This window comes from Arthrobacter sp. zg-Y179 (genome assembly GCF_020907345.1).
Lineage (GTDB): Bacteria > Actinomycetota > Actinomycetes > Actinomycetales > Micrococcaceae > Arthrobacter_B > Arthrobacter_B jinronghuae.
In genome coordinates, this window is the sequence record NZ_JAJJOB010000004.1 from 1 (window position 1) to 211,826 (window position 211,826).

At 65.9% G+C, this 211,826-nt stretch carries 200 protein-coding genes, 4 tRNA genes, 1 pseudogene and 1 riboswitch; of the genes and pseudogenes, 69 read left to right on the top strand and 136 right to left on the bottom strand.

The window, feature by feature from the left end; translation table 11 throughout:
- Positions 1-87 precede the first annotated feature (87 nt).
- The 3 genes from LOC56_RS02095 to rpoB form a co-directional block, all read right to left on the bottom strand.
- A complete protein-coding gene (locus tag LOC56_RS02095; RefSeq protein ID WP_229950030.1) occupies positions 88-855 on the bottom strand; it encodes an IclR family transcriptional regulator in 768 nt (255 codons plus the stop codon).
- 103 nt (positions 856-958) lie between these two features.
- Positions 959-4,849 carry a DNA-directed RNA polymerase subunit beta' gene (locus LOC56_RS02100; RefSeq protein ID WP_229950032.1) on the bottom strand — a complete coding sequence of 1,297 codons (3,891 nt, stop codon included), beginning with the start codon at positions 4,847-4,849 and terminating at the stop codon, positions 959-961.
- Between the two features lie 192 nt (positions 4,850-5,041).
- Positions 5,042-8,542 carry a DNA-directed RNA polymerase subunit beta gene (rpoB, locus tag LOC56_RS02105; RefSeq protein WP_229950034.1) on the bottom strand — a complete coding sequence of 1,167 codons (3,501 nt, stop codon included), beginning with the start codon at positions 8,540-8,542 and terminating at the stop codon, positions 5,042-5,044.
- A gap of 506 nt (positions 8,543-9,048) precedes the next feature.
- Between rpoB and LOC56_RS02110 the strand changes: the two genes are divergently transcribed.
- Entirely contained in the window at positions 9,049-10,284 is a 1,236-nt protein-coding gene (locus LOC56_RS02110; RefSeq protein WP_229950036.1) for an acetyl-CoA C-acetyltransferase, read from the top strand.
- A 168-nt stretch (positions 10,285-10,452) separates the two neighbouring features.
- Here LOC56_RS02110 and rplL read toward each other — a convergent pair whose 3' ends face one another.
- From rplL to LOC56_RS02150, 8 genes are all read right to left on the bottom strand, one after another.
- Positions 10,453-10,827, bottom strand: coding sequence for a 50S ribosomal protein L7/L12 (gene rplL, locus LOC56_RS02115; RefSeq protein WP_227918771.1), 375 nt, complete (start codon positions 10,825-10,827; stop codon positions 10,453-10,455).
- 61 nt (positions 10,828-10,888) lie between these two features.
- On the bottom strand, positions 10,889-11,458 hold the full coding sequence (gene rplJ / locus LOC56_RS02120) for a 50S ribosomal protein L10 (RefSeq protein ID WP_227918774.1): 570 nt from the start codon (positions 11,456-11,458) through the stop codon (positions 10,889-10,891).
- 317 nt (positions 11,459-11,775) lie between these two features.
- The gene (locus LOC56_RS02125; RefSeq protein ID WP_229950037.1) at positions 11,776-12,870 is read right to left on the bottom strand and encodes a GNAT family N-acetyltransferase; all 1,095 of its coding nucleotides are present in this window, start codon (positions 12,868-12,870) and stop codon (positions 11,776-11,778) included.
- Between the two features lie 126 nt (positions 12,871-12,996).
- Complete coding sequence (gene rplA / locus LOC56_RS02130; protein ID WP_227918778.1) at positions 12,997-13,704, bottom strand: 50S ribosomal protein L1; 708 nt, start codon at positions 13,702-13,704, stop codon at positions 12,997-12,999.
- A gap of 113 nt (positions 13,705-13,817) precedes the next feature.
- Positions 13,818-14,249, bottom strand: coding sequence for a 50S ribosomal protein L11 (rplK, locus tag LOC56_RS02135; RefSeq protein WP_229950038.1), 432 nt, complete (start codon positions 14,247-14,249; stop codon positions 13,818-13,820).
- Between the two features lie 129 nt (positions 14,250-14,378).
- Positions 14,379-15,152, bottom strand: a complete 774-nt coding sequence (nusG, locus tag LOC56_RS02140) for a transcription termination/antitermination protein NusG (RefSeq protein ID WP_229950039.1) — start codon at positions 15,150-15,152, stop codon at positions 14,379-14,381.
- 96 nt (positions 15,153-15,248) lie between these two features.
- Positions 15,249-15,530 (bottom strand): preprotein translocase subunit SecE, encoded by a 282-nt coding sequence (gene secE / locus LOC56_RS02145; protein ID WP_229950040.1) that lies wholly within the window; start codon positions 15,528-15,530, stop codon positions 15,249-15,251.
- Positions 15,531-15,614: 84 nt separating this feature from the next.
- Positions 15,615-15,687: transfer RNA gene (locus LOC56_RS02150), tRNA-Trp, on the bottom strand.
- 274 nt (positions 15,688-15,961) lie between these two features.
- Here LOC56_RS02150 and LOC56_RS02155 point away from each other — a divergent pair.
- Positions 15,962-17,182 (top strand): pyridoxal phosphate-dependent aminotransferase, encoded by a 1,221-nt coding sequence (locus LOC56_RS02155; protein ID WP_229950042.1) that lies wholly within the window; start codon positions 15,962-15,964, stop codon positions 17,180-17,182.
- A gap of 6 nt (positions 17,183-17,188) precedes the next feature.
- On the opposite strand, the gene LOC56_RS02160 is transcribed toward LOC56_RS02155, so the two are convergent.
- Both LOC56_RS02160 and LOC56_RS02165 read right to left on the bottom strand, forming a co-directional pair.
- Positions 17,189-17,848 carry a LuxR C-terminal-related transcriptional regulator gene (locus tag LOC56_RS02160; protein ID WP_229950044.1) on the bottom strand — a complete coding sequence of 220 codons (660 nt, stop codon included), beginning with the start codon at positions 17,846-17,848 and terminating at the stop codon, positions 17,189-17,191.
- A complete protein-coding gene (locus tag LOC56_RS02165; protein ID WP_229950046.1) occupies positions 17,845-19,248 on the bottom strand; it encodes an ATP-binding protein in 1,404 nt (467 codons plus the stop codon). The genes LOC56_RS02160 and LOC56_RS02165 overlap by 4 nt, the downstream gene beginning before the upstream one ends.
- 134 nt (positions 19,249-19,382) lie before the next feature.
- Between LOC56_RS02165 and LOC56_RS02170 the strand changes: the two genes are divergently transcribed.
- The 5 genes from LOC56_RS02170 (at position 19,383) to LOC56_RS02190 (ending at position 23,547) form a co-directional block, all read left to right on the top strand.
- On the top strand, positions 19,383-20,867 hold the full coding sequence (locus LOC56_RS02170) for a PspC domain-containing protein (RefSeq protein ID WP_229950048.1): 1,485 nt from the start codon (positions 19,383-19,385) through the stop codon (positions 20,865-20,867).
- Positions 20,868-20,869: 2 nt separating this feature from the next.
- A complete protein-coding gene (locus tag LOC56_RS02175; RefSeq protein WP_229950050.1) occupies positions 20,870-21,256 on the top strand; it encodes a hypothetical protein in 387 nt (128 codons plus the stop codon).
- A 76-nt stretch (positions 21,257-21,332) separates the two neighbouring features.
- Positions 21,333-21,575, top strand: a complete 243-nt coding sequence (locus LOC56_RS02180; RefSeq protein WP_229950052.1) for a PspC domain-containing protein — start codon at positions 21,333-21,335, stop codon at positions 21,573-21,575.
- Positions 21,576-21,646: 71 nt separating this feature from the next.
- Complete coding sequence (locus LOC56_RS02185; protein ID WP_229950053.1) at positions 21,647-22,678, top strand: 6-phosphofructokinase; 1,032 nt, start codon at positions 21,647-21,649, stop codon at positions 22,676-22,678.
- Positions 22,679-22,830: 152 nt separating this feature from the next.
- A complete protein-coding gene (locus LOC56_RS02190) occupies positions 22,831-23,547 on the top strand; it encodes a GNAT family N-acetyltransferase (protein WP_229950055.1) in 717 nt (238 codons plus the stop codon).
- Between the two features lie 16 nt (positions 23,548-23,563).
- On the opposite strand, the gene LOC56_RS02195 is transcribed toward LOC56_RS02190, so the two are convergent.
- From LOC56_RS02195 to LOC56_RS02210, 4 genes are all read right to left on the bottom strand, one after another.
- Positions 23,564-23,965 (bottom strand): ankyrin repeat domain-containing protein, encoded by a 402-nt coding sequence (locus LOC56_RS02195; protein WP_229950057.1) that lies wholly within the window; start codon positions 23,963-23,965, stop codon positions 23,564-23,566.
- A 56-nt stretch (positions 23,966-24,021) separates the two neighbouring features.
- Entirely contained in the window at positions 24,022-25,113 is a 1,092-nt protein-coding gene (gene ygfZ, locus LOC56_RS02200) for a CAF17-like 4Fe-4S cluster assembly/insertion protein YgfZ (protein ID WP_229950059.1), read from the bottom strand.
- A gap of 61 nt (positions 25,114-25,174) precedes the next feature.
- Positions 25,175-25,774: an FABP family protein gene (locus LOC56_RS02205; protein WP_229950060.1), complete on the bottom strand. Its 600-nt coding sequence runs from the start codon at positions 25,772-25,774 to the stop codon at positions 25,175-25,177.
- A 306-nt stretch (positions 25,775-26,080) separates the two neighbouring features.
- Positions 26,081-26,773: a hypothetical protein gene (locus tag LOC56_RS02210; RefSeq protein WP_229950062.1), complete on the bottom strand. Its 693-nt coding sequence runs from the start codon at positions 26,771-26,773 to the stop codon at positions 26,081-26,083.
- 193 nt (positions 26,774-26,966) lie between these two features.
- On the opposite strand from LOC56_RS02210, the gene LOC56_RS02215 reads away from it, so the two are divergent.
- From LOC56_RS02215 to LOC56_RS02250, 8 genes are all read left to right on the top strand, one after another.
- Entirely contained in the window at positions 26,967-27,671 is a 705-nt protein-coding gene (locus LOC56_RS02215) for a winged helix-turn-helix transcriptional regulator (RefSeq protein ID WP_229950064.1), read from the top strand.
- A 62-nt stretch (positions 27,672-27,733) separates the two neighbouring features.
- A complete protein-coding gene (mshD, locus tag LOC56_RS02220) occupies positions 27,734-28,723 on the top strand; it encodes a mycothiol synthase (protein WP_229950066.1) in 990 nt (329 codons plus the stop codon).
- A gap of 90 nt (positions 28,724-28,813) precedes the next feature.
- The gene (locus LOC56_RS02225; protein ID WP_229950067.1) at positions 28,814-31,039 is read left to right on the top strand and encodes an RNA degradosome polyphosphate kinase; all 2,226 of its coding nucleotides are present in this window, start codon (positions 28,814-28,816) and stop codon (positions 31,037-31,039) included.
- Positions 31,039-32,007, top strand: a complete 969-nt coding sequence (locus tag LOC56_RS02230) for an NUDIX hydrolase (RefSeq protein ID WP_229950069.1) — start codon at positions 31,039-31,041, stop codon at positions 32,005-32,007. Before LOC56_RS02225 ends, LOC56_RS02230 begins: the two co-directional genes overlap by 1 nt.
- Before the next feature lie 76 nt (positions 32,008-32,083).
- Positions 32,084-32,887, top strand: coding sequence for a thymidylate synthase (locus LOC56_RS02235; RefSeq protein ID WP_331460893.1), 804 nt, complete (start codon positions 32,084-32,086; stop codon positions 32,885-32,887).
- Between the two features lie 10 nt (positions 32,888-32,897).
- Positions 32,898-33,608, top strand: coding sequence for a dihydrofolate reductase (locus tag LOC56_RS02240; protein WP_229950071.1), 711 nt, complete (start codon positions 32,898-32,900; stop codon positions 33,606-33,608).
- A 10-nt stretch (positions 33,609-33,618) separates the two neighbouring features.
- On the top strand, positions 33,619-34,761 hold the full coding sequence (gene asd / locus LOC56_RS02245) for an aspartate-semialdehyde dehydrogenase (RefSeq protein WP_229950073.1): 1,143 nt from the start codon (positions 33,619-33,621) through the stop codon (positions 34,759-34,761).
- A gap of 152 nt (positions 34,762-34,913) precedes the next feature.
- The gene (locus LOC56_RS02250; protein ID WP_229950075.1) at positions 34,914-35,405 is read left to right on the top strand and encodes a hypothetical protein; all 492 of its coding nucleotides are present in this window, start codon (positions 34,914-34,916) and stop codon (positions 35,403-35,405) included.
- A gap of 21 nt (positions 35,406-35,426) precedes the next feature.
- Here LOC56_RS02250 and LOC56_RS02255 read toward each other — a convergent pair whose 3' ends face one another.
- The 8 genes from LOC56_RS02255 to LOC56_RS02290 all read right to left on the bottom strand — a co-directional run bounded on the left by LOC56_RS02255 (position 35,427) and on the right by LOC56_RS02290 (position 39,726).
- Complete coding sequence (locus LOC56_RS02255) at positions 35,427-36,491, bottom strand: UDP-N-acetylmuramate dehydrogenase (protein WP_229950356.1); 1,065 nt, start codon at positions 36,489-36,491, stop codon at positions 35,427-35,429.
- Positions 36,492-36,496: 5 nt separating this feature from the next.
- A complete protein-coding gene (locus LOC56_RS02260; protein ID WP_227918830.1) occupies positions 36,497-36,928 on the bottom strand; it encodes a MaoC family dehydratase in 432 nt (143 codons plus the stop codon).
- Between the two features lie 5 nt (positions 36,929-36,933).
- Positions 36,934-37,383 carry an FAS1-like dehydratase domain-containing protein gene (locus LOC56_RS02265; protein ID WP_229950077.1) on the bottom strand — a complete coding sequence of 150 codons (450 nt, stop codon included), beginning with the start codon at positions 37,381-37,383 and terminating at the stop codon, positions 36,934-36,936.
- Entirely contained in the window at positions 37,380-37,619 is a 240-nt protein-coding gene (locus LOC56_RS02270; protein WP_229950079.1) for a hypothetical protein, read from the bottom strand. Before LOC56_RS02270 ends, LOC56_RS02265 begins: the two co-directional genes overlap by 4 nt.
- 58 nt (positions 37,620-37,677) lie before the next feature.
- Complete coding sequence (locus LOC56_RS02275) at positions 37,678-38,628, bottom strand: DUF2797 domain-containing protein (protein ID WP_229950081.1); 951 nt, start codon at positions 38,626-38,628, stop codon at positions 37,678-37,680.
- A gap of 80 nt (positions 38,629-38,708) precedes the next feature.
- Positions 38,709-39,275: a type 1 glutamine amidotransferase domain-containing protein gene (locus LOC56_RS02280; protein WP_229950082.1), complete on the bottom strand. Its 567-nt coding sequence runs from the start codon at positions 39,273-39,275 to the stop codon at positions 38,709-38,711.
- 230 nt (positions 39,276-39,505) lie between these two features.
- Positions 39,506-39,579, bottom strand: a tRNA-Met gene (locus tag LOC56_RS02285).
- Positions 39,580-39,654: 75 nt separating this feature from the next.
- Positions 39,655-39,726, bottom strand: a tRNA-Thr gene (locus LOC56_RS02290).
- A 176-nt stretch (positions 39,727-39,902) separates the two neighbouring features.
- Here LOC56_RS02290 and LOC56_RS02295 point away from each other — a divergent pair.
- A complete protein-coding gene (locus LOC56_RS02295; protein WP_229950084.1) occupies positions 39,903-41,285 on the top strand; it encodes a protein kinase domain-containing protein in 1,383 nt (460 codons plus the stop codon).
- Between the two features lie 122 nt (positions 41,286-41,407).
- Here LOC56_RS02295 and LOC56_RS02300 read toward each other — a convergent pair whose 3' ends face one another.
- From LOC56_RS02300 to LOC56_RS02310, 3 genes are all read right to left on the bottom strand, one after another.
- Positions 41,408-43,339 (bottom strand): DEAD/DEAH box helicase, encoded by a 1,932-nt coding sequence (locus LOC56_RS02300; RefSeq protein WP_442860045.1) that lies wholly within the window; start codon positions 43,337-43,339, stop codon positions 41,408-41,410.
- A gap of 331 nt (positions 43,340-43,670) precedes the next feature.
- Complete coding sequence (locus LOC56_RS02305) at positions 43,671-44,351, bottom strand: MOSC domain-containing protein (protein ID WP_229950086.1); 681 nt, start codon at positions 44,349-44,351, stop codon at positions 43,671-43,673.
- 9 nt (positions 44,352-44,360) lie between these two features.
- Positions 44,361-45,650, bottom strand: coding sequence for a glycosyltransferase 87 family protein (locus LOC56_RS02310; protein ID WP_229950088.1), 1,290 nt, complete (start codon positions 45,648-45,650; stop codon positions 44,361-44,363).
- A gap of 163 nt (positions 45,651-45,813) precedes the next feature.
- Between LOC56_RS02310 and LOC56_RS02315 the strand changes: the two genes are divergently transcribed.
- Complete coding sequence (locus LOC56_RS02315; protein WP_229950090.1) at positions 45,814-46,992, top strand: amidohydrolase; 1,179 nt, start codon at positions 45,814-45,816, stop codon at positions 46,990-46,992.
- Positions 46,992-47,429, top strand: a complete 438-nt coding sequence (locus LOC56_RS02320; protein ID WP_229950092.1) for a hypothetical protein — start codon at positions 46,992-46,994, stop codon at positions 47,427-47,429. Before LOC56_RS02315 ends, LOC56_RS02320 begins: the two co-directional genes overlap by 1 nt.
- On the opposite strand, the gene LOC56_RS02325 is transcribed toward LOC56_RS02320, so the two are convergent.
- The gene (locus LOC56_RS02325; RefSeq protein ID WP_229950094.1) at positions 47,426-48,571 is read right to left on the bottom strand and encodes a cystathionine gamma-synthase; all 1,146 of its coding nucleotides are present in this window, start codon (positions 48,569-48,571) and stop codon (positions 47,426-47,428) included. The genes LOC56_RS02320 and LOC56_RS02325 overlap by 4 nt on opposite strands.
- Positions 48,572-48,641: 70 nt before the next feature.
- Positions 48,642-50,021 (bottom strand): cystathionine beta-synthase, encoded by a 1,380-nt coding sequence (locus tag LOC56_RS02330; protein WP_229950096.1) that lies wholly within the window; start codon positions 50,019-50,021, stop codon positions 48,642-48,644.
- A gap of 124 nt (positions 50,022-50,145) precedes the next feature.
- Between LOC56_RS02330 and LOC56_RS02335 the strand changes: the two genes are divergently transcribed.
- A complete protein-coding gene (locus tag LOC56_RS02335) occupies positions 50,146-51,126 on the top strand; it encodes a DNA-3-methyladenine glycosylase family protein (protein WP_229950098.1) in 981 nt (326 codons plus the stop codon).
- On the opposite strand, the gene LOC56_RS02340 is transcribed toward LOC56_RS02335, so the two are convergent.
- A complete protein-coding gene (locus LOC56_RS02340; protein ID WP_442860046.1) occupies positions 51,123-52,823 on the bottom strand; it encodes an AMP-binding protein in 1,701 nt (566 codons plus the stop codon). The genes LOC56_RS02335 and LOC56_RS02340 overlap by 4 nt on opposite strands.
- A gap of 80 nt (positions 52,824-52,903) precedes the next feature.
- Between LOC56_RS02340 and LOC56_RS02345 the strand changes: the two genes are divergently transcribed.
- Complete coding sequence (locus LOC56_RS02345; protein WP_229950102.1) at positions 52,904-53,194, top strand: putative quinol monooxygenase; 291 nt, start codon at positions 52,904-52,906, stop codon at positions 53,192-53,194.
- Positions 53,195-53,216: 22 nt separating this feature from the next.
- On the opposite strand, the gene amt is transcribed toward LOC56_RS02345, so the two are convergent.
- The 6 genes from amt to LOC56_RS02375 all read right to left on the bottom strand — a co-directional run bounded on the left by amt (position 53,217) and on the right by LOC56_RS02375 (position 58,127).
- A complete protein-coding gene (amt, locus tag LOC56_RS02350; RefSeq protein WP_229950104.1) occupies positions 53,217-54,803 on the bottom strand; it encodes an ammonium transporter in 1,587 nt (528 codons plus the stop codon).
- Positions 54,804-55,096: 293 nt separating this feature from the next.
- A complete protein-coding gene (gene fdhA / locus LOC56_RS02355; protein WP_229950106.1) occupies positions 55,097-56,317 on the bottom strand; it encodes a formaldehyde dehydrogenase, glutathione-independent in 1,221 nt (406 codons plus the stop codon).
- Between the two features lie 228 nt (positions 56,318-56,545).
- On the bottom strand, positions 56,546-56,947 hold the full coding sequence (gene trxA, locus LOC56_RS02360; protein WP_229950109.1) for a thioredoxin: 402 nt from the start codon (positions 56,945-56,947) through the stop codon (positions 56,546-56,548).
- Between the two features lie 62 nt (positions 56,948-57,009).
- A complete protein-coding gene (locus LOC56_RS02365) occupies positions 57,010-57,447 on the bottom strand; it encodes a MarR family winged helix-turn-helix transcriptional regulator (protein WP_229950111.1) in 438 nt (145 codons plus the stop codon).
- 91 nt (positions 57,448-57,538) lie between these two features.
- A tRNA-Tyr gene (locus LOC56_RS02370) sits at positions 57,539-57,620 on the bottom strand.
- Between the two features lie 162 nt (positions 57,621-57,782).
- Positions 57,783-58,127 (bottom strand): hypothetical protein, encoded by a 345-nt coding sequence (locus LOC56_RS02375; RefSeq protein ID WP_229950113.1) that lies wholly within the window; start codon positions 58,125-58,127, stop codon positions 57,783-57,785.
- Between the two features lie 134 nt (positions 58,128-58,261).
- On the opposite strand from LOC56_RS02375, the gene LOC56_RS02380 reads away from it, so the two are divergent.
- A complete protein-coding gene (locus tag LOC56_RS02380) occupies positions 58,262-58,753 on the top strand; it encodes a YajQ family cyclic di-GMP-binding protein (protein ID WP_227933012.1) in 492 nt (163 codons plus the stop codon).
- An 89-nt stretch (positions 58,754-58,842) separates the two neighbouring features.
- On the opposite strand, the gene LOC56_RS02385 is transcribed toward LOC56_RS02380, so the two are convergent.
- The 3 genes from LOC56_RS02385 to LOC56_RS02395 form a co-directional block, all read right to left on the bottom strand.
- A complete protein-coding gene (locus LOC56_RS02385) occupies positions 58,843-59,520 on the bottom strand; it encodes a histidine phosphatase family protein (protein WP_229950115.1) in 678 nt (225 codons plus the stop codon).
- Positions 59,521-59,563: 43 nt separating this feature from the next.
- Positions 59,564-60,436 (bottom strand): zinc metalloprotease HtpX, encoded by an 873-nt coding sequence (htpX, locus tag LOC56_RS02390; protein ID WP_229950116.1) that lies wholly within the window; start codon positions 60,434-60,436, stop codon positions 59,564-59,566.
- 106 nt (positions 60,437-60,542) lie between these two features.
- Positions 60,543-61,814: an MFS transporter gene (locus LOC56_RS02395; RefSeq protein WP_229950117.1), complete on the bottom strand. Its 1,272-nt coding sequence runs from the start codon at positions 61,812-61,814 to the stop codon at positions 60,543-60,545.
- 120 nt (positions 61,815-61,934) lie between these two features.
- Between LOC56_RS02395 and LOC56_RS02400 the strand changes: the two genes are divergently transcribed.
- Positions 61,935-62,678, top strand: a complete 744-nt coding sequence (locus tag LOC56_RS02400) for an MBL fold metallo-hydrolase (RefSeq protein WP_229950118.1) — start codon at positions 61,935-61,937, stop codon at positions 62,676-62,678.
- Between the two features lie 2 nt (positions 62,679-62,680).
- Here the strand turns inward: LOC56_RS02400 and LOC56_RS02405 are convergent, their stop codons facing one another.
- Positions 62,681-63,337: an esterase/lipase family protein gene (locus LOC56_RS02405; protein WP_229950119.1), complete on the bottom strand. Its 657-nt coding sequence runs from the start codon at positions 63,335-63,337 to the stop codon at positions 62,681-62,683.
- 92 nt (positions 63,338-63,429) lie between these two features.
- Positions 63,430-64,182, bottom strand: coding sequence for an alpha/beta fold hydrolase (locus tag LOC56_RS02410; RefSeq protein WP_229950120.1), 753 nt, complete (start codon positions 64,180-64,182; stop codon positions 63,430-63,432).
- A gap of 160 nt (positions 64,183-64,342) precedes the next feature.
- Between LOC56_RS02410 and LOC56_RS02415 the strand changes: the two genes are divergently transcribed.
- Positions 64,343-64,792 (top strand): Fur family transcriptional regulator, encoded by a 450-nt coding sequence (locus LOC56_RS02415; RefSeq protein ID WP_229950122.1) that lies wholly within the window; start codon positions 64,343-64,345, stop codon positions 64,790-64,792.
- Positions 64,793-64,844: 52 nt separating this feature from the next.
- Positions 64,845-66,335 (top strand): catalase, encoded by a 1,491-nt coding sequence (locus tag LOC56_RS02420; protein ID WP_229950125.1) that lies wholly within the window; start codon positions 64,845-64,847, stop codon positions 66,333-66,335.
- Positions 66,336-66,404: 69 nt separating this feature from the next.
- Here the strand turns inward: LOC56_RS02420 and LOC56_RS02425 are convergent, their stop codons facing one another.
- Genes LOC56_RS02425 through LOC56_RS02450 form a run of 6 tightly spaced genes read right to left on the bottom strand, consistent with a single transcriptional unit; the run spans position 66,405 to position 71,707 of the window.
- The gene (locus tag LOC56_RS02425) at positions 66,405-67,253 is read right to left on the bottom strand and encodes a prenyltransferase (protein ID WP_229950361.1); all 849 of its coding nucleotides are present in this window, start codon (positions 67,251-67,253) and stop codon (positions 66,405-66,407) included.
- Between the two features lie 44 nt (positions 67,254-67,297).
- Entirely contained in the window at positions 67,298-67,642 is a 345-nt protein-coding gene (locus LOC56_RS02430; RefSeq protein WP_331460894.1) for a lycopene cyclase domain-containing protein, read from the bottom strand.
- Positions 67,639-68,019, bottom strand: coding sequence for a lycopene cyclase domain-containing protein (locus LOC56_RS02435; protein ID WP_229950127.1), 381 nt, complete (start codon positions 68,017-68,019; stop codon positions 67,639-67,641). The genes LOC56_RS02430 and LOC56_RS02435 overlap by 4 nt, the downstream gene beginning before the upstream one ends.
- The gene (gene crtI / locus LOC56_RS02440; RefSeq protein ID WP_229950364.1) at positions 68,019-69,698 is read right to left on the bottom strand and encodes a phytoene desaturase family protein; all 1,680 of its coding nucleotides are present in this window, start codon (positions 69,696-69,698) and stop codon (positions 68,019-68,021) included. The genes LOC56_RS02435 and crtI overlap by 1 nt, the downstream gene beginning before the upstream one ends.
- Before the next feature lie 2 nt (positions 69,699-69,700).
- Positions 69,701-70,636 carry a phytoene/squalene synthase family protein gene (locus tag LOC56_RS02445; RefSeq protein WP_229950129.1) on the bottom strand — a complete coding sequence of 312 codons (936 nt, stop codon included), beginning with the start codon at positions 70,634-70,636 and terminating at the stop codon, positions 69,701-69,703.
- Between the two features lie 3 nt (positions 70,637-70,639).
- Positions 70,640-71,707, bottom strand: coding sequence for a polyprenyl synthetase family protein (locus tag LOC56_RS02450; protein ID WP_229950131.1), 1,068 nt, complete (start codon positions 71,705-71,707; stop codon positions 70,640-70,642).
- 35 nt (positions 71,708-71,742) lie between these two features.
- Here LOC56_RS02450 and idi point away from each other — a divergent pair, with 35 nt between their 5' ends.
- Positions 71,743-72,264, top strand: a complete 522-nt coding sequence (gene idi / locus LOC56_RS02455; protein WP_229950132.1) for an isopentenyl-diphosphate Delta-isomerase — start codon at positions 71,743-71,745, stop codon at positions 72,262-72,264.
- A 49-nt stretch (positions 72,265-72,313) separates the two neighbouring features.
- Here idi and LOC56_RS02460 read toward each other — a convergent pair whose 3' ends face one another.
- Positions 72,314-73,090: a glycosyltransferase family A protein gene (locus LOC56_RS02460; RefSeq protein ID WP_229950134.1), complete on the bottom strand. Its 777-nt coding sequence runs from the start codon at positions 73,088-73,090 to the stop codon at positions 72,314-72,316.
- Positions 73,091-73,179: 89 nt separating this feature from the next.
- On the opposite strand from LOC56_RS02460, the gene LOC56_RS02465 reads away from it, so the two are divergent.
- Complete coding sequence (locus LOC56_RS02465) at positions 73,180-73,803, top strand: hypothetical protein (RefSeq protein ID WP_229950139.1); 624 nt, start codon at positions 73,180-73,182, stop codon at positions 73,801-73,803.
- Between the two features lie 124 nt (positions 73,804-73,927).
- On the opposite strand, the gene LOC56_RS02470 is transcribed toward LOC56_RS02465, so the two are convergent.
- The 8 genes from LOC56_RS02470 to exaC form a co-directional block, all read right to left on the bottom strand.
- Positions 73,928-75,118 (bottom strand): TerC family protein, encoded by a 1,191-nt coding sequence (locus LOC56_RS02470; protein ID WP_229950141.1) that lies wholly within the window; start codon positions 75,116-75,118, stop codon positions 73,928-73,930.
- A gap of 144 nt (positions 75,119-75,262) precedes the next feature.
- Positions 75,263-75,937, bottom strand: coding sequence for a nucleotidyltransferase family protein (locus LOC56_RS02475; RefSeq protein WP_229950143.1), 675 nt, complete (start codon positions 75,935-75,937; stop codon positions 75,263-75,265).
- An 80-nt stretch (positions 75,938-76,017) separates the two neighbouring features.
- Positions 76,018-76,317, bottom strand: a complete 300-nt coding sequence (locus LOC56_RS02480; protein WP_146360892.1) for a DUF4193 domain-containing protein — start codon at positions 76,315-76,317, stop codon at positions 76,018-76,020.
- A 211-nt stretch (positions 76,318-76,528) separates the two neighbouring features.
- Positions 76,529-77,149, bottom strand: a complete 621-nt coding sequence (locus LOC56_RS02485; RefSeq protein ID WP_229950144.1) for a TetR/AcrR family transcriptional regulator — start codon at positions 77,147-77,149, stop codon at positions 76,529-76,531.
- A gap of 105 nt (positions 77,150-77,254) precedes the next feature.
- Positions 77,255-77,626 carry a hypothetical protein gene (locus LOC56_RS02490; RefSeq protein WP_229950145.1) on the bottom strand — a complete coding sequence of 124 codons (372 nt, stop codon included), beginning with the start codon at positions 77,624-77,626 and terminating at the stop codon, positions 77,255-77,257.
- 102 nt (positions 77,627-77,728) lie between these two features.
- Positions 77,729-78,124: a DUF779 domain-containing protein gene (locus LOC56_RS02495; protein ID WP_229950147.1), complete on the bottom strand. Its 396-nt coding sequence runs from the start codon at positions 78,122-78,124 to the stop codon at positions 77,729-77,731.
- A complete protein-coding gene (gene adhP, locus LOC56_RS02500) occupies positions 78,124-79,143 on the bottom strand; it encodes an alcohol dehydrogenase AdhP (protein ID WP_229950149.1) in 1,020 nt (339 codons plus the stop codon). Before adhP ends, LOC56_RS02495 begins: the two co-directional genes overlap by 1 nt.
- Positions 79,144-79,224: 81 nt before the next feature.
- Positions 79,225-80,748, bottom strand: coding sequence for an acetaldehyde dehydrogenase ExaC (gene exaC, locus LOC56_RS02505; protein ID WP_229950151.1), 1,524 nt, complete (start codon positions 80,746-80,748; stop codon positions 79,225-79,227).
- A 187-nt stretch (positions 80,749-80,935) separates the two neighbouring features.
- Between exaC and LOC56_RS02510 the strand changes: the two genes are divergently transcribed.
- Positions 80,936-81,118 (top strand): hypothetical protein, encoded by a 183-nt coding sequence (locus LOC56_RS02510; protein WP_229950393.1) that lies wholly within the window; start codon positions 80,936-80,938, stop codon positions 81,116-81,118.
- Here the strand turns inward: LOC56_RS02510 and LOC56_RS02515 are convergent.
- Both LOC56_RS02515 and LOC56_RS02520 read right to left on the bottom strand, forming a co-directional pair.
- Complete coding sequence (locus tag LOC56_RS02515; protein WP_229950153.1) at positions 81,115-82,479, bottom strand: GAF domain-containing protein; 1,365 nt, start codon at positions 82,477-82,479, stop codon at positions 81,115-81,117. The two genes, LOC56_RS02510 and LOC56_RS02515, sit on opposite strands and share 4 nt — an antisense overlap.
- A 164-nt stretch (positions 82,480-82,643) precedes the next feature.
- Positions 82,644-84,065 carry an FAD-dependent oxidoreductase gene (locus LOC56_RS02520; RefSeq protein ID WP_229950156.1) on the bottom strand — a complete coding sequence of 474 codons (1,422 nt, stop codon included), beginning with the start codon at positions 84,063-84,065 and terminating at the stop codon, positions 82,644-82,646.
- 154 nt (positions 84,066-84,219) lie between these two features.
- Between LOC56_RS02520 and rarD the strand changes: the two genes are divergently transcribed.
- On the top strand, positions 84,220-85,335 hold the full coding sequence (gene rarD, locus LOC56_RS02525) for an EamA family transporter RarD (protein ID WP_442860048.1): 1,116 nt from the start codon (positions 84,220-84,222) through the stop codon (positions 85,333-85,335).
- 234 nt (positions 85,336-85,569) lie between these two features.
- Positions 85,570-87,291 carry an HNH endonuclease signature motif containing protein gene (locus tag LOC56_RS16370; RefSeq protein ID WP_229950157.1) on the top strand — a complete coding sequence of 574 codons (1,722 nt, stop codon included), beginning with the start codon at positions 85,570-85,572 and terminating at the stop codon, positions 87,289-87,291.
- A gap of 31 nt (positions 87,292-87,322) precedes the next feature.
- Here the strand turns inward: LOC56_RS16370 and gabT are convergent, their stop codons facing one another.
- Together gabT and LOC56_RS02540 are read right to left on the bottom strand one after the other, a co-directional pair.
- On the bottom strand, positions 87,323-88,678 hold the full coding sequence (gabT, locus tag LOC56_RS02535) for a 4-aminobutyrate--2-oxoglutarate transaminase (RefSeq protein WP_229950159.1): 1,356 nt from the start codon (positions 88,676-88,678) through the stop codon (positions 87,323-87,325).
- A gap of 49 nt (positions 88,679-88,727) precedes the next feature.
- Positions 88,728-90,158, bottom strand: coding sequence for a gamma-aminobutyraldehyde dehydrogenase (locus tag LOC56_RS02540; RefSeq protein WP_229950161.1), 1,431 nt, complete (start codon positions 90,156-90,158; stop codon positions 88,728-88,730).
- Between the two features lie 146 nt (positions 90,159-90,304).
- Between LOC56_RS02540 and LOC56_RS02545 the strand changes: the two genes are divergently transcribed.
- From LOC56_RS02545 to LOC56_RS02560, 4 genes are all read left to right on the top strand, one after another.
- A complete protein-coding gene (locus LOC56_RS02545) occupies positions 90,305-91,714 on the top strand; it encodes a PucR family transcriptional regulator (RefSeq protein ID WP_229950162.1) in 1,410 nt (469 codons plus the stop codon).
- 9 nt (positions 91,715-91,723) lie between these two features.
- Entirely contained in the window at positions 91,724-92,353 is a 630-nt protein-coding gene (locus LOC56_RS02550; protein ID WP_229950164.1) for a putative glycolipid-binding domain-containing protein, read from the top strand.
- Positions 92,354-92,506: 153 nt separating this feature from the next.
- Positions 92,507-92,935 (top strand): hypothetical protein, encoded by a 429-nt coding sequence (locus LOC56_RS02555; protein ID WP_229950166.1) that lies wholly within the window; start codon positions 92,507-92,509, stop codon positions 92,933-92,935.
- 7 nt (positions 92,936-92,942) lie between these two features.
- The gene (locus LOC56_RS02560; protein ID WP_229950168.1) at positions 92,943-93,431 is read left to right on the top strand and encodes an HIT family protein; all 489 of its coding nucleotides are present in this window, start codon (positions 92,943-92,945) and stop codon (positions 93,429-93,431) included.
- A gap of 68 nt (positions 93,432-93,499) precedes the next feature.
- Here the strand turns inward: LOC56_RS02560 and LOC56_RS02565 are convergent, their stop codons facing one another.
- Genes LOC56_RS02565 through LOC56_RS02575 form a run of 3 tightly spaced genes read right to left on the bottom strand, consistent with a single transcriptional unit; the run spans position 93,500 to position 96,640 of the window.
- A complete protein-coding gene (locus LOC56_RS02565) occupies positions 93,500-94,555 on the bottom strand; it encodes a polyprenyl synthetase family protein (RefSeq protein WP_229950171.1) in 1,056 nt (351 codons plus the stop codon).
- Between the two features lie 49 nt (positions 94,556-94,604).
- A complete protein-coding gene (locus LOC56_RS02570; protein WP_229950173.1) occupies positions 94,605-95,933 on the bottom strand; it encodes a geranylgeranyl reductase family protein in 1,329 nt (442 codons plus the stop codon).
- Positions 95,930-96,640 carry a demethylmenaquinone methyltransferase gene (locus tag LOC56_RS02575; protein WP_229950174.1) on the bottom strand — a complete coding sequence of 237 codons (711 nt, stop codon included), beginning with the start codon at positions 96,638-96,640 and terminating at the stop codon, positions 95,930-95,932. Before LOC56_RS02575 ends, LOC56_RS02570 begins: the two co-directional genes overlap by 4 nt.
- 119 nt (positions 96,641-96,759) lie before the next feature.
- On the opposite strand from LOC56_RS02575, the gene LOC56_RS02580 reads away from it, so the two are divergent.
- The 5 genes from LOC56_RS02580 to LOC56_RS02600 all read left to right on the top strand — a co-directional run bounded on the left by LOC56_RS02580 (position 96,760) and on the right by LOC56_RS02600 (position 101,648).
- A complete protein-coding gene (locus LOC56_RS02580; protein WP_229950176.1) occupies positions 96,760-98,109 on the top strand; it encodes an isochorismate synthase in 1,350 nt (449 codons plus the stop codon).
- A 187-nt stretch (positions 98,110-98,296) separates the two neighbouring features.
- Positions 98,297-99,076, top strand: a complete 780-nt coding sequence (locus LOC56_RS02585) for a basic amino acid ABC transporter substrate-binding protein (RefSeq protein WP_229950178.1) — start codon at positions 98,297-98,299, stop codon at positions 99,074-99,076.
- Between the two features lie 169 nt (positions 99,077-99,245).
- Positions 99,246-100,034, top strand: a complete 789-nt coding sequence (locus LOC56_RS02590) for a basic amino acid ABC transporter substrate-binding protein (RefSeq protein WP_229950180.1) — start codon at positions 99,246-99,248, stop codon at positions 100,032-100,034.
- A 73-nt stretch (positions 100,035-100,107) separates the two neighbouring features.
- Positions 100,108-100,893 (top strand): amino acid ABC transporter permease, encoded by a 786-nt coding sequence (locus tag LOC56_RS02595; RefSeq protein ID WP_229950182.1) that lies wholly within the window; start codon positions 100,108-100,110, stop codon positions 100,891-100,893.
- 5 nt (positions 100,894-100,898) lie between these two features.
- Positions 100,899-101,648, top strand: a complete 750-nt coding sequence (locus LOC56_RS02600) for an amino acid ABC transporter ATP-binding protein (protein ID WP_229950183.1) — start codon at positions 100,899-100,901, stop codon at positions 101,646-101,648.
- Between the two features lie 69 nt (positions 101,649-101,717).
- On the opposite strand, the gene LOC56_RS02605 is transcribed toward LOC56_RS02600, so the two are convergent.
- Positions 101,718-102,131 (bottom strand): LysR substrate-binding domain-containing protein, encoded by a 414-nt coding sequence (locus tag LOC56_RS02605; protein ID WP_229950184.1) that lies wholly within the window; start codon positions 102,129-102,131, stop codon positions 101,718-101,720.
- Here LOC56_RS02605 and LOC56_RS02610 point away from each other — a divergent pair.
- Positions 102,126-102,557 carry a DUF3237 domain-containing protein gene (locus LOC56_RS02610; RefSeq protein ID WP_229950186.1) on the top strand — a complete coding sequence of 144 codons (432 nt, stop codon included), beginning with the start codon at positions 102,126-102,128 and terminating at the stop codon, positions 102,555-102,557. The two genes, LOC56_RS02605 and LOC56_RS02610, sit on opposite strands and share 6 nt — an antisense overlap.
- 126 nt (positions 102,558-102,683) lie before the next feature.
- Here the strand turns inward: LOC56_RS02610 and LOC56_RS02615 are convergent, their stop codons facing one another.
- The 3 genes from LOC56_RS02615 to LOC56_RS02625 form a co-directional block, all read right to left on the bottom strand.
- The gene (locus LOC56_RS02615; RefSeq protein ID WP_229950187.1) at positions 102,684-102,878 is read right to left on the bottom strand and encodes a helix-hairpin-helix domain-containing protein; all 195 of its coding nucleotides are present in this window, start codon (positions 102,876-102,878) and stop codon (positions 102,684-102,686) included.
- A 45-nt stretch (positions 102,879-102,923) separates the two neighbouring features.
- Positions 102,924-104,588: a 2-succinyl-5-enolpyruvyl-6-hydroxy-3-cyclohexene-1-carboxylic-acid synthase gene (gene menD / locus LOC56_RS02620; protein ID WP_229950368.1), complete on the bottom strand. Its 1,665-nt coding sequence runs from the start codon at positions 104,586-104,588 to the stop codon at positions 102,924-102,926.
- A gap of 312 nt (positions 104,589-104,900) precedes the next feature.
- Positions 104,901-105,902, bottom strand: coding sequence for an o-succinylbenzoate synthase (locus tag LOC56_RS02625; RefSeq protein WP_331460897.1), 1,002 nt, complete (start codon positions 105,900-105,902; stop codon positions 104,901-104,903).
- Positions 105,903-105,989: 87 nt separating this feature from the next.
- Between LOC56_RS02625 and LOC56_RS02630 the strand changes: the two genes are divergently transcribed.
- Positions 105,990-106,898 carry a phosphatase PAP2 family protein gene (locus LOC56_RS02630; RefSeq protein ID WP_229950189.1) on the top strand — a complete coding sequence of 303 codons (909 nt, stop codon included), beginning with the start codon at positions 105,990-105,992 and terminating at the stop codon, positions 106,896-106,898.
- 21 nt (positions 106,899-106,919) lie between these two features.
- Here the strand turns inward: LOC56_RS02630 and LOC56_RS02635 are convergent, their stop codons facing one another.
- The 5 genes from LOC56_RS02635 to pdhA form a co-directional block, all read right to left on the bottom strand.
- On the bottom strand, positions 106,920-108,155 hold the full coding sequence (locus LOC56_RS02635; protein WP_229950190.1) for an MFS transporter: 1,236 nt from the start codon (positions 108,153-108,155) through the stop codon (positions 106,920-106,922).
- 41 nt (positions 108,156-108,196) lie between these two features.
- On the bottom strand, positions 108,197-109,057 hold the full coding sequence (locus LOC56_RS02640; RefSeq protein ID WP_229950192.1) for an MBL fold metallo-hydrolase: 861 nt from the start codon (positions 109,055-109,057) through the stop codon (positions 108,197-108,199).
- Positions 109,058-109,119: 62 nt separating this feature from the next.
- The gene (locus LOC56_RS02645; RefSeq protein ID WP_229950194.1) at positions 109,120-110,601 is read right to left on the bottom strand and encodes a dihydrolipoamide acetyltransferase family protein; all 1,482 of its coding nucleotides are present in this window, start codon (positions 110,599-110,601) and stop codon (positions 109,120-109,122) included.
- The gene (locus LOC56_RS02650; protein ID WP_229950374.1) at positions 110,598-111,695 is read right to left on the bottom strand and encodes an alpha-ketoacid dehydrogenase subunit beta; all 1,098 of its coding nucleotides are present in this window, start codon (positions 111,693-111,695) and stop codon (positions 110,598-110,600) included. Before LOC56_RS02650 ends, LOC56_RS02645 begins: the two co-directional genes overlap by 4 nt.
- A 68-nt stretch (positions 111,696-111,763) precedes the next feature.
- Complete coding sequence (gene pdhA, locus LOC56_RS02655) at positions 111,764-112,981, bottom strand: pyruvate dehydrogenase (acetyl-transferring) E1 component subunit alpha (RefSeq protein ID WP_229950196.1); 1,218 nt, start codon at positions 112,979-112,981, stop codon at positions 111,764-111,766.
- Between the two features lie 184 nt (positions 112,982-113,165).
- Between pdhA and LOC56_RS02660 the strand changes: the two genes are divergently transcribed.
- Positions 113,166-113,618: an Lrp/AsnC family transcriptional regulator gene (locus LOC56_RS02660; protein WP_229950197.1), complete on the top strand. Its 453-nt coding sequence runs from the start codon at positions 113,166-113,168 to the stop codon at positions 113,616-113,618.
- A 149-nt stretch (positions 113,619-113,767) separates the two neighbouring features.
- Here LOC56_RS02660 and LOC56_RS02665 read toward each other — a convergent pair whose 3' ends face one another.
- The 7 genes from LOC56_RS02665 to paaA all read right to left on the bottom strand — a co-directional run bounded on the left by LOC56_RS02665 (position 113,768) and on the right by paaA (position 118,719).
- Complete coding sequence (locus LOC56_RS02665) at positions 113,768-114,016, bottom strand: DUF6480 family protein (RefSeq protein ID WP_229950199.1); 249 nt, start codon at positions 114,014-114,016, stop codon at positions 113,768-113,770.
- Between the two features lie 121 nt (positions 114,017-114,137).
- A complete protein-coding gene (locus tag LOC56_RS02670) occupies positions 114,138-114,905 on the bottom strand; it encodes an enoyl-CoA hydratase/isomerase family protein (RefSeq protein WP_229950201.1) in 768 nt (255 codons plus the stop codon).
- A 9-nt stretch (positions 114,906-114,914) separates the two neighbouring features.
- A complete protein-coding gene (gene paaE, locus LOC56_RS02675; RefSeq protein ID WP_229950202.1) occupies positions 114,915-116,048 on the bottom strand; it encodes a 1,2-phenylacetyl-CoA epoxidase subunit PaaE in 1,134 nt (377 codons plus the stop codon).
- A gap of 4 nt (positions 116,049-116,052) precedes the next feature.
- Complete coding sequence (gene paaD / locus LOC56_RS02680; protein WP_229950205.1) at positions 116,053-116,556, bottom strand: 1,2-phenylacetyl-CoA epoxidase subunit PaaD; 504 nt, start codon at positions 116,554-116,556, stop codon at positions 116,053-116,055.
- 5 nt (positions 116,557-116,561) lie between these two features.
- Positions 116,562-117,380, bottom strand: a complete 819-nt coding sequence (paaC, locus tag LOC56_RS02685; RefSeq protein WP_229950206.1) for a 1,2-phenylacetyl-CoA epoxidase subunit PaaC — start codon at positions 117,378-117,380, stop codon at positions 116,562-116,564.
- The gene (paaB, locus tag LOC56_RS02690) at positions 117,377-117,757 is read right to left on the bottom strand and encodes a 1,2-phenylacetyl-CoA epoxidase subunit PaaB (RefSeq protein WP_229950208.1); all 381 of its coding nucleotides are present in this window, start codon (positions 117,755-117,757) and stop codon (positions 117,377-117,379) included. The genes paaC and paaB overlap by 4 nt, the downstream gene beginning before the upstream one ends.
- Before the next feature lie 2 nt (positions 117,758-117,759).
- The gene (paaA, locus tag LOC56_RS02695; RefSeq protein WP_229950210.1) at positions 117,760-118,719 is read right to left on the bottom strand and encodes a 1,2-phenylacetyl-CoA epoxidase subunit PaaA; all 960 of its coding nucleotides are present in this window, start codon (positions 118,717-118,719) and stop codon (positions 117,760-117,762) included.
- Positions 118,720-118,876: 157 nt separating this feature from the next.
- On the opposite strand from paaA, the gene LOC56_RS02700 reads away from it, so the two are divergent.
- Together LOC56_RS02700 and LOC56_RS02705 are read left to right on the top strand one after the other, a co-directional pair.
- The gene (locus LOC56_RS02700) at positions 118,877-119,575 is read left to right on the top strand and encodes a hypothetical protein (protein ID WP_229950212.1); all 699 of its coding nucleotides are present in this window, start codon (positions 118,877-118,879) and stop codon (positions 119,573-119,575) included.
- A gap of 137 nt (positions 119,576-119,712) precedes the next feature.
- Positions 119,713-121,890, top strand: coding sequence for a S9 family peptidase (locus tag LOC56_RS02705; RefSeq protein WP_229950214.1), 2,178 nt, complete (start codon positions 119,713-119,715; stop codon positions 121,888-121,890).
- Between the two features lie 137 nt (positions 121,891-122,027).
- On the opposite strand, the gene LOC56_RS02710 is transcribed toward LOC56_RS02705, so the two are convergent.
- The 6 genes and pseudogenes from LOC56_RS02710 to LOC56_RS02735 form a co-directional block, all read right to left on the bottom strand.
- Positions 122,028-123,080 (bottom strand): LacI family DNA-binding transcriptional regulator, encoded by a 1,053-nt coding sequence (locus LOC56_RS02710; protein WP_229950216.1) that lies wholly within the window; start codon positions 123,078-123,080, stop codon positions 122,028-122,030.
- Positions 123,077-124,543 (bottom strand): GH1 family beta-glucosidase, encoded by a 1,467-nt coding sequence (locus tag LOC56_RS02715; RefSeq protein ID WP_442860051.1) that lies wholly within the window; start codon positions 124,541-124,543, stop codon positions 123,077-123,079. The genes LOC56_RS02710 and LOC56_RS02715 overlap by 4 nt, the downstream gene beginning before the upstream one ends.
- Positions 124,544-124,545: 2 nt before the next feature.
- Positions 124,546-125,490: a carbohydrate ABC transporter permease gene (locus LOC56_RS02720; RefSeq protein ID WP_229950219.1), complete on the bottom strand. Its 945-nt coding sequence runs from the start codon at positions 125,488-125,490 to the stop codon at positions 124,546-124,548.
- Positions 125,487-126,446, bottom strand: coding sequence for a carbohydrate ABC transporter permease (locus LOC56_RS02725; protein ID WP_229950221.1), 960 nt, complete (start codon positions 126,444-126,446; stop codon positions 125,487-125,489). Before LOC56_RS02725 ends, LOC56_RS02720 begins: the two co-directional genes overlap by 4 nt.
- 91 nt (positions 126,447-126,537) lie before the next feature.
- Entirely contained in the window at positions 126,538-127,839 is a 1,302-nt protein-coding gene (locus LOC56_RS02730; protein WP_229950223.1) for an ABC transporter substrate-binding protein, read from the bottom strand.
- 616 nt (positions 127,840-128,455) lie between these two features.
- Positions 128,456-129,118: pseudogene (locus LOC56_RS02735) on the bottom strand (VTT domain-containing protein); the annotation flags it as partial.
- A gap of 151 nt (positions 129,119-129,269) precedes the next feature.
- Here LOC56_RS02735 and LOC56_RS02740 point away from each other — a divergent pair.
- The 3 genes from LOC56_RS02740 to LOC56_RS02750 are packed head-to-tail and all read left to right on the top strand — an operon-like array spanning position 129,270 to position 131,841.
- Positions 129,270-129,764, top strand: a complete 495-nt coding sequence (locus LOC56_RS02740) for a hotdog fold thioesterase (protein WP_229950224.1) — start codon at positions 129,270-129,272, stop codon at positions 129,762-129,764.
- Complete coding sequence (paaK, locus tag LOC56_RS02745) at positions 129,761-131,113, top strand: phenylacetate--CoA ligase PaaK (protein ID WP_229950226.1); 1,353 nt, start codon at positions 129,761-129,763, stop codon at positions 131,111-131,113. Before LOC56_RS02740 ends, paaK begins: the two co-directional genes overlap by 4 nt.
- A 29-nt stretch (positions 131,114-131,142) precedes the next feature.
- On the top strand, positions 131,143-131,841 hold the full coding sequence (locus LOC56_RS02750; protein ID WP_229950228.1) for a TetR/AcrR family transcriptional regulator: 699 nt from the start codon (positions 131,143-131,145) through the stop codon (positions 131,839-131,841).
- Between the two features lie 19 nt (positions 131,842-131,860).
- Here the strand turns inward: LOC56_RS02750 and LOC56_RS02755 are convergent, their stop codons facing one another.
- A complete protein-coding gene (locus tag LOC56_RS02755; RefSeq protein ID WP_229950230.1) occupies positions 131,861-133,168 on the bottom strand; it encodes an MFS transporter in 1,308 nt (435 codons plus the stop codon).
- A gap of 305 nt (positions 133,169-133,473) precedes the next feature.
- Here LOC56_RS02755 and LOC56_RS02760 point away from each other — a divergent pair, with 305 nt between their 5' ends.
- Positions 133,474-134,025: a CGNR zinc finger domain-containing protein gene (locus LOC56_RS02760; protein WP_229950232.1), complete on the top strand. Its 552-nt coding sequence runs from the start codon at positions 133,474-133,476 to the stop codon at positions 134,023-134,025.
- Positions 134,026-134,056: 31 nt separating this feature from the next.
- On the opposite strand, the gene paaZ is transcribed toward LOC56_RS02760, so the two are convergent.
- The gene (gene paaZ, locus LOC56_RS02765) at positions 134,057-136,132 is read right to left on the bottom strand and encodes a phenylacetic acid degradation bifunctional protein PaaZ (RefSeq protein ID WP_229950234.1); all 2,076 of its coding nucleotides are present in this window, start codon (positions 136,130-136,132) and stop codon (positions 134,057-134,059) included.
- A 253-nt stretch (positions 136,133-136,385) separates the two neighbouring features.
- Here paaZ and LOC56_RS02770 point away from each other — a divergent pair, with 253 nt between their 5' ends.
- A complete protein-coding gene (locus tag LOC56_RS02770) occupies positions 136,386-137,357 on the top strand; it encodes an SGNH/GDSL hydrolase family protein (protein WP_229950236.1) in 972 nt (323 codons plus the stop codon).
- A 63-nt stretch (positions 137,358-137,420) separates the two neighbouring features.
- Here the strand turns inward: LOC56_RS02770 and LOC56_RS02775 are convergent, their stop codons facing one another.
- The 3 genes from LOC56_RS02775 to LOC56_RS02785 all read right to left on the bottom strand — a co-directional run bounded on the left by LOC56_RS02775 (position 137,421) and on the right by LOC56_RS02785 (position 140,551).
- Positions 137,421-138,803: an FAD-binding oxidoreductase gene (locus LOC56_RS02775; RefSeq protein WP_229950238.1), complete on the bottom strand. Its 1,383-nt coding sequence runs from the start codon at positions 138,801-138,803 to the stop codon at positions 137,421-137,423.
- 118 nt (positions 138,804-138,921) lie between these two features.
- Positions 138,922-139,989: an ATP-dependent DNA ligase gene (locus LOC56_RS02780; RefSeq protein ID WP_229950240.1), complete on the bottom strand. Its 1,068-nt coding sequence runs from the start codon at positions 139,987-139,989 to the stop codon at positions 138,922-138,924.
- 10 nt (positions 139,990-139,999) lie between these two features.
- Positions 140,000-140,551, bottom strand: a complete 552-nt coding sequence (locus LOC56_RS02785; RefSeq protein WP_229950242.1) for an RBBP9/YdeN family alpha/beta hydrolase — start codon at positions 140,549-140,551, stop codon at positions 140,000-140,002.
- Positions 140,552-140,624: 73 nt separating this feature from the next.
- On the opposite strand from LOC56_RS02785, the gene LOC56_RS02790 reads away from it, so the two are divergent.
- Both LOC56_RS02790 and LOC56_RS02795 read left to right on the top strand, forming a co-directional pair.
- Positions 140,625-141,644, top strand: a complete 1,020-nt coding sequence (locus tag LOC56_RS02790) for an LLM class flavin-dependent oxidoreductase (RefSeq protein ID WP_229950244.1) — start codon at positions 140,625-140,627, stop codon at positions 141,642-141,644.
- A 383-nt stretch (positions 141,645-142,027) separates the two neighbouring features.
- Positions 142,028-142,160: riboswitch (SAM riboswitch) on the top strand.
- A 15-nt stretch (positions 142,161-142,175) separates the two neighbouring features.
- On the top strand, positions 142,176-142,580 hold the full coding sequence (locus LOC56_RS02795) for a hypothetical protein (protein WP_229950246.1): 405 nt from the start codon (positions 142,176-142,178) through the stop codon (positions 142,578-142,580).
- 82 nt (positions 142,581-142,662) lie between these two features.
- On the opposite strand, the gene LOC56_RS02800 is transcribed toward LOC56_RS02795, so the two are convergent.
- The 10 genes from LOC56_RS02800 to LOC56_RS02845 form a co-directional block, all read right to left on the bottom strand.
- Positions 142,663-142,815, bottom strand: a complete 153-nt coding sequence (locus tag LOC56_RS02800) for a hypothetical protein (RefSeq protein WP_229950248.1) — start codon at positions 142,813-142,815, stop codon at positions 142,663-142,665.
- 96 nt (positions 142,816-142,911) lie between these two features.
- A complete protein-coding gene (locus tag LOC56_RS02805; RefSeq protein ID WP_229950251.1) occupies positions 142,912-143,676 on the bottom strand; it encodes a CPBP family intramembrane glutamic endopeptidase in 765 nt (254 codons plus the stop codon).
- A 121-nt stretch (positions 143,677-143,797) separates the two neighbouring features.
- Positions 143,798-145,192: a hypothetical protein gene (locus LOC56_RS02810; RefSeq protein ID WP_229950252.1), complete on the bottom strand. Its 1,395-nt coding sequence runs from the start codon at positions 145,190-145,192 to the stop codon at positions 143,798-143,800.
- Between the two features lie 184 nt (positions 145,193-145,376).
- A complete protein-coding gene (locus tag LOC56_RS02815) occupies positions 145,377-146,258 on the bottom strand; it encodes an NAD(P)H-hydrate dehydratase (protein ID WP_229950254.1) in 882 nt (293 codons plus the stop codon).
- Entirely contained in the window at positions 146,239-146,979 is a 741-nt protein-coding gene (locus LOC56_RS02820; RefSeq protein ID WP_229950256.1) for a histidine phosphatase family protein, read from the bottom strand. The genes LOC56_RS02815 and LOC56_RS02820 overlap by 20 nt, the downstream gene beginning before the upstream one ends.
- Before the next feature lie 37 nt (positions 146,980-147,016).
- Positions 147,017-148,252, bottom strand: coding sequence for an MFS transporter (locus LOC56_RS02825; RefSeq protein WP_229950257.1), 1,236 nt, complete (start codon positions 148,250-148,252; stop codon positions 147,017-147,019).
- Between the two features lie 34 nt (positions 148,253-148,286).
- Positions 148,287-149,102 (bottom strand): respiratory nitrate reductase subunit gamma, encoded by an 816-nt coding sequence (narI, locus tag LOC56_RS02830; protein ID WP_229950258.1) that lies wholly within the window; start codon positions 149,100-149,102, stop codon positions 148,287-148,289.
- A complete protein-coding gene (narJ, locus tag LOC56_RS02835; protein WP_229950259.1) occupies positions 149,099-149,797 on the bottom strand; it encodes a nitrate reductase molybdenum cofactor assembly chaperone in 699 nt (232 codons plus the stop codon). Before narJ ends, narI begins: the two co-directional genes overlap by 4 nt.
- On the bottom strand, positions 149,794-151,566 hold the full coding sequence (narH, locus tag LOC56_RS02840) for a nitrate reductase subunit beta (RefSeq protein WP_229950260.1): 1,773 nt from the start codon (positions 151,564-151,566) through the stop codon (positions 149,794-149,796). The genes narJ and narH overlap by 4 nt, the downstream gene beginning before the upstream one ends.
- A complete protein-coding gene (locus LOC56_RS02845; RefSeq protein WP_229950261.1) occupies positions 151,566-155,285 on the bottom strand; it encodes a nitrate reductase subunit alpha in 3,720 nt (1,239 codons plus the stop codon). Before LOC56_RS02845 ends, narH begins: the two co-directional genes overlap by 1 nt.
- A 147-nt stretch (positions 155,286-155,432) precedes the next feature.
- Here LOC56_RS02845 and LOC56_RS02850 point away from each other — a divergent pair, with 147 nt between their 5' ends.
- The 3 genes from LOC56_RS02850 to LOC56_RS02860 are packed head-to-tail and all read left to right on the top strand — an operon-like array spanning position 155,433 to position 158,462.
- Positions 155,433-156,386: a 1,4-dihydroxy-2-naphthoyl-CoA synthase gene (locus LOC56_RS02850; protein ID WP_229950262.1), complete on the top strand. Its 954-nt coding sequence runs from the start codon at positions 155,433-155,435 to the stop codon at positions 156,384-156,386.
- Positions 156,387-156,393: 7 nt separating this feature from the next.
- Positions 156,394-157,530: an AMP-binding protein gene (locus tag LOC56_RS02855; protein WP_229950263.1), complete on the top strand. Its 1,137-nt coding sequence runs from the start codon at positions 156,394-156,396 to the stop codon at positions 157,528-157,530.
- A gap of 47 nt (positions 157,531-157,577) precedes the next feature.
- Complete coding sequence (locus tag LOC56_RS02860; RefSeq protein WP_229950265.1) at positions 157,578-158,462, top strand: 1,4-dihydroxy-2-naphthoate polyprenyltransferase; 885 nt, start codon at positions 157,578-157,580, stop codon at positions 158,460-158,462.
- 23 nt (positions 158,463-158,485) lie between these two features.
- Here the strand turns inward: LOC56_RS02860 and LOC56_RS02865 are convergent, their stop codons facing one another.
- Positions 158,486-158,791: a DUF4229 domain-containing protein gene (locus LOC56_RS02865; protein ID WP_229950267.1), complete on the bottom strand. Its 306-nt coding sequence runs from the start codon at positions 158,789-158,791 to the stop codon at positions 158,486-158,488.
- Between the two features lie 84 nt (positions 158,792-158,875).
- On the opposite strand from LOC56_RS02865, the gene LOC56_RS02870 reads away from it, so the two are divergent.
- Positions 158,876-159,247 (top strand): PLD nuclease N-terminal domain-containing protein, encoded by a 372-nt coding sequence (locus LOC56_RS02870; protein WP_229950268.1) that lies wholly within the window; start codon positions 158,876-158,878, stop codon positions 159,245-159,247.
- A gap of 155 nt (positions 159,248-159,402) precedes the next feature.
- Here LOC56_RS02870 and ccsB read toward each other — a convergent pair whose 3' ends face one another.
- From ccsB to LOC56_RS02895, 5 genes are all read right to left on the bottom strand, one after another.
- Complete coding sequence (gene ccsB / locus LOC56_RS02875; RefSeq protein WP_229950270.1) at positions 159,403-160,431, bottom strand: c-type cytochrome biogenesis protein CcsB; 1,029 nt, start codon at positions 160,429-160,431, stop codon at positions 159,403-159,405.
- Entirely contained in the window at positions 160,431-162,152 is a 1,722-nt protein-coding gene (gene resB / locus LOC56_RS02880) for a cytochrome c biogenesis protein ResB (protein WP_442860053.1), read from the bottom strand. The genes ccsB and resB overlap by 1 nt, the downstream gene beginning before the upstream one ends.
- A 67-nt stretch (positions 162,153-162,219) precedes the next feature.
- Entirely contained in the window at positions 162,220-163,017 is a 798-nt protein-coding gene (locus tag LOC56_RS02885) for a cytochrome c biogenesis CcdA family protein (protein WP_229950272.1), read from the bottom strand.
- A 5-nt stretch (positions 163,018-163,022) separates the two neighbouring features.
- On the bottom strand, positions 163,023-163,658 hold the full coding sequence (locus tag LOC56_RS02890) for a TlpA family protein disulfide reductase (protein ID WP_442860054.1): 636 nt from the start codon (positions 163,656-163,658) through the stop codon (positions 163,023-163,025).
- 59 nt (positions 163,659-163,717) lie between these two features.
- Positions 163,718-164,380, bottom strand: coding sequence for a histidine phosphatase family protein (locus LOC56_RS02895; protein WP_229950273.1), 663 nt, complete (start codon positions 164,378-164,380; stop codon positions 163,718-163,720).
- 162 nt (positions 164,381-164,542) lie between these two features.
- Between LOC56_RS02895 and LOC56_RS02900 the strand changes: the two genes are divergently transcribed.
- From LOC56_RS02900 to LOC56_RS02910, 3 genes are all read left to right on the top strand, one after another.
- Entirely contained in the window at positions 164,543-165,082 is a 540-nt protein-coding gene (locus LOC56_RS02900; RefSeq protein WP_229950383.1) for a YceI family protein, read from the top strand.
- Between the two features lie 221 nt (positions 165,083-165,303).
- Positions 165,304-166,023: a hypothetical protein gene (locus LOC56_RS02905; RefSeq protein ID WP_229950275.1), complete on the top strand. Its 720-nt coding sequence runs from the start codon at positions 165,304-165,306 to the stop codon at positions 166,021-166,023.
- Between the two features lie 485 nt (positions 166,024-166,508).
- The gene (locus LOC56_RS02910) at positions 166,509-168,284 is read left to right on the top strand and encodes a hypothetical protein (protein WP_229950277.1); all 1,776 of its coding nucleotides are present in this window, start codon (positions 166,509-166,511) and stop codon (positions 168,282-168,284) included.
- On the opposite strand, the gene LOC56_RS02915 is transcribed toward LOC56_RS02910, so the two are convergent.
- The gene (locus tag LOC56_RS02915; RefSeq protein WP_442860056.1) at positions 168,240-168,998 is read right to left on the bottom strand and encodes a redox-sensing transcriptional repressor Rex; all 759 of its coding nucleotides are present in this window, start codon (positions 168,996-168,998) and stop codon (positions 168,240-168,242) included. The genes LOC56_RS02910 and LOC56_RS02915 overlap by 45 nt on opposite strands.
- A complete protein-coding gene (locus LOC56_RS02920) occupies positions 168,998-169,249 on the bottom strand; it encodes a glutaredoxin family protein (protein WP_229950279.1) in 252 nt (83 codons plus the stop codon). Before LOC56_RS02920 ends, LOC56_RS02915 begins: the two co-directional genes overlap by 1 nt.
- Positions 169,250-169,315: 66 nt before the next feature.
- Between LOC56_RS02920 and LOC56_RS02925 the strand changes: the two genes are divergently transcribed.
- Complete coding sequence (locus LOC56_RS02925) at positions 169,316-170,128, top strand: HAD family hydrolase (protein WP_229950280.1); 813 nt, start codon at positions 169,316-169,318, stop codon at positions 170,126-170,128.
- A 138-nt stretch (positions 170,129-170,266) separates the two neighbouring features.
- On the opposite strand, the gene LOC56_RS02930 is transcribed toward LOC56_RS02925, so the two are convergent.
- The 7 genes from LOC56_RS02930 to LOC56_RS02960 form a co-directional block, all read right to left on the bottom strand.
- Positions 170,267-170,365, bottom strand: coding sequence for a 30S ribosomal protein bS22 (locus tag LOC56_RS02930; RefSeq protein WP_003792170.1), 99 nt, complete (start codon positions 170,363-170,365; stop codon positions 170,267-170,269).
- A 209-nt stretch (positions 170,366-170,574) separates the two neighbouring features.
- Positions 170,575-170,787: a helix-turn-helix domain-containing protein gene (locus LOC56_RS02935; protein ID WP_227919077.1), complete on the bottom strand. Its 213-nt coding sequence runs from the start codon at positions 170,785-170,787 to the stop codon at positions 170,575-170,577.
- A gap of 198 nt (positions 170,788-170,985) precedes the next feature.
- The gene (gdhA, locus tag LOC56_RS02940; protein WP_229950283.1) at positions 170,986-172,326 is read right to left on the bottom strand and encodes an NADP-specific glutamate dehydrogenase; all 1,341 of its coding nucleotides are present in this window, start codon (positions 172,324-172,326) and stop codon (positions 170,986-170,988) included.
- A 104-nt stretch (positions 172,327-172,430) separates the two neighbouring features.
- Entirely contained in the window at positions 172,431-172,910 is a 480-nt protein-coding gene (locus LOC56_RS02945; protein WP_229950285.1) for an ArsR/SmtB family transcription factor, read from the bottom strand.
- Between the two features lie 104 nt (positions 172,911-173,014).
- The gene (locus tag LOC56_RS02950) at positions 173,015-173,377 is read right to left on the bottom strand and encodes a hypothetical protein (protein ID WP_229950286.1); all 363 of its coding nucleotides are present in this window, start codon (positions 173,375-173,377) and stop codon (positions 173,015-173,017) included.
- Positions 173,374-173,748: a TetR/AcrR family transcriptional regulator gene (locus LOC56_RS02955; protein ID WP_229950288.1), complete on the bottom strand. Its 375-nt coding sequence runs from the start codon at positions 173,746-173,748 to the stop codon at positions 173,374-173,376. The genes LOC56_RS02950 and LOC56_RS02955 overlap by 4 nt, the downstream gene beginning before the upstream one ends.
- Positions 173,749-173,823: 75 nt before the next feature.
- A complete protein-coding gene (locus LOC56_RS02960; protein WP_229950290.1) occupies positions 173,824-175,002 on the bottom strand; it encodes an acetoin utilization protein AcuC in 1,179 nt (392 codons plus the stop codon).
- Positions 175,003-175,139: 137 nt separating this feature from the next.
- On the opposite strand from LOC56_RS02960, the gene LOC56_RS02965 reads away from it, so the two are divergent.
- Complete coding sequence (locus LOC56_RS02965; protein ID WP_229950293.1) at positions 175,140-176,549, top strand: TrkH family potassium uptake protein; 1,410 nt, start codon at positions 175,140-175,142, stop codon at positions 176,547-176,549.
- Entirely contained in the window at positions 176,542-177,210 is a 669-nt protein-coding gene (locus LOC56_RS02970) for a potassium channel family protein (protein WP_229950296.1), read from the top strand. Before LOC56_RS02965 ends, LOC56_RS02970 begins: the two co-directional genes overlap by 8 nt.
- Before the next feature lie 675 nt (positions 177,211-177,885).
- On the opposite strand, the gene proC is transcribed toward LOC56_RS02970, so the two are convergent.
- The 7 genes from proC to trhO all read right to left on the bottom strand — a co-directional run bounded on the left by proC (position 177,886) and on the right by trhO (position 188,161).
- Complete coding sequence (gene proC, locus LOC56_RS02975; protein WP_229950299.1) at positions 177,886-178,731, bottom strand: pyrroline-5-carboxylate reductase; 846 nt, start codon at positions 178,729-178,731, stop codon at positions 177,886-177,888.
- A 57-nt stretch (positions 178,732-178,788) separates the two neighbouring features.
- Positions 178,789-179,643: a sugar phosphate isomerase/epimerase family protein gene (locus LOC56_RS02980; RefSeq protein WP_229950301.1), complete on the bottom strand. Its 855-nt coding sequence runs from the start codon at positions 179,641-179,643 to the stop codon at positions 178,789-178,791.
- Positions 179,627-180,649 carry a Ppx/GppA phosphatase family protein gene (locus LOC56_RS02985; protein ID WP_229950304.1) on the bottom strand — a complete coding sequence of 341 codons (1,023 nt, stop codon included), beginning with the start codon at positions 180,647-180,649 and terminating at the stop codon, positions 179,627-179,629. The genes LOC56_RS02980 and LOC56_RS02985 overlap by 17 nt, the downstream gene beginning before the upstream one ends.
- A gap of 25 nt (positions 180,650-180,674) precedes the next feature.
- Positions 180,675-183,410 carry a type I DNA topoisomerase gene (gene topA / locus LOC56_RS02990; protein ID WP_229950305.1) on the bottom strand — a complete coding sequence of 912 codons (2,736 nt, stop codon included), beginning with the start codon at positions 183,408-183,410 and terminating at the stop codon, positions 180,675-180,677.
- A 167-nt stretch (positions 183,411-183,577) separates the two neighbouring features.
- Positions 183,578-185,197 carry a DUF7059 domain-containing protein gene (locus tag LOC56_RS02995; protein ID WP_229950307.1) on the bottom strand — a complete coding sequence of 540 codons (1,620 nt, stop codon included), beginning with the start codon at positions 185,195-185,197 and terminating at the stop codon, positions 183,578-183,580.
- Positions 185,198-185,330: 133 nt separating this feature from the next.
- Entirely contained in the window at positions 185,331-187,109 is a 1,779-nt protein-coding gene (locus LOC56_RS03000; protein ID WP_229950309.1) for an FAD-binding protein, read from the bottom strand.
- A 158-nt stretch (positions 187,110-187,267) separates the two neighbouring features.
- Entirely contained in the window at positions 187,268-188,161 is an 894-nt protein-coding gene (gene trhO / locus LOC56_RS03005; protein WP_229950311.1) for an oxygen-dependent tRNA uridine(34) hydroxylase TrhO, read from the bottom strand.
- A gap of 83 nt (positions 188,162-188,244) precedes the next feature.
- On the opposite strand from trhO, the gene LOC56_RS03010 reads away from it, so the two are divergent.
- Together LOC56_RS03010 and LOC56_RS03015 are read left to right on the top strand one after the other, a co-directional pair.
- A complete protein-coding gene (locus LOC56_RS03010; protein ID WP_229950313.1) occupies positions 188,245-188,898 on the top strand; it encodes a GNAT family N-acetyltransferase in 654 nt (217 codons plus the stop codon).
- 70 nt (positions 188,899-188,968) lie between these two features.
- Complete coding sequence (locus LOC56_RS03015; RefSeq protein ID WP_229950315.1) at positions 188,969-191,308, top strand: DEAD/DEAH box helicase; 2,340 nt, start codon at positions 188,969-188,971, stop codon at positions 191,306-191,308.
- 17 nt (positions 191,309-191,325) lie between these two features.
- On the opposite strand, the gene LOC56_RS03020 is transcribed toward LOC56_RS03015, so the two are convergent.
- The 7 genes from LOC56_RS03020 to ssd all read right to left on the bottom strand — a co-directional run bounded on the left by LOC56_RS03020 (position 191,326) and on the right by ssd (position 196,546).
- Positions 191,326-191,859 carry a hypothetical protein gene (locus LOC56_RS03020; RefSeq protein WP_229950317.1) on the bottom strand — a complete coding sequence of 178 codons (534 nt, stop codon included), beginning with the start codon at positions 191,857-191,859 and terminating at the stop codon, positions 191,326-191,328.
- The gene (locus LOC56_RS03025; RefSeq protein ID WP_229950319.1) at positions 191,837-192,184 is read right to left on the bottom strand and encodes a TadE family type IV pilus minor pilin; all 348 of its coding nucleotides are present in this window, start codon (positions 192,182-192,184) and stop codon (positions 191,837-191,839) included. Before LOC56_RS03025 ends, LOC56_RS03020 begins: the two co-directional genes overlap by 23 nt.
- A 56-nt stretch (positions 192,185-192,240) precedes the next feature.
- Entirely contained in the window at positions 192,241-192,606 is a 366-nt protein-coding gene (locus tag LOC56_RS16375; protein ID WP_442860055.1) for a DUF4244 domain-containing protein, read from the bottom strand.
- A gap of 149 nt (positions 192,607-192,755) precedes the next feature.
- Positions 192,756-193,376 (bottom strand): type II secretion system F family protein, encoded by a 621-nt coding sequence (locus LOC56_RS03035; RefSeq protein WP_229950321.1) that lies wholly within the window; start codon positions 193,374-193,376, stop codon positions 192,756-192,758.
- A complete protein-coding gene (locus LOC56_RS03040) occupies positions 193,373-194,140 on the bottom strand; it encodes a type II secretion system F family protein (RefSeq protein WP_229950323.1) in 768 nt (255 codons plus the stop codon). Before LOC56_RS03040 ends, LOC56_RS03035 begins: the two co-directional genes overlap by 4 nt.
- Positions 194,141-194,147: 7 nt before the next feature.
- Complete coding sequence (locus tag LOC56_RS03045; protein WP_269437933.1) at positions 194,148-195,380, bottom strand: TadA family conjugal transfer-associated ATPase; 1,233 nt, start codon at positions 195,378-195,380, stop codon at positions 194,148-194,150.
- Between the two features lie 2 nt (positions 195,381-195,382).
- Positions 195,383-196,546, bottom strand: coding sequence for a septum site-determining protein Ssd (gene ssd, locus LOC56_RS03050; protein ID WP_229950325.1), 1,164 nt, complete (start codon positions 196,544-196,546; stop codon positions 195,383-195,385).
- Positions 196,547-196,774: 228 nt separating this feature from the next.
- On the opposite strand from ssd, the gene LOC56_RS03055 reads away from it, so the two are divergent.
- On the top strand, positions 196,775-199,207 hold the full coding sequence (locus LOC56_RS03055) for an alpha/beta fold hydrolase (RefSeq protein WP_229950327.1): 2,433 nt from the start codon (positions 196,775-196,777) through the stop codon (positions 199,205-199,207).
- Between the two features lie 7 nt (positions 199,208-199,214).
- Here LOC56_RS03055 and LOC56_RS03060 read toward each other — a convergent pair whose 3' ends face one another.
- Positions 199,215-199,481 (bottom strand): hypothetical protein, encoded by a 267-nt coding sequence (locus LOC56_RS03060; protein WP_229950329.1) that lies wholly within the window; start codon positions 199,479-199,481, stop codon positions 199,215-199,217.
- Between the two features lie 182 nt (positions 199,482-199,663).
- Here LOC56_RS03060 and LOC56_RS03065 point away from each other — a divergent pair, with 182 nt between their 5' ends.
- On the top strand, positions 199,664-201,376 hold the full coding sequence (locus tag LOC56_RS03065) for a bifunctional 3'-5' exonuclease/DNA polymerase (protein WP_229950331.1): 1,713 nt from the start codon (positions 199,664-199,666) through the stop codon (positions 201,374-201,376).
- Positions 201,377-201,406: 30 nt separating this feature from the next.
- Here LOC56_RS03065 and LOC56_RS03070 read toward each other — a convergent pair whose 3' ends face one another.
- Genes LOC56_RS03070 through LOC56_RS03080 form a run of 3 tightly spaced genes read right to left on the bottom strand, consistent with a single transcriptional unit; the run spans position 201,407 to position 204,216 of the window.
- Positions 201,407-202,090 carry an NUDIX hydrolase gene (locus LOC56_RS03070; RefSeq protein ID WP_229950334.1) on the bottom strand — a complete coding sequence of 228 codons (684 nt, stop codon included), beginning with the start codon at positions 202,088-202,090 and terminating at the stop codon, positions 201,407-201,409.
- Entirely contained in the window at positions 202,087-202,884 is a 798-nt protein-coding gene (gene nth / locus LOC56_RS03075) for an endonuclease III (protein ID WP_331460900.1), read from the bottom strand. Before nth ends, LOC56_RS03070 begins: the two co-directional genes overlap by 4 nt.
- A gap of 60 nt (positions 202,885-202,944) precedes the next feature.
- Positions 202,945-204,216, bottom strand: a complete 1,272-nt coding sequence (locus LOC56_RS03080; RefSeq protein ID WP_229950338.1) for a hypothetical protein — start codon at positions 204,214-204,216, stop codon at positions 202,945-202,947.
- Between the two features lie 304 nt (positions 204,217-204,520).
- Here LOC56_RS03080 and acs point away from each other — a divergent pair, with 304 nt between their 5' ends.
- Complete coding sequence (gene acs / locus LOC56_RS03085; protein WP_229950342.1) at positions 204,521-206,509, top strand: acetate--CoA ligase; 1,989 nt, start codon at positions 204,521-204,523, stop codon at positions 206,507-206,509.
- An 84-nt stretch (positions 206,510-206,593) separates the two neighbouring features.
- On the opposite strand, the gene LOC56_RS03090 is transcribed toward acs, so the two are convergent.
- A complete protein-coding gene (locus LOC56_RS03090) occupies positions 206,594-207,016 on the bottom strand; it encodes an organic hydroperoxide resistance protein (protein WP_229950344.1) in 423 nt (140 codons plus the stop codon).
- 87 nt (positions 207,017-207,103) lie between these two features.
- Between LOC56_RS03090 and LOC56_RS03095 the strand changes: the two genes are divergently transcribed.
- The 3 genes from LOC56_RS03095 to aroQ all read left to right on the top strand — a co-directional run bounded on the left by LOC56_RS03095 (position 207,104) and on the right by aroQ (position 209,584).
- Positions 207,104-207,679: a TetR/AcrR family transcriptional regulator gene (locus LOC56_RS03095; RefSeq protein WP_229950346.1), complete on the top strand. Its 576-nt coding sequence runs from the start codon at positions 207,104-207,106 to the stop codon at positions 207,677-207,679.
- Positions 207,680-207,758: 79 nt separating this feature from the next.
- Positions 207,759-209,120, top strand: coding sequence for an MFS transporter (locus LOC56_RS03100; protein WP_229950348.1), 1,362 nt, complete (start codon positions 207,759-207,761; stop codon positions 209,118-209,120).
- A complete protein-coding gene (gene aroQ / locus LOC56_RS03105; protein WP_229950350.1) occupies positions 209,117-209,584 on the top strand; it encodes a type II 3-dehydroquinate dehydratase in 468 nt (155 codons plus the stop codon). Before LOC56_RS03100 ends, aroQ begins: the two co-directional genes overlap by 4 nt.
- A gap of 81 nt (positions 209,585-209,665) precedes the next feature.
- On the opposite strand, the gene LOC56_RS03110 is transcribed toward aroQ, so the two are convergent.
- Complete coding sequence (locus LOC56_RS03110) at positions 209,666-210,847, bottom strand: MarP family serine protease (RefSeq protein WP_229950352.1); 1,182 nt, start codon at positions 210,845-210,847, stop codon at positions 209,666-209,668.
- Between the two features lie 220 nt (positions 210,848-211,067).
- Here LOC56_RS03110 and LOC56_RS03115 point away from each other — a divergent pair, with 220 nt between their 5' ends.
- Positions 211,068-211,745, top strand: a complete 678-nt coding sequence (locus tag LOC56_RS03115) for a Crp/Fnr family transcriptional regulator (protein WP_146360700.1) — start codon at positions 211,068-211,070, stop codon at positions 211,743-211,745.
- Positions 211,746-211,826 lie beyond the last annotated feature (81 nt).

Consider the following 211,826-nt stretch of genomic DNA (forward strand, 5'->3'; position numbering starts at 1 on the left):
GCGCCCGCCCGGCAACTAGTTGGCCCGGCCCCGGGCGGGGGGGGGGGCCGCCCCCCCCCCCCCGCCCGGTTCCGGCCTGCCGAAGGGTCAGCGCTGGTAGTGGGGTCCCGCGGCCTCCGCACGGACACCCAGGCCGCGGGAAATCCCGCGGGCAGCAGTCATCAGCGCCGGGATGGTCGAGGAGATGTGTTCGCTGCCCGTGGGCACGACTACGCCGATGGCGGCCACGGCCGTGCCTCCTGCGCCGAAAACGGGCACGGCTATTCCGGTGGTGTCCGGAACGACGGCGCCGGGCAGGCGTGCGCTGCCTTCCAAGCGCATCTTGGCCCAGGACGAACGCAGCCGCTTTTCTTCGGAGGCATCGGGGTTCTGCTGCGCCAGGTACTCCTCCTGTACGTGCCGCGGCGAGTGGGCCATCATCACCATCCCGGATGAGGAGACGTGGACAGGGAGCCGGCCGGCGACCTGCGCGTGGTTCAGCACCGAGCCGTGGCTGGAGAGGCGCTCGATAAACAGAACCTCGTCCTGGCGCAGCACGGACAGCTGCGTGTGCTGCCGAACCACTGCCTGGATGTCTTCCATGAACGGCATGGCAATCTGCTTGAGACCGAGGGCAGCAGAGCTGCGGTTAGCCAGTTCCCACAGGCGAAGGCCAAGCCGGACGCCGCCGTCGGCCTCTCGCTGCAGGAAGCCGTGCCCCATCAACTCGTTCACGATCCGGTGCGCGGTGGACAGCGGCAGCCCCGCACGCCGGGCCAGCATGGCGATGGGCATGGCCTGGTGGGTTTCGTCGAAGGCACTGATCACCCGCACAATGCGGCTGGTCATGGACTCTCCGCTCGGGGAATTGGCCATGTCCTAAGTCTGGCACAGCCGTTAAACACGGCAGGTCCCGCACCCTGGGGGTGCGGGACCTGCCGTTGACGCTGCGCTTTAGACGCGGCGCCTGTTGCCTTGGTTAGCGGAAGTCGCTGCCCATGTCGTAGTCATCCAGCGGGATGGCGTGGAACTCGGGGCTCAGACCGCCGTCAACGCCGGCGTAGTCGAAGTCGCTGAAGGCGCTCGGGCCGGTGAACAGATTGGCCTTTGCTTCTTCGGTCGGCTCGACAGTGACCTCGGTGTAACGGGGCAGGCCCGTTCCGGCCGGGATCAGCTTACCGATGATGACGTTCTCCTTGAGGCCGAGCAGCGGATCGCTCTTGCCTTCCATGGCAGCCTGCGTCAGGACGCGGGTTGTCTCCTGGAAGGAAGCTGCGGACAGCCAGGACTCGGTGGCCAGGGAGGCCTTGGTGATACCCATGAGTTCCGGACGGCCCGAAGCAGGCTTCTTGCCTTCCGAAACCACGCGGCGGTTCTCGCTTTCGAAGCGGCGGCGTTCGGTCAGCTCACCCGGGAGCAGATCGGAGTCGCCGGACTCGATCACGGTTACGCGGCGCAGCATCTGGCGGACAATAACCTCGACGTGCTTGTCGTGGATGCCCACACCCTGGCTGCGGTACACGCGCTGGACTTCGTCCACCAGGAATTCCTGTGCCTTGCGCGGGCCGAGGATACGGAGGATCTGCTTGGGATCCACCGCACCGAAGACCAGCTGCTGGCCAACCTCTACGTGGTCGCCGTCGGCAACCAGCAGGCGGGCACGGCGCAGGACCGGGTACGCGATTTCCTCGGAGCCGTCGTCGGGAGTGACAACCAGACGCATCTGGCGGTCGGTCTCTTCCAGCGTGACCCGACCCGCGGTCTCGGAGATCGGAGCAACACCCTTAGGCGTACGTGCTTCGAAGAGCTCCTGGATACGGGGCAGACCCTGGGTGATGTCCTCAGCGGAAGCAACACCACCGGTGTGGAAGGTACGCATGGTCAGCTGGGTACCCGGCTCACCAATGGACTGTGCGGCAATGATGCCCACGGCCTCGCCGATGTCCACGGTCTTACCCGTGGCCAGGGAGCGGCCGTAGCAAAGTGCACAGGTGCCGACGGCGGACTCACAGGTGAGTACGGAGCGGACCTTGATGTCGGTGACGCCGGCTTCGAACAGCTTGGCGATGAGGACGTCGCCCACATCGTCGCCGCCCTTGGCCAGGACATTGCCCTGTGCATCGGTGACGTCGGTGGCCAGCGTACGGGCGTACGCCGAGTTCTCGACCTCTTCGTGCAGCTGCAGTTCGCCGTTGGAGTCCGGAACCGCGATGGTTACGTTCAGGCCGCGCTCGGTGCCGCAGTCTTCCTCGCGGACAATGACGTCCTGGGAAACGTCCACCAGACGACGGGTCAGGTAACCCGAGTTGGCGGTACGCAGAGCGGTATCGGCGAGACCCTTACGGGCACCGTGGGTGGCGATGAAGTATTCCAGCACCGACAGGCCCTCGCGGTAGGAGGACTTGATCGGGCGCGGGATGATCTCGCCCTTAGGGTTGGCCACCAGGCCACGGATACCGGCAATCTGCCGGACCTGCAGCCAGTTACCACGGGCACCGGAGGACACCATGCGGTTGATGTTGTTGAACTCGGGCATGTTCGCCCGCATTGCAGCAGCAACCTCGTTGGTGGCCTTGTTCCAGATGTCGATCAGTTCCTGGCGGCGCTCGTCTTCAGCGATCAGGCCCTTGCCGTACTGGCTTTCAACCTTGGCAGCCTGGGCTTCGTAGCCTTCCATAATGGCCGGCTTGTCGATCGGAGCCGCGATATCGGAGATGGCAACGGTAACGCCCGAGCGGGTGGCCCAGTAGAAACCGGCATCCTTCAGGTTGTCCAGCGTTGCTGCCGTGACAACCTTCGGGTACCGCTCAGCCAGATCGTTGACGATCGCGGAGAGCTGGCCCTTGTCGGCAACTTCCTTCACCCACGGGTAGTCCGCGGGCAGCGTCTGGTTGAAGATGACCTGGCCGAGGGAGGTTTCGATGAGGGCGGGAGTGCCCTCTTCCCAGCCTTCCGGTGCCGGCTGGGTTGCGCTGGGGACGAATCCGTCCACGCGCATCTTTACCAGTGCGTTCAGGTGCAGCTCGCCCATGTCGAAAGCCATGATGGCTTCAGCCATGGAACCGAACACGCGGCCTTCACCGGCAGCACCAACACGCTTGGTGGTGAGGTGGTGCAGGCCGATGATCATATCCTGCGAAGGCAGGGTGACCGGGCGGCCGTCGGACGGCTTCAGGATGTTGTTCGAGGACAGCATCAGGATGCGTGCTTCAGCCTGGGCTTCGGGGCTCAGCGGCAGGTGGACTGCCATCTGGTCGCCGTCGAAGTCAGCGTTGAAGGCGCCGCAGACCAGCGGGTGCAGCTGAAGGGCCTTACCTTCAACAAGCTGCGGCTCGAAGGCCTGGATGCCGAGGCGGTGCAGGGTGGGTGCACGGTTGAGCAGCACCGGGTGTTCGGTGATGATCTCTTCCAGTACGTCCCAGACCTGCGGACGGAAACGCTCGACCATGCGCTTGGCGCTCTTGATGTTCTGGGCGTGGTTGAGGTCAACCAGGCGCTTCATCACGAACGGCTTGAAGAGCTCCAGTGCCATCTGCTTCGGCAGGCCGCACTGGTGCAGCTTCAGCTGCGGGCCAACGACGATGACGGAACGGCCGGAGTAGTCAACACGCTTACCCAGCAGGTTCTGGCGGAAGCGGCCCTGCTTGCCCTTGAGCATGTCGGACAGCGACTTCAGCGGACGGTTGCCCGGTCCGGTGACCGGACGGCCGCGGCGGCCGTTGTCGAACAGGGAGTCAACAGCTTCCTGGAGCATCCGCTTTTCGTTGTTCACGATGATCTCGGGGGCACCGAGATCCAGCAGGCGCTTCAGGCGGTTGTTGCGGTTAATCACGCGGCGGTACAGGTCGTTAAGGTCCGACGTCGCGAAACGGCCGCCGTCGAGCTGGACCATCGGGCGCAGTTCCGGCGGGATAACCGGAACGGCGTCCAGGACCATGCCCAGCGGGCTGTTCGTGGTGGTCAGGAACGCGTTGACAACCTTCAGGCGCTTCAGGGCACGCGTCTTGCGCTGGCCCTTGCCGTTCTGGATGATGTCGCGCAGGTTCTCGGACTCGGCCTGCATGTCGAAGTCTTCAAGACGCTTCTTGATGGCTTCGGCACCCATGGAGCCTTCGAAGTACAGACCGAAGCGGTCGCGCAGTTCGCGGTAGAGGCCTTCGTCGCCCTCCAGGTCGCCGACCTTGAGGTTCTTGAACCGGTCCCAGACCTGCTCGAGGCGCTCGATGTTGTTGTCGGCGTCGCGGCGGACCTTGGCCATCTGGCGGTCGGCGGAGTCGCGGGCCTTCTTCTTGTCGGCAGCCTTGGCGCCTTCGCCCTCGAGGCGGGCAAGCTCGCCTTCCAGGTCCTTGGCGATCGCGGCAATGTCGGCGTCGCGCTGGTCGACGAGGTGCTTGCGCTCGACGTCGTGCTCGGCCTGCAGGTTCGGAAGCTCCGCGTGGCGGTTCTCTTCGTCCACCGAGGTGATCATGTAGGCAGCGAAGTAGATGACCTTCTCAAGGTCCTTCGGTGCCAGGTCCAGCAGGTAGCCCAGACGGGACGGAACACCCTTGAAGTACCAGATGTGGGTGACCGGAGCGGCGAGCTCAATGTGGCCCATGCGTTCGCGGCGGACCTTGGCACGGGTGACCTCGACGCCGCAGCGCTCACAGATGATGCCCTTGAAGCGGACGCGCTTGTACTTACCGCAGTAGCATTCCCAGTCGCGGGAAGGACCGAAGATCTTTTCGCAGAAAAGACCGTCCTTCTCCGGCTTCAGGGTTCGGTAGTTGATGGTTTCCGGCTTCTTGACTTCGCCGTATGACCAGCCGCGGATTTCATCCGCGGTGGCAAGGCCGATTCGCATGAGGCCGAACGTGGAATCGTTGGACATGGGTCCCTGTTCTCTCTTGTTCTCTAAATCTGAATGTCTCGGGGTACGGAAAGAGCTCTAGGTGACCATCCCACTGGCGCCAGGCGGTCCGGGTTAGGCGGCTGTAATATTCCGCTGCGAGCTCTGCGAGCCGCGGAATTTCGTTGCCGCCGTTCCCGGACCGTCCCGGCGCCAGCCGGGACGGTGATACTGCTAAACCTCTTCGACGGAGCTGGGCTCTGCACGGGACAGATCGATACCCAGTTCCTCCGCGGCCCGGAAGACTTCTTCATCCGAGTCACGCATTTCAATCGTGTTGCCTTCGGTGGAGAGGACTTCCACATTCAGGCAGAGCGACTGCATTTCCTTGATCAGGACCTTGAACGATTCCGGAACGCCGGGCTCCGGGATGTTCTCGCCCTTGACGATGGCTTCGTAGACCTTCACGCGGCCATGGATGTCATCAGACTTGATCGTGAGCAGTTCCTGCAGCGTGTAGGCGGCGCCGTACGCTTCCAGGGCCCAGACTTCCATTTCACCGAAGCGCTGTCCGCCGAACTGTGCCTTACCACCCAGCGGCTGCTGCGTGATCATGGAGTACGGACCGGTGGAGCGTGCGTGGATCTTGTCGTCCACCAGGTGGTGCAGCTTCAGGATGTACATGTAGCCGACCGAGATCGGGTCCGGGAACGGCTGGCCGGAGCGGCCGTCGTACATCCGGGCCTTGCCCGAGGCACCGATCAGGCGGTTGCCGTCACGGGTCACGTTGGTGGAGTCGAGCAGGTTGGTGATCTCGTCCTCGCTGGCGCCGTCGAACACCGGAGTGGCAACCGTGGTGGGACCGGTTTCACGGGGCAGGTTCGGCAGGTCCTTGACCCAGTCCGGCTCGCCTTCGATCTTCCAGCCCTGCTTGGCAGCCCAGCCCAGGTGGATTTCCAGGACCTGTCCGACGTTCATTCGGCCCGGAACACCCAGCGGGTTCAGGATGATGTCGACGGGGGTTCCGTCTTCCATGAACGGCATGTCTTCGATCGGGAGGATCTTGGAGATGACGCCCTTGTTGCCGTGGCGGCCGGCCAGCTTGTCACCGTCGGTGATCTTGCGCTTGTGTGCCACGTAAACGCGGACCAGCTGGTTGACGCCCGGGGGCAGCTCGTCGTCGTTGTCGCGGTCGAAGATGCGGACGCCGATGACGGTGCCGGACTCGCCGTGGGGCACCTTCAGGGACGTGTCGCGGACTTCGCGGCTCTTCTCGCCGAAGATGGCGCGCAGCAGGCGCTCTTCCGGAGTCAGTTCCGTTTCACCCTTCGGGGTGACACGGCCAACCAGGATGTCGCCGGCTTCAACCTCGGCACCGATGTGGATGATGCCGCGCTCGTCGAGCTGCGACAGCACCTCTTCGGAGACGTTGGGGATGTCGCGGGTGATTTCCTCGGCACCAAGCTTGGTGTCGCGGGCGTCAACCTCGTGCTCCTCAATGTGGATGGAGGTCAGGACATCGTCGGAGACCATGCGCTGGGACAGGATGATGGCATCTTCGTAGTTGTGGCCTTCCCATGACATGAATGCCACGAGCAGGTTCTTACCAAGGGCCAGTTCACCCTGGTCCGTTGCGGGACCGTCGGCGATGATGCTGTTGACCTCAACCCGGGCGCCTTCGGAGACCAGCACGCGCTGGTTGTAGGCGTTGCCCTGGTTGGAGCGCTCGAACTTCATGATCGGGTAGCTGGTCTCGGTGCCGTCGTCGTTCATGACGGTGACAAGGTCAGCGGAAACCTCGGTGACAACACCGGGCTTCCTGGCGGTCACGGAGTCGCCGGCGTCAACGGCGGTGTACTTCTCCATGCCGGTGCCCACGACGGGACGCTCGGAACGGAGCAGCGGCACAGCCTGGCGCTGCATGTTCGCACCCATGAGGGCGCGGTTGGCATCGTCATGCTCGAGGAACGGAATCAGGGCCGTAGCCACCGACACCATCTGGCGCGGGGAGACGTCCATGTACTCGACCTCGTTGGGCTCAACGAGGACGGGCTCGCCGGAGCCGCCGCGGGCACGGACGAGGACGAGGTCCTCGGCGAAGTGCTGGTCGGCGCGCAGCGGAGCGTTTGCCTGGGCAATGGTGCGCTCAACTTCGTCATCGGCGGTCAGGTAATCGACCTTGTCGGTGACTACGCCTTCCTCGACCTTGCGGTACGGGGTTTCGATGAAGCCGAAAGCGTTGATGCGGCCGTAGGAAGCCAGCGAACCGATCAGGCCGATGTTCGGGCCTTCAGGGGTTTCGATGGGGCACATACGTCCGTAGTGGGACGGGTGCACATCTCGGACTTCCATGCCTGCGCGGTCACGGGACAGGCCGCCCGGGCCCAGCGCGGACAGGCGGCGCTTGTGCGTCAGGCCGGCCAGCGGGTTGTTCTGGTCCATGAACTGCGAGAGCTGGGAGGTTCCGAAGAACTCCTTGATCGCAGCAACGACCGGACGGATGTTGATCAGGGTCTGCGGCGTGATGGCCTCGACGTCCTGGGTGGTCATCCGTTCGCGGACTACGCGCTCCATACGGGACAGGCCCGTGCGGATCTGGTTTTCGATCAGTTCGCCGACGGCACGGATGCGGCGGTTGCCGAAGTGGTCGATGTCGTCGACCTCGACGCGGATGTCCACGTCGTCGCCGTTGCGCTTGCCCGGAACCGTCTTCTCGCCGGCGTGCAGTGCAACCAGGAACTTGATCATGGCGACGATGTCGTCATTGTTCAGCACCGAAGCATCGGAATCCGTCAGCGGCTTGTCGATTCCCAGCTTGCGGTTGATCTTGTAGCGGCCAACCTTGGCCAGATCGTAGCGCTTCGGGTTGAAGTACAGGTTGTCCAGCAAGGTCTGGGCAGCCTCGACCGTGGGCGGCTCGCCCGGACGGAGCTTGCGGTAGATGTCCAGCAGGGCATCTTCGCGGGTTTCCGTCGGGTCCTTTTCGAGGGTGGCCCGGATGGAGTCGTACTCGCCGAAGGTCTCGAGGATCTGGCCTTCGGTCCAGCCCAGTGCCTTGAGCAGCACGGTGACGGACTGCTTGCGCTTGCGGTCCAGGCGGACGCCCACCTGGTCGCGCTTGTCGATCTCAAGTTCAAACCATGCACCGCGGGAAGGAATGATCTTCGCGGTGTAGATGTCCTTGTCACTGGTCTTGTCCGCGGTGCGCTCGAAGTACGCGCCCGGGGAACGGACCAGCTGGGAAACAACAACACGCTCGGTGCCGTTGATGACGAACGTTCCCTTGTCGGTCATGAGGGGGAAGTCGCCCATGAACACGGTCTGCTGCTTGATTTCACCCGTGTTGTTGTTCATGAATTCGGCTTTAACGTACAACGGGGCCGAGTACGTAGCGTCCCGGTCCTTGCACTCCGCCATGGTGTACTTCGGGTCGGCAAACTCCGGCTCCGAGAAGCTCAGGGACATGGTGCCCTGGAAGTCTTCAATCGGGGAGATTTCCTCGAAGATGTCAGCCAGGCCGGAAGTGGTGGCAATACCCTGTTCGCCGGTCTCCCGCGCCTTTTCAACGCGCGCCTTCCAGCGCTCGTTGCCGACGAGCCAGTCAAAGCTGTCCGTCTGCAGGGCAAGAAGATTGGGAACGTCAAGCGGTTCGTGAATCTTTGCGAATGAAATCCGGGAAGCTGCGTTCTCCGGATTAGTAGCGGTTTCGTTATTAGAGGTGCTCGAGGCGACCAAGAGGGATCCTTCCACAGACCTTCAGGCGTGTTTCACGCCTCCTCCCCTGCACTATGCGGACCGAGTCCGTGTGCGTCCCGATGTCCGGCATGGGGCCTATCCACAGGTTGCGGATACTGCCCGGCACGGAACGAAGCCCACCGCTATATGAAGGCTGAAGGTTAACAGGAGGAAGCAAATATCCACTATAGGCCATTATGGGCAGACAAGTCTACCCGGTATCTGAACCCTGCTTCGCTCGACCCCTCCGAAAGGACGTTCCGGGATCGGATTCCCGGCTGTCTAATCCCGGTCTAATCCCAAATCGAGGGGGAGCTACAGGCTGCACCGGCGCACCGTTCACGCATCGGATACAGATACCTTACCGCACAACGGCGCTTTTATGCTTGCCCGCATCGTGTGCGGTGCCGCAGACCCCTGTGACGGCGCTCTCCCCCGGCACGCCGGGGTGGCGTAGCCTTATCCCTGTCTTCAATGACGAATACACCGACGAAAGCGATGCACGAGTGACTAACGCACCCATAAGCACCTCCGCAGCCCCCGAGGGCACCGCCGTTCCCGAAGTGGTTATTGTCGGCGGCGCACGTACACCCCAGGGCCGCCTGAACGGCCAGCTGTCCGCCTTCACCGCCGTCGAGCTCGGCGCGTTTGCCATCAAGGGCGCGCTGGACAAAGCCGGCGTCGATGCCGCGGATGTCGACTCCGTCATCATGGGACATGTGGTGCAGGCCGGCTGCGGCCAGAACCCCGCCCGCCAGGCCTCCATCAAAGCCGGCATCGGCTGGAACGTCCCGGCAGTCACCGTCAACAAGGTCTGCCTGTCCGGCCTGGCTGCGGTGATTGATGCCGCGCGGCTGATCCGCGGCGGCGAGGCCACCGTGGTGGTGGCCGGCGGCCAGGAATCCATGACCCGCGGGCCGCACCTGCTTCCGGGTTCCCGGCAGGGCTGGAACTACGGCAATATCTCCGCCCTGGATTCGGTGGCCCACGACGGGCTCACTGATGCCTTCGACAACGATTCCATGGGCATTTCCACCGAACGGGGAAATACGAAACTGGCCATCAAGCGCCTGGAGCAGGACGAAGTAGCCGCTGCCTCGCACCAGCGCGCGGCAGCCGCCATGGCGTCGGGAGTCTTCGACGAGGAAATCGTTCCCGTGACGGTGCCGCAGCGCCGCGGAGAGCCCCTGGTCCTTACCTCGGACGAGGGCGTGCGGCCCAACACCACGGTGGATACCCTGGCGGGCCTTCGTCCGGCGTTCGACTCCGAAGGAACCATCACGGCGGGCAATTCCTCTCCCCTGTCCGACGGCGCGGCAGCCCTGATCGTCACGACCCGGGACTATGCCGAATCCAACGGGTTGAACGTCCTCGCCGCCGTCGGGCTTCCCGGCCAGGTGGCTGGACCGGACAACACCCTGCATTCCCAGCCCTCCAATGCGCTCTTCGCCGCTCTCGGACGGGCCGGGTGGAGCACCTCGGACCTGGACTTCATCGAGATCAACGAGGCCTTTGGCGCCGTCGCGGTCCAGTCCCTGAATGAACTGGGCATGGACCTGGAACAGTGCAACGTGCACGGCGGAGCGATCGCGCTGGGGCATCCGATTGGCGCCTCGGGCGCCCGTCTGGCCCTCACGGCAGCACATGAGCTTGCCCGGCGCGGATCCGGCCGGGCCGGCGTCGCGCTCTGCGGCGGCGGCGGACAGGGCGAGGCGCTGCTGCTTTACCGCGAAGAGGCGTAACCGCCCCGGAGCGACCGACCCGGAGCAACTACCCCGGAGCAACCGCCCCGGAGCGACCGCCCCGGAGCGACCGCCCCGGAGCGACCGCCCCGAAAAAATACAGAAGGCCCCGTTCCTTCCGGAACGGGGCCTTCTGTAAAGCGTTTTTATGCGGTTAGGCAGTAAAAACTACTTGACGGTGACGGTGGCGCCGGCAGCTTCGAGAGCTTCCTTGGCCTTGTCAGCGGCTTCCTTGTTGGCGCCTTCGAGGACGGCCTTCGGAGCGCTGTCAACCAGGTCCTTGGCTTCCTTCAGACCCAGCGAGGTCAGGGAGCGAACTTCCTTGATCACTGCGATCTTCTTGTCGCCGGCAGCTTCGAGGATGACGTCGAATTCGGTCTTCTCTTCAGCGGCTTCAGCGGCACCGGCAGCGGGGCCGGCAACTGCAACAGCAGCAGCGGTGACGTCGAACGTCTCCTCGAAGAGCTTCACGAAATCGGAGAGCTCGATGATGGACAGTTCCTTGAAAGCTTCAATGAGCTCTTCGTTGGTGAGCTTCGCCATGGTGTGGCGTCCTTCCTATAGTTGGTGCACGCAGGCACCGGAGATTGATGGAGAAGAGGATTTACTCTTCGGTGGCTGCTTCTGCTGCCGGAGCTTCTTCTGCAGCGGCCGGAGCCTCTTCTGCAGCGGAGGCAGCGGGGGCGCCGCTTTCCTCTTCAAGCTTCATGCGCAGTGCATCAGCCGTGCGGGCGAGCATGGACATCGGTGCCTTGAGGACACCGGCGACGCGTGCAAGCTGGAACTCACGGGACTCAAGGGCAGCCAGTGCGGCTACGCCGGAGGCATCCAGGGCATTGCCCTCGAAGACACCGGTCTTGATGATGAGCTGCGGGTTGGTCTTTGCAAAATCCGTCAGGCTCTTTGCAGCTGCAACTGCGTCACCCTTGATGAAGGCGATTGCAGTAGGTCCGGCAAGCTGGCCTTCGAACGCGTCGATGCCGGCTTCCTTGGCTGCAATGCCAGTCAGGGTGTTCTTTACGACCGAGTACTTGGTGTCCTGGCCGAGCGAACGACGCAGCTCCTTGAGCTGTGCAACGGTGAGCCCGCGGTATTCGGTTAGGACAGCAGCGGTCGATTCCTTGAAATCGGTGGTGATTTCCTCGACTGCTGACACCTTTGTTGGCGTTGCCATAACCCTCCTTCCGGGGAAATAGTGCCGGTGGATCGGGTCCCGAACATAAAAAACGCCCCGGGCAGATGCACGGGGCTTCACTCTACGGACACACTAAGTTCCGGAGTTCAGTTCGTTCACCTGCGCAGGCCGCCCTATCAAGGGACTTTCGGATGTTTCTCCAACCGGGTTCCACGCGTGGAGGGCTGAAGGTTCAGCCTTACGGTGGGATTGAATGCACATCGACCGACGGTCTTTGGTAGTTCCAGAGTACGGGAGAATCCGGCAGGGAACAAATCCCGGCGGCGGGGACCGTCCGGGGTCCCCGCCCGCCTGCGCTACCCGGCGGACAGCTCCTTCTGCCATTCCCCGGAGTAGCCGATGGCCCGGAACCCCAACTGCTCGTTGATGGAGAGCATGTAGCGGTTTTCCACGGCGTTCCAGGTGTAGACCCGGAGCGCTTCGGGAACCACTTCCCGGAGGCGGACCAGGTTCGCTGCCTTGAGCAGCATGCCCAGCCGGTTCCCCCGGTGGCTTTCCAGAACCAGGGTGTCGTCCTGGTAAACCACGGCGGGGTTGTTGCGGAAAACCTCCAGGACGGTGTGGCCGGCGAGTTCACCGGTCGCAACATGCCGGGCGGCGCTGACCAGCACCTCTGCATCCATATCGCGGGCCAGGCCCTCGGCCTCCCGCACCCGGGCCTCGTCCCATGCTTCTTCCGCCAGGTCCAGCCCGCCCATCGGCGCATCGGTGCTCATCTTCTGCCGCAGCTGTGCGTAGGCCTCCACGAGATCCTCCGGACAGGCACCGCACCAGAACACGAGTTCGTACCCTGCTCCCGCTGCCGACTCGGCCTGCTGCAGCACAGCTGTACCGGCGGCAGTGTTTCCCAGCTCAAGCCGGCTGATCCGGTCCACCAGTTCCAGCCGGAATCCGAGTCCCGTGGCAAATGCGGCTGCGGCGTCGTGCTGGATCGCTGACACCGCCCCGGAGTCCGGTTCCACGGATCCGCCGGGCAGCAGGTGCTCCGTCTCCGCCATCAGCATGCGGCGGTTATCCGCCGCTGCCAGCTTCTCGGCTGCGGCATAGAGCTGCGTCCCCACTCCTTGGCGGCGGGCCGAAGGAGCCACGACCACATTGACGCTCCCGGTATGGAGGTTGTCCGTAAGCGGCAGGTTGACCAGGGCCACACCCACGATCGGCCCCCCGGACTCCGTGCCGCCACGGGCGGCCAGGATCTCGCGCCGACGGGTTTCGGTACTGCGCCGGCCTGCCAGCTGGGCCTGCGGCGGGCCGTAGAAGTCGTCATTGCCCCAGAACTCGCGCATCTGGGCATTCAACAGCTCAGCAACGGCGATGAAGTCTGCCGCACCCGGCGCATCCAGGCTGGAGGGGACGGCAATCGACTCAATGGAGACGGGCAGTTGTGTCATGGCCCACATCCTGCCGGACGCAGTGCCCGTTTCCAAAACCACAAGCCCGCCGAACACAAAAGGGCGGCCGCAGCAAAATGCTGCGGCCGCCCTTCGAGGGAACACTCCCCCGGGTACTACTGCTGACTATGCGTCGGCGAGAACCTTGGTGACGTTCGGGTCAACGCTGATGCTCGGGCCGAACGTGGTGGACACGGTCGCCTTGGAGATGTAGCGGCCCTTGGCTGCCGACGGCTTGAGGCGAAGGACCTCTTCCAGTGCTGCTGCGTAGTTCTCAGCCAGCTTCTGGGCGTCGAAGGACACCTTGCCGATGATGAAGTGCAGGTTGGAGTGCTTGTCGACGCGGAAGTCGATCTTGCCACCCTTGATGTCCGTGACAGCCTTGGCCACGTTCGGGGTAACCGTACCGGTCTTCGGGTTCGGCATGAGGTTACGCGGGCCGAGCACGCGGCCCAGGCGGCCGACCTTGCCCATCATGTCCGGGGTAGCCACTGCGGCGTCGAAGTCGGTCCAGCCTGCTGCAACCTTTTCGATCATGTCGTCGGAACCAACGAAGTCGGCGCCGGCAGCGATTGCTGCTTCAGCCTTCTCGCCGGTTGCGAAAACGAGGACGCGGGCCGTCTTGCCGGTGCCGTGGGGCAGGTTGACCGTGCCGCGGACCATCTGGTCAGCCTTACGGGGGTCAACGCCCAGGCGGAAAGCCACCTCAACGGTTGCGTCGAACTTGGAAGGATTGGTGTCCTTCGCCAGCTCTACAGCCTCGACCGGTGCGTACAGCTTGTCCGCATCGATCTTGGCTGCAGCTGCTTCATATGCTTTGCTGCGCTTTGCCATCTGCTTTTTCTCCTTGTGCAGTTGTGGTCTGTCGGACCGCGCCGGGCCCTGCCACGCGCCGTCGCCCGTTAGGGGCGGCGGCAGTTATGTGAATGTGAAACGAGTACGGGGACTTAGCCCTGTACCGTGATGCCCATCGAACGGGCGGTGCCGGCGATGATCTTGGCAGCTGCCTGGACATCGTTGGCGTTGAGGTCTTCCATCTTCATGGTGGCGATCTCTTCGACCTGAGCCTGGGTCAGGTTGGCAACCTTGGAGGTGTGCGGGGTCGCGGAACCCTTGGCAACACCGGCAGCCTTCTTGATCAGCTGTGCAGCCGGAGGAGTCTTCGTGATGAAGGTGAAGGAACGGTCTTCGTAGACGGTGATTTCCACCGGGATAACGTTGCCGCGCTGGGATTCCGTTGCAGCGTTGTACTGCTTGCAGAATTCCATGATGTTGACACCGTGCTGGCCAAGTGCCGGACCGATCGGAGGAGCCGGGTTGGCGGCACCTGCGTTGATCTGCAGCTTGATGAGGCCGGTGACCTTTTTCTTGGGGGCCATGAAAGGGTCCTTCTCTAAATTATGTTCCCGAAGGACAGGAGCGTCCGTCCGGGGTGGTGGCCGCCATGGCTTGGCGGCCGGACGCTGCCTGCAGGTTAAAGCGGACCTGCGGACAGCGAAATCTATAAGCTACTGGAGCTTGGTGACCTGGCCGAAGCCGAGGGTCACAGGCGTCTCGCGCTCGAAGATGGTCACGAGGACCACCAGCTGCTGGGATTCGGGCTTGATCTCGGAGATGGTTGCCTGGAGCGTTTCGAACGGGCCTTCGTTGACCGTTACGGGCTCGCCGATCTCGAAGTCAACGGCAATGTTGGAGGACTGCTGCTGGGCGGGCTTGCCGGCCTCGGTCTTCGGGGAAACGATGGTGTGCTCGAGCATCGAGTACACCTCGGAAAGGCTCAGCGGGGTCGGGTTGTGGGCGTTGCCCACGAAGCCGGTGACGCCGGGGGTGTGCCGGACAACGCCCCAGGACTCGTCGGTGAGGTTCATGCGCACCAGGACGTAGCCGGGAATGCGGACGCGGTTGACGATCTTCCGCGTGGTGTTCTTGATCTCGACGACTTCTTCCATCGGGACCTGGATTTCGAAGATATCCTCTTCCATGTCCAGGGTCTGGATGCGGGTCTCAAGGTTGGACTTCACGCGGTTTTCGTAGCCGGCGTAGGAGTGGATGACGTACCAGTCACCCTCCTGGCGGCGCAGCTTTGCCTTGAAGGCAACAGCCGGATCTTCCTCGGGCTCAGCGTCTTCTGCGGAATCGGCAGCCTCTTCGGATGCGTTTTCTTCGTCTGCCGAAGCATCAACAGCAGCGGGCGCCTCGTCGACGTCGGCTGCGGTCATCTGATCCTCGGTATCCAGATCAGCGTTGTCATTGATCTGTGATTCGAGTTCTTGCTCGGACACGTAGATTCCTGCTTTCTTCTTCAGAGCACTATCGGGTTTGTCACTAGCTCATGGTCTCCGGTTCTACGCCCAGCGGACGGAACCTTAGGTCTCTGGCTAGCTTTCGCCGCCGCCCGAGCCGAAGATCCACAGTGCGCCCTTGCCAAAGGCAAAGTCGAGAGCCGTAACGATAAGCATCATCACCATCACGAACGCGAGGACAACGAGCGTGTACCTCAGCAGTTCCTTGCGGGTGGGGGTGACCACCTTTTTCAGCTCGGCAATCACCTGGCGCAGGAAGAGAGCTATACCGGCGAAGAACCCGCGCTTCTTGGGCCCGCTGGAGGGGTGTCCCTTGGAGCTGCTGGCAGCTGTCTCGGTCACCTTCGCCTCACTCATCTGTGTCGGTTCACAATCGCAGCAAGCGCTGGGACTGCTCATTCCATGAAGGACTGCTGAGCTGCCGGAAATGACAGTTCTGCGCAGGGCAGACAGGACTCGAACCTGCAACCTGCGGTTTTGGAGACCGCTGCGCTACCAATTGCGCCACTACCCTATGGAGGAAAACTCACCCTACCGCCACCATTGTAGCCGCAACGAACCGGAGACTATTTCCCCGATCGAAAGGCACAAAGCAGCGTGGTGTGCTCAACCACCGAAGAACCAGTCTACGCAAACTTTGCCGTCCCGTCGAACCGGGGCCTGTCCACGGAGTGCCGTGCTGACCTGCGGAGGGGATTCCGAGCGCCTAAACTGGGGGGACGCCGCCGTCGTCCGGCAGGACCGACGCGGCAAACGTAAGCCGCCGCCACACATCAGACGGGAATCCCATGTCTTCCACCGGCCGTATTTCAGAGCGCATCGCATCCATTGCCGAGTCCGCAACCCTCGCAGTGGATGCCAAGGCCAAGGCGTTAAAGGCCGCCGGGCGCCCGGTGATCGGTTTCGGCGCGGGTGAACCGGATTTCCCCACCCCGGACTACATCGTCGACGCCGCCGTCGACGCCGCCCGCCAGCCGCGTTTCCACCGCTACTCCCCCGCCGGCGGGCTCCCTGAGCTCAAGAAGGCCATTGCCGCCAAGACTCTGCGGGACTCCGGTTACGCCGTCGACCCGGCCCAGGTCCTGGTGACCAACGGCGGCAAGCAGGCCGTCTACGAATCCTTCGCCACGCTGCTGAACCCGGGCGACGAAGTCCTGGTTCCCACCCCCTACTGGACCACGTACCCGGAGGCCATCCGGCTGGCCGGCGGTGTTCCGGTAGAGGTTTTCGCCGGCCCGGAGCAGGGTTACCTGGTGAGCGTCGAGCAGCTTGAGGCCGCCCGCACCGCGGCCACCAAGGTCCTGCTCTTCGTTTCCCCCTCCAACCCCACAGGTGCCGTGTACCCCGCGGAACAGGTGGCCGAAATCGGGCGCTGGGCGGCAGAGCACGGACTCTGGGTCATCACGGATGAAATCTATGAGCACCTGACGTACGACGGCGTGCCCTTCACCTCGATCGCCACCGCGGCCCCGGAATTGGGCGACAAGGTTGTGGTGCTGAACGGCGTGGCCAAGACCTACGCCATGACCGGCTGGCGGGTTGGCTGGATGATTGCCGCGGCTGACGTCATCAAGGCCGCCACCAACCTCCAGTCCCACCTGTCCTCCAACGTGTCCAACGTGTCGCAGATGGCCGCACTGGCCGCTGTGTCGGGACCGTTGACGGCCGTGGATGAAATGAAGCAGGCCTTTGACCGCCGCCGGCGCGCCATGGTGGCGGCCCTGAACTCGATCGACGGCGTCGAATGCCCCATGCCCGAAGGCGCGTTCTACGCCTATGCGGATGTCCGCGGCCTGCTTGGGCGCGGGTTCCCGGGCAAGGAAGGCCCCGTCCGGCCGCAGACTTCGGCCGAGCTGGCCGCGCTGATCCTCGACACCGTTGAGGTTGCAGTGGTTCCGGGCGAAGCGTTCGGCCCTTCGGGCTACCTGCGCCTCTCCTACGCCCTGGGCGACGAAGACCTCGCCACCGGGATGGAGCGGCTGCAGGACTTCCTCGGCAAGGGCCGGTAAGGACTACTAGAGCAGCCGGCGGTCCGCGGCCCAGCGGGTGAGCTCGTGGCGTGAGGAGAGCTGGAGCTTGCGCAGCACCGAGGAGACATGGGTTTCCACCGTCTTCACGGAAATGAACAGCTCGCGGGCCACCTCTTTGTAGCTGTAGCCGCGGGCAATCAGCCGCATGACCTCGAGCTCACGGGCCGAGAGGCGGTCCAGCTCGTCATCCACTGCGGCCACGCTCGCCGTGCCGAAGGCGTCCAGCACGAATCCCGCCAGGCGCGGCGAGAACACCGCGTCACCGCCGGCCACCCGCAGGACGGCGTCGGAAATCTCCGGGCCCGAAATGGTTTTGGTGACGTAGCCGCGCGCACCGGCCCGGATTACCGTGACCACGTCTTCGGCGGCATCGGAGACGCTCAGCGCCAGGAACCGGGTCACCCCGAGCAGCCCGGCGCACCCCGCCAGCACTTCCGCGCCGCCGCCCCCGTTGCCGCCGGGCAGGTGGACATCGAGGAGCACGACGGCGGGACGCCGGGCCGTGATCACTGCAACCGCGGTTTCGACGCTGTCCGCTTCCGCCACCACGTTGATGCGGGCGTCGAGGTCCGCACGGAGCCCGGAGCGGAAGATGGCATGGTCATCGACCACGACGACGTCGATCGGCGAGGGGTGGATCGTCATTGAGGTTGTGCTCCGTTGCTTGATACGCGGTTATCCGTCGAGGGGATCTTCTGTGCTGCGCCGGCGTCTGCCGTACTGCCGTTGCCCGTACTGCCGTTGCCAGTGCTGCCGTTCCCCGCACTGTTTGCCGCCCCGGGTACGTCGTCGCGGGAACCGCTTTCCGTGCCTTTCGGCAGCGGCAGCACCAGCCGGACCTCGGTGCCGTCGGCGGTGCTGCGGATGGCCGCGCTGCCCCCTGCACGCTGCATCCGTCCGATGATGGATCCCCGCACGCCGATCCGGTCAGCAGGCACTGCGTCCAGGTCGAATCCGAAGCCGCGGTCACGGACAAAGACTTCAAGCTGCTCCGGCCTGCATTCAACATAGACCGAAACCGTGCCGCCGGCATGCTGGGCGGCATTCAGCATGGCAGCCCGCGTAGCGGAGGCCAAGGCTTCGGTCCGCTCATCCAGTGCGGCGTCCGAGACTGCCACCAGCTCAATCGGGTGGCCGTAGGCGTCCTCGATTTCTGCTGCAATCCGGCGCATGCATTCCACGAGGTGGTCTTCGGCCCTGGCACGGTCGGAATACAACCACTGCCTCAGCTCCCTTTCCTGGGCGCGGGCAAGCCGGATGACGTCCTGCTCGGAGCCGGCACGCTTTTGGATCAGGGCCAGTGTCTGCAGGACCGAATCGTGCAGGTGGGCCGCAATTTCGGCCCGCTCCGTCTGTCGAATCCGTCCGGAGCGCTCGGCTTCCAGGTCCCGCCAGTGCTTTATCGCCCACGGAGTGAACACCAGCGCCACGCCGGCCAGCACGGCGGCGGATGCCAGCAGCCCCGACATCAGGACATCCCAGCTCACCGCGCCCGAGACCACCACCAGCACCCCGGCGACCACCAGCAGGAGGCCCGCCGCCAGGCGGATCAGCCCTGAGGCCCGGTCAGCTCCGGCACTGTTCATCAGCCCGGCCCGCCGGCTCTCGTCCAGCTGCATCCATGCCAGCACCGCGCCGCCGGCGATGGCCGCGACGGGGACAAACAGGCCCCAGTTCAGGTTGGCACCCAACCGCTGGGCGATAAAGGCAGCTGCCACCAGCAGCAGGGCAAGGCCTGCCGCAACCTCCCGGTGCCCGGTCTTACCCGGCTGCGGGGTGGGGACTGCACCTTCCCGAAGCTGCCTCGCGTAGTTTTCGGCGATACTGCGCGGGTTGGCGGATACCTGTTCCTTCTTCTCCTGCTCCTCCTGAGTGGGAACCATGATCCACAGCCACCCGTAGAGGATGAAGCCGCTTCCTGCGCCAAGCACCAGGACGGCCATAACGATCCGGGTGAGCTTCACGGGCCAGCCCAAGTGTGCGGCCAGTCCGGCGCAGACGCCGGCAATGATCCGTTCGCGGGGACGCACCAAGGGTTCTCTCATGGACCTATCCAAACACGGAGAAGCCGCCAGGTACCGGCCCTGACGGCAATAATTCCTTATCTTCAGGGACCGTTCAGGGGCGGGTCAGGGTAGTCCCTGATGCAGGATGGCTGCGGCGGGGGAAGACTGGAGGCATGAACCCTTCCCCATCCCCTGATTCCGGGGCCCCAGACCCCGCAGCGCAACCTTCCGCTGAACATCGTCCGGCCCCTGCAGGCAGCCATGCGGCAGGCGGCGGTTCCACGAACACCGGTTCGGCCGCGGGAGGATCCGGTGCACCGTCATCCGGCGGATTCCACAGCGGTTTCTTTCAGTGGGTCCGCTCGCTTGGCATCCCGCGCGGCGGGGACCGCTGGTTCGGCGGTGTCGCGACCGGGATCGCGGCGCGCACCGGACTGGACCCCGTGCTTGTCCGCGGACTGTTCGTAGTCCTCGGCGCTTTTGGTATCGGTTTGCTGGTTTACGGAGTTGCCTGGGCGCTGCTCCCGGAACCGGACGGCAGGATCCATCTTGAAGAAGCGATCCGCGGCGACTGGACATCCGGCATGACCGGAGCACTCATTTTCGCCATCCTCGGAATGGGCGGTCCCGGTGCCTCCTTCCTCGGCGCGGACGGCTGGTTCGGCGCCGTCGTCTGGACCCTGTTCTGGATCGGCGCGGGCGTGGCCGCTGTGTACTGGTTCTCCACGGGCAAGGGCCGGTTCCATCTTTCCGGCCATGGAGCCGGCACGGATGCGTCCGGCGACCCCGGTACCACCGTCGCCTCGGATACTCCCGCCGGTACCAACCCTTCCGGAGCCCCGGGAAAGCCCGTATCGCTTGCCAAACCGGGCATTGCCGTCACCGGCACCGACCCTGTCGGTTTCCCATCTGCCGGCAGCACAGCCCCCTTCACCGCTGCACCGCACGGCGGGACGGCCGTCCCCTCCGGACCGACGCCGTCGCCGGCACCCGATTCGAAGCAGAAGGCAAAGCGTGTCCAGGGAGCCCCCGGGTCCTTCGCAGCGGCCCTGTTCGGTGCCGCCCTGCTCGCAGGAGGAACGGTCCTCGCCCTGGATTACGTCAACGTCCTTTCCCTGGCCGAACCGCTTTCCGTTGCCTTGGCAGCGGCCGCTGCCGTCCTGGGCCTCGGCATCGTGGTCCTGGGCGTGGTCGGCAGGCACTCCAGCGGGATCGGCACGGCGGCAGTGGCAGCACTCGTCGCCTCGCTCCTGACCCAGGGCAGCATGGTCAACGCCAACCTTTTGGTGGCCAGCAATACGGACTGGGTGCCCCGCGACGCTGCCCAGGCGGGCGGCGGCTACACCGTGATCGCCGCCAACGGGACAGTTGACCTCCGCGAAACCGAGACTTCGGGTAACTTCGAGGTCCCCGCCAGCGTCGCCGCCGGGAATCTCGCCATCCTCGTTCCCGACGATGCGCCGGTAACTATCCGGTTCGGCATGGCTGCGGGAAATGTCGAGGTAAACGACGGGTCGGACCGGCGGGAATACAGCGGATTGTGGCTGCCGTCCGACGAGCGCACCCTCAACGACGGCGCCGACGGAGACCGGATTACCATCGACGTCCGCGGACTCGCAGGCAACGTACTCGTCACGACTGAAGAAAGCGATCTCTAGCCATGGAACAGGACAACGAGAGGGACTATCTGGGCCGCCAGTACGGTCCCGAAAGTTACGAAACCCCGGACCGGGGGCTGATGCCGCCGGCATCAGCCGCAGACCCGGGTCCCGCCGATACCGAAACAGAACCGGTGGCCCCCCGCGGCACCGCACCGGTGGCGGAGACCGAGGACTTTCCCGCCGCCGTTCCGTCCCGCGCAGTGCAGGTGGGCACGGTGGTGTGGGGCCTGGTCCTGACCGTCCTGGCCGTCCTCCTGCTCCTGGTGAACACCGTGAACCTTTCGGTGGATCCCGTCCTGCTGGTCCTCTGCCTCACCCTTGGTGCGGGGCTGGCGCTCCTGCTGGGCGGGTTCCTTTCCGGCCTTCAGCGCAGCCGCTCCCGCTGATGCGGACCCGGCCACCGTATCGGCGGACCGGCACTGGTATTTCCCTATTTCACTACCATCAGATAAGGCTTAGTACATGGAAAAGTTCTTCAGCATCGTGCGCTCCTCCCCCGTCAAAAGGCAGAGGGGCTGGGTCGGCGGAGTCTGCGCCGGCCTTGCCGCAACCTACGGGTGGGACGTTTCCCTCGTCCGGATCGGCGTCCTCCTCAGTTTCCTGCTGCCGTTTGTAGGCCTGGGCACCTACGTCGTGGCATGGCTGCTGCTGCCGAAGACGGACGGAACCATCATCCTGCAGCGCCTGGTGAACCCCCGCGCTTAGTCCTCCACCGATCTGCTGGCTAGAATCAAAGCCAGGACCTAACCACCGCCAGCAGATCCAGGGGTAATGACATGAAGATCGGTATCCTCACCAGCGGAGGGGACTGCCCCGGGCTGAACGCCGTGATCCGCGGTGCCGTCCTCAAAGGCATCAAGGAATACGAGGACATCGAGTTCGTCGGTTTCCGTGACGGCTGGCGCGGCGTGGTCGACGGCGACATCATGGACCTGCCCCGCTCCCGCGTCCGCGGCATCTCAAAGCAGGGCGGAACGATCCTCGGGACGTCCCGCACCAACCCGTTTGAAGGTCCGAACGGCGGGCCGGAGAAGATCAAGGCCACGCTGGACCGCCTCGGGATCGACGCCGTCATCGCCATTGGCGGTGAGGGCACCCTCGCAGCCGCCCAGCGGCTCACGGACGCCGGCCTGAAAATCGTCGGCGTGCCCAAGACCGTGGACAACGATCTTGACGCCACGGATTACACCTTCGGGTTCGACACCGCAGTGGAGATTGCCACGGAGGCCTGCGACCGGCTGCGGACCACCGGCGAATCCCACCACCGCTGCATGGTGGCTGAAGTCATGGGCCGGCACGTGGGCTGGATTGCCCTGCATTCCGGCATGGCAGCCGGTGCCCACGCCATCCTGATTCCCGAGCACCCGGTCAGCATCGAACAGATTTCCCAGTGGGTCAGCGATGCCCGCGACCGCGGACGTGCCCCGCTGGTGGTTGTTGCCGAAGGTTTCGTCACCACGGATATGGAAATGCCGCACTCGGAGCGTGGCCTCGACAGTTTCGGCCGCCCCCGGCTAGGCGGCATCGGCGAACTGCTGGCCCCCGAAATCGAGGCGCGGACCGGCATTGAAACCCGTGCCACGGTTCTTGGCCACATCCAGCGCGGCGGTGTACCAACGGCCTACGACCGGGTCCTTGCCACCCGCCTGGGCATGGCCGCAGTTGATTCGGTAGTGGACAGCCTGTGGGGAACCATGGTGTCACTGCACGGTACGGACATTGCCCGCGTGGGCTTCGAAAAGGCCCTCGGCAATCTGAAGACCGTTCCCGAGCACCGCTACGACGAGGCCGCCATCCTCTTCGGCTAGGCCGGGGCCCGGGTTCTGCCCGGCCCGTCGTCCGCCGCGCCCTGCCGTCGGCGTACGGATTCCGTCAGCGATCCTGTGTATTTGCTGAGGATTCCGTATACTCCGGCAGGGCGTTTGCATGCGTGTGCATACCGCGGTGTAGGTTGAAAAACATGAATCTGGACTCGGGAACCATCGCGATCATCCAGCTGGCCTGGTCCCGCCATCTGGGCCTGGCAGACAATGCCCTGGCGGAAACGGACACCGGCGAACGCATTTACAGCGTTCAGGAGCAGGCTGACACAGCATGCTTCCTGCGCCTTTTCGGTGCCGAGGTGTTCAGCGGCCCCGAATGGGCTGCCGACCGCGCCCGGACCCAAAGCGCCGCGCAGCTCACCCGCAATTCCGGGCTTATCCAGATGTCCATGGAACACGGCGGACGCGTCCTGGGCGCCGAACAGCTGTTTTTCGCTGACGCTTTCCCGAGCGTCATTCCACTCGACGAGCTCGCCGTCAGCAACGAACCCGGTCTCGCCGTCGTCCTGGAACGCCTGTGCCCTCCGGATGACGTCGCGGAGGCCGGCCTGGCGGAGAAGGAAGAAGTCTTTGTCCTGGTGGACGATTCCCAGGACAAACCACGCCCTGTGGCAGGTGCGGGATACAGCATCACCGACGGAATCCTGGCGGACATGAGCGTGCTGACCGCCCCGGGCCACCGGCTGCGCGGGCTGGGCAGCTACATCAGTTCGGTGGCCCTCGAGGACGCCATGGCAGGCGGCTTAATCCCCCAGTGGCGGGCCCGGCTGGACAACCTGGGCGCCGCCAGGACCGCAGTCGGGTCCGGTTTCATCCCCGCCGGAAGCCGCACCTCCGTGGCCCTGAACGCCTAGGCGCGACGCACCCGCCCTAGCCGAGCAGGTCCAGCATTTCCTGCCGTTTGAAGAACCCGGCGGTGTCCCGCCCGGTGGGCGATCCGGCGTCGGGATCCGCACCCGCTTCCGCCAGGATCCGGAAAATCTCCACGTATCCCTTGAACGCGGCGCCGGCAAGCGGTGTCTGGCCGCGGTCATTCTGCGTGTTGATGTCCGCACCGCGTTCCACCAGCAGAGCGGTCAGCTCCGCGTGGCCGTGGTACGAGGCCAGCATCAGCAGATTGTCGCCCGAGCCGTTCGTCAGGTTCACGGGCACGCCGGCGTCGAGGTAGCGGCGGACCCCTTCGGTGTCGCCGGCACGCGCAGCATCAAAGACCATGCCTGCGAGTTCAATAACGTCATCATCGATCTGGGGGCGGGATTCGGGGGTGCTCATGGCGCTCCTGGAGGTATTGATTTTTCTGGCTGTCAATCGGGAAAAGAAGCTTGCGGTCAGCGCCGCGGTGCCTTCAGGAAACCCGAGGGGCGTCCCACCACGGCTCCCGCATCCGGCGCCACGATGGGTTCCTGCGCGGCGGCGTAGAGCTCGCCGTCGTCGTTCACTACCAGCTGTACGGAGGGATCCACGGACCGCTTCACCATTGCCAGGCCCACGGGGCCCATTTCATAGTGGGCGCCGACGGAGGTCAGGGTTCCGACCTGCCGTTCCCCCAGCATGACCGGGCTGCCGGCGGCCGGAAGGGTGTGCTGCGAACCGTCCAGCTGCAGGAACACCAGCCGGCGGGGCGGGTGCCCCAGGTTGTGCACGCGCGCCACGGTTTCCTGGCCCTTGTAGCAGCCCTTGGCCAGATGAACGGCGGTGCGGATCAGGTCCAGCTCGTGCGGGATGGTCTTCTCGTCCGTCTCCGCTCCCAGCCGCGGCCGCCAGGCGGCGATGCGCAGTGCCTCGGAAGCCATGGAGCCGGCCAGGGTGCGCCCGGAGGCGTCCATTGCGGACGCAAACCCGGCCCGCGGAATCAGGTACTCGTACCAGGGCCGCTCAAGCCCGGGGTGGGCATCTTCCGGCACGGCCGTGTAGGCAAACCCGCCGGCACCAATGTGCGGCCAGGGATCGGTCCACCGCAGGTACTGCTCCCACTGCGGCACCTCAACCGTCGCACCGGCCACGGCCCACTGGTCCGTGACGTCTGCGATTTCGACCCGGAGCATAAACTTCATGCGCTGCAGCCACTCGGTCAGGCCCGGCGCTTCAGCGGATTCGACCAGCAGCCAGGAAGTGGCGCCGTCGTCGATGATCCGCACGTCATAGTCGATGCGGCCCTGCACGCTGAGCAGCAGCAGCTCCGAGCTCACGCCGGGCTGAAGATCCGCCACCTGCTGGGAGGACAGCGTGTTCAGCCAGCTGAGGCGGTCGGGACCGGAAACGGTGACCACGCCGCGGAAGGAAAGGTCGACGACGGCGCTGCCGCGTGCAAGATCGCGCTGTTCACGGAGCGGATCGCCGTAGTGCGAGGCGGTACCGGCGTCGAGGCCGCCGGCTTCAACGGCGCCGTGGCGGGAAAGCAGGGGGCTGGAATACGTCATAACAGGTGCAACGTCCTAGCGGCTCGGGCCTATTCCTCCGGCCGGCTTTGCCGGTGTGTGTTTAGGAGGTCTTGTTCAGGATTGCCGAGGCATGGGCCTTCAAGGCTTCACCCTCGGAGGCAACGTCCCAGCGCCAGTAAAGGTCGCCGTTGACCAGTCCGTAGATCCGGGTCGCTGCTGAGTACTCTTTGGAGTTCACGCCGCGCATCACGACATCGGTGCTCAACTGGATCTGCGGACCCTTGATCTGCCCGTAATACAGCTCGGCGATGCCTCCGGGGTGCACGATGGTGGCGGTGATATCGAAACCACCGGCGTCATTGCGCAGCTCTTCGACCTCGTCAGCGCTGCGGAGCGCCGGCACGATATCTGCCGGAACCAGGCCGGGCCCGCCGTCGGCGTCGTTCAGGGGGCGGTCAAGGGCCCAGAACCCGGTCTCGACGGCCAGCGGCCGCAGGCGGGTGCCCTGCTCGTCGGTGAGCCAGCTTTCCGCGGTGTACTGCAGGTACGGCAGGCCGTTCTGGGTGAACGTGACCTTCTGTGCGAAGTGCTCCGAATCGGCCTCGCCCTCACCCAGCCGTCCGGAGCCTTCCCAGGTGCCGAGGAGCCAGGACAGCGGTACCAGTTCCGGGGTCAGATCGGTGGGGATCTCCATTGGCATGGTGGAACCTGTCCTTCGGTGTAACGGGTGGCTGGTGCTGGCGGGGCGAAGCCGGTGTTTACTTCTGGCCGGTGTTTACTTCTGGCCCTTGTACAGGCGGGAGATAACCAGTGCAGCGAATCCGGCCATCGCGAGGCCGGTGATGCCCAGCAGGGCAATAAAGAAAATTTCGAGAGCAACCATGGCTACATCCTAACGCGCGGGAGGAACAGTTTCCTTCCCGCCATTCGATCATGACAGGGACCTGCGGGCCAAACCCTCAACAGGGCAGCAAACGCTCCCGCCCCGGGCACGGGTTCGCAGCTGTTAGGAAACCAGCAGCCGGCCGAGGAAGTAGACCACGGCCCCGAGGGTAACCACCGGAGCCAGCCCGAGCGCCAGGCGTCCCGCAGCATTGGAAGCATCGTTGCGGGAAAGCGCCAGGCGGCGGAAGGCCATCACGACGGCGGCTATCACCACGCCGCTGAACGCTGCCGCCGGCCAGGAAACGCCCGCCACGACCAGGGCCACCAAGGCTGCGGTCAGGCCGCCGGCCAGCAGGCCAAGCGGCGCGGCCATCCGGTCCGGGAGCGGAATAAGCGACACGGCAACGGCTGCCAATGCGGCACTGCCGGCCACGCTGAGGAGTCCGGGATTCCCGTCGGTACCGGCCAAACGGTCAGCGGCCACCCAGCCGGAGCCCATGGCAGTAACCAGCACGCCGGAGATAATGCCGACGATGGATTCGAGCCGGTGCGCCTGTCCGGTGCCGCGGAGCAGCTGGATCAGGAAGACCGCTCCGACACCTACGGCGACGGCGGCCGGCAACCAGGTCAGCATGGCCGCGGCGGGCGCGAAGTACGCTGCCGCCACTGCGCCTGCGCCTACCAGGCCCAGGGTTGCGCCCTGCGTTTTGCGGGCAGGCACCCCTATCAGGTGCGGCCAGCAGACGCCGGTGAGGACGGCGGCCAGACCGCTGATCACGGCCACCGCTGGCACGGACAGGTAGGAAGCGCTCACGATACCGATAATGGCAAGCGCCGCCGGCACCGCTAAGCTCCAAAGTTTCACCCTAGTTATCCTGCCTTATTACGGCGTCCAGAAGAAAAACGACAGGCCCGTTAGCTCGATGGGTATACTTTCGATCACTTCAAGCCAAGCGGATCGGCGAAGGAAAATGCCCGATGGTGTGCGCCCAACATTCGGAGGACCTATGTCGCACATTTTGCTTCTTACCAACAGCTCGGGTTCCTCGGTCAACGTCCTGCCCGCCCTGGAACTCCTGAACCACAAGGTCCACGTAGTGCCGGCGGAGCCTACGGCCCTTCTGGACACCGATCCCAGTGACGTCATCCTGGTGGATGCCCGCAGGGATCTCGTCGGCGCGCGGTCCCTGACCCAGCTGCTGAAGGCCACGGGGCTGGGCACCCCGCTCATCCTTATCCTCACGGAGGGCGGGATGGCTGCCGTCGCCCCCAACTGGCTCGCTGACGACGTCATCCTCGATTCCGCAGGCCCCGCCGAGCTCGAAGCGCGGCTCCGCCTGGCATCGGCCCGCGGCGCCGGCGCAGTCGAGGCTCCTTCGACCGAGATCCGAGCCTCCGGCGTCGTTATTGACGAGGCCAGCTACACCGCCCGTGTGAACGGCACGGCTCTGAACCTGACCTATAAGGAGTTCGAACTCCTGAAATACCTGGCGCAGCATCCCGGCCGCGTCTTCACCCGCGACCAGCTGCTACACGAGGTGTGGGGCTACGACTACTACGGCGGCACCCGGACCGTGGATGTCCATGTACGGCGGCTGCGGGCCAAGCTGGGGCCGGACCACGAGACGCTGATCGGCACGGTGCGGAATGTCGGTTACCGGTTCACCCGCTCGCGGGCGGAAACCACGGCAGCCGCCAGTCAGGACGCCTGACCGGCGTACTTCCCGCGGCGCCGCGCCCTGCGCAGGGGCACCAGCCGCGCTAGGCTTTCGGCATGAGTGAAGAACCGCAGACAGCCTGGCCCGTAGTCGAGACCCGTGGCACGCCCGAGCCCGCCGCCTTCGCCGACATCCTGCAGCTGGCGTCCGCCGCGCAGGACTCGGACGGCAACCCGCCGCTGTCCGAGCAGACGCTCGTGGACCTGCGCTCCCCCGACGCCGATCCGGACACTCTCTCCGTCTTCACCACCTACGCAAATGACTCCGGTTCCGACACCGGCAGCGGGCAATGGCTGGCCGGCGTCGCCGTCCTCGTATCCGAAACCCCGCAGGATCCGGGGGTGCTGGAACTGGTGGTACACCCGAACTACCGAAACCAGGGCGTCGGCACGGCCCTTGCCGCGGCAGTGCAGGATGCGGTGCGCGACAACTCCTCTGCGGACGACGGCGATCCCCGGCCCGCTGCCTGGTCGCATGGGAACCATGAGGCGGCCGTGGAGCTCGCCGCCCGCTTCGGCTACCGTCCCGTCCGTGACCTGTGGAAGATGCGCCTGAGCCGGTCCAATGCCTCGCTGCCCGAAACCGGGTTCCCCGCCGGGGTATCGGTGCGCGCCTTTAAACCCGGCCAGGATGAGCAGGCCTGGCTGGATGCCAACGCCGCCGCCTTTGCCCACCACCCGGAGCAGGGGTCCATGAGCCTTGCCGATCTGCAGGCCCGCATGGACGAGGACTGGTTTGACCCGGCCGGATTCCTCCTGGCCGTGGACAACGAAGGCACGATCCTCGGTTTCCACTGGACCAAGGTCCACCCCGGCACCGGAGGGCACCCTCCCATCGGCGAGGTGTACGTGGTCGGCGTCAGCCCCGAGGCGCAGGGCCGGGGACTCGGCAAAGCCCTGACGGTAGCCGGAATCCAGCACCTCCACTCCGCGGGACTGGATGCCGTCATGCTGTACGTCGACGCCGACAACACCGCCGCCGTCGCCCTTTACCGCCGCCTCGGCTTCGTCCGCTGGGACCAGGACGTGATGTACGCACCCGCATAGGGCTGCGCAGCTTGTAATGTTGTTTGCAGGGCCAGGCGGTCCGCCCGTAACGCCTGCCCTGATCCGCCGCCAGCACCTCAGGGAGACACTATGAGTTTCGATACCGACGCAGAGCCCCGCTCGACCTTCGGGTCCGCAGAGGCGATGTCGGCACCGCGGGCCACCCAGGACCGCATCGACATCCCGGACTTCGGCCCTGCCCTTGTTCCGAGCGGAGATATCACGCCGGAACGGTTCCTGGACCGGGAGATCAGCTGGCTGCACTTCAACGCCAGGGTCCTGGAACTCGCCGAAGACCCTGAGCTGTACCTGTTGGAACGGGTGAACTTCCTGTCCATCTTCGCCTCCAACCTCGACGAGTTCTTCATGGTCCGGGTTGCCGGCCTCAAGCGCCGCATTGCCACCGGCCTGGCGGTTCCCTCCGCTGCAGGCCAGAGCCCGATCGAACAGCTCGAGGAAATCGTGGCAGCGGGCTACCGGCTGCAGCAGCGCCACGCGGATGTCTTCGCCAGCCAGATCCGGCCTGCCCTGGCGGAAGAGCAGATCTACCTGGTCAGCTGGGACGAACTGGACGACGCCGCCAAGGCGAGCCTGCACAAGCAGTTCGCGGCGAAGGTCTTCCCCATCCTGACCCCCCTTGCCGTGGACCCGGCGCACCCCTTCCCTTACATTTCCGGCCTCTCCCTGAACCTGGCAGTGGTGGTCCGCAACCCGGTCAGCGGCAAGGAGTTCTTTGCACGCGTGAAGGTTCCGGACCAGCTCCCCCGCCTCATCTCCGTGGACGGCCCCCGCGCGGGCAACGTGGCCGGACGCACGGCCCGGTTTATCGCGCTGGAAGACATCATTGCCCAGCATCTGGACCAGCTCTTCCCGGGCATGGACGTTATTGAGCACTACACCTTCCGCGTCACCCGCAACGAAGACCTCGAGGTGGAAGAGGACGACGCCGAGAACCTCCTGCAGGCCCTGGAAAAGGAGCTGCTGCGCCGTCGCTTCGGTCCTCCCGTGCGTCTGGAAGTTACCCCGGAGATGAACCCGAATATCCGGGAACTGCTCGAACGCGAGTTGGGCGTGGAATCGGACGAGGTCTACGTCCTTCCCGCGCCGCTGGACCTCCGCGGCCTTTCCCCGATCAGCCGGATCGACCGGCCGGACCTGCACTACCCCAAGCAGGTGCCGCACACCAACCGCCACCTGAAGGAGTCGGAGACTTCCAAGCCGGCAAACGTGTTCGCGGCCATGCGCCGTCGGGACATCCTCCTGCACCATCCGTACGATTCCTTCTCGACATCCGTGCAGGCGTTCCTGGAGCAGGCTGCCGCCGATCCGCGGGTGCAGGCCATCAAGCAGACGCTGTACCGCACCTCCGGCGATTCGCCCATCGTCGATGCCCTGATCGACGCGGCCGAGGCCGGCAAGCAGGTCCTGGCCTTGGTGGAAATCAAGGCCCGGTTCGACGAACAGGCCAACATTTCGTGGGCACGCAAGCTCGAGCAGGCCGGCGTGCACGTGGTGTACGGCATCGTAGGCCTGAAGACGCACTGCAAGCTGTCCCTGGTTGTCCGGCAGGAAGTGGACGGACTGCGCCGCTACTGCCACATCGGCACGGGCAACTACCATCCGCGCACCGCCCGCTACTACGAGGATCTGGGCCTGCTCACCGCCAATGAGCAGGTGGGCGAGGACCTGACGAAGCTGTTCAACCAGCTCTCCGGCTACGCACCGAAGTCCACTTTCAAACGGCTGCTCGTGGCTCCGCGCTCGGTCCGGTCCGGACTGATTGACCGGATTGAGCGCGAGATTGCGAACAAGAAGGCCGGCCTCGCCGCGCGGGTGATCATCAAGGTCAACTCCATGGTGGACGAGGCGATCATCGACTCCCTCTACCGTGCCTCCCAGGCGGGGGTCCAGGTGGACGTCATTGTCCGCGGTATCTGCTCGGTCCGTCCGGGCGTACCCGGCCTCAGCGAGAACATCACCGTACGCTCGGTGCTGGGCCGCTTCCTGGAGCACTCCCGGGTGTTCGCCTTTGCCAACGGCGGAGACCCGGTGGTCTTCATCGGATCGGCGGACATGATGCACCGCAACCTGGACCGCCGGGTGGAGGCCCTGGTCCAGCTGGTGGCCCGCGACGACGTCGCCGATCTGATCGCCCTGATGGACCGGTACATGGACCCCGGCACGGCGAGTTGGCATCTGGACCCGGAAGGCGCCTGGATCCGCCACAGCAAGGACGAGGAAGGCAACGCGCTGCAGGACGTGCAGTCCTGGCTGCTGGCGTCCCGTTCCCGCCAGCGCTCGGTGGCCCGGCGCTGATGGAAGCAATTCAGTCCCCCGCCGCCGCTCCGGTCCAGGAGGACACCCCGGTCAAGGTAGTGGCGGCGGGCGCCCTGTGCTGGCGCGAACGGGAGGGCAAACTGCAGGTCCTCATGATCCACCGCCCCCGGTATGACGACTGGTCCTGGCCCAAGGGCAAGCTCGATGTCGGCGAAACCACCCCGGAATGCGCCGTGCGGGAAGTCCGTGAGGAAGTTGGCCTGAGGATCAGCCTGGGCATTCCGCTGCCCTCCACGCTCTACCCGGTGGCTTCGGGCATGAAGATGGTGCACTACTGGGCCTCCCATGTGGACTCGGACAAGGCACGGCCGGACGGCAAGGAAGTGGACGGCACACGCTGGTGCACTCCGGAGGAAGCCGCCGAAGCACTTACCAACCCCACGGACAAGCTGCCGCTGATGGAACTGGTGGCGGCCTGGAACGAGCAGCGGCTGAGGACCTGGCCGCTGATCGTGGTCCGGCATGCCAAGGCCAAGCCCCGGTCCGCGTGGACCCGGGCGGAGGGCGAACGGCCGCTGGTAGCCACCGGCCTGCGGCAGGCCATGGCCGTCTCGCGGCTGCTGGTCGCCTGGCGGCCCAAACGGGTGGTCTCCAGTCCCTGGGTGCGCTGCGTGCAGACCGTCCGCCCGTACGTGAAGGCGGAAGGCACCAAGTTCAAGACGGTTGACGCGCTTACCGAGCACAGCGCCAAGCGCAAGCCCGGCAAGGCCCGGAACGCCATTGAGGGCTTGTTCGACAAGGCCAAACCCGTGGCGGTGTGCACGCATCGGCCGGTGCTGCCCCTGGTTTTCGACGTGCTGGCGGGGCATATGCCGGTGGACATGGCCGCAGGCCTGCCGGCCAAGGACCCGTACCTGGCACCCGGCGAGTCCGTGATCTGCCAGGTGAGCAGCGCGGATGAGGGCCGGATCGTTTCGCTGGAAAAATACCGGGCCTTCGACGACTAGCTCCGGCCGCCCGGTGCCGTTGTGGCACGCCTCGCATTCCCCCTGGCCGCGCGCCGACCTGAACTAGACTGGCCGGGTGAGCATTCCTACCCCGTATGAAGACCTGCTGCGCGACGTCATGGCCAACGGCACGCAGAAGTCCGACCGCACCGGCACCGGCACGCGCAGCGTGTTCGGCCGCCAGATGCGCTTTGACCTGAGCGAATCCTTTCCGCTGATCACCACCAAGCGGGTGCATTTCAAGTCCGTTGCCCTCGAGCTGCTCTGGTTCCTGCGCGGCGACTCCAACGTCCGCTGGCTGCAGGAACAGGGCGTGAGCATCTGGGACGAATGGGCGGACGACGACGGCGAGCTCGGCCCGGTCTACGGCGTCCAGTGGCGCTCCTGGCCCACTCCCGACGGCGGGCACATCGACCAGATCGCGAAGCTGGTCGAAGGCATCCGGAAAAACCCGGATTCCCGCCGCCACATCGTCACGGCCTGGAACCCGGCGGAGGTCGAGAACATGGCCCTGCCGCCGTGCCACGCCCTGTTCCAGTTCTACGTCGCGGACGGGAAGCTGTCCTGCCAGCTGTACCAGCGCTCGGCGGACACCTTCCTGGGGGTCCCGTTCAACATCGCCTCCTACGCCCTCCTCACCCTGATGGTGGCCCAGCAGACCGGGCTGGAGCCCGGCGAATTCGTCTGGAGCGGCGGCGACGTCCACATTTACGACAACCATGTGGACCAGGTCCGTGAACAGCTCAGCCGGGAGCCCTTCCCCTATCCGAAGCTGCGGATCCGCCGCACTCCGGAGAGCATCTTCGACTACACCCTTGAGGACTTCGAGGTCCTCGACTACCGGCACCACCCCGGTATCAAAGCGCCTATCGCCGTTTGAGAGGACAACCATGACCGAGTCCCTTCCCGTAACAACCGTTGCCGCCCCGGCCGGCCCCACCCGCTACTTTCCGGTGGGCGGCGGCTCCCATGAGGGCGCGGACCTCGGTCAGGTCCTCCGGGAGCGCGGCACGGTACCCGACGGCGGCCCCGTCATCGGCATGGTCTGGGCGCAGACCGTGGACGGCGTCATCGGGCGCGACGGCGGCATGCCGTGGCACCTGCCCGAGGACATGGCGCATTTCAAGGCCACGACGGCGGGACACCCGGTCATCATGGGCCGCCGCACCTGGGAATCCTTCCCGGCTGCCTACCGGCCGCTGCCCGGAAGGACCAACATCATTGTGTCCTCCAGTGCCGCGCTGCACGCCGAAGCTGCGGACTCCGGCGCCGTCGTCGCCGGCTCCCTCGAGGATGCCCTGACCGTGGCCCGAACCAGTCCCGGCAACGAGGAAATCTGGATCATCGGGGGTGCACAGCTGTATGAAGCGGCCGTCCCGGTGGCCAATACCGCGGTGGTGACGGTCATCGACATGGAGACCGAAGGCGACACATTCGCCCCCGCGCTGGGCCAGGACTGGACCTTCAGCGCCGTCAGTCCTGCCTCCGATTGGTACATGTCTTCCAACGGCACCCGATACCGGATTGCCCTCTGGACTCGGAACCGTAAGACAGCCGGCCGTGACGCAGCCAACCAAGACGCAGCCGGACCGCTGGCCTAAAGTGGAAACCATGACTTCTTCATCCATTCCCGCTTTCCCCAGTGCAGGTTTCGTCGGCTGGCGCGGCATGGTCGGCTCCGTCCTGATGCAGCGCATGCAGGACGAGGGCGACTTCGAGCTGGTCAACCCGGTGTTCTTCTCGACCTCCAACGCCGGAGGCAACGCACCGTCCTTCGCGGCCGGAGCCGGACCGCTGCAGGATGCGTACGACGTCGACGCGCTGGCCAAGCTGCCGATCATCGTCACCGCCCAGGGCGGCGACTACACGGCGGAAATTTTCCCGAAGCTGCGCTCCGCCGGCTGGGACGGCATCTGGATTGACGCCGCTTCCACGCTGCGCATGGACGATGACGCGATCATCGTGCTGGATCCGGTCAACCGGGACGTGATTGACGCGGGCCTGGCCCGCGGCGTGAAGAACTTCGTGGGCGGCAACTGCACCGTGTCCTGCATGCTGATGGGCCTCGGCGGGCTGTTCCGCAACGGCCTGGTCGAGTGGGGCACGTCCATGACCTACCAGGCAGCCTCCGGCGGCGGTGCCCGGCACATGCGCGAACTGCTGAACCAGTTCGGGGCGCTGAACGCTGCGGTGGCGCCCAACCTCGCCGATCCCGCGTCGGCCATCCTGGAGATTGACCGTGCCGTCCTGGCCCAGCAGAAGAACCCGTCCATGGACTCCTCCCAGTTCGGTGTGCCGCTGGCCGGTTCAGTAATCCCCTGGATCGATGCGGACCTGGGCAACGGCATGTCCAAGGAAGAGTGGAAGGGCGGCGCGGAGACCAACAAGATCCTCGGCCGCGGGGCCGAGGGACGGATTCCGTTTGACGGGCTGTGCGTTCGGATCGGCGCCATGCGTTCCCACTCCCAGGCCCTGACCCTGAAGCTGACCGAGGACCTCTCCGTGGCCGAGATCGAGAAGATCATCGACGCGGACAATGAATGGTCCAAGGTGGTGCCCAACACCAAGGAAGCCACCATGGCCGAGCTGACTCCGGTGGCGGTCACCGGCACGCTGGACATCCCGGTGGGCCGCATCCGCAAGCTGGAAATGGGCCCGGAGTACATCAGCGCCTTCACCATTGGGGACCAGCTGCTCTGGGGCGCCGCCGAACCGCTGCGCCGGATGCTGCGCATCGCCACCGGCAACCTCTGATTTTCCGTTCCCGTTCCGGGTCCGCTCCCCTGTGGAGCGGACCCGTGCTGCGTTAACGGGCGGTGGCTTGCCGGGCGGAGGCGCCTGAGGCTGGATGGCTGCCAAAACCGGAGCGTTCAAAAACTGTCAGTGCCGGGTGGCATGTTGTCCGCATGGAGCAGCAAAGCGTGGATTCGATCCTCAGCACCTTCTTCGCCTTCAGCTGTGCCGGCAAGCAGACCCCCACCCGGGCCCGTTATCTCCGCGTGGCCCTGCAACTGCGCCGGTATCTGGAGGCCGAGGGCGCAGGGATCCTCTGCGCCCAGGACAAAGCGCTGCTTGCGCTTGAGCGGACGCTGGAGCCGGAGGCGGCCTTCGCCCGGCTGTTCGGCCCCCACGAGCTCGCCTACGCCCTCAGCGGCTTCCTGGAGCCGGAGTGGCTGCTGCCGGACCTGCAGGACCGGCGTACCCAGGTGGCCCTGACGCCCCGGCTGATCCAGTGGCTGTGCAACAGCTGCCTGCTGGACCCGCGGCGGGACCGCCCGGCTATCCGGAGTGCGCAGGCGGCAGCCGCCGAGGCACGGAAAGGACCGGCGGAGAAGGGACCCCCGGAGAAAGGACCGGCACCGCCGGGATCCGGACCCGGAGACAGTCCCGGCGGCTGATTCCTCCCGTGCCGGTGGCGGCTACAGCGTGCAGTTGACCAGCAGTGGCTCGGGGTGGAGCCGGATGCCGAAAGCCTTCTCCACGCCGGCAGCGACCGCGCGGGCCACCGCCAGCAGGTCCTCGGCAGTGGCGTCGCCGCGGTTGGTGACGGCCAGGGTGTGCTTGGTGGACAGCGAGGCCCGCCCGCCCGTGCCGTCCTCGGGAGCCAGTCCGAAGCCCTTGCGGAAACCGGCGTGGCTGATCAGCCACGCGGCGCTGAGCTTCACCTTTCCGGGTTCCGCCACCGGGTAGCGGGGAGCGTCTGCCGGGAGCGCGGCTGCGGTTGCCTCATCAACGATGGGGTTGGTGAAGAAGGAACCGGTGCTGTAGGTGTCCGGGTCCGAGGCGTCCAGGACCATGCCCTTGCCCGCACGCAGCCGAAGGACTTCGCGGCGCACGTCCACGGCGTCGGCATGCTCGCCGATGTCGACTCCCAGGGCCTGGGCGAGCTCGGCGTAGCGGACCGGGGCGCTGGTGGAGCCCTTGGACAGGGCGAACTCCACGGTCAGCACCACGTAGCGGGGAGAGCCGTTTTTCGTGCTGCGCTTGAGCACCGAATCCCGGTAGCCGAACCCGAGATCGGCGTTGGCGAATTCCACCACCGTGCGCTCTGTGCGGTCCCAGGCGCGCACCGAAGTGATGGACTGCGAGACATCGGCGCCGTAGGCACCCACGTTCTGCACCGGCGTCGCACCGGCCAGTCCCGGGATACCGGACAGCGCTTCCAGGCCGGAGTAGCCCTCCGACAGGGTGTACGCCACCAGTTCGTCCCACGGGTGCCCGGCCTCGGCGCGCAGGACGGCGGTTCCGTCCCCGGCTTCCCGGATCTCCAGCCCGCGGCTGGCAATGTGGATGACGGCGCCGTCGAATCCTTCGTCCGAGATCAACAGGTTGGAACCTCCGCCGATGATCAGCAGCGGCTCCCCCGCCTCATCCGCGGCACGGACGGCAATGATCAGTTCGTCTTCGGTTTCTGCTTCAAGGTAGCGGCGGGCCGGCCCGCCTACGCGTGCGGTGGTCAGGGATGCCAGCGGCATCCGGGTCAAAGCAGTCACCAGACCCGCACCACTGCCTGTGCCTTGACCAGCACCTTCTGTCCGTTGAAGGTCACGGTGAGATCCACGCGTGCCGTCGAGTTGTCCGCGTCGATGGCGCCGATAACACCGGCGACCTCCACAACCGCCCCGGGGGCGCCGTCGATGTCCTCCACCAGGACGGGCCGGGTGAAACGCGTCTGGTAGTCGATAACCGCTCCCGGATCGCCGATCCAGTCGCTCACCAGCTGGACTGCGGTACCCATGGTGAACATGCCGTGCGCAATAACGCCGGGCAGCTCCACCTCGCGGGCGAAGCGTTCGTTCCAGTGGATGGGGTTGAAGTCGCCGGAGGCACCGGCATAGCGGACGAGGTCGGCGCGGGAAATTTCCAGCGCGGCGGAACCGATCTCGGTGCCCTTGGACAGTTCACTTAGTGCAATGGACATAGCGGTTACTGCCCCTCTCCGCGGACGAGGATGGATGAAAGGGTGGTGGCTACCTGCTCGCCCTCAGTCGTGGAAATTTCCGCGCGGGTGGTGATCAGGGCGCCGTCGCCCATTGCCCGTACGGAGTCCACGTGCAGCTCGGCCACCAGTTCGTCTCCGGCCACGATGGGACGGTGGTGGGTGAAGCGCTGGTCGGCATGGACCACCCGGGAAAAGTCGATGCCGGCATCGGGATCGGCAACCAGCAGCGCGTCGGCACGCTGGGCAACGATGATGGCGAAGGTGGGCGGGGCAACGAGGTCTGCATAGCCCAGTTCCTGGGCGCTGGCGACGTCGAAGTGGGCCGGGTTGGTGGCCTTGACGGCTGCAGCGAATTCGCGGATCTTTTCACGGCCCACGGAGTACGCGGCCCCTGCCGGGTAGGTGCGTCCCTGGAGTTGGGGGTTGATGCTCATTTTTTGCCCTCCGTGCCCTTGATGCGGCGTCGGGTGTCCCTGGCGCGGACCACCATACCGCTCAGGTGCGTGCTCAGGCCCACCACAATCAGGGGAATGGCGATGTACATCAGGACCTGGTTATCCAGGACCGCTCCCAGAAGTACCAGCAGTACCCCGAGGCCACTGAGCGCCAGTGCGCTCACGACAAGTTTCCGGTACAGGGGCGAGCCGGTTTCCCAGGGGGTATTTAGCATGTCTTCAGAATACAGGGGCGGGCGGTAAGGGCCCGAAACGGTGTGCGTGCGGCTCCCGCTAGAACAGTGCGGCCTGGAGTGCAGGCACGGCCGTGCGGAAGGGACCGTACTGCAGCCGGCGCCCCTTCAGGCGGGACAGGTCCGCCGCGAACAGGGTTTCTTCGCCGTCCACCCGGACCAGGGCCGTTGCACCCAGGACGGCTTGGATGACCATGCCGTGCTCACCCGAACCGGGGTCGCACGGATACAGTTCGCACGGCGTCTCGAGCACTGTACGGAACTGGGCGGGCGGTTCCCAGACTTCGTCGGCCGTCCGGAAACCGGTAATCGCCAGGTCCGCCAGCATGGAACGCACCGACGCTGCGGCCTCGGCGTTGCGGGCGTCCAGTTCCGCGGCGGCCAGGGGCCGGGCCAGCGCCGCCGTTTTGGTTCCTGCCCGGACAGCCTGTTGCAGGCCGACCACGGCCGTCACGGCGTCTTCGAGGATCCGCACCACCAGGCCGTCGCCGGCACGGGCAACATACCTGGCGTGGACAGCTCCCTGTTCGATCAGGCGGAGCTGCTTGCGCCCGTCCGCGGCCGTGCCGACCTTGGTGGATCCGTCGGCGAACGTGGCCACGTACAGCCAGTGCGGCTGGTCCAGGTAGCGCCGGAGCGCCTCCGGGATGCTGTCCGCACGGTGGCTGTTGTGGATGCCTCGCACCTCGTCCCGGATGAAGCAACTGCTGCACTGATAACCGCGCTCGGCAGGAGCCTGGCCCGGACAGGGAGTGTGGGACTGGACGCCGTCGTCGTTCACCTGCCAGGAGCCAAGGCAGAACTTCCCGTTCCCGTTGTTGTCCGCCAGGACACGGAACCGGAGTTCGGTGCCGGGAGCGAGCGGCTGCTTTTCGGCCCGTCCGCTGGGAAGGTGCAGTGTCAGGTGCGGGCCGGCGGTGTTCCAGGAGGTCCCCGAACACAGGAACCTGCCGCCGTCGGCGGATGTTGCGGTGCCCCCGGCTGCAGGCATGGTGAACCTCCCGGTTAACGCCAAAAGGGTGGGATAACGTTTTCACGCTACCCCACCCTTCGGCGGTGTTTTGGGAGGTATCAGGCGTGCTGGCCCGCGTGTTCCCCTTCGGCGATTTCCTCAACGAGCTTGTCGTTGAAAGCCGGCAGATCGCCCGGGTTGCGGCTGGTCACGAACCCCTGGTCCACCACCACTTCCTCGTCGGTCCAGTTCGCGCCGGCGTTCTTCAGGTCCGTTGCCAGCGTGTGGTAGGACGTCAGGTCGCGGCCCTTGACGACGCCGGCCTCGATCAGCAGCCACGGGCCGTGGCAGATGGAAGCCACGGGCTTGTGCGCCTCGAAGAAGGCACGGGCAAACTGCTGGGCGTTCTTGTCCACGCGGAGGAAGTCTGCGTTGACGACGCCGCCGGGCAGGACCAGCGCGTCGAAGTCGCTTGCGTCGGCGTCGGCTACGTCGAGGTCAACGGTGAAGGTCTCGCCCTTGTCCATGCCGTCGAAGCCCTGAATGGTGCCCTTCTTCGGGGACACGAGCACCGGCTCGCCGCCGGCGTTCTTGACTGCTTCCCAGGGGCTGGTCAGCTCAATCTGCTCCACGCCGTCGGTGAGGAGGAAAGCTACCTTCTTGCCGGAAATATCGTGCTCTGCCATGGTGACTCCGTTCGTTTCAGCTGCGGCCGGAAATCTGCGGGCCGCAGCGATGCTTCTACGGTGGTGGTGCTGGATCGGGATACCTTTCGGTTCCCGCTATGCCCACCCTATGGAGAACCGGCAATGATAAGCAACCTTAGGGAGCTTTCGAACCGATGGGGCATGCGGCTCAGGGCAAACAAAAAGGGCAGGTACCGGAAGAATGAAATCTTCAGGACCTGCCCTGTTTGTAGCGGTGGGGAGGCTCGATCTCCCGACCTCACGATTATGAGTCGTGCGCTCTAACCAACTGAGCTACACCGCCAAAAATGAGTGAAGCCCGCCCTACACAGGCCTCTGCAGAACATACAGCCTTTGCAACGCGGGCCCTCCCATTGAGAGCCCCGACCGGGAATCGATCCCGGGACCTCCATCTTACCAAGATGGCGCTCTACCACTGAGCTATCGGGGCAACGACATAAAACTCTACCAGCACTTTTCGGGAACATGAAATCGAAAGGGGCCGTATCCGGGAAAGGTGACCAGTGACACTTTTCCGCCCGTCCGACACACGGGCCGGGACGGTCCCAAAAGTAAGCCCCGGGACAGTTTTGTCAGTATGCTTATGCTACGAGAAAGCGAGGGCACGTGAGCATAGTGCCGAACCACGTTTCAGAGGGCCTCTTCCTGGGTGGAAGATACCGACTCCTGAATCAGATCGGGGCAGGTGCCATGGGCACCGTCCACCGGGCCAAGGATGAGTTCCTGGACCGGGACGTAGCGGTGAAGATCATCCGCCCGTCGGCCACCAGTGAGACGGATCTGCGGCGCAGCGACGCCGAGGCCAAGATCCTGGCGCGCCTGAACCACCACAGCCTGGTTACCCTGCTGGATGCGGGATCGGACACGTCCAACCCCTCGTCGCCGCTGATCTACCTCGTTATGGAACTTGTCCAGGGGCTCGATCTCCGCGAACGGCTGAAGCAGGGCACCCTGCCCCGCCGCCAGACCGCGCTGCTCGGCTACGACCTCGCCATCGGCCTGGAATACATCCACGACAACGGCGTAGTGCACCGGGACGTGAAGCCCGCAAACATCATGCTGTTCGACTACAGCAGCGCGGATGCCCGCATCCGGGCCAAACTCACTGACTTCGGCGTTGCTTTCGTGGCCAGCGATCCGCAGTCCCAGCACGGCACCTTCTCAGGCACCGCGGCGTTTATGAGTCCAGAGCAGGCCCGCGGGGAAAATGCCGGGGTGTCGAGCGATGTGTATTCGCTCGGCCTGGTGCTGCTGCAGTGCCTGACGGGAAAGCCTGCCTTCCCCGGTCCCGCCCTGGAGAGTGCCCTCGCACGTCTCCTGAGGGACCCGGAGATCCCCGCGGAGCTGGGAGCGGACTGGGTACAGCTGCTGCGCGCCATGACCGCTCAGGACGCTGCAGAGCGCCCCAGCGCCCACGACGTCTCCCAGGTCCTGTATGACATGATCATCGCCGCGCGCGGCCGGCACCGGGTGGCCCCGGAGATCCTGCCCGCCGACGAAGCCCGGCGGATGGACGCGGTGCGCCGCTACGACCTGCTGGACACTCCCCCGGACGGCGCCTTCGACCGGGTCACGGCCCTGGCATCCCGCCTCTTTGACGTCCCCGTGGCAATCGTCAGCGTGGTGGACGCCGACCGGATCTGGTTCAAGTCCCATCACGGCACCGAAGCCGTCGAGATCGGCCGCGATCCCGGCCTGTGCGCCTCCGCCATCCTGCAGGACGGCGTGTACGTGGTCGACGACGCCCGGCAGGACCCGCGGACGCTGGCCAACCCGTTGGTGGCCGGAGACTTCGGACTGCAGTTCTACGCCGGCGTTCCGCTGCAGACCAGTGACGGGTTCAGCCTGGGCACGTTCTGCATCCTGGACACGAAGCCGCGGACTTTCTCCCCCGAGGACGAGGCAACACTCTCGGACCTGGCTGCGATTGTCATGAACGACCTGGAAATGCGCCTCGAGAGCCGCCGCGCAAACGGGTCGGTGCAGTAACCTGGAGCAGCGCCCCGGCGCCACAGGGCATAACAAGAAGGACGCCTCCCGCAGCGGGAGGCGTCCTTCTTGTTTGTACGGAACTGCGGTGCGGCGCCTTAGGTTACGGGCGCCGCTGCTTCCTAGTCGCGGAAGCGGGGCTTGCGGGCACCGGCAGCGGCACTGTCGCGGAAGCCGCCTTCACGCTTCTTGAACGGGCGGTCACTGCCGCGGTCGCCGAACGAACGCTCGCCGTCGCGCTTCTTGAAATCCTTCTTGAAGCCGCCGCGGTCGGCCCGGTCGTTGAAGCTGCCGCCGCCTTCACGCTCGCGGGCCGGCTTGCGTCCCTTGTCCAGTTCCAGGTGGATCAGTTCGCCGCCGATCCGGGTGCGGGACAGGGCGCGCAGCTGGTCCTTGGACAGGTCTGCAGGCAGTTCCACCAGGGTGTGGTCTGCACGGATGTCGATGCCGCCGATCTGCGCGGAGGACAGGCCGCCCTCGTTGGCAATGGCGCCGACAATCGAACCGGGCAGCACGCGCTGGCGGCGGCCGACGGCGATGCGGTACGTTGCATTGCCTTCGGTCAGCGGGCGCGTCGGGCCGCGGGAGCCAACGCCGTCGTTGCGGCCTTCGGAACGCTCGCGCTGGCGGGCAGGAGCCTGCGGGATTTCCCGCAGCAGCAGGTCGCGGCCACCCTGGGCCATGACGGCCAGGGCCGCTGCAACGTCTTCGGCGGGAACTTCGTGCTCGGCCAGGTACTTGGTCACCAGGTCACGGAACACCGCAATGTCCTCGGAACCGAGGGTTTCCGTGATCTTCTCGGAGAACTTGGCCAGGCGCTTCTCGTTGACAACGTCGACGCTGGGCAGCTGCATGTGCTCAACCGGCTGGCGAGTGGCCTTTTCAATGGCCCGCAGCAGGTACTTCTCACGCGGGGTCATGAACAGGATGGCGTCGCCGGTGCGTCCTGCACGGCCGGTACGGCCGATGCGGTGGACGTAGGACTCGGTGTCGTGCGGGATGTCGTAGTTGACGACGTGGCTGATGCGCTCGACGTCGAGGCCGCGGGCGGCAACATCCGTGGCAACCAGGATGTCGATCTTGCCGTCGCGGAGGGCCTCGACCGTGCGCTCACGCTGCTGCTGCGGGATGTCGCCATTGATGGCGGCGGCGTTGTAGCCGCGGTCCTTGAGCTTGTCAGCCAGGTCTTCGGTGGCCGCCTTGGTCCGGACGAACGCGATAACGCCGTCGAACTCTTCGGTTTCCAGGATGCGGGTCATTGCATCCAGCTTGTGCGGGCCCATAACCTGCACGTAGCGCTGGCGGGTGTTCGCACCGGTGGTGGTCTTGGACTTGACCGTGATTTCCGCAGCGTTGTTCAGGTACTTCTTGGCAATCTTGCGGATGGCCGGCGGCATGGTGGCGGAGAACAGTGCAACCTGCTTGCTCGCCGGAGTGGAGGAAAGGATCTGCTCCACGTCTTCGGCGAAGCCCATGCGCAGCATTTCGTCAGCCTCATCGAGCACCAGGTACTCGAGGTTGGACAGGTTCAGGGAACCCTTGGCGATGTGGTCAATCACACGGCCGGGGGTACCCACAACAACCTGGGCGCCGCGGCGAAGGCCGTTGAGCTGGGGGCCGTAGGCGGAACCGCCGTACACGGGAAGCACGGTGATGCCATCCATGTGGACGGCGTAGGAAGTGAAGGCTTCTGCAGACTGCAGGGCCAGTTCACGGGTGGGTGCAAGCACCAGCACCTGGGTGTCCTTGGTTGCCGGGCGGCCGGCGAGCAGGGACAGGGCCGGAACGGCGAATGCCGCGGTCTTGCCGGTACCCGTCTGGGCCAGGCCGACGACGTCGCGGCCTTCGAGCAGCAGGGGGATGGTAGCTGCCTGGATGGGAGACGGCGTTACGTAGCCGACATCCTTCAGGGCTGCCAGGACGCGCTCGTCCAATCCGAAGTCACTGAACAGCACTGTGTTCTCTTCGGTTTCGGGAGCGGCATTCTCGACGTTGGTGTTTTCCAGCGTGGCTTCAGACAAGAGGTAATCCTCATTCAATCGGGGAGCAGGCAACCAAGAGGCTGCAGGACGTAAGTCCGGCGCTGTTGCAATCCCAGGCAGGACTTTCCGTCACAGCTGTGGGCCGATTTCACTGGATTGTGCCTACGACCGGTGTGACGATTTCTTTGCCGGCGCTCCCCAAAAGATGAATCTGCCCGCATAAGAAATGCGGGCCCCAACACAACGAACCGTACGGATTTCGTGATGATTTTCTATGAAAATCTCGAATGAACCGCAGGAAATAAGGGAATACCGGAGTGGGGGATGTTTTCCAGTGTACGGCATCCCGGCGTCCGGTGCGTGGTCGGGGCCGGTGAGCTTGCGCACAGCGGCTGCGGCAGGGCTAACCCCGGGCCGGCACTGCGGCCGTGGACCGCACCGTTTTGGCCGACATCGTCCGCAGGACCTTGAGTATTTCCGGTGACAGCGTGATCTCGCCGGCGCTGCGGGATGCCTGCAGCGCCGCGGCTTGTTCGGCGTCCAGTCCGCGGAAGACGTGGCGGACGCTTACGCCGTGGCTGGGTGCGGTCAGCACTTCCACCGCATCCCCCGCAGTGATGCTGCCGCGGCGGCGGACCCGCAGATAAGTGCCCACGCGGCCGGCCTCCGCAAAGCGGCGCTGCCAGTTCGGCACCTCCATCCGCCGCTGGAAGTTGCGGCAGGGGGTGCGGGGACAGGTCACTTCCAGCTCGACGTCGTCGCCGATCCGCCACCGCTCGCCGATCAGGGCGGCAGTGGCGTCCAAACCGTCCAGCCGCAGGTTTTCACCGAACAGGCCGGGCGGGATCGCGCGCCCCAGTTCCCGGGCCCAGTAGTCGGCGTCGGCCTGGGAATAGGCGTAGATGGCCTTGGATTCCCCGCCGTGATGTTTGCGGCTGGCCTGCAGGTCTCCGGTCAATCCCAGGGGATGGACCTTTACCGGTCCTGCCACGGCGCGTTTGTCGATGGCAGTGACGCCGGTGGCGTCCTTGGTGGGCAGAAGGCCGTGCAGCAGGCAAACAGCGAGCAGCGAACCGGTTCTCATGCCAGCAGTCTAGGGCTGCGGCTCCGTGGCCCGCTGCAACCCGGGCGGATTATTGCGCCACCAGTGGCGCGGGCGGCTGCCCCAATAGTTGACGGACCACCAGACCAGGAGCCCGATCCCCCAGAAGACTCCGGCGCTGGAGGCCATCAGCCACGGCTCGGGCAGCTGGGAATCCAGGTTGGGCGCATTGAACAGTTCGCCGATGGTCTTGGGCGAGTAAATGAAAATCACCAGCGAGGAGGCCAGCAGAAGGAATCCGGTGATCTTCAGTTTCCGGCGCTCCGGCTCCAAGTCCATCATGTTCCGGGCCAGGACCGGGATGAAGAGGGCCACCCAGACCCAGTGGTGTGACCAGGAGACAGGGGAAATCAGGAGCATCAACAGCGCGGTGGCTGCCAGGGCAGTGAAGGTCTCCCCGCGGTTGCCGGCAAGGCGGATGACGACGGCGGTAGCCGCGACAGCCAGCAGTGAAAGGAAAAGCCACGGAAGGTCGACGGGGAAATCCGGGCCGCCGAAGTGCAGGATGGCACCCTTGATCGAGAGGTTGTCCACGTAGCCGGCACCGCCGATCCGCGAGGTGTCCGGCAGCAGGTCCAGCCAGTACGTACGTGATTCCCGCGGGAGGATCAGGAAGCCAAGGGCGAAGGTCGAGAGGAAGCCGTACGCCATGTTGCGCAGTCCGCGCCAGTCGCCCCGCGCCAGGAAGTACAGGCCGAAGACCAGCGGGGTGAGTTTCAGTCCGGCTGCCACACCTGTCAGCAGGCCGGTGGGCCAGCTTTCCTTCTTGATCACGAAGTCGGCCATGATCAGCCCAAAGAGCAGGATGTTGATCTGCCCGAAGGCCTGCGTTTCGCGCCACGGTCCGAGCAGCACGATCAAGCCGGTGCCGGCGATCGCCAGCGGCCGGAGCCAGGGGTGCCGGAGTACGTCCATGGCTCCCGCACGGCGGAAGACATAGCGGACTGCCCAGACGGACGTGGCTGCGGCAATGGCGATGGAAATGCCCGTGAAGATGTTCAGCCCCACGCTCTGGCCGAACGGAGCCAGCACGGCAAAGACCAGCGCGGCAAAAGGCGGGTAGGTGAAGAGCAGGCTGCTGTCGGCGTCGTACTGGACCGCCTTCGTATACAGCTCGCCGGCGGCGTCGATGACGCTCTGTCCGCCGGAAAGGTAGACACTGAAGTCGAGGCCGTGGCGCGGCGACAAGTCGAAAGCTGTCCATACGAGCAGCCCGGCTAATGCCAGCGCCCCCAGGGTCGCAACGGTCCGCACAAAAGCGGATCGGTGGATCTGGCCCATTGTTCTCCCTGTAAGACTGCCGGCCGCGCGCGTGTGGCGCTACATAGCGTTTTTCGTGTCGATCTTGACACCCGCAAGTCTACCGGGCAGGCTGCTCCTCCTCCCCCGCCCGGAGGCAGGCGATAGGCTGGCCGGAGCAGATCAAGTAGGCGAAAGGTCCCCCATGTCCCCCGCGCTTCAAGCCATCACCAATGCCCGTGTGGTTCCGGTCACCGGCAGGCCCTTCGACGGCACCGTCGTCGTCGAGGACGGACGGATCCGGGAACTGGGGCCCGACGTCGTTGTGCCCGAGGGCGCGGAGGTGCTGGACGCCGGAGGGCAGTGGCTGCTGCCCGGGCTGGTCGATGCGCATACCCACCTTGGCGTGCATGAAGAGGGTGAAGGCTGGGCCGGCAACGATTCCAACGAGATGACGGACCCGGTGATGGCGGGCGTCCGCGCCCTGGACGCCGTAAACCCCTTTGACACAGGGTTCGACGACGCCCTGGCCGGCGGCGTGACCACGGCGAACATCAACCCCGGTTCCGGCAACCCGATCGGCGGGCAGGCAGTGGCGCTGCACACGCACGGGCGCTACCTGGAGGAAATGGTGCTGCGCGCACCCAGCGGCCTGAAGTCCGCGCTCGGCGAGAACCCGAAGCGGATCTACAGCGACAAGAAGCAGACCCCCTCCACCCGTTTGGGTACGGCGATGGTGATCCGGCAGGCCTTTATGGATGCGCAGAACTATCTGGGCAAGGCGGACCCGAACGCCCGCGACCCGCACCTTGAAGCCCTTGCCATGGTGCTGAAGCGGGAAATCCCCTGGCGGCAGCACGCCCACCGGGCGGACGACATCGGCACCGCCCTGCGGCTGGCGGACGAGTTCGGCTACGAGCTGGTGCTCGACCACGGCACCGAGGCCCATCTGCTGGCCGATGTCCTGGCCGCACGCGGCGTTCCGGTGCTCATCGGGCCGCTCTTCACCACCCGCTCGAAGGTGGAGCTGCGCGGCCGCAGCATGGCCAATCCGGGGAAGCTTGCCGCTGCCGGGGTGGAGATCTCCATCATCACCGACCATCCGGTGGTCCCCATCAATTTCCTGATCTACCAAGCCGCACTGGCGGTGAAGGAGGGGCTGGACCCCGACGAGGCGCTGCGTGCCGTGACGATCAATCCCGCCCGGGTGCTGGGCCTCGCGGACCGGCTCGGTTCCCTGGAACCCGGCAAGAACGCCGATCTTGTCCTGTGGAGCGGGAATCCGCTGGACGTGATGCAGCGTGCGCTGAAGGTGTGGATCGGCGGCCGGGAGGTCTACCGCTACGACCTTGACGCCCGCGAACAGATCGTGGCGCCCCGCTGATGGGACTCGGTTCCGGCAGCCCCGCGCCGCGCACTCCGCCTCACACCCGCCCGCCCGGCATCATCCGGGCGGCGACTGCCGCCTGGCTCGTGGCGGCCGTCCTGGTCGCCGTTGCGGGTATTTCGTTTATCGTCTCGGCCCGGACGCAGCATCAGGACAGCGCTGCGCTGACCCTGATGGGTTCCCTTGCCCTGGTGCTCGCTGCACTGAGCGCGTACAGCGTGCTGCGGCTGCGGGCCGGTAAGCGCAGCGCCCGGGAAACACTCAGCAGCATCGGTGTGATTGCCGGGTTCCCGCTGCTTTTCCGCGGCCCGGTGTTAGTGGCCGTAGGCCTGGTGCTGCTGGCCTGCACGGCGCTGCTCTGGCTGCCGCAGAGCAGCAGGTATTTCCAGCTCCGCGACCCGAAGAAGCGGGCAGCTAAGGGCCGCAGAGGCTAGAGCTGCCCCAGCGCCTGGTCGAGGTCCGCAATAAGGTCCTCGACGTCCTCCAGGCCGACCGACAGCCGCAGGAGGTTCTCCGGTACGGCCAGCTCGGTGCCCTTGACCGAGGCATGGGTCATTTCCGAGGGGTAGTTCATCAGGGACTCCACCCCGCCCAGCGACTCAGCCAGCAGGAACAGCCGCGTGGATTCCGCCACCTTCCGGGCCGCAGCCTCGCCGCCCTTGAAGGACACCGAAACCATGCCGCCGAAGTCCTTCATCTGGGCCTTGGCCAGGTCATGCCCCGGGTGCTCTTCCAGCCCCGGATACAACACCTGTTCCACGGCGGGCTGTTCCTTGAGCCACTTCGCCACGGTCATGGCGCTGGCGGAATGCCGGTCCATCCGCACCGCAAGGGTCTTCAGCCCGCGGGTGGTCAGCCACGCCTCCATCGGCGCGGACACCGCACCGACCGCAAACTGAATGAACCCGATCTCCTCCGCCATGGCGTCGTCGTTCAGGATTACGGCACCGCCCACGGCGTCGGAGTGCCCGCCGATGTACTTGGTGGTCGAGTGCACGACGACGTCGGCGCCCAGGGCCAGCGGCTGCTGCAGGTACGGCGACGCAAAGGTGTTGTCGACCACCAGGAGAGCGCCGGCATCGTGCGCTGCCTGCGCCGTTGCGGCAATATCGCTGATTTTCATCATCGGGTTCGACGGCGTTTCCAGCCACACCAGCTTCGTGTTCCCGGCCGCAACGGCAGCCGCGACAGCTGCGGCGTCGGACATATCCACCGCCGTATTGGTAATCCCCCACTTGCCCAGCACCTTGTTGATGAGGCGGTAGGTTCCGCCGTAGGCATCGTTGCCCAGGACGATGTGGTCTCCGGGGGCAAGCAGCCCGCGGATCAGGGCATCCTCGGCGGCAAGCCCGGAGCTGAAGGAGAAGGCATGCTTTCCGCCCTCCAGGGCAGCGAGCTGCTGCTGCAGCGAATCGCGGGTGGGGTTGGTGCCGCGGCCGTACTCATAGCCGTTGCGCAGGCCGCCGATACCGTCCTGGGCGTAGGTGGTGCTCTGGTACAGGGGCGGAATGACTGCACCGGTGGTGGGATCCGGTTCCTGCCCCGCATGGATGGCGCGGGTGCTGAAGCTGGTCATGGTGTTCTCCTTGCGCCGGCCGGAGCCGGCAGGTTGGTACAAAACAACTCACCTGCGAAGGTGCGCCGGGTTAGAGGCTCAGGTACGAAAGTAGGTCGTGCCGGGTCAGCATGCCAACGGCGGTGCCATCGGACGTAACCATGACGGCGTCGTCCTCCTGCAGCTTCGAACGGGCAGCGGCCACGGTGTCCCCCGTACCGACAAAGACCGGACGCGGCCCCATGTGCTCGCTGATCCGATCCGTAGGCTTGGCCTCGCCGCGGAAAAGCTTCTCCGTCAGCGAGCGCTCATCCACCGAGCCGAGGACTTCGCCCAGGACCACCGGCGGTTCCTGCGAGAGGACAGGCAGGTAAGAGACCCCGTATTCATTCAGGATGGCAATGACGTCCCGCACGGTTTCGTTCGGATGGGTGTGGACCAGTTCAGGCAGCGAACCGTCCTTGGTGGCCAACACGTCGCGGACGGTGGCCTGCTCCCCGCCGTCCTGCAGGAAACCGTAGGAGCGCATCCAGTCGTCGTTGAAGATCTTGCCCATGTACCCGCGGCCGCTGTCCGGCAGCAGGACCACGACGACGTCGTCGGGCCCCAGCGAGCGCGCCACCTCAAGTGCCGCCGTCACAGCCATGCCCGAGGATCCGCCTACCAGCAGGCCTTCCTCCCGGGCCAGCCGGCGGGTCATCGCGAAGGACTCTGCGTCCTTCACGGCAATCACCTCATCCGGCACGGACGGGTCATAGTTGTCCGGCCACATGTCCTCCCCCACGCCTTCCACGAAATAGGGGCGCCCGGCACCGCCGGAATACACGGAGCCGTCCGGGTCCGCGGCAATCACGCGCACCGGCCCGGCGGCACGGTCTGCGGAGACTTCCTTCAGGTAGCGTCCGGTGCCGGTAATGGTGCCGCCCGTACCGGCACCTGCCACGAAGTGGGTCACCCGGCCGTCTGTATCTGCCCAGATTTCCGGTCCCGTGGATTCGTAGTGGCTGGCCGGGGCCGACGGGTTGGAGAACTGGTCCGGCTTATACGCGCCGTCGATCTCACGCACCAACCGGTCGGAGACTCCGTAGTACGAGTCGGGGCTGTCCGGAGCGACCGCCGTCGGGGTGACCACCACTTCGGCGCCGTACGCACGCAGTACGTCCCGCTTCTCCACCCCCACCTTGTCCGGGGTAACGAAGATGCACTTATAGCCCTTCTGCTGGGCCACCAGCGCCAGCCCGACGCCGGTGTTGCCGCTGGTGGGCTCAACCACCGTGCCGCCGGGCAGCAGCTTCCCCTCACGCTCGGCCGTGTCGATCATCTTCACGGCAATGCGGTCCTTCACGGATCCGCCCGGGTTAAGGTACTCCAGCTTCACCAGGACGGTGGCGCTGATGCCCTCGGTCACGTGGTGGAGCTTCACCAAGGGAGTGTTGCCGATCAGGTCCAGGACGGTATTGGCATACTTCATGTGACCCACGGTACTTCTTTGTCCCCGCTGTGGCATGGGGGACGGAACGCGGCGTAGCAAAAGCCACATCCGGGCGGCCAGGAGTGCGGGCAGAAGCGGGGGTGCTCCGTGCAACGATAGTTGCATGTCCTTCACTGCCGCTGTTCCAGCGCTGCAGCAGGCTCCCTCCGGTCTGGTGCGCTACTGGGAGTCCCCCGCCCCGTACTGCCTGCAGACTTCGCTGCGCATCCTGGTGCGCGGTAAGCAGGATCCGACCATCCGCCTCGGTCCGGGTGTTGCCTGGCTGGCTTTCCTCACCCCGGAGGGCCCGGCCACCCTGAACCTTCGGGAGGAACCTGTCCCCGCCCCCGGCGCACGGGTCCGCGCCCAGGCGTGGGGACCGGGCGCACGGTGCGCGCTGGACTCGGTACCCGCCCTGCTGGGCGAACACGACGACTGGTCCGGCTTTGACGACGACGCGTTCCTCGCCACCCTGCCCCGGATAGTCACCGAAACCCGGCGCCGAAACCCCTCCCTGCGGCTGCCGAGCACGGGCCGGATCATGGACAGCCTGATCCCCGTGGTGCTGGAGCAGAAAGTCACCGTACTGGAGGCCTACTACGCATGGCGCTACCTGGTGACCCGCTACGGCGTTGACGCTCCCGGCCCGGCGCCGTCGGGCATGAAAGCCGCCCCTGCCCCGGAAACCTGGCGGAAGATCCCCAGCTGGGACTGGCACCAGGCACGGGTGGACCTTTCCCGTTCCAGCACCATCCTGCGGGCCTGTGCGCTCGCCTCGGGGCTGGAGCGGCTGGCTGAGGAACCGCTCGGCGAGGACCTGACCGCCAAACTCTGCTCGGTGCCGGGAATCGGGGTGTGGAGCGCTGCGGAAATCACCCAGCGGACACACGGTGCTCCGGATTCGGTCTCCGTTGGCGACTACCATCTGGCCGCCTATGTGGGCGCGGCCCTCACCGGGAAGCGGACCGACGACGCCGGCATGCTGGAGCTGCTCGCACCCTGGCAGGGACACCGCCAGCGGGTGGTACGGATGATCATGCTCAGCGGTTACCGCAAGCCCACCTACGGACCGAAGCTCGCCCCGATGGACCACCGCCGCCGCTAGGAGGCCGCGGTCTCCCCGCTGGCTGCCAGCCCGCTGACAGCTTCCTCGCGCATGGCCACCTTGCGGATTTTGCCGGAGACCGTCATGGGGAAGCTGCCGCGGATCTGCACGTACCGGGGAATCTTGTAGTAGGCCAGCCTGTCACGGCAGAACTCTGCAATGGCCGCCGCATCCGGTTCAGGTGCACCCGGGACCGGAATGATGCAGGCCATGAGCTCCTCTCCGTACCGCTCGTCCGGAACGCCGATCACCTGGACATCGGAGATCGAAGGGTGCGTGTAGAGGAACTCCTCGATCTCCCGCGGATAGATGTTCTCCCCGCCGCGGATGACCATGTCCTTGATGCGTCCCTCCACGCTGACGTAGCCCGCTTCGTCCATCCGGGCCAGGTCCCCGGTATGCATCCAGCCTTCGGGGTCGATGGCCTGGGCGGTTGCCTCCGGCTGGTTCCAGTACCCCGCCATCACGCTGTAGCCGCGGGTGCACAGTTCACCGATTTCACCGTAGGGCACCTGCTTCCCTGTTCCGGGATCCACCACCTGGCTTTCCAGATGGGGCATGGTGCGCCCCACGGTGCGGGTACGGCGCACCAGCGAGTCCCCGCGCCGCGTCATGGTGGACACCGGCGAGGTTTCGGTCATCCCGTAGCAAATAGCCACTTCGGCCATGTTCATCTCGCCGATCACCCGTTTCATGATCTCCTCCGGGCAGGGCGAACCGGCCATCACGCCGGTCCGCAGCGAGGAAAGGTCGTACCGGCCGAACTCCGGCAGCCCCAGTTCGGCGATGAACATGGTCGGCACCCCGTACAGGGACGTGCCCCTGTACGTTTCGACGGCGGCGAGCGCACGGCCGGCGTCGAAGGTCCGCGACGGAATGATGGTGGCGGCGCCGTGTGAAAGGGCTGCAAGGTTACCGATGACCATCCCGAAGCAGTGGTAGAACGGCACCGGAAGCACCACCCGGTCCGCCTCGGTGTAGCCCAGCAGTTCGCCGATGAAGTAGCCGTTGTTCAGGATGTTCGAATGGGTCAGCGTTGCACCCTTGGGAAAGCCGGTGGTTCCGGAGGTGTACTGGATGTTGATGGGATCCCCGGGCTGCAGTCCGGCCATCCGTTCCGCCAGGGCGGCCGCCCCCGGCGCGCCGGAGTCCCTTCCCTCCGCCGCCAGCGCCGCGAAGCTGTCGGTACCGTCCCCGGACAGGAATACCAGCGTCTCCAAGCCGTCCCCGGTTTCGAGGGCGTTCCGGGCCATGGCCTCGTAGTCGTTGCGCTGGTCGCTCGGGGCGGTGAGCAGCATCCGCATTCCACTCTGTTTCACCACGAAGTCCAGTTCCGCCTGCCGATAGGCCGGGTTGACGTTTACCAGGATGGCACCGGCCTTAGCAGTGGCGTACTGGGCAATGGTCCATTCCGCACAGTTGGGTGACCAGATGCCCACGCGGTCCCCTGCTTGGATCCCGCGTGCCATCAGGCCGGCCGCGACGTCGTTGATCTGCCGGTCCAGCTCGGCATAGGTCCAGGACCGGCCGGTGGGGGCGTCGATCAACGCTGTGGCATCGGGAAAGCGGCGGGCAGTCCGCTCAAAATTCTCCCCGATGGTTTCCACCAACAAGGGAATCTGCGACGGGGAAGAGGCGTATGAGGACAAGGCAGACTCCTTTGGCTGCGGGACACGTGGCGGCAACGCTACCAACATTTTGCTTCCCTGCGAAGAAAGCGCCTGATCTTGCCGGGCGCGCCCCGACAGCGGTTTTGAGAAAGTCCTATGGTGGGGGAATGACTGAAGAAACCAATACCCCCATCAATCTCCGCGCCACCATGGTCCCGAACGCCGGCGAACATACGCGGGTGAAGCTGGCCCTGGACATCGCCATTGAGCAGGTACGGACGGAACCGGGCTGCCTGCGCTACGAAATCATTGAGGACTCGGAGGCGGCAATCGTGCTGGCGGAACAGTGGGCCTCCCGCGAGGACCTGGAGCGCCACGCACGCGGTGCCGCCCTCCAGGATCTGCAGGAATCCCTCAGCGCCCTGCTGGCCGAACCGCTGAAGGTGGAACAGGTCTAGCCGTTCGTCAGTACGGGATGACTCAGTACGGGATGACAGAGAGCCGGTAAATTGAATCCGGTTCCGCCCCGAAGCGCTTCAGGACCGCAACCACTGCTTCCTCGTGCTCTTCGTCCACCGCGGCCTGCACCCGCAGCCGGTCCTCAAAGTCGATTCTCCGCTTTTCGCTGCGGAAAGCCTCGGTTCTGACGGTTCCGGTGTAGGCCGCGGCGTCGGACATTTCCAGCGACCGTGCGCCGGCCATCAGCAACGCGTCCCGCAGGCCGTCAACCCGATCCGTATTGACCACGGCGCTGACCAGCCGGCTGGATCGGCCTCGCCGGGTAGCTTCGGCGCCGTCGCTGGCCGCCCGGCCAGCCGTTGCGGGGCGGGCGTTAATGCCGCTCAGGGAGTATGCGGAGGCACCCTGTTGGACGCGGTCCTGGTCCTCCTGGTCGGGCCCGGCCTCTTTCAGCCCAACGGTGCGGGAAATGATGACGGCCGCAACCCAGCTCAGCACAAAGGAAAAGAGCACCACGGAGACTATGGCCACCGTCTGGTGCCACAGGAGCATTCCGCCGCCGCCGGAGAAAATGCCGTCGTCGCTGACGGGGTTTACCGAGCTGTCGGCGAAGAAACCCAGCAGGAACGAACCCAGCACGCCGCCCACAAAATGGACGGCGATCACGTCCAGGGCGTCGTCGTAGCGCAGCACATGCTTGAGCCGGACAGCCACCGCACACAGGCAGCCGGCAATCAGTCCGATCAGGAGGGCTGCGTCGGTGCCCACGTACCCGGCGCAGGGGGTAATGGTCGCCAGTCCGGCCACGGCGCCGGAGACGGCACCCACCAGGGTGCAGCGCCCGTTGCCTATCCGTTCCACGAGCAGCCAGGTGAGCATCGCGGCCGCCCCTGCCACGTGGGTATTGATCAGGGCCTGCGCGGCAATGCCGTTGGCCTGAAGCCCGTCCCCCGCGTTAAAGCCAAACCACCCGAACCAAAGGATGCCGCCGCCCACCAGCATCAGTGGAAGGTTGTTCGGTGAGGTCCGAAGGTTCGGCCAGCCGCGCCGTCGGCCGACCACCAGCAGCACCGCCACCGTTGCTGCACCTGCAGAGGCATGGACCACCATGCCGCCGGCCCAATCCTGGGCACCAAGTTGGAACAGCCATCCTTTGGGATGCCAGAGCCAGCGCGCCACCTGCGGGTACACCAGAATGGAAAATGCGGCCAGGAACACCACCCATCCGCCGAACCGGAGCCGGCCCGCCGTCGCTCCCGTCAGCAGCGCAGGCGTAATTACGGCGAACATCATCTGGTAGGCCACGAAGGCGAGCGTCGGTATGGTCACACCTGCGGCCACCGAATGGAACTGGGGTGTGTCGAGCTCGAGCAGCGCGAAGGCGTCGAAGTCGCCCACCACGGAATTACCCCTATTGCTGAACGCCAGCGTGTACCCCACCAGGACCCAGGTCAGGGAAATGATCCCCAGCGGAATGATGTTCTGCATCATCATGGTCAGGACGTTGCGTACCGGCACCATCCCGCCGTAAAAGAGGGCCAGGCCCGGTGTCATAAACAGCACGAGCCCCGCGCAGACCAACACCCATGCGGTGTCCGCCCCGTTCATGCCGGGCCCCGCATGGATAAGGCTGCTGTACCGGTACCGGCTCTTTCGGTGCTTATCGTCCCGCTGCTGCCGTACATGTGGTCCCCGCTTCCAACCCCGTAGAGGAGCCGTTGGCATTCGAGTGGCGGGCCCGGAAACCCGGCGCCGGCGCCCCGGACACGTCGAGGTTACCGCCGGGCCGCAGGGCACCAGAAGGGAGCGGGCACAGAGTGAAGTCGGCGGGGCCGAATTGGTTTCGGTCCCGCCGGCTCGCCTGTTCTCCGTCCTGCCGGCTTACCCGGCGAGAGGGCGCGCTAGTGTGAACCCAGCATTCCGTTGGGGTCAATGACGTACTTCTTCGCCACGCCCGAATCGAACTCGCGGTAGGCCTCCGGTGCCTGGTCCAGGCTGATCGGAGTGGCGCTGACGGCCTTGGCGATCTGCACCTTGTCATGCAGGATCGCCATCATGAGCTGCCGGTTGTACTTCATCACCGGACACTGCCCGGTGGTGAAGGACAGCGACTTGGCCCAGCCCGCACCCAGGTTCAGGCTCAGTGAGCCCTGCTGTGCAGCCTCGTCCACGCCGCCCGGATCCCCGGTGACGTACAGGCCCGGGATGCCCAGTGCACCGCCTGCCGCGGTGATGTCCATCAGCGAATTCAGGACCGTGGCCGGCGCTTCGCTGCTTGACCCTGCACCGTGCCCGCGGGCCTCGAACCCCACCGCGTCGACGCCGCAGTCCACTTCCGGCACTCCGAGGATCATCTCGATCTGGTCCCGCGGATCGCCCATCGACACGTCCACGGTCTCGCAGCCGAAGCTCCGGGCCTGGGCCAGGCGCTCCTCGTTCAGGTCTCCCACGATCACGGCGGCAGCGCCCAGCAATTGTGCGGAGACGGCTGCCGCCAGCCCGACTGGTCCTGCTCCGGCGATATAGACGGTGGAGCCAACCCCCACCCCGGCGGTGACAGCGCCGTGGTAGCCGGTGGGGAAGATATCCGAAAGCATGGTGAGATCCAGGATCTTCTCCATGGCCTGGTCCTTGTCCGGGAAACGCAGCAGGTTCCAGTCTGCATAGGGCACCATCGCGTATTCGGCCTGGCCGCCCACCCAGCCACCCATGTCCACGTATCCGTAGGCGCTGCCGGGACGTTCCGGGTTTACGTTCAGGCAGATGCCGGTTTTTCGTTCCTTGCAGTTGCGGCAGCGGCCGCAGGAAATATTGAACGGCACGGAGACCAGGTCCCCCACCTTAATAAACTCCACGTCGGATCCGGTTTCCACCACTTCCCCGGTAATTTCGTGGCCCAGGATCAGGTTGGGCGGCGCCGTCGTCCGCCCGCGGACCATGTGCTGGTCCGATCCGCAGATGTTGGTGGTCACCACCTTCAGGATCGCTCCGTGCGGAAGCTTGCGCCCGATGTTGGCCGGGTTCACGCCCGGCCCGTCCTTCAGTTCGAAGCTGGGGTAGTCGATGTCCTGGACTTCCACTACGCCCGGTTCCAGATAGGCAATTCCTCGGTTGGAACTCATGTCTTCCTCGCTGTCGTCTCGTCGTCGTTGACGTCCGCGCTGCTCGCTCCCCCGTGCGCTCCCCATGCGCTTCCCAGGCGGTGCGCCTTGTGGAAGCGAGCGTACAACGGCCGCTGCGGCGGCGGTAGACGGTGGTGTTATCGGATCCGCGCAGGACGGACGGCACCCTTAACGCAGTCAGGGAAGCATCCTGGAGCGGATGCTTCCCTGAAGAAAGAGCGGGTGGGGCTAAGCCTGCTTGGCCTGTCCGTTGGAGCCTGCTGCTGCCTCGCGCTCCTGCTCGGCAATCTGCTCGTGTACGGCCTTCATATCCAGGCCCTTGACTGCTTCCACCAGTTCGCTGAACTGGCTGGCGTTCAGGGCACCGGGCTGGGAGAACACCAGCACCTTCTCGCGGAAGGCCATGAGGGTGGGGATGGAGGTGATGCCGGCGGCAGCTGCCAGACCCTGTTCAGCCTCGGTGTCCACCTTGGCAAAGGTAATGTCGTCGTGCTGCTGCGAAACGGATTCGTACACGGGTGCAAACTGCTTGCAGGGACCGCACCAGTCCGCCCAGAAGTCCACGAAGACTATGTCATTTTCCTCGATGGTCTCGGGGAACGATGCTTCGGTGATGTCGATAGTAGCCATGGTCCAACGCTAGCCGCGGCCGGCTGCATTGTCTCTAGCTGTTCGCTGTCCGGTGAAGCGCCCTAGGCCCGGGGAAGTTTCGTCAGCCGGCGGATGACGGGCAGCGCCGCTGACAGGGCGCTCCGCTCCTCGTTGCTCAGCTGCTCCAGCAAGGCCGCCATCAGCGCCGTCCTGCTGCCGTTGGCTTCCTGAAGCGATTCCCCTCCCTGCGGGGTGAGAGTCACCCGCACACCGCGCGAATCATGGGGATCCGGGCTGCGCTTCAACAGTCCCGCACCCTCGAGGCGGATGATCTGCTCCGTGGCGCTGGGGACCTTCACTCCGAGGTTCCGCGCAATCTCGCTCACCCGCATCCCCTCGCCGGCAGCCATCTTCATGATGCTGACCTGCGTGGCGCTGAAGTCCGTATCCGCGTCCATGTTGCGGGCAATGTACAGTGCCAGCCGGAGGGACTCGCGGAATTCCTCGGCGAGCTCGTCCAGGGCGGAATCGCTACTCATATTTAGGGACCCTAATATCTAGTGGGCTGGGGCGCAAGGCCCCGGAAACCGGAAAAACCCGCCCTCACCAAGGTGAGGACGGGTTTGTCGGTGGCAGATACTGGATTCGAACCAGTGAAGGCGTTGCCAGCTGATTTACAGTCAGCCCCCTTTGGCCGCTCGGGTAATCTGCCGAGCGTCTTCAAGCGAAGACGTTGTCCGCAGCGGCTGCGGACAAGACAACTTTACCGAAGATTCTCCGAAGTTACGAATCGAGCCGCAAACAGGAGTCCTGCCGGCCGTTTCCGGCCGTTGCAGACGGGGCGCGCAACGCCCCCGGGTCTCTTGTCGGAGCCCTACAGTCCCCGTGAGATTCGATCTTCGAGCTGTGCATAGAACCGGTCGGCCTGCGCCTGGCTCACCGATCCCCAGGCGACGGCGTTCCCCAGATCCGTACGGATCCCTGCCAGACGCTCCTCGCGTCCGCGGTCGACGCCGGCGGCCTGTGCGGCACTGTCCACGGCGGACGATACCGGAGACGACACCGGGCAGACCGCGGCCCGGGCCGGCGCCGCACCGATGACTCCAAGCCCCGCTGCTGACGCTGCCGCCAGGAAGGACCCGGCCGCCGCGGTGCGGATCCGGACAGCTGCGGGACGGCGGACTGATGGACGGGAAGCGGCGCTGGGATTGTTTTCCACCCCCTCACCCTTCCCCGCCCCGATGGGACAACGCCGGGCATTTGCTGTGTACCGGCTGGGAGCGGGGCGCCATCGGGGCGCGGACCTACTACGCTAAGTACCAGGAAAAGTCACCAACTTAGAGGAGCCCCGAAATGGCCAGCGAGTCCACGTTCGACGTCGTCAGCAAGATCGATAAGCAGGAAGTGGCCAACGCGCTGAACCAGGCGCAGAAGGAAATCGTCCAGCGCTACGACTTCAAGGGCGTCGGCGCGGAGGTGGACTTCAGCGGCGAGAAGATCCTGATGAAGGCCAACTCGGAAGACCGGGTGAAGGCCGTACTCGACGTACTGCAGTCCAAGCTGGTCAAGCGAGGCATCTCCCTGAAGTCCCTGGATGCCGGCGAGCCGTACGCGTCCGGCAAGGAATACCGGATTGAGGCCTCCATGAAGGAGGGCATCGCCCAGGACCAGGCCAAAAAGATCAACAAGCTGATCCGCGACGAAGGCCCCAAGGGCGTCAAGTCCCAGATCCAGGGCGACGAGCTGCGGGTCAGCTCCAAGTCCCGCGATGACCTGCAGGCCACCATGGCCCTGCTCAAGGGTGCGGACCTCGAGGTCGACCTGCAGTTCATCAACTTCCGCTAGGTCACAGCAGGGCACTTGCGACGGCGCCTCCCCCGCAGCGGGGACGGCGCCGTCGGTGTTTTAAGGGTCGCCGCGGCTTACAGCACGACTTAGAGCGCGACGTCGTCGGCTGCGGGGCCGTCGTCGCCGTAGTCCTCCAATTCCTCGCCGCCTACGGGTTCGCCCATCCAGGTCAGCAGCTCCCAGGGACCGAGGCTGCCGCCGGGCAGCTCTTCCGCTTCGAGCACGGCAATGCCGGTGTTGCTCAGCGCGTTAGCGACGATAAAGTCCGCTCCCACATTCTCGGCCCGCGCAGTGGCCCAGGCCCGGATGATCGCCCCGTGGCTGAAGATCGCCGGGGACTTCAACCCCGCGGCGGCCAGCTCCTCGACCACGGCGTCAAAGCGGCCCAGTGTCTCGGCTCCGTCCGGGCCGCCGGGCATCCGGACGGCTGTGTCACCCGAGACCCAGCGGTAAATGGTCTTCAGGTAAGTGACGATCGCGTCCCGGTCATTGCGCATTTCCAGGTCTCCGGCGAAGACCTCCCGCAGCCCGTCGCGGATCTGGACCGGGAGGCCCAGGGCGGCTGCCAGGGGCTCGGCGGTGAGCTGGGTGCGGACCAGGTTGGAGGCAAAGATCCCGTCGATGGGTTCGTGCCCGAGGGCTTCGGGCAGCGCCGCCGCCTGTTCCCTCCCCAGCTCCGTCAGTCCCGGTCCGGGGACTGCGGTGTCGAGGTAATGCTCCACGTTGGAGGGGGTCTGACCGTGACGGACAAGTATCAGTCGCATGCTCGAAGCCTACTTCGTCAGCGGATGACGGATCAGCACTGCGTCAGGCACCCAGGGTACGGCCGGCCATGCGCTCCAGCCGCTGGATGCGGTCGGCCATGGGCGGATGGGTGGCCAGCAGGCCGCGCACACCCGCGCGGAACGGGTTGGCGATCATCAGGTGGGACGTATTTGCCAGCTTCTGGTCATTCGCCGGCAGCGGAGCGCGCTGCGTTCCGCTCTCCAGCTTGCGCAGGGCCGAGGCGAGCGCCAGCGGATCGTTGGTGAGCTTCGCGCCGTCTTCGTCGGCGTCGTACTCGCGGGTCCTGCCGATAGCCATCTGGATCAGTGACGCCGCCATCGGCGCCAGGATGGCCATGGCAATCATGGCCAGCGGGTTGGCATTGCGCCGGTCCCCGCCCCCGAAGAAGAGGAGGAACTGCCCCAGCGAGGTGATGACGCCTGCAATGGCAGCCGCCACGGAGGAGGTGAGGATGTCCCGGTTATAGACGTGCATCAGCTCATGGCCCAGCACGCCGCGCAGTTCACGCTCGTTCAGCAGCGCCAGGATGCCCTGTGTGCAGCACACCGCAGCGTGCTGGGGGTTGCGGCCGGTGGCGAAGGCGTTGGGCGCCATGGTGGGCGAAACGTAGAGCCGGGGCATGGGCTCACCGGCCTGCAGGGAAAGCTCACGGACAATCCGGTACATTTCCGGAGCCTGCGCCTCAGTGACGGGCACGGCGCGCATTGCCCGGATGGCGAGCTTGTCACTGTTCCAGTAGCTGTACGCAGTGGTGGCAAGGCCGATAAAGAGGAAGACCCAGATAAACGCCGGGCTTCCGGTTCCACTTGAAAGCAGGGCCCCGATCCCCAGCAGCACGGCGAAAAGCACGCCGAACAGGGCTGCCGTCTTGAGGCCGTTGAAATGTCGGTGCACGGGTACAGAGTCCTTTCAGGCAGGCCGTTCCAGGCCTGGCAGCGTCCGGTAAATGCATATACTTCAACGTTTAACCGGGCCGGACTGTTCCTGCCCCGACGAGGGTTCAGGGTTCGGGATGCTGTGCGTCGTACCGTGCAAACCGGGGCTGGCTGCGGGCCAGCACCCCCACCAGGGCCAGGCAGATCAGTCCGCCCAGCACCGCCGCCCAGCCCTCCCCAACCAGGGAGGCATCCACGCCCGCCACCAGGTCGCCCAGCCGCGGCCCGCCGGCCACCACCACCACGAACACACCCTGCAGCCTGCCGCGCATGGCGTCGGGGGTGGCGGACTGCAGGATCGTGGACCGGAAGACACCGCTGATGGAATCGGCTATCCCGGCACAGGCCATCGCGAGCGCCGCGGGAAGAAGCCACCGGGAGGGGACCGCGCCGTCGTTGGATCCGGCCAGCACCACCACGACGCCGAACGCCGTCACCGACAACCCCCAGGCCGCTACGGACCAGAGCACCGCCAGGCCCTGCCGGCGCACCAGCCCGAGCGGCCCGGAAAACAGGCCGGCGAGGAAGGCGCCCACGGCGGTGGCTGCCAGCAGCACCCCCACGGTGGTGGCGCCGCCGCCGAGCATCAGCGCCCCGATGGCCGGGAGGAGCGCACGGGGCTGGGCAAACACCATGGCGCACAGGTCCACCACGAAGGTCATACGGATATTGGGACGGGTGCCCAGGAACCGGAACCCTTCCAGCACGGAGCCCAGCCCCGCCTTCTGCACCTTGCCCACCGGCGGCATGGGTGCCAGCCGGTACAGCGCCCACATGGCGGCGGTGAAGGTGACGACGTCGATGGTGTAGGTCCAGCCGTAACCCACCCGGGCCACCAGCACTCCGGCCAGCAGGGGTCCGGCAGTCATGGCCAGGCCGAAGGTCATCATGCTCAGCGCATTGGCGGCGGGCAGCAGTTCGGGGCGGACCAGGCGGGGGATGATGGCGCTGCGCGCCGGCTGGTTCAGCCCGCCCGCGCCTGCATTGACAGCCACGAGGAAGTACAGCAGCCAGACGTTGCCGACCCCGGCCCAGGCCTGGGCGGCTATCCCGATGGTGCTGAGCCAGAGCAGGCCCGACGAGAACAGTGCAACCTTGCGCCGGTCATACGCGTCCACCACCGATCCGCCGTACAGACCGGCCAGGATCAGGGGCACCAGGCCCACCAGTCCGAGCAGCCCGACGTTGAAGCTCGACTTCGTCAGCTCGTAGACCTCCAGGCTGACCGCCACGAGGGTCAGCTGGGTGCCGACGGCGGAAAGCGCGGTTCCCGTCCAGAGCCGGCGGAATTCGGGGCTTTCGCGCAGGGGCGTGAGGTCAGCGAGCAGTCTTGGCACCTGAGCAGTCTAGGGGCCTGCCGGGCCGGTTCCGGCGCACCACACGCGCACCCTAATAGAAAGCATGCTTAGGATGGGACGAAACCGATTTCCCCGCACCCTGCCGAAGGAGTAACCGCTGTGTTTACCCGCAACGTTGCCGAAGGAATCCACCGCATCGAGCATGCCCATGTGAATGTCTACCTGGTCGAGGACGACGACGGCGTGGCGGTGATCGACGCCGGCCTGCCGGGGATGTGGCCGCACCTTACCGGCGCGCTGGACGAGTTGGGCTACGGTGCCGGCGACGTCCGGGCACTGGTGCTGACACACGCGCATTTCGACCACGTGGGCACTGCCGCACGGCTGCGGCAGGAGTACCGCACACCCATCCTGGTGCACGACGCCGACCGGTACATTGCCGCACACCCCTACCGCTACCGGCACGAGACCAACCGGTTCCTGTATCCGCTGCGCTATCCCAAGTCGGTTCCCGTCCTGGGCGCGATGACCCTCGCCGGGGCACTCAACGTCCGCGGTGTGACCGACCTGCACACCCTTACCCCGAAATCCGGCGACGCACTGCCGGGCAGGCCGCGGATCCTGCACACGCCCGGGCATACCGCCGGGCACGTGGCACTGCACTATCCGGACCGCGGGGCCCTGATCAGCGGCGACTCGCTGGTCACCCTCGATCCCTACACCGGCGCCAAGGGGCCGCAGATCGTTTCGGGTGCCGCCACCGCGGACAGCGCCCAGGCGCTCGCCTCCCTCTCACTGCTGGCGGAGACCGATGCTCCCGTGCTGCTCACCGGACACGGGGAGCCGTGGCGGGACGGCTCGGCGGCGGCCGTGGAACAGGCCCTGGCCCGCGGCGCGTCCTAGTCCTAGTCCTGTCCGCCGCCCCGGGATGCGGCGTCGTCCAGGTCCTGCGCCAGGACCTCCAGCAGCCGGGAATCCCCGATGGGCCGGAAATGCCCCATGGTTTCCAGCTGGATGTTCCGCGCCCCGGCCAGGTGGCTCCCGGCCGGGATGTGCGGATCAAAGCTGCTGTACACCGAAGTGATCCGGGCGTTTACATCCTCGTTGCGCAGGAGCTTCTGCAGGAACGGGTCCCGGGGCGAGAAGGCGCGGATCGACGCGAGCGGAAACAGGTTGGCATAGACCGAGCCGGAGAAGGGCGTGTTGACGGCGATCATCCGCTCCACCCGCGCCCCGCCGTCGGGCAGGGTCATCAGGTGCTTGCCGATCAGCCCGCCCTTGCTGTGTGCCAGCACCAGGACGCCCTGCAGGTCCGCCTCCGCCAGGTAGCGTTCCACCAGCGCCGCCATATCCTCTATGGTGCCGCGGTTGTAGCCCAGCGGCGCCACGGTGTGCACCGGATGGCCCCGCTCATAGAGGTAGTCGGCCAGCGGGCGCAGGAACTGCCAGTTCTCGTAGACGCCGGGGATCAGCACCACCGGAGCCCGCACCGCACCTTCCGGATGCAGATACGCCGCCGGGTCCCGGCGGAAGACGAAGCCGTGCACCTGCCAATACGCCACGTATAGATAATCCGAGGCCCAGCCCCGCGCCTGGCGCGCCCACCGGAAGATCCGTCCCTGCCGGCGCGGACGGACACCGGGGCGTGGAGACGTCACTGAACGGCGGCCGCCGTGCGCATCAGCTCGGCGGTTTCCTTCGGGCGGGTGTACATCATGACGTGCGGCTGGCCGGGGATTTCCGCCGTCACCGCGCCCGAACGGGCAAGGGCCAGCCGGGCCAGCCAGTCGGCGCGCACCACGGGGTCCTTCCCGCCGCGCACCAGCAGGACCGGTGGCTTTACCTCGCTGATCCGCTCCTCGAGGCGGTGGCGGATCATCACGGGCAGCGTGGACAAATACCAGCGGGGGCCGGCACGCAGGTAGTCGGTGACCAGGATGTAATTGACGGCCGGAGGTTCGCCCAGGCAGTCCTGCATCAGCCGCAGGGCCTGCAGCGGGGCGGAGCGCTCGGCGTCGTTGATGGTTGGCCCCAGCAGGACCACTGACGAGGCCGCGTCCGGGTCGGCGAGCGCCATCTCCACCACCACCTGGCAGCCCATGGAATGGCCCACCCACTGGGCGCCCCGGATGCCGGCGCCATCCAGCGCCTCTGCGGCGATGCGTCCGAAGTCTTCCATCTGCAGCTGCCTGCGCGGCTTCGGGGTGGAACCGAAACCGGGCAGCTCGAGCGTATGGACGATGGACGTGCGCGCCAGTTCCCAGATCAGCGGGCGGTAGTACCGCTCCGAGGCACCGATCCCGTGCACCAGGACCACCTCGCTGCGGGTTTCGGTCCAGTCGGGTGTTCCGGCGTCGTCAAAGCGGCGGTAGGTGCGGATGTCCACCTGTGTGTCCCCTACCGTCACGCGCTGGAATCCAGTTCGAGCTTCTGCTGCAGGCACTGTGCCTCTGCTTCCTGTTCCGTCGGGACGCTTGTCGAGACGCTTCAAGGCCAGCGTACCGGCGCCGGGGCAGGTAAGGCGATCCTTATTATGAATAATTCAAAATAAGGCTAGGATGTTGGACATGACCACAAACGCAGCTGCAGAGGAAACCACCGCCAGGTGGTCCGACGAGCTGCGCTCCCACGGCCGTCGCGTCACCAAGCAGCGCCTTGCCGTGCTGCGTGCTGTTGACACCGCGCCGCACTCGGTAGCGGACGACGTCGCGGCCAGCGTGCGTCAGGAACTTCCGGACATTTCCCTGCAGTCCGTCTATGTGGTCCTGGCGGACCTCACCGAAACCGGCCTGCTGCGGAAGATCGAAACCCCCGATTCTCCGGCCCGGTATGAGACCCGCGTGAATGACAACCACCATCACGCGATCTGCACCGGATGCGGGCGGATCGAGGACGTGGACTGCGCCGTCGGCCACGCACCCTGTCTCACCCCCGGAAACACACACGGCATGACCATCCAGATTGCGGATGTGCTCTACCGCGGGATCTGCACAGACTGCGCCGCCGCAGCCTCCTAGCACGCATCCAAAGCCTTTCCTCCCTTTTGTCAGCACCAGAGAAAGAACCAGTATGTCCAACTTCACCACCACGCAGACCGGCACCCCGGTTGCCAGCGACGCACACTCGCTGAGCACCGGCGCCGACGGCGCCATTGCCCTTCACGACCGTTACCTGGTCGAGAAGCTGGCGCAGTTCAACCGGGAGCGTATTCCGGAGCGCATCGTGCACGCCAAGGGCGGCGGCGCATTCGGTGAGTTCGTAGTCACCGAGGATGTCTCCAAGTACACGCGTGCCGCTGTTTTCCAGCCCGGCACCACCACCGAAACCGTTCAGCGGTTCTCCTCGGTTGCCGGCGAAATGGGTTCGCCCGACACCTGGCGCGACGTACGCGGTTTCGCGCTGCGCTTCTACACCACCGAGGGCAACTACGACATCGTCGGTAACAACACTCCGGTGTTCTTCATCCGCGACGGCATCAAGTTCCCGGACTTCATCCACTCGCAGAAGCGCCTGCCGGGCTCCGGTCTGCGCGATGCGGACATGCAGTGGGACTTCTGGACCAACTCCCCCGAGTCCGCACACCAGGTCACGTACCTGATGGGCGACCGCGGCCTGCCGACCTCGTGGCGTGAAATGCCCGGCTTCGGCTCGCACACCTACCAGTGGATCAACGCCGCCGGCGAGCGCTTCTGGGTGAAGTACCACTTCACGTCCAACCAGGGCAACCACGAAATCACCGGTGCCGAGGCCGAGAAGATTGCCGGCGCCGACGCCGACTACTACCGCCGCGACCTGTACGAGGCCATCGAGGCCGGCAACTTCCCGTCCTGGGACCTGCACGTGCAGGTAATGCCGTACGAAGATGCCAAGACGTACCGGTTCAACCCGTTCGACCTGACCAAGGTCTGGCCGCACGCGGACTACCCGCTGATCAAGGTGGGTACCCACACCCTGAACCGCAACCCGGAGAACTTCTTCGCGCAGATCGAACAGGTTGCCCTGTCCCCCGCGAACCTGGTTCCCGGCATCGACGCCAGCCCGGACAAGATGCTGATGGCCCGCATCTTCTCCTACCCGGACGCCCAGCGTTACCGCATCGGCGCCAACTACAACCTGCTGCCGGTCAACGCGCCGAAGGCTCCGGTTAACAACTACTCGCAGGACGGCGCCATGCGCTTCTCCTACAACTCCCCGGAGACCCCGGTCTACGCTCCGAACACACTGGGCGGCCCCGCGGCCGACGCAGCGCTGGCCGGTTCGGGAAGCTGGGAGAACGACGGCGCCCTGGTGCGTTCCGCTGCCACCCTGCACTCCGAGGACAGCGACTTCGGCCAGGCCGGCACGCTGTACCGCGAGGTTTTCGACGACGCCGCCAAGCAGCGTTTCCTGGAAACCATCACCGGTGCCATCTCCGGCGTGAAGCGTCCCCACATCCGCGAAGCTGCGATCCAGTACTGGACCAACGTTGACGCGGTCCTGGGCGAGAAGCTGCGCCTTTCCCTGGCACAGGGCGAAACCACGGCCAACGAAAAGGCCGAGTTCGTGGGCGTTGCTGAGTAATTCCAGCACCCGCTAAACCAGCAGCGGCCGGTCCCTTCGGGGGCCGGCCGCTGTTGTATGTCCTGCCTCTTACCGGGTAGGCCAGTACCAGATGATCAGCAGCGTCACCAGGAAACCAGTGAGGAAGTTCAGCTTCAGGAACCGTTTCCAGCCGGCGTTCGCAGTGCCCGACCCGGCGTCCGTGATCCGCAGGAACGGAACCAGGTTGAGGATGTACGGCAGAGCCAGCAGCCCGCCCAGCATCGCCGGCCAGGGAGTCAGCAGCATCAGCAGGCCGGCCGCCAGATAGGCAGCGGCGGCGAGCACCACCACCGGCCGCGCCCCCAGCACCGTGGCAATGGATCCGATGCCGCCCTCGCGGTCCGGCACCACGTCCTGCACCGCACCGAAGGCCTGGCTCGCCATGCCCCAGAGGAAGAACGCCCCCAGCACGGCCCAAAGCCCCGGCGTGAACACCGCACCGGCCAGGACCAGCCCGTACACGGCAGGGCTGACGAAGTGGGTGCTCGACGTCATCGAATCCAGGAAGGGGCGTTCCTTGAACCGCAGTCCGGGTGCGCTGTACGCGATCACAGCAAAGACGCTCACGCCCAGCACCAGCCAGGACAGCGGGCTTCCGAGCAGGACCAGGGCGGCGAGGAACGGCACGTTGGTGAGAACCGCCGCCCACAGCGTGGTGCGGTGGAAGCCGCGGTTCAGGACGGCGCCTTCCACTCCGCCCTTGCGCGGATTATGCAGGTCCGACTCGTAGTCGAAAACGTCATTGATGCCGTACATCGCCAGGTTGTAGGGAACCAGGAAGTACAGGGTCCCGATCACCCAGGTCAGGTCGATCCGCCCGGTGGTGAGCAGATACGCGGCGGCAAACGGATACGCGGTGTTCACCCAGGAGAGCGGCCGCGAGGACACCAGCAGCATCCGCAGGGTTCCCCTGGTTCCGGTGGTTCCGGTGGCGGCGGTGCTCACGGCGCTTCCTTAGTGTTCGGCTTGGCGCCTCCCGGGGCGGGGGCCCGTCCGGGCAGCAGCACCCAGAGCGCCGGCAGCAGCAGGACGGCCGCCAGCGGGTAGGCAAAATCCTCCAGCGGCGCGGCGCCGGCAAAGGCTCCGGAAATACGGTCCTCGTTGTACCAGAAGAGGCCCACGCGGATCATGAGGTTGTCGAAGACTGCAGTCAGGGCCAGCAAAACGACGGCGGTGGCGGCCGCCGCAGCCGCAAAGTACCGCGGGCGGTTCCGGCGCAGCAGCGCGGTTGCGCAGATCAGCGCCGCGGGGACGAGGAAGAAGGCATTGAGGGTCCAGTAGGTCACGGCCGCGTCCTTTCCGCCGGCCTGCGGCCCGGGTGTGTGCCGGCCCGTTCCGCGGTTCGTTCCGCGGCCCGTTCCGCAATCAGCCGCGCCAGACCGAAAACCACCATGGTCAGGTAGCAAAGGAAGGCCAGGAAAAAGATCTCCTCCACGGGCAGGTGCGGTGCCAAAGTCAGGCCGAGCATAAACGGGGTCTCGCCGCGGTAGAAGATGTCGGAGCCGATGCCGGCCAGGTCCCAGCCGGTGAAGAACAGCACTCCGATCGCCAGCACTACGGCTGCCCGCCGTGCGTTGGCGAAGAAGAACAGCCGGAACCGGTGGTCCAGCAACACCATGCAGCCCAGCGACAGCAGCAGGAAAAGCAGGTAGAGGGCGCCCATTACATTCCCGCCTCTGCCGACGGCTGCGGCGCCGTCGGCTCCGCTCCCGGCAGCTGGCTAGATGACACCTGTGCCGCCCACGGCGCGGGCTCCGGCAGGGCCTCGGTGCCCGTTTCCCCGCGCAGCCGCTTGAGCACGAGCTCGGCGCTGATCAGGCACATGGGCAGGCCGATGCCCGGCAGGGTGGACCCGCCGGCGTACAGCAGCCCCTCCACCTTCCGGCTGGCGTTCGTTCCGCGGAAGAACGCGCTTTGCTTCAGGATGTGCGCCGGTCCCAGCAGGGTTCCCCGCCAGGAATTGAGGTCGGCGGCAAAGTCCTGCGGGCCCACGGTCCGGCGGATAATGATGCGCTCGGCCAGATCGGGAATGCCGGCCCAGGACGAGATCTGCTCGATGACGGCGTCGGCCATCTTCTCTATCCGGGGATCCCCTGCACCGTCAATCCCTCCGGCTCCCAGCGACGGATCCGAAGGCACCGGCACCAGTACGAACAGGTTTTCGTGGCCTTCCGGCGCGGCATCGGGGTCCGTCGCGCTCGGACGGCACACGTACAGGGAGGCCGGATCCGGCACGGAGGTCTTTTGGCCGAAGATCTTCTCGAAGTTCGCTTCCCAGTCCCGGGTGAACAGCAGGGTGTGGTGTTCCAGCTGCGGCAGCTGCCCCTGCACGCCGAGATGCAGCAGCAGCCCGCCGGGACCGGGGACCCGGTGCTCCCAGTATTCCTCCGGATAGGTCTGCAGTGCCCGGGGCAGGAGGGCGGTCTCCGTGTGGTGCAGATCCGCTGCGGAAACCACCAGGTCCGCATCCAGCGACACCAGTGAGCCGGCGGCGTCCCGGTACTCCACGCCCACGGCACGGGGCTTGCGGCGGGGGAAGCGGGACCGTCCGCTTTTGGCGGCCGCCGGAGCGGAAGTACGGATCCGGGTGACCTCGGCACCGGTGATGACCCGGCTGCCCTCGGCCCGCGCCAGGTCGGAAATGACCGAAACTATCCGGTGGAAGCCGCCCATGGGATAAAGCACCCCGTCGGCCAGATCCAGCCGGCTCATCAGGTGGTACATGCTGGGCGTGGTGAACGGCGAGGAGCCCAGGAAAACGGCCGGGTAGCCCAGGATCTGCCGGATCCGGGGATCCGTGAAACGCCGGGCAACGAAGGTGCTCAGCGGTTCCAGCAGCAGCCTGGCGAGCCGGGGGCCGCTGCGCAGGACATCAGGGCGCAGCAGCGGCAGGAACGAGGCGAACGTTGTATACAGGAAGCGCTTCTTGGCCATCGCGTAAACCTCTTCGGCGGACTCGAGGTATTCCTCGAGCCGGGCTCCGGCACCGGGTTCCAGCGACTCGAACAACGCGATGTTGCCGTCCCGGGTGGCTGCCACGTCCACAGGTTCGGCGGTGTCCTCGAAGAGCACCCGGTACCCCGGATCCAGCCGGACCAGCTCCAGCTGCTCGGCAGCGGAGGTGCCCAGCAGCCTAAAGAAGTGGTCGAAGACCTCGGGCATGAGGTACCAGGACGGCCCCGTGTCAAAGCGGAAGCCTCCGGTCTCCCAGCTGCCGGCCCGTCCCCCGGTCTCCGGCTGCTTCTCCAGCACCGTGACCTCCAGGCCTTCCCGCGACAGCAGTGCCGCGGTGGCCAGTCCGGTAATTCCGCCGCCGATCACGACGGCGGTGCGCGGACGCATGCTCATGGTTGCCTTTCGTTTCCCGGGACAGCCGGGTTTCCGACGCGGTGCCCGAACCCGGCAGGACCGGCGACTCGACGGGTCAGGACCGCACGCGCTGCGATGCGGACCTTCACGGGGTTCGGGACCCGCACCCTGGTGGTGCGCAGCTGTTCCGCGGGTGTGTTCCGGAGCCGGCGGGCCAGTTCGCCGAACAGGTCCTGGGCGAGCGCGACGGCGGCCCTGCAATTTGCCGGGAGCTCCGCCACCGCGGCACCCGAAACCAGCAGATCAGCATCGATGCCGGCCAGGATCCGGTGCTTGTCCGCTTCACTGAACGCTGCCACGGTGACGCCGGGGAAATAACTGCGTCCCAGGGCCTCGAAGTCCTGGGCGAGATCCCGCAGGAAGTTAACCTTCTGGAACGCTGCCCCCAGCCGTTGGGCGCCCTCGCGCAGCTGCTTGGCCTGGTCATCGGCCACCGGAACTCCGTCGAGGAAGCACTGCAGGCACATCAGCCCGATCACTTCGGCGGAGCCGTAGACGTACTCGTTGAAGCTGGCCTCAGTGTGTTCCACCTGGTCCAGGTCCGCGCGCATCGAGGCGAAGAACGGGCGGGTGAGGTCCGTGCCGATGCCGGTTTCCCTCGCCGTCAGCGCGAACGCATGGACCACCAGGTTGACGCTGTAGCCGGTCCGCAGGGCACGTTCCGTGTCTGCCTCCAGCTCATCGAGCAGCCCGCCGATCTCCGTGCGGGGCACCAGTGCGGCCGCCGCCACGCCGTCGACAATCTCGTCCGCGAGCCGGACCAGCGCGTAGATGGTTTCGATTCGCAGGCGCGTCCGGGCCGGCAACAGCCGGGAGGCCAGCCCGAACGACGTCGAATAGGACCGGATCAGCACGGCCGACGTCCGGCGCGCCACAGCGTTATAGAGGGGCAGGCCCTGCTCAGCTGCCACGGACTACCGTCCCCGGTTCACGGCGTCGTCGACCACTCTCGACAGTGCGGCGCGCAGCCCGGGGGTGACCGCAGGACAGTCCAGGTGTTGGCGGGCCCGGTCGGCATATTCGCGCACCAGCTGCTGCGCATGGTCCCGGGCACCGGAGGAAACCAGCAGTTCCCGCGCGCGGGCGGCATCGCGGGCGGTCAGTTCGGGGTTGCCGATCAGGCCCGAGAGTTCCGCCCATTCCGGCTTCTGTGCGGCATAGGAGACCAGCACCGTGCGCTTTCCCTCGCGCAGGTCGGAAAAACTGGACTTGCCCGTGGTGCTCTCGGTGCCGAAAACCCCCAGCAGGTCATCCACCACCTGGTACGCGATCCCGATGTCCCGGCCGTAGAGGCCGAGGGTGGTCACGACGTCGTTCGACGCCCCGGCAAGCACCGCACCGGCCTGCAGCGGCGCTTCGAAGGAGTAGACGGCGGTCTTGAGCCGCTCCATGTGCAGGATTTCGGCGATGGGCGGAGCGTCCGGGTGGAAGGAAAGGTCTACGTCGATCAGCTCTCCGCCGGCGGACGCGAAGACGGCGTCGTCCAGGATCTCGGCCAGCCGCTCCCGGACATCCGTGTCCACCTCGGCACTGCCCAGCAGGCGGAAAGCGCCGGTCAATGCCAGGTCCCCCGCGATGACCCCGGCGGAGAGGCCCCGGTGCCGGGCTGCGCCGGCTTCAACGCCCGCAGCGGCGGCCAGCCCCCGATAGACGCCGGAGACGTTTTCGAGTCCCCGGCGGGTGAAATCCAGGTCGATCACGTCGTCGTGCACGATCAGGGCCGTATGCAGCAGTTCGAAGGCGGCGCCTATCCGGGCGGCTGCAACCGTGTCGGTGCCGCCGAGGTTCAGGTAGGCCGTCAACAGGATGCGCGGGCGCACCCGTTTCCCTCCGGCAGTGGAATTCTCCAGCGCCTGCCACAGTGAAAGGTAGCCGGGACCCAGTTTCGCGGCGCGGGCTTTGGCCCGCTCGTAGAACCGGTTCAGGACGGTCTCGACCAGGTCCTGGCCGGTAGACAGATCGAGCGGGGGGTGCGTCTGCATAGGTAAAGTAAACACGTATGGGACTAGGGGAAGAAATGACAGGCGGCTCAGAACGCGTGGTTCTGGTCGACAATGACGGCCGTCCCGTGGGCACTCGGGACAAAGCCGGCGTGCATACCACTGACACGCCGCTGCACCTCGCGTTCTCCACCCACGTCTTCAATACCCGCGGCGAATTGCTGGTCACCCGCCGTGCAATGTCCAAGCTGACCTGGCCCGGAGTCTGGACAAATTCCTTCTGCGGCCACCCCGGTCCCGGGGAAGCTACGGAGGACGCCGTGAAGCGGCGCGCCCGGCGCGAGCTGGGGATGGAAGTGCGGGACCTGACGCTGCGGCTGCCGGATTTCCGCTACCGTGCCGTGGATGCCTCGGGGATTGTCGAGCATGAGATCTGCCCCGTTTACACGGCTGTGGCCGACGCCGATCCGGTCCCCGCACCGGACGAGGTCATGGACTGGGAATGGGCGGATCCGGCGCAGCTCGTTCCGGCGGTTCGGCTGACGCCGTGGGCTTTCAGTCCCTGGCTGGTGCTGCAGCTTCCGCTGCTCTACCCATAGAACCGGTTCCGCCGGCGTGGTGCGCGTGCGCTGACGGCATTGCAGGTGCTCATTTCGCCGGTGCTGCGGCTTTGCTGCCCGAGATCCTCCGGGCCCAGCGGACCCAGGGGTATTCCCGGGGCCAGTGGCCGGCCAGGGTATGGAAGGCCCGGCGGAAGCGCAGGGCCACGTTTGCCCGGCTTTGCACCGCCCGCGGCGCCATCCCTACGGTCAGGCGCGGATCCCGGCGGCAGCGACGGCCTTGGCCGAGATGGAAGCTGAGGCAGACGTCGTCGTGCATCTGCGCATCGTTACGATGCACCTCGCCGCTGACCGCCTGCCAGGTCCCGGCGCGCAGAGCCAGGTTCGAGCCGAAAAACGGCCAGTGGGCCAGGGCTGAACCCATCGCCAGGTAATAGGATCCCAGATACAACCGGGAGAGCAGCAGCGCCGGGAGGCGGGGCATCCCGTAGAAAACACCGGGACCGCTAAGCACTTCCAACTGCGGATCGGCAGCGAAAGCTTCAGCTATGCGCGCAATCCAGTCCGGGGGCAGGACGCAGTCTGCGTCGCATCGCGCAATAATGGCATCCGCATCGAGGCGCTCCGCGGCGGCGTCGTACCCGGTGCCGGCAGCGGCAGGGATTCCCGCAGCCGGTTCGAAAACCACTCGCGCGCCGAACCTCCGGGCAACTTCTGCGCTGGCATCGCTGCTGTTGTTGTCCACCACTACTATTTCCCGGGGCTGCAGGCTCTGCCGCGCGAGCGACTGCAGGCACGTTTCCAGGAGGACTGCATCATTGCGGCACGGGATGACCACGGAAACTGCCGGAAGCTCAGAAGGCATGGGCTGAGTTTAGCGCGGGGCCGCTGGTCCCCCGGGCCGGTTTCCGGTGCCCACTGCTTCCGCGGCCGGCACCGGGCTACCGTATGAGGATGATCGATGCACTGCTCCGTCCGCCGGAATCCCGGAAGGCATACCTCGCCGACGCGGTACGTGCACTGGGAGTGCTCAGTGTCCTGGCGTCACTGGTGCTGCTGGGACCGGTGGAAACAGCCCTGTTCCTGCTGGTGCTGTTGGGGCTTCTGGTCTCCCGGGCGCTGGCGGTCTTCCCCGGTTTCGACGCCGCCTACGGCCTGGTCCTGCTGGCTGCGGCGTGGAGCAGCGTAGCGGACCTCTACGCCCGCATCTCCTGGTGGGATCTCGCCGTCCACTTTGCTGCCACCGGCGCGCTGGCCGTGATTGCCTATTTCCTGCTGGTGCAGTTCGGCGCGGTACCGGCGGTCCAGCGTCCGCACCGGCATTCCCCCTCGCTCCCCGTGGTGGTTCCGCTGCTGGTGCTGGCGCTGGGACTGGGGATGAGTGTGCTTTGGGAAATCGGTGAGTGGTGGGGACACACGTACGTGGATGCAAGCATCAATGTCGGGTATGCGGACACCATGGGAGATCTGGCCGCCGCAGGGCTGGGAGCCCTGGCCGCGGGCCTCTGCCTGGGTTTAGCTGTCCGCCGGTCCGGTGCGCGGCTGACTGCCCCGGCGCCGCACCACACCCGCCGCTAGCCCCGGCCCTGGCAAATCCGGGCTTAACTGCGAGGGGCATCCCGGGCAGCGGTGGCTGCCCGGGATGCCCGGTACTGCTGGTTACAACTGGTTGCTGCTGGCGGATCCCCGCCAACGGTGGCCGCTAGTGGGAGAGGTACCGCTCGTGCTCGCTATGTGCGCGGGCTACGGTTTCGCGGATCTCTGCGATGTCCTTGACCTTGTCGCGGTACTTGATGTCCATCTTCAGGATGTCCTGCTCTTCATCGCACAGGGCCTTGTAGACCCGCTCCCGCTCGGCGGGATCTGCGGTGTAGGACAGGTCCAGGTAGGAATCCGCATGCCGCCGCGCATTGTTGACGGCGGTCATGGCCTTGCCGGCCGGGCTGACCAGGGACGCAACAACGGTCACAAGCAGGACGCCCACAATAACGGAGAGCGAGAGGCCGGTGGTGATCTCCACGACCGAGACGTGCTCGCCGTCGTTGATGAAGGGCAGGGTGTTCTCATGCAGGGCGTGCAGGACAAGCTTGACGCCGATGAACGCCAGGATGGTGGCCAGGCCGTAGCTGAGGTAGATCAGGCGGTCGAGCAGTCCGTCAATAAGGAAGTAGAGCTGGCGCAGGCCCATCAGCGAGAATGCCGTGGCAGTGAAGACAATGAAGACGTTCTGCGTCAGGCCGAAGATCGCAGGGATGGAGTCGAGCGCGAAGAGAATGTCGGTACCGCCGATGGCCACCATAACCAGCAGCATCGGGGTGAGGACGCGCTTGCCGTTCTCCATGGTGAACAGCTTGTCGCCGTCGTAGCTCTCCGACGTATGGAAGATCTTCCGGGCCAGGCGAATGATGAAGTTGTTGGCTTCATCGTCGCCCTCGGTGCTTTCAGGCTTGAGCAGGTTGCCGGCCGTGATCAGCAGGATCAAACCGAAGATGTAGAAGACCCAGGAGAAGGAGTTGATCAGCGCGGCACCGAGAAGGATGAAGGCGGTACGTGCGATCAAGGAGAAGACGATGCCGAACAGCAGGACCTTCTGCTGGTCCTCACGGGGAACGCGGAAGCTCGCCATGATGATCAGGAAGACAAACAGGTTATCTACCGAGAGTGCTTTCTCGGTGATGTACCCGGCGAAGTACTCGGTGCCCATCTGGGTTCCGCCAAGGACCCAGACAACACCGCCGAAGACCAAGGCGAGGCCCACGTAAATGGAGGACCAGATGGCCGCTTCCTTCAGCGTAGGGATGTGCGCCTTGCGGATGTGGAAGAAGTAATCAAAGGCCAAAAGGGCCAGGATGACCACAATGGTCACTCCCCAGACCAAGGGGGAAACAGTCATGGAATATCTGCTTTCGTAGGGTACGCCGAAGGAGCATAGGTCTCTCCCGCCATCCTGGATAGGCTGGCCGCTGAACCCGGCGGAGCGTCGGTGCTCCACGTGTTGACGGATATCTGCGTTTTGGGATACTCCCCTACGAAGCAATCAGTCTAACAGGGGCAGGTCCGCCTCGCAGTCCACGTCCCGCCCATCGGCCAGGTCGGAACAATCCACCACGTCCAGGAGCTCCGGGTGGGCAGCGAGGAACGCACGGGCCCCGGAATCCGGGTCGGCGCCCGGTCTCCCTTCCCCTGCCTCTGCCTCTGCCTCTGCCCCTGCCTCTGCCCCTGAATAGCGTGCATTCGGTTCCAGACTTCGCGCGGCCAGGAAAGCATCCAACAGAACAGGGTGCCCGCGCCGCAACCGGCCGTCCGGCCTCCGGTAGCCGGCGGCTGCGATTCTGCCGGCCCGCCCCGCCGCGAGGACGCGCGAGACCACGGCCGGGGTCAAGCCGGGCTGGTCCACCAGGGCCACGAGGATTGCTGCCCCCGGTTCCTGGGCCAGCGCCGCCAGGATCCCGCACCGGTAACTGGTGCCCATTCCCAATTCCCACTGCGGGTTAACAACCGCTGCAGCGCCCTGCAGCTGAACCGAGGCCAGGATTTCCGTGCTCCCGGCGCCCAGCACCGCGACCACTTCGGTGCACCCGCCGCCCAGCAGCACCTCCACCTGATGCTCGATCAGGGGCCGCCCTCGAAAGGGCAGCAGCGCCTTGGGCCCGCGGCCGAGGCGTGTGCCGGCACCCGCAGCCAGCAGGACCGCCGTCGTCGTTCCGCTCATTGGTCTGTCCTTACTCCGGGCCGGCTTAAACAGGCAGCCGCCGCACCCTTGGATGGTGCGACGGCTGAGTTTTCGGGTAGTTATCCTTCACAGTCCTTGCAGTAGGCCAGGCCGTTCTTTTCGACGGCCAGCTGGGAGCGGTGGCGGACCAGGAAGCAGGAGTTGCAGGTGAACTCGTCTTCCTGCGGCGGCACGACGCGGACAAGCAGTTCTTCACCGGACAGGTCTGCGCCGGGCAGTTCAAATCCTTCAGCCGCCTCGGTTTCGTCCACGTCAACTACGGCAGACTGCTTGTCGCTGCGCCGTGCCTGAAGCTCTTCGATAGAAGCCGGTCCGGCTTCTTCCTCAGTCTTGCGCGGCGCGTCATAATCTGTAGCCATTTTCTCGGCTCACACTCCAAATCCGTAGTTGTGTTATTTCCGGGGCACTCGATACTAGCCGAACATAACGGATGCACGGTCGCGGACTATTCCCGTTCGCCGTTCAGCTGCCGTTTTTCTTTCTCCGGACATGGCACCCGGTCCTCTGAGCGCCCTTCCCTACCTCAACGTGCATCCAGCCGTGCAGGTTCCGCTTTTTCGGCGGGACTTGCTAACGATTGAATCCGTTACGGAGGAAACCAATTGCTTCAGCAAACAGCAGTTCCAGCAGCTTGAGCGACTCCGGGTTGATTGCGCCCTGCGTGCGCCGTTCCCACTGCGTAAACGCACTGCGTCCGCACGTCAGCACTGAGCCAACCAGGCAGGAGATGTAAAAGGGATCGGCGGCATCACCCAGTCGCTGCCGGACGGAAGAGACGATGCGCTGTTCCGCCCGGTTCCAAGCCTCAAGCTGGAACCGCATCATTTCCGGGTTGTCCTGGGCAATGGCGTAAAGCTCGGCGGTCACCGCCAGCCGTTCCGGTTCCGCCGGCGCGGTCAGTGCCTGCAGCATGGACTCCACGATGTTTTCGTCCTGCGGACGTAACTCGAAGTGGCCCAGCACGGTTTCCAGGAAGCCTTCCATGGCTACCGTGAGCGATGCTTCAGTACTGGAAAAATAGTTGAAGAACGTCCTGCGGGAGACACCGGCCCGCTCCGCGATGTCGTCGACCGTGAAATTGCCCGGCCCGTTACTGCGGACCAGGCTGAGGGCAGCCGCAGCGATGGCTGCGCGTGTCACCGATTTGTTCCGCTCCCGCCGTGAAGGGGCGGCCGTTTCTCCTGCTGCCACGCCCATACACTAGGTGCAACTTTGCACGGCGGGCAAGGGGAACAGAGAAGCACCGGACAAGCAGGCCTTCGCCTACCTGTCCGGTGCTTCTCTTGCTCTTTGCGGTTATGCCTCAGGCTGCGGTTCAGCCGGAGACATCTTCTGCTCGCCGCCGGAGGTGTAGGAACCATTGGTTCCCGTGCTGCCGGCAGCGGAAGAACCCGTGCTCGTGGTGGACCCGGTGGAGGCGGATCCGGTGCTGCCGGAAGAGCCGGATCCACTGCTGGAACCGGTGACCTTGGAGGCGGCATCCTTGGCGACGCCCGTAACCTTGTCCTGCAGGCCCGGTGCCTTTTCCTTCGCCCAATCAGTGCCGTGGGAAACGGTTTCCTGCACCTTCGGGTCATTCCAAAGCTGCATCAGCTTTTCGCGGCCGCCCTTGGAGCCAACCAGGTAGCCAATACCCGCGCCCGCCAGAAATACAAACTTCTTTACCATGGTCTTCCTCTTCTCCTGCCCTCACGGGGCGTTGATAAGTTCCGTCCACTGCACCCTACCGTTCAATGCGGCAGGTTCAACAGTCAGCTTACTATTTGGATCCTAGTCAAGCAGACGGGACCGGATAAGGAAGCGTTTACCCTCAGGTGCTTCCACGGAAAACCCACTTCCCCGTCCGGAGACAACATCCACCGTCAGATGGGTGTGCTTCCAGTACTCAAACTGCTCACGCGACATCCAGAACTCCAGTTCCTCACCCGCCAGGTCGAAAACCCCCAGAAGGACGTCGGCATCTGAGGTGAGAAACTCCCCCTTCGGAAAGCACATAGGCGAGGACCCGTCACAGCAGCCTCCGGATTGGTGAAACATCAGCGCACCGTGGATGGGCCGTAGCCGCAGGAGCAGGGCCTGTGCCTGCGGCGTCAGCGCCACCCGGGAGAAAGTCTCCCCGGGCAGTGCGGCCGCCGCATCCAGCGGGGAAGCAAGCGAAGAGTCCATCAGTATCCAATCACCACACGGCCATCGACGCGGCCTTCTCGGAGTTCAGTCATCACGTCATTAATCTCTTCCAGGCTGCGGACGGTGATGTTGGGGTGGATCAGTCCGCGGTCGTAGAAGTCGATTGCCTCCGCCAGGTCCTGGCGGGTACCCACGATCGACCCTCGGATGGTGAGGCCCTTAAGCACAGTGTCGAAGATCGGGGCCGGGAAGTCCCCCGGCGGCAACCCGACAAAGACAATCGTTCCGCCGCGCCTGGCCATGCCGATGGCCTGTCCGAAGGCTGTCGGATGCACCGCGGTGACAAGTACTGCATGCGCACCGCCGATCTTTTCCTGGATAACCTCCGCCGGATCCTCGTTGCGCGCATTGACCACAACCTCGGCGCCGTACCTCGTGGCCAGCTCCAGCTTGTCATCTGCGATATCCACGGCGGCGACGCGCAGTCCCATGGCAATGGCATACTGCACTGCCACGTGTCCCAGCCCGCCTATGCCGGAGATGACGACCCACTGACCGGGCCGTGCCTCGCTGACTTTCAGTCCTTTGTAGACCGTGACGCCTGCGCAGAGGACAGGAGCGATTTCCTGCGGATCGGCCCCTTCGGGGATGCGCGCCGCAAAACGCGCATCCACCAGCATGTACTGGCCGAAGGAGCCGTCCACGGAGTAACCACTGTTCTTCTGCTGCTCGCACAGGGTTTCCCAGCCGGTCCGGCAGTACTCGCATACACCGCAGGCGTAGGCGAGCCAGGCATTGCCCACCATGTCGCCCGGGTGCAGGTCGGTGACCCCTTCACCGACCTGCACCACTTCCCCCACGCCTTCGTGGCCGGGGATGAACGGCGGAGTCGGTTTCACGGGCCAGTCACCGTCTGCGGCATGGAGGTCCGTATGGCATACACCTGACGCCACCAGCTTGACGAGCGCCTGACCCGGGCCTGGTTCAAGCACCGCCATTTCCTCGATGGAGAGGTCTCCACCGAGCTGGTTCACTACTGCTGCCTTCATGCTGGCCATGGGGTTCTCTTTCCATCAGCGATTTAGGGAATTCCAGTGGAAAGCGAGTGACACCCAAGCCTAGGCAGGTCGGGGTACCGCTTAGAAGAACCCCTGCTTATTTTCGGCGTAACTGACCAGCAGGTTCTTGGTCTGCTGGTAGTGGTCCAGCATCATGGCATGGTTCTCGCGCCCAATGCCGGAGGACTTATAGCCGCCGAAAGCGGAATGGGCGGGATAGGCGTGGTAATTGTTCACCCATACCCGGCCGGCCTGGATGTCCCGGCCCGCCCGGTACGCGGTGTTGCCGTCCCGGGACCAGACACCGGCACCAAGGCCGTACAAGGTGTCATTGGCGATGGCCATGGCCTCCCCGTAGTCGGAGAACCGGGTCACGGAAACCACCGGACCGAAGATTTCCTCCTGGAAGATGCGCATGTTGTTGGTGCCTTCAAAGACGGTGGGCTGGACGTAGAAGCCCCCGGCAAGGTCGCCGTCGAAGTGGGCGCGCTCGCCTCCGGCCAGGACCTTTGCGCCTTCCTGCTTGCCGATATCCAGGTAGGAAAGGATCTTCTCCAGTTGGTCGTTGGACGCCTGTGCGCCCACCATGGTGTTGGTATCGAGGGGATTGCCCTGAATCATCTGTGCCGTGCGGGCCAGTGCGTCCGCCATGAAGGAGTCATACATGGAGTCCTGGACCAGTGCACGGGACGGGCAGGTGCAGACCTCGCCCTGGTTCAGGGCGAACATGTTGAAGCCTTCGAGTGCCTTGTCGTAGAACGAGTCATCGGCAGCGGCGACGTCGGCGAAGAAAATGTTCGGGCTCTTGCCGCCCAGTTCGAGGGTGACCGGAATCAGGTTCTGGCTGGCGTACTGCATGATCAGCCGGCCCGTGGTGGTCTCACCGGTGAAGGCGATCTTCCGGATCCGGTTCGAGGATGCCAGGGGTTTGCCGGCCTCCACGCCGAAGCCGTTCACGACGTTGAGCACGCCTGCCGGCAGCAGGTCCGCGATGAGTTCCATCAGGACCAGGATCGACGTCGGCGTCTGCTCAGCGGGTTTCAGCACAATGGCGTTGCCTGCGGCCAGCGCCGGAGCGAGTTTCCAGACGGCCATGAGGATGGGGAAGTTCCACGGAATGATCTGTCCCACAACTCCCAGCGGCTCGTGGAAGTGGTACGAGGTGGTGTTGTCATCGATCTGGGAAATGCCGCCCTCCTGGGCGCGGATGGCGCCGGCAAAGTAGCGGAAATGGTCGATGGCCAGCGGCAGGTCCGCGGCCAGGACTTCCCGGATCGGTTTGCCGTTGTCCCAGGTTTCGGCGACGGCGAGCATTTCGAGATTGGCTTCGATCCGGTCCGCGATGCGGGTCAGGACCAGTGCCCGTTCGGCCACCGCAGTCTTGCCCCAGGCACCCGCTGCCTTGTGGGCGGCGTCCAGCGCGAGATCGATGTCGGCAGATGTACCGCGGGCCACTTCGCAGAATGCCCGGCCGTTGATCGGCGAAATGTTCTCGAAGTACTCCCCCTTGACCGGGGCCACCCATTCCCCGCCGATCCAGTTGTCGTAGCGCGGTTTGAAGGTGACTTTCGATCCTTCGGTGCCGGGCTGTGCGTAAACGGTCATTTTGCGCTCCTTGTGCGTTCGACGTCGGTGTCGGTTGCGGACATCCCCGAGGCTACGGAGCGCAACGTTGCAAGCAGGTTGCAACTCTTCCTGGCCGTTTGCCGCCTTCTCCACTGGCAGGCTGCCGCCGCACCGCCGTACTGTGTCGTGGGACAACGTCGCAGGCGCCATCAACCCAGGACGGCATATGGCCCATCGTTCCGGCACCGGTCCCCTTCCGCCCAACCGCTTTGTCCGTTACCGCTGGTGGGGACTGCTGGCCATCAGTCTCGGCGTGGCCATGATCATCATGGACGCCACTATCGTTTCCGTGTCCATCCCCTCGATCGTTGCGGACCTGGGCATCTCCAGCACCGAGATCCATGCCTAGGCCAGGTCCCGTTCGATCCGTTCCAGGGCAGCGATGACGGCGGCCCGGCGGGGTGAGCGCGGCGGAAGCACGCGAAGGGCAAGCTGCCAGGCCTCGGCGTCGTGCTCTGCCTCCGGCAGGTGCAGGTACTGGAGCAAGGTGTCGGCACCGGCGTCGGACAGCATGGCTTGGCGCAGGACGGCGGAGACCTCGGTCCGCAGCCGGATGAGCGCGGGGGCTTCCGAGCGCGGCAGCACCGGTCCGCCGTACCTCCTCAGGGCCAGCCGGTAGGCGCCGTGTTCCAGGAACCGCAGGACCTGTGCGGCGTCCACTTCCAGCGGGCGGGCCAGACGGTAGGGGCGGGAGCGCGGGACCAGCGGCTCGGTTCCAGCTGCCACTGCTTCCATGAGATTGCGCAGCCGCAGCATCTCGGCGCGGACCGTACCTGCCTGTCCGCCGTCGGGGTAGGCATGTGAGGCCAGTTCCTCCGCCGTCAGCCCGCCAGGATGCAGCGCCAGCACGGCCAGCAGTTCGCCGTGGCGGGAACTGAGTTCCACCGACCTGCCACCGATGTGGAGGACGGCCCGGTCCCGGCCAAGCAGCTCCAGGCTTTCCGTGAAGTCGCTGGCGGGAGGTGAGGCTGGCCGGCGGGTACGGCGGCGCAGCGGCGCTCCGGAGGCAGCGAATGATCCATTACGGGTATCCCGGCGGGCCTGCAGGCGCTGGACCTGCAGCCGTGCCTCGGCGGCAGCGACAGCTGCCCGGACAAGGGCGAGCGTATGCGGAGCGACGGCTTCTGGACCTCCGGTGACGTCCACAACGCCCAGCACGGAACCGGTGTCCGGGTCATGGACCGGTACGGCGGTGCAGCTCCAGGAGTGCACAAGCCGGCTGAAATGCTCCGGTCCGGCTATCTGCACGTCGGACCCTGTGGCGAGGGCAGTTCCGGGGGCACTGGTGCCGACCGTTCGTTCGGACCAATCCGCGCCGGGCAGAAACAACATGCCTTCTGCACGGCGGCGCAGGGCAGCATCGCCGTCAACCCAGAGCAGGCGGCCCAGTTCATCCCCTACTGCCACCAGCAACCCGGAGTCCTCTCCGGGCTCCACGAGCAGGCGGCGGATAACCGGCATCACGGCGGCGAGCGGATGCGCGGCACGGTAACGGTCCAGGGCGGCGTCGTCGAACACCAACTCGGGACGCGAAACATCCGGGTCCGAGTGGTGCTGCAGGGAACGCTGCCAGGACTCCCGGATGGAAGGCCTAAGCCGCTCCAGCCACCCGCTGCCGGCACCGAGCGACTCGTGGGCCCGGACGGCGTTGCGAAGCAGTGCCTCCGCCGGAACCCGCGGCAGGACACCGGACTGCCCGTTCTGGGCCAAACCTTCATTTCGCGCCGCAATGCGCACGGCCCCCGCCTATCCACGCTGATAAACGGACAACGTCTCCAAAATGGACGTTCTCCGGTTAGAGAACACACCTTGGTGGATATGCTCCCATGCGCGGACCGGCGGAGGCCAGAGAAACTTCGGGTTGCTGGTTACGGCTACTCGCCGCGGGAGATGCGGGTCATTTCCTCGCGGTCGACCACCTTGACACGCTCACGGACGAGTTCGCCGGTCAACGGGTCGGGGTGGATGTAGGAGGCGCCCAGGCTGCGCTCATAGGCATCCAGTTTCAGCCAGCCCTCCCAGGTGGTGTACTTGACGCCGCGTTCTTCGAGCAGCTCAATGATCGACGACGGGTCCGGGTGCGTGGCGGCCGGCAGGTTCAGCCGGTCCTCGAGCAGGAAGCCGATGGTCTCCAGCGCGTCGCCCTTGGTATGGCCGATCAGGCCCACGGGGCCGCGCTTGATCCAACCGGTGGTGTAGATGCCCGGAACCGGAGCGCCGTCTTCGTTGATGACGCGGCCGCCCTCGTTGGGGATCACGCCGCGCTGCTCGTCGTAGCCCACCTCGGGCAGCTCGGAGCCGAAGTATCCGATGGCCCGGTAAACAGCCTGGACCGGGTAATCGACAATCTCACCGGTGCCGCGGACGTTGCCGGTGCCGTCCAGTTCGGTACGCTCGAACTTCATGCCGGCGACCTTGCCGGGATCCGCGGGATCGTCATAGATCTCCACGGGGCTGTGCAGGAAGTGCAGGTGCAGGCGGCGGGAAGCTCCGGTGTCCTGTTCCTCCACCAGCCAGTTGGTGAGGGTGTTGACCATGGTCTTGGTCTGGTTGTTGGTGCGGATCTGCTCGTCGGAGCCTTCGTCGAATTCGAAGTCCTCGGGGTACAGGACAATATCGACGTCGCGGGAATGCGAGAGTTCACGCAGTTCCAGCGGCGTGAACTTCACCTGTGCCGGTCCGCGGCGGCCGAAGATGTGCACATCGGTGACCGGGGACTTCTTCAGGCCTTCGTAGACGTTGGTCGGAATTTCCGTGGTGAGCAGGTCATCTGCGTGCTTGGAGAGGATGCGGGCGACGTCGAGGGCCACGTTGCCGTTGCCGATCACTGCAACTTCCTTTGCGTCCAGCGGCCATTCGCGCGGAACGTCAGGATGCCCGTCATACCAGGACACGAATTCCGCACCGCCGAAGGAGCCTTCCAGATCGACGCCGGGCACGTTCAGCGGGGCGTCCTTGATGGCGCCCGTGGCAAAGATGATGGCGTCATAGAAGTGGCGGAAGTCTGCCAGCGTCAGGTCGCGGCCGTAGTTGACGTTGCCGAGGAAACGGATGTCACCGCGGTCCAGCACCTTGTGCAGGGCATTGACGATGCCCTTGATCCGGGGGTGGTCAGGAGCCACGCCGTAACGGATGAGCCCGTAGGGTGCGGGGTACTGGTCGAAGAGGTCAATGCTGACCTCGAAGTCCCGATCGGCTTTGGTAAGGATGTCGGCGGCGTAAACACCGGCGGGGCCTGCGCCGATAATGGCGACCCTCAAAGGACGCTGGGCGCTGTCCGCGGCAGGGTTAGTCACTGATAGTCCTTCTTCTCTTCAGAGCTTCTGGGTGCGCAATTAACACACAGTTGTTTATTCTAAATGCCGGGTTCGCCACCGTCTAAACGGCTCGGAAAAGCGCGTTCTCGACACCCTTGGGAATACGGACCGGCCAACTGGTGTTGAGCACTGCGTGCCTTTCTCAAAGCCTGTCCCCGCCCTCCGCGCCGTCCGTACTGCTACGCCCGGCGACGGCGTCGGCTCGTCCTCTGGTTCGCCGGTCGGTTCGCCCGCCGGTTCGCCCGCCGGTTCATCGGGGGCACCAGATGCGGCGGAGGTGTCCGCCGCGCCGTCGTCGTCCGGGCCGTCGTCGTCCGGGCCTGTATCCGCCGGGCCTGCGGGACGCGAGAACCTTCCCGGCATCCTCTTCGGAATTGGTGCGTACGGGCTCTGGGGTCTGCTTCCGCTCTACTTCATGGTCCTCAAGCCGGCCGGTGCGGTGGAAATCGTTGCCAACCGCGTTGTCTGGTCACTGGTGTTCTGCGCCATCCTGCTCACCATCATGCGGGCCTGGAAGCCGATGCTTGCTGCGGGACGGAACCCCCGCACAGTAGGAACCCTGGCGGGAGCTGCCCTGCTGATCGCCGTGAACTGGCTGACGTACTCCTGGGCCGTGTTGAACGAACACGCAGTGGAAGCAGCGTTGGGCTACTTCATTAATCCGATCGTGTCGGTCCTGCTCGGCGTGCTGGTGCTCAAGGAAAAACTGCGTCCGCTCCAGTGGGCGGCCATGGCAGTGGGCTTCATTGCCGTTCTGGTCCTGGCGTTCGCGTACGGAAACGTGCCGTGGGTGGCCCTGGCCCTGGCCTTCAGCTTCGGGTTCTACGGCTTGGTCAAAAAGGGCATCGGCTCCCGTGTTGACGCAGTTTCCAGCCTGACGATTGAAACGGCCGTCCTCACTCCTATTGCAGTCGGCGTGATGATCTGGCTTTCGGTGACCGGTGCGGCCACGCTGACTACCAACGGTGCGGGGCATCTCTGGCTTCTGGTCGCCTCCGGCATCATCACTGCCGTGCCGCTGATCTTCTTCGGAGCGGCTGCACGACGCCTGCCGCTGTCCACGGTGGGTCTGCTGCAGTATCTGGCGCCGACCCTGCAGTTCATCCTGGCCCTGACGGTGTTCAAGGAAGCGATGCCGCCCGAGCGCTGGGCGGGCTTCGGCCTCGTCTGGCTCGCGCTGGTGATGCTGACCGTCGATATGATCGGCGGCCCCCGCCGCAACCGGCGGCTGCGCGCTGCAGCTGCGTAGGGGCTGGTTGTACAGCTAGTCCAGCCGTTTAGGGCCGGCGGGGGCGGGTTCGTCGGCGGGCCGGGGGGCACGGGCCGGTCCGCGTGGTTCAGGGCCGGTCGGGGCGACTTGTCCAGGGACGGTCGGGGCGACTTGTCCTCCCCCGCTTCGCTCCAGGGCCGTGCATCTTGATTATTGTCCCCAATCCGGAGCCTCACCGGACTACGAGTCGCTTTGCTGCGGCAGCCTTGCCTCATGGCTTCGGAACCTTTGAGCGAGTTGCAGCTACCGGCGGAATTCTCCGTCGCGAGAACAGGCGCGAGCCTGACGCAGCGTGCCGAAGCACTCCTCGGGGAAGCCCATGAACTCCGTGACGACGCGGCTGAGGAGTGGGGGCTTCCAGGCTTTCAAGATGCTGCGGATTTCGCCGCGGCGATTGAAGGTATTTCACGCATTACGGACTACCTGAAGCTGGTCGCAGCCGCGGCCATCGATCGGCAGAGGACCGCCCAGACACGTGGAGAGGACGGCCTGCGGGAGTTCCGGAGTACCGCAGATTACCTGCGGGCCCGCCTTCGGATCTCGCGGACCGAAGCGCGCCGCAGGCTGGCCCTCGGTTCAGCTGTCCTTCCCGCAACCACAATCACAGGTGAGACTCGCCCACCCGTGTACCCGCGGCTAGCTGAGGCTTGTGCTGATGCCGCCCTCGCTGCAACTGATGCAGATGTGATCGCGCATGCGTTGGAAGAAGCACTTCCGCGGATGGAACCACAGGCTCTCGACGCCATGGAAAAGCAGCTCACGGATATCGGCCCCCATCAGGACCATGATTTTCTCGTCCGTACGGCGAAGCACTGGACCGCCCTGCTGGACCAGGACAGGCCACCTACCGAGGAAGAGCTCGTCCGATTCCAAGGGATCTTCCCGGGACGGCGGCGAAACGGATTGAATCATCTCCACATTTACTGCACCGATGAACAGCACGAGGCACTCACCACCCTGATAAACAGCGCCTCCAACCCGCGGGTGAACGGCCAGGACGGAACCAACCGCGGCGCCCCGGAACCAGACAGCAGGACCGAACCCGGCTGCGGGACCGAACCCGGCGCTGCCCAACCATGCGCGACCCCACCCGGCGCTGCCCAACCAGGCGCCACCAAGCCCGAGCCCCGCATTCCTGTCGCGGGAGCTTCTACACCTGCAGCAGCGGGACAAGGTTCACCTGCGGACCACGAGATCCTTGACCGGCTGCCCAGACCCACCCGCCCGCAACTGCTGTTGGAGGGGCTGCTCGCCGCTGTTCGTACTGCCCTGGCGTCCGGAGGCATGCCAGCTTCCGGAGGTCTGCGCCCTCAAGTTATGGTCACTATCAGTCATGACGCCCTCTTGTTGGGGCTGTCGAACCCAACGGGCGGGTCGGGCGCGAGGAACCGCAGGATCCGCCGGGCCCGACCAGCCGGAGAAGATGCCGCCAACGGTCCGGATACCAAGACCACCGAAAACAGGACGTCGCGTTCTCCGTCGCCTGGCATCGCTGCCTTCTCAGGACCAATCGACACCCGAACTGTCCGACGGATAGCCTGCGACGCGGACCTGATTCCAGTAGTCCTGGGATCCAAGGGACAGGTACTGGATCTGGGTCGGGCCGCACGACTTTTCCCTCCCCACTTGCGTAAGGCACTCCACGCCCGCGACCGCGGCTGCACTTTCCCCGGATGTACAGTTCCGGGACCTTGGACCGAAGCGCACCATGTCACCTTCTGGGAACGGGGCGGAGACACCAGCATCGGGAACGGCGTGTTGCTGTGCTCCTTCCACCACCATTTGATCCATCAGGACAACTGGCAGGTATCGATGCGTTCAGGCATCCCCTGGTTCCTGCCGCCCGCTTACGTAGATCCAGAGCGCAGACCGCTGCGGAACACCTACTTCCACCCTGGGTTCCTGGCCTCCGGCGGGATCCCAGACGGAAGCTGACGCGTCCCTGCGGTGTCCTTCCGTGACGGTGTCAGCTCCGGGCCCGGACCGCGGCCTCCAACACATCAAGTGCATCAAGAAGAAGTTCATCGCCAATGGTCAGCGGCGGCAGCAGTCGGATGACGTTCCCGTAGGTTCCGCAGGTCAGCACAATGACACCCTCCTGCAGGCACGCCGCCGCGATAGCCTTGGCCGCCTCGGCGTCGGGCGCCTTAGACCCGGGGCGAACGAATTCCATGGCGAGCATGGCCCCGCGTCCACGGACATCGCCAACGACGCCGTCCTTGACCACCAGTGCCTCCAGCCGGGGCAGGACGAGCTCCTCGATGTGCCGTGCCCGCTCGGCCAGGTCCTGCGAAACCATGGTGTCCATCGCCGCCAGCGCAGCTGCGCAGGCCACTGGGTTTCCGCCGTAAGTGCCGCCCAGACCGCCGGGGTGGACTGCATCGAGCAATTCCGCGCGTCCTGTCACCGCCGAGAGCGGCAGCCCGCCGGCAATCCCCTTCGCCATGGTGATCAGGTCAGGAACAACGCCCTCGTGCTGTACCGCGAACCATTCACCCGTACGGCAGAAACCTGACTGCACTTCGTCGGCGATGAAGACCACACCGTTGGCCTGCGCCCACTCCGCAAGCCGCGGCAGGAAACCCTCCGCAGGAACAATGAATCCCCCTTCGCCCTGAATCGGTTCAATGAGGATGGCGGCAAGCTGGTCCGCACCGATCTGTTTCTCGATCGCCAGGATGGCCCGGTCCGCAGCCTCCACGCCGGTGAGGTCCGGGTTCTCTTCACGGAACGGATAGCTCATGGGCATCCGGTAGATCTCCGGAGTGAACGGACCGAACCCCGTCTTGTACGGCATGGCCTTCGCTGTGAGCCCCATGGTGAGGTTGGTCCGGCCGTGATAGGCGTGGTCGAAAGCCACTACTGCGTCGCGCCCGGTAGCCGAGCGGGCAATCTTCACGGCGTTCTCCACCGCTTCGGCACCGGAGTTGAACAGCACGGTCCGTTTTTCGAAATCGCCCGGAGTCACCGCAGCAAGACGTTCGGCAACGGCCACATACCCCTCGTAGGGCGTCACCATGAAGCACGTGTGCGTGAAGTGCTCCACTTGATCCTGCACGGCGGCGACAACAGCCGGATCAGAGGCACCGACGCTGGTCACGGCGATGCCCGAGCCCAGATCAGTGAAGGCATTGCCGTCTACGTCCACAATGATGCCGCCGTCGGCGTCAGCGGCATACACCGGAAGGCTCGAGGCTACGCCCTTCGCAACCACTGCAGCACGCCGCGCCTGAAGTGCTGCAGACTTCGGACCCGGGAAAGTGCCGGTAATCCGGCGTTGCTGTTCGATGCGGTAACTCGGGGTGGTGACGGAGATGCTCATGGGTTTGCCTTTCGGAAGTACTGCCGGGGAACAGGAATCGGATGCCGGGCTAGGCGTCCAGCGCGGTCATCACATGCTTGATGCGGGTGTAGTCCTCCACGCCGTACATGGAGAGGTCCTTGCCGTAGCCGGAGCTCTTGAAGCCTCCGTGCGGCATCTCGGCAGTGAGCATAATGTGCGTGTTAATCCAGACCGCTCCGAAATCCAGGTCCCGTGACAGGCGCATGGCCCGGCCGTGGTTCGTGGTCCAGACGCTGGAGGCAAGGGCGTATTCAACGTCGTTAGCCATTTCCACGGCCTGTTCCTCGGTGTCGAACTTCTGCACGGTGATGACCGGGCCGAAGGTTTCCTTCTGCACCACATCGTCGTCCTGGCGGGCACCGGTGATGACGGTGGGTTCGAAGAAGAAGCCCTTGGACCCTGCCCTCCGCCCACCGGTCTCCACCCGGCAATGCGCGGGCAGCGCTTCGATCACGGCGTTCACCGCGTTGAAGTGGTTAATGTTGTTCAGCGGACCGAAGTAGTTTTCCTCGTCGTTGTCGCTGCCGGTCTTCAGCTCCTTAGCGGCAGCCACCAGCTTGTCCACCAGTGCGTCGTGGACGGAATCCTCCACCAGAACGCGGGTGATGGCGGTGCAGTCCTGGCCGGCATTAAAGAATGCGAATTCGGCAACAGCTGTGGCGGTCCGGTCCAGGTCTGCGTCTGCAAATACGACGGCGGGTGCCTTGCCGCCTAGTTCCAGATGGGCCCGTTTGAGGGTCTTTGCCGCTCCGGAGGCCACGGCGATGCCCGCCCGCACGGATCCGGTGATGGAAACCAGGCCGGGCACGGGGTGTTCAACCATCAGCTCACCGGTGGCACCGGTGCCAAGGACAACATTGAGCACGCCGGCGGGGAAGATGTCTGCAGCAAGGCGGGCCAGGACCAAGGTGGATTCGGGGGTGGTGTCGGAGGGCTTGAGCACCACCGTGTTACCCGCGGCAAGCGCAGGACCGATCTTCCAGACCGCCATCAGCAGCGGGTAGTTCCACGGAGCCACTTGGGCAACGACGCCGATCGGCTCGCGGCGGATGAAGGAGGTAAATCCTTCCATATACTCACCGGCGGATTTGCCCTCCAGAAGTCTGGCAGCGCCGGCAAAGAAGCGGAGTTGATCGGCCCCGACGGCCACCTCTTCTGCGGCAATCAGCGAACGAACCTGACCCGTATTGCGGTGCTGGGCTTCCACCAGTTCGTCGGAATGGGCCTCAAACGCATCCGCCAGACGAAGCAGCATTCGCTGGCGTTCACTGGGAGTGGTCCGCTTCCACGTGCGGAACGCCGCTGCGGCAGCATCCATGGCCGCGTCAACGTCCGCCTGCACGGATACGGGCGACACGGCTACGACTTCGCCGTTAGTGGGATTCACGACGTCCAGCACATCGGTTCCGCGGGACGGAACAAACTCGCCGTTGATGAAGTTCTGCAGTGTCTCAGCCATGCCGGACGTCCTTTCGGGGCGGGCGGGTGCGTATGCGATTACCTCAAACCTACTGTGAAGCGCAGGTCACACATACGGTCGCCTGCACAGCCTCATGGGACGAAGGCAGTGCAATCGCCTAAACCCAGCGGCTCTATAGTGGTGCAATGTCGATCACACTTTCGGACCTGCTGGCGGCAGGCGGGTTGAACCTGACGCGCCACGGGTCAGCGCCCCTGTCTCCACGGCCTATTCAGTGGGTCGCTGTGACCGAACTCGAGGATCCCGCTCCGTTCCTCGGAGGCGGAGAGGTGGTGTTGACTACGGGTTTGCGGCACCGCAGCGGTGCGGCCCAGCAACGCTTCGTGCAAAGCGTGGAGCGGGCCGGAGCGATAGGAATCGGTTTTGGCACCGGCCTCAGCCATGGCTCGGTGCCGGCTCCCCTGCTCGCCGAGGCGGACAGCCTGGGCGTGCCCGTCTTCGAGGTCCCCTACGGCACGCCGTTTATGGCACTGGGGAAGCTGGTTGCCGATTCCCTCTCCGCCCAGCATGTCGCCCAGCTGCACCAATTGCTTTCCGGCCACCAGGTACTGGCAGAGGCACTGCTCAGCGGCAAGGGCCTGCCACGGCTGCTGGCAGAACTCTCCCGGCTGGTAGAGGCAGACGTTGCCCTCTTTCAATACGGCGCACCGGTTTTCGCCACCTCCGACACGGATTCCTCCTGGCGGCGAATCCCCGTCCCCACGGGAATGCGTGACCGCTGCACACTGGCCATTGCCGAACCGTCCGTACAGCCGGACATCATTGCCTATGCGCAAAGCCTTATCGGCGTGGAGCTGAGCAACCAGGCCGCCAGACGGGCAAGCAGCAGGACGGTTGCCGGGCAGCTCCTGGGAGATGTGGTGGACGGCCGGCTCGCAGGTCAGGACGCGGCCGTGAGGCTGCAGGCAGCGGGCATCGACTCGGCCCTGCGGCAAGCCATACTCCTGGTGGAAGTGGCATCCGGTCAGATCCGCACCCTGCCTACGCTGCCGCTGCCGGCCGCATTCATAGACGTGCCCACGGCCATCCATGAAAACCTGCTGGCCGTGGTTGTTCCGGCTGCCGACGCGAACGGGCTGGCCGCTGAGTTGAGCGCGTATCTCTTTGGCGCCGGGCTGACGGCAAAGGTGGGGATCGGCGGTTCGTACACCGAGGCAGCGGGGCTGCGCTGGAGTTACTACGAGGCACGGGAGGCACTGCGCAACGGTGCAGCAGTAAACGAACCGGACCGTTTGAATCTCACCTCCCTGTTGATGGCCAGCCGCGATGTTCCGCTCTCGGATCTGGCAGCCGAAGCCCTGGACCCTCTGATCGCCTTCGACATGAAGCACGGCGCGCAACTGATCCCTACCCTGGACACCTACCTGCTCCTGAACGGATCGGTGGCCGCCGTCGCCGCAGATCTGGGCCTGCACCGCAACACCGTCCGATACCGGCTTGCACAGATTGCCGAGCTGACCGGATACGACCCGGCGGTGACCGCAGACCGGGTACACCTGTACCTTGCGCTGAGCGTCCGCCGCTTGGGCAGTTAACCTTTAGGAATGACTACCACCGCGCAGGCCAGAACCGTCCGCTGGCAGGGACAGGACGATCCGGAGCGCATGGACACGGCAGTGGTGTCTTTCCGTGACCGGGAACTAGCCGCAGCCGGCACCTCTGTCACAGCCGAATACCGCGCGTCATGGACCCTCTCCACCATCCCGGGCTGGGTCACCCGGCGGCTGACGGTGGAAGTCACGGGGAAGGGCTGGTCCCGGAGCCTGGAGCTCGAACGCAGCACCGAGGGCCGATGGAGCGTGGAGACAACCACGTCCGGACTCACGGACCTGCCTTCCCCCGGAATCGCCGACCCGCGCAGCCTCGACGAAGCCCAGGACTGCGACCTCGGACTGTGCCCGCTCACCAACACCATGCCGATCCTGCGGCTGGACCTGCTGACCGAATCCGCTCCCCCGGATGAGACACAGTTGACGATGGCCTGGGTGGAAATGCCCAGCCTGCGGGTCCTGCCCAGCAGACAGGTGTATTCACAGGTGCGGCCGTATTCTCCGGACCCGGGCCACGCCGTCGTTCTCTACAGCTCACCCAACCGCGGGTTCACGGCCGAACTCACCGTCGACGCTGACGGCACCGTCATCGACTATCCCGGACTGGCCACGCGCCTGCCCTAAGGTCCGAGCCCCTACGTCCCCGGGCACCGGGCACCGGGCACCAGGCACCAGGCACCAGGCACCAGGCACCGCAAAGGTTCCCCCGCGTCCGGACCCGCTCCGTGTCCCGGCTAGGATTGGAATACATCCACTCAACGCACGCTTGGAGACCACATGAGTGAAATTTTCCTGGATCGATTCCGCGCATTGGTCCCCAAGTACCTTGAGGACAACTGGCGGGAAGAGGACGGCATCCCCGAACGGGAGCTCGACTCGATGCTGGCCGCCCACGATTTCAACATCCCGCTGGTACTGCGTGAGTTCTATCTCGCCCTCGGCGGATGCGAAGACCTGATGGAGGCCTTCCACTTCTTCTGGGATCCGGACGAGCTGGAGATCGAAGACGGCTACCTGCTGTTCCTCGAAGATGAGGACGAGAAGTTCGTCTGGGGCATCCGTGCGGACCAGCTGGACGTTCCCGATCCCATCGTATGGCGCCGCAACAACGCGCGCGGAGACTGGCAGAGCGAAGAAGGCACCCTTAGCGAGTATGTCCTGGACATGTTCGAGTGGGTCTTCGAAGAGGATGAAGACGAGGACTGAGCCGTCTATGAAGGACGTTTTTCCTGAAACGACTTGGAAAAGCCACGCGCCTGACGGGTACCAGTGCCCGTTCTGCGACATGGCCTCGGGCGAGTTCCGGAATCCGGGAAACCTTTGCGAGCCCGGAGACCTGATTTACTCCGATGAGCTCGTGCTGGCGTTTATTGCTTCACACGGTTTTGATCCTGAGCCCGGCCACGTCCTTGTCACGCCGCGCCAGCACTTCGAACTGCTCTATGAGCTGCCCGACGACGTCGCGGCGCGGATCATGCTGGTGACCCGGAATATGGCGGTGGCCATCAAGAAGGCCTGGCATCCCGACGGCGTCACCACAAGGCAGCACAACGAACCCGCAGGGAGCCAGCACGTGTGGCACTACCACCAGCATGTGCTCCCTCGCTGGACGGACGACGGGCTTTACTTCACGCCCAAGCGGCCCATCGTGCCGCCCGCTGTGCGTGCCCGCAAAGCGGCCGAGCTGCGCGCGGTCCTATAACCGCGGTTCCAGCAGGAAACCGCAACGGTGCGAGGAATCCTGCGTCACTGCATTCCCGGCAGCGGAAGTTACACCTCGCGGTTGACCACGGCGCGCGCAAAAGCGGCCAGGGCTTCCTTCACGACGGAGTCCGGCAGCGGTGCGAGGGCAGCTACGGCGTCTTCGGACCAGTTGCGTGCAACTTCCCAGGACTGATCCGTGACCGGGCTGCTGCGCAGGGCAGCTACGGCTTCAGCCAGCGCCTCGTCCGAGCTCAAGTCCCTTTCCACCAGTTCGAGCACGGCTGCGGCATCGGCATCCCCGTCGGCAGCGGCACGCCGAAGCAGTAGCACGGGCAAGGTGGGAACGCCTTCGCGCAGGTCAGTGCCCGGCGTCTTCCCGGACTTCGCCTGCTTGCCGGTGACGTCAATGACGTCGTCGGCCAGCTGGAAGGCGATGCCTACCTTCTCGCCGTATTCGACCATGATGTCGATGGTCTCCTGGCCCGCGCCGGAGAACAACGCACCGAACTGGCCGGAGGCGGCAATCAGCGAACCGGTCTTGTCCGCGATCACGGACAGGTAGTGCTCGAGGGGATCCTGGCCTTCGGCAGGACCGACGGTTTCGTGCAGCTGGCCCAGGCACAACCGCTCGAACGTGTGTGCCTGGATAGCCAGCGCCGGGCCGCCCAGAGCGGAGACCAGGCTGGAAGCCCGCGCAAAGATGAGGTCACCGGTGAGCACGGCCACCGAGTTGCCCCAGAGTTCATGTGCTGTCGGGGCTCCGCGGCGGTACGGTGCCTCGTCCATCACGTCGTCGTGATAGAGCGTGGCAAGGTGCGTCAGCTCGACGACCACGGCCGACTGGATAACCTTTTCCGGCGCATCTTCGGCACCGAGATGGGAAGCCAGGAGGGTCAGGAGCGGACGGATCCGCTTGCCGCCGGCCTCCACAAGGTGCCGGGAGGTGACATCGGCGAAGGGATCGGAGTTGGCTACCGCTTCGCGCAGCCGCAGTTCCACCTGCTCCAGGGATGCAGCCATTGACGGGCCAAGCCTCGGGTCCTCAGCCAGCAGGGCGAAGCCCGGCGGCAGTGCGGAAGTGCCCGGCACGGTTTCCGGGCTGGTGTTGGTGGATTCAGTCACTGTTCAAGACTCACTATTTGTCGGAACGGGTGGACAACAGGCATAGAAGTCACGGGTGCTGCGCAGGCTGCCGGGTAGTAATCGGCGTTCCTTGGTTGCTTGCCGGCGGGACCAGCATTTCCAGTAAGGCAATCACTCTATCCTCTATGCCCTTGGAACTGCTGTCCGTCAGGTTAGCGAGCATACGCACCACGAAACGCATAAGCACGGGAATCGGCATTCCTGTGCGCAGCGCCAGTTTCATGACAGCGGGGCGGCCGATCATGGCGGCGAAGATGCGGCCGAGCGTGAAGTGGCTGCCCCATTCTTCCCGCACGTGGGCGGCATAGGCGCGCAGTTCGACGTCGAACGCTGCCCGCGATGTGAGCAGGCCCGGTGCAAGTGCGGCCCCGGAGCCCTCGATGATGTGTTCGGCCGCAAACCGCGCCGATTCCATGGCGTAGGAAATGCCTTCCCCGTTGAACGGGCTGACCATGCCGCCGGCATCGCCGAGCAGCAGCAGCCCCGGCGAATAATGCGGGGTGCGGTTGAAGCCCATGGGCAGGGCCGCCCCGCGGATCTCGCCCACTTGGTTTTCCGGGGTGAAGCCCCACTCTGCGGGCATGCCGGCGGTCCAGTCACGCAGGACCTTGCGGTAATCCAGCTTTCCGAATTCCTTGGAGGAGTTCAGGATGCCGAGGCCGACATTGGACGTTCCGTCTCCCACTCCGAAGACCCAGCCGTAGCCGGGCAGTGGATTGCCGGAGGCATCCGGAAGCTCCAGCCAGCCTTCCATCCAGTCATCGTTGGTGCGCTGGCTTTCGAAGTAGGTACGCACGGCTACGCCCATGGGGCGGTCGTCGCGTTTTTCGATGCCCACGCTCAGGGCGGTACGGCTTGAGTTTCCGTCGGCAGCCAGGACGACGTCGGCGAAGAACTCCCGCCGTTCGCCGGTGCGCCGCCCGTTTTCATCCAGGATGTTGGCGACGGCACCTTCCACACGTCCGTCGTCGCCGCGGATGGCAGAGACCACTGTGTGCCGCTCGAGGATCTTCGCTCCGGCAGCCTGCGCGTGGCGGGCAAGTGCCTCGTCGAAACCGAGACGGGTTCGGATCAGGCCGTAATCGGGGAAATCCGAAAGCGCTGGCCATGGCAGTTCCAGCGTTCGGCCGCCGGCAATCAGGCGCAGCCCCTTATTCCGGCGCCACCCTTCGGCTTCGTCGTGCGGCAGGCCCAGGAACTGGATTTCGCGCACGGCGCGGGGTGTCAGGCCGTCGCCGCAGACCTTTTCCCGTGGGAAGGCGGTCTTTTCGAGAACTGTTACATCCACCCCTGCAGAGGCGAGGTAGTACGCGGCTGTGGAACCGGCGGGGCCGGCACCGACGATAAGGACCTTCACTTGGCCGGATGCCCTCCGGGCTTGACGGCGCGGTGCACAGCCACAATGCCGCCGGTGAGGTTGCGGTAGGCAACATCCTGCCAGCCGGTTTCGGCAATCCAGGCTGCCAGGCCGTCCTGGTTCGGCCACGCCCGGATGGACTCGGCAAGGTAGACGTACGCATCCGGATTGGAGGCGACCTTGCGGGCGATCGAAGGAAGGGCACGCATCAGGTATTCGGTGTACATGGTGCGCCACACCGGAACCACCGGCGAAGAGAATTCCGCAATGACGAGGCGGCCGCCGGGCTTGGTTACCCGGAGCATTTCCGCCAGGGCCTTTTTCGGCTCGTTGACGTTGCGCAGGCCGAAGGAGATGGTGGAGGCGTCGAAGGAGTTGTCCTCGAACGGCAGGTTGGTGGCATCGCCGGCGACGAAGTCGATGTCCGGGCGGCGGCGCTTGCCTACCTTGAGCATGCCGAGGGAGAAGTCGCAGGCAACGACGTCGATCCCGGCGTCTGCGTAGGGCTCGCTCGAGGTGCCGGTGCCGGCGGCAAGGTCCAGGACCCGCTGTCCGGGCACGGCGCCGACGGCGTCCACCACGATGCGCCGCCAGCGGCGTGTCTGTCCGAGGGACAGCACGTCGTTTACGACGTCGTATTTAGGTGCCACGTCATCAAACATGGCAGCAACTTCATCCGGGCGTTTTTCCAACGATGCGCGGTTCACTCTGTCATTGTCTCAAACAATGGGAGGGCCGCCGAACCGGCCGTTGGGTTGTCTGGTTCCTCTCAGCCGGCGGTCCCGATATCGGGCGTGTACCGGCGGCGGAGTAGTGTGGAACCACTATGACCACCCTGCGTTCTGTGACCGTGCCTGTAGGTGAGCTTTCCGCCGCCATGGGCCTTCTGGAGTATTTGGTTCTTGACGAGCAGCTGTGCTGGATCCGGCGCCAGGAGGGGCTGGTGGGCTTTGGGGAAGCGGCCCGCTTTACTTCCAGCGGCCCCGAGCGCTTTGCCCGGGCTCAGGAATGGTGGCGGTCCCTCCTTGCGGAAGCCGACGTCGAGGACCCTCTTGCCGCTCCCGGCACCGGCATCGTCGCCTTTGGTTCCTTCGCCTTCTCCAAGCGCTCCCCCTTTGAATCCCGCCTGGTGGTTCCGGAAATCATCGTTGGGCTGCGCGACGGCGCCGGCTGGGTGACGTACACAACCGCGGATCCCGACGCAGAACTCAACGAGGAGACCGCGAAGGCAGCCCTGGCCCGCTACCTGGACGATCTTCCGCTCTATCGGGAAAGCGACCCGGCAGACCAGGTCCTGCCGGGCATGCTGAGCGAGTCAGAGTGGAAGAACGCCGTGGCACGGTCGGTGGCCCATGTGGCAGCCGGCGATTTGAGCAAGATTGTGCTGGCCCGCGATATTGCCGTGGAGTTGGGCAACCCCCTCGTGGCATCGCAGGTACTGCGCGAACTGGCCGTGCGTTACCGCGACTGCTGGACGTACTCCGTGGACGGATTGATCGGATCCACCCCTGAGATGCTGATCAAGGTCGAAAACGGCACTGCCGAGGCGCGTGTACTGGCGGGAACACTGGACCGCGCCACCGCTCCTGACGACGATCCCCACTACGCCAAGCGGGTGCTGGCCGGTTCCGCCAAGCAGCAGCACGAGCATCAAATTGCCATCGATTCCCTCACCCGGTCCCTTGAACCTTTCACCTCTTCGATGACTTCCCACACGGAGCCTTTTGTCCTCGAACTGCCCAATGTCTGGCATCTGGCCTCAGACGTCACCGCCGAGCTCGCGCCGGATGAGAGCGGACTGATCCCCACGCCCCTGACCCTGGTGGAAGCACTGCATCCCACCGCCGCTGTCTGCGGCTTCCCCACCAGCGTGGCCGGCGAACTTATTAGTGAGCTTGAGCACATGGACCGTGGCCCCTATTCCGGACCGGTCGGCTGGATGGACGCTGCCGGAAACGGTGAATGGGGTATCGCCCTGCGCGGCGCAGTGATCGAAAGCCCCACAAAAGTACGCCTATATGCAGGCTGTGGAATTGTGGCAGGCTCCAATCCTGCGGCGGAACTAGAGGAAACCTGGAGCAAGTTCCGCCCAATGCTTGAGGCCCTTGGCCTGGACCGGCCCCGCGCCGTTCCGGTGCGCAACCCCGATTTCGCATCCTCGCCTGTGGGGTCCTGAAGCCTCTCGGCACCTCTGTCGGAGACCGAATGCATAGGCGATTGGTTTCTTGCATAAATTTACAGTGGGTAGAATAGAAACTCGGATCGTGCCGTCGTGGCCGTTTCCGCCCTGCGCCGCTCTGGAGACGGTTTGGTTTCCGCCTGCGGCCTCTTCTGTTCCTGCCGACCAAAGGTTCTGAATCGCAATGCCGCACAAAGCCCGCACCACTCTCGCTGCCCTCCTTGCTGTCGGAGCGTTGTCCCTGACCGCCTGCGGCGGAGGAGACGACTCCGCGGAGTCCGGTTTCACGACCGTCAACGAGGGCACCCTCACGGTGTGCTCCAACGTTCCTTTCAAACCGTTTGAATACGTAGTGGACGGCGAGTTCACCGGCTTCGATATCGAGCTCACCCGCGAAATTGCCAAAGGCATGGGCCTCGAGCATGAGGTACAGAACGTTGGATTCGACGGCCTGCAGAGCGGAACCGTACTGGCTGCCCGCCAGTGCGATGTGATTGCCGCGGCCATGTCCATCACGGATGAGCGAGCCGAGAAACTGGCATTTTCGGACCCGTACTACGACTCGCCGCAGACCCTCCTGGTTCCTGCCGATTCCTCGGTTGCCTCCCTGGCAGATCTCAAGGGCAAGAAGGTAGGGGTCCAGCAGGGCACCACCGGTGAGAGCTATGCACGGGAAAACGCCGCCGACGCAGAGATTATGTCCTTCCAGACCGATGCGGAACTGTTCCAGGGACTGCAGGCCGGAAACATCGATGCGGTCCTCCAGGACCACGCGGTGAACCAGGACCACACCGAGGACGGCAAGTTCCGGATTTCAGCCAGCTTCGAGACGGGTGAATCCTACGGCCTCGCCATGAAGAAGGAAGGCAGCGAGGAACTGGTCTCGAAGGTAAATGAACAGCTTGCTGATCTGCGGGAGAATGGGAAGTACCAGGAGCTCCATGAACGGTTCTTCACGAAGTAGCCGCACAGGGAATCGGGTGCCGCAGTACGGCACGCCACGGGGCTTATGTTTTGCTGCCGACAGTGGCGGACACGTTACCGAAATATGGACTACGTACGCTCTAGACTGCATCCCAATACCCAGCTACGGGTGAGACTGCTCACACCGTCCGACGTAAGGTTGTAAACCAATGCCGCACAAAGCCCGCACCGCCGCCTTCACCTTTTTGGCCATCGGCGCCCTTTCGCTGACCGCCTGCGGTGGTGACGACGCCGGAGCCTCCGACGACGCCGCCAACGGATACAACCTGGTATCCGAAGGCACACTGACGGTCTGCTCGGACATCCCGTACGTTCCGTTCGAGTATGAAGAGAACGGCGAATACACCGGTTTCGACATGGACCTGGTCAAGGAGATCGCGACCGGTCTTGACCTTGAACTCGCAGTCCAGGACGCCGGGTTCGAGGGAATTGCCAGCGGCACCGTGCTCGCGGCAGGGCAGTGCGACCTTGAGGCCAGCGCAATCACCATCACCCCGGAACGTGAAGAGGCCATGGGCTTCGCCGATCCGTACTATGACTCGCTGCAGTCGCTGCTGGTTCCCGTCGACTCGGACATCAAGAGCATCGAGGACCTGGAGGGCAAGAAGCTCGGCGTCCAGGGAAACACCACCGGTGAGTCCTACGCCCGCGAGCATGCTCCCGGAGCGGAAATCGTGGCCTTCCCGAGCGATGCCGAACTTTTCCCTGCCATCCAGTCCGGTAACGTCGATGCTGTGCTCCAGGACCTGCCGGTGAACATTGGACACACGGAGGATGGTGAATTCACCATCGCCGAAGAGTATGAGACGGATGAGTCCTACGGCTTCGCCATGGACAAGGACAACACCGAGCTCATCTCCGCCGTCAATGAGCAGCTCGCTGAGCTGCGGGACAACGGCAAATACCAGGAGATTTACGACAAGTACTTCACCGAATAACGCCTAGACCGCTGCGTTGTCCCGGGCCGGGTGCCCGGGACGACCCCTTTTCTTCCTTGGAAGGCTCCCCACTTTGAAACCCTCCACCCGCAGACGCCTGTTCCGGGGCGTCCTGTACGCCGTTTTCGTCATCGCGCTGGTAGCCGTAGCGCTGGCTGCCGATTGGGAAGCCATCGGCGAGAACTTCTTCGACGCCGAGGTGGCCCGTGAGGCCTTCCCCACCATCATCACGGTGGCGGTCAAGAACACGATTATCTATACGGTCATCGCTTTCGCCGGCGGGCTCCTCCTGGGCCTGCTGCTGGCGCTGATGAAGCTCTCCCCCGTAGCGCCGTACCGCTGGGCCGCCACGGCCTACATCGAACTTTTCCGCGGACTCCCTGCACTGCTGGTGATCTTCGGTTTCGCTTTCGCCGTGCCGATCGCTTTTGACTGGCGCCCGCCGGGAGGCAGCGCAGGCGCAGGGCTCCTGGCCCTGATCATTGTCTCCGGCGCCTACATTGCCGAGACCATCCGTGCCGGAATCCAGGCGGTCCCCTCCGGCCAGGCCGAGGCTGCCCGGTCGCTGGGCATGGGTCCGGCCTGGACCATGATCTCCGTGACCCTGCCCCAGGCTTTCCGGATCATCACGCCGCCCCTGACCAACGAACTGGTCATCCTGATCAAGGACACGTCGCTGCTCTTCATTGCCGGCATGGCCCTGCAGGACCGCGAGCTGACCACCTTTGCACGCGACTCCGTCTCGCAGACAGCCAACGCCACACCGCTGGTGCTTGCCGCCCTGATGTACCTGATCATTACGCTGCCGCTGACCCAGCTGGTGGCAAAGCTTGAACGACACAACCAGAGAGGCAGGTAGCAGCCATGAGCGTTCCCAACACCAACGCCCCTGCCATCGAGGTCCGCAACCTCCACAAGTCCTTCGGAAGCAACGAGGTGCTGAAGGGCATCGACTTCCATGTAGACCAGGGTGAAGTGGTCTGCGTGATCGGCCCGTCCGGTTCCGGCAAGTCCACCCTGCTTCGCTGCGTCAACCGCTTGGAGGAGCCCACCAGCGGCACCGTCCTGGTGGAGGGCGTTGACATTACCCATCCCGACACGGACCTGGACAAGGTACGCACCCGGATCGGCATGGTCTTCCAGCAGTTCAACCTCTTCCCGCACCTGAACGTGCTGCGGAACCTGACCCTGGCGCAGCGCCGGGCGAAGAAGCGCGGCCAGGAGGAAGCCTCCAAGGTAGCCCTGAAGAACCTCGCCAAGGTGGGCCTGGAGGACCGTGCCACGGCATTCCCCGCCCAGCTCTCCGGCGGCCAGCAGCAGCGTGTGGCCATTGCCCGTGCACTGTCCATGGATCCGGACATGATGCTGTTCGACGAGCCCACCAGCGCGCTGGACCCGGAACTCGTGGGCGACGTTCTTGCCGTTATGCGCCAGCTTGCCGAGGAAGGCATGACCATGATGGTGGTGACCCACGAGATGGGCTTTGCCCGTGAAGTAGGCGACCGCGTTGTCTTCATGGACGGCGGCGTAGTGGTGGAGCAGGGACGTCCCGAGGACGTCCTGGGCAACCCGCAGCACGAACGCACCCGGGCGTTCCTCTCCAAGGTTCTCTAAAGGTTCTTCCCAGCTAAAACAGCCCTTCCTGCTTTGTCCGGGAGGGCTGTTTTTGTGGAATCACCGCTCTTAAACGGGCTGCGGCGCCAGATCGGCTGCGCGGGACCGGACCAGGTCAATGAAGGCCCTCGACCGACGGGACAGCCGCCGCCGGCTAGACCAGGCGATTTCCGCACGCTCCAGCGGCGGTGCAGGCACAACCCGCAGAGCTACAACCGGCAGGCCCTCATAGCTGGTGGACGTGCGGGGACGCTGAATCAACAGCGAATACCCTGCACCGCGGGCCACCAAGGAGCGGATGAATTCGAATTGCTGGCTGCGCAACCCGATCCGCGGTGACAGGCCCGGCGATGAGAAATAGCCCAGAATATCGTCGGCAGACGGTGGCACATCCATCAATAGCAGCGGCTCCGCTGCCAGATCCGCTGCAGAGACGCTTGGCTGGGAGGCCAGCGGATGCTCCGGGGCGAGGATCGCGTGCATGCAGGTGTCATAGAGCGCTGCGGACTCCACGGCGTCGCCACCCCCAAAGGGACCAGACGTCTCATCCCGATCCTCGGGGGCACGGTCCGGGGCCCGCTGCTCAACGGCAGGGTCCTGCCGGGCGGGGCGGACTTCCAGCTGCTGCGCTCACCTACCCTCACTGAACTCGAGGCCAAATATTCAATCGAGACCGAGAGCGGAGAGCGGATCTACGTCACCAATTTCGGAGTCCGGTCTGGATCAGCCGAGGACATTGCCGCCCTGGTGCGTGGCGACGAGGTGGATCCCGCACACATCTATTTCCGGTGCACGCCCCGGCTGCTCTCGGGCGGACCCGAATGGGCGTGGTTGTCCTCCCGCATACTCGTTGGAACAGGTACGAGGCTTCCCTCGGCGGTTCGGATCCGTATCTGGGTCCTCGACTAGGAAGGATGACGCGACAGGACAAATTCCAGCGCTTATCGGTGCCGCGGGCCCATCCCTGGCCCGGTGGGCCAACACATCCGCCGGCGCGGCCTGCACCTCTAAGGTGCAACCGGTCCGGCGTTTCATTCAGCCCAGCGCGAGTCCGTGTTCTTCCAGCGCCTGCGCTATGAGCCGCAGCGCTTTCGGACCCATGCCGTGCAACGAGGCAAGATCCGTCTGCGGGACACCGGCCAGCTTCCGAAGTGAGCCATAGCCTGCCTCGGTCAAGGCACGGGTAGCCGGCGCCCCGATCTTCGGTAAGGCATCGAGCGGCGTAACCATGCAGCGACGCTACGCTTCACCCCGGCGGGCGTACAGGTGGACCGACTAGCCCCGCACCGCTGCCGCCACTGCCGACTGCACCTGCTGATGCAGGCCCCGCAGCGTTTCCCGGGCCGTGCACACTTCCAGGACCGACCGTCCCTGAACCGGCTCGGCCAGCGCCGCTTCAAGTTCATCGGCAGAGCGGACCACTTGGTGCCGGACCCCGTAGCCGCGGCACAACCCGGCCAGGTCCGCGCGGTGCGGTGTTCCGAAGAAGCGTTCCACCAAGGCCGTGTACCGCGGATCCTCCCCCAGTGCACCGTGTTCGAGGACCGAGAAAATACCGCCGCCGCCGTCGTTCAGCACGATCATCTGCAGGTCCGGCTCGTCCTCCCCGTCTCCCAGGAGGAGAGCACCGGCGTCGTGCAGGAACGTGAGGTCACCCAACAGCAGCCGGGTGGGGATGCCGTTGGCCAGTGCAATGCCCGTAGCCGTGGAAATGGTCCCGTCGATCCCCGCCAGACCCCGGTTGGCGTAGACATCCAGAGGATGCCAACCCGGAGCGGCAACCAGATCCATGTCACGGATGACGTTGGAGGAACCGAGCACCAGGTTGGCGTCTGCGGCGTCCCACACCAGGTCGGCGATGTGCAGGCCCGTGAGCCGGGGCTGCTGTTCGAGCAGGTTGTTCAGCGCGTTCAGTGCCGCTTCCGAGGCTGTCCGCCACTGCTCAAGCCAACCGGGCGCCCCGGTTCCCGCAAACTCGAAGAGTCCGGGAATATCGCTGACGATGGTTTCCGGACGCCGCCCCTGGGTAAACCAGTTCACCGGCCGGGGCAGGTAAAGCGCCTTCTCGATGTCGGTACGGGCCAGCAGTGCGGCCACCGGACGGGACAGCGTGGGCCGGCCGAACACCACGACGCGTTCGATCAGAGGACCCAGTTCCGGCAGCAGCAGCCGGTACGCACCCACGGCGTTGGGACCGAAGCGGGCGTTGGAGGACGGTTCGGCCAGCAGCGGCAGCCCGGCACGCAGGGCGAAGAGCGCAGCGAGCTCCCCGGCGCCGTCGCCCGCTACCACCACTGTGCGGTGAACACCGGGAATCGGCGGATGGGAGGCCGGGACCCGGTCCTCTGCCGGAACTGCGGCGGATGCGGGCAAAGCCTCCGGGACGGAGCCTGCTTCGAGGAACAAGGGGTCGGTTTCGCCGGGGGTCAGCGGATCCCGGAACTGGAGGTTCACGTGCACCGGTCCAACGGGAATCCCGTTGCCGAGCCGGGCCAGGGCGGCGGAAATGGCTTCAGCAGGATCGGTGCCGGCCGCCACGTCCGCAGCCGTCACCGGGTAGTGGGCAAAGATTCCCGGCTGCACGGTGGTCTGGTTGGCGCCCGTGCCGTGCAGCTCGGCCGGCCTGTCCGCGGAGAGGACCACCAGCGGGACGCCTGCATGGTGGGCTTCCATCACGGCCGGCATCAATTCGCCGACGGCGGTGCCCGAGGTCGTTACGACGGCGGCGGGACGGCGCCCGCCGCGCGCCAGACCCAGCGCGGTGAAGCCGGCGACCCGTTCATCGATCCGCACATGCACCCGCATCCGGCCCTGCAGCTCCGCTTCCGCCAAAGCGTAGGCCAGCGGTGCACTGCGCGATCCCGGGGCCAGGACGACGTCGCGCACTCCGGCGGATGCCAGGGCAGCGAGGGCGGAGCGGGCTGTCTGGAGGGAGGTCATTCCGGTCCGTGCCGACAGGTCAGGGGTGCCGGCCGCAGAGGAGTTGGAATTCGACGGCCCGGATGCGGAGGACGGGTTGGGAGACTTCGAGGTTCCGTTCACTCTTCCATCCTAGGGTTCGGGGCATCCGGACCGTAGCGGCAGCATGCAGGGGTCACTGGTCGTTCCGCCACGAGCTGCACGCGGAGCCGAATCCTTCTTTCCAAGCGGGACATAGTGCTTTGATCGGAAGGTCTAACCGTCCCCAGCATGGTTGGCGTCACCGGCATCGGCGGCTGACGCCGGCCGAAGACACACATGCGGATCGAAAGGCTAACGCTGCTCCGCCGTCACCAACTGCGCATGCACCCGCTCCAACCGGTCCAGCCACCACTGACGGCGCTCCGGCGGTGCGGCAAACCGCTCCAACAGCTCCTCGGACACCGGCACGTTCCGCACGGCCAGGGCACCGCCGTCGGGCACCAGCGATTCTTCCGTCACGTCCCCGGCCATCAGCGACAACGTACCCAGCCCGCAGGCATACGGCAGCTCGGGCAGTGCCGCGGCCAGTGCCACTCCGGTCCGGATCCCCACCGAGGTGTCGATGGCGGAGCTCACCACGGCCGGCAGTCCGGCCTGCGCCACAATCTCAACAGCGCGGCGCACCCCGCCCAACGGGGCCGCCTTGATGACGATCAGGTCCGCAGCGTCTTCCCGGGCGACCTTCAGCGGATCGCTTTCCTTCCGCACGCTTTCATCGGCGGCGATCAGCACCGGAACCCCGCGCCGGCGCAGCTCGGTCCGGACGGCGCGCAGGCCGTCGATGCCCGCTACGGGCTGTTCGGCATATTCCAGCCCGGCCTCGGCCAGCAGGGTCAGCGTGTCGACGGCGGTGGGCACGTCCCAGCCCGCGTTGGCATCCACCCGGATACCGGCGTCGGGCAGCAGCCGGCGGACCTCAGCCACCCGGGCCAGGTCCTGAAGCGGAGACTGGCCGGCTTCGGCCACTTTGACCTTCACTGCAGGGACGTTTCCGAACCGGGCCAGCACACCCTCCACCTGATCCACCGCCACGGCGGGGACCGTGCCGTTCACCGGGATGGACTTCCGCACCGCTTCGGGATAGCCCTGCCAGGCCGCTTCCAAGGCGGAGGCGAGCCAAGGTGAGGCCTCGGCGTCGGAGTATTCCGGGAACGGGGAAAACTCGCCCCAGCCGGCCGGCCCCTCGATCAGCAGGGCCTCGCGGTGCAGGATGCCGCGGAACTTCACCCGCATGGGGATGGACACCACGCGGGCTCCGGCGAGGAGGGCAGACAGGTCAGGGTTGTTCGGCACCCTGCCAGCCTACGCTTTGGCGCCCACCGGCTGCCTGCTTCGGGTCGTGCAGGTAAGGACCCAAAATGATGTGGCAATCTGGATGCAATGGATACTCGCAACTTGCTGGCACAGCGCGCCCGTGCCGAACGACCGGCTGCGCATAATCCGGCGCTCTTTCTTTTCGCAGCCCTCCTCTGCGCTGCCGGCGTTGCCGCAACGTATTGGTTCTTTGTCCGCACCACTACCGGCCAGCTCGCCGATGAGTCCGCCTTCAAGGAAGCGGAGCTGATTGCACCGGCCACCGAACGGCCGGTGATCGCGTTCCTGGACGAGCTGCCACTGATCTCCGTCTTCATCGCCGTGATCGTGGTGGTGTTTGTATCCATCCTCCGGCACCGAATTTCACCGGCGGTGATTGCCCTCGGCACCTTCGGTGCAGCAAATGTCAGCAGCCAGCTGCTGAAACGGACCGTGCTGGACCGGCCGGACCGCGGGGTGGTGACCCTTGATTTCAACTCGCTGCCGTCCGGCCACACCACCCTGGCCGCCTCTGCAGCTGCGGCGGTCTTCCTGCTCGCCTCGCCGCGCTGGCGGCCCCTGGCTGCACTCTTCGGCGGCAGCTACGCCGTGCTCGCGGGCGCCGCCACCTTCCTCAACCTCTGGCACCGGCCGGCCGATGTCGTTGCCTCGCTCCTGGTGGTGGCTGCCTGGACCCTTGTCGGCGGCCTGGTGATGATGCGAACCAACCCGGACTGGAACCGCTGGCCTGCCAAGGGAGCGGCACAGGGAGCGGCGAAAGTGATTGCCGTGATCTGCGCCGTGCCGGGCGTGCTCGCCACGGCTGCCAGCCTGGGGCTGTACTTCTATGCCCGCTGGGACCCCACCGCGGTGAGCACGTCTGCGCCGCTGTATTTCTGGGCGGGCCTGTCCCTGATAGTGGGCGTCGGTTACCTGGTCAGCGCCCTCGCCTGCTGGCTGTTCAACCAGCAGGCCGGAGATCCGGCACGCCGGTAACGGGCAGCAGGGCGATAGAGGCTAGCGGGCCTCTCCGGCGGTAACCGGACTGCCTGCGGCCTTCCGTCCCGGAACCCAGATCCAGAGCACGACGGCGCCCAGCAGTCCCAGGACAGCGGTGGCCCCGATTCCTGCCGAGAGCGATACGAGGGCTGTCACTCCGGAGAGGATGCCGGGGCCGCCCATGGTCCCGACGTCTGCCAGCAGCCGCCAGATGCCCAGGAACTGCGGGCGTCCGGGCGAGGGTGAGAAGTCCGCACCCAGGGTCATCACGATTCCGGAGCCAATGCCGTTGCCGAACCCGATCAGCAGTGCCGCCAGCAGAAGTCCGGTTGCTTCCGAAGCCAGCGGCAGCAGCCCGAGGCCCAGCCCCATGATCAGCATGCAGGGCACCGCCACCGAGCGCCGCCCCCAGGTGTCCATGGCCTTGCCCGCGGGATAGAAGATCAGCATGTCGATGGCACCGGAGAGCCCGTAGATCAGGGCCGTGGCGGTGGGGTCCAGGCCGATGTGCTGGCCCCAGAGCGGAATCACTGCCTGCCGCGTCGCACGGACGGCGGCGATCAGCAGCACCCCGATGCCGATGGTCCGGAAGATCCGTGCATGGCTTCGCAGGATGGACCGCACGGTGGGCGCTGGGCCGACGTCGGCTTTGGACTCCCGCCCGGACGATCCGCTCCTACCGGAACGGACAGCAAGATCGGGCACCTGGAGGCTGATGATCCCGGCGCCGACGGCGGCCGCGGCACCCACCCAGTACGCCCCGGTGGTGCCGAAGAAGTGGATTGCGCCGGCAGCTGCGAAGGGGCCGATGAAGACGCCGATTCGGTTCACCCCGCCGAGCGTTGACAGGGCCCGTGCCCGGAAGTGCACCGGTACGGCTTCCGTCAGATAGCTCTGGCGGGCCAGCCCGAAGACCGAGCCCGCCATTCCGACCATAAAGACGGCCAGGGCGAAAACCGCCAGCACAGGGACAGCAGCGGCAAGGACCATCGCCAGCGCGCACCAGGCCGAAGCAGCCACAAGCGCCCATTTCTCCCCGAAGCGCGTGGTCACAATGGTGGCAGGCACATTCGTCAGGAGTGAACCGACTCCGGTAAGGGTGATGACCAGCGCCGCGAGGGCAACGGTGGCGCCCAGACCGCGGGCGCTGAGCGCAATGACCGGGAGGATGGCTCCGGTCGCCAGCCCGTAAAGCAGGGTGGGCCCGTAGGCCGGGATAGCTATTTTCCGAAGGCTGAAATCGTCCGCTGGCACGGCCCCAGACTATCCCCAAACGGGGTTTGGTCCGCTCCTGATTACTGCTTCAGCCACTTCCACCGGGCAAGGGTCCGCAGGCGGGTGAGCAGTGCCCGTGACTGGTCCGGCCCGTACGGCAGGATGGGAATTGCCTTCGTCATGTCCACCGATGCCTGATCCATGGCGCTGCGGGTGACGGCGACGGCGGTGCGCATCTTGTTCATTTGAGTGGTCACGAAATCCACCGTGACGGGCTTGCCGTGCCCGGGAACGAAAACCGTGTACAGGTCCTCGAGTGCCGAGATTTTTCCCAGCGTGCGGATCCAGTCCTTGGGGAAGGAGTCCTCGAAGGCCGGATCGGCGCCCTGCTCTACGAGATCACCGGTGAAGAGCACGTCTGAAGCTCCCACCAGCAGGTCATGGTCCGTATGGCCGCGTCCGAGGTGGAAGAGGGTCACGGAGATGCCGCCCAGGTCCAGGTCCACTGGTGCGTCCTCCACCAGCTTGGTGGGTTCGGCGATTTCCGTGTTTTCGCCCATGGCCGCAGCCATCTCGGGTTCGGCGTCGGCAGCCTGCGGGCGGTGGCTGTTTCCGTTTTCACGGATGCTGGCGGCGCATCCGGCGGTACCCCAGATATCCTCCACGCCGTTGGCGAGCATCAGGGCATTGCCGAAGTAATGGTCAAAGTGGGCATGCGTGTTCACTGCCGTGAGCGGCAGATCGGTCAGCATCCGGGCGGAGTCGTAGATCTCCTGCGCCATGCCGGGGCCTGCACCGGTATCGATCAGCAGTGCCCGATCGTCCCCGATCACCAGCCCGGTGTTAACGGCAAAGGCAGCATTGGCGCGCACCCAGACCCGGGGCGCGACCTCCTGCCATCCTCGCTGGGTGGGGACGTGCTGCTGCGGTGTTTCTGTCATGTCAGCTTTCCTTTTCGCCGGCTGGATTCCAACCTATCGCGGGTGGTTGTCTGCGGCACGTATTACAGGTCCGCCAGCACGCGGCCCGGATTTTCGACGGCGTCGGCAACGTAGCGCAGGAAGCCGCCGGCGGCAGCGCCGTCGCAGACGCGGTGGTCGAATACCAGGGTCAGCTGGGTGACCTTCCGGACCTCGAGCCGGCCGGAAACCACCCATGGTTTGTCAATGATGCGTCCCACGCCGAGGATGGCCGACTCGGGGTAGTTGATGATGGCAGCGCTGCCGTCCACCCCGTAGACACCGTAGTTGTTGAGCGTGAACGTGCCCGAGGAAAGTTCGGCGGGGGTTGCCCGGCCGGCCTGGGCGGCAGAAGTAAGACGGCGGATCTCCGCGTCCAGTTCCCGAGTGGACAGCGTGTCCGCCCGCCGAACCGAGGGAACCATCAACCCGCGCTCAGCCTGCACTGCGATGCCCAGGTTCACGCCGTCGAAGGCATCAATCACTGCCTGCTGTTCTTCCTTGCCCCCGCCCGTGTTATTGCGTGTGTCCTCCGACGAGCCCGCGCCGATATCCTCCCCTGCAGACACAAACCGGGTGTTGAGTTCCGGGAACCGGGTGAGTCCGGCCAACGTGAAACGGGCCAGGAAGGCCAGCAGCGATGGTGCCTCGTGCTGCTGCCCGGAAAGGTCCGCGCGCAGGTCCATCAGGGCGGTGGCATCCACATCCACCCACACGGTTGCCTCGGGGATCAGGCTGCGGCTGCGGCTAAGGTTTGCGGCGACGGTGCGCCGAAGGCCGCGCACCGGAGTGCGCGAGGTGACGGTAAGCCCGGTCCGCGCATCTGCTGCGGTGTCGGATGCCGCGGCCGTGTGCTCCGCCGCAGCGAGCGCCATGGCGGCTTCGACATCGCGGCGCAGGATCAACCCGTCGGGACCGCTGCCGGCGACATCCGCCAGCTTCAATCCGGCGTCACGGGCCAGGCGGCGGACCAGAGGGGATACACAACGCGGAGCTTCCGTCCGAGCGGAGGGGCCGGCAGCCGCACCCATCCGCCGCCGAGGTGCACGGCTGCGCCGCGGGGACTGCCCGCCGGCCGGGGTTCCGTAGCCGATGAGTACGTTCCCGGACCCTGCCTTCTCTTCCTCCCGGTAGGCCTCCCCCGCCGCGGTCTCACCGGCCGATTCCGCAGCCGCTACTGCTTCGGCCGCTTCCGCCGGGCCCACGGCCGCCGCAGGTGCCATGGTTTCCCCGGTTCCCGCGGCTGTCATTCCGGCGGCCAGACCGGCCCCCACCGTCGCCGCAGCCGTGGTCTCCACCGAGATCAACGGACGCCCGACGTCGACGCTTTCGCCGGCCCGGCCATGCAGCTGCGCCACGCGGCCCGCGAAGGGGGACGGAACTTCCACCAGGGACTTTGCCGTTTCCACTTCGGCAACAGGCTGGTCCACCACAACCGTGTCCCCCACGGCCACGAGCCAGGTGACGAGTTCGGCCTCGGTCAGGCCCTCGCCCAGGTCCGGCAGCAGGAAGGTGCGCACACTCATCGGGGCTCCTCCGAAGCAGAGGTTCCGGCACCCGCGCCGGCACCGGGAGCCTCTTCCCACTGCAGTTCATCCACGGCGTCCAGTATCCGGTCCACGCCGGGCAGGAACCAGTGTTCCAGCTTCGGCGCCGGATACGGCACATCGAAACCGGTCACCCGCAGCACCGGAGCGGCGAGGGAATGGAAGCAGCGTTCCTGGATGCGGGCCACGATTTCCGACGCCACGGAGGCAAACCCCGGTGCTTCGGAAATGACCACTGCCCGTCCGGTGCGCCGGACGGACGCGTCTACCGCGGCGTCGTCGTACGGAACAATCGAACGCAGGTCGATGACCTCCAGGGACCGGCCCTCGGCTTCGGCGGCTGCCGCTGCAGCCAGCGCCGTCGACACGGACGGTCCGTAGGCCACCAACGTTGCATCCGTTCCGGTGCGCGCCACCGCTGCTGTCCCGATACCGCCCGAAACGTGCCGGCCTGTGCGCTGTGCTTCATCGGCGGCCTGGCGCAGGGCAGCCAGGTCCACTGTTTCCTTGCTCCAGTAGAGCTTCTTCGGTTCCAGGAAAACCACCGGATCATTTAGCCGGATCGCGTCGCGCAGCAGCGTGTAGGCATCCGCTACGGTTGCCGGCGCGACGACGGTCAGGCCGGGGGTGTGCGCGTAATAGGCCTCTGAGGAATCGCAGTGGTGTTCCACCCCGCCGATCCCGCCGGCATACGGAATGCGGATCACCAGCGGAAGTTTCACCTTTCCCCTGGTCCGGTTGGACATCTTCGCCACGTGGCTGACCACCTGCTCGAACGCAGGGTAGGCGAAGGCGTCGAACTGCATCTCCACTACCGGACGCAGGCCGTTCATCGCCATGCCCACGGCCATTCCCATGATCCCGGATTCGGCCAGCGGAGTGTCGAAGCAGCGGTCGGTTCCGAACCGCGCAGTCAGCCCGTCGGTGATCCGGAAGACCCCGCCGAGCGGCCCCACATCCTCCCCGAAAACCACCACCGTCGGGTCGGCCGCCATTTCATCGGCGAGCGCAGCGTTGAGCGCCTTGGCGAAGGTCAGGGTTTCCGGCCCGGACTCCGTCCCGGCTTCGGCCATTTGCCGCACCTGGGACGGAGTGTCCGTTGGAGTTGCTGCCATGGTGCTGCCTTTCGGATCGGGAGGTGTCACCGCGAAGCGCCGGGATCTGCAGGGGTCCCGGTGCCGCCCGGACCTGCGGCTGCGTTGCGGACCAGCGCATCGCGTTCTGCCTCGTCGCGTTGCAGTTCGCCGCGCAGCAACTCGGACTGCTCCGCCAGCTGGGGTGTGCGCCGGGTATAGACGTGTTCAAACAGGGACAGCGGGTCAGGTTCGACATCGGCGTTCAGACCCTCGCGCATGGCTGCCGCGAGCGCTTCGGCCGCCGCGGCCAGTTCATCCTCGCGGGCGTCATCGAGCAGCCCGCGGCCGCGCAGGTAGGACCGGGTCCTGGCTAGCGGGTCCCGGGGCAACCAGTCCTGCACTTCTTCCGCCGAACGGTACCGGGTGGCGTCGTCCGCGTTGGTGTGGGCCTGCATGCGGTAGGTATGCGCTTCCACCAGTGCCGGTCCGCCGCCTTCTCGTGCCCGCAGCACTGCCGCGCCCAGGACGGAGAGGAGGGCGGCGACGTCGTTCCCGTCCACCCGCTCCCCCGGCATGCCGTATCCGATGGCTTTGTGGGCCAGCGACGGCGCCGCGGACTGGTTTTTCAGCGGCACCGAGATGGCATATTCATTGTTCTGGATGAAGAACACCACGGGTACATGGAACACCGCGGCAAAGTTCAGCGCTTCATGGAAGTCGCCCTCGCTGGTGGCACCGTCGCCGCACAGGGCGAGCACCACGGTGTCCTCCCCCTTGAGCTTCGCGGCGTGCGCGACGCCGACGGCGTGCAGCAGCTGGGTGGCCAGCGGTGTGGCCTGCGGGGCCACCCGGTGCTCGTACGGGTCATAGCCGCTGTGCCAGTCTCCGCGCAGCAGCGTCAGCACCTGCAGCGGGTCCACTCCGCGGGACATCACGGCAACACTGTCCCGATACGTGGGAAACAGCCAGTCCTGCGTTTGGAGCACCGCAGCGGCGGCTACCTGGCAGGCTTCCTGCCCGTGCGAGGAAGGGTAGACGGCCAGCCGTCCCTGACGCACCAGGGCGTTGGCCTGGTCATTGATCCGCCGGCCCGCCACCAGACGGGCATAGGCATCCAGCAGCATGTCATCGGCGGGCATCGCGTACCGGGAATCCTGACGGGCGGCTCCGCCGGCATCCAGCAGCTGGACGGGGACGTCCGAGGGCAACAGGGCATCCGCGCTCCCGGAACCGCTTTCGGTGCCGAAGGCAGCCTGCTGGGTCCTGCCGGTAGAGATGGTCATCGCGAGCCTCCGTCCGCAGTACCGCGGCTTCTTTGCACACGGAACTTCTGTCTTGCCAGTATGCTTTCGGCCGTTGAATCGTTACCAGCATTCCCCGAAATCTTGGACGCCAGCGCTCTGCGGGAGTAATCTGATGGACACCTTGCAAATGTGACGCAGATTACTCGGGGAGAGCGTGGACATTATGACTACAACGCAGGTGCAGCCGCTGGATGACATTGACCGGAAGATCCTGGCCGTCCTGCGGGCCGACGGCAGGGCGTCATTTACGGCCGTCGCGCAGGAAGTCCACATCTCCCGGGCGCACGCCTACTCGCGGATTGCCCGGCTCACCGAGTCCGGAGTCCTCAGCCGATTCACCGCACTGGTTGATCCGGAGAAGGCCGGCCTGGGCTCTTCGGCGTATGTGACGCTGAAGGTCCGCCAGCACGCCTGGCGGGAATTGAAGGACAGGCTCAGCGAGGTGCCGGAGATCCACCACATCGCACTGGTGGGCGGCTCGTTCGACGTGATTGTGCTGGTCCGCGCCGAGGACAACATCCACCTGCGCAGGGTCATCTTCGACCAGCTGCAGTCCATGCCGGGTGTCCTCGACACACAGACCTTCCTGGTGTTCGAGGAACGCGACACCCGCTAGCGGCGCAGCAGGGGAAGCAAAAAGCAGGGCCCGCGCTGCAGGCCCTGCTTTTTACGTCTGCTTTTTATGTCTGCCCGGACGGTTCATTCGATCCGGGCAGGTTCCTTGGTCCGGGCATCCATTCAATCAGTCCAGTCCAGTCCGGCAGGTCAGTTTTCGTCGTGGCCCTGGTCGGTGCTCATCTGGTCCTCTGCCGGAGGGGTCTCTCCCGGAGGAACGCCGCCGCCGGGCTCGAGGCCGGTGATGTTGCCGTCCAGCGGATCAGGATTGGTGCTTCCGGCCTTGGCCTCGCTGTGGGCGTGGTTGCCGGTGCCCTCCTGCGTATTGGAGCCCTTTTGCGCATCCTTGGGCTTATCCGGGTTCGCCGGGTCATTGTTCGGGTTATAGCTGTCGGCCATGTTCCGCCTCCTCGGTGTCTCAGGGTTCTCTAGCGCCGGCAAGCACCTGTTGTAAGCATGCTTACGAGTTAGTTCAAACCTAGTCCGGTGTCCGCCGCACCACAAGCCGGCCCCGGACGGGTCACCCCTGGAAAACGGGCCTGCGCTTACCCAGGAAGGCGTTGAAGCCCTCCGCATAGTCAGGAGTGCCGCTGAGCTTTTCCTGCACGGTATTCTCGGCATCCAGCGCTTCCCAGAAACCCAGCCGCCGGTCCCGGATCTGTGCCACGAGTTCCCGGGACGCAGTGAAGGCCTGGGTGGGTCCGGACGCGACGCGCACTGCCGTGGCACGGGCGCGGTCCAGCAGTTCGGCGGGGTCCACGGCGCGGCTGAACAGGCCGCCGGCTACGGCCTCCGCGCCGCTCATCAGATCCGCAGTGTAGATCAGGTCCAGGGTGCGGTGCGGTCCCAGCCGTTCCGTGAACAGCCAGTGCCCGCCCGAATCCAGTGCCGCACCCAGGTTCGCGAACGGCGAGCCGATTTTCGCGTCGGCAGCCACATAGACGACGTCGGTGGCCACCAGCAATCCGAGCCCCACTCCCAGGCACGCACCCTGGGCAGCAGCGAATGTCGGCGCAGGGAAGGAGGTCATCTTCTGCAGCAGCGGCAGCAGGTCATCCACGAGGTAGCCGCGGGCGTCGTCGTGTTCCGGAGAGACGGTGGAAAGGTCCCGCCCTGCACAAAAGCTCCGGCCCTCTCCCCGCAGCAGCAGTGCCCGCACGCCGGCGGCCGCGGCGTCGTCGTACGCCTGCCCCAGTTCCGCCAGGGCGGGACCGTCCAAGGCGTTGAGTTTCTGCGGGGCGTTCAGGACGACTTCGGCCACGCCGTCGGAGATGGTCAGGTCGATCATCGGGTGCTCCTAGGCGTCGTAGTCAACGGTCACCTCCGGACTGGTGGGCCGGCTCTGGCAGGTCAGCACGTAGCCGCGCTCCAGTTCCTCCGGTTCCAGCGCGTAGTTCTCCTCCATGTCCACGGTGCCGGAGACCAGCTTGGCCCGGCAGGTTCCGCAGACGCCGCCGGCGCAGGCGAAAGGCACATCCGGACGGACGCGAAGGGCGGCATTGAGCACTGATTCGCGGGCGTGCACCGGGCTCGCCACCTTGCCCTGCAGCCCGTCCAGCCGGAAAGTGATGTCGAAGTTCTCCGCCGAGCTGTCGGGCAGAACCGGACGGCCGGCGGAGCCTTCCGGACGGTCGGGGCGTCCGGTGGTGAAGAGTTCGAAACGCACCTTCGCCGGGTCGACGCCGCGTTCAGCTAGCGCATCGCGGCACAGCTGCACCAGGTCGAACGGGCCGCAGAGGAACCATTCGTCCACCGCTGCGGCCGGCAGCACCGAGTCGATCAGGGTGGTGAGTTTCCCGGCGTCGAGCCGTCCGCTGAGCAGCGGCGAAATCCGCTGCTCGCGGGAGAGGACGTGATGCAGGGCGAACCGGGACGGGTAGCGGTCCTTCAGGTCCGCCAGTTCCTCCAGGAACATCACGTCCATGGCCGCCTTGTTGGCGTAGACCAGGTCAAAGCGCGTGGTGTCGGAGGAAGCCAGCACGGTGCGGGCAATCGCGATCACCGGGGTGATGCCGGACCCTGCGGCTACGGCAGCGAAGACCTGCCCGTGCACCGCTTCCAGGCCGCGTTGGCCCGGGGCATGCCGGGAGATGAAACTGCCGGCCGGGCTCATTACGTCCAGCACGTCACCGGCCCTCAAATGCTCGTTCACCCAGGAGGAAAACAGGCCGCCCAGGTCCCGCTTCACGGCCACGCGCAGTTCGCCGGGCTTCGGTTCCGCGCAGATGGAATAGCTGCGCCGCAGTTCCGTGCCGTCCAGGACAGTCCGCAGGGCGACGTACTGTCCCGGCAGATAGGCGTACGCCTCCACCAGCTCGGACGGTACGTCGAAGGTGACCTCGACGGCGTCGCCGGTCAATCGGCGTACGGCGGCAACGGTCAGTGGATGGAAGGCACCGCGGCGGGGCGGCGCTTCGGGAAGGGCGGTCATGGTTTCAGAGCACCTTGAAGTAGTCGAACGGTTCCCGGCAGTCGCTGCACACCCACAGCGCCTTGCAGGACGTGGATCCGAACCGGGTCAGCTCACGGGTATTCAGGGACGAACACTGGGGGCATTTCACGCTCAGGCCCACCCGCACGGGACCGGCAGCGGCCCGGCCCGACGGCGGCGCGATGCCGTAGGCGTCCAGCTTCGCTTTTCCTGCGCTGCTCATCCAGTCGGTGGTCCATGCCGGAGCCAGCTCGAGGGAGACCTGGACGCTGGGATAGCCGGCAGCACCCAGGGCTGCGGTGACGTCCTGCCGGATGGCGTCCATGGCAGGGCATCCGGAATAAGTGGGCGTGATGGCCACCTGCACGCTGGTTTCGGTGACCTGCACCCGACGGAGCACACCCAGGTCTTCGATGGTCAGTACGGGGATTTCCGGGTCGCAGACAGTGGCGGCGACATCCCAGGCCGCTGCCGCTGCGGGGTCCGCCGGGCGCAGGGAGGTTTCCATCAGGCTCACCACGATGCACCGGGATGTTCGCGGGCGAGCACCTGCATCTCTGCCAGCAGATAACCCAGATGTTCGCTGTGCTGTCCGCGCCGGCCGCCGCCGGGAGCGGGCTGCACCGCGGGCAGGTCCAGTTCCGCCTGGCGGAGTATGGCGGCAACGTTGCCGTCGAAGGCAGGCTTCAGGGACGAGGGCAGAACCGCCCGGCTCCCGAGTGAGACCACGAGCTCGTCGTCGTCGAACAGCTCCGCCACGTACGGCCAGGTCAGTTCGAGCGCACGGATCATCCGGCGGCGGGATTCGTCTGTGCCCAGGCCCAGCCGGAGAACCCACTGGGCGCTGTGGTCCCGGTGGTAATCCACTTCCTTGACCGCCTTCGCCGCAATCGCCGAAAGGGTGGGATCGGTGGAATGCTGCAGCGCGCTGTACAGCTCGAACTGGTAGAAGGACACCACCAGCTGCCGGGCAATGGTCCGGGCAAAATCGCCGTTGGGCTGCTCCACCAGGTGCACGGAGCGGAATTCGGTTTCCTGCCGCCAGTACGCGAGATCATCCTCGGTACGGCCGTCTGCGCTGCCCGCATAACTGAGGAAGGAGCGGGCATGCCCGATCAGGTCCAGGGCAATGTTCCCCAGCGCCACGTCCTCTTCCAGTTCCGGTGCCCGCGATATCCACCAGCCGAGCCGCTGCGCCAGCACCAGCGCATCGTCGCCCAGGCGCAAGGCATAGGCAGCGGTGTCCGGTTCTGCACGCGTTCCGGAGGCGGCAATGTCCTCCGGCCGCAGGGCGTTGCCCGGAGTAATCCGGGTGGCGCTGTCCGAACTCACAGGTGCTTCACCCCTTCCGACTTGGTGTAGTAGGTGGCGTGGCGGTAATCCTTGCCCTGCGGGGATTCGAAGAACTGCCCCTTGGCATCGGGGTCGCTGGCAATGATGGCCGACGCCGGCACCACCCAGAGCGAAACACCTTCGTTGCGCCGCGTGTACAGATCCCTGGCGTTGCGCACTGCCATGTCCGCGTCCGGTGCATGAAGCGATCCGGCATGCACGTGGGACAGGCCGCGGGAGGAGCGGACAAACACTTCCCAGAGCGGCCAGCCCGCTGCGGGGATCGGCGCAGCCGTTGGCGTGCCGGGAGTTGCCGTACCGTTCCCCGAGACGACCGGCTTCGACCCGTCGTCGCCCGTTGTTGATCCGCCCGTCATGGCTATGCCGCCCCCGCTTCGCTGGAGATCGAACCGACAGGGCTGCGGCCGGCCTGCCGGGCGGCATAGGCAGCCGCGGCTTCACGCACCCAGGCGCCGTCTTCATGGGCTTCCCTCCGTCGGGCCAGACGCTGCGAGTTGCACGGACCGCGCCCGGCGAGGACTTCGGAGAACTCGTCCCAGTCGAGCGGTCCGTGTTCCCAGCGTCCGGTCTCCTCGTTGAAACGGATGTCCGCATCGGGAAGGGTCAGGCCGAGCACCTTCACTTGCTCGAAGATCACGCCGACAAAGCGGGAACGCAGTTCGTCATTGGAGAAGCGTTTGATGTTCCAGGCCATGGACTGGCGGGAGTTCGGTGAATCCTCGTCCGGGGGTCCGAACATCATCAGTGAGGGGGCGTACCAGCGGTTGATTGCGTCCTGGGCCATCTCCCGCTGCGCAGGGGTGCCGCTGGCCAGTTCCAGCAGGATCTCGAAGCCCTGCCGCTGGTGGAAGGACTCTTCTTTGCAGATCCGCACCATGGCCCGCCCGTACGGACCGTAGGAGGCGCGGCAGAGCGGGACCTGGTTGCAGATGGCGGCACCGTCCACGAGCCAGCCGATGGCACCCATATCCGCCCATGTCAGCGTGGGGTAGTTGAAGATGCTCGAGTAGCGCGCCTTACCGGCAATGAGGTCGGCGGTCATTTGGTCCCGCGGTGTGCCCAGGGTTTCAGCGGCGGAGTACAGGTAGAGGCCGTGGCCTGCTTCGTCCTGCACCTTCGCCATCAGGATCGCTTTGCGCTTCAGGGACGGTGCACGGGTGATCCAGTTTGCTTCCGGCTGCATGCCGATGATCTCCGAGTGTGCGTGCTGGGAGATCTGCCGGACCAGCGTCTTTCGGTACCCGTCGGGCATCCAGTCCCGCGGCTCCACCCGGGCATCCGCTGCAATGAGTGCGTCAAAGTGCTCTTGCCCGCTCATGTTTCTCCGCTTCCACTTGCGCCGACGAGTGGTCACCAATAGCCGCGCGCTAAATAATTACCGACCGTTCGTTCAGGATATGGAGGTGCGGTGGGCCAGTCAAGGGGCGGGCCATGTAAAACTGTTGAGTAGATGTTGCGGTGCGGAAAGGAAAGTCATGGGTATTCCAGAGCCCGACGCCGGCCGCCGGCCCATCCCTGCGGGTGCAGCTTCGAGTGGCAGCGGATCTTCCCCGGAGCAGGCCATCGCAGAGTTGGCTGGACCTGACCAGGCCGTCGCCGCCCAGGCGGGACCTGAGCTGGCAGGCCCCGGCCAGGCGGGACCTGACGAGGCGGGGCAGGCGGTAACCGGACAGGCAGAGCGGACGTCCGCCGCCGTCGTCATCGTCCCCACGCTTCTGGGCCTGCTGGGTTTCTTTGCCGTGTCGGCAGCCGTAACCGCTGACGAGGCGACCGTCAGCGTCACCGCTCCGGGGTTGCTGCTGGCCCTTACCGCCATGGTGGTGGCCGGGGTCAGCCCGCTTTACGCGGTAAACCCCACCTGGGCATCCCTGCGGCGGCCGGCTGTGATGCTGGCGGCCTGTCTCCTATTGGAGACCGTGCTGCTCCTGTTTGCGCCGCAGGTGATCCTGTTCTCGCTGCCGGCACTGCCGCTGGCCCTGTGCGGAGGAAGTGTCCTGCTGGCCACGAGCCTGTGGGGCCAGTTCCGCAAGGGTCCGGCACCCGAGCCGGTGCTGCTCCCCCGGCAACGAGCCGCGGCGCGCTCCTTCACTTCGACTTTGCTGGTGGTGGTAGTGAACTGGGCGCTCTTCCTTGCAGCCGGTGCACTCTGCGCCTGGCTGCTGCTCGGGGACTAGCCCGGCCGGCACTGAGCCGGCACTGAGCCGGCACGGAGCCGGCCCGGAACCCGCACTAAGCCCGCCCGCGGCTAAGCCGCGAGCATAACGCCAGCGCGGTCCTTCGACGCCGCCGCCGGGATGGATATATTCGAAGCATGACTACTCCCCAGCCTCCGGTTGCCAAGAAAGTCCCCACCGAACGCACCCGCCACGGTGACACGTTCATTGACAACTATGAGTGGCTCCGGGAGAAGGAAAACCCGGAGGTGGTGGAACACCTCAAGGCAGAGAACGCCTACTCCGCGGCAATGACGGCAGACCAGGAACAGCTGCGCGGCGAGATCTTCAACGAGATCAAGAACCGCACCGAGGAAACGGACCTGTCCGTTCCGGCACGCAAAAAGGGCTGGTGGTATTACACCCGCACCGAGGAAGGCAAGCAGTACGCCATCCACTGCCGCACCGCAGCCCAGGACACCGGGAACCTCGACGCCGACTGGACGCCGCCCGCCGTCGTCCCCGGCGTTCCGGTCCCGGGCGAACAGATCCTCGTGGACGGCAACGCGGAGGCTGAAGGCAAGCCGTTCTTCTCGCTCGGCGGACTGGCCGTCACCGAAGACGGCAACCTGCTGGCGTACTCCGAGGACAACGCCGGAGACGAGCGGTTCACGCTGCGGATCAAGGACCTGCGCACCGGGGACCTGCTGCCGGACGTCATTTCCAACGTTTTTTATTCGCTGGCCTTCTCCCCCGACGGCCGCCGCGTCTTCTACACCGTGGTGGATGATTCCTGGCGTCCGTACCAGGTCAAGGCCCACACGCTCGGCACCCCGGTGGAGGACGACGTCGTCATTTACCAGGAAGACGACATCGCCATGTGGACCGGCTTCGATCTCTCGGCGGACCGCCGGCAGCTGCTGATCGGCATCAGTAGTTCCGAGTACAGCGAATACCGGGTCCTGGACTTCGATGACCCCACCGATACCGTGCGCACGCTGATTCCGCGCAGCGAGCGCATCCTTTACGAAGCCGAGCCCCTGACCCTGGACGGCACGCGCAAATACCTGGTGACGCACAACCGGAACGCCCTGAACTCGATGCTTTCGCTCGTCGCCGAAGAAGAGTTCGCCAAGCCGCTGGCGGACCAGCACTGGGACACCGTCATTGCCCACGATGACACCGTGCGCGTCAACGGTGCCGCCGTAACCCGCACCCATGTGCTCGTGTCGGTCCGCAAGGACACCACCGAGCGGGTGCAGATCCTGCCCGTGGAAGGCCTCGGCACCCCGGCGCAGGGCGCACCTGTGGAACCGGCATTCGACGAAGAGCTCTACACGGCCAACCTGGCCAACGCCGAGTTCGATTCCCCGATCGCCCGCCTCAGCTACACCTCCTACCTCACGCCGCCGCGCGTCTACGATTATGTGCTGGCCACCGGAGAGCTGGAGCTGCGGAAGGAAACCCCCGTAAAGGGCGGTTACCGTTCCGAGGAGTACGTGGCCGAGCGGGAATGGGCGACGGCGGCGGACGGCACCCGCATTCCGCTCTCCGTCATCCGCCGGGCGGACCTGCAGAAAGACGGCAGCAACCCGGCACTGGTCTACGCGTACGGCAGCTACGAACTGAGCATGGATCCGGCGTTCAACATCGCCCGGCTGTCGCTGCTGGACCGCGGCGTCGTCTACGTGGTGGCGCACATCCGCGGGGGCGGCGAGATGGGCCGCGCCTGGTATGACAACGGCAAGAAGCTGAACAAGAAAAACACCTTCACCGACTTCGTGGATGCCACGGACTGGGTTGCCGCCTCCGGCTGGGCGGATCCGGACCGGATCGCCGCGATGGGCGGTTCCGCCGGCGGGCTGCTGATGGGCGCCGTCGCAAACCTGGCCCCGGAAAAGTACCGGGCCATCGTGGCGCAGGTGCCCTTCGTGGATGCGCTGACCACCATCCTGGATCCGGACCTGCCGCTGTCGGCCCTGGAATGGGAGGAATGGGGTAACCCCATTACCGATCCGGAGGTCTACCGGTACATGAAGGAGTACAGCCCGTACGAAAACATCCGGGCCGTGGACTACCCGCAGATCGCCGCCGTCACGAGCTTCAACGACACCCGTGTGCTGTACGTCGAACCGGCCAAGTGGGTGGCGCAGCTGCGTGAAACCACTACCGGCAGCGAGCCGATCGTCCTGAAGATCGAAATGGACGGCGGCCACGGCGGAGCATCGGGCCGGTACGAGGCCTGGAAGGACCGGGCGTGGGACTACGCGTTTATCCTGTCCGCGCTCGGCGCCCGGGAACTGCTGCCGGCTGCCCGCCGGGAGAACGCGGCCTAGGCGGACGGGGCATTCTGCGTAGCCCGCATCGCCGAGCGAGGAACGAGCGAGGCAGCCGCGAACCAGGGTTCCCTCTTCGAGCTTGCGAGATGGAGGGCGGGGTCGCGGCGCTAAGGGCGGCAGAATGTCCCGGTAGCCTAGGCGGACTCCCGGACCACGAGCTCCGGCGGGTAGACGACGTGCTCCAGATGTGAACCGGGCTCCTCGATTTCGCGCAGCAGCATCTCGGCGGCCCGCCGGGCCATCTCGACCATCGGGTTGACCACCGTGGTCAGGCCCGGCGTGCTGGAGGATGCGAGCTGGTGGTTGTCATATCCCACCAGCGCCACGTCGCCGGGCACGGACAGTCCGCGCCCGCGCAGCACCTCCAGCACGCCCAATGCCATCGGATCGGACGCGGCAAAGATCGCGTCAATGCCGGGATCGGCGTCGAGCAGCCGGGCGGCGGCGGCTGCCCCGCCCTCGGTGGTGAAATGTCCGGATTCGATGCCGGCCGGTTCCAACCCCGCCTCGGCCAGTCCCTGCCGCCACCCCTCGGTCCGGTCCTGGGCGGCAGTCATGTCCGCCGGCCCGGTGACCGTGGCGATCCGTCGGTAGCCGCGGCCCGTGAGGTGCCGGGCAGCGAGCAGCCCGCCGGTCCGGTTGTCCGTATCCACGAACGCCAGCCCGGCATGGTCCTGCCAGGGCCGGCCGATGAAAACTGCGGGCAGCGTTGCGTCCGCCAGTTCGGTTTCCAGGGCGTCGGCTTTGTGGTGGGAGACGATGATGGCTCCGTCCACGTGGCCGCTGCGCAGGTATCGGATGAACTGCCCTTCTTTCTCCCCCTGGCGGGCAATCAGCAGTACCAGTTGCACTTCGGTGTCCTTCAGGGCCTCCGTGATTCCGTTCAGCGTCATGGCGAAGAAGGGGTCCACCAGGACCCGGCCGTCCGGCTCCGGGATGACCAGGGCGATGGAATCGGCACGGCTGGTGGCCAGGGACCGGGCCGCACGGTTCGGTGTGAAACCCAGTTCCCCGATCGCCGCGTCGATGGCGGCCTGCGTCCGGGCACTAACCCGGGCACCTCCGTTGATGGCACGGGACACGGTCGAGCGGGAAACCCCGGACAGCGCCGCCACGTCTTCCAACGTGGGGCTGCTGCGCCGGGGTTTCACCGACCCGCTCCGGGGCCCGGGCTTAAGGCTGCTCATCGTTTCGACGATACGACATACGCAGGGGTTGCGGCGCCCGGCACCGGCACGCCCGGGGGCAGGGCATTGGCGGCCGCCGCTTCCGCGTACCAGAGCCCGCTCGCCTTGGGCGTGCGCTGCAGTGTTTCGTAATCGACGTGCACAATCCCGAACCGCTTGGCGTACCCCCAGGCCCATTCGAAGTTGTCCATCAGCGACCAGGCAAAGTAGCCGCGGACGTCGACGCCGTCCGCCACCGCGTCCTGCACTGCTGCCAGATGCGACCGGATGAAGTCGAGGCGATCCAGGTCCTGGACGGTCCCGTCTGCCACCACGTCGTCGTCGAAGGCTGCACCGTTTTCGGTAATGTACAGCGGCACTCCCGCCGGCCCGGTGTAGTCGCGCTGCAACCGGTTCAGCAGCCGCCGAAGCCCCTCGGGCTGGATCTCCCAGCCCATGTTCGTTTGCGGCAGTCCGCGCCGCACGGCATGGATCCCGTCGGCGGCAGGATACGGGCTGGCCGTGGGACGTGCCGACGGCGCCGCCGTCGTCAGGGGTGCCGTCGCCGGGGTCTTGGTGAAGGCATCACCGTGGTAGTAATTCACCCCCAGGAAGTCGATGGGGGAACTGATGACCGCCAGGTCTCCGTCCCGGACGTGGGATTCGAAGCCGTAGGGAGCCAGATCCGCCACCACGTCCTCGGGGTACTTCCCGTGGAAGACGGGGTCCGCGAACATCCGGTTGAACTGTCCGTCGATGCGGCGGGCTGCGTCGACGTCGTCGGGGTTCTGCGGATCGGCGGGATCCGCGACCGTGAAGTTCAGGGTCAGGCCGGTGTCCAGGGCTGGGTCCCGTCCCTTAAGCGCCTGGACTGCAAGTCCATGCGCCAGCAGCAGGTGATGGTTCGCCGCAACCGCGAGTTTTCGATCCTGCAGTCCGGGTGCATGCTCGCCGCTGGCGTAGCCGACGTAGGCGGAGCACCAGGGCTCGTTCAGGGTGGTCCAGGCCGTCACCCGGTCCCCCAGCACGTCGTGGACGCTGAGGGCATAGTCGGCAAACCGGTACGCAGTGTCCCGGTTGGCCCAGCCGCCCTGGTCCTGCAGGGCCTGCGGCAGGTCCCAGTGGTACAGGGTCAGCCACGGCTGGATCCCGGCCTCGAGCAGCGAATCCGTCAGTCTGCTGTAGAAATCCAGCCCCGCAGCGTTGACCGGACCGCCGTCGGGCCGGATCCGTGCCCAGGAGGTGGAGAACCGGTAAGAGCCAAGGTTCAGTGACTTCATGAGGGCCACGTCGTCGTCCATCCGGTGATAGTGGTCGCAGGCGATGTCCCCGTTGTCGCCGTTCACCACTGCGCCGGGAACGCGGCTGAAAGTATCCCAGATGGAATCCTTCCGGCCGTCTTCCGAAGCAGCGCCCTCCACCTGGTAGGCGGCGGTCGCCGCACCCCACACGAACCCGGACGGGAATGAGGCGTTGTTGTTCATGGTCATCCCTTAACCGCTCCCTGCATGATTCCTGCAACCAGGTGCCGCCCGGCGACGGCGAAGACGATGAGCAGCGGAATGGTGGAGAGCACCACGCCGGCCAGGACCACTGAGTAGTCGACAAAGCGCGCTGACTGCAGTTGCTGCAGTGCCACCGGCAGGGTGGGGTTCTGCGCATTGAGGACAATGAACGGCCAGAAGAAATTGGTCCAGGTGGCCACGAAGGTGAACAGTGCCAGCATCGCGGCGGCCGGGCGTGCTGCCGGCAGGGCCACATGCCAGAAGGCCTGCCACATGTTGGCGCCGTCCATCCGTACGGCTTCGATCAGTTCGTCCGGCAGCGCGTCCTGCAGGTACTGGGTCATCCAGAAGACACCGAAGGCGGTGACCAGCCCCGGGATGATGACGGCTCCCATGGTCCCGGTCCAGCCGAGCTTGGACATCACGATAAACAGCGGAATGACACCGAGCTGGGTGGGTACGGCCATCGTGGCCACTACGAAAACCAGCAGTGCCTTGCTGCCACGGAAGCGCAGCTTCGCGAAGGCGAAACCGGCCAGGGAGGAGAAGATCACCACGGAAGCGGCCGTCACGGTGGAAACAAGGATGCTGTTGCCCAGGGCTTTCCAGAACGGAATGGTATCCAGCACCGTGGCCGCGTTGGCGAAGAAGTTGCCGCCGGGAATCAGCGGAACTCCCTTGACGATCGCCGTGCTGTCATGGCTGGCCACCAGGACGGACCAGAGGATCGGGAGGGCAGAGCCCATGATCACGGCCCCCAGCAGTCCGTAGGTGACGAAGCCCGGTCGCCGGTTGTATCCGCCGGTCTTCCGCCCGCGGCCCCATGCCGGGTGCGGCGGCTGCGCACCGCCGCGGTTCCGACGGCGTCGGGCGGTTTCGGCGGCACGTTTCCCGGCTGTCTGTTCGACCATGGGTACGGAGGTCATTTCCGTCCTCCCTGCGAGGCAATGCGGCGGGTGATGAGGAAATTGAGGGCCGCGATGAGCACGATGATGACGAACAACAGCCAGGCGACGGCGGACGCGCGGCCCAGGTTGCGCTGCCCCCAGCCGAGTTCCCAGATGTACATGGTGAGGGTCTGCCACTGCCGGTCGGCCCCGCCCAGGCCGTAGGCGTCAAAGACACGCGGCTCGTCGAAAATCTGCAGGCCGCCGATGGTGGCGGTGATGACCACGAAGATGATGGTGGGCCGAAGCATGGGAACGGTTACCGAGATGAACTGCCGCCAGCGGCTGGCGCCGTCGAGGATCGCCGCTTCATACATGTCCCGCGGCACCGCCTGCATGGCAGCCAGGAAGATCAGGGCGTTGTAGCCGGTCCAGCGGAAATCCACCATGGTGGCAATGGCGACGTGGCTCGCCAGGGTGTTGGAGTGCCACGGAACGGGATCCAGGCCGATAGACGTCAACAGCCCGTTAATGGCGCCGGACTGGTCAGCGAAGACATTGCCGAAGATCAGGCCCACTGCCACCGGGGCAACCACATAGGGAACCAATACGCCCATGCGCCAGAACGTCTTGGCCCGCAGGTTCGCATCCAGGACGGCGGCAATGCCGATTGCCAGGATGATCTGCGGAACCGCCGAGATCAGGAAGATGCTGAAGGTGTTGCCCACCGCGTTCCAGAAGTACGGCTGCGAGAGGACGAAGGTGAAGTTCTCCGTGCCGCTGAATCCAAGGTTGCCGCCGATGAGGTTCCAGTTATGCAGCGAGACCCACCCGGTATAGAGCAGCGGGAACAGCCCGACAATCGCAAACAGGATAAAGAACGGTGAAATGTAGAGATACGGGGAGACTTTGACGTCCCAGCGGGCCAGCCGGCTGCTGAACCCTACCCGGCGTACCGGCGTCCGCGCTGCCGGCGGCTTGACGGTGACAGCCATGGCTATCTTCCTAACGTCCAAGGGGAATCGAAGTTTGGTTCCGGTGCCTGCGGCGCTCTACGCGGCCGCAGGCACCGGACGCCTGTGGATGCTACTGGAGCGCTTCTACTCCGGTGACGAACTTCTGCCACGAAGAGTCGGGGTCGTCGGACTTGAGGACGTCCACCCGGTCCAGCGCCTGCTGCATCGAATCATTGATGGCGAAATAGTTCGGCCCCTTGAACGGCGTCACAGTCACGGCTTCAGCGCGGTCGGCCAGGATCTGACCCACCGGAGCATCATTGAAGAACGCGTTGGTTGAGCCCGTCAGCTCTTCCATCTCGTAGGCCTCGACCTGGCTGGGGAAGGTGCCCTTGGAAGCAAATGCCTTGATCTGCTGCTCCGGAGCGGTGAGCCACTGGGCCAGCTTGATGGCCTCTTCCTGGTTCTTCCCCTGCGTGGGAACCGTCAGGTAGGACCCGCCCCAGTTACCGCCACCGCCCGGGAAGACATTGGCGATATCCCAGCCTTCAACGCCGGCAGCGTTGCCCTCGATACTGCCCAGCATCCAGCCCGGGCAGAAGGTGGTGGCAAAGGCGCCGCTCTGGAAGCCGGCCTCATAGTCATCGGACCACAACTGCAGATGCGCGGAGAGATCCTTGTCCACAGAGTTCTCGAGCACCTGGTTGTAGATGTCCTTCACCTCCGGGTTCTCGGTGGCGATGACCGTCCCGTCATTTTCCTCGTAGGCGTTCTCGACCTGATTGATCATGCCCTGGTAGGCGGACATGGCAGAGTCGTACCAGGCGGCGTCGGACTTCGCAGTGAACTGTTCGCCGATTTCGAAGTAGTGGTCCCAGTCGCCTTCGAGCAGCTCCGCAACTTCCTCGCGGTCCGTCGGCAGGCCCGCTGCCGCGAATAGGTCCGAGCGGTAGCAGATAGCCTGAGGGCCGACGTCGGTGCCGTAGCCGATCAGTTTTCCATCCTCGGTGGTCGCGCCCTCGACCTTCCAGTCCAGCCAGCGGTCTTCCACCTCGGGGCTGGCCAGGTCCGCGAACTGGTCCGGGTACTGCTTGAGTTCCGGCAGCCAGTCCACTTCGATGCCCTCGATGTCCGAGAGGCCGGAACCGGCAGCGAGCTTGGTGTTCAGGTTGTCCCGGGCATTGTTGGAGGTGGCCTTCTTGTCATGCACGATCTTGATGTTGGGGTTCGCCTCCTGGTACTCCTCGAGCAGCTCCTCGTAGCCCCACTCGTTGAAGGTGCTGATGCTGAGCGTGACCTGGCCGTCCCCTCCTTCGGAAGCTCCTTCGTCTCCCCCGCCGCAGGCTGTCAGGAGAAGGGCTGCGGCTGCAACGGATGCGGCAAGCGCAGGTCCGCGGCGTGCACGGCCGGCGGAAGTGGGTTTGGTACTCATTGCTGACTCCTTTGTCATAATCCGGGTGTCGAAGCACGAGTGTCCGCGATACCTCCGCGCATTCCGTGCCGCTGCCTTACGGATGCGCCCTGCTGCCGAACCGGCGGCCAACTAAAAACGGTGGGAGCGCTCCCACAAGCTCAGCCAATCGTGATGTGCGCTGAATCACATGTCAAGTGGGAGCGCTCCCATACGCCAGGAAAAAGCCGCCTCCACGACGTAGCCGCAGGTCAGCGACGCGTTGTGGACCTCAGCGGTTATCCAATCGTTACCTCCCCGCTTGCGGCCGGAAGCAATCCGAACACAAAAAGGCCCGGACCAATCGGTCCGGGCCTGCTTGCGCTGGACATTCTCCAGCCGGGTTCAACAGCTACTCGACCGCGCCCGCGCCTTCCGCCTTTGGCTTCGGTGCGGTGACGCGGCGGCCTTCCGCGGGACCGGTGGAGCGGCCGGCGTCAGCTCGGGCGGTGTCGGCGTTGCGGCCGGCGTCAGCAGCTCGGGCGGCGTCGGCATTGCGCTCCGATCCGGCTGCGGGAGCGGGAGCAGCGGCGCCAGCGCCGCCCTCCTCGCCGTCGTCCTCCTCGTCATCGTCCTTGGTGACGGCCTTGTGGGACTGGCGCAGAACCTCAATGACAATCGGGATCACGGAGAGCACCACCACAGCCACGAAGATCAGGTCCAGGTTTTCCCGGACAAAGGGCACCCGGTCACCGAGCACGTAACCCAAGAGGGTCACACCGACGCCCCAGACGAACGCGCCCACCGCATTGAACGAAACGAACGCCTTGTAGTTCATCTGGGCAACGCCGGCCACCACCGGGGTAAAGGTCCGGACCACAGGCACGAACCGGGCCAGGATCACGGCTTTGCCGCCGTGGCGATCAAAGAACACCTGGGCGCGCTTTACGTTCTCCCGTTTGAAGAGCCTACTGTCCGGCCGGTTGAAGACGGCGGGGCCGGCCTTCCTGCCGATGTAATAGCCGGTCTGGTCGCCTACGAAGGCACTGATGAAGACCAGGACCGCAAGCAGCCACACGTTGATGTCGATGGTGCCCGTAGCCACCAGGAGTCCCGCGGTGAACAGCAGGGAATCCCCCGGCAGGAAGAAGCCGATCAGCAGTCCGGTTTCGGCAAACACGATGCCGCAGACCATCAGGACCACCCACGGTCCAAGGGCCGGGTCGGCAAGGAATACCTGGGGGTCCAGCCACTCAGGCAAAAGGGAAGAAGTTGGAGGGCGGACAGGACCGGAAACGGCTGTGGCCGCAGAGAGAGTCACCTCACTAGGGTACGCCACGGCCTCCGGCCGATCCCCGGCTGTCTGCAAGTTCAGCCGGGGATCGGTCTGCTGACCGCAACGGTCGGGATCCTTGACAGCCGAACGCCCGGCGGGATTACCTAATGAACATTCGGTAAAGAAAAGAGGTTCCATGGCTGACACCGAGGTCCCCCGGGACACGTACCGCGCCCATCCCCTCCTGGTCGACGACGCCGCCTCGGCATGGATGGGCATCGAAGTCGTGGCGGTCGGCCCCGGCACGGCACGCATTTCGATGCTTCTCCGCCCGCAGATGGTCAACGGTTTCGGCATCGGCCACGGCGGGATGGTCTTCGCCTTTGCCGACACAGCCTTCGCCCTGGCCTGCAATCCGGAAGGCGGCGGGCCTGCCCGGAAACGGGACCACATCACGGTGGCCGCCGGCGCCGACATCACGTTCCTGGCTCCGGTCACGGCGGGTGACCGACTGACTGCTTCCGCCGAGCACCGCGCCGGCAACGGCCGCAGCGGCGTGTACGACATAGAGGTGCGGTCCGAACGTCCCGACGGGACCGCCGTCGTCGTCGCCCTTTTCCGTGGACGCTCGCGCACCATCCCCAACCCCGCCCTGACACCGTCCGGCGCCCCCACCGAAAGCCGCGCATGAAAGCCACCCCCGCTCCGCTCAAGTCCACCGCAGCCGATCCCTCGACATTGGACCCTGAGGAACTTATGAGCCGGGACGAGCTGGAGGCCCTCCAGTTGACACGCCTGAAGCAGACCCTTGCCTACGCGTACGATCGGGTTCCCCTGTACCGGCGCAAGTTCGACGACGCCGGTGTGCACCCCTCCGATCTGCGGGAACTGAGCGATCTGGAACGGTTCCCGTACACCACGAAGGAGGACCTGCGCTCGACGTATCCGTTTGGCATGTTCGCAGTCCCTCAGCAGCAGGTGGCCCGCATCCACGCCTCCTCCGGAACCACGGGGCGGCCCACCGTCGTCGGCTACACAGCCGGGGACCTGGAGCGCTGGAGCTCTTTGGTGGCCCGTTCGCTGCGTGCCTCCGGAGTGCGGCAGGGATACAAGGTGCACAACGCCTACGGCTACGGGCTCTTCACCGGTGGCTTGGGAGCGCACTTCGGTGCGGAGCGGCTCGGCTGCACGGTGATCCCCGTGTCCGGCGGGCAGACGGAGCGGCAGGTCCAGCTCATCATGGACTTCGAACCGGACACCATCCTTTGCACGCCTACCTATCTGCTGGCCATCGCCGACGCCATGGCAGCCGCCGGCATCGATCCCCGGTCCACTTCACTGAAGAACGCCGTCCTCGGCGCCGAGCCGTGGACCGAGGAAATGCGGCACGAACTCGAAACGCTGATGGATCTGGATGCGTGTGACATTTACGGACTCTCGGAAGTCATGGGCCCGGGCGTGGCCGGCGAGTGTGTGGAGAGCAAGGACGGAGCCCACATCTGGGAGGACCACTTCCGGCCGGAGATCATCGACCCGTTTGATGACACCCGGGTCCTGGGCGACGGCGAACCAGGCGAGCTGGTTTTCACCTCCCTGACCAAGGAAGCGCTGCCGATCATCCGCTACCGGACCCATGACCTCACCCGCCTGCTGCCCGGCACGGCCCGGCCCTCCATGCGCAGGATGGGACGCATCACCGGCCGCAGCGACGACATGATCATCCTGCGCGGCGTCAATCTCTTCCCCACCCAGATCGAGGAAATCGCCCTGCGCATCCCGGCCCTGAGCCCGCACTTCCAGCTCGAAATCACCCGCCCGGCACGCATGGATGAGCTCACGGTCCGGATCGAGCGCCGTGAGGATGCCACGACGCCCGACTCCGCGGCGGCGGCATTGGAGCTCGCCGCGCAGATCAAGATCCATGTCGGCTCCTCCTGCGTCGTTGAGGTGGTCGACCCCGGGACGCTGGCACGCTCCAGCGGCAAGCTGCGCCGGATCTATGACCTGCGCCGCGGCGCCGATACCTCCTCCGCGCGGTGAACTCCCCGTTGACGTGGGAAAATAGCGCCATGCCTGCCGCCGCCGGAGCCTCCTCCGAACCTGCTCCCGTTTCCGCTGCCGATACTGAACCGGAGCAGACCGACCCCGTGTCCGAGCCTGCGTCCAGCCCGGCGTCCGGCCCGCGCCGCGGCAGGCCGGGATACGACCAGCAGACAGTACTGAACGTGGCCGTGGATGTCTTCAACCGGCACGGCTACGAAGCCACGTCCATGGGAATCCTGGCGGAAAACCTGGGCATCACGAAGTCCGCGATCTACCACCATGTGCCGTCCAAAGGTGACCTGCTGCGCCTGGCACTGGATCACGCCCTGGACGGACTCGAGGCGGTGCTGGACGATCCGAGGGCTTCGGCCGGTGCAGCGGATGCACGACTGGAATTCGTGCTGCGCGGCACCATCGAGGTGCTGACCGAGCGGCTGCCGTTCGTCACACTGCTGCTGCGGCTGCGGGGCAACACCGACGTTGAACGCAGCGCCCTGGCCCGGCGCCGCGAGTTTGACCACCGGGTGGCGGGACTCGTGGACGCCGCCCGCAGTGAGGGGTCGGTACGCAGCGACATTGATCCGCGCACCACCACGCGCCTGCTGTTCGGCACGATCAACTCGATTGTGGAATGGTACAAACCCGGCGGCCCGCTGCCCGCACAGAAACTCGCGGACAACATCATCACCATGGTTTTTGACGGGCTGCATACGCGCCGGGTCTGACCCGGTGCCCCGCGGGACGTTAGGCCGCGGCCGGGACGGCGCGGAGCCGCAGGAAGGCGGGGGTGAGCATCGGAACCGCGGAGAGCACCAGCCCCAAGGCGCCGATCAGGACGCCGGCGCGGACCCCCAGCGTTGCGCCGACGACGCCGGCAAGCAGGGCACCCAGAGGGATCGAGCCGTACATCACCTGGGTATAGGCACCGGCGGAGCGCGTGAGCTCCTCCCGTGGAATGAGCTGCTGGCGCATCGTCAGGGAGTAGATATTGGCGTTACCCTCGCCGATACCGCGCAGCAGCATGACGGCGGCAATGACAGCTGCCAGAGTCCACCCGGTGACCGGCCAGACCGGCAGCAGCAGCGGCACCGCGCAGGACAGCACAAGCGAAACGGCGAAGGCCGGACCCAGGCCTGCTTTGTCGGCCAGGCGGAGTGCTGTCAGGGTGCCGAGCAGGCCGCCGACACCGGCTCCGGCCAGCGCCAGGCCGTACGCACCAACACCGACGTCCTGCTGCTGCACCGCCCAGAGAATCAGGTTCAGCATCAGGATTTGTTCGGCCGCGTTGTAGGTGGCCGCATGGACGGTCAAGGCACGCAGATGGCGGTCACCGAACAGGATCCGCAGTCCGGTGAGGAGCGTGGGCCGTTTGCCCGGGGCTGAGCCCGGAACCGCGTTCGGGTTCTCCTCCCCCGCGGGCATCGAGGCCGTCGGCGACGGGGCCGCCGCTACGGAATGTTGTTCCCGGGGGCGGCTCGAAACCACTCCCGCAGCGGAAGCCAGATGTCCAAGCATGGTGGCGATCAAGGCGCCGGGAGCACCCACCGCCGAGACCAGCAGACCGGCTAGCCCCGGGCCGCTGATTTCCGTGACGGTCCGGGTGGCTTGGACGGCTCGGTTGGCCGGCGCGAGGTCCTGGTCCGCAACGAGGGCGGGGACAAAGGCGAAGGCCGATAACCCGAAGATCAGGGCGCAGCAGCCGCTGAGGAAGGTGACTGCTGCCAGCAGGGGGACGCTGAGCCATCCCCCTGCCCAGGCCAGGGGAATCTGCGCCAGGAGCACGCATTGGGCAATATCGGCGGCCACCATGGACCGTCGCTGGTCCCTCCCCTGCAGGAGATGGCCGGCCACCAGCGAGAACAGCAGGTACGGCAGGGTGCCGGCCGCGGCGACAAGGCTGACCGCTGCCGGGCCGGCATCGAGGGCGATGGCTGTGACCAGCGGGATCGCGATGCCGGTGACCTGGGCCCCGGCACTGGCAGCACCCTGCCCCAGCCAGTAGCGGCGGAAACTGCGGTCGGTGCGCAGCAGCACCCAGCTGTGGTCCTTCATGCCGCGGCCGCCGGCTGTACGGCGACTGCAGGCGTGACGGGCAATAATGAAGGCATGTGCCGGATACGGAGACTCACTACGGTGCGGAATCGCGCCAGGCCGCCGCGGGGCCCCGAAACCCGCAATCGAGCTGATGCGTGCATAGCTGGGTCCCCCGTCGGCCTGTACTTTTCTGCTGCTCCGGCATACGTTACCGGCAAACAGCTATGAGCGGTAACTCTTTTGAAGGGCGGCTCCCTTCGGACAGCGGATACCCGGAGCCGGGCGGGCGGGCGCCGGCCCCTGCTCCCCTGCGACTCCTCCAAGTGTTCGTCAATACTGCTGACCGGGAGGCCGGGGAGGACGCCCTGGGCAACCCTGTTGATCTGGCGGACTGGCTGGCCGGCTACGGGCTGGTCGAGGCAGGCACCCCGGCTACGACCGACGATCTTGCCTTGGCGCTCGATCTTAGGGAGGGGCTGCGTTCCCTCTTCCTCACCCACCACGACGGCGGGCACCCGGGAGGCGCGGACGACGACGGCGGGCACCCGCACCGCACGCCGCCACCCGCCGTCGTCGACGGCTTGCAGTGCCTGGACCGTGCGCTGAAGCAGCTGCCCGTTCGGGTCGCGGTCTCCGGAGGGGTGCCGCGCGTCGAGCCGGCGCCCCAGCCTCCCGTGCGCACGGCACTCGCCCACATCGGAGCCGTACTGGTCCATGCCGATCCGGCCCAGCTGCGGCGCCTGAAAGCGTGCCGGCGGGACGTCTGCCGCTGGGTCTTCTTCGATAGTTCGCGCAACCGCGGCGGAACCTGGTGCGCCATGGAGATCTGCGGCGCACGCACCAAGATGCAGGCCTACCGAAAGCGGAATACCTAGCCCCGACTCCTACCCCGACACCTTCGGGGACTTACTTCTCCACCAGGGTCAGCACATCGTAGGTGGCCACCAGTTCGTCGTTCTGGTTGGTCAGCACGGCATCCCAGGCAACCTCGCCGTACTCGTCCGTTTCACGCGGCGTGATCTTTTTGGCGGTCAGCGTCACCCGGATGGAGTCCCCCGCAGCCACCGGGGTCAGAAACCGCAGGTTTTCCAGTCCGTAATTGGCCAGCACCGGCCCCGGCGCCGGATCCACGAACAGGCCCGCACCCCAGGACAGCAGCAGGTAGCCGTGCGCCACGATGCCCGGGAAGAACGGATTCGCCGCCGCCGCTGCAGCGTCCGTGTGGGCATAGAACGTGTCCCCCGTGGTCTCCGCGAACGCGGCGATGTCCTCGAGGGTGACCTTCCGCAGGTCCGACCGGACGGCGTCGCCCACCCGCAGCTCACTGAGCGGCTTACGGAACGGATGTCCGGCGTCGAACCGCCGGTCGGCGCCCGGATGCCAGATACCGGTGAGGCTCGTGAGCATGTTGGGCGAGCCCTGCACCGCCGTGCGCTGCATGTAGTGCCGCACCGCGCGGATGCCGCCTAGTTCCTCGCCGCCGCCGGCACGGCCCGGCCCGCCGTGCACCAGGTGGGGCACCGGCGAGCCGTGCCCGGTGGAGGAGCGGGCGTCTTCGCGGTTCAGGAACAATACCCGCCCGTGGTGTCCGGCGATGCCGGTAAGCACTTCGCGGGCGACGTCCGGGTCATTGGTGCAGACGGTTGCCACCAGCGACCCTCCGCCCCGCGCGGCCAGCCGGACGGCGTCGGCGACGTCGGTGTAGCCCACCACCGAGGCCACGGGCCCGAAGGCTTCGATAGTGTGCAGGGCATCCGCGTCGCTGTCCGGCCAGGTCAGCAGCAGCGGCTCCATAAAGGCACCGTCCGGCGCGGTTCCCTCGCTTCCGTCGGCGCGCACGACGTCGGGGGTGTCCAGCGATCCCAGCGCCAGCTGCGCGCCGGCCGCGAGCATCCGCTGCACCGCCTCCCGGACGCCGTCGAGCTGCTCCCGGGAGGCCAGGGCACCCATCGTTACGTTGTCCGCGCGCGGATCGCCCAGGACCACGCGCCCGCGGATGCGCTCCCCGGCGGCGGAAACCACATCATTGACCAGCCCGGCCGGAACAATAACGCGGCGGATTGCGGTGCATTTCTGGCCGGCCTTGGCCGTGATCTCGGTGACCAGCGAGCGGATGAAGGCGTCGAACTCGGGGGTGCCCGGAACGGCGTCCGGACCCAGGAGTGCCGCGTTCAGTGAATCCGTTTCCGCCGTGAAACGGACACCGCCGACGGCGATCTGCGGATGGGCGCGCAGGCGTTCGGCGGTGGAGGCCGAGCCGGTGAAGGAGACCATGTCCCGGTAATCGAGGTGGTCCGGAAGGTCCCGCGCGGAACCGGAAATCAGCTGCAGCGATCCGGCCGGAAGAATGCCCGAGTCCACGATCATCCGGACGGCCGCCGCCGTGATGTACCCCGTGGGGGTGGCGGGTTTGACGATGCTCGGCACCCCGGCGAGGAACGCCGGAGCCAGTTTTTCCAGCATGCCCCAGACCGGGAAGTTGAAGGCGTTGATCTGCACCGCAACGCCCGGGATCCGGGTATAGATGTGCTCACCCAGGAATGAGCCGTCCTTGGCGAGCTGTTCCACGGCGCCGTCGACGATCACGGTGGAGTTCGGCAGTTCCCGGCGGCCCTTGGAACCGTAGGCAAACAGGACTCCGATCCCGCCGTCAATGTCCACCAGCGAGTCCGTCCGAGTGGCGCCGCTGCGGGCGGAGACGGCGTAGAGCTCCTCACGCTGCGCATTGAGGTGCATTGCGAGTTCCTTGAGGAGCAGGGCCCGCTGGTGGAAAGTGGATTTACCCAGTTCGGCCTGCCCTGCGGTTCGGGCATAGTCGACGACGGCGGCGGTGTCCAGACCCTCGCTGCTGACCAGCGCAAGCAGCTCACCGGTGCTGGCATCGTGCACTTCGGTGCCGCGGATTCCGGCGGGATCCGGTGTCCACCAGGACCCCCGAACGTAGCTGGGAACGGTTTCGACGTCGATGGCGGTGGCCGTCATTTCGGTGCCTTTCGAAACGGGAAGAAACCGCAGCCGTCCTCCGGCAGGCATCCTTGCCGCCGGATTACTGACCATGCGGTCGGTATATCGCCAGCGTAGCCGAAAGCTAGGAGGAACACACCCGTTGGCGCCCTGCTGCGGCGGATAGCCTGCCCGCGCACCCAATGGCCGGGTCTGCTGTTGCCGCGGGAAATCCGCTGCGACAGACTCTTGCCCCTGAGCAATGTTGTACCAGCCACTAAGGAGCACGATGATGAGCCCCAAACCGCTGTCTCTCCGCCGTCTGGCTGTCCTGACCCTGGCTACCGCTGCCCTCCTGGCCGGAGGTGCTGCCCCGGCGAGCGCCGGCGGCAACTCTGGACCCGATTCCCGCAGCGGGCATTCCCTCGAGCACCGCGGCGGTCACGAACACGGCGGCAGACACGGCGGGCACGGCGGCGGGCACGGGCACGGTCAGGGGAACCGCAGTGTCGACTACGTCGCGTTCGGCGATTCCTATGCCTCCGGCGTCGGCGGCGGACCCGAGCTTGATGCGTGCCGCCGCACCGCGCAGGGCTACCCCGCGCTTCTGGACGCCCTGGACCGGGTGGAGCTGGACGGTAATGTCACCTGTTCGGGCGCCACTGCCCTCATCACCCCGCTCGACGCTCCGGTGGACCTTCCCGAGCAGATTGACGACGCCGCTGCCCGGGGTCTGCTGAATCGAAGGACGGACACCGTCACGGTGACCATCGGCGGCGATGACCTCCGGTTCGCTTCCGTGATACTCGCCTGTGCCGGGCCGCAGCTGCCGGCCACCTGCGCCCCCGCCATCGACTCCGCTGCCGCTTACGCACAGACCGTCCTGGCACCGCAGCTGGCAGCGGAGTTTGCCCGGATCACGGGACTGGCTCCGAGGGCGACCCTGGTGGTGACCGGGTATCCGTACCTGTTTGAAGCCGGAACCCCCGGACCGATCAGCACCGAGGCGCAGACCCTCCTGAACAAGGGAACCGACGCCTTGAACGCGGTCATCGCCGATCAGGTTCCGGACAGCGGGGTGTTCGTGGATGTCGTGGACGAGTTCGCCGGGCACGGTGTCGGTTCCGCCGATCCCTGGATCATCTTCGAGGGCGGCCAGTTGGACCTGCACCCCACGGAAACGGGGTACCGCGAGGGCTACACCGCCGCCATCCTCGAAGACGCGGGCAGCGAGTTCGGAGTCGGCTGCCGCGGACGGCGCTAGACGCAGCGTTGGCGGCCCTCCCCGCCTGGCCTTCGCCGGCGGCCCGGGCTTCGGGAGCCGCTGTCAGGAGACCGGCAGCGGAACCGCGTGGCCGAACCGGAAGAGGTTCTGCGGATCGTAGGCGGCCTTGGTTGCCTGCAGCCGCGCGAAAACTTCCGGATCCCATGCAGGCTGGGCACCCGCCTTCGTGCGTGCCGGTCCGCGGAGGTTGACCAGCGCACCCGCAACGTAGGGGCCGACGACGACGTCGAGCCGATCCAGGGCCGCTGCTGTGGCATCCGCAGCCGGCGGAACGTTGAGTCCCACGGAGTAGAGGTTGAAGCCTGCATCCCGGCCGGACACCGAATCCTCGAACGGAGGATCCAGGGCCAGTGATCCGCCCATCAACCGGATTTCCGTCATCATCAGCGGAGTATGCGATCCCGGTCCCACCTGCCCCATCAAACCGGCCGCCAGTTCATCGGGCAGCTCCGCCAACAGGGTCCCGCGGTCCAGGCTGGGCACCGGTTCGTCCGGATCCATGTGGATGCTGCCTACTGCCCCGTAGTCCATCGGTCCGGCCGTATCCATGAAGGGCGCTGATACATGCCGCATGGGTTCCAGCAGAGTGTCGCCCTCTTCCCGGCTGCCGAACACCGCGAACCGCAGGTGCACCGGCGCGGTACCTCGCAGTTCCTCGGGAAGGAACGGAACGTCGGGCAGGTGCAGGAAGGCCAGGGACGCTGAAACATCCGTCGGCAGCTGGGGTGTCCAGGCTCGGAACGCAGCCAGGACCTCCGGGCCGGCATCTTCCGGGTACATGATGCCGCCGCCGTAAAACTCCCGGAACGGGGTCAACCCGAGCGTCATGGACGTGATGACGCCGAAATTGCCCTTGCCGCCGCGCAGCGCCGCGAACAGCCCGGCGTCTTCGGCACTGCCGGCCTCGAGGTGCCTCAGGCTGCCGTCGGGAGTCACAACATCGATCGCCTGCACATGGTCGCTGGCGAATCCCAGTGCCCGGCCCATCAGCGGCAACCCTCCGCCGGACGCGAAACCCGCCACTCCCACGGTTCCAGAGGAGCCATGCGGACCCGTGAGCCCGAGCAGCACGGTCTCCCCCAGCACCGAGCGCCAGCGGACGCCGGCACCCACGGTGACGGTGCCGGCGTCGGGGTCCACCGCCAGGTCCTGCAGCCGGGACGTGTTGATCAGCAGGCCCTCGTCCATCGCGGCCGCGGCACCGTGGCCGGTCGCCTGCATCCCGACAGGAATGCCGCGCTCAGCTGCCCAGCGGACGGCATTCTGTACATCCTCGACGGCGGCTGCACCGAACACGGCATCGGGACGCTGGATCACCGAGGGGTTGAAGCCGGCGGTGTCGACGGCGTACCCGGGCTCCCCGGGGCTGTTCAACGGGCCGTGGACAACGCCGCGGAGGGTTTCAAGGTCGGCATCCTGGATCATCTTCGGCTCCTTGGCTGGGCAGGTGTCCGCGGCCGCCGGGTCCGCGGACCGGAGAGTGCTGCCAGAAAATGCTAGGCATCGACGACCTTCCCTGCCTAGCCCCGCCGGAAAATCTTCGCTAGCTCCCGAGCACCTCCGCGAGATCGAATTTCACCGGCTCCTCCAGCTGCCCATAGGTGCACGATTCGGGCGTGCGGTCCTGCCGCCAACGGGAAAACTGGGCCACATGGCGGAACCGCTCCCCCTCCATATGGTCGTAGCGCACCTCCACCACCCGTTCAGGGCGCAGCGGCACGAAGGAGAAGTCCTTTTTCCCGCTCCAGCGGCTGCCTTCGGAGTTGCGCGGGGTGCGGTTGCCCTTCTCCTGCTCCCCTTCGGCCCAGGGATGCCCGTCCTCGACGGCGACCAGCGGCTGGAGTTCCTCGAACAGTTCCCGTCGGCGGTCCATTGAGAAGGAACTTGCCGCACCCACGTTCACCAGCACGCCGTCGTCGTTGTAAAGACCCAGCAGCAGGGAGCCGATCAGGTCGGTGCCGGACTTGTGCACCCGGTAGCCGGCGAGCACGCAGTCGGCCGTGCGTTCGTGCTTGAGCTTGGCCATGGTGCGCTTGTTCGGTGCGTACGGGCCGGCGAGGGGTTTGGCCACCACGCCGTCCAGGCCTGCACCTTCAAAGCGTCCGAACCAGTCCTGCGCCAGATCGGCGTCGTCGGTGGCGGCGGTGACGGACACCGGTGCCTGCGCCGTTTTCAGCGCCTGGACCAGGGCCTCCCGGCGTTCGGAGAACGGCCGGTCCCGGTAGTCGACGTCGCCCAGGGCCAGCAGGTCGAACGCCACGAACCGGGCCGGGGTTTCTTCCGCGAGCAGTTTCACCCGGCTGGCGGCGGGATGGATCCGCTGCTGCAGCAGTTCGAAGTCCAGCCGTTTGCCGTCCGGGGCCACCATAACGATCTCGCCGTCCAGCACGCACCGCGCAGGCAGGTTCTGCCGAAGGGCTTCGACGAGTTCGGGGAAGTACCGCGTCATCGGCTTTTCGTTCCGGGAGCCGATCTCGACGTCGTCGCCGTCCCGGAAAATGATGGACCGGAATCCGTCCCATTTGGGTTCGTACAGGTAGTCCCCGCGGGGCAGGGCGCTGACGGATTTAGCCAGCATCGGGGCAACCGGGGGCATCACTGGAAGGTCCATGTGCCCATTCTTATCCGATTGCTGCCGGTTCCCCCAGCCCTGCGGTGAACGCCGTGAGCAGGTCGCGGCCCTGCTGCCAGTAGCCCACGCCGCTTTCCTCGTTGATGTGGGCCAGCTCGCCGACGTCGATGACGGGCACCTTCCAGGCAGCGGCGATGGCTTGGGCGGCCGGCAGCGCGCAGTACGGATCGCTTTCGCTGGCGATCAGCAGGCCGGGAACGGGCAGCTCCTGCATCCGCGGATTCCGGAACGTTTTGACCACTTCCGGAAAGGACGCGGCAACCGGATCCGGCGGGCTGACCAGAAACACTCCGCGGGCGCCGTCGGGGTTTCGATGCAGCCATTCCACCGCAGCCAGGCAGCCCAAACTGTGGGCCACAAGGACTGTCTGCCCGTTCCGGGCTCCGGCGGCCCGGTCCAGCGCGGCCATCCAGTCCTCCAGTTCGGGTTCATCCCACGACGACGGCGCGATGCGGGTGACGTTCGGCAGGTCCGCCTCCCAGCGGCTCTGCCACTGCTCCGGTGGCGAGCCCTGATAGCCCGGGACAATGGTGATATGCACTGTGCCTGCATCCTTTCGCTGGTGCCCGCATGTGAGCGGGAATACTGCCGACGTTTCCGGCGCTGGAGTTCGTATGAAGAAAATAGGGTTCTTGTCCTTCGGACATTACCGGAATGCCGTGGGATCAATGACTCCCAGTGCGCAGGACGCAATACTGCAGCAGATTGAACTAACGGTCGCCGCCGAGGAAATCGGCGTCGACGGCGCGTACATGCGGGTGCACCACTTCGCCCCGCAGTTCTCCGCCCCCTTCCCCATGCTCTCCGCCATGGCGGCACGGACCAGCCGGATCGAGCTAGGCACGGGAGTGATCGACATGCGCTATATGAATCCGCTGGCAATGGCAGAAGACGCCGCAGTGGCGGACCTGATCAGCGGAGGCAGGCTGCAGCTCGGCATCAGCCGGGGATCCCCCGAGCCTGCCCTGCGAGGTTATGAGTCCTTCGGCTACGTTCCCGGCCCGGATTCCTCCGACGCCGACATGGCCCGGCAGCACACCGAAGTGTTCCGTGCCGCCATCGCCGGCGCCGGAGTGGCACAGGCTGATCCGGCGATGACCGGCAGCACCGGCGCCATGGCCATCGACCCGCTGTCCCCCGGACTGCCGGAGCGGATCTGGTGGGGGTCCGGGACCCGGGCCACCGCCAAGTGGACCGGTGAGCAGGGCATGAACCTGATGAGCTCAACGCTCCTGACCGAGGACACCGGGGTGCCGTTCGACCAGCTCCAGGCCGAGCAGATTGCGGTGTACCGGAAGGCCTGGGCCGACGCCGGACATCAGGGCACCCCGCGGGTGTCCGTCAGCCGCAGCATCATTCCGCTGGTGACCGGGCAGGACCGGCACTACTTCGGGCTGCGCGCGCAGGCAGAGGGCCGGGACCAGGTGGGCCATCTCGACGGCGGCTTGGCTCGGTTCGGCAAGAGCTACATCGGTGAACCCGATGTTATTGCTGCTGAATTGGCCGCGGACGCTGCCGTGCAGGAAGCCGACACCGTCCTGGTGACCGTGCCGAACCAGCTGGGCGTGGAGTACAACGCGCATCTGCTGGAGAGCATCGTCAAGCTCGTGGCGCCGGGGGCCGGCTGGCGGTAAGTCTCGTCGTGGCCAGGGTCCGCCCGGTCCGCCAGATCCACCCGGATCCGCCCCCTGCGGGGCTGGAACGGCGGCAACGAAATTCCCCGCTCGCAGAGCTCGCGGGAAATATTAAAGCCGCCTTCCTCCAGCCCCTCCGGTGGCGGGTGCGTCGCCTCCAGCTCCTCCCAGCAACGGTTGCATCCCCCAGCCCCCGGCCCCCGGCTGTGAGTTGTGCAGACGTTCGTCCCCGAGGTCTTAGCGCGGACGGAAGGCGAGGTGCAGAACGTAGGCGCCGGACGGGAAGGCGAGGCGCCCACCCACACGACGCACGCACACCCAGCGGCACCCCGGAAACGGCCCTCTGTCGAAATGTCAGTGGCCTCCGCTAGAGTAGTTTTCAGCTTCACGAGATGTGGCCTCCGCCCGGTTTACCGGGCACAAAAGCTCCGACTGGCCCCACACCAACCCCACTGTTCGGCGGGTGGTTCGGATGACGAAGCGGCCTGCTTCGTCCGTCGCAGGCAAGGACAACCTGAAAAGGAACCCACTGTGAGCATTTCCAGTGTCAGCAAATCCGGCCTCAGCAACTGCAGCGGCTTCACCCCGGGCCACAACATCCATTGGATCCACCGACGCCGGCTCGAGGGCTGGGAGCAGTGGTCGGACGTCGAAGTCACGGCCGATCCGCAGCTGGACCTCATCTACCTGGTGTCCGAAGGAACCCAGCAGCTGATGTGGTTCCACAATGTTCGGGCCGTGGCCACCGCGCTCGAGACCGCCGTCGACACGCCGCAGTGGTGCCAGCGCTATTCCACCCTGATGGTGCCGGGCGGGTTCGATTCCGGTGCCCGGAGCTCTTTTTTCTACTTGGCCCGGCCGGAGCGGGTAGTCCCGTGCAACGGCTCCCTGGTGCGGGCCCCGGAAACTGAGCGGATCGAGAAGGCCGGCTCCTAGCTGCCGCTCTGCCCCGGAATTCCAGGTTCCGGGGCGAAGCAAGCCCTGCGGACGAAACCGGCCGCATTGGAACAGTGCGGTGCTATTGCGGTCCGGTTTCCCCTGAGGCACCACGAAGCTGGGCAATGCGCAGCCGCAGGAAGACGATCAACAACACCAGAACCCACAGCACCAGAACTGCGGTCCCGATAACCACGAGCAGATACAGCATTCCAAACGCCGACCCGATTGCCATGTGTCCCCCGCATTCTTGCCGGCTTGCCGCTGCTGACCGGATGGTGCTGATGCTACCGGAGTAGTCAGTCGGCACGGCTGGCGGCGGAGAAGGCAGCTACTGCTGCAGCAGCTCCGGCGGCACGCTGTAGATGAGGATGACACCCAGCAGGTTTTTCGCGGCGTGCACACCGTAGGAAAGCATGAAGTTGTTTCCGGCCCAGACGTAAATGCCCACAAGCGTGGCGCCCATCGCCAGGTAAGGCATCAGCACCGGGAGGGACAGGGATTCCTTGCCCACAATGTGGATGGAGGCGAACAACAGGACCGACAGGATGCAGCAGCCCCAGAGATTCCAGTACCGGCTGAGTTTGCCGATCAGCAAGTGCCGGAAGATGTACTCCTCGACAAACGGTGCCAGGACCACCAGCAGCGGTACTACCAGCCAGGGCGACACGGACCCCACGAATCCCTCTACGGCTTCCTGGTTTACGGCCGTTTCAATCTGCCCGCTCAGCAGTGCCCCGATCATGGTGACAATGAGCATGGCGATGACGCCGGCAGGAATCAGGGACAGGGACAGCACCGGTCGGGTAGCCAGGATCTTGGTTTCCCGCACCACGTACGGCCGGGCCGCCAGGAAGGCCAACAGACCGGCAACCCCGTAAAACGCCAGGTTCAGGACGTAGGCGGCTGCAACGGGATCCGGAACCAGCATCACCAGGACAGGCATGACGAGTCCGGGCGCAAAGCTCAGGACCAGCAGGAATACTACGTAGAAGCCAGCTGCCACCGCGTCACGGCGGGTGAAACGGTAGGAAAGCCACGGGATTTGGGCCGCAGGGCGCCCCGACGGACCGGTCCGGTATTCGTTTGCTGTCATTACCTCAGGATATGGGCCGTTCTGCCGGGATACAGCCCCTCGCTAGCTCAACTCCGCGATCACCGGAGACATGGCTCCAAGAGAGAGTCGTTAACCAGGCTTTCCAGTCTGCACCTTTATATCAGCCATCCGAGCTGGCCCCGAGCCCACGAGTTCCCGCTTCAGGCGCATACTCAAGGTCCACCGCGCTTTCTGCACCCCTTACTGCAGCAACTCCAGAGACGTCTATCTTAAGCGCTTGCAACAGAGCAGATTCTGAGCGTTCACGCAGCTTCTCGTAGCTCTTCGATGTCAATACAGTATGTTTTGACAGCCGATTCTGATCGACCAAGAGTGTCAGTTCGCTTATCGCGCGCTCGTCATCACGAATAAAGACAGACCGAAAATGGCTATACAGGGAATCTAGCCCGCGGACATCCCACACTTCGGCTTCCTTCGCCACCACGTCTTCTTCGCCCAGCATTGCACGAGAAGCCCAGTTGGTGACCTTCAATCGGCAACTGGCCACGAGGTCCAATTTGCTACCTAGCGCCTGCGTGATCTTTTCTGTTATGCGCACACAAGCTGCAAAGTTTCCATCCTCTAGGGCCAAGTCCGCCGTGTGTAAAATCCACGCTACCGGCAGCTGGGAGTCTTTGTCTGCCAACTTCATCCATACACTGGTTACTAGCAGGGCACCGGTGGAAATTACCAGCTCACAAGACTCGGCTAAGTAATCTGTCGTGATATCAATATTGCTACCCTTCGCTGGAATATCACCACCTGGCGCACCTGCCCCTGATAAAACAGAAACATACTGTGCGCTGACCCTCCCATTGGTGTGAACGAACAGGTTCCTGCGCGCAAATATTTCTCGAAACTCTACCCAATCGGCTGGTATCTCACGAAGCTTCACACCTATTTTTGCGAACCACTTTTCCCAGTCATCTATAGAGCCGCGCGCCAGATCCTCCACCTGGCGGGAAATGAGATAATCAGTCGCTTCCTCTACCGTCCCAAGAGAACCAAGCTCTGCAAGACTGAGGGTCGCATTCTCCAAATTCGCTAGCTTAGGATTATTTCTGATAGCAGCTGTCGCTAAGTCGATCAACATCGTCTCAAAACCGATAACAATGCTTATCAAAACCGACCTCTGCAACAATTTTCCTCGTCGGGGAACGATTACTTTGCGCGCAGTACTGAAGAGCATTTTCTGGAAGACAGCAAAGGTCTCGGGGTCGTATTCTTGCCCCGAAATCATTACCCCTTCATCATGGCTACCGTCGGCGATATCCATGAAACCGGAAACAGATTTTCTAACGATCAACTTCAACTCGTCTCGCTGCCTAGGCGTCAGATGCGCCGTCAGCGACGGGTCGAACGGGATACCTTCGTGCTCTTGCCGCTCGATTAGTTCAAGAAGACTGATGCACCCTTGCACCTGCGCATAGTGGTCTTGACCTGCCATAGGAATGGACTGGTTCAGCGCCCGCGCATTCTGAACTGGTCTAAGGGTCGCGCTTGGTATCGAATACATGACTCCTTTTTACAGGAGAATATGGTTTTTCCGGGGATTGGAACTATACAAACGGCTGGGACGCACGAACGTTCACCTCCGCCCGCATCGGGCTACCGCTGAATAGCACCGTTTCCTGCCACATGATAGCGGCCCCTCAAGCACTCCCACGCGCGGGCCCGTTCCGCCGGGATACAGCCCCTCGCTAGCTCAACTCCGCGATCACCGGAGGCATGGCCTCGAGCAGTTCCCGTGCCAGGAAGCTGAGCGGGCCCCGTGAGGCGGAGAGCCGGTCCCCGCTCACCGCGTGCAGATACGTGCCCCAGCATGCCGCCTGTTCCGGCGTCGCACCGCGGGCAAGGAATCCGCCCACCGCACCGGCGAGGACATCCCCGGACCCGGAAGTTCCCAGGCCCGAGTTCCCGGCCGGCACTTCCCAGCTCCTTCCGTCAGGAGAGGTGATGACGTTGTGCGCGCTGACCACCGCCGAGTATTTCCGTGCCACCTCCATGGACGCTTTCGGCAGGTCCAGGGAATCTTCGTCGGCATCCTCGTCCTCGAGGAGGCGCAGGATTTCAGCACCGTTCGGGGTCAGGACCAGCCGGCCGGCCAGGGTGTCGTAGAGTTCCGGCAGCCCGGGCAGCACACCGAGGGCAAAGGCGTCCAGTACCACCTGGGTCTTTTCCCCGAGCAGCGGAACCACTGACCGCAGGAGCGCTGCGGCCTGCTCGGCGTCGTCCAGGCCGGGGCCGATGACCACTGCCGACGCCGTCGAAAGATCGGATTCGAGCAGTTTGCCGGCCGCGCCGCCGTCAATCCCGCCGTCTTCCTCGAGCAGTCCCACCACTCCTGATTCGGGGATCGCCACAGCTACGGCGATCGCGGCCGATTCCGCCAACCCCATGGTCAGGCGGCCGGCGCCGACCCGCAGTCCGGCAAGCCCGGCCAGCATCACCGCTCCCGGCGTGCTGCGGGCTCCGCCGATCACCAGCACGGTGCCGCGGTCCTCCTTGCCGGAGGCCTCGGTGGAAAGCCGCCAGCCGCGCAGCAGCGCGGGGGTAACAAGCTCAGCGGGGGTGGATGTCATCTGTTTCTCCTGCATGTTCGGTTACGGGTGCTCCACTGTCCTGCAGGTGGAGCACGCTGTTGAAGGTGTGCAGCTTCCAGGGCCCGGTGCCGGCGGGGCGCACCAGCCGGGTCACTGAGCCGTTCCGCACGCTGTTGGCGGCGGCGGTGTCCAGCAGTTCCTGCTCGCTCATCCGTTCCAGGACGTAGCGGATCAGCAGGATCACGGCGTCGTGGCAAACCACTGCCACCCGCTTGCCGTCTTCCTCGTCGTCGAGGTCCCGGAACACCGAACGCAGCCGCAGCGCGACGTCGGCCCACGACTCGCCGCCCGGCGGACGGTAGGCGAATTTCCCCAGCCAGGACCGGCGTTCGGCTTCCTCGGGATAACGCGCTGCGACGCCGGCGGAGGTCAGCAGGTCCAGGATCCCCAGTTCCCGGTCCCGCAGGCGCTCATCGACCCGCACACCGCCGGTGATGCCGGGCAGCCCCGCCAGTTCCGCTGTCTGCCGGGCCCGCAGGTAGGGCGAACACCAGACGGAGTCGGGCAGTTCTTCGGCGGGAAGCCCGGCAATCCAGCGGCCAAGCGCTGCAGCCTGCTGCTCGCCGTCGGGGCTGAGCGGGACGTCGGGGTCCCGCCAGGGAAGGTCAATACGTTCGGCGCCCTCGCGGCCCGCGCGGGTAGCGGCCACGTTTCCGGCGGATTCGCCGTGGCGGACCAGAATCAGTTCAGTAGCACCCATGCTCCGACTCTACCCGCCGGTCTCCGGAGGCCAAGGGTCAGGAGGCACCGGAGCGAGTGTCCACCCGGCCGCCGTTGCGCACCGTGAAGGTCAGCAGCAGGGCGACGGCGGCGAAGGCAGCGAGCAGCATGAGGCCCACGAAATAGCTGCGGTTCGCCGGATCATAGGTTGCGCCCATGACCAGCGGCGGGAAGTAGCCGCCGAGCCCGCCGGCGGCGGCAATAATCCCGCCGACGGTACCCACGTCCTTCGCCGGAGCGGCACGGCCCACCCAGGCGAACACTCCGCCGGTGCCCAGCCCCAGGAACAAGGCCATCAGGATGAACGCCGTACCGTAGACCTCCTCCTCCTCGGGCCGGAGGGCAACAATGACGGCCAGGACCGCCGTGCCGGCAAAGGACGCGAGCGTGACCAGCTTCGGCCCCACCTTGTCCGCGATGGTGCCGCCGATCGGGCGGGCGATGACAGCGGCCACGGCAAAGCCGGCGGTCCTCGTCCCTGCCGCGGTGGCATCGTAATCGTAGACATTGCCCAGATAGGTGGGCAGGTAGTTCGAGAACGCCACGAACGCACCGAACACCACGCCGTACAGGAAGCACAGCTGCCAGGTGGCGCGCAGGGTGAAGGCGTGGGTGATCTTCGGCAGCACCGGTTCCGTGGGTTTTGACCAAGCAGGTGATTCGCGCAGGATCAGCCAGCTCAGCACCGCCATGGCTGCGACGACGACGGCGATGGTGATGTGGGTGCCCATGTAGCCGACGGCGGCCACCAGCCGCGGGGTGAAGAACGCCGACACGGCCGTCCCCACCATGCCGGCCCCGAACACCCCGGTCGCGAAGCCCTTCCGGCTGCGTTCGTACCAGGCGGAGCAGAAGGGGATGCCGATCGCGAAGACTGTCCCGGCGATGCCGAGGAAGAACGCAATGACCACCAGGAACGGGAAGTTGCCCAGCTGGCCGACGATTCCGGTGAGCAGCACCAGCGGCGCCGTCACCCCCAGGATCACGGTGAACATGACCCGGCCGCCGTAGCGGTCCGTCAGGGCGCCGACAGGAATCCGGGCCACCGAGCCGACCAGGATCGGCATGGCCACCAGGACCGAGGTTTGTCCGGCCCCCAGATCCATGTCTGCGGCGTAGCGGCTGGAGAGCGGCCCGATGATCGTCCAGGCCCAGAACCCCACCGTGGAGGCAATGGTTGCCACGATCAGGTTCCGCAGCTGGCCGGACCGGAGGTCTGCGCCTGCGGCCGGAGGAGGAGATGCTGTAGACATGGGCTGCCTGCCTTCCGCCAGATGAACTCGCTACTCAGGGACCGCCCGGACGGTCCCTATCGGGGGTCCCCACAGGGTCCCAGCCGCCGCGCGGCGTCCTCGCGCCGGAAACCGGACGCCGGCCCCGTGAACGGTAAACGATGTAGGGCCGGAACAGGTAGTGCACGGGTGCGGTAAACGCATGGACCAGGCGGGTGAAAGGCCAGATGGCAAAGAGCACCAGCCCGAAGACCGTATGGATCTTGAAGGACATGGAGGCAGCCGTCATCCCCGTGATGTCGGGCTGCAGGATGAAGATGGAGCGGAACCACGGTGCCACGGTGTCCCGGTAGTTGACGATGTTGGTATCGAAAACGGAGAAGACAGTGGTCGCCAGTCCGGTCAGGATCGCCGCCAGCAGGAAGATGTACATCGCCTTGTCATTGCGGGTGGTGGCCATGAATACCGGCCCGGTGGTCCGGCGTCGGTAGATCAACAGCACTATCCCCACCAGGGTGGCTACGCCCGCCAGGATGCCCACGCTGAGGGCGAAAAAATGGTAGGTGTCCTCGTTGAGCCCGATGGCGTCCATCCAGGTTTTCGGAATCACCAATCCGACGAAATGCCCCACAATCACTGCCAGGATTCCGAAGTGGAAGAGCGGGGAAGCAATGCGCAGCAGCCTGGACTCGTAGAGCTGGGATGACCGGGTGGTCCAGCCGAATTGGTCATACCGGTACCGCCAGATGGAGCCGAGCACCAGGATAGCCACCACCAGATAGGGCAGCACTCCCCACAGCATGACGTCGTCCACGCCCACCTGCACGTTCTCCGGCGGCGGCACATCCAGCGGTGCAGGTACGGCAGTCATGGGTGGCTCCTTTCGCTCACCGGCAGCAGCCGCGAGCTGTACGGTTCCAGCCCCACGGTTTCGGTGGGCGGACCGTAGCCCGCCGTACGCATCACGGCGGCCTGGGTCTCGGGTGAGACTCCGGGAAGGGTGGAGCAGACCAGGGTCAGGACGCCCTCGTAGGGCAGGCCGTCGTCCCGCAGGGCCAGCCGGAGCAGTTCCACTGACGGACGGTAGCGCTGCAGCAGTTCGTAACCGTCCTCCGGAGAAACCTTGGCGGCGAATTCCAGCACCAGGGGCAGGTAGTCCGGCAGCTCGGTGCCTTCCGGCAGCACGCTGTGGGAGCGGTAGATCTCCTTGAAGGCGGCGAGCGCCTCGCCCCTGCGGCGGGTATCGCCGTCGGTCCAGTAGGTCAGGTGCAGGCTGTGCCGCTTGGACAGGTCGAACTCCTGCACATAGGCGGCCTGCACATCCGGCAGCGGCCGGGACGACAGCCAGTCGAAGAGAGGTTCCAGCTCCCCTACCGGCACCCCCGCTTCAGCCAGGGCCGCGCGGATTCCCGGGATCTGTTCCACCAGCTGCCCATCAGGGTATTCGAGCAGCAGGGCAGCCGCCTGACGGATCACCCGGCTGCGGCCGGGCCGGGCATCGGCGTAGGGCCCGGGCTCAAGGGTGCCCTTCCCGGGTTTGCCGAGCAGTTTCTCCAGCAGGCTCATGGCTGCGACCCGCCCCGGTCAGCCCTGCCTTGATCCGATCCGGGCCCGTCGCCCTCTGCCTGGTCGTATCCGGCGCCCATGCCCTCGCCGGCACCCTCATCGGGTGCGCCGCGGTTGTTGTTGGCCGGGAACAGCCCCTGCGGAGAACCCCGTCCGTCCCAGTTGAGCAGGTTCACCCGCCCGCCCAGGTTGCCGTTGCCCGTCGGGTCCTCCCCGCGCTGCCGGGCCTGCAGGGCTTCGAAGTTCTCCACCGCCACGGGCATCGGCCGCCCGGAAGCCTCGCCGAAGACCCCGGTCTGTCCCATCCCGGGGCCGCCCTCGACATCCAGGGAGCAGCCGATCTCTTCGAGGTTGTGGGCGTCCTCCGCATGCGCCGCGGGAATCACGTACCGCTCCTCGTATTTCGCAATGGCCATCAGCCGGTACATCGCGACAATCTGCTCGCCGGTCATGCCGACGTCGGCCGCGATCCGCTCGTCAGGCTCATCACCCAGGGTGATGTTTCGCATGTAGGCGCGCATGGCGGCAAGCTTCCGCAGCACTGCGGTGACCAGGTCGGTGTCTCCGGCGGTGAAGAGTTCGGCGAGGTATTCCACCGGAATCCGCAGGGCCTCGATGGCGCCGAAGAGATTCTCCGCCGCTTCGCCGTCGTGCCCCTGCTCCTTCAGCACGTCCACGATCGGGGACAGCGGCGGCACGTACCAGACCATTGGCATCGTCCGGTATTCGGGGTGCAGCGGCAGCGCCACCCGCATTTCCTTGGCCAGGGCGTAGACCGGCGAGCGCCGGGCAGCGTCCAGCCAGTCCTCCGGGATGCCTTCGGCCCGCGCGCCGGCTATCACGTCCGGATCGTTGGGGTCCATCATCAGGTCCAGCTGCGCCTCGTAGAGGTCCTGCTCGTTGGGCACGGAGGCGGCTTCGGTGACGCGGTCGGCGTCGTACAGGAAAATCCCGATGTACCGCAGCCGGCCGACACACGTTTCGGCGCAGACCGTGGGGATGCCCACCTCGATGCGCGGATAGCAGAACGTGCACTTCTCCGCCTTGCCCGAGCGGTGGTTGAAGTACATCTTCTTGTACGGGCAGCCGGTGATGCACTGGCGCCAGCCCCGGCAGCGGTCCTGGTCCACCAAAACGATGCCGTCCTCTTCACGCTTATAGATTGCACCGCTTGGGCAGGAGGCCATGCAGGAGGGATTCAGGCAGTGCTCGCAGATCCTCGGCAGATAGAACATGAAGGTGGAATCGAATTCCAGCTTCACCTTCTCCTCGGCGTCCCGGCGCATTTTCTCCAGCACCGGGTCCTGCCCGCCGGTCCGCTCGGACCCGCCCAGGTCATCGTCCCAGTTGGCCGACCAGGTGATTTTCATGTCCTGGCCGGTGATGAGTGACTTGGGCTTGGCCACGGGAAAGTCGTTCCCGGCAGGTGCGTTGATCAGGTTTTCGTAGTCGTAGGTCCAGGGCTCGTAGTAGTCGTTCAGCTCCGGCTGGACCGGGCTGGCAAAGATGCCGAAGAGTTTGGCCAGCCTCCCGCCGGCTTTGAGCTTCAGCCTGCCGCGGCTGTTCAGCTCCCAGCCGCCCTTCCACCGCTCCTGGTCTTCGTACCTGCGCGGATACCCCTGCCCGGGCCGGGTTTCCACGTTGTTGAACCAGACGTATTCGGTGCCGGCCCGGTTGGTCCAGGCCTGTTTGCAGGTTACCGAGCAGGTGTGGCAGCCGATGCACTTGTCCAGCGCCATCACCATTGCTGTCTGAGCCATGATCCGCATCAGTACTGCACCTCCTGGGAACGTTTGCGCACCACGGAGACAATGTCCCGCTGGTTGCCGGTGGGACCGAGGTAGTTGAAGGCCCAGGACAGCTGGGCATACCCGCCGATCATGTGGGTGGGTTTGACCAGGATCCGGGTCACGGAGTTGTGGATGCCGCCGCGCCGGCCGGTGGCTTCGGACTTGGGCACGTCGATGATCCGTTCCTGCGCGTGGTAGACGTAGATGACGCCGGCCGGCATCCGGCTGCTGACAATGGCCCGGCCCACCAGCACCCCGGAGTTGGACACGCATTCCACCCACTCGTTGTCCGACACCTCGATCAGGGCGGCGTCCTGCGGGCTTATCCATACCGACGTTCCGCCGCGGGAAAGCGAGAGCATCAGCAGGTTGTCCTGGTATTCGGAGTGGATGGACCACTTGTTGTGCGGAGTCAGGTAACGCACTGCCACGGAGAGCTCCCCGCGGGTGCCCAGCTGCGGTTCTCCGAACAGGCGGTGCATGTCCAGCGGCGGCCGGTAGATCGGCAGCGCCTCGCCCATGTCCAGGATCCAGTCATGGTCGAGGAAAAAGTGCATCCGACCGGTGAGCGTGTGGAAGGGTTTGAGCCGTTCGATGTTGATCGTGAACGGTGCGTAGCGCCTGCCTCCGGTCTCGGAGCCGGACCACTCCGGAGAGGTCAGCACCGGCGTCGGCCGGTCCTGGGTGTCCCGGAAGGTGATCTGCCGGTCCTCGGCGCCCTCGGCCAGATCCGCCAGCGGCGTGCCGGTCCGTTTCTCCAGGGTCCGGAAACCCTGCACGGCGAGTTCCCCGTTGGTGGTACCGGAAAGCAGCAGGATCGCTTCGGCCATGCGGGCATCGGTATCCACCGCCGGGCGGCCCGCCGCCGCACCCCGGTCAAAAACGCCGTGCTTGCGGGCCAGCTGCGCCAGGGGCCGCGACACGTCGTACTTCACGTACTTGGTGGTGAATCCCAGTTTGTCCGCCAGCGGTCCGACGGCGGCGAACTTCTCGGCGATGGCCGTATAGTCCCGCTCCACCACGGCAAGGGAGGGCAGGTTCCTTCCCGGGACCGCCGGGATGTCGGTGCCCTTCCAATCCGGGGCGTGCCCGCCGGGCTGCGCGATCTCACCGGGTGTGTCATGCGTGAGTGCGGTGGCCACGAGGTCCCTGCGCACCCCGAGGTGTGTCGCGGCCTGCCGGGAGAACTCCTCCGCGAGCAGGCGGAACAGGTCGTAATCCGTCTTCGCTTCCCACGGCGGCGGGATCGCGGGGGTAAACGCGTGCACATAGGGGTGCATGTCCGTGGAGGAAAGGTCGTATTTCTCGTACCAGGTGGCAGCGGGGAACACGACGTCGGACAGCAGCGTGGAGCTCGTCATCCGGAAGTCGGCGGAGACGAGCAGATCGAGTTTGCCCTGCGGTGCGTCTTCGCGCCAGACGACGTCGCGTGGCCGGGACTCGCTGTGATCCGCGCCCATAACGTTGTTCAGCGTGCCGAGCAGGTGTTTCTGGAAATACTCCTCCCCCTTGGCCGAGGAGCCCAGCAGGTTCGACCGCCACAGGATCAGCGTCCGCGGCCAGTTTTCCGGGGCGTCCACGTCCTCCACCGCGAACCGCAGCCGCCCGTCCTTGAGTTGCTGCGCCACCCACCCCGCCTCGTCGCTCGCCTCGCCGCGGGCCACCCCTGCGGCCGCGTCGTCGGCAACATCCAGGGAGTTCTTTGCATCGAACTGGGGGAAGAAAGGCATCCAGCCCATCCGGGTGGACTTCGCGATGACGTCGGCGGTGTGCAGCCCGCGCAGGTGTCCGGTGGCCAGCGGCGACTGCATCGAATCGGAGGAATAGCCGTCGGAACGGAACTGGTCGGTATGCATGTACCAGAACGCGGTGCCGATCATAAAGCGCGGCGGCCGGTTCCAGTCCCCGGCCGAAGCCATGGCCGCCCAGCCGGTAATCGGCCGGCACTTTTCCTGGCCCACGTAGTGCGCCCAGCCGCCGCCGTTGCGGCCCTGGCAGCCGCAGAGCATCAGCATGGCCAGGATGGCCCGGTAGGTCACGTCCCCGTGGTACCACTGGCAGATGCCGGCGCCGAGGATGATCATGGACCGGCCGTTCGATTTCTCCGCGTTGGCCGCGAAGTCCCGGGCCGTGCGGATCACGGCTTCGGGAGTCACATTGGTGATCTCCTGCTGCCACGCCGGCGTGTAGGGGGTGCCGGCGTCGTCGTATCCGGCCGCCCAGTCCCCCGGCAGTCCGTTCCGCCCGAGCCCGTACTGTGCGAGCATCAAATCGAACACCGTGGTCACGGTTTTCCCCGCCACCGTGGTCACCGGCACGCCGCGGCGCAGGACGGAGCCCGTGCCGCCGGGCTCGGTGAAGGCGGGCAGGTCCACCCGGCTGGTCCCCTGCCGGACGGTAGCGGCATCCGCGATGGACAGTGCCGGCACCACCCCCTGCAGGTCCAGGTTCCACTTGCCGGCGTCGGCCTCGTTGTACCGGAATCCCACAGATCCGTTGGGCACTACCGGGGTGCCGGCGTCGCGGTCCAGCAGGACCGTCTTGAACGCGGAGTCGGAGGCCTTGGCTTCACGGTGCCCCAGGTCCGCCGCGGTGAGGAACTTCCCCGGCACCACGGTGCCGTCGTCCCGCTCCTCGAGCGTGACGAGGAACGGCAGGTCGGTGTACTGCAGCACATAGCCCTCAAAAAACGGCACGCGCCGGTCAACGAAGTTTTCCTTAAGAATCACGTGTCCCATGGCCATGGCAAGCGCGCCGTCGGAGCCGGCGGCGGCAGGCAGCCATTCGTCCGCGAACTTCGTGTTGTCCGCATAGTCCGGGCTGACGGAGACCACCTTGGTCCCGCGGTAGCGCCCTTCCACCATCCAGTGCGCATCCGGCGTGCGGGTCACCGGGATGTTGGACCCCCACATCATCAGGTAGGTGGCATCCCACCAGTCTCCGGATTCGGGGACGTCCGTCTGGTCGCCGAACACCTGCGGGCTGGCCACGGGAAGGTCCGCGTACCAGTCGTAGAAGCTGTTCATCACCCCGCCGATGAGGTTGATGAACCGGGCTCCGGCCGCGTGCGAGACCATGGACATGGCCGGAATCGGCGAAAAGCCCGTGCAGCGGTCCGGGCCGTAGTTCTTGATCGTCGAAATGTGCGCTGCGGCCGTCATCTCCAGCGCTTCGGCCCAGCTGGAGCGCACCAGTCCGCCCTTGCCGCGGGCCTGCTGGTACGTACGACGGCGCTGCGGGTCGCGGACAATCTCCTCCCAGGCCAGCACCGGGTCTCCCGTACGCCGCTTGGCTTCCCGGTACATCTCCAGCAGCACGCCGCGGATATAGGGGAACCGAACCCGGGTGGGGGAATAGGTGTACCAGGAAAAGGCCGCACCGCGGGGGCAGCCGCGGGGCTCATACTCCGGCCGGTCCGGTCCCACCGAGGGATAGTCGGTTTCCTGCGCCTCCCAGGTGATGATCCCGTCCTTGACATACACCTTCCAGGAACAGGACCCCGTGCAGTTCACGCCGTGGGTGGAGCGCACCACCTTGTCGTGGCTCCACCGGTTCCGGTAGAAGGCGTCGCCCTCACGGCCGCCTTCCCGGAACACGGCCCTGCCGTCACCCGTTTCATCCCACCGGGTGAAGAACCTGCCGAGAGAGAGCATTGCATCGGATGCGGGGCCATCGATCCCCGAAACGGAGCCAGCCATACCTCCAAGCTTGGGGCAGGGCGTCCGGTCCCGACAGGGGTAAGCGGAGAACTGCCGCCGGAGCGGGGCACTCCGGCGCGCGGACAGGGCTTACCGCGCCGTCGGCCTGCGGTCCGGCGGTTTGCCCACGGGCGATAAACTCGGTTTGTGAGCACAGAACTTCCAGCACAGGTGTCCGATATCTTCGACCCGCAGCAGTGGCGTCTCGTTTCCGGGTTCGAGGACCTGCAGGACATGACGTACCACCGCCAGGTGGAGCGCGACGCCGACGGCGCAGTCGTGCGGGACCTGCCGACCGTGCGTATCGCGTTCAACCGGCCGGAGGTCCGCAATGCCTTCCGCCCGGGCACCGTGGACGAGCTGTACCGGGCCATGGACCATGCCCGGATGACACCCGACGTCGCCACCGTCCTGCTCACCGGCAACGGCCCCTCCCCCAAGGACGGCGGCCACTCCTTCTGCTCCGGCGGCGACCAGCGGATCCGCGGCCGTGACGGCTACCGGTACGCCGACGGGGAAACGAAGGAAACCATCGACCCGGCACGTGCCGGCCGGCTGCACATCCTGGAAGTCCAGCGCCTGATGCGCACCATGCCCAAGGTGGTTATCAGTGTCGTAAACGGCTGGGCAGCCGGCGGCGGCCACAGCCTGCACGTGGTCTCGGACCTAACCATCGCCTCGCGCCAGCACGGCAAGTTCAAGCAGACCGATGCGACCGTGGGCAGCTTCGACGCCGGCTACGGCTCGGCACTGCTGGCCCGGCAGATCGGCCAGAAAAAGGCCCGCGAGATCTTCTTCCTGGCCCGGGAGTACTCCGCCGAGGACATGGTCGCCATGGGCGCGGTAAACGAAGCCGTGGACCACGAAGACCTGGAAAAGGTCGCCCTGGAATACGCCGCAGACATTGCCCGGCAGTCCCCGCAGGCCATCCGGATGCTCAAGTTCGCCTTCAACCTGGCCGACGACGGCCTGGCCGGACAGCAGGTCTTTGCCGGCGAGGCGACGCGGCTGGCGTACATGACGGACGAGGCGGTGGAGGGCAAGGAGGCCTTCCTGGCCAAACGTGACCCGGACTGGTCCTCGTTCCCCTACTACTTCTAGGACCCCCTTGGAACTGCTCCCAGTCCTGATTACACCCGGCTTCGACGCCGGCATGCTGCTCTCCCCGCTTGCCGATGCCCTGGCCGGGGAAGGCCCCGCGGTGGCACCGCACACCGACCCGGACCAGACGTTCGAGGGCGAGCTGCCCAATGACGACATAGCCCTGGTGGTCAGCACCTCCGGCTCCACCGGCACCCCGAAGCAGACCATGCTCAGCACGGACGCGCTGGCTGCGTCCTCCATGGCCACGGCCATGGCCCTGAAGTCGGACGGACAGTGGCTGGCGGCCCTGCCGGTCAACTACATTGCCGGAATCCAGGTCCTGGTCCGCTCCCTGTACGCCGGGACGCAGCCGGTCTTTATGGACCTGTCCGTGCCGTTCAGCGCCGAGGTGTTCACCCGCGCTGCGGAGGACATGACGGACCGCAACCGCTTCACTTCGCTGGTGCCCACCCAGCTCCACCGCCTGCTGCAGGATCCGGCGCCGGAAACCCTGCGCGTGCTGCGCCGGTTCAACGCCATCCTGCTCGGCGGGGCGCCGGCCGGCGCTCCCCTGCTGGAAAAGGCCCGCGGCTACGGGCTGAACGTCGTGACCACCTACGGGATGAGCGAAACCTGCGGCGGGTGCGTCTACGACGGCGTTCCGCTGCCCGGCGTCGACGTCATCCGGTGGGAGGGGCGCCTCTGGATTGCCGGGGACGTCCTTTCGGACGGGTACATGGGCCGGCCGGACCTGACCGAGGACCGTTTCCGGTTCAACTCCGGACGCCGCTGGTTCCGCACGGATGACACCGGCACGGTGGACGACGCCGGCAGGGTCACCGTCTCCGGCCGGCTGGACGACGTTATTGTCAGCGGCGGGATCAAGGTCTCCGCGCAGGCCGTGGCCGGGGCGGTGGAGACGGTTGCCGGCGTCGAGCAGGCGTTTGTGCTGGGCCTGGATGACGCCGAATGGGGCTCCCGGGTGGGCGCCGCCGTCGTGGGCAGCGTGGACCCCGAACTGATCCGCGACGCCGTCCGCTCCCGGCTGGGCGCCGCTGCCGTCCCGAAGGTGGTCCTGCTGCTTGAATCCCTGCCCTTGCTGCCCAACGGCAAGGCGGACCGGATGACTCTGCTGCGGCTCCTGGCCGCAGCGCAGCACTGACCCGCCTTTACGCACCTGTCTCAACTCAAGAACTAAGGAATAACACCGTGGCTACAGCCGCCCAATGGTTAGAAGGCGCCCGCCCCAGGACGCTGCCGATGGCAATCGCGCCGGTCATCATCGGATCCGCCGCCGCGTACGACCTCGGGGGGTTCTCTCCCGTCCGCGCCGTCCTGGCCGCCCTGATCGCCGTGCTGCTGCAGGTGGGCGTGAACTACGCGAACGACTATTCCGACGGAATCCGCGGCACGGATGACAACCGGGTGGGGCCGCTGCGGCTGACCGGCTCCCGGCTGGCGTCCCCGAAGCAGGTCAAGTACGCGGCCTTCGGGTGCTTTGCCGCCGCCATGCTGGCGGGAGTGGCCCTCGTGGTCCTGGCCGGCACCCCGTACCTGATCCTCGTGGGCATCGGCTGCGTTGCCGCGGCCTGGGGGTACACCGGCGGGAAGAACCCCTACGGCTACCGGGGGCTGGGCGATATCTTCGTCTTTTTGTTCTTCGGGCTCGTCGCCACACTCGGCACCACTTACACGCAGGCACTGGAAATCAACACCGCCGCGGTGCTGGGCGCCATCGGTACCGGCCTAATCGCCATGGCCCTGCTGATGGCCAACAACGTCCGCGACATCCCCACGGACCGGGTGGCCGGCAAGCGGACCCTCGCCGTGCGGCTGGGTGACGGAGCGGCACGGATCAGCTACGTGATGATGCTGGCCCTGGCCCTGCTGCTGCCGCTCTTCATCGCGGGCAGCTACCCGTGGATCCTGTTGGTGCTGCTGCTCATTCCGGCGTGCATCCTGCCCTGCGGGCTGATGCTCACCGGAAAGAAGGGTTCCAGCCTGATCCCGGTCCTGAAACACACCGGGCTGATCAACCTCGGCTTCAGCGTGCTCTACGGCGCCGGACTCGTCCTCACCCGCCTGCTGGCCTAGGCTTAGCGCGTCGCCGCGGCAGGCTAGGCGCCGCGGCGGCGGTCGTTGTCGATCTGCACGTCCGGGTTCTCGGCCACCAAGGTGTCCTCTGCCTCGGAATCATCCAGTTCACCGCGGTTGCGCTTGGGCGCACGTTCCTCGGTGAAGCGCCGCTGCACCGTGCGGGCCGCTTCATCCCGCATATCGCGGGCAAACAGGTAGGTCACGCACCAGGCCAGCACGGCGGCAGCAAGTGCCGAGAGCAGGAGGCCGAGTTGCAGCACCATGCAGATCACGAAGAAGACGGCCACCAAACCCAGGCGGAGAGCAGTAAATTTCCAGAAAGCCACGCCTTCATTCTAGGCGCTCGGCGCCCTTAGCGTTCCTTCCGTCCACCCGGCGCCACGGACCGTACCCTCCACTACAATGTCCGTATGCCCCGTCTTGTCTTGTTCGGCGTCATCATCGTCGCTGCCGTGATCATTTACGCCGCCATTGACTGCCTCATGTCCCGGGCAAACGAGGTGCGCAGCATCTCCAAAGTGTCCTGGATGTTCACCATCGTCCTGATTCCGGTCCTGGGCGCAGTGCTCTGGTTCCTGTTCGGCCGTCCTTCCGCAGGCCCCGGGCCGCGCGAGCCCCGGCGCCCTTCGGCGCCCGACGACGATCCCGAGTTCCTGCGCAATCTCGAGGTTCGGCGCCGCCAGGCTCAGAAGGAAGCCGAGCTCCGGGCCCGGGAGGCCGAGCTGAGGGCCAAGGAAGAAGGCAGGAATAAACAGAACGACGACGGCAAGCCCGGCGCCTGAGGATCCCTGCAGCCCTGCGCAGCCAGCGGATCACCCATATCACCGCATAAAAAGTCACCGCATAAAAAAGACCCGTTCCGGATGTTCCCGGAACGGGTCTTTCTGTGTCTTCCTGCCGGGCCGCCAGGGCCCGGTGGAGCCAGGCTCCGGAGTATTTAGACCCCGGAGTAGCTGTGCAGTCCGGAGAAGAACATGTTGACGATCGTGAAGTTGAAGACCACGCACAGGTAGCCAACGATCGACAGCCAGGCGGAACGGGTTCCGGTCCAGCCGCGGGTGGCACGGGCGTGCAGGTAACCGGCGTAGACCACCCAGATTACGAAGGTCCAGACTTCCTTGGTGTCCCAGCCCCAGTACCGGCCCCACGCCTGTTCGGCCCAGATGGCGCCGGCCATGAGGGTGAAGGTCCACAGCACGAATGCCACTGCGTTGATGCGGTAGGACAGGTTTTCCAAGCTCTGCGCGGAGGGCACGATGCGCATGAAGGGCAGCCGTTCCTTGCGTCCGGAGCGGATCCGGGTTTCCCTGTCCGCCTGCAGGAGCTGCAGGACGGACATGGCGAACGTCAGGGTGAACAGTGCCGAGGCAATCACGGCAACTGAAACGTGGATGATCAGCCAGTAGCTCTGCAGCGCGGGAACCAGGTGGGCCACCGGCGTCGGGAATCCCATGGTGGCAGCCATCATCATGACGAGGACCAGGCCCACCACCACGGTGCCGAGGAAGCGCAGGTCCCGGCGGGTCAGCACCAGCAGGAACACCACGGCCACGACCAGGGCGCCCGTAGTGCAGAACTCGTACATGTTGCCCCAGGGCACCCGGTGCGCGGCCATGCCGCGGGTGACGACGCCGGCCGCGTGCACGGCTGCGGCCAGCACGGTCAGCGCCACGCCTACCCGTGCTGCGTTGCGCCGCGGACCGGTGTAGCCCATGGCGCTGTCGGCGGTCTGCGCCTCACGGCTGCCGTCGGCATCCCAATCCCGGGCGGAGCCGTTGCCGGAGCCTGCGGGAACGGTTTCACGCACGGCGGTCTTCTGTTCCAGCCGGCTCTCCACCGCCCGGATGGTCTTGCTGCTTTTCGCCAGGTCCCATGCGAACGCGAGGAAGGCGACCGTGTAGGCGAATGCCGCCAGCAGCATAAAGCGCTCGCTGTAGAGGGCGAGGGTGTAATCGATGGATGGCATTACTGGTCCTTACGTGGTTCTTCTGCGGCGCTGCTATCCGCCGATGCGTTTGCGGGTACGCTGACCCGCCCAACATTGTGTCCCTGCGGGTCCTGCGGTGCCAACCACTTCGCGGCAAACAGGCCGCGGAGGGCAGCGGCTTCACTGGTGAGCCGGGGATCTTCGCCCCGGGCCAGCAGCCCGTATTCGACCATGACCCGTCCGTCGGCATGCTGGCCCGCCCGGACCCAGACCCGCCGGCGGGCCAGGAACAGCGAGGCAGCCAGACCGGACAGGGAGAGCACGGCAAACACGAGGACGCCGGTCTTTCCCGGATCGTAGTGGATGTCCAGGGCGGCGTAGCGTTTGAGGTCGCTGAAGGTGATGGACCCCTTGCCGTCGGGGAGCTCGTAAGTCTGGTTGGCGCCCAGCACGATGCCGCCGGCGTCGAGGTCACGGTTGTTCAGCGGGGTCAGGTCTTCGGTTTCCAGCACGTAGACGTTGGAGGGTACACCTTCGTCCAGTCCCAGGTCCCCGTAGTAGGAGTTGAGGTTCAGCTGGGGGTTGATCGGATCGGGGTCACCGGAGTAGCTGACGCCGGCGTCGTCGATCATGGCGGTGGGCAGGAAGAACCCGACGAAGCCCAGCTGGTCGGGCTTGGCGTCCGGGGCCTTGATCACGGCAAGGGAGGTGTACATGGCATCCGTGGGCACCGCGACAACCGGGCCTTCCAGCGCCACGTTGCCCTCGCCGTCGCGCACCGTCACTACCGGGGCGTAGCCGTTACCCACCAGGTACACGCGCGTGCCGCCCAGCGTCAGGGGCGAGTTGACCTTCAGTACCTGTTCCTCGGCCTCGGCCTCGGGATCTTCCTTCACGGTCACGTTCGCCGTGAAGTCCAGGGGCTGGCCGTAGTGGGTCTCGGATTCACGGTCGAATTCGATCTCGAAGTCGTCCAGCGTCAGCGAGTACGGGCTCAACTGGTCTTCGGTGAAGTTGGAGCCCGGCGTGAAGGTGTCGTAGCTGACCAGGGTGTTGACGAAGGACTCGCCCTCCACCACGATCTTCTGCCCGCTGTAGCCAAACAGCCCGCCCAAAGCCACGCAGGCCAGGACGCCGATCAGGCTGGTGTGGAACACCAGGTTGCCCAGTTCCTTGGCGAATCCGCGCTCGGCTCCAACGGAGGGCCGGTCGGTGTCCACGTCCCTGACATCCACGCGGTAGCCGCGGCGGCGCAGGATTGAGGCGGCGTCCCGCACGGCTTCGGCCGGCGTCATAGACATCGACGCCGGCACGGTAAGCGTGCCGTACTCGGGCATCCGGGAAAGGCGGCTCGGAGTGCGCGGGGGCTTGGAGCGCATGGCCTTGAAGTGGGCCTTGGCCCGGGGAATCACGCAGCCGATCAGCGAGATGAACAGCAGCAGGTAGATCGCCGAGAACCAGACGGAGGAATACACGTCGAAAAGCTGGAAGCGGTCCAGCCAAGGGCCGGTTTCGGGATTGTCCTTGATGTACTGCGTGACCACCGAGGGATCGGCGGGGCGCTGCGGAAACAGAGAACCCGGCACGGCGGCGACGGCGAGCAGCAGCAGCAGGAACAGCGCCGTCTTCATGCTGGTCAGCTGGTTCCAGGCCCAGCGCAGCGTGCCGAGCAGCCCCAGGGCTGGCAGCGCGACGTCGTCCCTGCGTCCCTTGTCGGGGCGTGGCTTGGACGGGCGGGGCGTTGTTGCTTTGTCTGTCACGTCATCCGGTCCCGGGGTCAAGGTGTTCTCATTGGTCGTCTGTTCTCAGAATTCGTTGGTTTGGGCATCAGATCGGCAGGGTCACGTTACCCAACCAACCTTGGAGCTGGTTGATCCACAGGTTCCAGACTCCGCTGACCATCAGCAGGCCCAGGGCAATCAGCATGCCGCCGCCGAAACGCTGCAGGGCCAGCCGGTGGCGGCGGAAGATGCCGAGGGCACCCATTCCGCGGCGGAACCCGACGGCGATGAGCAGGAACGGCAGCCCCAGCCCGAGGCAGTACACAAAGGTCAGCAGCGCTCCCTTTGCGGCACTGGCGTCGCTGCCGGAGAAGGAAAGCAACTGGACCGCTGAAAGCGTGGGGCCGATGCACGGCGCCCAGCCCAGGCCGAAGGTGATGCCGAGCACCGGAGCTCCCCAGAGCCCGGCGGGAGGCTTGGCTTCGATCTTGCGGTCGCGCTGGAACCAGCTCATGCCACCCATGAAAACGATGCCCAGCAGGATCACGACGAGGCCGAGGACCTGCGAGATCCAGGCCTGTTCGGAGCCTTTCAGCCATGCACCCAGCTGTCCGATTCCGGCGCCCAGGGCCACGAAGACCACGGAGAAACCGAGTACGAACAATCCGATCCCGGCGAACATCCGGCCCCGCCGCTGCTTCTGCAGATCAACGCCGGTCAACCCCGTGACATAACCGAGGTAGCCCGGAACCAGCGGCAGCACGCAGGGGGAAAGGAAGGACACGAGGCCGGCGAGGGCAGCCACGGGGATGGCCAGCAGAACGGACCCGTTCAGTACGGTGTCAGCAAAGGTATTGGCGGTGGACTCGGCCACCGGGGCCACAACGGCGGGAAGGAAGGACACTGTCCCTACGCTGCCAGCGAGTCGCTGATCAGGGCCTTCAAGGTGCCCTTGTCGGCCAGTCCGAGGATGCGGGCAGCTACGCGGCCCTGACGGTCCAGCACCAGCGTGGTGGGCACGGCCGACGGTGGAACGAAGTTGGTCATGGCCAGCAGCACGCCGCCGTCCTTGTCCCTGAAGCTGGGGTAGGGAATGTTGAAGTTACGCTCGAACGCTTCCGCGGTCGCCTTCTCGTCCCGGATGTTCACGCCGTAGAAGCGGGCGCCGGCACCTGTGAACTCATCGTGCAGCTCCACCAGGTCCGGGGCTTCCTTCCTGCACGGAGCGCAGGCCGCGTACCAGAAGTTGAGCACGACGACGTCGCCCGCCCAGTCAGCGGAGGATACCTCGGTGCCGTCGAACAGGGTTCCAGTGAGCTGCACCGCTTCTCCGCGCTCGGCGGCGTCGTACTCAGTGACGGAGCCGTCGCCGGCAATGTAGTTCTTGTTGTCTCCTGCGTTGGCCTGCTCGGCCAGGGGGTCATCCGTGGAGCAGCCGGCGGCAGCTGCGGCAAAGGGGACGGCCAGGGCCAGCCCGGCACCGAGCCGAAGGAAGGAGCGGCGCCCAAGGGCTTCCGGCTCAGCAGGGCGTGTGCGGTTCTTCAAGGATTTCCAGCTTTCATCGCGGCAGGGAGGAGCCACTTCTACAACGCGTAGTAATTCTATTATGCTCCCGGAACATTTGCTGCACCGGGAAGGAGGTCCTCACTGGGCTCGGCGTAGCGCACGCCGGTGAGTACAGCGCCGTCGAACTCCAGGGTTGTGACGGAAGTCAGGGTGCACTCACGCTGGCGGGGATCGTGCCAGAGCTTCTTGCCCTCGGCTGCGAGCCGGGTGACCCAGATGGGCAGCTGGTGGCTGACCAAAACCGCTTCGGCGTTGTCTCCGCCGAGTTCCACTGCACGCATCCGCGCGTCGTCGACGGCAGACATCACGCGGGCAACCTGCTTGGCATACGGCTCCCCCCAGGAGGGACGCATGGGATTGCGCAGGAGCGGCCAGTAGCGCGGATTGCGCAGTTGGCTCTTAATGCGGGACATGCCCTCAAAGCGGTTTTCCGCCTCAATGATCCGCTCATCCGTCGAGATCTCCAGGTTCAGCCCGGCCGCCAAAGGGGCGGCTGTCTCTTGGGCCCGGGTCAGCGGCGAAGCAACCAGGTAGACCAGGTTGGCACCCTTGCTGCGCTCTTCGATGAAGTGTTCCGCCACGCGGTCCGCCATCTGGCGCCCGAGGTCGGACAAATGGAACTCCGGGAGGCGTCCGTAGAGGACCTTGTCCGGGTTGAAGACTTCACCGTGGCGTACGAGGTGTATGGATGAGCGGGACATGTGTCCCAGTTTCGCAGAGATGGGGCCGTCAGCTAAATCTCTGCAAATCTCCGGGTGGGGCATTTCACTTGAACCTTTAACCAAGTCGTGCAACACTGTATGCAAATGCATGAAAGTGCCGTCGGGGCCTCCCGGCAGCACTGCTACCAGAAGGAGCTCTCCATGATCCCCAGCGGCCTCACCACAGGAACTTGGAATTTCGACGCCTCGCACAGCGAAGTGGGCTTCACTGTCCGTCACGCCGGCATCAGCAAGGTCCGCGGCAACTTCGACAAGGTCGAAGCAACCCTCGTGGTCGGCGAGACCCTGAACGAAACCGTGGTCACTGCGGTTATTGCCGCCGATTCCTTCAACTCCAACGACGCCAACCGTGATGCACACGTCAAGAGCGCGGATTTCTTCGACGTCGAGCAGTTCCCGGAACTGACGTTCACTGCGACCGGAATTGAAAGCGCCGGCTCCACCTACAAGATCACAGGCGACCTGACGATCAAGGGCATCACCCACTCCGTCGTTATGGACACGGAGTTCAACGGTGTGGCCGTGGATCCCTTCGGCGCCACCCGCTCCGGTTTCTCCGCCAGCACGGTCATCAGCCGCAAGGATTTCGACCTGACCTGGAACGCGGCACTGGAAACCGGCGGCGTCCTGGTGGGCGACAAGGTCACCATCAACGTTGACGCAGCCTTCGTAGCAGCCTAGAAACCCCCATTCCCCCCACAGGGCGGCCCCGGACCAATTGGTCCGGGGCCGTTTTTTCCGGGACTGTTTTCGGCGCGGTTTTTCGGGACGGTTTTTCGGGACCCCTGACTGTCCCGGACCCTCCGCGATACGCTGGATGCTTGGCTGCGGGGGCGCCCCCGGCCAGGCCGATGGCACCTTCGTCCAGCCGCTTCGAGATTCCAACCAGCAAGCAGGCGGACATGACTACACCAGAGAACACTCCCGAGTCAGGGCGCGAGCCCAACCACCCGACCAATCCTGGCGGTCCAAGCAGCCCCGCAGGTGCCGGCGGCCCTGCGGATTCAGATGGATTTACCGCTCCCGGGACCGCTCCCGACTCCCGTCCGGAGCCGCAGTACGGCCAATACGCTCCCGGCCGACCCTACGACCAGACCGGACCCTCCGGCTATACGCAGCCCTCCGGCTACACCCAGCCCTACGCCTACGCGCCGCCGGCAAAACAGCCGAAGGGCCCTGCCCCGCGCGAGGTCATCATCGGGTCGTGGCTGATCATTGCTGCCGGCGTGCTGAGCCTCATCAACAACGTCATCACCTCGTTCAGCCTGCCGTCGATCATGACTCCCCAGGAGGAGCAGGCATTCGCCGAAACAGGTCTGGACGGAGAAAGCGTGAACTCCTTCCTCATTTCCTTTGGCATCGTTGTGGCCCTGATCGGCTTTGCAATCTACCTGTTGATCGCCCTCTTTGTGCGGCGGGGGAAGAACTGGGCCCGCATTCTAGGCACGGTGTTTGCCGCCTTCTCCTTGATCGGCATCTTCACCATGCTGGGCGCTTACTTCACCTCACCCGTGAGCCTGATTTCGCTGGTGTCCAGCCTGCTGGGAATTGCCGGAATCGTGATGCTGTATCTGCGGCCGTCCACCCCGTACTTCCGAAAGGCTCCGCTGTACCCCTACTGAGCTGAGCACCCTCCCGCCTCAGCACCCCCGGGCATCCACGCAGAGTCCCGTCGGTTTCGGCGGGACTTTTCCCTTGCCGGATCGGGTTTCGCAGTGGAGGGGTCACATGCCGGTCGCGCCCGCGTAGCGTTGTGTTCTCTTCCGGCGGTGAGTTCCTAGGCAAGGCGCCCCGGAGGTGCCGTTCCGCCGTGAAGGGGAGGACCATGGCAGCTCTGCTTCCTAACCCGCAGCAGCAAAAAACGCGCATTCCCCTGCGCCTTCTGCAGCGGGCAGTCGATTCGTATGAAGGGACGAACATCTTCATCCCGGAAGTACCGCTCTATCCCCCAACGGTATCCGGGGGCGACTTATCCGGTTCAGACCCTGGCCATGGCTCCCCGAGAGGGGAGGAAGTTACCTCTCCTGAACCCGGCTCGTCCGCAGCGACCGGGGAGGAGGGCAGCGACCATGCCCTCTACCTCTGGCTCCGGGCAGGGTTTCAGGGCATGGTCGCCTGGACTACCAGCGGCCTGCGCGGCACCTTTGCGTGGTTGGATTCAGGACTGCGGGGTATATCCGCCTGGCTCCGCGTCGGGGCGGGAGGTATATCGGCTTGGCTACGCGTCGGAGCGGTTGGAACCTACGCTTGGCTCCGCACCGGTGTGCAGGGAACCTACACCTGGCTCCGCAGCTTGGTGCGCAGCACGTCCACGTATATCCAGGCCGCGGCACACGCCACCTCGAATCGAACCCGGGCCGGAGCGCAGGCAACCGCCGCCGGGTTCCGTACGGGGGTGGTCGGGGTCCGCAGCGGGGCGCACGCCGTTTCATTGCGGGTCCAGTCGGGGGCCCGCGCAACATCCGCCGGAGTCCAAGCCGGGGCGCATGCAACATCCAAACAGGTCCAGGCAGGTGCCCATGCCACCAGCGCTGCGGTCCAGACCGGGGCCAATCGGGTTGGCGCCGGAGCCCGTGCCGCTTGGGCCTGGGCCCAAGACGTGGCCCATACCTTCTGGAATTGGATGGTGTCCGCTGCACACGCCACATCAGCGGCGGCCCAAGCCGCCACGCGCACGACGGCTGCCGGGGCGCGCACAGTCGCCCATGCGGTATCGGTAGCAGCTCACGCCGTCGCCCACGCGGTATCGGTAGCAGCTCACGCCGTCTCCCACGCGACTGTCGTCGCAGCCTCCACCACGGCGCACGCCACAGCGGTAGGAGGCCGCGCCGTCGCCCACGCGGTATCGGTAGCAGCTCACGCCATCGCCCACGCGACTGTCGTCGCAGCCTCCACCACGGCGCACGTCACAGCGGTGACCGCCCGCGCCGTCGCACACTCCGTTTCGACGGCAGCCCGCACCACCGCCCACGCCACAGCGGTAGGCGCTCGAACCACGGCCCACGCGACTGTCGTCGCAGCCTCCGCCACGGCGCACGCCACAGCCATAGGAGCCCGCACCACCGCCCACGCCACGGCAGTAGGCGCCCGCACCACGGCGCACGCCACAGCGGTAGGATCCCGCGCCGTCGCACATACCGCCTCAAGTGCAGCCCGCACCACAGCCCACGCCACAGCCCACGCCACAGCGGTAGGATCCCGCGCCGTCGCACATACCGTCTCAGTGGTATCCCGCGCCGTTGCCCACGCTACGGCCGTGGCAGCGCGCACCACGGCGCACGCGATAGCAGTGGTGGTGCGGGCCGTGCAACGTCGGCTGCCGGCAAATACCGGCAACCCGGTTCCTGCCATTGCAGCGGCATTCGTCCTGATTTCCGGGGCAGGCCTGCTCAATCTGTGGGGCACCGTTTCAACCATTTCCCGGACGCCGATACCGGATTCGCTGCCGCCTGCCCTGTCCCTCCTCGAGCGGTACGGAGTGACCGCCACCCACTATGCCAGGACGCTCGCGGCGATCGAGCTCGCCTACGCCCTGGTGATCATGGGAACCGCACTCCTGCTTGCGGTTGCCGTTCGGGACAAGCGCCGCTGGGCGCGGATAGCCTCCGCGGTCCTTGCGGGCACGGCGCTGTTCTATGCGCTGAACGCAGGAACCCGGACCCAGTCACTTGCTGCAGCCCTGGCTGTCGCAGGAGCCGCGATCACCTTCACGAAAGGAGCAGCTCCGTGGTTCCGCCGGCGGGTACTGTCTGTGCAGCCACTCTCGCCGCTAAGGCACCAAACAAAGCCGCACCATCAACTGGAAGCCCAGACGGAACCCCCGCAGGCGGATCCGGTCCTAGCGCGCCAGGCGGGCCCGGGCGGCGATCTGCGAAACCTGTGAACGCTGTGCGTGGTAGGCAAGGATCTGCAGTTCGGTCGCCATGTCCACTTTGCGGATCTGGACATGCTCGGGCGCCTGGAGCACTACGGGAGCAAAGCTGAGGATGCTGGTAATACCTGACTCCACGAGGCGGTCGCATAGATCCTGGGCAACCTCGGCGGGCACCGAGAGCACCGCCATGTTTGCCCCGGTCTTCGCGAGCACTGCTTCAAGCGAGTCCACCGGGCTGATCCTTAGCCAGCCCACCTCCTGGCCGATAACCATCGGGTCGGCGTCGAACAGTGCCACAACCTCGAAGCCCCTTGAACCGAACCCGGGATAGCCTGCCAATGCACGGCCGAGGTTGCCTGCACCTACTATGGCTACACGCCAGTTCAATGTCAGGCCAAGCGCGGCGGAAATCTGTCCGCTGAGATACGGGACGTCATATCCAACACCCCGGGTCCCGTAGGACCCCAGGTAGGACAGGTCCTTGCGCAGCTTGGGCGAATTCACGCCGGCGGCTTCGGCCAGCTCTTCGGAGGACACACGTTCTATCCCGTCAGCGAGCATGGCGGACAACGCCCTCAAGTAAATGGTCAACCGCGCCAGCGACGCCGGCGGTATGTGTCGTCCTGCTCCAGCACCAGCCGACGGCGTTGGGGCCGGTTGGTCGCTGTTGGCCGTGTCGCGCTCCAGGGCTGCTCGTTCCGACCGGACTTCCTCGGGTGCCATCACGCCCCCAGCAGACGCCGCAGCCGTGTTTCGTCGATTTTCCAGAAGTCCCGCTGAACGCCGTCGATGAACAACACCGGAATCTCCTCGCCAAAGCGGGCGGCGAGTTCCGGGTCCTCCTCCGCGCTGCGTTCCTGCCAGGCCACGCCAAGGTCCTCCCCCACGCGCCGGAGCACCAGGCGGGCGTCTTCGCACAGATGGCAGCCCGGTCGGGTAAGGAGGACGACTTCCGGTCCGACGGATTCACTCATATGTCCAAAATAGCCCCAATACGTCGGATTTCCGCGCTCAGGCCGGGTTTTGCGTAGACTCGGACCATGCCCCGAGCCACTGTAGTCCGAGCCACCGGAACCACGGATGCGGCGGGCAAACCTGGCGAAGCGGCCTTTTTCGACGTCGATAATACGCTTATGCGCGGCGCCAGCCTGTTCCACGTGGGTCGGAAAATGTACCAGCGGAAAGTCTTCACGATCCGTGAAGCAGCCGGGTTCGCGAGAAAACAGCTGCGGTTCATGCTGCAGGGTGAAAACCTCAAGGACGTCCACTCGGTCCGCGATGCGGCCTTGGCCTTCGCCGTTGGTCTCTCTTCGGAGGATGTACGCACGCTGGGCGAAGAAGTCTACGACGAGATGATTGTCTCCAAGATCTGGCCCGGCACCCGGGCGCTGACCCAGCAGCATATGAAGTCCGGGCGGCCGGTTTGGCTGGTCACTGGAACACCCATCGAAGTTGCTTCGGTCATCGCCAGCAGGCTCGATCTCACCGGGGCCCTCGGCACTGTCAGCGAGGTCGCCGACGGCATGTACACCGGACGCCTGGTGGGTGAGTTCCTACATGGACCAGCCAAGGCTGCCGGTGTCCGGGCACTGGCCGAGAAAGAAGGCCTGGACCTGCAAAGCTGCTGGGCGTACAGCGATTCCTACAACGACGTTCCGCTGCTGAGTCTGGTGGGGCATCCGGTGGCGATCAATCCGGACGCACGCCTCCGCCGTCATGCCCGTGAGCGCAACTGGCCCGTGTACGACTTCCGTTCAGGGCGCAGGGCAGCAACACTGGGCCTGAAGTCCGCGACCGTTGCCGGGGCGACCTACGGGCTGTGGCGGGGTTTCTCCTGGGTGCGGGCCCGCTGACCGCCCTGCACAGCTCACCACCCAAAGCCCCTTAAAAACCGGAGCCCGCCTATCCCTGAGGACTGGCGGGCTCTGCCGTAGCGGACCCGGCACTGCACGTGCAGCGGGGGCCAGCTGACAACGGTCGCTAAGAAGGATCTACTTCTTATTGCGACGCTGGTGGCGGGTCTTGCGAAGCAGCTTGCGGTGCTTCTTCTTGGCCATACGCTTGCGGCGCTTCTTAATTACTGAACCCACAGAGTCCTCACAAACTTATTAGGAGTCACCGGTTCCCCTCCCCTGCTGCCGTGGGCACAGGGGCTGGTTGCCGGTAGTTACTGGCTTTCGATTAAAACGTTCCTTAACAGGGTACAGCTTCAGGGCTGTGGAATTTGCCAGCCCGTACCAGCAACCGGGAACGGCCCGTGCCGGCGCTGCCCATCGACGCGGCGTACCCGATGCAGGGCTCAGGCGGTGTCTGTACGCCGGTCGATAACGGCGTCCCGGAGTACCTTCTGGACGGCCGATTCCGGCACACGGTAGGACCGGCCGAAACGGACGGCCGGCAGTTCGCCGGAATGGACCAGCCGGTACACGGTCATCTTGGAGACCCGCATGACGTCGGCAACTTCCGATACCGTCAGAAACCGCACATCCGAGAAGTTTCCCTCGTCTGCCATTTAGTCCCGTTCCTTTGCTCATTGCCGCCGTTTCCCACAGCAAGCCATGTGGGAGCACCTGCGGCTGAAGGACATCGCGTCACCGGCCTGTTGCGACGTGCGTCACTGATGGCCCCGTATGGTCCCTACTGTAGTGGCAGGAGTAACCATAGTGGAAGTTCTTTCCGCGGCCGCAGGCACGGCCGGTGCAAGCCGGTCCTAGATCACGCCCTGGGCGAGCATTGCATCGGCTACCTTCACGAAGCCGCTGATGTTGGCGCCCACAACGTAGTCGCCGGGCGAGCCGTATTCCTCGGCCGTTCGGGCGCACCGTTCATGGATATTGACCATGATTTCGCTGAGCCGGCGTTCCGTATGCTCGAAGGACCAGGAATCCCGGCTGGCGTTCTGCTGCATCTCCAGGGCGGAGGTGGCGACACCGCCCGCGTTGGCGGCCTTACCCGGGCCGAACAACACCCCGGCGGCCTGGAAGGCGGCGATGGCGGCAGGAGTACACGGCATGTTCGCGCCCTCGGCCACGGCCCGGATCCCGGACTTGATCAGTGCCAGCGCGTCTGCTTCGTCCAGTTCGTTCTGGGTGGCGCAGGGCAGGGCGACGCCGGCTCCCGCGTTCCAGATGGAACCCTCCGTCACGTAGTTCACGGAGTGTCCGCGGCGCTCGGCATATTCCGAGATCCGGCCCCGCTCCACCTCCTTGATCTGCCGCAGCAACGGAACGTCAATGCCCTTTTCATCAACTATGTAGCCCGAGGAATCAGAGCAGGCCACCACTGTGGCGCCGAGCATCTGGGCCTTGTCTATGGCGTTGATGGCCACATTGCCTGATCCGGAGACAATAACCCGCTGCCCGTCCAGGCTCATGCCCTTGGTCTTGAGCATCTCCTCGACAAACATCACCGCACCGTAGCCGGTGGCCTCGGGACGGACCAGGGATCCACCCCAGCTCACGCCCTTCCCGGTGAGGACACCCGATTCATAGCGGTTGGTGATGCGTTTGTACTGTCCGAAGAGGTAACCGATCTCGCGGCCGCCGACGCCGATGTCACCGGCCGGAACATCCGTGTACTCACCGATGTGCCGGTACAGCTCGGTCATGAAGGACTGGCAGAAACGCATCACTTCAGCGTCTGATTTTCCCCGCGGGTCAAAGTCCGAGCCGCCCTTGCCACCGCCGATCGGCATGCCGGTGAGTGCGTTCTTGAAGATCTGTTCGAAACCGAGGAACTTGATGATGCCCAGGTACACGGAGGGGTGGAACCGGAGCCCGCCCTTGTACGGACCGAGGGCGGAGTTGAATTCCACCCGGAAGCCCCGGTTGATCTGCACCTGGCCCTTGTCGTCTACCCAGGGCACCCGGAAGATGATCTGCCGTTCGGGTTCGCAGATCCGCTGCAGGATCGCGGCCTCGGCAAATTCGGGATGCTTGCGCAGCACGGGGGCGAGGGAGTCGAAGACTTCCACAACGGCCTGGTGAAACTCAGTCTCACCGGGATTGCGGCGGAATACGTCGTCGCGTACGCGTGTCAGTACACGTTCCATGTGCTGCTCCTTAGAGGTTGGATTCCCCCGGTTAGGACTACGCTAGCCCCGCGGACGCCGGGGATGCGATGGAGGGCGGGCCAAAGTGCCTGCCTGCCGCGTCCCTAGGGTCGGCGGCGGCGGAATTTAGGGAACTGGCCGAAGAGGTCGGCGGCCCGCTCGGCGGCCCGTCCCACGGTGCGGCCGAGGTTCTGCACGCCCGCGTCCACTGGTAGCTGGCGGGCCTCTGCGGCGCCTGGCACCAGCGCGCCTGCCGCCACGGAAGCCGCGGTGGCGGGCTGCGGGCTTGCAGAAACGGAGGCCAGGCGGGACTCCGTAAGTGACGGGAGGTCAAAGGCCCGCAGCCACAGGACCAGCTCCTCCAGCGGAGCAGTCTCCAGCGAGTAGTAGCGTCGCTGGCCTTCGGCCCGCATGGAGACGAGCCCGGCTTCGCGCAGCACTTTGAGGTGTTTGGAAACCGTGGGCTGGCTGACCTCAAGTTCTTCCACCAGTGTCCCTACGGACTTGTCGCCGGTACGCAGGGCGCCCAGGATTTCACGCCGCGTACCTTCCGCGATTACTGCAAACACATCGTCAAAGACCATGGCATTTACCCTAGCGGATATGGGACCGGGAGCATCCCGAAGGAACGTAACGCTAGTTGCACGAGGTAAGGACGTTGTTTGATGTTTTGCGCGGTTCTGCTGCCCTAGCGTGCGCCCACTGCGTTGTTGATCATGTCCACTAGCTGGTGCGGGTCTTCGACCGTGATCACGAGTCGGTCGAATTGTTCCGCGGGATCGAGCGTGATGACGACGGCGCGGTCATATCCGGAAATATTCCAGAACTGCTTTTTCCCACCGGAATGGAAGGTGCCGGACAGCTTCCCCGGAAGGCCAAGGCCGGGACCGCGCCAGCCCTTCGGTTCGTCTCGCATACCTGGGTCGAAGGTCGCTCCCCGGACGTGCTCGAGCGGAAACCGCAGGCGGCGCTTGAACGACCACATTTTGTTCAGTCCGACCGGTTCGACCACGAGGTTCGCTGGGGTGACCGTGACTTTGTTGCTGCTCATGCCGAATCCTTCTCCTTGTGCAGCCCTGCGCGGGTCAGCAGGCGCCTGCCTAGTTGCTCTTCGGTGATGTTGTCCGCTTCGAGAAGACGCGCAATCTGCTCGCGGACACGCTGGTCGGTAGGGGCGAGTTCAAGCAATCCGACCAGGATCACGTCGAGACTTTCATCCGAACCGCTCGCCGGGTCGACCGCATCGAGAACCCGCAGAAACAGCCCGTGCTTGCTCCCGAAGACCCCATACAGGCTGCCCCGATGCACCCCCGTCGCTTCGACAAGGTGGTCTACCGAGGTCGACGCATACCCTCGCTGCCGGAATACCGCCGCGGCGGCATCCACTGCACCCGTTTCCTCAAACTTACGTGGACGACCCATGGTTTGAGAATAGTCATTCAAGAACGATCAGTCAAGAAAAAGTTTTCGCCGTTTCCCCGCCAACTGCCGCAGTGGCTAGTCGAACCACGGATCCAGTCCGTGCAGCGGGAACAGTTCCTTGCGGGTGGCCATCACGGTCCGGTCGATCTCGTCATTCGGGTCATAGCCCACTTCCCAGGACCGCCACCAGATATCCGCCCCGTCCCCCAGCGTCTCGCCGGACTTCACTCCGTGCTTTTCCAGCACATAGTCGCGCCAGGCCGGGGGCAGCGGGGTGGCGGGACGCACCCGCCCGTTGGCAGCCACTGACATCAGCAGCGCCCAGGACCGCGGCACCACGGAGGCGACGTTGTAGCCTCCTCCCCCGGTGGCGATCCATCGGCCCTCGCACAGCCGGCCGGCAAGGTCGCTGATGGTCAGGGCGGCCTGCCGCTGCGCCTCCACGCTGATCCGGAGGCTGGTCATGGGATCATCCGTGTGGCTGTCGCAGCCGTGCTGGCTGACAATCACTTCCGGAGCGAAGGCCTCCGTCAGCTGGGGAACCACTGCGTGGAACGCCCGCAGCCAGCCGGCGTCCGAGGTGCGCGCCGGGACCGCGATGTTGACCGCGGTTCCTTCGGCTGCCTTGCCGCCGGTTTCATTGGAGAATCCCGTCCCCGGGAACAGGGTCAGACCGCTTTCGTGCAGCGAAATGGTCATCACGCGAGGATCGTCCCAGAAGATGTTCTGCGTGCCGTCGCCGTGATGGGCGTCGACGTCGATGTACACCACCCGCTGCACACCATTGGCGAGGAGCCGCGCGACGGCGGCCGCGGCGTCGTTGTACACGCAGAAGCCGGAGGCCTTTTCATAGCCGGCATGGTGCATCCCGCCGGCAAAGTTGACCGCATGCGTAGCTTCGCCGGAGAGGATGGCGTCCGCGGCGGCCAGGGAACCGCCGACCAGCCGGGCACTGGCCTCGTGCATGCCGGCGAAGGCGGGGGTGTCCTCGGTTCCCAGCCCCAGCAGCGTATTGCAGTTCGCCGGATCGGCGCCGGCGGCCTGCACCGCGCTGATGTAGTCGAAGCCGTGGACGGTCAGGAGGTCGGCTGCCGAGGCGACATACGGCTCGGCCATGGAGACCCCCTGGAGGTCGAAAAGTCCCAGTTCACGGGCCAGCCGGGCGGTAAGATCCAGGCGCGCCGGGCTCATCGGATGGCCTGCGCCGAAGTCGTAAGCCAGCATGGATTCATCCCAGACAATGCACGTCGGCATAATGGGAAGGCTTAACCCGGAACTGATCATGCAGACAGGCTACGTGATGTGGGCGCTACTCTGATATTGGTGTCCGCGCCCATCTGACGGATAAGTGCTACTACTTGCGGAAACCCGCGGAAAAGAACTGGACCACCATGGCAATCCCACGGCAATCACTGCTGGAGAAAGAGCAGCGCAGCGGTCCCGCCATCGTTACCGGGGTTCGCGAGTTCGTGGGCGGGCTGGTCACCGGCCGGCCGGCCCGGCTGGCGCTGATCGTCTTCAGCCTGGTCATCCTGCTGTTCACCGCCCTGCTGAGCCTGCCTGCCGCTTCCAGCAGCGGAGAATCCGCACCGCTGCACGATGCCTTCTTTACTGCCGTTTCCGCGGTCTGCGTCACCGGCCTGACAGTGGTCTCCACCGCCACCTACTGGTCCACCTTCGGGCAGGTGCTGATCCTGATCGCGATCCAGGTGGGCGGTCTGGGCATCCTGACCCTGGCCTCACTGCTGGCCCTGGCCGTGAACAAGCGGCTCGGCGTCCGCGGCAAGCTCATGGCCCAGGAAGGCATGAACACCGGCCGGCTCGGCGAAGTGGGCCACCTGCTGCGCATTGTCTTCAGCACCGCCGTCGTCATTGAACTGGCCCTCGCCGTGATCATGGCGCCGCGCTTCATGATCCTGGGCGAGTCCCCGGGCCAGGCCATCTGGCATGCGGTCTTCTATTCCATTTCCGCGTTCAACAACGCCGGGTTCACGCCGCACTCCGACGGCCTGGTGCCGTATGAAGAGGACCTGTGGATCCTCATTCCGCTGATGATCGGTGTTTTTATCGGCTCGCTCGGCTTTCCCGTCATCATGGTCCTGCTGCAGACCCGCGCCCGGGTCAGCAAATGGAACCTGCATACCAAGCTGACAATACTGGTGTCCTCCATCCTGCTGGTGGCCGGTGCCGTGATCTGGGGTGCGTTCGAGTGGTTCAACAGCCGCACCATCGGGGACCTGTCCCTGGGCGACAAAATCATCCACTCGATCTTCGCTTCGGTGATGACCCGCTCCGGCGGCTTCAACCTGGTTTCCATGACGGACCTGGACTCCAGCACCCTGCTCATTACCGACATGCTGATGTTCGCGGGCGGCGGTTCCGCCTCCACTGCCGGCGGCATCAAGGTCACCACCATCGCCGTCCTGTTCCTGGCCGTGGTTGCCGAAGCCCGCGGCGACACCGATGTCCGCGCCTTCGGCCGCACCATCCCCCAGGGCGCCATGCGGGTGGCCATCTCGGTCACCATCCTGGGCGCCACACTGGTGGCGGTGGCCACGTCCGCGCTCCTGGTCATCACGGATGAATCCCTGGAACCGGTCGTGTTCGAGGTGATTTCCGCCTTCGCCACGGTGGGGCTGAGCACGGGCCTCAGTGAGGCCCTGCCGCCTTCGGGCAAATACGTCCTGTCGATGCTCATGTTTGCCGGACGCGTCGGCACCATCACCCTTGCCGCGGCGCTCGCCGTGCGCCACCGCAACACCCTTTACCACTACCCCGAAGAAAGGCCGATCATTGGCTGACAGACCTCCCCACAACGCACCGGTCCTGGTCATCGGACTTGGCCGCTTCGGTGCAGCCACCGCCGAGCAGCTGGTCCGGCAGGGCCGCGAGGTGCTGGCCGTGGAACGCGATCCGGCGCTCGTACAGAAGGCCTCGGGCCTGCTGACGCACGTGGTCCAGGCCGACGCGACCAACATCGAGGCACTCAAACAGCTGGGCGCCGAGGACTTCTCGGCCGCCGTCGTGGGCGTGGGAACCTCGATCGAGTCCAGCGTGCTCATCACCGTGAACCTGGTGGACCTGGGCATCGAGCACTTGTGGGTCAAAGCCATTACGCCTGCCCACGGCAAGATCCTCACCCGCATCGGCGCGAACCACGTGATCTATCCGGAGGCCGACGCCGGCCGGCGGGCCGCGCATCTGGTGGGCGGCCGGATGCTGGACTTCATCGAGTTCGACGACGGTTTCGCAATCGTCAAGATGTACCCGCCCAAGGAGACGCAGGGCTTCACCCTGGGCGAGTCAAATGTTCGCGCCAAGTACGGCGTCACTGTCGTGGGCGTGAAGTCCCCGGGCGAGGACTTCACCTACGCGCAGCCGAACACCAAGGTCTCCAGCCGCGACACCCTGATCGTGTCCGGCCACGTGGATCTGCTCGAACGCTTCGCGGCCCGACCGTAGATTCGGGTTTTCGGGGCCCTTCGGGGCGCCTTGGGCCGCCGTGGGCTGCTTCAGGCGTGGCTCCGGCGGCAACGAAATTCCTCGCTCGCAGAGCTCGCTTGGAATATTAAAGCCGCCTCCGCCACGCCTTACGGCGGTTCGCACCTGCACGCGCCTCGTCTGCGGAGCAAGACGGAGCTACGCGGTCAGCGTGTGCGCGATTTCCTGTTCCCGGGCCTAGGCGCCGAGGGGACGCAGAACAGCCTGCACAGCCGGCCGCACAGCCCGGTAAGCGGAACTCGAATGAGCTGGGCATCCCCCCGGCACGAGCAGCCCCACCCGTGAGGCTTCGGTTTGTCCATAGCCCTGCGGTTTGTCCATTTCCCTCCGTAGCGCGGCGCAGGGATTGCCACAACCCGCAGGGATCCCGACAAACCGAGGGATCCCTGCGCGCCGTGCTGGGCTTGCAGCGTCAGCGTCCGGCCGCAGGGCCTGGCGGAGACGGCAGCGTCAGCGTCCGGCCGTAGGACCTGGCGGAGGCGGCAGCGTCAGCGTCCGGCCGTAGGGGCTGGCGGAGGCGGCTTTAATATTCCGAGCGAGCTCTGCGAGCGTAGGAATTTCGTTGCCGCCGGAGCCAGGCCCGGAGGCCGGCGCAGCAAGGCCGAGCCAACAACCGGGCCAACAATCCAGGCAAGACTAAACAGTCAGCTGCTTCGTGATCTCTTCGGCCCGGGCCGCTGCCGCACGGGCGCCGGCCTCAATCACGCCGGGCAGGTTCAGCTCGTCGAAGGTCCGGATGGCCGCTTCCGTGGTGCCCTTGGGGCTGGTCACGGCTCGGCGCAGGGACGGGGCATCGGCGTCGGGCTCTGCCAGCATGTACCCGGCGCCGGCGACCGTTTCCCGGGCCAGCAGGGCCGAGAGATCCGGGTCCAGGCCGAGCTCGGCGCCGGCCCGGGCCATGGCCTCGGCCAGGTAAAACGCGTAGGCGGGGCCGGAACCGCTGACGGCGGAAACGGCGTCGACTTGTTCTTCGGGCACCTCCACCACGGTGCCGGTGGCGGACAGTACGCGTCGGGCCAGGTCCATCGCGTCCGGGCCGGCGGAACTGCCGGCGGAAATGGACGTGACGCCGCGGCCAAGGCGGGACGGGGTGTTGGGCATCGCACGGATGACGGACTGGCCTTCCGGCAGCAGCGACTCCATCAGGTGCAGCGGCACGGCGGCAGCCACGCTGAGGACCACGGCGCCGCGGGGCAGGTCCGCGGCAATTTCGCGCAGCAGATCAGCGACGCCCACGGGTTTGACGCCGACAATGACCAGGTCAGCACCGGCGACGGCTTTCCGGTTTGCGTCCGGATCCTCGCTGCCAGCAAGGACAGTGACGCCGTGTGCCGTGCGAAGCTCTTCAGCCCGCTCGGCCCGCCGGACGGTGGCAGTAACCTGCTCGGCGGCAAGGCCGCCGGCGAGGATTCCGCCGAGGATGGCTTCGTTCATCGAGCCGCAGCCAAGGAATGTCAGTCGGGGATTCTGTGCGCTTTCCATGACTTCGATTCTGTCATGCCGCTTCTACGGGGTTTGCGGACAGGCAAAGGCGGCCGGTTAGCTGGCGTTGTGCCCGGCCAGGACGGCTTTGGGCCGGAGGTGCTCCCGTGCGAATTCCAAGGTCTGTTTCAGCTGTTCCTCGCGCTCCCCCGCGCCACGGGCCTTTCGGGTGCTGACTTCCACGGCCACCACGCCGTCGAACCCGCCGTCGGCCAGGTAGGACAGCGCCTCGGCACACCGCTGCGTGCCGTCGCCGGGCAGCAGATGCTCATCCTTGCCGTTGGGAGTTCCATCCGTCAGGTGGACGTGCCGGAGCCGGTCCCCGAGTTTCCGGATCTGCTCAAAGGAGTCCATGCCGGCGATGGCAGCATGGGAAAAGTCCCAGGTGACGTTTTCATACGGTTCGGGGATCGGGTTCCAGTGCGGCAGGTAGGCTTTTGCCTCGCGCCCCCGGACCCGCCACGGATACATGTTCTCCACGGCGATGGTGACGCCGTATTGCTCGGCGATGTTCTTCACGCCTTCGGCGAAGTTCTCCGCATAACCCGTCTGCCACCGGAACGGGGGGTGCGCCACCACGGTGGCAGCACCTACTTCCGCGGCCATCGCCGCGGACAGTTCGATCTTGGTCCAGGCCGCACCCCAGACCTGCTGCGTCAGGAGCAGGGTGGGGGCGTGGATGGCAAGGATCGGCTGCCGGTACTGCTCGCTCAGCTCCCTGAGGGAGCCCGGGTCCTGGCTGACCTGGCTGTTGGTGACCATGATTTCCACACCGTCATAGCCCAGGTCATGAGCCACCGCGAAGGTGTCATGCACGGACAGCGGGTATACGGAAGCGCTGGACAGCGCCACCGGAATGGCGGCGCGTCCGGGCTGCGGCAGGGACGTCGGCATGTCAGCCTGGCTTTCCATTGGAGGAAGGACCCGCCCCGGCAGCCACGAGGAATTCCTCTCCTTCGGCGGGGCCGCGGGGCAGGTCACCGGTTGTTTCGAAGCGCAGCGTGTCGAACCGGCGCAGGATCAGGCCCTCGCGCAGCGCCCACGGACAGATCTTCAGGGACTGCACGGCGAAGGCTTCCATGGCGGCCTGCGCCACCAGCGCTCCGGCAAGCATCTGCGGGGCGCGCAGCGCGGATACGCCGTCCAGACCGGCACGGTCCCGGGCAGTCAGGGCGCCCAGCCGCTTGGTCCAGAGGGACAGGTCCTCCAACGTGAGCACGCGGGGCACAAACGGTCCGGCGGCCGACGGCGCAGCGCCGGCAATGCGCGCCAGTGACCGGAAGGTCTTGGACGTTCCGGCAACGAGGTCCGGGCGGCCGAAGGCGCTGAACTCCTCAGCCGCTTCCCCGACCATCCCGCGGATGTATTTGCGCAGCTTCTTGATGCTCTTGGGTGAGGGTGGATCCTCGGGAAGCCAGTCCCGGGTTAGCCGTCCGGCGCCGAGCGGCAGGGACCGGGCGATTTCCGGAAGTTCGTCCTGGCCCAGTGCCATCTCGAAGGAACCTCCGCCGATGTCCAGGTCCAGGATGGAACCGGCGCCCCAGCCGTACCAACGTCGGACGGCGAGGAACGTCATCGCCGCTTCGTCTCCGCCGGAGAGTTCCTCCAGCCGCACCGGAGTCTCCCGCTGCACCCGGGCCAGGACCTCGGCACCGTTGGCCGATTCCCGGATGGCCGAGGTCGAGAAGGCCAGCAGGTCCTGCGCGCCGTGCCGGCGGGCGAAGTTCCAGGCCTCGTTGACGAACCCGATGAGTTCATCCTGCCCGGCCTCGCTTATCGCGCCGTCGGCGTCCAGGTAGGACACCAGCTGCAGCGGACGCTTGTGCGAGGCGAAGGAGACGGGACGGGCACCGGGATGGGCGTCCACCAGCAGGAGGTGGACGGTGTTGGACCCGATGTCGAGAACCCCTAGGCGCATGATTCCATTATCGCTCTACCGGCCCCTACTTCTTCGCTGTAGCTTTCCGCGGAGCCGCACGCTTCTTCACGGGCTTCTTCGCCGGGCCCTTCTCCCGCTTCTCCGCCAGCAGTTCAATGGCCTGCTCGCGGGTCAGCTCTTCGATGGCCGTGGAGCGGGGCACCGTGATGTTGGTGATGCCGTCCGTGATGTACGGCCCGAAGCGGCCATCCTTGACCACGATCGGCTTTTCCGACACGGGATCAGCACCGAATTCCGCCAGCGGTGCCGCAGCCTGCCGGCCACCGCGCTGCTTGGGCTGGGAATAGATCTCCAGCGCCTGCTCGAGCGTGATCGTGAAGATTTCCTCTTCAGAACCGATCGACCGCGAATCCGTGCCCTTCTTCAGGTACGGACCGAACCGGCCGTTCTGCACCGTGATCTCGTTGCCTTCGGCGTCGGTGCCCAGGACGCGCGGCAGCTTCATCAGCTTCAGCGCCTCGTCCAGGGTCACCGTTTCCACGCTCATGGATTTGAAGAGCGAGCCGGTGCGCGGCTTGACCTTCACCGGCTTCTTCGGAGGCTTGGGCTTGCCGTTCTTGTAGTACTCCACCGGCTGGTTCGCCAGGTCCTCTTCGGTGGGTTCCGGAATCAGCTCGATCACGTACGGGCCGTAGCGGCCGTTGCGGGCCACGATGGTCCGGCCCGTTTCCGGATCGGTGCCCAGCACGCGCTCTTCGGGAGCGGCGGTCTCCATCAGTTCCAGCGCCTTTTCGGCGGTGAGTTCGTCAGGGGCCAGGTCCTCGGGAACGTTCGCCCGCTCGGGCTCGGTCCCTTCGGGGGCGTCTGCGGGCAGCGGACGCTCCAGGTAGGGGCCGAACTTGCCCACGCGCAGCACAATGCCGTCGGCAATCTCGATCGAGTTGATCGCCTTCGCGTCGATTTCGCCGAGGTCGTTCACGATGGTGTGCAGGCCGGTTTCCACACGGTCGCCGTAGTAGAACTGGTTCAGCCACTCCACGCGGCCGGCTTCGCCGCGGGAAATCCGGTCCAGGTCCTCTTCGAGTTCGGCGGTGAAGTCGTAATCCACGTAATCCGTGAAGTGTTCCTCCAGCAGGCGGACCACGGAGAACGCGATCCAGCTCGGCACGAGTGCCTGGCCGCGGCTGGTGACATAGCCGCGGTCCATGATCGTGGAGATGGTGGCGGCGTACGTGGAGGGGCGGCCGATGCCGAGTTCTTCGAGCATCTTCACCAGCGACGCTTCAGTGAACCGCGGAGGCGGGGAGGTCTCATGTCCGCCGGCAGCGATGTCTGCAGCGGTCAAGGTGTCCTGGGCCTTCAGCACCGGCAGGCGGGCGCCTTCGGTGCCCTCGGCCTCGTCGTCCTCGCGGGCGGCGTCGCGGCCCTCTTCATAAGCAGCCATGAAGCCGCGGAAGGTGATGACCGTGCCGGAAGCCGAGAACTCGGCGTCGCGCCCGTCAGCGGACACCGCACCGAGGCGCACGGAAGCGGTGGAACCCTTGGCGTCGGCCATCTGGGAGGCAACGGTACGCTTCCAGATCAGCTCGTAGAGCCGGAACTCGTCGCCGCGCAGCGAGGAGGCCACCTGGGCGGGAGTACGGAAGGAGTCACCGGCGGGGCGGATGGCCTCGTGTGCTTCCTGGGCGTTCTTGGACTTGCCCTTGTAGACGCGCCGCGCTTCGGGCACGTACTCGGGGCCGTAAAGCTCCGAGGCCTGGCGGCGGGCGGCGTTGATGGCCTGGTCCGACAGCGCCGGGGAGTCCGTACGCATATAGGTGATGTAACCGTTTTCGTACAGCCGCTGGGCCACCTGCATGGTCACCCGCGAGGAGAAGCGCAGCTTGCGGCCGGCTTCCTGCTGCAGGGTGGAGGTGGTGAACGGCGCGGCCGGACGGCGGGTGTACGGCTTGGTGTCCACGGAACGGACAGTGAACGCGGCCGATTCCAGGCCGGCGGCAAGCGACACGGCCGCTGCTTCGTCCAGGTGCACGGCGGTCTTGGACTTCAGCTCACCGCGGTCGGTGAAATCCTTGCCGGTGGCGACGCGGGCGCCGTCGACGGAGACCAGGCGGGCCTTGAATTTCTCGGCGGCTTCCGTGGCGAACGTTCCCACAAGGTCCCAGTACGACGCCGCGCGGAACGCCATGCGCTCCCGCTCGCGTTCGACCACGAGCCGGGTGGCAACGGACTGCACACGTCCGGCGGACAGGCCGCGGGCTACCTTGCGCCAGAGCACAGGGGAAATCTCGTAGCCGTAGAGCCGGTCAAGGATGCGGCGGGTTTCCTGGGCATCCACCATGGCGACGTCGACGTCGCGCATTTCCAGCAGGGCGCGCTGGATGGCTTCGCGGGTGATTTCCGGGAAGGTCAGCCGGTGAACTGGGACCTTGGGCTTGAGCACCTGCAGCAGGTGCCAGGCAATGGCTTCGCCTTCGCGGTCACCGTCAGTTGCGAGGTAGAGCTCGTCGGCGTCCTTCAATGCGGCCTTGAGCTCGGCCACCTTCTTCTTCTTGTCCGCAGACACCACGTAATACGGCTCGAAGTCATTGTCGAGGTCCACGGCAAACTTGCCGACGCCCGTCTTCTTCAACTCGGCGGGCAGGTCGGAGGGCTGCGGAAGATCGCGGATATGACCCATCGACGCCGTCACCTCGAAGCCTTCGCCGAGGTACCCGGCGATGGTCTTGCCCTTGGCCGGAGACTCGACAATTACAAGCTTCTTCTTGCCGGTCTTCTTGTCCGTTGCCTTAACTGGCACTGTTCTCCTACGTAACGGGGTGGTTCAAATAAGTTCGGGGCGCTTTGTTCCGGCGCTTTGGTGCATCGGCAGTCCGGTACATCCACAGACAGTATGCGCGATGCCCCAGCACTAGGGTAACCGGAAAGCACCGCAGGCACTGACCCGCACCGGGACGGGCGCGGGACCTACCAGCGGTCCGGAACGAGGAACCCGTCCAAGACCAGATTACGCACTTCCGCGACCAGGTTTTGGCCAAACTCCGGTTCAGGGCGATCCAGCAGGGCGGCCAGGGCTGAGACTATCTGTCCCACGGAGAGCTCGCCGTCACAGGCGGAAACGAACCCGGTGAGCTCCGTGCTCATGAGATTGGTCCGCCGCAGCCCGGCGCCCTGACGGAGCAGGATCACACCCGGATGCTCGGCCCCGGGGCGCTGATGGCGTTCCTCAGTAACGTCGTCGGCGACCAGAAGGTGCACGTTCTCCAGCTTGGTGCGGCTGCTGACCCAGTCGAACCGGCGTACGGCGGCATCAAGGTGCGGACCCACGGGCTGTTCAATGGGGTGGGTGATTTCCTCGAACCTGCGCAGCGGTTCGGCGCCGGGCTTCCGCCGTCGGCGCAGCCAAAGTGAGCCGAACCCCACAGTTCCAACATTCCGGGAAGCGAAATCCTCCAGGTAACCGGCGTACGCCGCAGTGTATTCCTCGCGTTCGCGGCCCTGCGCGGCGTCGCGGAGCCACATTTCGGCATACTCCGTCGGGGTGAGGGTTTCGCGCTGGATGACCCAGGCGTCCATCCCCTCCGGAAGCCATTCCTCGAGCCTGGCGGACCATTCCTCGTCCCGGCCGGCCGGGATCTCCCAGTTCCCCAGCATCTGGGCGGTGCCGCCGGGACGCAGGACCTCCTCGAGGCCGGCCACCAGGGCGGCGACGATGCCGTCCCCGGCCAAGCCGCCGTCGCGGTAGGTGTACCTTTCATCGTTGTCGCCGCCGGTGCGCGGAGTGATGACGAACGGCGGGTTGGAAACCACCAGATCGAACTTTTCGCCGGCCACCGGCTCCAGCAGGCTGCCCAGCCGGAGGGTGAACCGCTCCTCGGGCTGGTCCGGATCGATGTCCAGCTGGGGCGCGTTGAGCATCAGGTTGAACCGGGTGAAGCCGAGGGCACGCTCGGAAACGTCGGTCGCCGTCACGTGGTCCGCGTGCCGGAGCAGATGGAAGGTCTGGATCCCGCATCCGGTGCCCAGGTCCAGGGCACGCCCCACGGGCGCGCGTACGGTGAGCTGGGCCAGGCTCAGGGAAGCCTGCCCGATGCCGAGAACGTGGTCGCGTCGCAGCACGCCGGGACGCTGGTGGCTGCCCAGGTCGCTGGCCACCCAGAGATCACCGTCGGGATTCCCGGCGGAACCGGTGCCGCCGTCGTCGGTGCCGTAGGGGCGCAGGTCCACTGCTGCACGGAAAGTGCCGAAGATGCGTCCGCGTTCAATGAGCCCGAGTTCCAGGAGGCCTTCGGTGCCGGTGCGCGGCAGTGCGCTGTCCAGTTCGGCCCGCTCAGCCGTTTCCCCCAACAGCCAAAGCTGGATGGGAACCGCAACACGACGGGGATCTGCGGCTTCCGCTTCGGCACGGCAGGCCAGCAGGGCGGGAACCAGCTGGTCCCGCTGCAGGGCCGCCGATGCTTCCTCGCCAAGGAACCCGGCCACACCGTTTACGGTGTATCCGGCCTCCTCCAGATCGGCGGCGAGCGCCTTGAGAAGCCAGGTGTCGCGGCTGCGGGGTGCGGAAGGAACGGAAGAGAAATCAATCACATCCCCCAGTCTAGGGCCGCGCTATCGGCGGTCCGTGCAAACGACGGACGGGCACCTCCAACAAGTCACGGAAGTACCCGCCCGCCCTGCCCTGACGTTCAATCACCGCCCGGAGGCCTTGCCGGTGAGCCCGCTAACCGGCCGTCCCCTGCACCGGGACGCCCGCTGCCGGTGCGGCCGCCGGGGCGGGTGCCGCCATGGCCGCCTCCACCGGGCTGACGGCAGAGGGAGCGTGGGCAGCCGCGTGCCGGGCAGCGCGGTAACCGAAGACAACCGCCGGTGCGATGGTTGCCCCGGCCCCCGGATAGGTCCGGCCCATGACGGAGGCGGTGGTGTTTCCAGCGGCATACAGTCCGGGAATGACGCTGCCGTCCTCGCGGAGCACACGCGCATCGGCGTCCGTCACCAGACCGCCCTTGGTGCCCAGGTCCCCTGGGTACAGGCGCACGGCGGAAAACGGTCCCTTCTCCAGCGGCCCCAGGTTCGGGTTCGGCTTCACCCGCGGATCGCTGTAGTAGTTGTCATAGACGGTGTCGCCGCGATGGAAATCTTCGTCGATTCCGGTCTGCGCGAAGCCATTGAACCGTTCCACCGTGGCCTGCAGCGCCGCCGGCGGCACACCCATCTTCTCCGCCAGCCCCGCAACCGTGTCGTCCCGAAGCAACAGCCCCTGCCGCGTCCAGTCCTTGCGCCCGATCAGCAGGGCGTTGAACAGGTAGCGGCGGGCGTGCCGGGCCTCGAACACCAGCCAGGCGGGGTCCCCCGGTACTTTCCTGTTGTTTTCGAGCATGTGGTGGCCGAAATCCACGTACGATTCGGACTCGTTCAGGAACCGTTGGCCTGCTGCGTCCACCACCAGGGAGAACGGCATGGACCGCTCCGCAAGCGTGAAAGTGACCTTCCCCTTGGGCCCGACGGCGGTCGGTCCCCACCAGGCGTCATCCATGAGGGCCAGCGCGCCGCCCCGGGCGGCCACAATGTCGATAGCCTGGCCGAGGTCGCCTTCAGGGGCCGAGGAGTACTCCTTCTCCAGGCCCTGGTACTTTTCCCGCCATTCGGCGTTCCGGGCAAAGCCGCCGGCGCCCAGGACCACGCCGTGCCTTGCCCGAATCCGGACGTCCCGTCCCTGGCGGCGGACGACGGCGCCCAGCACCGCGCCGTCGTCGTCCTGGACCAGGTCCGTCAGCGGCGTGGAGAGCCAGACCGGCGTCTGCTGGTTACGCACGATGTACATCAGCGAGGAGGACAGGGCTCCGCCCAGACCGTACAGCCGCTTGCCCCGGACCAACCCGCCGAGGGTGCGGAAAACGAAGCGGGCGCCGCGGATGAACCCGCTCGGCGTGGACCAGGCCCGGGAGAGCTCCCAGACGTCGTCGGTGGCCAGGGGTGCGGGAATGCCCGACGCCGCGGCGCGCGAGTGCTTGAACCAGGGGCCCAGCAGTTTCGTGTCGAAGGGCTTCACCTCGAGGGAGCGGCCGACCATTCCGCCGGGCCGGTCCGGGTAGTAGTCCGGGTAGTCCTTGGAACGCATCCATTGGACCCCGAGACCGCCCAGGAACGTCACGACTTCCGGCACGGAGCGCAGGAACGCGAGCTTGCGTTCGCGCGAGGAGACGGGGCCGACGTCGGCGATCACCTCTTCCATATAGGTGAGGGCATTCTGCTGGCTGTCCTGCACCCCTGCCTCTTTCATCAGGGGGTTGTTGGGCATCCAGAGACCGCCGCCGGAAATGGCGGTGGTGCCGCCCCAGAACTTGGTGCTCTCCACGACCAGGACATCCAGTCCCTCATCCGCTGCCGTGATGGCCGCGGTCAGCGCGGCCGCACCCGATCCGACCACAAGGACGTCGACTATCCGGTCCCATTCGTTTGTACTCTGTGCGGCGTCCGCCGCCGTGCCAACCGTTTCCATGCTCCCCCGCCTTTGGGCTGCGCCCGATCCCGGCGTGCCCGGCAGACGCCGGTTCCGGTCAGGCCTGTTCCGGGCATCAGCGCCCGTGCCCGCGATGCTAACAACGGCGGGCGGGGAAGTATAGAGGTAGTTAGGGGCGGCCTAAGTATTTCCGGAGGTCACTCGTCGCAGCCGTCAGGGCAGCGGAGCGTGGCGGGGTCCGATGCGCAGTCCGCGCAGTACAGGGTCAGCTTGCGGCAGGACGGGTTGGAGCAGTTCTCGAACTTGCTCGTGGGAGCCTGGCAGCGCACGCACTGGCCGATGGTCACGGCGTCGTCCGTGAACTCCGTGTGCATCCGCTTGTCAAAGACGTAGAGCGAACCTTCCCAGAGGCCCTTGTCGCCGTAGGTTTCCCCGTAGCGGACAATGCCGCCCTTCATCTGGTAGACCTCGGAGAACCCGCGGTTCACCATGAGGCTGGAGAGCACCTCGCAGCGGATTCCTCCGGTGCAGTAGGTGACCACCGGCTTGTCCTTGAGGTCGTCGTACTTGCCCGATTCCAGTTCGGCGATGAAGTCATGCGTGGTGGAAACATCGGGCACCACGGCGCCCTTGAACTTTCCGATCTGCGCTTCGAAGGCGTTGCGCCCGTCGAAGAAGACCACTTCCTCGCCGGCCTTTTCCTTCTCTTCCACCAGCTGGTGGAGCTCTTCCGGGCGTAGGTGCGTTCCGCCGCCGACCACGCCGTTCTCGTCCACCTTCAATTCGCCCGGTGCGCCGAAACTCACTATCTCTTTGCGCACCTTCACGCTCAGGCGCGGGAAATCCTCCGCCGAGCCCTCGGAGTACTTGATGTCCATCTTCTTGAAGGCGGGATATTCCCGGGTGGCCTTTACATAGGCCTTGACGGCGTCCAGCTCTCCCCCGACGGTGCCGTTGATGCCGTCCTGCGAGATCAGGATGCGCCCGCGCAGGCCCAGCTTTTCGCAGAGCGCGCGCTGCCAGAGACGGATTGCCTCCGGGTCGGGAAGGGGAGTGAAAGCGTAATACAGTGCGATTCGGTTCAGTGCCACAAGATAAGGGTAGACCGAGGCAGGCATCCGTATTTCATCTCCGATGCATACCGTTCGCACCGGGTGACCGCTAGTGTGCATCTATGAGAGCGCTGGATGACGATTTGCTTGAGACCTGGGTCTCCGGGTGGGCCCAGGCGAGGGGGTACCGGACCCGTCACGAGGGCCGCTTTCCGGCTGCGCTCCTGCATGACCGGACCAACGACTGGGAGTATTTCGCGCTCGAACCCTCCCATGACGAGTTCGCCGCCCTTGCTTCTTCCGCCCGGCACAGCCCCACCCGGCTGTTCACCATCGTGACTACGCGGGTTCACGAAGTCCACGGCGCGGCATCGGTGTACGGGATGCAGATCCGGTCAAGCGACGAGGTCCTGATGGCGGCCGATATGGCGGGCCAGGACATCGAGTACCCCGTGCTGCCGTGGGACGGCTATGAAACCGAAAGCACCCACGAGAACAAGGTGGGCACCGTAACGGTGCTCGACGCCGGGCAGCCGATAGCCGCCGGAAGGGTGGCCGTGATCGACGGTTACGCCGTGTTTGACCGGATCATCACCGAGCCTGCGTACCGGCGGCGGGGATTGGGAAGCTACGTGATGCGGGCATTGACCGCGCTGGCCCTGGAGGACGACGCCGACGCCGGACTGCTTATCGCCTCGCTGGAGGGGCAGGAGCTCTACCGGTACCTGGGCTGGGAGTCCCTCGCCGCCGTCGTAATGTTCGAGCCGCGGCTCTGATCTTCGCACCCCCTTTTCCCCCGGCAGTGAACATGCGTGCCCGTAGATTTCCGGGTGGGAGAATGAGCACGTGGCTCTTCATGATTCCCTGATTCCGCTGCTGGGCGGCGGCGCCGAGCCCGAGCAGCTGATGCACGTGCACCACATTCCTGCGCGCCGTGCCGTTACCGCGCCGTGGCCCGAATGGGCGCACCCCGACGTCGTTGCCGCCTACCAGCGCCGCGGCATCCATGAGCCGTGGGCGCACCAGATGGAAGCTGCCGAAGCCGCGCACAGCGGGCAGCACACGATCATTGCCACCGGCACGGCTTCGGGAAAGTCGCTGGCTTACCAGCTGCCCGTCCTCGACGCGATCCACCGCACTTCCCTCGATGACCGCGCCACGCTGGAGCCGTCCGGCGCCGTCGCACTGTATCTGGCCCCCACCAAGGCGCTGGCCGCCGACCAGCTTGCCGCCGTCAAGGCGCTGCAGCTGCCCACGGTCCGGGCCGAGACGTACGACGGCGATACGGACACGGGTGCCCGCCGCTGGATCCGGGACCATGCCAACCTGGTGCTCGCCAACCCGGACATGCTGCACTTCGGCGTCCTGCCGAACCATGCCTGGTGGGCGCGGTTCTTCCGCCGCCTGAAATACGTCATCATCGACGAGGCGCACAGCTACCGCGGGGTCTTCGGTTCGAATGTCGCCAACCTGATGCGCCGGCTGCGGCGGATCTGCCGGTACTACGGTGCCGATCCGGTGTTTATCGGCGCCTCGGCCACGTCTGCCGAACCGTCGGATTCCTTCAGCCGGCTGATCGGTGCACCGGTCACCGCCGTGACGCAGGACCGTTCACCGCACGGGTCCACCACGGTGGCCTTGTGGGAGCCGCAGCTGACCGAGCTGAAAGGGGAGAACGGAGCACGGTCGCGGCGCACGGTGGTGGCCGAGACCGCAGATCTGCTGGCCAACCTGGTGGCAGCGCAGGTCCGCACCATCGCTTTCATCAAATCCCGCCGCGGGGCCGAAACCATTGCCACCATCACCCGGCGGCTGCTGGACGAGGTGCATCCTTCCCTGCCGGACCGGGTGGCGGCCTACCGTTCCGGTTACCTGCCCGAAGAACGCCGGGAGCTGGAACGGCGGCTGCGCAGCGGTGAACTGCTGGGCATCGCCAGCACCTCGGCGCTGGAACTGGGCATCGACATTTCCGGGCTGGACGCCGTGCTGGTGGCCGGCTGGCCGGGCACCCGGGCGTCGCTGTTCCAGCAGATCGGCCGGGCCGGGCGCTCGGGCCAGGACGCGCTGGCCGCGTTTGTGGCCAGCGACGATCCGCTGGACACCTACCTGGTGCACCACCCCGAGGCGATTTTCGACATTTCGGTGGAGGCGACGGTCTTCGACCCGTCCAACCCGTACGTGCTGGGACCGCATCTGTGTGCTGCCGCGGCCGAGCTGCCGATAACTCCGGATGAGCGGGAACTGTTCGGTCCCACCGCCGGCGGGCTGCTGGAGCAGCTGGTGGACCAGGGCTATCTGCGGCGCCGGCCCTCCGGCTGGTTCTGGACGCATCCGGAAAGCGCCGCGTCCATGGTCAATCTGCGGGCGGCCGGCGGCGGGCCGATCAACATCGTCGAGACCGAGACGGGCACACTGCTGGGCACCATGGACTCCCCGCAGGCGCAGTACCAGGCGCATACCGGCGCGATTTACGTCCATCAGGGGCAGACGTTCCTGGTGGATGAGCTCAACGAGGCCGACCACTGCGCCATGGTCACCCGCACCAATCCGGAGTTCTACACCCAGGCCCGTGACATTACCCAGGTGGAGGTGCTGGAAACGGACCGCACCTCCGAGTGGAACGGCATCCAGGTCTGCTTCGGCACCGTGAAGGTCACCACGCAGGTGGTCTCCTACCAGCGCAAGGCCTTGATCTCGAACGAGATCCTCGGCGAGGAGCCGCTGGAGCTCGAAGCCAAGGAACTGTTCACCAAGGCCGTGTGGTTCGTTATCGATGAGAAGTTCCTTGTCTCGGCAGGGCTTGCCCCTGCCGATTTCCCCGGTTCGCTGCATGCCGCCGAACATGCGTCCATCGGCATGCTGCCGCTCGTGGCCACCAGTGACCGCTGGGACATCGGCGGGGTCTCCACTGCCCTGCATGCAGACACGGAGAAGCCGACCATCTTCGTGTACGACGGGCATCCCGGCGGTGCCGGCTTCGCCGAGCGCGGCTACGAGGCGGCACGGATCTGGCTGGCCGCCACCCGCGATGCCATCCGTGCCTGCGAATGCGACGGCGGCTGCCCTTCCTGCGTGCAGTCCCCCAAGTGCGGCAACAAGAACAATCCGCTGGATAAGAAGGGTGCCGTCACGCTCCTGAATGTGCTGTTGGACCATGCGCCGGAGGCCATGGTCCTTACCTCCTAGCCTGACGGCCGCCGGGCCTAGCCGGGAGGTCCGGCACGTGCCCGGGCCACGGCCGGAATCGGAAACGCAGGGATCGAGACTTCCGTTTCCACGGTGACTGTGCCGGAACCGGGATCTGCGGTGCAGCCGCGCAGTGCAGCGTTGTTGCGCGCGGCCACCTTTCCGGCCACACCGCAGGCATCGCCTGTGGTGTTAGCGGCGCCGGTTACGGCATCGAGTCCGTCAGCATCGAAGTCACCGGCTTCAGACCGGCCGGCATCGAGGTAAATGCCCGCGGAGATTCCAGGCGGCTGCAGCCCGCGCAGGGTGTCTGCGCCTGCAAGGGCGGCAAGATCCGCGGCTGTGGCGGCCCGTACAGCAGCTACCGATGCCTGCACCATCACCAGTGCAGCCACGGAAAGCCCCAGCAACACCATGCAGATCGTGAGCGCGGCAACCGTTCCCGCTCCCCGTTCCTTCGGCTCGCTGCTGGCCGGTTCCGTCCCGCCTTTCCCATCGCAGGCTCCGGCCACAACTTCGGCTTGGGCTTTACCCAGAGGACGGAACGCCATTCGGCAGGCCTCCATCCCCGGGAAAAGCTACGGCGTCGGCTGAAAGTTCCAGCGGAAGCAGGCTCAGCACGGGCAGAGTCAGGGAACTGCGAACCTCCACGGCCGTCCAGTGCCCCTCGACAGAGAGAATCAGCTCGGCCGAATTTCCGGCCAGCCGCTGAACGGCAGCCGCTGCAGCGGGTTGATCTGCGCGCATGACCTCGCGGGCCGCCGCCCGGGCTGCTTCCTCCAGTCGAAGCTGGGTGATGCCTGCTGAGATTCCCGTCAGTCCTCCGACCAGTACAAGCACGATGGCTGGCAGCGCCACCGCAAATTCGGCTGTCACCGCTCCCCGGTCGCTCTGTTTCGGAGTCTTTCTCCCGGCACTCCTGGCCTGCACTCCTAGCCCAGGGTCAGTGCGGACCGGATGAGCGAGACCAGCATGCCGCGGACCTCGTCGCCGCCCAGGATGATGGCCAGTAAACCGGCAAAGGCCACGGCGGCCAGCGTGGCAATGGCATATTCGGCGGTGGCCATACCGGCCTCCCGGTCGGTCCACGGCGGATCAGCCGGTGCCTGCGTTTCCGGCAGCGGCTTCACCAGTGTGAGGCGGGGTATGTCCACGGCCGTGCGCCCGGACAGGCTGTACACCCCGTGGCTGCCGTCCGATTCCGGGTTTGGGCAGGCTGGCCCCGGTCCTCCCCCGTCCCTTTCGAGGCGGGCAGCGGCTGGGGATGGTGCGGAGACGGATCTGGTGCTGACTCGCATGTGTCTTTCCTCCTGCTGAAAGGGTCTGTGATTTGATCCTGCCTTCGGCCGCCGCTTGCAGGTTGCTGCTCCGATGCCGGTGGGGACAACCCCGGCCCGGCGGTGGGTTGTGGAGGAACGAACGGGTGAGGCGTGCCCTGCCGAGCCGGTCAGGTCCACCCCGGAAGCAGGGACATCAGCAGCGGCACCACGGTCAGCGCCACAAACGCGGGCAGCGAACACAGCCCCAGCGGCATCACCAGGCGAACCCCGAGCGCAGCTGCCCGCCGCCTGCTCTCCGTCTGCCGGCGCCGCCGAAGGGCGTCCGCCTGGGAATGAAGCACCGCAGCCGACGGGGCCCCCGTAACGGCCGTGAAACGCAGGGCCGGGCCGAGTGCCGCGAGTGCCGAGACCTGTCCGGTTGTCACCCTGCCGACCCGGGATGCCTGTTCCGCGCCCGATGGTTGCGTTCCGGTGGAAGCGGAACCGGCGCACAGCTGCCACGAGGCATCCCATGGAATTCCGAGGTCCAGTGCCTGCAGGAGCCGGTCGAGATCCCGGGACGTAGCCGGGTCCACACCCTCGCGCAGGATGGCCAACGCCGAGGGCAGCGGTTGTCCTGCTTCCAACATTGCCGCAATCAGGTCCAGCATCAGCGCGGGGTCGCCGGTGCTGCCCTCCGGCCGGGGCTCGGTCCTCTGCCGGAGGTGCGGCTGCCGCGGATGTCCGACGGGTCCGGTCAGGAGCAGGGCAGCCGTCGAGAGGAAAGCGAACACCAGCAGTCCGGTCATCCGTAATTGCCCTGCATCGGAGCCTGGGCGTTCCGCACCAGCCGTGAAGACCAAAAACGCCCTGCCAGCCAGAACCCGGTTCCGGCTGCAGCCGCGAGCCACCCCAACGGCGTCGCCGTCAGGATCTGCAGCGGGTTACCGCCCAGCAGGTAGCCCAGGAGTATCCCGCCGCCCGGTAGCCAGGTCAGGAGCCGCACGGTGGCACGCGGGCCGGCCATTGCCGCCTCCCGGTCCGAGGCGGCGTCACGGGCGGCTTCCAGTTGTCCGGCATACCGGCTGAGCACGGCGGCCAGCGGGGCGCCGCTCCGCTCCGATACCCGCAGGCAGACAGCCAAACCGGACCACAGCTGCTGCAGCGCCGGATCCGTTTTCCCGCCGTCCGGATGCTCCGCAGCGGCAAGCACCGGCACCGGGCTGAGGCCCAGCGCCGCCGACGCCGCGGCCGCCTGCAGCACCGGGAAAAAGGGGTGAACGGATGCCTCCGCCGGACCCGGCGCTTCATACAGGGTGGCTGCGTCTGCCCAGATCCGATGGGCCGAGCGCCCCGCCGCCAGCAGCCCCGCCAGTTCCCGCACGAGCAGGGCCGGGGCGTCACCGTCGAGCCCCGGGAGACGGTGCCGACGGTGCCGACGGTTCCGATGGAGGAGCGGGCCCTTCGTTCTGGGCGCAGCCAGGCGGCGGGCAACCGGCGGCCGGAGCGGCGGAAACCAGATTGTCAGTGCCGAGGCCAGGGCAAGGAGTACTGCGACGGTCAGCCCTGCCACGCCGACGCTAACTGCCCGCCGGCGCGGATCCGGCACCGTTGTCGGCGGCTGCCCGTACCTCCAGCCGCCGTTCGAGCTCCGCCCACCCGCTGCCGTGCCGGTATTTCCCTCCACTGAGGACCAGCGCCGGCACGGCAGTCAGTTTTCCGTCGGCGATCATCAGGACCGCGATCTCGGAAATAGTGCGGGTGCCGGCGGACCTGTGCAGATGGACCACCACGTCCAGCGCTGCTGCCGCCTGCAGTGCCACTGCTTCCGGCGCCATGCCGGCAAGTGCGCCCAATGCCGCCAACCGGGCCGGCACTCCCGCGGCAGAGTTGGCGTGAATGGTTCCGCCCGCTCCATCATGGCCGGTGTTCAGCGCTGCCAGGAGTTCCCGGACCTCCGCTCCCCTGCACTCACCCACCACCAGGCGGTCCGGCCGCATGCGCAGGGCCTGCCGCACCAGTTCGGCTTGATCCAGCACCCCGCTGCCCTCCACGTTTCCGTGCCGGCTCTGCAGGCCCACCACATGAGGATGGTCCGGTTCCAGTTCCGCGGCGTCTTCCACCAGCACCAGCCGTTCCTGCGGTCCGCTGAGGGAAAGCAGCGTGGACAGAAGCGTTGTTTTCCCGGTGCCGGTGGCTCCGCTGACGAGGAAGTTCAAGCGTCGGCGGACAATGGTTCGGAGCAGGGCTTCACACTGCGGGTCCAGGGTTCCGCCGCGTGTCAGTTCCGCGAGGGTGAAGGACCGGCTCCGGTGAATGCGGACCGACAGGAGCGTAGACCCGGTGGAGACCGGGCGGAGCACTGCATGCACGCGGTAACCCTGCAGCTGGACATCAACGCAGGGACAGGAATCGTCCAGCCGCCTGCCCCCAGCCGCCACCAGGCGGGTGGCAAGGGCCTGCACCTCCGAGTCCGAGGCAAACCGGATGGCTGTCAGTTCCAAGCCGCGGCCGGCATCTACCCAGACCCGGTCCGGACCGTTCACCAGGATGTCGCTGACGCCGGGAAGCAATGCCAGCGGCTGCAGCGGCCCCAGTCCCTGCAGCTCGGCACGCATACGGTCCACTGCGTGCAGTGTCCCCTCAGAACCGAGCAGCTGCCCGCTGGCCTGCACCGCCGCCGCCAGCCGTGCTCCTGTCACCGGTTCGGAGCGTGCCAGCATCCGGTCCCGCACCCGGGCCAACAGCGGATCCGGCCCAAGCGGCTGACCCAGCCGTTGGCGGTGCACTCCGCCGCTTCCGGCACCGGACATACTCACGACGCTGCTCCAACCGGCGGGGGCAACACCGTCGCCAGAATCCGCTGTGACACGCGCCTGACCCGCGGGCGTCCCGCACCCGCCAGCACCTGGCCGTATTCCCGGCCCGTTCCCCGTTGGAAGGGCAGGTAACCGGACAGCGGCAAACCCAGGGCTTCGGCCACCAGCACTTCGTCCAATCCGTTCCCGAGCGGCCCGCGCACCACTACGTGGGCCGGTACCTCCCCGAGATGCGGCAGCAACGCCTGCGCTCCCAGGACGCCGCCGGTCCTGCCCGGCACCACCAACAGCATCTGGTCGCAGAAACGCAGCAGCGACGCTGCCCCGACGGTCCGGCCCAAATCCACAATGGTCAGCTGATATCCGCTCCGCGCTGCGTCCACGACTGCCGCAGCAACTACCTCATCAGCCGGAGGTATCCCCGTGCCCCGGCCCAGCAGTGAAAATCCTGCGAGCGCAGGCAGCCCGGCCGCGAGCTGCACGGGATTCAGGCTGCCGCTTAACCCCTCCAGGTCCGGCCAGCGGATACCCTCCAGCTCGGCAGCGCCCAGGGCCCATTCCAAGCCCGTTCCCCAGGCATCTCCTTCCAGCAACAGCACCGACTGGCCCGTCTCGGCGGCATTGGCGCTCAACCAGCAGGCCACAGTGGAGGCACCGGCTCCGCCTCCACCCAAGACACCCAGGACCGTACCTCCGGAGAGGCTCCGCCGCCTGCCCAGAAAGCCCGCGAGCCAGCCGGCTGCTGCCGGAAGAACCGCGACCCGGCCCGCGGAACTTCCCGCAGCTGCGTCCCAGACGGTGGTGTCCTCCGCCAGGCTGACCACAATGACCTCGGGTTTCCCCGATCCCGCCGGAACGGCTCCCGCGGCAACGAGCGCGCGCCACGGTCCTCCTTGTTCGGTCAGGAACCGGAGGTGCCCGCTGCCCAGCAGCAGCACATCCGGTACCAAAGCCAGGGCGTCCGGGATGTCGAGAGCCACGGGAATTTCCACACCGGCTGCTGCAGCGACCCGGGCCACTTCGTCCTGGAGCGCCTGATCCCCAGCCACCAGCACAGCGACGACGGCGTCCCCGCCCGGCAGCCGGCGGCCGGACCGCGTTTCCAGCAGCCATCGGCTGCGTACCCGCGCGGCGCCCGGCGCACCTCGTTCCATGTCCATGCGCCCTACCGTCGCACCACGGACCGGTCAGTCGTATCCCCGGACCGGACCATCAGGGAAACCGCGGCCGGCAAGAAGGTTGTGGAGGAAAGGTCCCGCTCCATCAGCTACCGGCGGCCGAATCCGATAGGGTCGGCGCTAACCGGGAGCGAACCATCCGGCAGGACGGTTCAGCACCGGCAACCGGCAACCGGCGCATCGGCGTGCCTGCAAAAGAAGCGGGGAGTTATGGAAACCGACATGGAACACCTGGACGTGCTGATCATCGGCGCCGGGCTGAGCGGCATCGGCGCGGCATGCCGCCTGCGCATGGACCATCCGGGGCGCTCCGTCGCCCTCTTGGAGACCCGTGGCCGCCCCGGCGGTACCTGGGACCTGTTCCGCTACCCCGGAATCCGCTCCGACTCGGATCTCTACACCTTTGGTTATGACTTCCGTCCGTGGCGTGAGGAGAAAGCCATTGCCGACGGCCCGAGCATCCTGCACTACCTCAAGGAGACCGCCGCCGAATACGGTGTGGATTCCCTGATCCGTTACCACCACCGCGTGCTCTCCGCGGATTGGTCCAGCCGGGACGCGCACTGGACCGTCACGGTCGAGCGGACGCGGACGCCGGAATCCGGCCCTGACCTTGCACCGGCCGAACCGGTGGGGACCGGGGAGATCCTGCATCTCACCGCCGGCTGGATCTTCAATGCCGCCGGCTACTACCGCTACGGGGAGGGCTACGCGCCGGAGCTCCCCGACCGGGAACTGTTCGCCGGGCCGGTGGTGCACCCGCAGCACTGGCCCGAGGACCTGGACGTTGCAGGTAAACGGATTGCCGTACTCGGCAGCGGCGCCACGGCCGTCACCCTGGTTCCGGCGCTGGCGGAGCTGGGCGCCAGCGTGACGATGGTCCAGCGCACGCCCACCTATATCCTTCCCGTCCCGGCGGAGGATCCGATCGCCCGGCGGCTGCGCGGCGTCGTCGGACCGGAACGCACCGGCCGGATCATGGCCGAGGTCAGCGCCCGCCGGCAGCGGTACATCTGGGTGTTCTGCCAGCGGTGGCCGAACCTGGCCCGCAAGCTCATCCGCGGTATCCAGTCCCGCAAGGTCCCGGAGGGATTTGAGCTGGATAAGCACCTGAATCCGCCGTACCGACCGTGGGACCAGCGGCTGTGCGCGGTGCCGGACGGCGATTTCTTCACCGCCCTGCGCAGCGGCAACGCAACCGTGGTGACGGGCCTGACCACGGGGTTCACCAAGCGCGGCCTCCGCCTGGCCTCCGGAGAGGAAGTGGCGGCCGACGTCGTGGTGACCGCCACCGGATTCACCGTCCAGGTCCTGGGCGGTATGGCACTGAAGCTCGACGGCGTGCCGGTAAACCTGGCCGAGCACGTTGCCTACCGCGGAGTGATGCTCAGCGGCATCCCCAACATGGCCTTCGCCATCGGCTACACCAACGCGTCCTGGACACTGAAGGTCGGGCTGCTGACGCAGTGGTTCTCGCGGCTGCTTAGCTCCATGGACCGGCACGGCTACACATCGGCCGTTCCCGTGGCGCCGCCGGGCATGCCCACCCGGCCGCTGCTGGACTTTGGCGCCGGGTATGTCCAGCGCAGCCTGTCGTCCCTGCCCCGGCAGGGCCTGCAGGCTCCCTGGCTGATGACCATGAACTTCCTGGCCGACCGGAGGGACCTGCAGAAGGGCGCACTGGCGGACGAGCACCTGCACTTCAGCGGTGATGCCGGCGACGCCGGCCGGGCCGACGATTCAGCGGCGGACCGGTTCGTCACCCTCGAGTCCGGGCTGCGGCTGTGTTACCGGGTCGAGGGCCCCGACGACGGCGAGCCGGTGGTCCTGCTTTCCGGCCTCGGGCTGGATCTCGCGGCGTGGCCGGCGGAATTCGTGCAGGGCCTGACTGCTGCCGGTTACCGCGTCATCCGGCCGGATAACCGGGACGTCGGCCGCTCCGGCCGGATGGATACACCCGCCCCCACCCTGCTGCGTCAGGCACTGGGCCGGCCGGTGCCCGGCGCCTACCGGATTGAGGACATGGCCGACGACGTCGCGGGGCTGCTTGAGCACCTGCAGGTGGGCCGGGCACACATGGTGGGGATGTCGCTGGGCGGCATGATCGCCCAGTCCGTGGCCGCCCACCACCCGGACCGCGTCCTGACCCTGACCTCCATCATCTCCACCACGGGAGCCCGGGACGTGGGCGCCGCAGCTTTCTCCACCAAGCGCCGGTTCGCGGCACGGCCGCCGCGGACCCGGGAGGAGTTCATCCGGGCGCGGGTAGCCCTGATGCGTCATCTTTCCGGGCGGACCCACCCGGCGGATCCGGCAACGGAAGCCGAACTGGCAGGCCAGGCCTGGGACCGCGGAGCCTATCCGGACGGCGGGGCGGCCAGGGCCAGGCAGCTCGGTGCCATCAATGCCTCTGCCGACCGCACCGCGGCCCTGGCCGGCGTCCGGGTTCCGACCCTCGTAATCCACGGCGACCGGGATCCGATTGTGCATCCCAGCGGAGGCGCGGCGACGGTGGCCGCGATTCCCGGCTCACGGCTGGCCACGATTCCCGGTATGGGCCACTACTTCTCCCCCGCCGTGGTGCCCGAACTGCTGAAGCTCGTCACCGGGCATCTGGGTGCCCGCACGGTGGATTCCGTCTGAGTATGGGCTAGTTACCCATCCCGGGCTGCACCGGAACAACATTGATCTTGTTGGCACCGGGGAAAACCTTCTTCGGTACGCGTGAGAAGCCCTTGGCATCCAGATGGTTCTTTGCGCGGAAAACGGCCACGGCGTCGTCGTACGCCTGATTCAGCCGGGCGCCGGTGAGCACTTCGCTGGTGCCGTCGCTGAAGCGGACCGCGATGGAGGCCGAGGCCGGGAAATGCCGGTCCATACGAATAAAGCCGTCATTGTCCTGCTGAAGAGTGATCAAAGTGGTTCCGCCCTGAGAGTTGGTGAGCTTCCAGTCTCCCCTATCGCCGCGCCGCAGGTTTCCCGGGCCCGGCGCGGCAAAGGAGCGGCTAAGCAGCGGCAAAGCAGCGGCTAAGCAGCGGCAAAGCAGCGGCTAAGCAGCGGCAAATCACCGCGCTTCCCGTTCCGGGTGAGAATAGAAGCATGTACATCGTCCTCGCACCCGGCACCGGCGCCGCCCAGGCGAAGGACGAGACCTGGACTCTGCAGGAAACCGACGACGCCGGCCTTCCGTCCGCGCCCGCCGTCGTGATTACCCGGGACCGGCTGGCCGCCGCCGTGCGGCACTATGAGCAGGCGCCGGTCCGCTGGGTCTGGGAATCCGCCCGCGGAGTCTATTCCCGGCTGCTGGACAACGGAATCACGGTGGAGCGCTGCCACGACCTCGCTCTGGTCCGCGGGATCCTGCGGTTTGCCGAATCGGTTCCGCCGACGCCCTACATCGAAAAGCTGCGCGCCGCGGTGGACGATCCCGATCCGGCGCCCCGCCAGCTGCTCCCGGTCCTACACTCCCCCGACCAGACCTCGATCTTCGATACGCTCGACGCCCCCGCCGGAGCGGCGGCCGGTCCGCAGCAGGCCACCGCTGCCGAGCTCGCCGCCGAACTGGCGGACCAGCTGGATGCGATCGCCCGTTCCACGTCGCCGGCGAAACTGAACCTGCTCGCCGTCGCGGAATCCACGGGCGGCCTGATCGCCGTGGAAATGGAAAAATCCGGCATCCCGTGGCGCCGGGACATTCACGAAGCCCTGCTCCGGAACAGCCTCGGCCCCCGGCCCCCGGAGGGCCAGCGCCCCGAAAAGCTCGAACAGCTGGTCTCGGAGCTGCGCCGGCTGCTGGGCAACCCCGGCTTCAATCCGGATTCCCCGCAGGAACTGCTGCGCGCCCTGCACCGCGCCGGCATCGAGGTCCGCAGCACCCGCTCCTGGGAGCTGCAGCAGCAGGACCATCCCGCCATCGAGCCGCTGTTGGAGTACAAAAAGCTCTCCCGGCTCCTCACCGCCAACGGGTGGGCCTGGCTGGATGCCTGGGTGGACGGCGGCCGCTTCCGGCCCGAGTACGTAGTGGGCGGCGTGGTGTCCGGGCGCTGGGCCTCCCGCGGCGGCGGTGCGCTGCAGATTCCCAGGACGGTGCGGGACGCGGTTCGCCCGGACTCCGGCCACCGGCTCATCGTGGCCGACGCCGCGCAGCTGGAACCCCGTGTCCTCGCCGCCCTGGGGCAGGACAATGCACTGGCGGCAGCAGCCCGCGGCAAGGACCTCTACCAGGGCATCGCCGACCGCAGTTTCGACGGCGACCGGGCCAAGGCAAAGATGGCAATGCTCGGGGCCATGTACGGTGCCACCAGCGGCGAATCGGGCCGGCTGATGCCGGTACTGACCCGCGCCTACCCGCAGGCCATCGGCGTGGTGGAACGCGGCGCGCGGGCGGGTGAAGCCGGGCAGGTGGTGAGCAGCCATCTGGGCCGCAGTTCGCCGCCGGTGTCGGAGCGCTGGCTCCGCGCCCAGCAGAGCACCAGCGCCGAGGAACAACGCCGCGCAGATTCGCTGGCCCGCGCGCAGGGGCGGTTCACCCGCAACTTCGTGGTCCAGGCGACCGCGGCGGAGTGGGCACTGTGCTGGCTGGCGGAGATACGACGGCGGCTGCGGGCGGCGTCGTCGTCTTCCCCTGCAGGAGAACTGGTGTTTTTCCTGCATGACGAGGTGATGCTCCAGGTGCCTGCCGAACGGATCGAGGAGGTCAGCGCACTGGTGACGGATGCAGCGGCGGCGGCCACGAGACTGCTGTTCGGGCCGATTCCGCTGGAGTTCCCGGTGGTTGCCGTTGCCGTGGATTCCTACGCGGACGCCAAGTAGCGCTTCAGCGACGGGACGCGCCGGCGAAGGCTAAACGGCGGGGACGATTTCCCGGCTCTCATCCCAGGGCAGGGTCCAGCCCAGTTCATCCAGCACCGCGTTGAGGATGATACCGGTGAAGCCCCACACCAGCACCCCGTTCACGAGGAACGCCGGCGAGCGGTACTCGCGTAAGCCGTTGGTGATTACCGCGGTGCGCCGGTTTTCCGGGTTGAGCAGGTCCGCCACCGGTACGCGGAACACCGATGCCGATTCCCCGTAGTCCACCACGTCCACGGGCGTGGGCCGGTCCCACCAGCCCAGCACAGGTGTGACCAGGAAGTTGCTGACGGGCAGTCCCGCTTCCGGCAGGGTTCCCAGCACCGTGACGCCGTCGGGGTCCAGCCCGGTTTCCTCCCGGGCTTCGCGCAGGGCTGCGGCTTCCGGTCCGGCATCGGCGGCATCCAGGGAGCCGCCGGGAAAAGCCACCTGGCCGGGGTGGTCGTTGAGTGTGGCTGCCCGCTCAACCAGCAGGACATCGAGTTCGGCGGGCACCCCGGCGGAGCGGAAGTCCGAGGGCCTGTCATCCAGGTTGCCGAAGAGAATCAGCACGGCGGCACGGCGGGCCGTGGCCGGGTCCACGCTGCGCCGCAGCAGCTCCAGGTTCGCGTCGAAGTAGGTGGAGCGGGCGGCCGCGGAGATTCCCAGCGCACGCAGATCGGCGTAGGCGCTCATGCTTCGAGGCCGAAGCCGGCTGCCCGCAGCTGGGCCCGGGTTTCGGCGGCCATCATCCGGGCGTGCAGTTCCTCGCGGCCGGGCGCCAGCTCATATTTGAGCAGCTTGCGTGCCTTCGCGGGGTCCGTTTCGCCTTCGCCGTAGGAGGGGCAGAGTTGGGCGACGGGGCAGGCCCCGCAGGCGGGTTTCTTGGCGTGGCAGACCCGCCGGCCGTGGAACACCACCCGGTTGGAAAGCGGCGTCCAGTCCTTCGGCTCGAACAGCGCCGCGACGTCTTCCTCCACCTTCACCGGGTCTGTGGCGGTGGTCCAGCCGAATCGGCGGGACAGGCGCCCGAAGTGGGTGTCCACCGTGATGCCCGGAACGCCGAAGGCATTGCCGAGCACCACGTTGGCGGTCTTCCGGCCGACGCCGGGCAGGGTGACCAGGTCCTCGAGCCGGTCCGGCACTTCGCCGTCGAACTCATCGACCAGCCGGGTGGACAGTGCTTTCACACTGGCCGCTTTGGCGCGGAAGAACCCGGTGGGCCGGATAATCTCCTGCAGCGTTTCCTCGTCGGCCTCCGCCATCGCCTTGGCATCGGGGTAGCGGGAGAACAGCACCGGGGTCACGGCATTGACCCGGATATCCGTGGTCTGCGCCGAAAGCACAGTGGCCACCAGCAGCTCGAACGCGTTGGTGAAGTCCAGCTCGGCCACGGCGTAGGGATAAACCTCGCCGAGCATCCGGTTGATCCGCCGTGCCCTCCGCTTCAAAGCGAGGAGGGACGGATCGCTGCCGGTTGCCTTTGCCACTGCTGGGATTCCTTCTACTGACGGTTGGATGCTGCTGGTGGCCGCTGCTGCGAGCCTGGCTTACTGGTCGGCGTCGACGCGCTCAATGTTGCTGAGGTCGCGCAGCACGCCGATGCGTCCGGTGCGCTTGTCCTGGACCAGGAACTCGTCACCGCGGTCCTCAAGGCCCAGTTCCCAGTCACCCGGGTGGAACATAAACAGCGGCAGGCCGGTGCGCTCGTCCACAATCTGGCGGGGAGTGCCCACGGCGAACCAGAAGGCTTCCACCACTGCTTCGGACTCGTCACGGGTAGCGGTAATGGGTTCCGCTGCGGCGGGTTCCGCTTCGTGGGCACCTGCTGCGGACGCTTCGCGAGCTCCGGCATCGCGGACCACCGGATTCACGGTAGTAGCGGCCATGGGCTCCTCGGCCCGCAACCCGGCAGCGGGCTGCGCCTGCGTAGCCGGTGATGCCGTGGCGGGGGAAACCTGCGTCGCCGGGGTTGAGGTCGCCTGCGCGGAGGTGGCGGGAGCGGCCGCTGACGCACCGGAGGTTCCGACGACGGCGGTGCCGCCGGGAGCGGAAACATCGGTGCCGCTCTGGCTCGGCGCGTCATGCACGGTGGTGCGGGCGTCTTCGTTGCGGTGGGCGTCCTCGTTGCGGTGGGCGTCCTCGTTGCGGCGCAGCGGGTTGGTGAAACGGCGGGCGCCGGCGGCGTTCTCCGTCTCCGGCTTCGCTTCCGGCTTCGGGCGGGCCGGACGCGGACGCAGCGGCAAAGCGTCGCGGGCGGTCAGTGCGGCGGCTGCTTCGGGGCGGTTACGGAATTCCCGGGCAAAGAAGGGCAGATGCGGCGCCAGGGTGGTGGACACCACCAGGCCCAGGGAACCGACCAGCGCGACCATCGCGCCGACGCTGAAGTCGGTCACCGTCTGGATGAAGAAGAAAGCCAGGGCCAGCACAGCTGCCACGGAGGCGAACTGGTCCACGGAGAGCGATCCTACGCGGGGCTTCATCGCGGGGGCGAGGCGGCGGCCGGCAAACAGACCGGCGACCAGCAGCGGCAGCAGGATGCCGATGCCGATGAAGAACAGGGAAAACGCATTCCAAAGATTGAAGTCCTCTTCGAACCCGAGACGGGTCACCGTGAAGAACGGCAGGATGCTGCCCACGAGCATCACGAGGACCGAGCCGCCTACAACGGTGTCCCGGAGCCCGAAGGGCCCAACGAGGGCTTCCTGGTCCGTGGCAGCCGGATGTGCAGGCAGGCCCTTGTCTGTCGCGGAGGGGTGTCCGCCGGCTTCCGAAGATCCGGCCGTGGTGCGGGCCTCGTTCTCAACAGGGGGGTTGTTCATACTGATCTCCATTCACGACCGCCTGTCCCTGGACCGCACGGTGGGCGCCAGGGAACGGGAGGTGCGCATCTACGGTACGTAGGCGGTTGCTTCCTTCAGACAGCCTAATCAACGACGGCGAGGCACACTAGCGCAGGGGCGGCGCGTCCCGGTGGAGTGACATACCGCTCACCGCATAATCACGCCGTTTTGTAACTCATTATGTGAGCGCGGACACAGCAGCCCAAATCCGGCGATAGGGTGGTTTGCAGCCATGCACGATTCCCCAAGTGATGGATTTTCAGCGAAGTGAAAGGGTTCAACTATGTCTGATCAGTCCCCTGCAAAGAAGCACGGAGACGCCTTCGAGAACCTGCTGCATGAAAGCCGGAGCTTCCCGCCGAGTGCCGAATTTGCAGCATCCGCAGTGGCGCAGCCCTCGCTGTACGAGGAAGCGGCAGCCGACGGCCCCGAGTTCTGGGCCCGTCAGGCACGGAACATTCTCTCCTGGGAACAGGATTTCACCCAGGCGCTGGACTGGACCGATGCCCCGTTCGCCAAATGGTTTGTCGGCGGCAAGCTCAACGCCGCATACAACGCCCTGGACCGGCACGTTGAAGAAGGCCGCGGAGACCGGGTGGCCATTTATTTCGAGGGTGAACCCGGGGATACGCGCACCTATACGTATGCGCAGCTGACCGAAGAGGTCAAGAAGGCGGCAAACGCGTTCGAATCCCTGGGCGTCACCAAGGGCGACCGCGTAGCGGTGTACCTGCCGATGATCCCCGAAGCGGTTATCACCATGCTGGCCTGCGCCAGGATCGGCGCCGTGCACTCGGTGGTCTTCGGCGGTTTCTCCGCCGACGCCCTGCGCAGCCGGATCGACGACGCCGAGGCGAAGCTTGTGGTCACGGCGGACGGCTCCTACCGCCGCGGCAAGCCCAGTGCACTCAAGCCCGCCGTGGATGAAGCCCTCGCCAAGGACGGCCATACCGTCGACAACGTCCTGGTGGTCCGCCGCAACGGCGAGCCCGTGGAGTGGAACGACGGCCTGGACAAGTGGTGGCACGACGTCGTGGACACCGCGAGCGCCGAGCACTCCCCCGTGGCCCACGATTCCGAGCACCCGTTGTTCATCCTCTATACCTCGGGGACCACGGGGAAGCCCAAGGGCATCCTGCACACCACCGGCGGGTTCCTCACCCAGACGGCCTTTACGCACCTGAACACCTTCGACCTGCACCCCGAAACGGACGTGTACTGGTGCACCGCGGACATCGGCTGGGTCACCGGCCACAGCTACGTCACCTACGCTCCGCTGGTCAACGGCGCCACGCAGCTGATCTACGAAGGCACCCCGGATACCCCGCACCAGGGCCGCTGGTGGGAACTGGTGGAGAAGTACAAGGTCTCCATCCTCTACACCGCCCCCACCGCCATCCGCACCTGCATGAAGTGGGGCCGGGACATTCCGCAGAAGTACAACCTCGACTCCATCCGCGTCCTGGGATCCGTGGGCGAACCGATCAACCCGGAAGCATGGATGTGGTACCGGCAGGTCATCGGCGCCAACGGCGGCAAGAAGGAACACCCCGCCCCCATCGTGGACACCTGGTGGCAGACGGAGACCGGCGCGCACATGATCGCTCCGATGCCGGGCATCACGGCCACCAAGCCGGGCTCTGCCCAGGTAGCCGTGCCCGGTATTTCGGTTGACGTGGTGGACGAGATGGGCGAACCGGTACCCAACGGGTCCGGCGGCTTCCTGGTGGTAAAGGAACCCTGGCCGTCCATGCTGCGCGGCATCTGGGGAGACCCGGAGCGCTTCAAGGCGACCTACTGGGCCCGGTTCGACAACATGTACTTCGCCGGTGACGGCGCCAAGAAGGACGAGGACGGCGACATCTGGCTGCTCGGCCGCGTGGACGACGTTATGAATGTCTCCGGGCACCGGCTCTCCACCACGGAGATCGAGTCCGCCCTGGTCAGCCACCCGTCGGTGGCCGAGGCCGCCGTCGTCGGCGCTGCGGACGACACCACCGGCGAAGCCGTGGTTGCCTTCGTGATCCTGCGGGGCAGCGCGAAGGACGACGACGACATTGTCACCACCCTGCGCAACCACGTGGGCAAGGAGATCGGTCCCATCGCCAAGCCGCGGCACATCCTGGTGGTTCCCGAACTGCCCAAGACCCGCAGCGGCAAGATCATGCGCCGGCTGCTCAAGGACGTGGCCGAGGGCCGCGAAGCCGGCGACTCGAGCACGCTGGCGGACAACACTGTGATGCAGCAGATTGCGGCTTCCCTCAAGAAATAGGTACAGCGAAGTAGCCGCACCAAACAACAGCAGGTGCCGTCCCGTGATCGGGACGGCACCTGCTGTTGTTTGGTGCTGTGAGCCTTAGCCCACGGTGACGTCCAGGTTCACGTCAATGTTGCCGCGGGTGGCGTTGGAGTAGGGGCAGACCTGGTGCGCGGCCTGGGTCAGCTTGTCCGCAGTGGCTTCGTCGACGCCGGACATCTCCACGTGGAGTTCAACGCCCAGCTTGAAGCCGCCGTCGTCGTTCTTGAAGATGCTGACGTCCGCCGTGACGGCGGCATCCGAGATCGGTGCCTTTTCCGCGCGGGCAATCATCTTCAGTGCGGAAAGGAAGCAGGCGGCGTAACCGGTGGCAAAAAGCTGCTCGGGGTTCGTGCCTTCGCCGGAACCGCCCATTTCGGTCGGAGTGGACAGGTTCACCTCGAGCTTGCCGTCGCTGGTACGGGCTTCGCCGTTGCGTCCTTCTCCGGTGGCGGTGGCAGCGGCAGTGTACAAAGCGCTCATGGGGAACTCCTTTTGTGGGGAAAAGTCGGTAGACCTCAAGGTAGACTAACTAGTACGTCTACTGCAAGTGAGGGAGTCAGGGGAACCATGACGGCAACTACACCCATGCGGGAGCGGATCCTGGCACAGGCCTCTCTCCTGTTTTACCGGGAGGGGATCCGGGCAGTCAGTGCCGACAAGATCATTGCCGCTGCCGGCACCACGAAGGTGACCTTCTACCGCTACTTCCGCTCGAAGGATGATCTCGTGGTCGCGTACCTGCGGGAGCAGTCGGCGGCGATGCGGGCGCGTGCAGCGGAGCTGGACCCGGATCCGTGCACCGGGCTCCTGCAGTTCGCCGAAGCGATGGGTGCCGAGGCCTGCAGCGCAGGCTTCCGCGGCTGCCCGTTCATCAATGCGGCGGCAGAATATGCGGATCCCGGCCACCCCGTCCGTGTGGTTGTTTCGGAGCACCGCGCCTGGCTCCATTCCCTGGTCACCGGGCGGCTGCAGCAACTGGGCGCCGCAGATGCCGGACAGCTCGCGGACCAGCTGCTTATGCTGCGGGACGGGGCAATGGTGCATGGATACGTGGCCGACGGGACCGCCGTCGAACCGGCACTGATCACCGCCGGAAAGGCGCTGATCCTCCCTCACCTTCCGGAGCCGGGACGGTCCGCCTAGCTCCGCGGAAATCCGGGCCGATGTGACGTTGGACTCATGGACTTGGTGAAAGCCTCCACTGCTAGGACAATTCCTGTCTGTGTCTACTACACCCGCAGCGGCCGCACCGCCCGCTTCCCCCACCCCCTCCTCTTCCAAGATGGCCCGCAAAGTTGCGGGCGCCTCCTTTATCGGCACCGCCCTGGAGTCCTACGACTTCTATGTTTTCGGCACCGCGGCAGCCCTGATCCTGAACCGGATTTTCTTCCCCGACGTGGATGCGGCAACAGGCATCCTGCTGTCCTTCCTCACCCTGGGCATGGGCTTCATCGCCCGCCCTCTGGGTGCCATTCTCTTCGGCCACATCGGTGACCGGGTAGGACGCAAAACGTCCCTGATCGGAACCATCGTCCTGATGGGTACCGCCACCGGAGCCGTCGGCCTGCTGCCGGACTACAACACCATCGGGATCTGGGCGCCGCTGCTGCTGGTGGCGCTGCGCCTCCTCCAGGGCCTGGCCGTCGGGGGTGAATGGGGCGGTTCCATCCTGATTGCCACCGAGCACGCCGCTCCGCGAAAGCGGGCACTGTACGCAGCCATCCCGCAGATCGGTTCGCCGGTAGGCACCATCATGGTCACCGGCATCTTCCTGCTGCTCACCCAGGTCTCCGACGAGGACCTCGCAGCCGGGGTCTGGCGCATACCGTTCCTGCTCGCCTTCCCCTTTATGGGCATCGCCCTGTACCTGCGGCTGGCCATCGATGAAACCCCCGTGTTCAAGGGCGTGGCACAGGCGCACCAGATCACCCGGGTTCCGTTGCTGGAGGTGCTCCGCACCCAGTGGGCTGCGGTCCTGGTGGCGGCCGCGGCCGCGCTGCTGGGTATCGGCTCCTACTTCCTGATGACCACCTACACCCAGTCCTACGGGACAACGGTGCTTGGGCTGCCCGAATCCACGGTCCTGAACGCGGCACTGGTCGGTTCGGTGCTGCAGCTGGCAACCATCCCCGCGTTCGGTTTCCTGGCCAACCGGATCGGTTCGGCACGGATGGTGATGGCCGGGGCCGTTGCGACCCTGCTGATCTCCTTCCCGCTGTACTTCATCATCAGCAACGCCACCGCACCGGTCTACATCCTGACCATCCTGATCGGCGGCATCGCGCCGACGGCGGCGTGGGCGGCGCTGGGCGGGTTGATGGCGGATCTGTTCCCCGCCCGAACCGGGTTCACCGCAATGTCCCTGGCCTACAGCTTGGCCGGCATCCTCTCCGGGTTCACCCCGTCCATCACCCAGGTGTTTTCCAATGCAACCGGCGGTGCGTGGTGGCATCCCGGCGTCGTCCTGGCCCTGATGTCCCTGATCACCATTGCCGGTGCGCTGGCCGCCCGCCGCATGTCAGCACGCAACACGGACGCACTGCAGTCCGCTTCGCAATTGAACTCCGGCATAGTTAAGCCATGACTGCAGCCGGCACCCGCAACCTCCTCGTCCTTAACGGCCCCAACCTGAACCTGTTGGGCACCCGTGAACCGGCGATTTACGGCAGCTCCACCCTGGCGGATGTGGAGGCAGTAGCCATGGCCGCGGCCTCCGCCCACGGCTGGACCGTGGACTGCGTCCAGTCCAACCACGAAGGCGATCTGATTGATGCCATCCACGCGGCGCGCGGCACTGCGGACGGCATTGTCATCAATCCCGCTGCCTACAGCCACACGTCGGTTGCCATCCCGGACGCGTTGTCCGGCGTGGAACTGCCGGTGGTCGAGGTTCATCTGAGCAACATCCACCGCCGCGAGGAGTTCCGCCACCACTCCTTCGTCTCCGCGGTGGCGGAGGTAGTGATCTGCGGGGCCGGTATCAGCGGCTACCGCATGGCGGTGGACTACCTGATCGAGTCCTCCGCCGCCGGGCAGCCCGCGGAGTAGCCATGTCCGCCACTGCGCAGCGGTATGCCCGGTTCGCCGAGTCCCTGCACTGGCTCTAGGGGTTACTGCCGCCGTTTGTTTTTATTTGCTGGTGCACTGACCGGCCGAAACCGGGCTGTCGTAGTCCGAGGCTGCGGCAACCACGGGGCCGACTTCGGCCAGCGAGAGGGCGTAGCCGATGGGCTGGTCGCTGGTGGTCTTGGCGAAAATGATGCCGGCGAGGCGGCCGTCCATGTCCAGCAGCGGCCCGCCGGAATTGCCCTGCTGCACGTTCGCGGCCAGGGTGTAGACCTCCAGCACTGCGGGGGAGGTTCCGTAGATATCCCGGACGGAAACGTTGGACAGGCCCTCGACGCTTGCGGCCTGCAGCCGGAACGGGCCGCCCGCCGGATAACCGGCAAAGGCCGCGGTGGTGCCGGCAGCCAGCGGCTCACCCACGGGGACGGGATCGGCGTCGAGTCCTTCCACCGCGAGGACGGCCAGGTCGCGTGCTGAATCGAAGTGGACCACCCGTCCGGGCAGCACGCTGCCGTCGGGAACCTCCACCACCGGTTCGTTCACGCCGGCAACCACGTGGGCGTTGGTGACCACGCGGTCATCCGCCACCACAACACCTGAACCTGTCTGGTTCTGTCCGCACTGATACGCCGTGCCCGTGATTTTGAGGACCGACGCCGATGCGGTCCGCAACTCTGCGGAGTCCACCTCGGCGCTGGGCGGGACAGCCGTTTCCGGGGCGGCGCTGTCGAGAATGGTCGGCAGACCCTCGGAAACAGTGAAGGAACGGATCTGCGCACTCCAGGTCTTCACCTGCTCGGGGGTGGCATCGTCAATGGCGGTGAGCACCTTCGAGGCGGCAATCTGCTGGGACAGGAACGGGACGCCCAGCGTCGTCACGCTGAAGGCAAGCATCGCCATGACCAGCGCTGCCACTGCAAGGTTGGCGGCGCCGCCGAGTACGCGGTCCAGGAACCTCAGCGGCGGGAAATTCAGCCACCTGCGGATCATGCCACCAAGCGCGGCTCCGGCCGCGTGGCCCACAAGCACCAGGACGACGGCCGTGGCAATGACCACCGTCAGCCGCCAGCCGTTATCCGGGACCCATTCGGCAACCAGCGGAATGGCAAAGAAGGCGCCGACGGCGCCGGCAACAAATCCGACGATCCCGCCGAGGGTCACCACCAGTCCGTTGCGCAGCCCTGCCGCCAGGTAGAAGATCAGGACAAGGAGCAGGATGATGTCCAGAAGTGTCAGTCCGAGCACAAAGAGCTCCAAGCGTGTCAATCGGGTGGCCGGGCGGTGGAAGGCCGCTGCAGTGCGAGTTTATAGGGACAACCTCCGGAACCCGTTATCAGGATTGACCCGGAGCCTGTGGTCCTGCCCTCTTTTTCGGACCTATCGGTGAACAAACGTGCTTTAGGTATCACTAGGGGGTGACGTGCGGCAAGATAATAAGGAGAGACCACTATTTACAGGAGATTTCATGGATATCGAGGTACTGCGCCGCGCGCCGTTGTTCGCCTCTCTGGGAGACGACGTCTTCGCCGCCCTGACCGAAGAGCTCACTGAGGTCGACCTCTCACGCGGCGCCTCTGTCTTCCGCGAAGGCGATCAGGGCGACCAGCTCTATTTCATCGTCTCCGGCAAGATCAAGCTTGGCCGCTCCGCCCCGGACGGCCGTGAAAACCTGCTGGCGATCCTCGGCCCGGGCGAATTGTTCGGCGAGATGGCCCTGTTTGATCCGTCGCCACGGAACGCCACGGCAACCGCCGTTTCCGAAACCCGTCTTGCGGGCCTCCGCCACGAGAACCTGCGCGCCCTGATTGAAACCCGCCCCGAGGTTTCCGTTCAGCTGCTGCAGGCGCTGGCCCGCAGGCTTCGCCGGACGAACGAGTCCCTGGCGGACCTCGTATTCTCCGACGTTCCGGGCCGCGTGGCAAAGGCGCTGTTGGACCTGGCGGACCGCTTCGGCCGTCCGGCGACGGACGGCATCCTTGTTGCGCACGAGCTCACGCAGGAGGAACTGGCCCAGCTGGTAGGTGCCTCCCGCGAAACCGTGAACAAGGCCCTCGCCGAGTTTGTCCAGCGTGGCTGGCTGCGGCTGGAAGCCCGCGCGGTTGTCATTCTTGACGTCCAGCGGCTGCGCCAGCGCTCCCGCTAAAGGCACGAAACACCAATAACGGCGGGGGGGGGGGGCGGGGGGGGGGGGGGCCGGGGGTTGGTGGTTCACAGGAGCTATGTT

What these genes read in the sequence shown, in the direction of transcription:
- LOC56_RS02095 (WP_229950030.1), bottom strand. Translation starts at nt 855, where the DNA reads ATGGCCAATTCCCCGAGCGGAGAGTCCATGACCAGCCGCATTGTGCGG.
- LOC56_RS02100 (WP_229950032.1), bottom strand. Translation starts at nt 4,849, where the DNA reads ATGTCCAACGATTCCACGTTCGGCCTCATGCGAATCGGCCTTGCCACC.
- rplL (WP_227918771.1), bottom strand. Translation starts at nt 10,827, where the DNA reads ATGGCGAAGCTCACCAACGAAGAGCTCATTGAAGCTTTCAAGGAACTG.
- rplJ (WP_227918774.1), bottom strand. Translation starts at nt 11,458, where the DNA reads ATGGCAACGCCAACAAAGGTGTCAGCAGTCGAGGAAATCACCACCGAT.
- LOC56_RS02125 (WP_229950037.1), bottom strand. Translation starts at nt 12,870, where the DNA reads ATGACACAACTGCCCGTCTCCATTGAGTCGATTGCCGTCCCCTCCAGC.
- rplA (WP_227918778.1), bottom strand. Translation starts at nt 13,704, where the DNA reads ATGGCAAAGCGCAGCAAAGCATATGAAGCAGCTGCAGCCAAGATCGAT.
- rplK (WP_229950038.1), bottom strand. Translation starts at nt 14,249, where the DNA reads ATGGCCCCCAAGAAAAAGGTCACCGGCCTCATCAAGCTGCAGATCAAC.
- secE (WP_229950040.1), bottom strand. Translation starts at nt 15,530, where the DNA reads ATGAGTGAGGCGAAGGTGACCGAGACAGCTGCCAGCAGCTCCAAGGGA.
- LOC56_RS02155 (WP_229950042.1), top strand. Translation starts at nt 15,962, where the DNA reads ATGTCTTCCACCGGCCGTATTTCAGAGCGCATCGCATCCATTGCCGAG.
- LOC56_RS02160 (WP_229950044.1), bottom strand. Translation starts at nt 17,848, where the DNA reads ATGACGATCCACCCCTCGCCGATCGACGTCGTCGTGGTCGATGACCAT.
- LOC56_RS02165 (WP_229950046.1), bottom strand. Translation starts at nt 19,248, where the DNA reads ATGAGAGAACCCTTGGTGCGTCCCCGCGAACGGATCATTGCCGGCGTC.
- LOC56_RS02170 (WP_229950048.1), top strand. Translation starts at nt 19,383, where the DNA reads ATGAACCCTTCCCCATCCCCTGATTCCGGGGCCCCAGACCCCGCAGCG.
- LOC56_RS02175 (WP_229950050.1), top strand. Translation starts at nt 20,870, where the DNA reads ATGGAACAGGACAACGAGAGGGACTATCTGGGCCGCCAGTACGGTCCC.
- LOC56_RS02180 (WP_229950052.1), top strand. Translation starts at nt 21,333, where the DNA reads ATGGAAAAGTTCTTCAGCATCGTGCGCTCCTCCCCCGTCAAAAGGCAG.
- LOC56_RS02185 (WP_229950053.1), top strand. Translation starts at nt 21,647, where the DNA reads ATGAAGATCGGTATCCTCACCAGCGGAGGGGACTGCCCCGGGCTGAAC.
- LOC56_RS02190 (WP_229950055.1), top strand. Translation starts at nt 22,831, where the DNA reads ATGAATCTGGACTCGGGAACCATCGCGATCATCCAGCTGGCCTGGTCC.
- LOC56_RS02195 (WP_229950057.1), bottom strand. Translation starts at nt 23,965, where the DNA reads ATGAGCACCCCCGAATCCCGCCCCCAGATCGATGATGACGTTATTGAA.
- ygfZ (WP_229950059.1), bottom strand. Translation starts at nt 25,113, where the DNA reads ATGACGTATTCCAGCCCCCTGCTTTCCCGCCACGGCGCCGTTGAAGCC.
- LOC56_RS02205 (WP_229950060.1), bottom strand. Translation starts at nt 25,774, where the DNA reads ATGCCAATGGAGATCCCCACCGATCTGACCCCGGAACTGGTACCGCTG.
- LOC56_RS02215 (WP_229950064.1), top strand. Translation starts at nt 26,967, where the DNA reads ATGTCGCACATTTTGCTTCTTACCAACAGCTCGGGTTCCTCGGTCAAC.
- mshD (WP_229950066.1), top strand. Translation starts at nt 27,734, where the DNA reads ATGAGTGAAGAACCGCAGACAGCCTGGCCCGTAGTCGAGACCCGTGGC.
- LOC56_RS02225 (WP_229950067.1), top strand. Translation starts at nt 28,814, where the DNA reads ATGAGTTTCGATACCGACGCAGAGCCCCGCTCGACCTTCGGGTCCGCA.
- LOC56_RS02230 (WP_229950069.1), top strand. Translation starts at nt 31,039, where the DNA reads ATGGAAGCAATTCAGTCCCCCGCCGCCGCTCCGGTCCAGGAGGACACC.
- LOC56_RS02240 (WP_229950071.1), top strand. Translation starts at nt 32,898, where the DNA reads ATGACCGAGTCCCTTCCCGTAACAACCGTTGCCGCCCCGGCCGGCCCC.
- asd (WP_229950073.1), top strand. Translation starts at nt 33,619, where the DNA reads ATGACTTCTTCATCCATTCCCGCTTTCCCCAGTGCAGGTTTCGTCGGC.
- LOC56_RS02250 (WP_229950075.1), top strand. Translation starts at nt 34,914, where the DNA reads ATGGAGCAGCAAAGCGTGGATTCGATCCTCAGCACCTTCTTCGCCTTC.
- LOC56_RS02260 (WP_227918830.1), bottom strand. Translation starts at nt 36,928, where the DNA reads ATGTCCATTGCACTAAGTGAACTGTCCAAGGGCACCGAGATCGGTTCC.
- LOC56_RS02265 (WP_229950077.1), bottom strand. Translation starts at nt 37,383, where the DNA reads ATGAGCATCAACCCCCAACTCCAGGGACGCACCTACCCGGCAGGGGCC.
- LOC56_RS02270 (WP_229950079.1), bottom strand. Translation starts at nt 37,619, where the DNA reads ATGCTAAATACCCCCTGGGAAACCGGCTCGCCCCTGTACCGGAAACTT.
- LOC56_RS02275 (WP_229950081.1), bottom strand. Translation starts at nt 38,628, where the DNA reads ATGCCTGCAGCCGGGGGCACCGCAACATCCGCCGACGGCGGCAGGTTC.
- LOC56_RS02280 (WP_229950082.1), bottom strand. Translation starts at nt 39,275, where the DNA reads ATGGCAGAGCACGATATTTCCGGCAAGAAGGTAGCTTTCCTCCTCACC.
- LOC56_RS02305 (WP_229950086.1), bottom strand. Translation starts at nt 44,351, where the DNA reads ATGAGAACCGGTTCGCTGCTCGCTGTTTGCCTGCTGCACGGCCTTCTG.
- LOC56_RS02310 (WP_229950088.1), bottom strand. Translation starts at nt 45,650, where the DNA reads ATGGGCCAGATCCACCGATCCGCTTTTGTGCGGACCGTTGCGACCCTG.
- LOC56_RS02315 (WP_229950090.1), top strand. Translation starts at nt 45,814, where the DNA reads ATGTCCCCCGCGCTTCAAGCCATCACCAATGCCCGTGTGGTTCCGGTC.
- LOC56_RS02320 (WP_229950092.1), top strand. Translation starts at nt 46,992, where the DNA reads ATGGGACTCGGTTCCGGCAGCCCCGCGCCGCGCACTCCGCCTCACACC.
- LOC56_RS02325 (WP_229950094.1), bottom strand. Translation starts at nt 48,571, where the DNA reads ATGACCAGCTTCAGCACCCGCGCCATCCATGCGGGGCAGGAACCGGAT.
- LOC56_RS02330 (WP_229950096.1), bottom strand. Translation starts at nt 50,021, where the DNA reads ATGAAGTATGCCAATACCGTCCTGGACCTGATCGGCAACACTCCCTTG.
- LOC56_RS02335 (WP_229950098.1), top strand. Translation starts at nt 50,146, where the DNA reads ATGTCCTTCACTGCCGCTGTTCCAGCGCTGCAGCAGGCTCCCTCCGGT.
- LOC56_RS02340 (WP_442860046.1), bottom strand. Translation starts at nt 52,823, where the DNA reads ATGTTGGTAGCGTTGCCGCCACGTGTCCCGCAGCCAAAGGAGTCTGCC.
- LOC56_RS02345 (WP_229950102.1), top strand. Translation starts at nt 52,904, where the DNA reads ATGACTGAAGAAACCAATACCCCCATCAATCTCCGCGCCACCATGGTC.
- amt (WP_229950104.1), bottom strand. Translation starts at nt 54,803, where the DNA reads ATGAACGGGGCGGACACCGCATGGGTGTTGGTCTGCGCGGGGCTCGTG.
- fdhA (WP_229950106.1), bottom strand. Translation starts at nt 56,317, where the DNA reads ATGAGTTCCAACCGAGGAATTGCCTATCTGGAACCGGGCGTAGTGGAA.
- trxA (WP_229950109.1), bottom strand. Translation starts at nt 56,947, where the DNA reads ATGGCTACTATCGACATCACCGAAGCATCGTTCCCCGAGACCATCGAG.
- LOC56_RS02365 (WP_229950111.1), bottom strand. Translation starts at nt 57,447, where the DNA reads ATGAGTAGCGATTCCGCCCTGGACGAGCTCGCCGAGGAATTCCGCGAG.
- LOC56_RS02380 (WP_227933012.1), top strand. Translation starts at nt 58,262, where the DNA reads ATGGCCAGCGAGTCCACGTTCGACGTCGTCAGCAAGATCGATAAGCAG.
- LOC56_RS02385 (WP_229950115.1), bottom strand. Translation starts at nt 59,520, where the DNA reads ATGCGACTGATACTTGTCCGTCACGGTCAGACCCCCTCCAACGTGGAG.
- LOC56_RS02415 (WP_229950122.1), top strand. Translation starts at nt 64,343, where the DNA reads ATGACCACAAACGCAGCTGCAGAGGAAACCACCGCCAGGTGGTCCGAC.
- LOC56_RS02420 (WP_229950125.1), top strand. Translation starts at nt 64,845, where the DNA reads ATGTCCAACTTCACCACCACGCAGACCGGCACCCCGGTTGCCAGCGAC.
- LOC56_RS02425 (WP_229950361.1), bottom strand. Translation starts at nt 67,253, where the DNA reads ATGCTGCTGGTGTCCTCGCGGCCGCTCTCCTGGGTGAACACCGCGTAT.
- LOC56_RS02435 (WP_229950127.1), bottom strand. Translation starts at nt 68,019, where the DNA reads ATGGGCGCCCTCTACCTGCTTTTCCTGCTGCTGTCGCTGGGCTGCATG.
- crtI (WP_229950364.1), bottom strand. Translation starts at nt 69,698, where the DNA reads ATGCGTCCGCGCACCGCCGTCGTGATCGGCGGCGGAATTACCGGACTG.
- LOC56_RS02450 (WP_229950131.1), bottom strand. Translation starts at nt 71,707, where the DNA reads ATGCAGACGCACCCCCCGCTCGATCTGTCTACCGGCCAGGACCTGGTC.
- idi (WP_229950132.1), top strand. Translation starts at nt 71,743, where the DNA reads ATGACAGGCGGCTCAGAACGCGTGGTTCTGGTCGACAATGACGGCCGT.
- LOC56_RS02460 (WP_229950134.1), bottom strand. Translation starts at nt 73,090, where the DNA reads ATGCCTTCTGAGCTTCCGGCAGTTTCCGTGGTCATCCCGTGCCGCAAT.
- LOC56_RS02465 (WP_229950139.1), top strand. Translation starts at nt 73,180, where the DNA reads ATGATCGATGCACTGCTCCGTCCGCCGGAATCCCGGAAGGCATACCTC.
- LOC56_RS02470 (WP_229950141.1), bottom strand. Translation starts at nt 75,118, where the DNA reads ATGACTGTTTCCCCCTTGGTCTGGGGAGTGACCATTGTGGTCATCCTG.
- LOC56_RS02475 (WP_229950143.1), bottom strand. Translation starts at nt 75,937, where the DNA reads ATGAGCGGAACGACGACGGCGGTCCTGCTGGCTGCGGGTGCCGGCACA.
- LOC56_RS02480 (WP_146360892.1), bottom strand. Translation starts at nt 76,317, where the DNA reads ATGGCTACAGATTATGACGCGCCGCGCAAGACTGAGGAAGAAGCCGGA.
- LOC56_RS02490 (WP_229950145.1), bottom strand. Translation starts at nt 77,626, where the DNA reads ATGGTAAAGAAGTTTGTATTTCTGGCGGGCGCGGGTATTGGCTACCTG.
- LOC56_RS02495 (WP_229950147.1), bottom strand. Translation starts at nt 78,124, where the DNA reads ATGGACTCTTCGCTTGCTTCCCCGCTGGATGCGGCGGCCGCACTGCCC.
- adhP (WP_229950149.1), bottom strand. Translation starts at nt 79,143, where the DNA reads ATGGCCAGCATGAAGGCAGCAGTAGTGAACCAGCTCGGTGGAGACCTC.
- exaC (WP_229950151.1), bottom strand. Translation starts at nt 80,748, where the DNA reads ATGACCGTTTACGCACAGCCCGGCACCGAAGGATCGAAAGTCACCTTC.
- LOC56_RS02510 (WP_229950393.1), top strand. Translation starts at nt 80,936, where the DNA reads ATGGCCCATCGTTCCGGCACCGGTCCCCTTCCGCCCAACCGCTTTGTC.
- LOC56_RS16370 (WP_229950157.1), top strand. Translation starts at nt 85,570, where the DNA reads ATGGCTTCGGAACCTTTGAGCGAGTTGCAGCTACCGGCGGAATTCTCC.
- gabT (WP_229950159.1), bottom strand. Translation starts at nt 88,678, where the DNA reads ATGAGCATCTCCGTCACCACCCCGAGTTACCGCATCGAACAGCAACGC.
- LOC56_RS02540 (WP_229950161.1), bottom strand. Translation starts at nt 90,158, where the DNA reads ATGGCTGAGACACTGCAGAACTTCATCAACGGCGAGTTTGTTCCGTCC.
- LOC56_RS02545 (WP_229950162.1), top strand. Translation starts at nt 90,305, where the DNA reads ATGTCGATCACACTTTCGGACCTGCTGGCGGCAGGCGGGTTGAACCTG.
- LOC56_RS02550 (WP_229950164.1), top strand. Translation starts at nt 91,724, where the DNA reads ATGACTACCACCGCGCAGGCCAGAACCGTCCGCTGGCAGGGACAGGAC.
- LOC56_RS02555 (WP_229950166.1), top strand. Translation starts at nt 92,507, where the DNA reads ATGAGTGAAATTTTCCTGGATCGATTCCGCGCATTGGTCCCCAAGTAC.
- LOC56_RS02560 (WP_229950168.1), top strand. Translation starts at nt 92,943, where the DNA reads ATGAAGGACGTTTTTCCTGAAACGACTTGGAAAAGCCACGCGCCTGAC.
- LOC56_RS02580 (WP_229950176.1), top strand. Translation starts at nt 96,760, where the DNA reads ATGACCACCCTGCGTTCTGTGACCGTGCCTGTAGGTGAGCTTTCCGCC.
- LOC56_RS02585 (WP_229950178.1), top strand. Translation starts at nt 98,297, where the DNA reads ATGCCGCACAAAGCCCGCACCACTCTCGCTGCCCTCCTTGCTGTCGGA.
- LOC56_RS02590 (WP_229950180.1), top strand. Translation starts at nt 99,246, where the DNA reads ATGCCGCACAAAGCCCGCACCGCCGCCTTCACCTTTTTGGCCATCGGC.
- LOC56_RS02600 (WP_229950183.1), top strand. Translation starts at nt 100,899, where the DNA reads ATGAGCGTTCCCAACACCAACGCCCCTGCCATCGAGGTCCGCAACCTC.
- LOC56_RS02605 (WP_229950184.1), bottom strand. Translation starts at nt 102,131, where the DNA reads ATGCACGCGATCCTCGCCCCGGAGCATCCGCTGGCCTCCCAGCCAAGC.
- LOC56_RS02615 (WP_229950187.1), bottom strand. Translation starts at nt 102,878, where the DNA reads ATGGTTACGCCGCTCGATGCCTTACCGAAGATCGGGGCGCCGGCTACC.
- menD (WP_229950368.1), bottom strand. Translation starts at nt 104,588, where the DNA reads ATGACCTCCCTCCAGACAGCCCGCTCCGCCCTCGCTGCCCTGGCATCC.
- LOC56_RS02630 (WP_229950189.1), top strand. Translation starts at nt 105,990, where the DNA reads ATGGATACTCGCAACTTGCTGGCACAGCGCGCCCGTGCCGAACGACCG.
- LOC56_RS02640 (WP_229950192.1), bottom strand. Translation starts at nt 109,057, where the DNA reads ATGACAGAAACACCGCAGCAGCACGTCCCCACCCAGCGAGGATGGCAG.
- LOC56_RS02645 (WP_229950194.1), bottom strand. Translation starts at nt 110,601, where the DNA reads ATGAGTGTGCGCACCTTCCTGCTGCCGGACCTGGGCGAGGGCCTGACC.
- LOC56_RS02650 (WP_229950374.1), bottom strand. Translation starts at nt 111,695, where the DNA reads ATGGCCGAAGCCGGGACGGAGTCCGGGCCGGAAACCCTGACCTTCGCC.
- pdhA (WP_229950196.1), bottom strand. Translation starts at nt 112,981, where the DNA reads ATGACCATCTCTACCGGCAGGACCCAGCAGGCTGCCTTCGGCACCGAA.
- LOC56_RS02660 (WP_229950197.1), top strand. Translation starts at nt 113,166, where the DNA reads ATGACTACAACGCAGGTGCAGCCGCTGGATGACATTGACCGGAAGATC.
- LOC56_RS02665 (WP_229950199.1), bottom strand. Translation starts at nt 114,016, where the DNA reads ATGGCCGACAGCTATAACCCGAACAATGACCCGGCGAACCCGGATAAG.
- LOC56_RS02670 (WP_229950201.1), bottom strand. Translation starts at nt 114,905, where the DNA reads ATGATCGACCTGACCATCTCCGACGGCGTGGCCGAAGTCGTCCTGAAC.
- paaE (WP_229950202.1), bottom strand. Translation starts at nt 116,048, where the DNA reads ATGACCGCCCTTCCCGAAGCGCCGCCCCGCCGCGGTGCCTTCCATCCA.
- paaD (WP_229950205.1), bottom strand. Translation starts at nt 116,556, where the DNA reads ATGGAAACCTCCCTGCGCCCGGCGGACCCCGCAGCGGCAGCGGCCTGG.
- paaB (WP_229950208.1), bottom strand. Translation starts at nt 117,757, where the DNA reads ATGACGGGCGGATCAACAACGGGCGACGACGGGTCGAAGCCGGTCGTC.
- paaA (WP_229950210.1), bottom strand. Translation starts at nt 118,719, where the DNA reads ATGAGCGGGCAAGAGCACTTTGACGCACTCATTGCAGCGGATGCCCGG.
- LOC56_RS02700 (WP_229950212.1), top strand. Translation starts at nt 118,877, where the DNA reads ATGGGTATTCCAGAGCCCGACGCCGGCCGCCGGCCCATCCCTGCGGGT.
- LOC56_RS02705 (WP_229950214.1), top strand. Translation starts at nt 119,713, where the DNA reads ATGACTACTCCCCAGCCTCCGGTTGCCAAGAAAGTCCCCACCGAACGC.
- LOC56_RS02710 (WP_229950216.1), bottom strand. Translation starts at nt 123,080, where the DNA reads ATGAGCAGCCTTAAGCCCGGGCCCCGGAGCGGGTCGGTGAAACCCCGG.
- LOC56_RS02715 (WP_442860051.1), bottom strand. Translation starts at nt 124,543, where the DNA reads ATGAACAACAACGCCTCATTCCCGTCCGGGTTCGTGTGGGGTGCGGCG.
- LOC56_RS02720 (WP_229950219.1), bottom strand. Translation starts at nt 125,490, where the DNA reads ATGACCTCCGTACCCATGGTCGAACAGACAGCCGGGAAACGTGCCGCC.
- LOC56_RS02725 (WP_229950221.1), bottom strand. Translation starts at nt 126,446, where the DNA reads ATGGCTGTCACCGTCAAGCCGCCGGCAGCGCGGACGCCGGTACGCCGG.
- LOC56_RS02730 (WP_229950223.1), bottom strand. Translation starts at nt 127,839, where the DNA reads ATGAGTACCAAACCCACTTCCGCCGGCCGTGCACGCCGCGGACCTGCG.
- LOC56_RS02740 (WP_229950224.1), top strand. Translation starts at nt 129,270, where the DNA reads ATGGCTGACACCGAGGTCCCCCGGGACACGTACCGCGCCCATCCCCTC.
- paaK (WP_229950226.1), top strand. Translation starts at nt 129,761, where the DNA reads ATGAAAGCCACCCCCGCTCCGCTCAAGTCCACCGCAGCCGATCCCTCG.
- LOC56_RS02750 (WP_229950228.1), top strand. Translation starts at nt 131,143, where the DNA reads ATGCCTGCCGCCGCCGGAGCCTCCTCCGAACCTGCTCCCGTTTCCGCT.
- LOC56_RS02755 (WP_229950230.1), bottom strand. Translation starts at nt 133,168, where the DNA reads ATGAAGGACCACAGCTGGGTGCTGCTGCGCACCGACCGCAGTTTCCGC.
- paaZ (WP_229950234.1), bottom strand. Translation starts at nt 136,132, where the DNA reads ATGACGGCCACCGCCATCGACGTCGAAACCGTTCCCAGCTACGTTCGG.
- LOC56_RS02770 (WP_229950236.1), top strand. Translation starts at nt 136,386, where the DNA reads ATGAGCCCCAAACCGCTGTCTCTCCGCCGTCTGGCTGTCCTGACCCTG.
- LOC56_RS02775 (WP_229950238.1), bottom strand. Translation starts at nt 138,803, where the DNA reads ATGATCCAGGATGCCGACCTTGAAACCCTCCGCGGCGTTGTCCACGGC.
- LOC56_RS02780 (WP_229950240.1), bottom strand. Translation starts at nt 139,989, where the DNA reads ATGGACCTTCCAGTGATGCCCCCGGTTGCCCCGATGCTGGCTAAATCC.
- LOC56_RS02790 (WP_229950244.1), top strand. Translation starts at nt 140,625, where the DNA reads ATGAAGAAAATAGGGTTCTTGTCCTTCGGACATTACCGGAATGCCGTG.
- LOC56_RS02800 (WP_229950248.1), bottom strand. Translation starts at nt 142,815, where the DNA reads ATGGCAATCGGGTCGGCGTTTGGAATGCTGTATCTGCTCGTGGTTATC.
- LOC56_RS02805 (WP_229950251.1), bottom strand. Translation starts at nt 143,676, where the DNA reads ATGACAGCAAACGAATACCGGACCGGTCCGTCGGGGCGCCCTGCGGCC.
- LOC56_RS02810 (WP_229950252.1), bottom strand. Translation starts at nt 145,192, where the DNA reads ATGTATTCGATACCAAGCGCGACCCTTAGACCAGTTCAGAATGCGCGG.
- LOC56_RS02815 (WP_229950254.1), bottom strand. Translation starts at nt 146,258, where the DNA reads ATGACATCCACCCCCGCTGAGCTTGTTACCCCCGCGCTGCTGCGCGGC.
- LOC56_RS02820 (WP_229950256.1), bottom strand. Translation starts at nt 146,979, where the DNA reads ATGGGTGCTACTGAACTGATTCTGGTCCGCCACGGCGAATCCGCCGGA.
- LOC56_RS02825 (WP_229950257.1), bottom strand. Translation starts at nt 148,252, where the DNA reads ATGTCTACAGCATCTCCTCCTCCGGCCGCAGGCGCAGACCTCCGGTCC.
- narI (WP_229950258.1), bottom strand. Translation starts at nt 149,102, where the DNA reads ATGACTGCCGTACCTGCACCGCTGGATGTGCCGCCGCCGGAGAACGTG.
- narJ (WP_229950259.1), bottom strand. Translation starts at nt 149,797, where the DNA reads ATGAGCCTGCTGGAGAAACTGCTCGGCAAACCCGGGAAGGGCACCCTT.
- narH (WP_229950260.1), bottom strand. Translation starts at nt 151,566, where the DNA reads ATGCGGATCATGGCTCAGACAGCAATGGTGATGGCGCTGGACAAGTGC.
- LOC56_RS02845 (WP_229950261.1), bottom strand. Translation starts at nt 155,285, where the DNA reads ATGGCTGGCTCCGTTTCGGGGATCGATGGCCCCGCATCCGATGCAATG.
- LOC56_RS02870 (WP_229950268.1), top strand. Translation starts at nt 158,876, where the DNA reads ATGCCCCGTCTTGTCTTGTTCGGCGTCATCATCGTCGCTGCCGTGATC.
- ccsB (WP_229950270.1), bottom strand. Translation starts at nt 160,431, where the DNA reads ATGCCATCCATCGATTACACCCTCGCCCTCTACAGCGAGCGCTTTATG.
- LOC56_RS02895 (WP_229950273.1), bottom strand. Translation starts at nt 164,380, where the DNA reads ATGTCCCGCTCATCCATACACCTCGTACGCCACGGTGAAGTCTTCAAC.
- LOC56_RS02900 (WP_229950383.1), top strand. Translation starts at nt 164,543, where the DNA reads ATGATCCCCAGCGGCCTCACCACAGGAACTTGGAATTTCGACGCCTCG.
- LOC56_RS02905 (WP_229950275.1), top strand. Translation starts at nt 165,304, where the DNA reads ATGACTACACCAGAGAACACTCCCGAGTCAGGGCGCGAGCCCAACCAC.
- LOC56_RS02910 (WP_229950277.1), top strand. Translation starts at nt 166,509, where the DNA reads ATGGTCGCCTGGACTACCAGCGGCCTGCGCGGCACCTTTGCGTGGTTG.
- LOC56_RS02915 (WP_442860056.1), bottom strand. Translation starts at nt 168,998, where the DNA reads ATGGCACCCGAGGAAGTCCGGTCGGAACGAGCAGCCCTGGAGCGCGAC.
- LOC56_RS02920 (WP_229950279.1), bottom strand. Translation starts at nt 169,249, where the DNA reads ATGAGTGAATCCGTCGGACCGGAAGTCGTCCTCCTTACCCGACCGGGC.
- LOC56_RS02925 (WP_229950280.1), top strand. Translation starts at nt 169,316, where the DNA reads ATGCCCCGAGCCACTGTAGTCCGAGCCACCGGAACCACGGATGCGGCG.
- LOC56_RS02935 (WP_227919077.1), bottom strand. Translation starts at nt 170,787, where the DNA reads ATGGCAGACGAGGGAAACTTCTCGGATGTGCGGTTTCTGACGGTATCG.
- gdhA (WP_229950283.1), bottom strand. Translation starts at nt 172,326, where the DNA reads ATGGAACGTGTACTGACACGCGTACGCGACGACGTATTCCGCCGCAAT.
- LOC56_RS02945 (WP_229950285.1), bottom strand. Translation starts at nt 172,910, where the DNA reads ATGGTCTTTGACGATGTGTTTGCAGTAATCGCGGAAGGTACGCGGCGT.
- LOC56_RS02950 (WP_229950286.1), bottom strand. Translation starts at nt 173,377, where the DNA reads ATGAGCAGCAACAAAGTCACGGTCACCCCAGCGAACCTCGTGGTCGAA.
- LOC56_RS02955 (WP_229950288.1), bottom strand. Translation starts at nt 173,748, where the DNA reads ATGGGTCGTCCACGTAAGTTTGAGGAAACGGGTGCAGTGGATGCCGCC.
- LOC56_RS02960 (WP_229950290.1), bottom strand. Translation starts at nt 175,002, where the DNA reads ATGCCGACGTGCATTGTCTGGGATGAATCCATGCTGGCTTACGACTTC.
- LOC56_RS02965 (WP_229950293.1), top strand. Translation starts at nt 175,140, where the DNA reads ATGGCAATCCCACGGCAATCACTGCTGGAGAAAGAGCAGCGCAGCGGT.
- proC (WP_229950299.1), bottom strand. Translation starts at nt 178,731, where the DNA reads ATGGAAAGCGCACAGAATCCCCGACTGACATTCCTTGGCTGCGGCTCG.
- LOC56_RS02980 (WP_229950301.1), bottom strand. Translation starts at nt 179,643, where the DNA reads ATGGAAAGCCAGGCTGACATGCCGACGTCCCTGCCGCAGCCCGGACGC.
- LOC56_RS02985 (WP_229950304.1), bottom strand. Translation starts at nt 180,649, where the DNA reads ATGCGCCTAGGGGTTCTCGACATCGGGTCCAACACCGTCCACCTCCTG.
- LOC56_RS03000 (WP_229950309.1), bottom strand. Translation starts at nt 187,109, where the DNA reads ATGGAAACGGTTGGCACGGCGGCGGACGCCGCACAGAGTACAAACGAA.
- LOC56_RS03010 (WP_229950313.1), top strand. Translation starts at nt 188,245, where the DNA reads ATGAGAGCGCTGGATGACGATTTGCTTGAGACCTGGGTCTCCGGGTGG.
- LOC56_RS03020 (WP_229950317.1), bottom strand. Translation starts at nt 191,859, where the DNA reads ATGGCGTTCCGTCCTCTGGGTAAAGCCCAAGCCGAAGTTGTGGCCGGA.
- LOC56_RS16375 (WP_442860055.1), bottom strand. Translation starts at nt 192,606, where the DNA reads ATGCGAGTCAGCACCAGATCCGTCTCCGCACCATCCCCAGCCGCTGCC.
- LOC56_RS03035 (WP_229950321.1), bottom strand. Translation starts at nt 193,376, where the DNA reads ATGACCGGACTGCTGGTGTTCGCTTTCCTCTCGACGGCTGCCCTGCTC.
- LOC56_RS03045 (WP_269437933.1), bottom strand. Translation starts at nt 195,380, where the DNA reads ATGTCCGGTGCCGGAAGCGGCGGAGTGCACCGCCAACGGCTGGGTCAG.
- ssd (WP_229950325.1), bottom strand. Translation starts at nt 196,546, where the DNA reads ATGGACATGGAACGAGGTGCGCCGGGCGCCGCGCGGGTACGCAGCCGA.
- LOC56_RS03055 (WP_229950327.1), top strand. Translation starts at nt 196,775, where the DNA reads ATGGAAACCGACATGGAACACCTGGACGTGCTGATCATCGGCGCCGGG.
- LOC56_RS03065 (WP_229950331.1), top strand. Translation starts at nt 199,664, where the DNA reads ATGTACATCGTCCTCGCACCCGGCACCGGCGCCGCCCAGGCGAAGGAC.
- LOC56_RS03070 (WP_229950334.1), bottom strand. Translation starts at nt 202,090, where the DNA reads ATGAGCGCCTACGCCGATCTGCGTGCGCTGGGAATCTCCGCGGCCGCC.
- LOC56_RS03080 (WP_229950338.1), bottom strand. Translation starts at nt 204,216, where the DNA reads ATGAACAACCCCCCTGTTGAGAACGAGGCCCGCACCACGGCCGGATCT.
- acs (WP_229950342.1), top strand. Translation starts at nt 204,521, where the DNA reads ATGTCTGATCAGTCCCCTGCAAAGAAGCACGGAGACGCCTTCGAGAAC.
- LOC56_RS03090 (WP_229950344.1), bottom strand. Translation starts at nt 207,016, where the DNA reads ATGAGCGCTTTGTACACTGCCGCTGCCACCGCCACCGGAGAAGGACGC.
- LOC56_RS03095 (WP_229950346.1), top strand. Translation starts at nt 207,104, where the DNA reads ATGACGGCAACTACACCCATGCGGGAGCGGATCCTGGCACAGGCCTCT.
- aroQ (WP_229950350.1), top strand. Translation starts at nt 209,117, where the DNA reads ATGACTGCAGCCGGCACCCGCAACCTCCTCGTCCTTAACGGCCCCAAC.
- LOC56_RS03115 (WP_146360700.1), top strand. Translation starts at nt 211,068, where the DNA reads ATGGATATCGAGGTACTGCGCCGCGCGCCGTTGTTCGCCTCTCTGGGA.